The 228,030-nt window shown below is 70.9% G+C and carries 214 protein-coding genes, 1 pseudogene and 1 riboswitch (2 of these 216 cut by a window edge); of the genes and pseudogenes, 156 read left to right on the plus strand and 59 right to left on the minus strand.

Translation table 11 applies throughout. The annotated features are described in order from the left end of the window. From ACZ7CD_RS10285 to ACZ7CD_RS10300, 4 genes are all read left to right on the plus strand, one after another. A protein-coding gene (locus ACZ7CD_RS10285; RefSeq protein ID WP_360391018.1) for an ammonium transporter crosses the window boundary here: on the plus strand, positions 1 to 718 show its 3' portion. The gene continues 626 nt to the left of window position 1, outside the view; the window shows 718 of its 1,344 coding nt (coding positions 627–1,344); the start codon falls outside the window, past its left edge; the stop codon is at positions 716 to 718. Then, the gene (locus ACZ7CD_RS10290; RefSeq protein ID WP_360391016.1) at positions 715 to 1,053 is read left to right on the plus strand and encodes a P-II family nitrogen regulator; all 339 of its coding nucleotides are present in this window, start codon (positions 715 to 717) and stop codon (positions 1,051 to 1,053) included. The genes ACZ7CD_RS10285 and ACZ7CD_RS10290 overlap by 4 nt, the downstream gene beginning before the upstream one ends. A gap of 19 nt (positions 1,054 to 1,072) precedes the next feature. Further along, the gene (locus ACZ7CD_RS10295; protein WP_470370779.1) at positions 1,073 to 3,397 is read left to right on the plus strand and encodes a [protein-PII] uridylyltransferase; all 2,325 of its coding nucleotides are present in this window, start codon (positions 1,073 to 1,075) and stop codon (positions 3,395 to 3,397) included. A gap of 322 nt (positions 3,398 to 3,719) precedes the next feature. Continuing rightward, positions 3,720 to 4,280, plus strand: a complete 561-nt coding sequence (locus ACZ7CD_RS10300; protein WP_360391011.1) for an AAA family ATPase — start codon at positions 3,720 to 3,722, stop codon at positions 4,278 to 4,280. Here the strand turns inward: ACZ7CD_RS10300 and ACZ7CD_RS10305 are convergent. After that, on the minus strand, positions 4,267 to 8,034 hold the full coding sequence (locus ACZ7CD_RS10305; protein WP_470378769.1) for an nSTAND1 domain-containing NTPase: 3,768 nt from the start codon (positions 8,032 to 8,034) through the stop codon (positions 4,267 to 4,269). The genes ACZ7CD_RS10300 and ACZ7CD_RS10305 overlap by 14 nt on opposite strands. A 77-nt stretch (positions 8,035 to 8,111) precedes the next feature. On the opposite strand from ACZ7CD_RS10305, the gene ffh reads away from it, so the two are divergent. After that, positions 8,112 to 9,671, plus strand: a complete 1,560-nt coding sequence (ffh, locus tag ACZ7CD_RS10310) for a signal recognition particle protein (protein WP_360391006.1) — start codon at positions 8,112 to 8,114, stop codon at positions 9,669 to 9,671. 2 nt (positions 9,672 to 9,673) lie between these two features. Continuing rightward, complete coding sequence (locus ACZ7CD_RS10315) at positions 9,674 to 10,729, plus strand: amidohydrolase family protein (protein ID WP_360391003.1); 1,056 nt, start codon at positions 9,674 to 9,676, stop codon at positions 10,727 to 10,729. On the opposite strand, the gene ACZ7CD_RS10320 is transcribed toward ACZ7CD_RS10315, so the two are convergent. Continuing rightward, a complete protein-coding gene (locus ACZ7CD_RS10320) occupies positions 10,723 to 11,199 on the minus strand; it encodes a carboxymuconolactone decarboxylase family protein (protein WP_360391000.1) in 477 nt (158 codons plus the stop codon). The two genes, ACZ7CD_RS10315 and ACZ7CD_RS10320, sit on opposite strands and share 7 nt — an antisense overlap. A 148-nt stretch (positions 11,200 to 11,347) precedes the next feature. On the opposite strand from ACZ7CD_RS10320, the gene ACZ7CD_RS10325 reads away from it, so the two are divergent. From ACZ7CD_RS10325 to ACZ7CD_RS10405, 17 genes and pseudogenes are all read left to right on the plus strand, one after another. After that, positions 11,348 to 12,226: an RNA polymerase sigma-70 factor gene (locus tag ACZ7CD_RS10325; RefSeq protein WP_470378770.1), complete on the plus strand. Its 879-nt coding sequence runs from the start codon at positions 11,348 to 11,350 to the stop codon at positions 12,224 to 12,226. A gap of 304 nt (positions 12,227 to 12,530) precedes the next feature. Further along, positions 12,531 to 13,301 carry a type II CAAX endopeptidase family protein gene (locus ACZ7CD_RS10330; RefSeq protein ID WP_360390996.1) on the plus strand — a complete coding sequence of 257 codons (771 nt, stop codon included), beginning with the start codon at positions 12,531 to 12,533 and terminating at the stop codon, positions 13,299 to 13,301. After that, on the plus strand, positions 13,301 to 14,032 hold the full coding sequence (locus ACZ7CD_RS10335; RefSeq protein WP_360390993.1) for a LamB/YcsF family protein: 732 nt from the start codon (positions 13,301 to 13,303) through the stop codon (positions 14,030 to 14,032). The genes ACZ7CD_RS10330 and ACZ7CD_RS10335 overlap by 1 nt, the downstream gene beginning before the upstream one ends. A gap of 126 nt (positions 14,033 to 14,158) precedes the next feature. After that, positions 14,159 to 14,602 (plus strand): 30S ribosomal protein S16, encoded by a 444-nt coding sequence (rpsP, locus tag ACZ7CD_RS10340; protein ID WP_360390990.1) that lies wholly within the window; start codon positions 14,159 to 14,161, stop codon positions 14,600 to 14,602. After that, entirely contained in the window at positions 14,599 to 14,838 is a 240-nt protein-coding gene (locus ACZ7CD_RS10345) for an RNA-binding protein (RefSeq protein WP_030468017.1), read from the plus strand. The genes rpsP and ACZ7CD_RS10345 overlap by 4 nt, the downstream gene beginning before the upstream one ends. A 17-nt stretch (positions 14,839 to 14,855) precedes the next feature. After that, the gene (gene rimM, locus ACZ7CD_RS10350) at positions 14,856 to 15,371 is read left to right on the plus strand and encodes a ribosome maturation factor RimM (protein ID WP_360390988.1); all 516 of its coding nucleotides are present in this window, start codon (positions 14,856 to 14,858) and stop codon (positions 15,369 to 15,371) included. Continuing rightward, complete coding sequence (gene trmD, locus ACZ7CD_RS10355) at positions 15,361 to 16,107, plus strand: tRNA (guanosine(37)-N1)-methyltransferase TrmD (RefSeq protein WP_458430611.1); 747 nt, start codon at positions 15,361 to 15,363, stop codon at positions 16,105 to 16,107. The genes rimM and trmD overlap by 11 nt, the downstream gene beginning before the upstream one ends. A gap of 153 nt (positions 16,108 to 16,260) precedes the next feature. Further along, positions 16,261 to 16,620, plus strand: a complete 360-nt coding sequence (gene rplS, locus ACZ7CD_RS10360; protein WP_360390982.1) for a 50S ribosomal protein L19 — start codon at positions 16,261 to 16,263, stop codon at positions 16,618 to 16,620. 3 nt (positions 16,621 to 16,623) lie between these two features. Further along, positions 16,624 to 17,355, plus strand: a pseudogene (lepB, locus tag ACZ7CD_RS10365) (signal peptidase I); the annotation flags it as partial. 16 nt (positions 17,356 to 17,371) lie between these two features. After that, the gene (gene lepB / locus ACZ7CD_RS10370) at positions 17,372 to 18,235 is read left to right on the plus strand and encodes a signal peptidase I (protein WP_458430612.1); all 864 of its coding nucleotides are present in this window, start codon (positions 17,372 to 17,374) and stop codon (positions 18,233 to 18,235) included. After that, positions 18,232 to 19,023: a ribonuclease HII gene (locus ACZ7CD_RS10375; protein ID WP_360390977.1), complete on the plus strand. Its 792-nt coding sequence runs from the start codon at positions 18,232 to 18,234 to the stop codon at positions 19,021 to 19,023. Before lepB (ACZ7CD_RS10370) ends, ACZ7CD_RS10375 begins: the two co-directional genes overlap by 4 nt. Next, positions 19,023 to 19,346: a DUF2469 domain-containing protein gene (locus tag ACZ7CD_RS10380; protein WP_030468024.1), complete on the plus strand. Its 324-nt coding sequence runs from the start codon at positions 19,023 to 19,025 to the stop codon at positions 19,344 to 19,346. The genes ACZ7CD_RS10375 and ACZ7CD_RS10380 overlap by 1 nt, the downstream gene beginning before the upstream one ends. 151 nt (positions 19,347 to 19,497) lie before the next feature. Continuing rightward, a complete protein-coding gene (locus tag ACZ7CD_RS10385) occupies positions 19,498 to 19,875 on the plus strand; it encodes a YraN family protein (RefSeq protein WP_360390974.1) in 378 nt (125 codons plus the stop codon). A gap of 1 nt (position 19,876) precedes the next feature. Beyond that, the gene (locus ACZ7CD_RS10390) at positions 19,877 to 21,391 is read left to right on the plus strand and encodes a YifB family Mg chelatase-like AAA ATPase (RefSeq protein ID WP_470378771.1); all 1,515 of its coding nucleotides are present in this window, start codon (positions 19,877 to 19,879) and stop codon (positions 21,389 to 21,391) included. Positions 21,392 to 22,498: 1,107 nt separating this feature from the next. Then, positions 22,499 to 23,680, plus strand: coding sequence for a DNA-processing protein DprA (gene dprA, locus ACZ7CD_RS10395; protein WP_470378772.1), 1,182 nt, complete (start codon positions 22,499 to 22,501; stop codon positions 23,678 to 23,680). 304 nt (positions 23,681 to 23,984) lie between these two features. Next, positions 23,985 to 24,962 (plus strand): tyrosine recombinase XerC, encoded by a 978-nt coding sequence (locus tag ACZ7CD_RS10400; RefSeq protein WP_470378773.1) that lies wholly within the window; start codon positions 23,985 to 23,987, stop codon positions 24,960 to 24,962. Beyond that, positions 24,937 to 25,944 (plus strand): FliA/WhiG family RNA polymerase sigma factor, encoded by a 1,008-nt coding sequence (locus tag ACZ7CD_RS10405; protein WP_458430616.1) that lies wholly within the window; start codon positions 24,937 to 24,939, stop codon positions 25,942 to 25,944. Before ACZ7CD_RS10400 ends, ACZ7CD_RS10405 begins: the two co-directional genes overlap by 26 nt. A 595-nt stretch (positions 25,945 to 26,539) precedes the next feature. On the opposite strand, the gene ACZ7CD_RS10410 is transcribed toward ACZ7CD_RS10405, so the two are convergent. Further along, positions 26,540 to 27,016 (minus strand): M23 family metallopeptidase, encoded by a 477-nt coding sequence (locus tag ACZ7CD_RS10410; RefSeq protein WP_470378774.1) that lies wholly within the window; start codon positions 27,014 to 27,016, stop codon positions 26,540 to 26,542. A gap of 368 nt (positions 27,017 to 27,384) precedes the next feature. On the opposite strand from ACZ7CD_RS10410, the gene rpsB reads away from it, so the two are divergent. The 5 genes from rpsB (at position 27,385) to ACZ7CD_RS10435 (ending at position 31,504) form a co-directional block, all read left to right on the plus strand. Beyond that, complete coding sequence (rpsB, locus tag ACZ7CD_RS10415; protein ID WP_360390957.1) at positions 27,385 to 28,248, plus strand: 30S ribosomal protein S2; 864 nt, start codon at positions 27,385 to 27,387, stop codon at positions 28,246 to 28,248. A 70-nt stretch (positions 28,249 to 28,318) separates the two neighbouring features. Continuing rightward, entirely contained in the window at positions 28,319 to 29,134 is an 816-nt protein-coding gene (tsf, locus tag ACZ7CD_RS10420) for a translation elongation factor Ts (RefSeq protein WP_470378775.1), read from the plus strand. 118 nt (positions 29,135 to 29,252) lie between these two features. Then, positions 29,253 to 29,963 carry a UMP kinase gene (gene pyrH, locus ACZ7CD_RS10425; protein ID WP_458434326.1) on the plus strand — a complete coding sequence of 237 codons (711 nt, stop codon included), beginning with the start codon at positions 29,253 to 29,255 and terminating at the stop codon, positions 29,961 to 29,963. Positions 29,964 to 30,024: 61 nt separating this feature from the next. After that, on the plus strand, positions 30,025 to 30,582 hold the full coding sequence (gene frr / locus ACZ7CD_RS10430; protein ID WP_360390948.1) for a ribosome recycling factor: 558 nt from the start codon (positions 30,025 to 30,027) through the stop codon (positions 30,580 to 30,582). A gap of 67 nt (positions 30,583 to 30,649) precedes the next feature. After that, a complete protein-coding gene (locus ACZ7CD_RS10435; RefSeq protein WP_470378776.1) occupies positions 30,650 to 31,504 on the plus strand; it encodes a phosphatidate cytidylyltransferase in 855 nt (284 codons plus the stop codon). Between the two features lie 7 nt (positions 31,505 to 31,511). On the opposite strand, the gene ACZ7CD_RS10440 is transcribed toward ACZ7CD_RS10435, so the two are convergent. Next, complete coding sequence (locus ACZ7CD_RS10440; RefSeq protein ID WP_360390943.1) at positions 31,512 to 32,330, minus strand: VOC family protein; 819 nt, start codon at positions 32,328 to 32,330, stop codon at positions 31,512 to 31,514. 94 nt (positions 32,331 to 32,424) lie between these two features. Here ACZ7CD_RS10440 and ACZ7CD_RS10445 point away from each other — a divergent pair, with 94 nt between their 5' ends. Together ACZ7CD_RS10445 and ACZ7CD_RS10450 are read left to right on the plus strand one after the other, a co-directional pair. Continuing rightward, a complete protein-coding gene (locus ACZ7CD_RS10445; protein WP_360390940.1) occupies positions 32,425 to 33,168 on the plus strand; it encodes a class I SAM-dependent methyltransferase in 744 nt (247 codons plus the stop codon). A gap of 147 nt (positions 33,169 to 33,315) precedes the next feature. Then, positions 33,316 to 34,293, plus strand: a complete 978-nt coding sequence (locus ACZ7CD_RS10450; RefSeq protein ID WP_470378777.1) for an aldo/keto reductase — start codon at positions 33,316 to 33,318, stop codon at positions 34,291 to 34,293. A gap of 1 nt (position 34,294) precedes the next feature. Here the strand turns inward: ACZ7CD_RS10450 and ACZ7CD_RS10455 are convergent, their stop codons facing one another. Next, a complete protein-coding gene (locus ACZ7CD_RS10455) occupies positions 34,295 to 34,798 on the minus strand; it encodes a PadR family transcriptional regulator (RefSeq protein WP_470378778.1) in 504 nt (167 codons plus the stop codon). A gap of 77 nt (positions 34,799 to 34,875) precedes the next feature. Between ACZ7CD_RS10455 and rlmN the strand changes: the two genes are divergently transcribed. Then, entirely contained in the window at positions 34,876 to 35,982 is a 1,107-nt protein-coding gene (gene rlmN, locus ACZ7CD_RS10460; RefSeq protein ID WP_360390929.1) for a dual-specificity RNA methyltransferase RlmN, read from the plus strand. Positions 35,983 to 36,033: 51 nt separating this feature from the next. Here the strand turns inward: rlmN and ACZ7CD_RS10465 are convergent, their stop codons facing one another. Together ACZ7CD_RS10465 and ACZ7CD_RS10470 are read right to left on the minus strand one after the other, a co-directional pair. Beyond that, the gene (locus ACZ7CD_RS10465; protein WP_470378779.1) at positions 36,034 to 36,525 is read right to left on the minus strand and encodes a beta-class carbonic anhydrase; all 492 of its coding nucleotides are present in this window, start codon (positions 36,523 to 36,525) and stop codon (positions 36,034 to 36,036) included. 159 nt (positions 36,526 to 36,684) lie between these two features. Then, complete coding sequence (locus tag ACZ7CD_RS10470; protein WP_458434327.1) at positions 36,685 to 37,047, minus strand: winged helix-turn-helix transcriptional regulator; 363 nt, start codon at positions 37,045 to 37,047, stop codon at positions 36,685 to 36,687. 103 nt (positions 37,048 to 37,150) lie between these two features. Between ACZ7CD_RS10470 and ACZ7CD_RS10475 the strand changes: the two genes are divergently transcribed. Continuing rightward, positions 37,151 to 38,053, plus strand: a complete 903-nt coding sequence (locus ACZ7CD_RS10475) for an NADP-dependent oxidoreductase (protein WP_470378780.1) — start codon at positions 37,151 to 37,153, stop codon at positions 38,051 to 38,053. 7 nt (positions 38,054 to 38,060) lie between these two features. On the opposite strand, the gene ACZ7CD_RS10480 is transcribed toward ACZ7CD_RS10475, so the two are convergent. Continuing rightward, positions 38,061 to 38,318 (minus strand): DUF2631 domain-containing protein, encoded by a 258-nt coding sequence (locus ACZ7CD_RS10480; RefSeq protein WP_470378781.1) that lies wholly within the window; start codon positions 38,316 to 38,318, stop codon positions 38,061 to 38,063. Between the two features lie 155 nt (positions 38,319 to 38,473). On the opposite strand from ACZ7CD_RS10480, the gene ACZ7CD_RS10485 reads away from it, so the two are divergent. Continuing rightward, on the plus strand, positions 38,474 to 39,613 hold the full coding sequence (locus ACZ7CD_RS10485) for an ABC transporter ATP-binding protein (protein WP_360390914.1): 1,140 nt from the start codon (positions 38,474 to 38,476) through the stop codon (positions 39,611 to 39,613). Next, entirely contained in the window at positions 39,606 to 40,745 is a 1,140-nt protein-coding gene (locus tag ACZ7CD_RS10490; RefSeq protein ID WP_470375431.1) for an ABC transporter substrate-binding protein, read from the plus strand. Before ACZ7CD_RS10485 ends, ACZ7CD_RS10490 begins: the two co-directional genes overlap by 8 nt. Here the strand turns inward: ACZ7CD_RS10490 and ACZ7CD_RS10495 are convergent. Further along, positions 40,732 to 41,862, minus strand: coding sequence for a cytochrome P450 (locus ACZ7CD_RS10495; protein ID WP_470378782.1), 1,131 nt, complete (start codon positions 41,860 to 41,862; stop codon positions 40,732 to 40,734). The two genes, ACZ7CD_RS10490 and ACZ7CD_RS10495, sit on opposite strands and share 14 nt — an antisense overlap. A 98-nt stretch (positions 41,863 to 41,960) precedes the next feature. Between ACZ7CD_RS10495 and ACZ7CD_RS10500 the strand changes: the two genes are divergently transcribed. The 4 genes from ACZ7CD_RS10500 to ACZ7CD_RS10515 all read left to right on the plus strand — a co-directional run bounded on the left by ACZ7CD_RS10500 (position 41,961) and on the right by ACZ7CD_RS10515 (position 45,930). Further along, entirely contained in the window at positions 41,961 to 42,800 is an 840-nt protein-coding gene (locus ACZ7CD_RS10500; RefSeq protein WP_360390905.1) for an ABC transporter permease, read from the plus strand. Next, positions 42,797 to 43,603 carry an ABC transporter permease gene (locus ACZ7CD_RS10505; protein ID WP_360390903.1) on the plus strand — a complete coding sequence of 269 codons (807 nt, stop codon included), beginning with the start codon at positions 42,797 to 42,799 and terminating at the stop codon, positions 43,601 to 43,603. Before ACZ7CD_RS10500 ends, ACZ7CD_RS10505 begins: the two co-directional genes overlap by 4 nt. 75 nt (positions 43,604 to 43,678) lie before the next feature. Further along, on the plus strand, positions 43,679 to 45,283 hold the full coding sequence (locus ACZ7CD_RS10510; RefSeq protein WP_470378783.1) for a sensor histidine kinase: 1,605 nt from the start codon (positions 43,679 to 43,681) through the stop codon (positions 45,281 to 45,283). After that, entirely contained in the window at positions 45,280 to 45,930 is a 651-nt protein-coding gene (locus tag ACZ7CD_RS10515; protein WP_470370761.1) for a response regulator, read from the plus strand. Before ACZ7CD_RS10510 ends, ACZ7CD_RS10515 begins: the two co-directional genes overlap by 4 nt. A gap of 171 nt (positions 45,931 to 46,101) precedes the next feature. Here ACZ7CD_RS10515 and ACZ7CD_RS10520 read toward each other — a convergent pair whose 3' ends face one another. Next, positions 46,102 to 46,368: a GlsB/YeaQ/YmgE family stress response membrane protein gene (locus ACZ7CD_RS10520; RefSeq protein ID WP_470378784.1), complete on the minus strand. Its 267-nt coding sequence runs from the start codon at positions 46,366 to 46,368 to the stop codon at positions 46,102 to 46,104. A gap of 135 nt (positions 46,369 to 46,503) precedes the next feature. Here ACZ7CD_RS10520 and dxr point away from each other — a divergent pair, with 135 nt between their 5' ends. The 6 genes from dxr (at position 46,504) to map (ending at position 53,792) form a co-directional block, all read left to right on the plus strand. Next, positions 46,504 to 47,634: a 1-deoxy-D-xylulose-5-phosphate reductoisomerase gene (gene dxr / locus ACZ7CD_RS10525; RefSeq protein ID WP_470378785.1), complete on the plus strand. Its 1,131-nt coding sequence runs from the start codon at positions 46,504 to 46,506 to the stop codon at positions 47,632 to 47,634. 8 nt (positions 47,635 to 47,642) lie between these two features. Then, positions 47,643 to 48,851 carry a M50 family metallopeptidase gene (locus ACZ7CD_RS10530; protein ID WP_360390891.1) on the plus strand — a complete coding sequence of 403 codons (1,209 nt, stop codon included), beginning with the start codon at positions 47,643 to 47,645 and terminating at the stop codon, positions 48,849 to 48,851. 46 nt (positions 48,852 to 48,897) lie between these two features. Then, on the plus strand, positions 48,898 to 50,028 hold the full coding sequence (ispG, locus tag ACZ7CD_RS10535) for a flavodoxin-dependent (E)-4-hydroxy-3-methylbut-2-enyl-diphosphate synthase (RefSeq protein WP_360391496.1): 1,131 nt from the start codon (positions 48,898 to 48,900) through the stop codon (positions 50,026 to 50,028). A gap of 133 nt (positions 50,029 to 50,161) precedes the next feature. Then, positions 50,162 to 51,013, plus strand: a complete 852-nt coding sequence (locus ACZ7CD_RS10540; RefSeq protein WP_360390888.1) for a GNAT family N-acetyltransferase — start codon at positions 50,162 to 50,164, stop codon at positions 51,011 to 51,013. A gap of 19 nt (positions 51,014 to 51,032) precedes the next feature. Next, the gene (locus ACZ7CD_RS10545; protein WP_360390886.1) at positions 51,033 to 52,817 is read left to right on the plus strand and encodes a penicillin-binding transpeptidase domain-containing protein; all 1,785 of its coding nucleotides are present in this window, start codon (positions 51,033 to 51,035) and stop codon (positions 52,815 to 52,817) included. Between the two features lie 117 nt (positions 52,818 to 52,934). After that, complete coding sequence (map, locus tag ACZ7CD_RS10550; protein WP_360390883.1) at positions 52,935 to 53,792, plus strand: type I methionyl aminopeptidase; 858 nt, start codon at positions 52,935 to 52,937, stop codon at positions 53,790 to 53,792. Here map and ACZ7CD_RS10555 read toward each other — a convergent pair. Beyond that, the gene (locus ACZ7CD_RS10555; protein WP_470378786.1) at positions 53,779 to 54,459 is read right to left on the minus strand and encodes an alpha/beta fold hydrolase; all 681 of its coding nucleotides are present in this window, start codon (positions 54,457 to 54,459) and stop codon (positions 53,779 to 53,781) included. The two genes, map and ACZ7CD_RS10555, sit on opposite strands and share 14 nt — an antisense overlap. Before the next feature lie 28 nt (positions 54,460 to 54,487). On the opposite strand from ACZ7CD_RS10555, the gene ACZ7CD_RS10560 reads away from it, so the two are divergent. Then, positions 54,488 to 55,987: a cobyric acid synthase gene (locus ACZ7CD_RS10560; protein WP_458434328.1), complete on the plus strand. Its 1,500-nt coding sequence runs from the start codon at positions 54,488 to 54,490 to the stop codon at positions 55,985 to 55,987. Here the strand turns inward: ACZ7CD_RS10560 and ACZ7CD_RS10565 are convergent. Next, positions 55,911 to 56,804, minus strand: coding sequence for an EamA family transporter (locus ACZ7CD_RS10565; protein WP_470378787.1), 894 nt, complete (start codon positions 56,802 to 56,804; stop codon positions 55,911 to 55,913). The genes ACZ7CD_RS10560 and ACZ7CD_RS10565 overlap by 77 nt on opposite strands. Before the next feature lie 73 nt (positions 56,805 to 56,877). Between ACZ7CD_RS10565 and ACZ7CD_RS10570 the strand changes: the two genes are divergently transcribed. Continuing rightward, on the plus strand, positions 56,878 to 57,777 hold the full coding sequence (locus ACZ7CD_RS10570; RefSeq protein ID WP_360390876.1) for a LysR family transcriptional regulator: 900 nt from the start codon (positions 56,878 to 56,880) through the stop codon (positions 57,775 to 57,777). Here ACZ7CD_RS10570 and ACZ7CD_RS10575 read toward each other — a convergent pair. Genes ACZ7CD_RS10575 through ACZ7CD_RS10585 form a run of 3 tightly spaced genes read right to left on the minus strand, consistent with a single transcriptional unit; the run spans position 57,752 to position 60,664 of the window. After that, positions 57,752 to 58,849 (minus strand): winged helix DNA-binding domain-containing protein, encoded by a 1,098-nt coding sequence (locus ACZ7CD_RS10575; protein WP_470370757.1) that lies wholly within the window; start codon positions 58,847 to 58,849, stop codon positions 57,752 to 57,754. The genes ACZ7CD_RS10570 and ACZ7CD_RS10575 overlap by 26 nt on opposite strands. Further along, complete coding sequence (locus ACZ7CD_RS10580) at positions 58,846 to 59,949, minus strand: epoxide hydrolase family protein (RefSeq protein WP_360390870.1); 1,104 nt, start codon at positions 59,947 to 59,949, stop codon at positions 58,846 to 58,848. The genes ACZ7CD_RS10575 and ACZ7CD_RS10580 overlap by 4 nt, the downstream gene beginning before the upstream one ends. A gap of 43 nt (positions 59,950 to 59,992) precedes the next feature. Beyond that, positions 59,993 to 60,664, minus strand: a complete 672-nt coding sequence (locus tag ACZ7CD_RS10585) for a FadR/GntR family transcriptional regulator (protein WP_470370756.1) — start codon at positions 60,662 to 60,664, stop codon at positions 59,993 to 59,995. Positions 60,665 to 60,769: 105 nt separating this feature from the next. Between ACZ7CD_RS10585 and ACZ7CD_RS10590 the strand changes: the two genes are divergently transcribed. Further along, on the plus strand, positions 60,770 to 61,957 hold the full coding sequence (locus tag ACZ7CD_RS10590; RefSeq protein ID WP_470378788.1) for an MFS transporter: 1,188 nt from the start codon (positions 60,770 to 60,772) through the stop codon (positions 61,955 to 61,957). Positions 61,958 to 62,011: 54 nt separating this feature from the next. Beyond that, positions 62,012 to 62,416 (plus strand): VOC family protein, encoded by a 405-nt coding sequence (locus ACZ7CD_RS10595; RefSeq protein WP_360390862.1) that lies wholly within the window; start codon positions 62,012 to 62,014, stop codon positions 62,414 to 62,416. A gap of 96 nt (positions 62,417 to 62,512) precedes the next feature. Here the strand turns inward: ACZ7CD_RS10595 and ACZ7CD_RS10600 are convergent, their stop codons facing one another. Both ACZ7CD_RS10600 and ACZ7CD_RS10605 read right to left on the minus strand, forming a co-directional pair. Continuing rightward, positions 62,513 to 63,883 carry a mycothione reductase gene (locus ACZ7CD_RS10600; protein WP_470378789.1) on the minus strand — a complete coding sequence of 457 codons (1,371 nt, stop codon included), beginning with the start codon at positions 63,881 to 63,883 and terminating at the stop codon, positions 62,513 to 62,515. A 104-nt stretch (positions 63,884 to 63,987) separates the two neighbouring features. After that, a complete protein-coding gene (locus ACZ7CD_RS10605; protein WP_470378790.1) occupies positions 63,988 to 64,515 on the minus strand; it encodes a YbhB/YbcL family Raf kinase inhibitor-like protein in 528 nt (175 codons plus the stop codon). A 119-nt stretch (positions 64,516 to 64,634) separates the two neighbouring features. Here ACZ7CD_RS10605 and ACZ7CD_RS10610 point away from each other — a divergent pair, with 119 nt between their 5' ends. Then, complete coding sequence (locus tag ACZ7CD_RS10610; protein WP_470378791.1) at positions 64,635 to 65,372, plus strand: polysaccharide deacetylase family protein; 738 nt, start codon at positions 64,635 to 64,637, stop codon at positions 65,370 to 65,372. 104 nt (positions 65,373 to 65,476) lie between these two features. After that, positions 65,477 to 65,944: an AMIN-like domain-containing (lipo)protein gene (locus ACZ7CD_RS10615; RefSeq protein ID WP_360390854.1), complete on the plus strand. Its 468-nt coding sequence runs from the start codon at positions 65,477 to 65,479 to the stop codon at positions 65,942 to 65,944. Positions 65,945 to 66,004: 60 nt separating this feature from the next. Here ACZ7CD_RS10615 and lon read toward each other — a convergent pair whose 3' ends face one another. Continuing rightward, positions 66,005 to 68,356 carry an endopeptidase La gene (gene lon / locus ACZ7CD_RS10620; protein WP_470378792.1) on the minus strand — a complete coding sequence of 784 codons (2,352 nt, stop codon included), beginning with the start codon at positions 68,354 to 68,356 and terminating at the stop codon, positions 66,005 to 66,007. Positions 68,357 to 68,518: 162 nt separating this feature from the next. Between lon and ACZ7CD_RS10625 the strand changes: the two genes are divergently transcribed. After that, on the plus strand, positions 68,519 to 69,316 hold the full coding sequence (locus ACZ7CD_RS10625; RefSeq protein ID WP_458430640.1) for an SAM-dependent methyltransferase: 798 nt from the start codon (positions 68,519 to 68,521) through the stop codon (positions 69,314 to 69,316). Here the strand turns inward: ACZ7CD_RS10625 and srmL are convergent. The 5 genes from srmL to ACZ7CD_RS10650 form a co-directional block, all read right to left on the minus strand. Beyond that, entirely contained in the window at positions 69,289 to 70,317 is a 1,029-nt protein-coding gene (srmL, locus tag ACZ7CD_RS10630) for a PheS-related mystery ligase SrmL (RefSeq protein WP_470378793.1), read from the minus strand. The genes ACZ7CD_RS10625 and srmL overlap by 28 nt on opposite strands. A 133-nt stretch (positions 70,318 to 70,450) precedes the next feature. Beyond that, positions 70,451 to 72,331, minus strand: a complete 1,881-nt coding sequence (locus ACZ7CD_RS10635) for a patatin (RefSeq protein WP_470370751.1) — start codon at positions 72,329 to 72,331, stop codon at positions 70,451 to 70,453. A gap of 41 nt (positions 72,332 to 72,372) precedes the next feature. Further along, positions 72,373 to 73,026 carry a CatB-related O-acetyltransferase gene (locus tag ACZ7CD_RS10640; RefSeq protein ID WP_360391490.1) on the minus strand — a complete coding sequence of 218 codons (654 nt, stop codon included), beginning with the start codon at positions 73,024 to 73,026 and terminating at the stop codon, positions 72,373 to 72,375. A 38-nt stretch (positions 73,027 to 73,064) separates the two neighbouring features. Further along, entirely contained in the window at positions 73,065 to 74,897 is a 1,833-nt protein-coding gene (locus ACZ7CD_RS10645; RefSeq protein ID WP_470378902.1) for an ABC transporter ATP-binding protein, read from the minus strand. Positions 74,898 to 74,973: 76 nt separating this feature from the next. Next, positions 74,974 to 75,867 carry an alpha/beta hydrolase gene (locus ACZ7CD_RS10650; RefSeq protein ID WP_360390839.1) on the minus strand — a complete coding sequence of 298 codons (894 nt, stop codon included), beginning with the start codon at positions 75,865 to 75,867 and terminating at the stop codon, positions 74,974 to 74,976. A gap of 69 nt (positions 75,868 to 75,936) precedes the next feature. Here ACZ7CD_RS10650 and ACZ7CD_RS10655 point away from each other — a divergent pair, with 69 nt between their 5' ends. The 3 genes from ACZ7CD_RS10655 to ACZ7CD_RS10665 all read left to right on the plus strand — a co-directional run bounded on the left by ACZ7CD_RS10655 (position 75,937) and on the right by ACZ7CD_RS10665 (position 78,278). Continuing rightward, positions 75,937 to 76,956, plus strand: coding sequence for a M48 family metallopeptidase (locus tag ACZ7CD_RS10655; RefSeq protein ID WP_458430643.1), 1,020 nt, complete (start codon positions 75,937 to 75,939; stop codon positions 76,954 to 76,956). A 15-nt stretch (positions 76,957 to 76,971) separates the two neighbouring features. Further along, positions 76,972 to 77,763, plus strand: a complete 792-nt coding sequence (locus tag ACZ7CD_RS10660) for a S1 family peptidase (RefSeq protein WP_360390832.1) — start codon at positions 76,972 to 76,974, stop codon at positions 77,761 to 77,763. A 65-nt stretch (positions 77,764 to 77,828) separates the two neighbouring features. Continuing rightward, positions 77,829 to 78,278, plus strand: a complete 450-nt coding sequence (locus ACZ7CD_RS10665; RefSeq protein ID WP_458430645.1) for a GNAT family N-acetyltransferase — start codon at positions 77,829 to 77,831, stop codon at positions 78,276 to 78,278. Between the two features lie 37 nt (positions 78,279 to 78,315). Here the strand turns inward: ACZ7CD_RS10665 and ACZ7CD_RS10670 are convergent, their stop codons facing one another. Further along, positions 78,316 to 78,924 (minus strand): LysE family translocator, encoded by a 609-nt coding sequence (locus tag ACZ7CD_RS10670; protein WP_470378794.1) that lies wholly within the window; start codon positions 78,922 to 78,924, stop codon positions 78,316 to 78,318. A gap of 148 nt (positions 78,925 to 79,072) precedes the next feature. Here ACZ7CD_RS10670 and ACZ7CD_RS10675 point away from each other — a divergent pair, with 148 nt between their 5' ends. Together ACZ7CD_RS10675 and ACZ7CD_RS10680 are read left to right on the plus strand one after the other, a co-directional pair. Then, positions 79,073 to 79,804 (plus strand): S1 family peptidase, encoded by a 732-nt coding sequence (locus ACZ7CD_RS10675; protein ID WP_458430647.1) that lies wholly within the window; start codon positions 79,073 to 79,075, stop codon positions 79,802 to 79,804. A 13-nt stretch (positions 79,805 to 79,817) separates the two neighbouring features. Beyond that, a complete protein-coding gene (locus ACZ7CD_RS10680) occupies positions 79,818 to 80,276 on the plus strand; it encodes a GNAT family N-acetyltransferase (RefSeq protein WP_360390821.1) in 459 nt (152 codons plus the stop codon). Here ACZ7CD_RS10680 and ACZ7CD_RS10685 read toward each other — a convergent pair. Beyond that, positions 80,230 to 81,423, minus strand: coding sequence for an 8-amino-7-oxononanoate synthase (locus tag ACZ7CD_RS10685; RefSeq protein WP_360390818.1), 1,194 nt, complete (start codon positions 81,421 to 81,423; stop codon positions 80,230 to 80,232). The genes ACZ7CD_RS10680 and ACZ7CD_RS10685 overlap by 47 nt on opposite strands. A gap of 43 nt (positions 81,424 to 81,466) precedes the next feature. Between ACZ7CD_RS10685 and ACZ7CD_RS10690 the strand changes: the two genes are divergently transcribed. From ACZ7CD_RS10690 to cobA, 13 genes are all read left to right on the plus strand, one after another. Beyond that, a complete protein-coding gene (locus ACZ7CD_RS10690; RefSeq protein ID WP_470378795.1) occupies positions 81,467 to 82,528 on the plus strand; it encodes a cytochrome P450 family protein in 1,062 nt (353 codons plus the stop codon). A gap of 96 nt (positions 82,529 to 82,624) precedes the next feature. Then, a complete protein-coding gene (locus ACZ7CD_RS10695; protein WP_470378796.1) occupies positions 82,625 to 83,584 on the plus strand; it encodes a threonine aldolase family protein in 960 nt (319 codons plus the stop codon). Further along, on the plus strand, positions 83,581 to 84,696 hold the full coding sequence (locus tag ACZ7CD_RS10700) for a hypothetical protein (RefSeq protein ID WP_470378797.1): 1,116 nt from the start codon (positions 83,581 to 83,583) through the stop codon (positions 84,694 to 84,696). Before ACZ7CD_RS10695 ends, ACZ7CD_RS10700 begins: the two co-directional genes overlap by 4 nt. A 59-nt stretch (positions 84,697 to 84,755) precedes the next feature. After that, positions 84,756 to 84,823: riboswitch (cobalamin riboswitch) on the plus strand. Between the two features lie 59 nt (positions 84,824 to 84,882). Continuing rightward, on the plus strand, positions 84,883 to 86,808 hold the full coding sequence (locus ACZ7CD_RS10705; protein WP_360390806.1) for a putative cobaltochelatase: 1,926 nt from the start codon (positions 84,883 to 84,885) through the stop codon (positions 86,806 to 86,808). Positions 86,809 to 86,820: 12 nt separating this feature from the next. After that, complete coding sequence (gene cobO, locus ACZ7CD_RS10710) at positions 86,821 to 87,435, plus strand: cob(I)yrinic acid a,c-diamide adenosyltransferase (protein WP_458430652.1); 615 nt, start codon at positions 86,821 to 86,823, stop codon at positions 87,433 to 87,435. Next, positions 87,432 to 88,808, plus strand: coding sequence for a cobyrinate a,c-diamide synthase (locus ACZ7CD_RS10715; protein WP_458430654.1), 1,377 nt, complete (start codon positions 87,432 to 87,434; stop codon positions 88,806 to 88,808). Before cobO ends, ACZ7CD_RS10715 begins: the two co-directional genes overlap by 4 nt. Before the next feature lie 29 nt (positions 88,809 to 88,837). Then, entirely contained in the window at positions 88,838 to 89,884 is a 1,047-nt protein-coding gene (locus tag ACZ7CD_RS10720; protein ID WP_470378798.1) for a cobalt-precorrin-4/precorrin-4 C(11)-methyltransferase, read from the plus strand. After that, positions 89,884 to 90,711 carry a hypothetical protein gene (locus tag ACZ7CD_RS10725; protein WP_470378799.1) on the plus strand — a complete coding sequence of 276 codons (828 nt, stop codon included), beginning with the start codon at positions 89,884 to 89,886 and terminating at the stop codon, positions 90,709 to 90,711. Before ACZ7CD_RS10720 ends, ACZ7CD_RS10725 begins: the two co-directional genes overlap by 1 nt. Before the next feature lie 43 nt (positions 90,712 to 90,754). Continuing rightward, entirely contained in the window at positions 90,755 to 92,011 is a 1,257-nt protein-coding gene (locus tag ACZ7CD_RS10730; protein ID WP_470378800.1) for a cobalamin biosynthesis protein, read from the plus strand. 100 nt (positions 92,012 to 92,111) lie between these two features. Further along, positions 92,112 to 93,482 (plus strand): M36 family metallopeptidase, encoded by a 1,371-nt coding sequence (locus ACZ7CD_RS10735; RefSeq protein ID WP_470378801.1) that lies wholly within the window; start codon positions 92,112 to 92,114, stop codon positions 93,480 to 93,482. A 124-nt stretch (positions 93,483 to 93,606) separates the two neighbouring features. Then, positions 93,607 to 94,383 carry a S1 family peptidase gene (locus ACZ7CD_RS10740; protein WP_360390788.1) on the plus strand — a complete coding sequence of 259 codons (777 nt, stop codon included), beginning with the start codon at positions 93,607 to 93,609 and terminating at the stop codon, positions 94,381 to 94,383. Positions 94,384 to 94,448: 65 nt separating this feature from the next. Continuing rightward, positions 94,449 to 95,162, plus strand: a complete 714-nt coding sequence (locus ACZ7CD_RS10745; RefSeq protein ID WP_470375448.1) for a PIG-L deacetylase family protein — start codon at positions 94,449 to 94,451, stop codon at positions 95,160 to 95,162. Positions 95,163 to 95,213: 51 nt separating this feature from the next. Next, positions 95,214 to 96,416, plus strand: a complete 1,203-nt coding sequence (gene cobA / locus ACZ7CD_RS10750) for a uroporphyrinogen-III C-methyltransferase (protein ID WP_360390785.1) — start codon at positions 95,214 to 95,216, stop codon at positions 96,414 to 96,416. A 749-nt stretch (positions 96,417 to 97,165) separates the two neighbouring features. Here cobA and ACZ7CD_RS10755 read toward each other — a convergent pair. The 4 genes from ACZ7CD_RS10755 to ACZ7CD_RS10770 all read right to left on the minus strand — a co-directional run bounded on the left by ACZ7CD_RS10755 (position 97,166) and on the right by ACZ7CD_RS10770 (position 101,730). Further along, entirely contained in the window at positions 97,166 to 98,707 is a 1,542-nt protein-coding gene (locus ACZ7CD_RS10755) for a DEAD/DEAH box helicase (protein ID WP_458430664.1), read from the minus strand. Between the two features lie 223 nt (positions 98,708 to 98,930). Then, entirely contained in the window at positions 98,931 to 99,899 is a 969-nt protein-coding gene (locus tag ACZ7CD_RS10760) for a serine protein kinase RIO (protein WP_458430666.1), read from the minus strand. Positions 99,900 to 100,107: 208 nt separating this feature from the next. After that, a complete protein-coding gene (gene yaaA, locus ACZ7CD_RS10765; RefSeq protein ID WP_360390780.1) occupies positions 100,108 to 100,836 on the minus strand; it encodes a peroxide stress protein YaaA in 729 nt (242 codons plus the stop codon). A gap of 138 nt (positions 100,837 to 100,974) precedes the next feature. Continuing rightward, positions 100,975 to 101,730, minus strand: a complete 756-nt coding sequence (locus tag ACZ7CD_RS10770) for an SAM-dependent methyltransferase (RefSeq protein ID WP_360390778.1) — start codon at positions 101,728 to 101,730, stop codon at positions 100,975 to 100,977. A gap of 86 nt (positions 101,731 to 101,816) precedes the next feature. Here ACZ7CD_RS10770 and ACZ7CD_RS10775 point away from each other — a divergent pair, with 86 nt between their 5' ends. After that, positions 101,817 to 102,782, plus strand: a complete 966-nt coding sequence (locus tag ACZ7CD_RS10775) for a GNAT family N-acetyltransferase (protein ID WP_470378802.1) — start codon at positions 101,817 to 101,819, stop codon at positions 102,780 to 102,782. A 631-nt stretch (positions 102,783 to 103,413) separates the two neighbouring features. Here the strand turns inward: ACZ7CD_RS10775 and ACZ7CD_RS10780 are convergent. Next, positions 103,414 to 103,773 carry a VOC family protein gene (locus tag ACZ7CD_RS10780; RefSeq protein ID WP_360390774.1) on the minus strand — a complete coding sequence of 120 codons (360 nt, stop codon included), beginning with the start codon at positions 103,771 to 103,773 and terminating at the stop codon, positions 103,414 to 103,416. Between the two features lie 136 nt (positions 103,774 to 103,909). Here ACZ7CD_RS10780 and ACZ7CD_RS10785 point away from each other — a divergent pair, with 136 nt between their 5' ends. After that, a complete protein-coding gene (locus ACZ7CD_RS10785) occupies positions 103,910 to 105,655 on the plus strand; it encodes a proline--tRNA ligase (RefSeq protein ID WP_470378803.1) in 1,746 nt (581 codons plus the stop codon). A 115-nt stretch (positions 105,656 to 105,770) separates the two neighbouring features. Continuing rightward, the gene (locus ACZ7CD_RS10790; RefSeq protein ID WP_470378804.1) at positions 105,771 to 106,118 is read left to right on the plus strand and encodes an antibiotic biosynthesis monooxygenase family protein; all 348 of its coding nucleotides are present in this window, start codon (positions 105,771 to 105,773) and stop codon (positions 106,116 to 106,118) included. A gap of 3 nt (positions 106,119 to 106,121) precedes the next feature. On the opposite strand, the gene ACZ7CD_RS10795 is transcribed toward ACZ7CD_RS10790, so the two are convergent. After that, a complete protein-coding gene (locus ACZ7CD_RS10795) occupies positions 106,122 to 107,120 on the minus strand; it encodes a DUF8017 domain-containing protein (protein WP_458430670.1) in 999 nt (332 codons plus the stop codon). 120 nt (positions 107,121 to 107,240) lie between these two features. On the opposite strand from ACZ7CD_RS10795, the gene ACZ7CD_RS10800 reads away from it, so the two are divergent. Together ACZ7CD_RS10800 and ACZ7CD_RS10805 are read left to right on the plus strand one after the other, a co-directional pair. Continuing rightward, the gene (locus ACZ7CD_RS10800; protein WP_470378805.1) at positions 107,241 to 107,528 is read left to right on the plus strand and encodes a hypothetical protein; all 288 of its coding nucleotides are present in this window, start codon (positions 107,241 to 107,243) and stop codon (positions 107,526 to 107,528) included. Beyond that, entirely contained in the window at positions 107,465 to 107,995 is a 531-nt protein-coding gene (locus tag ACZ7CD_RS10805; RefSeq protein ID WP_470378806.1) for a hypothetical protein, read from the plus strand. Before ACZ7CD_RS10800 ends, ACZ7CD_RS10805 begins: the two co-directional genes overlap by 64 nt. Here ACZ7CD_RS10805 and ACZ7CD_RS10810 read toward each other — a convergent pair. Continuing rightward, positions 107,891 to 108,298, minus strand: coding sequence for a YjbQ family protein (locus ACZ7CD_RS10810; RefSeq protein ID WP_360390757.1), 408 nt, complete (start codon positions 108,296 to 108,298; stop codon positions 107,891 to 107,893). The genes ACZ7CD_RS10805 and ACZ7CD_RS10810 overlap by 105 nt on opposite strands. Before the next feature lie 4 nt (positions 108,299 to 108,302). Further along, positions 108,303 to 108,860, minus strand: coding sequence for a sugar O-acetyltransferase (locus ACZ7CD_RS10815; protein ID WP_360390754.1), 558 nt, complete (start codon positions 108,858 to 108,860; stop codon positions 108,303 to 108,305). Positions 108,861 to 108,882: 22 nt separating this feature from the next. On the opposite strand from ACZ7CD_RS10815, the gene ACZ7CD_RS10820 reads away from it, so the two are divergent. Genes ACZ7CD_RS10820 through ACZ7CD_RS10835 form a run of 4 tightly spaced genes read left to right on the plus strand, consistent with a single transcriptional unit; the run spans position 108,883 to position 112,069 of the window. Next, positions 108,883 to 109,836 carry a glycosyltransferase gene (locus ACZ7CD_RS10820; RefSeq protein ID WP_360390751.1) on the plus strand — a complete coding sequence of 318 codons (954 nt, stop codon included), beginning with the start codon at positions 108,883 to 108,885 and terminating at the stop codon, positions 109,834 to 109,836. An 11-nt stretch (positions 109,837 to 109,847) separates the two neighbouring features. Continuing rightward, positions 109,848 to 110,312: a DUF4442 domain-containing protein gene (locus tag ACZ7CD_RS10825; protein WP_470378807.1), complete on the plus strand. Its 465-nt coding sequence runs from the start codon at positions 109,848 to 109,850 to the stop codon at positions 110,310 to 110,312. After that, on the plus strand, positions 110,305 to 111,258 hold the full coding sequence (locus ACZ7CD_RS10830) for an aminotransferase class V-fold PLP-dependent enzyme (protein ID WP_470378808.1): 954 nt from the start codon (positions 110,305 to 110,307) through the stop codon (positions 111,256 to 111,258). The genes ACZ7CD_RS10825 and ACZ7CD_RS10830 overlap by 8 nt, the downstream gene beginning before the upstream one ends. Before the next feature lie 55 nt (positions 111,259 to 111,313). Beyond that, entirely contained in the window at positions 111,314 to 112,069 is a 756-nt protein-coding gene (locus tag ACZ7CD_RS10835) for a hypothetical protein (RefSeq protein ID WP_470378809.1), read from the plus strand. On the opposite strand, the gene ACZ7CD_RS10840 is transcribed toward ACZ7CD_RS10835, so the two are convergent. Both ACZ7CD_RS10840 and ACZ7CD_RS10845 read right to left on the minus strand, forming a co-directional pair. Continuing rightward, on the minus strand, positions 112,066 to 112,488 hold the full coding sequence (locus tag ACZ7CD_RS10840) for a ferritin-like domain-containing protein (protein ID WP_458430681.1): 423 nt from the start codon (positions 112,486 to 112,488) through the stop codon (positions 112,066 to 112,068). The two genes, ACZ7CD_RS10835 and ACZ7CD_RS10840, sit on opposite strands and share 4 nt — an antisense overlap. Further along, positions 112,485 to 112,928 (minus strand): hypothetical protein, encoded by a 444-nt coding sequence (locus ACZ7CD_RS10845; protein ID WP_360390739.1) that lies wholly within the window; start codon positions 112,926 to 112,928, stop codon positions 112,485 to 112,487. The genes ACZ7CD_RS10840 and ACZ7CD_RS10845 overlap by 4 nt, the downstream gene beginning before the upstream one ends. 127 nt (positions 112,929 to 113,055) lie before the next feature. On the opposite strand from ACZ7CD_RS10845, the gene rimP reads away from it, so the two are divergent. The 11 genes from rimP (at position 113,056) to truB (ending at position 125,351) form a co-directional block, all read left to right on the plus strand. Then, complete coding sequence (gene rimP / locus ACZ7CD_RS10850; protein WP_360390736.1) at positions 113,056 to 113,580, plus strand: ribosome maturation factor RimP; 525 nt, start codon at positions 113,056 to 113,058, stop codon at positions 113,578 to 113,580. Then, entirely contained in the window at positions 113,577 to 114,590 is a 1,014-nt protein-coding gene (gene nusA, locus ACZ7CD_RS10855) for a transcription termination factor NusA (protein WP_360390734.1), read from the plus strand. Before rimP ends, nusA begins: the two co-directional genes overlap by 4 nt. A gap of 126 nt (positions 114,591 to 114,716) precedes the next feature. Continuing rightward, positions 114,717 to 114,956, plus strand: a complete 240-nt coding sequence (locus tag ACZ7CD_RS10860) for a YlxR family protein (protein WP_458434331.1) — start codon at positions 114,717 to 114,719, stop codon at positions 114,954 to 114,956. Between the two features lie 87 nt (positions 114,957 to 115,043). Continuing rightward, complete coding sequence (infB, locus tag ACZ7CD_RS10865; protein ID WP_470378810.1) at positions 115,044 to 118,226, plus strand: translation initiation factor IF-2; 3,183 nt, start codon at positions 115,044 to 115,046, stop codon at positions 118,224 to 118,226. A gap of 72 nt (positions 118,227 to 118,298) precedes the next feature. After that, positions 118,299 to 118,595 (plus strand): DUF503 domain-containing protein, encoded by a 297-nt coding sequence (locus ACZ7CD_RS10870; RefSeq protein ID WP_360390728.1) that lies wholly within the window; start codon positions 118,299 to 118,301, stop codon positions 118,593 to 118,595. A 13-nt stretch (positions 118,596 to 118,608) separates the two neighbouring features. Next, entirely contained in the window at positions 118,609 to 119,058 is a 450-nt protein-coding gene (rbfA, locus tag ACZ7CD_RS10875; RefSeq protein ID WP_360390725.1) for a 30S ribosome-binding factor RbfA, read from the plus strand. A 134-nt stretch (positions 119,059 to 119,192) separates the two neighbouring features. Then, complete coding sequence (locus tag ACZ7CD_RS10880) at positions 119,193 to 120,179, plus strand: DHH family phosphoesterase (RefSeq protein ID WP_470378811.1); 987 nt, start codon at positions 119,193 to 119,195, stop codon at positions 120,177 to 120,179. Continuing rightward, positions 120,176 to 121,309 (plus strand): ROK family transcriptional regulator, encoded by a 1,134-nt coding sequence (locus ACZ7CD_RS10885; protein WP_360390720.1) that lies wholly within the window; start codon positions 120,176 to 120,178, stop codon positions 121,307 to 121,309. Before ACZ7CD_RS10880 ends, ACZ7CD_RS10885 begins: the two co-directional genes overlap by 4 nt. Before the next feature lie 402 nt (positions 121,310 to 121,711). Beyond that, positions 121,712 to 123,001 carry an MATE family efflux transporter gene (locus ACZ7CD_RS10890; protein ID WP_458434332.1) on the plus strand — a complete coding sequence of 430 codons (1,290 nt, stop codon included), beginning with the start codon at positions 121,712 to 121,714 and terminating at the stop codon, positions 122,999 to 123,001. Between the two features lie 116 nt (positions 123,002 to 123,117). Next, entirely contained in the window at positions 123,118 to 124,452 is a 1,335-nt protein-coding gene (locus tag ACZ7CD_RS10895) for an MFS transporter (protein ID WP_360390718.1), read from the plus strand. Positions 124,453 to 124,463: 11 nt separating this feature from the next. Further along, positions 124,464 to 125,351, plus strand: a complete 888-nt coding sequence (gene truB / locus ACZ7CD_RS10900) for a tRNA pseudouridine(55) synthase TruB (RefSeq protein ID WP_360390715.1) — start codon at positions 124,464 to 124,466, stop codon at positions 125,349 to 125,351. A gap of 49 nt (positions 125,352 to 125,400) precedes the next feature. On the opposite strand, the gene ACZ7CD_RS10905 is transcribed toward truB, so the two are convergent. The 3 genes from ACZ7CD_RS10905 to ACZ7CD_RS10915 form a co-directional block, all read right to left on the minus strand. After that, complete coding sequence (locus tag ACZ7CD_RS10905; protein ID WP_470378812.1) at positions 125,401 to 127,362, minus strand: tachylectin-related carbohydrate-binding protein; 1,962 nt, start codon at positions 127,360 to 127,362, stop codon at positions 125,401 to 125,403. Between the two features lie 35 nt (positions 127,363 to 127,397). Continuing rightward, positions 127,398 to 129,356 carry a tachylectin-related carbohydrate-binding protein gene (locus ACZ7CD_RS10910; RefSeq protein ID WP_458430687.1) on the minus strand — a complete coding sequence of 653 codons (1,959 nt, stop codon included), beginning with the start codon at positions 129,354 to 129,356 and terminating at the stop codon, positions 127,398 to 127,400. Positions 129,357 to 129,443: 87 nt separating this feature from the next. Beyond that, positions 129,444 to 131,429, minus strand: coding sequence for a tachylectin-related carbohydrate-binding protein (locus ACZ7CD_RS10915; protein WP_470378813.1), 1,986 nt, complete (start codon positions 131,427 to 131,429; stop codon positions 129,444 to 129,446). A 194-nt stretch (positions 131,430 to 131,623) separates the two neighbouring features. On the opposite strand from ACZ7CD_RS10915, the gene ACZ7CD_RS10920 reads away from it, so the two are divergent. From ACZ7CD_RS10920 to ACZ7CD_RS10975, 12 genes are all read left to right on the plus strand, one after another. Continuing rightward, positions 131,624 to 140,791, plus strand: coding sequence for a LamG-like jellyroll fold domain-containing protein (locus ACZ7CD_RS10920; RefSeq protein WP_470378814.1), 9,168 nt, complete (start codon positions 131,624 to 131,626; stop codon positions 140,789 to 140,791). A gap of 9 nt (positions 140,792 to 140,800) precedes the next feature. Then, entirely contained in the window at positions 140,801 to 141,346 is a 546-nt protein-coding gene (locus tag ACZ7CD_RS10925) for a hypothetical protein (RefSeq protein ID WP_470378815.1), read from the plus strand. 59 nt (positions 141,347 to 141,405) lie between these two features. Then, entirely contained in the window at positions 141,406 to 142,338 is a 933-nt protein-coding gene (locus ACZ7CD_RS10930; protein ID WP_360390699.1) for a bifunctional riboflavin kinase/FAD synthetase, read from the plus strand. A gap of 82 nt (positions 142,339 to 142,420) precedes the next feature. Next, positions 142,421 to 142,903: a helix-turn-helix domain-containing protein gene (locus ACZ7CD_RS10935; protein WP_360390696.1), complete on the plus strand. Its 483-nt coding sequence runs from the start codon at positions 142,421 to 142,423 to the stop codon at positions 142,901 to 142,903. After that, positions 142,900 to 143,346, plus strand: a complete 447-nt coding sequence (locus ACZ7CD_RS10940) for a 2'-5' RNA ligase family protein (RefSeq protein ID WP_470370725.1) — start codon at positions 142,900 to 142,902, stop codon at positions 143,344 to 143,346. The genes ACZ7CD_RS10935 and ACZ7CD_RS10940 overlap by 4 nt, the downstream gene beginning before the upstream one ends. A 127-nt stretch (positions 143,347 to 143,473) precedes the next feature. Next, the gene (gene rpsO / locus ACZ7CD_RS10945) at positions 143,474 to 143,743 is read left to right on the plus strand and encodes a 30S ribosomal protein S15 (protein WP_360390691.1); all 270 of its coding nucleotides are present in this window, start codon (positions 143,474 to 143,476) and stop codon (positions 143,741 to 143,743) included. A gap of 230 nt (positions 143,744 to 143,973) precedes the next feature. Further along, entirely contained in the window at positions 143,974 to 146,223 is a 2,250-nt protein-coding gene (locus ACZ7CD_RS10950) for a polyribonucleotide nucleotidyltransferase (RefSeq protein WP_470370724.1), read from the plus strand. A 98-nt stretch (positions 146,224 to 146,321) separates the two neighbouring features. After that, the gene (locus tag ACZ7CD_RS10955; protein ID WP_470378816.1) at positions 146,322 to 147,623 is read left to right on the plus strand and encodes a M16 family metallopeptidase; all 1,302 of its coding nucleotides are present in this window, start codon (positions 146,322 to 146,324) and stop codon (positions 147,621 to 147,623) included. Further along, the gene (gene dapB / locus ACZ7CD_RS10960) at positions 147,620 to 148,357 is read left to right on the plus strand and encodes a 4-hydroxy-tetrahydrodipicolinate reductase (protein WP_360390682.1); all 738 of its coding nucleotides are present in this window, start codon (positions 147,620 to 147,622) and stop codon (positions 148,355 to 148,357) included. The genes ACZ7CD_RS10955 and dapB overlap by 4 nt, the downstream gene beginning before the upstream one ends. Further along, positions 148,354 to 148,791 carry a hypothetical protein gene (locus ACZ7CD_RS10965; RefSeq protein WP_360390680.1) on the plus strand — a complete coding sequence of 146 codons (438 nt, stop codon included), beginning with the start codon at positions 148,354 to 148,356 and terminating at the stop codon, positions 148,789 to 148,791. The genes dapB and ACZ7CD_RS10965 overlap by 4 nt, the downstream gene beginning before the upstream one ends. Positions 148,792 to 148,942: 151 nt before the next feature. Next, entirely contained in the window at positions 148,943 to 149,485 is a 543-nt protein-coding gene (locus ACZ7CD_RS10970) for a helix-turn-helix domain-containing protein (protein ID WP_458430693.1), read from the plus strand. After that, positions 149,482 to 150,357, plus strand: coding sequence for an SRPBCC domain-containing protein (locus ACZ7CD_RS10975; protein WP_470378817.1), 876 nt, complete (start codon positions 149,482 to 149,484; stop codon positions 150,355 to 150,357). The genes ACZ7CD_RS10970 and ACZ7CD_RS10975 overlap by 4 nt, the downstream gene beginning before the upstream one ends. 167 nt (positions 150,358 to 150,524) lie before the next feature. On the opposite strand, the gene ACZ7CD_RS10980 is transcribed toward ACZ7CD_RS10975, so the two are convergent. Then, positions 150,525 to 151,037 carry a hypothetical protein gene (locus ACZ7CD_RS10980; protein ID WP_360390672.1) on the minus strand — a complete coding sequence of 171 codons (513 nt, stop codon included), beginning with the start codon at positions 151,035 to 151,037 and terminating at the stop codon, positions 150,525 to 150,527. A 21-nt stretch (positions 151,038 to 151,058) separates the two neighbouring features. Beyond that, complete coding sequence (locus ACZ7CD_RS10985) at positions 151,059 to 151,601, minus strand: GNAT family N-acetyltransferase (RefSeq protein ID WP_360390669.1); 543 nt, start codon at positions 151,599 to 151,601, stop codon at positions 151,059 to 151,061. A gap of 70 nt (positions 151,602 to 151,671) precedes the next feature. On the opposite strand from ACZ7CD_RS10985, the gene ACZ7CD_RS10990 reads away from it, so the two are divergent. The 4 genes from ACZ7CD_RS10990 (at position 151,672) to ACZ7CD_RS11005 (ending at position 155,075) form a co-directional block, all read left to right on the plus strand. Further along, positions 151,672 to 152,871, plus strand: coding sequence for a winged helix-turn-helix domain-containing protein (locus ACZ7CD_RS10990; RefSeq protein ID WP_360390667.1), 1,200 nt, complete (start codon positions 151,672 to 151,674; stop codon positions 152,869 to 152,871). A 91-nt stretch (positions 152,872 to 152,962) separates the two neighbouring features. Next, a complete protein-coding gene (locus tag ACZ7CD_RS10995) occupies positions 152,963 to 153,949 on the plus strand; it encodes an aldo/keto reductase (protein ID WP_470378818.1) in 987 nt (328 codons plus the stop codon). 4 nt (positions 153,950 to 153,953) lie between these two features. Then, positions 153,954 to 154,562: a TetR/AcrR family transcriptional regulator gene (locus ACZ7CD_RS11000; RefSeq protein ID WP_458430695.1), complete on the plus strand. Its 609-nt coding sequence runs from the start codon at positions 153,954 to 153,956 to the stop codon at positions 154,560 to 154,562. 18 nt (positions 154,563 to 154,580) lie between these two features. Continuing rightward, positions 154,581 to 155,075, plus strand: a complete 495-nt coding sequence (locus ACZ7CD_RS11005; protein WP_360390659.1) for a hypothetical protein — start codon at positions 154,581 to 154,583, stop codon at positions 155,073 to 155,075. Positions 155,076 to 155,211: 136 nt separating this feature from the next. On the opposite strand, the gene ACZ7CD_RS11010 is transcribed toward ACZ7CD_RS11005, so the two are convergent. Then, a complete protein-coding gene (locus tag ACZ7CD_RS11010; protein ID WP_360390656.1) occupies positions 155,212 to 156,114 on the minus strand; it encodes a DUF4097 family beta strand repeat-containing protein in 903 nt (300 codons plus the stop codon). Positions 156,115 to 156,119: 5 nt separating this feature from the next. Continuing rightward, positions 156,120 to 156,644 carry a toxin-antitoxin system HicB family antitoxin gene (locus tag ACZ7CD_RS11015; RefSeq protein ID WP_360390654.1) on the minus strand — a complete coding sequence of 175 codons (525 nt, stop codon included), beginning with the start codon at positions 156,642 to 156,644 and terminating at the stop codon, positions 156,120 to 156,122. Positions 156,645 to 156,700: 56 nt separating this feature from the next. Between ACZ7CD_RS11015 and thyX the strand changes: the two genes are divergently transcribed. From thyX to ACZ7CD_RS11060, 9 genes are all read left to right on the plus strand, one after another. Then, a complete protein-coding gene (gene thyX, locus ACZ7CD_RS11020) occupies positions 156,701 to 157,405 on the plus strand; it encodes an FAD-dependent thymidylate synthase (protein ID WP_458430696.1) in 705 nt (234 codons plus the stop codon). Between the two features lie 5 nt (positions 157,406 to 157,410). Then, positions 157,411 to 157,812 (plus strand): ACT domain-containing protein, encoded by a 402-nt coding sequence (locus ACZ7CD_RS11025; RefSeq protein WP_470375470.1) that lies wholly within the window; start codon positions 157,411 to 157,413, stop codon positions 157,810 to 157,812. A gap of 72 nt (positions 157,813 to 157,884) precedes the next feature. Further along, a complete protein-coding gene (locus ACZ7CD_RS11030; RefSeq protein ID WP_470375471.1) occupies positions 157,885 to 159,327 on the plus strand; it encodes a serine/threonine-protein kinase in 1,443 nt (480 codons plus the stop codon). A gap of 2 nt (positions 159,328 to 159,329) precedes the next feature. Beyond that, on the plus strand, positions 159,330 to 159,743 hold the full coding sequence (locus tag ACZ7CD_RS11035; protein ID WP_470375472.1) for a hypothetical protein: 414 nt from the start codon (positions 159,330 to 159,332) through the stop codon (positions 159,741 to 159,743). A gap of 54 nt (positions 159,744 to 159,797) precedes the next feature. Then, entirely contained in the window at positions 159,798 to 160,409 is a 612-nt protein-coding gene (locus tag ACZ7CD_RS11040; protein WP_360390641.1) for a TIGR03085 family metal-binding protein, read from the plus strand. A 20-nt stretch (positions 160,410 to 160,429) separates the two neighbouring features. Next, positions 160,430 to 161,326 (plus strand): 4-hydroxy-tetrahydrodipicolinate synthase, encoded by an 897-nt coding sequence (gene dapA / locus ACZ7CD_RS11045; protein ID WP_458430699.1) that lies wholly within the window; start codon positions 160,430 to 160,432, stop codon positions 161,324 to 161,326. Continuing rightward, complete coding sequence (locus ACZ7CD_RS11050; RefSeq protein ID WP_470378819.1) at positions 161,323 to 163,002, plus strand: ribonuclease J; 1,680 nt, start codon at positions 161,323 to 161,325, stop codon at positions 163,000 to 163,002. The genes dapA and ACZ7CD_RS11050 overlap by 4 nt, the downstream gene beginning before the upstream one ends. A 90-nt stretch (positions 163,003 to 163,092) precedes the next feature. Then, positions 163,093 to 163,896 (plus strand): F0F1 ATP synthase subunit A, encoded by an 804-nt coding sequence (gene atpB, locus ACZ7CD_RS11055; protein WP_470378820.1) that lies wholly within the window; start codon positions 163,093 to 163,095, stop codon positions 163,894 to 163,896. Positions 163,897 to 164,012: 116 nt separating this feature from the next. Next, positions 164,013 to 164,960 (plus strand): IS481 family transposase, encoded by a 948-nt coding sequence (locus ACZ7CD_RS11060; RefSeq protein ID WP_470378821.1) that lies wholly within the window; start codon positions 164,013 to 164,015, stop codon positions 164,958 to 164,960. A gap of 28 nt (positions 164,961 to 164,988) precedes the next feature. Here the strand turns inward: ACZ7CD_RS11060 and ACZ7CD_RS11065 are convergent, their stop codons facing one another. Then, complete coding sequence (locus ACZ7CD_RS11065; protein WP_360390630.1) at positions 164,989 to 165,603, minus strand: class I SAM-dependent methyltransferase; 615 nt, start codon at positions 165,601 to 165,603, stop codon at positions 164,989 to 164,991. 139 nt (positions 165,604 to 165,742) lie between these two features. On the opposite strand from ACZ7CD_RS11065, the gene ACZ7CD_RS11070 reads away from it, so the two are divergent. Together ACZ7CD_RS11070 and ACZ7CD_RS11075 are read left to right on the plus strand one after the other, a co-directional pair. After that, on the plus strand, positions 165,743 to 168,514 hold the full coding sequence (locus tag ACZ7CD_RS11070) for an AfsR/SARP family transcriptional regulator (RefSeq protein ID WP_458430701.1): 2,772 nt from the start codon (positions 165,743 to 165,745) through the stop codon (positions 168,512 to 168,514). Between the two features lie 59 nt (positions 168,515 to 168,573). Beyond that, on the plus strand, positions 168,574 to 169,254 hold the full coding sequence (locus tag ACZ7CD_RS11075) for a hypothetical protein (RefSeq protein ID WP_470378822.1): 681 nt from the start codon (positions 168,574 to 168,576) through the stop codon (positions 169,252 to 169,254). Here the strand turns inward: ACZ7CD_RS11075 and ACZ7CD_RS11080 are convergent. After that, the gene (locus tag ACZ7CD_RS11080) at positions 169,151 to 169,924 is read right to left on the minus strand and encodes a lysophospholipid acyltransferase family protein (protein WP_458430703.1); all 774 of its coding nucleotides are present in this window, start codon (positions 169,922 to 169,924) and stop codon (positions 169,151 to 169,153) included. The two genes, ACZ7CD_RS11075 and ACZ7CD_RS11080, sit on opposite strands and share 104 nt — an antisense overlap. Positions 169,925 to 170,042: 118 nt before the next feature. Here ACZ7CD_RS11080 and ACZ7CD_RS11085 point away from each other — a divergent pair, with 118 nt between their 5' ends. Next, positions 170,043 to 172,427 (plus strand): DNA translocase FtsK, encoded by a 2,385-nt coding sequence (locus tag ACZ7CD_RS11085; protein WP_470378823.1) that lies wholly within the window; start codon positions 170,043 to 170,045, stop codon positions 172,425 to 172,427. Positions 172,428 to 172,710: 283 nt separating this feature from the next. Here ACZ7CD_RS11085 and ACZ7CD_RS11090 read toward each other — a convergent pair whose 3' ends face one another. From ACZ7CD_RS11090 to ACZ7CD_RS11100, 3 genes are all read right to left on the minus strand, one after another. After that, on the minus strand, positions 172,711 to 173,178 hold the full coding sequence (locus ACZ7CD_RS11090; protein ID WP_470378824.1) for a phospholipase: 468 nt from the start codon (positions 173,176 to 173,178) through the stop codon (positions 172,711 to 172,713). A 191-nt stretch (positions 173,179 to 173,369) separates the two neighbouring features. Further along, positions 173,370 to 174,221: a MerR family transcriptional regulator gene (locus tag ACZ7CD_RS11095; protein ID WP_360390617.1), complete on the minus strand. Its 852-nt coding sequence runs from the start codon at positions 174,219 to 174,221 to the stop codon at positions 173,370 to 173,372. 63 nt (positions 174,222 to 174,284) lie between these two features. Further along, the gene (locus tag ACZ7CD_RS11100; protein ID WP_470375479.1) at positions 174,285 to 174,785 is read right to left on the minus strand and encodes an amino-acid N-acetyltransferase; all 501 of its coding nucleotides are present in this window, start codon (positions 174,783 to 174,785) and stop codon (positions 174,285 to 174,287) included. Between the two features lie 143 nt (positions 174,786 to 174,928). On the opposite strand from ACZ7CD_RS11100, the gene ACZ7CD_RS11105 reads away from it, so the two are divergent. From ACZ7CD_RS11105 to ACZ7CD_RS11145, 9 genes are all read left to right on the plus strand, one after another. Further along, the gene (locus ACZ7CD_RS11105) at positions 174,929 to 176,116 is read left to right on the plus strand and encodes an AAA family ATPase (protein WP_470378825.1); all 1,188 of its coding nucleotides are present in this window, start codon (positions 174,929 to 174,931) and stop codon (positions 176,114 to 176,116) included. Next, positions 176,103 to 176,648 carry an RloB family protein gene (locus ACZ7CD_RS11110; protein WP_470378826.1) on the plus strand — a complete coding sequence of 182 codons (546 nt, stop codon included), beginning with the start codon at positions 176,103 to 176,105 and terminating at the stop codon, positions 176,646 to 176,648. Before ACZ7CD_RS11105 ends, ACZ7CD_RS11110 begins: the two co-directional genes overlap by 14 nt. A 39-nt stretch (positions 176,649 to 176,687) precedes the next feature. Next, the gene (rimO, locus tag ACZ7CD_RS11115; RefSeq protein WP_360390608.1) at positions 176,688 to 178,100 is read left to right on the plus strand and encodes a 30S ribosomal protein S12 methylthiotransferase RimO; all 1,413 of its coding nucleotides are present in this window, start codon (positions 176,688 to 176,690) and stop codon (positions 178,098 to 178,100) included. Continuing rightward, positions 178,097 to 178,675, plus strand: coding sequence for a CDP-diacylglycerol--glycerol-3-phosphate 3-phosphatidyltransferase (gene pgsA / locus ACZ7CD_RS11120; RefSeq protein WP_470378827.1), 579 nt, complete (start codon positions 178,097 to 178,099; stop codon positions 178,673 to 178,675). Before rimO ends, pgsA begins: the two co-directional genes overlap by 4 nt. Continuing rightward, positions 178,672 to 179,148 (plus strand): CinA family protein, encoded by a 477-nt coding sequence (locus tag ACZ7CD_RS11125; protein WP_360390602.1) that lies wholly within the window; start codon positions 178,672 to 178,674, stop codon positions 179,146 to 179,148. The genes pgsA and ACZ7CD_RS11125 overlap by 4 nt, the downstream gene beginning before the upstream one ends. Positions 179,149 to 179,253: 105 nt before the next feature. Continuing rightward, a complete protein-coding gene (locus ACZ7CD_RS11130; RefSeq protein ID WP_470370714.1) occupies positions 179,254 to 179,682 on the plus strand; it encodes a helix-turn-helix domain-containing protein in 429 nt (142 codons plus the stop codon). Between the two features lie 371 nt (positions 179,683 to 180,053). Continuing rightward, positions 180,054 to 180,905: a PspA/IM30 family protein gene (locus ACZ7CD_RS11135; protein ID WP_360390597.1), complete on the plus strand. Its 852-nt coding sequence runs from the start codon at positions 180,054 to 180,056 to the stop codon at positions 180,903 to 180,905. Positions 180,906 to 180,933: 28 nt separating this feature from the next. Continuing rightward, the gene (gene pspM / locus ACZ7CD_RS11140) at positions 180,934 to 181,755 is read left to right on the plus strand and encodes a phage shock envelope stress response protein PspM (protein WP_470378828.1); all 822 of its coding nucleotides are present in this window, start codon (positions 180,934 to 180,936) and stop codon (positions 181,753 to 181,755) included. 181 nt (positions 181,756 to 181,936) lie between these two features. After that, positions 181,937 to 183,178 (plus strand): uracil-xanthine permease family protein, encoded by a 1,242-nt coding sequence (locus ACZ7CD_RS11145; protein ID WP_458430710.1) that lies wholly within the window; start codon positions 181,937 to 181,939, stop codon positions 183,176 to 183,178. Here ACZ7CD_RS11145 and ACZ7CD_RS11150 read toward each other — a convergent pair. From ACZ7CD_RS11150 to ACZ7CD_RS11165, 4 genes are read right to left on the minus strand one after another with little or no spacing between them, the layout of a single operon-like run. Beyond that, complete coding sequence (locus ACZ7CD_RS11150) at positions 183,152 to 184,147, minus strand: quinone-dependent dihydroorotate dehydrogenase (RefSeq protein ID WP_360390590.1); 996 nt, start codon at positions 184,145 to 184,147, stop codon at positions 183,152 to 183,154. The genes ACZ7CD_RS11145 and ACZ7CD_RS11150 overlap by 27 nt on opposite strands. Positions 184,148 to 184,207: 60 nt before the next feature. Then, the gene (locus ACZ7CD_RS11155) at positions 184,208 to 185,446 is read right to left on the minus strand and encodes a cytochrome P450 family protein (protein WP_470375482.1); all 1,239 of its coding nucleotides are present in this window, start codon (positions 185,444 to 185,446) and stop codon (positions 184,208 to 184,210) included. 32 nt (positions 185,447 to 185,478) lie between these two features. Then, a complete protein-coding gene (locus ACZ7CD_RS11160; protein WP_470378829.1) occupies positions 185,479 to 186,240 on the minus strand; it encodes a DNA-formamidopyrimidine glycosylase family protein in 762 nt (253 codons plus the stop codon). Further along, entirely contained in the window at positions 186,233 to 187,078 is an 846-nt protein-coding gene (locus ACZ7CD_RS11165; protein ID WP_360390583.1) for a ParA family protein, read from the minus strand. The genes ACZ7CD_RS11160 and ACZ7CD_RS11165 overlap by 8 nt, the downstream gene beginning before the upstream one ends. A gap of 33 nt (positions 187,079 to 187,111) precedes the next feature. Between ACZ7CD_RS11165 and ACZ7CD_RS11170 the strand changes: the two genes are divergently transcribed. From ACZ7CD_RS11170 to ACZ7CD_RS11210, 9 genes are all read left to right on the plus strand, one after another. After that, positions 187,112 to 187,831, plus strand: a complete 720-nt coding sequence (locus ACZ7CD_RS11170; RefSeq protein ID WP_360390581.1) for a class I SAM-dependent methyltransferase — start codon at positions 187,112 to 187,114, stop codon at positions 187,829 to 187,831. A 98-nt stretch (positions 187,832 to 187,929) separates the two neighbouring features. Next, entirely contained in the window at positions 187,930 to 188,499 is a 570-nt protein-coding gene (locus ACZ7CD_RS11175; RefSeq protein ID WP_360390578.1) for a sigma-70 family RNA polymerase sigma factor, read from the plus strand. A gap of 286 nt (positions 188,500 to 188,785) precedes the next feature. Then, on the plus strand, positions 188,786 to 189,349 hold the full coding sequence (locus tag ACZ7CD_RS11180) for a sigma-70 family RNA polymerase sigma factor (protein ID WP_360390576.1): 564 nt from the start codon (positions 188,786 to 188,788) through the stop codon (positions 189,347 to 189,349). After that, positions 189,349 to 189,903: a sigma-70 family RNA polymerase sigma factor gene (locus tag ACZ7CD_RS11185; protein ID WP_470378830.1), complete on the plus strand. Its 555-nt coding sequence runs from the start codon at positions 189,349 to 189,351 to the stop codon at positions 189,901 to 189,903. Before ACZ7CD_RS11180 ends, ACZ7CD_RS11185 begins: the two co-directional genes overlap by 1 nt. A 111-nt stretch (positions 189,904 to 190,014) precedes the next feature. Next, positions 190,015 to 190,755 (plus strand): RNA polymerase sigma factor, encoded by a 741-nt coding sequence (locus ACZ7CD_RS11190; protein ID WP_360390571.1) that lies wholly within the window; start codon positions 190,015 to 190,017, stop codon positions 190,753 to 190,755. Between the two features lie 188 nt (positions 190,756 to 190,943). Then, positions 190,944 to 191,534 (plus strand): RNA polymerase sigma factor ShbA, encoded by a 591-nt coding sequence (shbA, locus tag ACZ7CD_RS11195; protein WP_470375502.1) that lies wholly within the window; start codon positions 190,944 to 190,946, stop codon positions 191,532 to 191,534. Positions 191,535 to 191,856: 322 nt separating this feature from the next. Then, on the plus strand, positions 191,857 to 192,138 hold the full coding sequence (locus ACZ7CD_RS11200; protein ID WP_470370710.1) for a hypothetical protein: 282 nt from the start codon (positions 191,857 to 191,859) through the stop codon (positions 192,136 to 192,138). 31 nt (positions 192,139 to 192,169) lie between these two features. Continuing rightward, positions 192,170 to 193,444: a DNA polymerase IV gene (locus tag ACZ7CD_RS11205; protein WP_470370709.1), complete on the plus strand. Its 1,275-nt coding sequence runs from the start codon at positions 192,170 to 192,172 to the stop codon at positions 193,442 to 193,444. 87 nt (positions 193,445 to 193,531) lie between these two features. Beyond that, a complete protein-coding gene (locus ACZ7CD_RS11210) occupies positions 193,532 to 194,326 on the plus strand; it encodes a hypothetical protein (RefSeq protein WP_470378831.1) in 795 nt (264 codons plus the stop codon). 731 nt (positions 194,327 to 195,057) lie between these two features. On the opposite strand, the gene ACZ7CD_RS11215 is transcribed toward ACZ7CD_RS11210, so the two are convergent. The 4 genes from ACZ7CD_RS11215 to ACZ7CD_RS11230 all read right to left on the minus strand — a co-directional run bounded on the left by ACZ7CD_RS11215 (position 195,058) and on the right by ACZ7CD_RS11230 (position 200,072). After that, complete coding sequence (locus ACZ7CD_RS11215) at positions 195,058 to 196,155, minus strand: DUF4034 domain-containing protein (RefSeq protein WP_470378832.1); 1,098 nt, start codon at positions 196,153 to 196,155, stop codon at positions 195,058 to 195,060. Between the two features lie 20 nt (positions 196,156 to 196,175). After that, complete coding sequence (locus ACZ7CD_RS11220) at positions 196,176 to 197,684, minus strand: M48 family metallopeptidase (protein ID WP_470378833.1); 1,509 nt, start codon at positions 197,682 to 197,684, stop codon at positions 196,176 to 196,178. Positions 197,685 to 198,027: 343 nt separating this feature from the next. Next, positions 198,028 to 199,566, minus strand: a complete 1,539-nt coding sequence (locus ACZ7CD_RS11225; protein WP_470378834.1) for an alkaline phosphatase D family protein — start codon at positions 199,564 to 199,566, stop codon at positions 198,028 to 198,030. After that, on the minus strand, positions 199,566 to 200,072 hold the full coding sequence (locus ACZ7CD_RS11230; protein ID WP_470370705.1) for a hypothetical protein: 507 nt from the start codon (positions 200,070 to 200,072) through the stop codon (positions 199,566 to 199,568). Before ACZ7CD_RS11230 ends, ACZ7CD_RS11225 begins: the two co-directional genes overlap by 1 nt. 293 nt (positions 200,073 to 200,365) lie before the next feature. Here ACZ7CD_RS11230 and ACZ7CD_RS11235 point away from each other — a divergent pair, with 293 nt between their 5' ends. Then, the gene (locus ACZ7CD_RS11235; protein ID WP_360390551.1) at positions 200,366 to 200,761 is read left to right on the plus strand and encodes a DUF3040 domain-containing protein; all 396 of its coding nucleotides are present in this window, start codon (positions 200,366 to 200,368) and stop codon (positions 200,759 to 200,761) included. A 71-nt stretch (positions 200,762 to 200,832) separates the two neighbouring features. Here the strand turns inward: ACZ7CD_RS11235 and ACZ7CD_RS11240 are convergent, their stop codons facing one another. Genes ACZ7CD_RS11240 through ACZ7CD_RS11250 form a run of 3 tightly spaced genes read right to left on the minus strand, consistent with a single transcriptional unit; the run spans position 200,833 to position 205,640 of the window. Beyond that, complete coding sequence (locus ACZ7CD_RS11240) at positions 200,833 to 203,319, minus strand: transglutaminase TgpA family protein (RefSeq protein ID WP_360390548.1); 2,487 nt, start codon at positions 203,317 to 203,319, stop codon at positions 200,833 to 200,835. Between the two features lie 3 nt (positions 203,320 to 203,322). After that, entirely contained in the window at positions 203,323 to 204,588 is a 1,266-nt protein-coding gene (locus ACZ7CD_RS11245; protein WP_458430722.1) for a DUF58 domain-containing protein, read from the minus strand. 2 nt (positions 204,589 to 204,590) lie between these two features. Next, a complete protein-coding gene (locus ACZ7CD_RS11250; protein WP_458430723.1) occupies positions 204,591 to 205,640 on the minus strand; it encodes an AAA family ATPase in 1,050 nt (349 codons plus the stop codon). A 405-nt stretch (positions 205,641 to 206,045) separates the two neighbouring features. Between ACZ7CD_RS11250 and mraZ the strand changes: the two genes are divergently transcribed. From mraZ to ACZ7CD_RS11270, 4 genes are all read left to right on the plus strand, one after another. Then, on the plus strand, positions 206,046 to 206,477 hold the full coding sequence (gene mraZ / locus ACZ7CD_RS11255) for a division/cell wall cluster transcriptional repressor MraZ (protein ID WP_053733094.1): 432 nt from the start codon (positions 206,046 to 206,048) through the stop codon (positions 206,475 to 206,477). A 164-nt stretch (positions 206,478 to 206,641) separates the two neighbouring features. Continuing rightward, positions 206,642 to 207,595 (plus strand): 16S rRNA (cytosine(1402)-N(4))-methyltransferase RsmH, encoded by a 954-nt coding sequence (rsmH, locus tag ACZ7CD_RS11260; protein WP_360390542.1) that lies wholly within the window; start codon positions 206,642 to 206,644, stop codon positions 207,593 to 207,595. Then, the gene (ftsL, locus tag ACZ7CD_RS11265) at positions 207,592 to 208,206 is read left to right on the plus strand and encodes a cell division protein FtsL (protein ID WP_470370701.1); all 615 of its coding nucleotides are present in this window, start codon (positions 207,592 to 207,594) and stop codon (positions 208,204 to 208,206) included. Before rsmH ends, ftsL begins: the two co-directional genes overlap by 4 nt. Beyond that, a complete protein-coding gene (locus ACZ7CD_RS11270) occupies positions 208,206 to 210,128 on the plus strand; it encodes a peptidoglycan D,D-transpeptidase FtsI family protein (RefSeq protein WP_458430726.1) in 1,923 nt (640 codons plus the stop codon). Before ftsL ends, ACZ7CD_RS11270 begins: the two co-directional genes overlap by 1 nt. On the opposite strand, the gene ACZ7CD_RS11275 is transcribed toward ACZ7CD_RS11270, so the two are convergent. Next, complete coding sequence (locus ACZ7CD_RS11275) at positions 210,125 to 211,276, minus strand: putative glycoside hydrolase (RefSeq protein WP_470378835.1); 1,152 nt, start codon at positions 211,274 to 211,276, stop codon at positions 210,125 to 210,127. The two genes, ACZ7CD_RS11270 and ACZ7CD_RS11275, sit on opposite strands and share 4 nt — an antisense overlap. Positions 211,277 to 211,683: 407 nt before the next feature. On the opposite strand from ACZ7CD_RS11275, the gene ACZ7CD_RS11280 reads away from it, so the two are divergent. From ACZ7CD_RS11280 to ACZ7CD_RS11355, 16 genes are all read left to right on the plus strand, one after another. Continuing rightward, entirely contained in the window at positions 211,684 to 213,210 is a 1,527-nt protein-coding gene (locus ACZ7CD_RS11280) for a UDP-N-acetylmuramoyl-L-alanyl-D-glutamate--2,6-diaminopimelate ligase (RefSeq protein ID WP_360390531.1), read from the plus strand. Beyond that, the gene (locus ACZ7CD_RS11285; RefSeq protein WP_360390528.1) at positions 213,207 to 214,667 is read left to right on the plus strand and encodes a UDP-N-acetylmuramoyl-tripeptide--D-alanyl-D-alanine ligase; all 1,461 of its coding nucleotides are present in this window, start codon (positions 213,207 to 213,209) and stop codon (positions 214,665 to 214,667) included. Before ACZ7CD_RS11280 ends, ACZ7CD_RS11285 begins: the two co-directional genes overlap by 4 nt. Beyond that, positions 214,664 to 215,749, plus strand: coding sequence for a phospho-N-acetylmuramoyl-pentapeptide-transferase (mraY, locus tag ACZ7CD_RS11290; protein WP_065916843.1), 1,086 nt, complete (start codon positions 214,664 to 214,666; stop codon positions 215,747 to 215,749). Before ACZ7CD_RS11285 ends, mraY begins: the two co-directional genes overlap by 4 nt. Further along, complete coding sequence (murD, locus tag ACZ7CD_RS11295) at positions 215,749 to 217,113, plus strand: UDP-N-acetylmuramoyl-L-alanine--D-glutamate ligase (protein WP_470375494.1); 1,365 nt, start codon at positions 215,749 to 215,751, stop codon at positions 217,111 to 217,113. Before mraY ends, murD begins: the two co-directional genes overlap by 1 nt. Beyond that, the gene (gene ftsW / locus ACZ7CD_RS11300) at positions 217,110 to 218,579 is read left to right on the plus strand and encodes a putative lipid II flippase FtsW (RefSeq protein ID WP_360390522.1); all 1,470 of its coding nucleotides are present in this window, start codon (positions 217,110 to 217,112) and stop codon (positions 218,577 to 218,579) included. The genes murD and ftsW overlap by 4 nt, the downstream gene beginning before the upstream one ends. Before the next feature lie 31 nt (positions 218,580 to 218,610). Next, positions 218,611 to 219,714: an undecaprenyldiphospho-muramoylpentapeptide beta-N-acetylglucosaminyltransferase gene (gene murG, locus ACZ7CD_RS11305; protein WP_360390519.1), complete on the plus strand. Its 1,104-nt coding sequence runs from the start codon at positions 218,611 to 218,613 to the stop codon at positions 219,712 to 219,714. Then, positions 219,711 to 221,078: a UDP-N-acetylmuramate--L-alanine ligase gene (gene murC, locus ACZ7CD_RS11310; RefSeq protein WP_458430729.1), complete on the plus strand. Its 1,368-nt coding sequence runs from the start codon at positions 219,711 to 219,713 to the stop codon at positions 221,076 to 221,078. Before murG ends, murC begins: the two co-directional genes overlap by 4 nt. Continuing rightward, a complete protein-coding gene (locus tag ACZ7CD_RS11315) occupies positions 221,075 to 221,824 on the plus strand; it encodes a cell division protein FtsQ/DivIB (RefSeq protein WP_458430730.1) in 750 nt (249 codons plus the stop codon). The genes murC and ACZ7CD_RS11315 overlap by 4 nt, the downstream gene beginning before the upstream one ends. Before the next feature lie 781 nt (positions 221,825 to 222,605). Further along, positions 222,606 to 223,925 carry a cell division protein FtsZ gene (gene ftsZ, locus ACZ7CD_RS11320; RefSeq protein WP_360390512.1) on the plus strand — a complete coding sequence of 440 codons (1,320 nt, stop codon included), beginning with the start codon at positions 222,606 to 222,608 and terminating at the stop codon, positions 223,923 to 223,925. 77 nt (positions 223,926 to 224,002) lie between these two features. After that, entirely contained in the window at positions 224,003 to 224,707 is a 705-nt protein-coding gene (gene pgeF, locus ACZ7CD_RS11325) for a peptidoglycan editing factor PgeF (RefSeq protein ID WP_458430731.1), read from the plus strand. Next, positions 224,704 to 225,402, plus strand: coding sequence for a YggS family pyridoxal phosphate-dependent enzyme (locus tag ACZ7CD_RS11330; RefSeq protein WP_360390507.1), 699 nt, complete (start codon positions 224,704 to 224,706; stop codon positions 225,400 to 225,402). The genes pgeF and ACZ7CD_RS11330 overlap by 4 nt, the downstream gene beginning before the upstream one ends. Before the next feature lie 66 nt (positions 225,403 to 225,468). Further along, positions 225,469 to 226,125, plus strand: a complete 657-nt coding sequence (locus ACZ7CD_RS11335) for a cell division protein SepF (protein WP_470370696.1) — start codon at positions 225,469 to 225,471, stop codon at positions 226,123 to 226,125. A gap of 19 nt (positions 226,126 to 226,144) precedes the next feature. Then, positions 226,145 to 226,420 carry a YggT family protein gene (locus ACZ7CD_RS11340; protein ID WP_458434334.1) on the plus strand — a complete coding sequence of 92 codons (276 nt, stop codon included), beginning with the start codon at positions 226,145 to 226,147 and terminating at the stop codon, positions 226,418 to 226,420. A 48-nt stretch (positions 226,421 to 226,468) separates the two neighbouring features. Beyond that, on the plus strand, positions 226,469 to 227,287 hold the full coding sequence (gene wag31, locus ACZ7CD_RS11345; RefSeq protein WP_470378836.1) for a DivIVA-like cell division protein Wag31: 819 nt from the start codon (positions 226,469 to 226,471) through the stop codon (positions 227,285 to 227,287). A 15-nt stretch (positions 227,288 to 227,302) separates the two neighbouring features. Then, positions 227,303 to 227,788 (plus strand): hypothetical protein, encoded by a 486-nt coding sequence (locus tag ACZ7CD_RS11350; RefSeq protein ID WP_360390496.1) that lies wholly within the window; start codon positions 227,303 to 227,305, stop codon positions 227,786 to 227,788. A 40-nt stretch (positions 227,789 to 227,828) separates the two neighbouring features. Then, on the plus strand, positions 227,829 to 228,030 hold the beginning of the coding sequence (locus tag ACZ7CD_RS11355) for a hypothetical protein (protein WP_360390493.1). It continues 698 nt past the right edge of the window; the window shows 202 of its 900 coding nt (coding positions 1–202); the start codon lies at positions 227,829 to 227,831; its stop codon lies beyond the right edge, outside the window.

The following is a 228,030-nucleotide window of genomic DNA, read 5'->3' on the forward strand; positions in this document are numbered from 1 at the left end:
CAGCCTGCCGCTGGTCGTGCTCGGCGCCGGTCTGCTGTGGTTCGGCTGGTTCGGGTTCAACGCCGGTTCCGCGCTGGGCGCCAACGGCCTCGCCGGTGTCACGTTCGTCAACACGCTCGTCGCGACCTGCGCCGCCATGCTGGGCTGGCTGCTCACCGAGCGCATCCGCGACGGCAAGGCCACCACGCTCGGTGCCGCGTCGGGCATCATCGCAGGCCTGGTCGCCATCACGCCCGCCTGTTCGTCGGTCACGCCGATCGGTGCCATCGCGGTCGGTGCGATCACCGGTGTCCTGTGCGCACTGGCCGTGTCCCTGAAGTACCGCCTGGGCTTCGACGACTCGCTCGACGTCGTCGGCGTGCACCTCGTCGGTGGCCTGTCCGGCACGATCCTGATCGGCCTCTTCGCCAGCGAGGCGGCCCCGGCCAAGATCAACGGCCTGTTCTACGGCGGCGGCTTCGACCAGCTGTGGCGCCAGGCCGTCGGCGCGGTCGCGGTGCTGGGCTACTCGTTCGTGATCAGCCTGCTCCTCGGCTACCTGGTGAAGTTCACCGTCGGGTTCCGCGCCACCGAGGAGGCCGAGGTGGCGAGCATCGACGAGTCCGAGCACGCTGAGCGCGCCTACGAGTACGGCAGCCTCACCAGTGCGCGGGGAACCGGCAAGCCGAGCGTGGCCGCGGGTGCGACCGCGGTCCTCGAGGGGAGCAACAAGTCATGAAGCTGGTCACCGCGATCATCAAGCCGTTCACGCTCGACGACGTGAAGGGCGCCCTCGAACAGCTCGGGGTGCTCGGCATGACCGTCAGCGAGGTGCAGGGCTACGGCCGCCAGAAGGGCCACACCGAGGTTTACCGCGGCGCCGAGTACTCGGTGGACTTCGTGCCCAAGATCAAGATCGAGGTCGTCGTGGACGACACCGCCGTCGACAAGGTGCTGGAAGCGGTGGTCGAGGCCGCCCGCACCGGCAAGATCGGCGACGGCAAGGTCTGGGTCACCCCGGTCGACGCCGTGGTGCGGGTGCGCACCGGCGAACGCGGATCGGACGCGCTCTAAGGACTGAGGGAGACGGCCCGTGGAGAACAACGAAACGGCCGTCGTCACGGCTGACGACCTGGTGCGAGCCCGCGAGAGGCTGCTCGTGCCAGGTCGTCGTCGCTTGGCCGCCGAACCGCTGCGCGAGGCACTCGTGGACCTGCACGAGTTCTGGTTGACCAAACACGCGGGCGCAGCTGGGACATCCGGACCGGGTGTCGCGCTGGTGGCGGTCGGCGGGCTGGGGCGGCGCGAGCTCGTGCCCTACTCCGACCTGGACCTCGTGCTCGTGCACGGCGGTCTCAAGAACATCGACGAGATCGCCGAGAAGCTCTGGTACCCCCTGTGGAACTCCGGCATCGGCCTCGACCACTCCGTCCGCACGGTCGGCGAGGCACTGCGCGTGGCCGCCGGAGACCTGCGGACCGCGTTGGGGCTGCTGGACATCCGGCACGTCGCGGGCGACCAGGAGATCACCCGCAAGCTCGCCGACGGCGCGCGGCAGGCGTGGCGCGGCAACGTGCGCAACCGGCTCGACGAGATCGCCGAGTCCTCGACCAAGCGGTGGGCGCGCAGCGGCGAGATCGCGCACCGCGTGGAACCCGACCTGAAGCACGGCCGCGGCGGGCTGCGGGACATCACGATCCTCGACGCCCTGTCGGTGGCCCAGCTGGTCGACCGGCCGTCGGCCGACGTGGACGAGGCCCGCAAGCTGCTGCTGGACGTGCGCACCGAGCTCCGCAGGGTGGCGCGCAAACCCCGTGACGTGCTGCGCGCGCAGGACGGTGACGAGGTGGCCTCCGCGCTGGGGCTGGCCGACCGGTTCGCGTTGGCCCGGTCGCTCTCCTCCGCCGCGCGAACGGTCGTGTACGCGTTCGACGTGGCCACACGAACGGCCCGTGCCGCGGTTCCGAAACGGGGGCTCGGGGCGTTCCTGCGGGGCCAGCCGCCGCGCCGGCCGCTCGATGAAGGCGTTGTGCTGCACGGGTCCGAGGTGTCCCTGGCCCGTGACGCGATCCCGAGCCGTGATCCCGCGCTGTTGTTGCGCGTCGCGACGGCGGCGGCGCGCTCGAAGCACCCGATCGCGGCCGGAACGCTGACCCGGCTCGCGGACTCGGCGCCGGAGCTGCGCCAGCCGTGGCCGCGCGAGGCCCGCGAGGAGCTGCTGGCGTTGCTGGGCAGCGGCAGCGGGCTCGTGGACGTGGTGGAGGCACTGGACCGCACCGGGCTGTGGGGCCGGCTGTTCCCCGAGTGGGGTGCCGTGCGGGACCTCCCGCCGCGCGACGCCGCGCACATGTGGACCGTCGACCGGCACCTCGTGCAGACCGTCGCGCACGCCGCCCGGCTGGCGACAACGGTGTCACGGCCCGACCTGCTGCTGCTGGGCGCGTTGATCCACGACATCGGCAAGGGCCGGCAGCAGGACCACTCCGAGGTCGGCGCCGCGCTGGCCACGGCGATCGGCGAGCGGATCGGGTTGTGGCCGCAGGACGTCGCGACGCTGTCCGCCCTGGTCCGCCACCACCTGCTGCTGCCGCACACAGCGACCCGCCGCGACGTCGAGGACCCGGCGACCGTGCACCGCGTGGTCGAGACCCTCGGCGGCGACGCGGTGCTGCTGGAGCTGCTGCACGCGCTGGCGGAGGCGGACTCCCTGGCCACCGGTCCCGGCGTGTGGACGGACTGGAAGGCGTTGCTGCTGGCCGACCTGGTCGCCCGCTGCCGCACGGCCATGGCGGGGGAGGCGCTGCCCAAGCCGGAACCCCTCGACCCGGCCCACGTGGCGATGGCCGAACGCGTCGCGGCGACCGGAAAACCCGACGTGCTGCTGGAGAAGCAGGACCACGCGGCCGTCGTGACGGTGCTCGCCCCCGACCGCCCCGGCATGCTGTCGAAGGCGGCGGGCGTGCTCGCGCTGAACTCGCTGGAGGTTCACGCGGCGACCCTGCGCTCCCACGGCGGCGCGACGGTCGACGCGTTCACGGTCTCCCCGCGGTTCGGCTCACTCCCTGACGCCGCCCTGCTGCGCGAACAACTCGCCAGGGCCATCGAGGGCTCCCTGCCGCTGGCCGACAAGCTCGCCGCCAAGGAACGCGACTACGGCGGCCCGCCACTCGACCCGCCCCCCGCGCGCGTGCTGTGGTTCGACGACGAGGCCACCGGCGCGGTCGTGCTGGAGCTGCGCGCGGCCGACCGCATCGGCCTGCTGCACCGGATCGCGGGCGCCCTGGAGCAGTGCGGCGTGGACGTGCGGTGGGCGCGCGTCTCGACGCTGGGCGCCACGGTCGTCGACTCGTTCAGCATCGCCGGCTCCGACCTGGACCGGCGCCGCGTCGAACGCGCCGTGCTCGACGCGGCCAGGTAGCGGATGAGTATTCCTACGCACAACCACTCGGGGTGCTCACGCTCCTGCGGCGCTGCGGAACAGGGCAGTCTTCGTCATGTCCGGAAAGCGTCCTTCGAGGGGTGGACCGCTTCCCGGACGAGGTGGCCCGGCCGGGGCAGACCGGCGGTGGGCGTTGGCGGGGCTGGGGGAGGCCACCGCACGACCGACACCGCCGGTGGCTCCGGCCGCGGTTGCCGTTCTCCTCTCAGACGGTGCGCTTGATCACCCGGATTTTTCCGTGCATTCGGTGATGAATCGGACCAAACTGAACGAGAGGGTCGGCCCAGACGTCTTCTAGGACATGACCGCCGTGTTGAACACGCAGACCACCGCCGTCCGAGTGCAGCGCCGCTCACTCGTCGTCCTCGCCGGAATCCCCGGCGCGGGCAAGACGACGCTGCTCACCCGCCTGAAAGCGGACGAGCCGGTCACGGTGCTCGACTCGGACCAGGTCCGCACGTTCCTCGAACCCCGCATCCCGCTGCCGTACCGGTACTGGCGCGTCGTCGTCCACCTCACCCACCGCCTGCGCGTGTTCCGGGCGGCCCTCTTCAGCCCGGGCCTGCTGGTCGTCCACGAGCCGTCCACCCGCCCCGGCACCCGTTCCATGCTGGTGCTGGCCGGCCTGCTCTCCGGCCGCGCCCGCCACTTCCTGTGGCTCGACGCCACCGCCGCCCAGGCCCTGGACGGCCAGATCGCGCGCCGCCGCATCGTGCGCACCCACGCGTTCGAACGGCACGTGCGCCGCGGCGTGGAGATGCGCGAGCGCTTCGAGTCGGGCTGGGTGCCGTTCGGGTTCCGGTCGGTGACGCTGCTGACCCGCGCGGGCACGTCCGGCGGCCTGCGGATCACCGTGGGCTGATCCTGCGTCTGGCCTCCGCGATGAGGTCATCGGGGTCTCCGGTGACGGCCGAACCCGTCATCGGGTGGGTGCGGCCGTCGGCGATGTCCCAGAACCTGACCGTGCGGTCGGACGAGCCGGTGACGATCACGTCATCGGGCAGCCACAACGCTGCTGTCACCGCGGAGCTGTGCCCGATCAACGCCGTCCGCTGACCGCCCGTGGTGGTGTCCCACAGGCGAGCGGTGTGGTCGTCGGACGCAGTGAGAAGAGAACCGCCGTCCGGAGACCATGCCACGACGTTGATCTGATCGCGGTGTCCACGCAGCTCGGACTCCTCGCTCAGCTCATCTGTGAGACGCAGGACGAGGATGGTTGCGTCCGCACATCCGACCGACAGGAGCTCTCCACCCGGATGCCAGTCGAGGCAGGTGAACCGTTTGTTGGTCCTGAAACTGCACAGTGTGCGGTCCAGGGTGTTGATGGTGATCAGGTTCTCCGAGTCCGCGACTGCGAGAACGTTCCGGGATGGATGCCAGCGGACTGCTCTGAGCGATCCCGCGTGGTCCCTCCAGTTCGTCGGCACGATCAGTTCTCCGGTGCGACCGTAGATCCTGGGCACACCCGTGTAGCTGAGCGATGCCACCGCCAGCAGCGAGCCGTCTGCCGACCAGTGGACGTCGAGTGCGGGGTCGGCTTGTCCGGTGAGCTGCGTCACCATGCGGAAGTTCTTGTCGTAGACGAGCACATCGCCGCGGGAGGCTCCGACCGCGAGCTGCTCACCGTCCGGTGTCCAGGCCAACGCCTCCGGTGCCGGGTACTGGATGAACCTGATGTCGCGCCGGCTCACCTCCGACGTCCAGCGTGACGGAGCCCGGTCGTCGTGGAGGTTCGCGGACATACCGACCGACAGTTCGAGGTCGAGAGGATTCCAAGCCAGCGCGCGAACCGGTTCGCGCGCGCTGAACCACCGGTAGTCCGGTTCCGAACCGATCTTCCAGGTTCGCTCGACGCCGTCGGCTGACACCGTCGCCAGACGATCTCCCCGGTGCGACCACGCGATGGCTCGCACGGCGTGCTGGTGGACGTGCAGCCGCAACACCTCCTCCCCGGTCACCGCGTCCCAGACCCGCAGCACGCCGTCGACGGCCCCGGTGGCCAGTCGCGTCCCATCCGGCGACCACGCCACCGCCTCGACTGCCCCGGTGTGCCCGAGCAGGTGGCGTTCTGCGTCCATGCGGTGCAGCCCGGCGCTGCCGTTTTCACTCCCACTCGCGAGCACCTCGTTGTCCGACGGGTGGAACCGCACCGAGTGGACAACCGAACCCGTCGCGATGTGTCTGTGCTCTGAGGAAACCGGGCCGTTCGCCGTGCTCGCGACAACGATGCCGCCATCACCCCGTGCGACCGCGACCCATCTGCCGTCGCTTGAGATGTCGGCGTCCCACAACGCCGATGGCTGCACGGCGGTGTTCGGCGTCCGGAACTGCCACATCGCGTCGGGGAGTTCCTCGAAGAGATCCCAGACCCGGACCACTCCGTTCGCACAAGCGACCAGGAGAAACCTGCCTTCGGCGTTGAAGCGCACGGAAACCGGCCTGCCCTGCAACGGCAGTTCCCGGAGTTCCCGCTTCTCGCTCACCGACCACAGACGGAGAACCTCATCGGTCCCGGCCGACGCGATGATGTCGCCGGTGACCGACCATGCGATCGACCGGACGTCCGCTGTGCCGATTCCGTGGGAGAGGGTCCACCGAGGTTCATCTCGGTCCGCGTTGCGGACGTTGATCTTTCCGTCGGAGGAGCCGGTCGCCACCATGGTGTCGTCGGGTGACCAAGCCACGTTCGCAATGCCCCCACCGGGGCTGGGCGTCGACCGCAGTAGCGGTGTGGATGACAACGCTTCCAGAAGCGCCTGTTTCCACTTGGCCACATCAGGCGCGAGCCACAGAATTCGGGCTGAGGTGTCGTCACCGGCGAGTGACCGCAACACCTCCTCGGGATCCAGCAGACGTTTGCGCTTCACGACCTCATCGAGCCGTTGCTGCAGTGACAGCTCGACCAACTGCCGGGCGTCCTCCGACAGACCGGACGCAGCCACTGCTTCAGCGAACTGCCTGCGAGACTCGCGGAACGATCTGTTCTCGGCGACGGGCCACAGCGCCGCAAGCAGGGAAGTGAGCCGAGAGGGCGCTATGAGCTGGTCGGGGTGTCGTGTCCAGTCTGCGGCAATGCCCTCCAGTTCTCGGCGGGCGAGCAGCGCTGCTTGGTCGCGTTGCAAACTCTCCCGCAACCGCGGCCAATGCTCGAACAGGCTTTCGTGTGCAACCTCAACGGCGTCCTGACCGCAGTGTGCCCAGCCGTCTTCGCCCACCGCGCTCAGCCGGACGGTGGTGAGGACGCGGTTCGCGATGAACGAGTCGAGCAGCTGTCGTTCCGACGGGCTCAGTCCGCGCAGCGCGACCGGGCGTCTCGTGAACCTGCCGGATGCGTCGACGGTGGCCAGCCGGTGGAGTGTCCGCAGCACCTCGAGCTCGGCCTCTCGGGGATCAGGCCATGACCCGTCGCCGTCGCGAACGAGGTCACGAGCCATCGCGAACGCTTCTTCGGCTTGCCGCCGGAGGATGTCCATGACTCGGCCCGACGCCAGGTACTCGGCGCGGGTGATCGCTCGCGGCGGCTGGGTGCCATCCGGGTTGACGTGCCACCACAAGTTCTCCAACGCAAACGCAAGGAGTGGTAGCGAGCCGCGGCTGGTGTCCGCCAAGATCGAGCCGAGTGCCTCCTCGTCGACGTGCCAGCCGCGTGAGCGCAGAGGCCCGTTCACGACGAGCGGCAGGTCGGCGCTGGTGAGTTGGTTGACCAAGAAGTTGTCGCGCAGCAGAGGTGTGAACTCCTCGTGCTGCATCAGCGCGTCGAGGAAGTCCGCCCGCACGGTGTACACGACCCACGCTGTGGTGCGACTTGCCTCAATCAAGGCCTTGACCAGCGCGGACGGCTCAGGAGCCAGATGTCCGTCCTCGGCTCCGAGCAACAGTTCCTCGGCCTGGTCGAGCACTACGACGTGGTGTTCGGCATGGCTGCCGGCAGTGATGATGTCGATTGCGTCCCGAGCAGGTGTGAGGGGGCCCGTGATCGTTCGCCCGTGCTTCCTCAGCAGCGGAATCAAACCCGCACGGACCAGCGAGGACTTTCCGGCGCCTGACGGTCCGATGACCGCTATCGCGCCAGACGTACGCCGTCCGAGTAGAGGCTCGGCAAGCCGCCGTACATCGTCATCACGGCCGAAGAACAGCGACGCCTGGTGTTCGTCGAACGCCTTCAAACCAGGAAACGGTGATGAAGGGCCCGCCGCCGTGCTCACACCCGCCCGCGAGAGAGTGCCGAGCAGTATGTCCGCAGCCGCCGCCAACGAAGCCGGATCAGACGCGTCCACGCTTTGCGCTTGCAGGTCGTTGAGGAGCACGCGGCCTTGAGTGCGTGCGCTGAAGAACTCGATGCACGGCGACTCGGGCTTGCGTTCGCGGAAGACCGACACCTCCCAGATGCACCATTCGGAGGCGGAGCCGGGCGACGTGACCACGATCAACGCCTCCGCGCCGAGCAGCTCACGGCGCAGGCTGTCCTTCCACGGCAACGACACCGTCGGGCCTGATCCGGGTGCCGTGTAGGCGTGCACGTCCTCGTAGCCGGCGGCCAGGAGCGCTTCACGCAGGTAGAGCGCGATGGTGTCGCCCTCGTCGTGGCCGTGGTAGCTGACGAAGATGCGCCCCATGCGCTGAATCCTGCAGCAATCGACGCAGATGGGGAGCCTGCCCTCGGGTGACGGGACGGCCAGCTAGTCTGGGAGGCGTGTTCTCGACGCTTTCCGACCGGCTGACCACGGTCCTCCAGGGCCTTCGCGGCAAGGGCAAGCTCAGCGACGCCGACATCGACGCCACCGCGCGTGAGATCCGGGTCGCGCTGCTCGAGGCCGACGTCGCGCTGCCCGTGGTGCGCGGCTTCATCGCCAAGGTGAAGGAACGCGCCAAGGGTGCGGAGGTGCACCAGGCGCTCAACCCGGCGCAGCAGGTCGTGAAGATCGTCAACGAGGAGCTCGTCAACGTCCTCGGCGGTGAGACGCGCCGGCTCAACCTCGCGAAGAACCCGCCGTCGGTGATCATGCTGGCGGGTCTGCAGGGTGCCGGCAAGACGACGCTCGCGGGCAAGCTCGCCAAGTGGCTGAAGGGGCAGGGGCACACGCCGCTGCTCGTCGCGGCCGACCTGCAGCGCCCGAACGCGGTCACGCAGCTGCAGGTCGTCGGTGAGCGCGCGGGCGTGCCCGTGTTCGCACCCGAGCCCGGCAACGGCGTGGGCGACCCGGTCTCGGTGTCGCGCCGCGGCATCGAGGAAGCGAAGGCGAAGCAGCACGACATCGTGCTCGTCGACACGGCCGGCCGGCTCGGTGTCGACGAGGAGATGATGAAGCAGGCCGTCGACATCCGGGCGGCCGTCAACCCGGACGAGGTCCTGTTCGTCGTCGACGCGATGGTCGGCCAGGACGCGATCAACACGGCCACGGCGTTCCGCGACGGCGTCGGCTTCACCGGTGTCGTGCTCACCAAGCTCGACGGTGACGCCCGCGGTGGTGCCGCGCTCTCGGTCCGCGAGGTGACCGGCCAGCCGATCCTCTTCGCGTCCAACGGTGAGAAGCTCGAGGACTTCGACGTCTTCCACCCGGACCGGATGGCGTCGCGCATCCTCGGCATGGGTGACGTGCTCACCCTCATCGAGCAGGCCGAGCAGCACTTCGACCAGGAGCAGGCCGAGAAGGCCGCGCAGAAGCTGCACTCCGGCCAGTTGACGCTGGAGGACTTCCTGGAGCAGATGCTCGCGATCCGCAAGATGGGCCCGATCGCGAACCTGCTCGGCATGCTCCCCGGCGCCGGTCAGATGAAGGACCAGCTGGGGATGCTGGACGAGAAGCACCTCGACCGCATCCAGGCGATCATCCGCGGCATGACCCCGGCGGAGCGGGACGACCCGAAGATCATCAACGGCTCCCGCCGGCTGCGCATCGCGAACGGCTCCGGCGTCAAGGTCAGCGACGTCAACGACCTGGTCAACCGCTTCTTCGAGGCCCGCAAGATGATGGCCTCCATGGCCGGCCGGATGGGCTTCGGCGGCGGTGGCGGCAAGAAGGGCAAGGGCAAGAAGGGGAAGAAGGGCAAGGGCCGCGGCCCGACGCCCCCCAAGATCAAGGGCGGCTTCCCCGGGATGATGCCCGGCATGGGCGGCCTCCCCGGCATGGGCCAGCTCCCCGGCATGCCTCCCGGCGGCCTCCCCGACCTCGGCGGCAGCCTGAACGAGCTCCCGCCCGGCTTCGACCCGTCGAAGTTCAAGTTCGACGGCGACGACAAAAAGAAGAAGTGACCATGCACCTGCGCGGCGTCGTCCTGCCGGACGGCGAGCCGCGAGACCTGTGGGTGGTCAACGGCCGCGTGCGCACCCGGCCCGTTCCGGGTGCGCAGACCGTGGTCGACGGCGGTTTCCTGGTACCGGGCCTGGTCGACGCGCACTGCCACGTGGGCCTCGGCCCGCAGGGTGGCGTCGAACTGCCCGAGGCCGTCGACCAGGCGCTGACCGACCGCGCCGCGGGCACGTTGCTGATCCGCGACTGCGGGTCGCCGGTCGACACGACGCCGTTGCAGGAGCGCCTCGACCTGCCCCGGATCATCCGCGCGGGCCGGCACATCGCCAAGCCGAAGCGGTACCTGCCGCACATCGGCGTGGAGATCGAGACCGACCTCGCCTCCGCCGTGGCCGAGCAGGCCGCGCAGGGCGACGGCTGGGTGAAGCTCGTCGGCGACTGGATCGACCGCGGCGTCGGCGACCTCGCCCCGCTGTGGACGGACGACGAGCTGGCGCAGGCGATCAAGGTCGCTCACGACGCCGGCGCCAAGGTCACCGCGCACGTGTTCGGCGAGGACGCGCTGCCCGGCCTGATCGGCGCCGGGATCGACTGCATCGAGCACGGCACCGGCCTCACCGACGACACCATCGCGATGATGGCCGAACGGGGCACCGCGCTGGTGCCCACGTTGATCAACATCGAGACCTTCCCCGGCATCGCGGACAAGGCGGGCAAGTACCCGGCCTACGCCAGCCACATGCGCGACCTGCACGCCCGCGTCGCCACCACGGTGGCGAAGGCGGTCGAGGCGGGCGTCCCCGTCTACGCGGGCACCGACGCCGGCGGTGGCATCCAGCACGGCCGCATCGTCGACGAGATCGCCGCGCTGCACCGCGTGGGCATGAGCGCCGCCGACGCCATCGGTGCCGCGTCGTGGAACGCCCGCGAGTGGCTGGGCTTCCCGTCGCTGACCGAGGGCGCGGCCGCGGACATCGTGGTGTACGACGAGGACCCGCGCACGAACCTCGACGTCCTGCGGTCACCGCGCCTGGTCATGCTGCGGGGCCGGGTCTACTGAGCCCGGGCGAGCGCACCGACCTGGTACGAGCCGCCCTTCCGCTGCGTGATGACGGCCATCCGGTTGGCCGCGTTGATGAGCCCCACCAGGCACACCAGCGCGGCCACCTGCTCGTCGTCGTAGTGCTTGCGCACGTTCTCCCAGGTCTCGTCGCTGACACCGTCCCTGGTGAGCAGCGTGCCCTCCTCGGCGAACGCCAGCGCGGCCTGCTCGGCCTCGGTGAACACGGTGGTCTCGCGCCACCCGGCCACCAGGTGCAGCCGCAGCGGGTCCTCACCGGCGGCGACGGCTTCCTTGACGTGCATGTCGAGGCAGAAGCCGCAGCCGTTGAGCTGGCTCGCCCGCAGGCTGACCAGCTCGGCCGTGAGCGTCGGCAGCGACGTGCCGTGCACCGCTTGGCCGAGGCCCGCGAACCGCTTGGCGATCTTGGCGCCGGTCTCGGTGGCGAAGAGGTCGAAGCGGGGTTCCATGGTGTTCCTCCCTCGTGGGTCTTGCTCGGTGCCCACAGGACGCCGCCGCTCCAGACCGTGTGACAGGCCGCCGTTGTGACCCGTGCCACTGTCACAGGACCCGATCGGGTGGCGTCTGGTGGGGAGGCCACGTTCAAGGGGGACACCGATGCCGGACACCGCGACGGACACCTTCGTCAGCCACCGCAACCTGCTCTTCACGATCGCCTACGAGATGCTCGGCTCCGCCGCCGACGCCGAGGACGTGCTGCAGGAGACGTGGCTGAAGTGGTCCGGCGTCGACCACGGCACCGTCGAGAACCACCGCGCCTACCTGGTCCGCATCGTGACCCGCCACTCCCTCGACCGCCTGCGCACCCTCGGCCGCCGCAAGGAGACCTACGTCGGCTCGTGGCTGCCGGAACCCCTGCTCACCACCCCGGACGTCGCCGAGGACGTCGAGCTCGCCGACAGCGTCTCGATGGCCGTGCTGCTCGTCCTGGAGACCCTGACCCCGACCGAACGCGCCGTCTTCGTCCTGCGCGAGGTCTTCGACCTGGACTACGACGAGATCGCCGCCGCCGTCGACAAGACCCCGGCCGCGGTCCGCCAGATCGCCCACCGCGCCCGCTCCCACGTCGCTGCCCGCCGCCCGCGCGAGGTCGTCACCCAGGCGGCCACCCGTGCCGCGCTGGCCGCGTTCCAGCGCGCCACCGAGACCGGTGACCTGCAGGGACTCCTCGACCTGCTCGCGCCGGACGTCGTGTTCCTCGGCGACGGCGGCGGCGTCAAGCAAGCCGTCCCCCGTCCGGTCGTCGGCGCCGCGAAGGTCGCCCGCATGCTGCTCGGCGGCCTCACCAGGGTGGCCGGCTGGTCCATGGAACCCGCGCAGGTCAACGGCTACCCGGCGCTCGTGCTCAAGTTCGCCGGCGAGCTCGACACGGTCATCGCGCTGCGCATCGACGACGGGCGGATCAGCGGGCTCTACGCGGTGCGCAACCCGGCGAAGCTCTCGCACATGGAACGGGAGAACCCGCTGGCCCGCTGACCGCGGCGCGGAGGTTTGGACCCCTCTCCGCCCGCCGATTCGACTACGAGGAGAAGGACACCCGCCAAGGCCCCGATCTGACCATCTTTTGGCCAGGCGCTTGGCCGGGTTCCACCGGTGCAGCACGCTAACCCCGGATTCGGGGCCGCTGATCGCTGTCCCCACTCCACTCGTATCGCGAGGCACCGGTCCCGCACCGGTGTCTCAGCAGCCGTCGATCGCGAGGTGAGCCGATGAGTGCGCCACACACCACGCCGCACGCAGTACAGCCGCTGGCAGCCGCGGCGTGACTAAATTGCAGAGCGTGAACGAGCAGGAGTCCCCCAAGCGCACCTTCCTCCAGAGCGTGCGCGACGTCAGCCGCAACCCGGAGCCGGAGCGGGTCGGCCAGCGCTGGGGTTTCGGTGCGTTCCTCCTGGTGGAGGCCGTCTTCATCCTGTCGGCCGTGTTCATCACCGCGGTCGGCAGCAGCGTCGGCGCGACCCTGGAGAACTCGACGTCGCTGGTGCTGATCGGGTCGCTGGTGCCGATCCTGCTCGCCGCCACCCTGGCCGTGGTGATCACCTACGTGCGCGGCAACGGGCCCGTGGTCGACCTCAGGCTGAGCATGACGAAAGAGGACGTGGCGATCGGCCTGAAGATCGGTGTCGCCGGTTTCGTCCTCACCTACGTCGCCGCCACCGCGTGGGCCAAGATCGTCGGCGAGGGCAACGCGACCAGCGCCATCGCCGAGCTCTTCAGCCAGGCGAACCTGCCGCTCGCGGCCGCGATCACGATGTTCCTCTACATGAGCTTCATCGGGCCGATCTGCGAGGAGATCATCTTCCGCGGGCTGCTGTGGGGTGCCGTCGAGCGCCAGGGGTGGAGCCGGTGGGCCGCGTTCGTGCTGACCACCGTGATCTTCGCGGTCAGCCACCTGGAGCCGCAACGGACGTGGCTGCTGCTGGTGATCGCCATCCCGATCGGGGTGGCCCGGTTGATCACCCGCAGGCTCGGGGCGAGCATCGTTGCGCACGTGATGAACAACTTCCTCCCCGGTCTGTCCCTCCTGCTGCTCTCGGTCGGTGTCATCTGATGGACCTCAACAGCGACCTCGGCGAGGGCTTCGGCATCTGGCAGCTGGGCGACGACACGGCGCTGCTGGGCGTCATCACCAGCGCGAACGTCGCCTGCGGCTTCCACGCGGGCGACCCGTCGACCATGCGCCGGGTGTGCGAGCAGGCCGCGCGCAACGGCGTCCGGGTCGGCGCCCAGGTGTCCTACCGCGACCTCGCGGGCTTCGGCCGCAGGTTCATCGACGCCGACCCGGCCGAGCTGGCCGACGAGGTGCTCTACCAGATCGGCGCGCTCGACGCGTGCGCGCGAGCGGCGGGCACCGAGGTCGTCTACGTGAAGCCGCACGGCGCGCTCTACAACGCGACGGTGCACCACGAGAGGCAGGCGCAAGCCGTGGTCGACGGCATCAAGGCGTTCAAGGACCTGCCCGTCCTCGGCCTCCCGGGCTCGCAGCTGCTCACGAAGGCCGAGGCCGCCGGCCTGCGCGCGGTGCAGGAAGCCTTCGCCGACCGCGGCTACACCCCGCAGGGCACGCTGGTGCCGCGCTCGGAGCCGAACGCCCTGCTCACGGACACCGAACAGGTCGTGGAACGGGCCAAGCGCCTGCTCGACGGCGAGATCGTCGCCGTCGACGGCACGGTGCTCAAGACGCGGGCCGAGTCGTTGTGCGTGCACGGCGACACGCCGGGTGCCGTGCACCACGCGCAGGCGGTGCGAGAGGCGCTGGGAACGGTCGCCGCGTTCGCCTAGACCGCCCCGATTCGGGTTCGGCGGCTCCCCTCTGGCACAATTGACCGCTGTCCGCCGCGGTCGGCCCCTCTGCCCGGGCCGCGGCTGTGCGAACCACCAACACAGAGTTCGAGGAGTACCAGGCCCGTGGCCGTCAAGATCAAGCTTCAGCGTCTCGGCAAGATCCGCCAGCCGTACTACCGCATCGTGGTCGCCGACGCGCGCACCCGCCGCGACGGCAAGGCGATCGAGACGATCGGCAAGTACCACCCGAAGGAAGAGCCGTCGTTCATCGCGGTCGACTCCGAGCGCGCGCAGTACTGGCTGGGTGTCGGCGCGCAGCCGACCGAGTCGGTTCAGCGCCTGCTGGAGATCACCGGTGACTGGCAGAAGTTCAAGGGCCTGCCGGGCACCGAGGGCACCCTGAAGGTCAAGGAGCCGAAGCCGTCGAAGGCCGACCTGTTCGCCGCCGCGCTCGCCGCCGCGAACGAGGAGCCGATGACCGAGGCCACCACGCCGAAGGCGAAGAAGGCCAAGAAGGCCGACGAGGCCCCCAAGGCTGACGCCGAGGCCACCAAGGACGAGGCGTGAGTTTGTTGGCTGACGCCCTCGAACACCTCGTTCGCGGCATCGTCGACCACCCGGACGACGTCCGGGTGAACCTCGTCACGACCCGCCGCGGCCGCACCCTCGAGGTCCACGTCCACCCGGACGACCTCGGCAAGGTGATCGGTCGCGGCGGTCGCACCGCGACGGCTCTGCGCACCGTGATGGCCGGCATCGGCGGTCGTGGTGTGCGGGTCGACGTCGTCGACACCGACCGCTGAACGAACTTCAAGGGCAAATGGACGTTGTTGTCGGCCGTGTGGCCAAGGCGCACGGGATCACCGGCGAGCTCGCCGTTGACGTGCGCACTGATTCACCCGAACTGCGGTTCGCGCTCGGAGCCACGCTCCAGGCCAAGCTGCGTGACGGCACGTCCCGAAGCCTCACCGTGTCAGCCGCCCGGCCTCATGCCGGGCGGCTGCTCGTGCGTTTCGCCGAGGTCGTCACCCGCGACGTCGCCGAGGCGTTGCGCGGCACGTTGCTGCTGGGCAGCACCGACGACCTGCCGCCGAACGACGACCCCGACGAGTTCTACGACCACGAGCTCGAAGGGCTCGCGGCGGAGCTCGTCGACGGCACGAAGCTCGGCACGGTCAAGGAGGTCCTGCACGGACCCGGCGGTGAGCTGCTCGTCGTGCTCCGCGACAGCGGTGAGGCGCTGATCCCGTTCGTGCGCGAGATCGTGCCGACCGTGGACGTGCGCGGTGGCCGTGTCGTGATCGACCCGCCAGAGGGCCTGCTCGATGCAGATTGACGTCGTCACGATCTTCCCGGAGTACCTGGCGCCGCTGCGTGCCGCGTTGCTCGGGAAGGCGATCGACAAGGGCCTGATCAGCGTCGGCGTGCACGACCTGCGCGACTGGACCCAGGACGTGCACAAGGCTGTCGACGACAGCCCGTACGGCGGTGGGCCCGGCATGGTCATGAAGCCGGACATCTGGGGCCACGCGCTCGATGACGTGTGCACGGACTCCACGCGCCTCATCGTCCCGACGCCGGCCGGACGCCCGTTCACGCAGGCGCTCGCCCACGAGTACGCGGGCGAATCGCACCTCGTGTTCGCGTGCGGCCGTTACGAAGGCATCGACCAGCGTGTCGTCGATGACGCCGCACGGCGCGTGCGCGTCGATGAGGTGTCCATCGGGGACTACGTGCTGGTGGGCGGTGAGGTGGCGGTGCTCGCGATCGTGGAAGCGGTCGCACGGCTGCTGCCCGGCGTGCTCGGCAACCCGAAGTCGCACGCCGAGGACTCGTTCCAGGACGGCCTGCTGGAGGGCCCGAGCTACACGCGGCCCGAGGTGTGGCGCGAGCTGGCGGTACCGGACGTGCTGCGCTCCGGCAACCACCGGCTGATCCACCGCTGGCGGCGTGACCAATCGCTCGCCAGGACCCTCGAAAGGCGTCCTGACCTGCTGGAGGCGTTGCCGGCGGACGCGTTCGACAAGCACGACCGGGCCCTGCTCGCACGCCTGCGCGAGGGCGGGGAGTAGCCCGATTTCGTCCCGGAGTGCCTGGTCTGGCACACTGGACCAGTTGCCGCAGCCGGTGTCACATCGGCGTGCGCACCAAGCCGACCCCCATCATGTCGTGCACAGCCATGGAACATGCTCTGGGGAGTTCACAGACACACGTGAGGACCACCGATGAACATCCTGGACGCACTTGACGCCCAGTCGCTGCGCTCCGACGTCCCGGCCTTCCGCGCCGGCGACACGCTGAAGGTCCACGTCCGCGTCATCGAAGGCCAGCGCGAGCGCGTCCAGGTCTTCCAGGGCGTCGTGATCCGTCGCCAGGGCGGCGGCATCCGCGAGACCTTCACCGTCCGCAAGGTCTCCTTCGGCGTCGGTGTCGAGCGCACCTTCCCGGTGCACTCCCCGAACATCTCGGAGATCGAGGTCGTCACCCGCGGTGACGTGCGTCGCGCCAAGCTGTACTACCTGCGCGAGCTGCGCGGCAAGGCCGCCAAGATCAAGGAGAAGCGCGAGGCCCGTCCGGTCTCCTGATCGGTGGCTTCAGGCCCAGAAGACTTCGAGGACGCCTCCGCACCGGATGAACCGGGGCGGGGGCGTGCTCTTGTCTGGAGGGATGTTCTCCACGTCGTCGTGACGGCGGTCGTGCTGACGGTGCTGATCCAGGCGTTCGTGGCGCGGGTCTACGTGATCCCCTCGGCGTCGATGGAACGCACGCTGCACGGCTGCTCCGGGTGCGAGAACGACCGCGTGCTGGTCGACAAGCTCACCTACCGGTTCAGCGACATCGACCCGGGCGAGGTGGTCGTGTTCCGCGGCCCCGAGGCGTGGGGGACGAACGACTTCCGCGGCGCCCCGCCGTCGACGAACCCGATCGCGCGCGCTGTGCGCAACGTCGGTTCGCTGGTGGGCATCGCGCCCGCGAACGAACGCGACTTCGTCAAGCGCGTCATCGCGTTGCCTGGTCAGACCGTGGAGTGCTGCGACGCGCAGCACCGCGTGGTGGTCGACGGCAAACCGCTCGATGAGCCCTATGTGCATTGGCAGGCGGGCACGTCGCCGGCCGACCACGAACCGTTCGCGCCGATACGAGTTCCGGATGGGCGCCTGTTCGTAATGGGCGACAACCGCATGAACTCCACCGATTCGCGCAAACAGGGCGGCGGGGGCGTAGCGGGCACAGTGCCCGTCGAGAACGTCATCGGCAAGGCGCGGTACGTCGTTTTCCCGAAAGAACGGTGGCGTGCGGTGTCCGACCACAACCCTCAGCCCCTAGGCTGATCTCGTGGTTGACGTCGATCCAGAGCACACGCCGTCCAGTGACGAGCCGACTTCGGACGCTTCGGGCGAAACCTCGAAGAAGAAGAAAAAGGGCAACTTCTGGAAGGAACTGCCGGTTCTCATCCTGGTCGCGTTCGGTCTCGCGATCGGCATCCAGGTCTTCCTCGGCCGCGTCTACATGATCCCGTCGGAGTCGATGGAGACGACGCTGCACGGGTGCACCGACTGCTACGGCGACCGGGTGCTCGTCGACAAGGTCACCTACCGCTTCAGTGAGCCCGCGCCCGGCGACGTGATCGTGTTCCGCGGGCCGCCTGCCTGGCAGAACGACTTCCTCGTCGACGAGCCGGGCAACCCGGTCTCGGAGGGCCTGTCGTGGCTCGGGTCGCTGGTCGGCCTGCCGTCGGCCAACGAGGAGGACTTCGTCAAGCGCGTGATCGCCGTGGGCGGGCAGACGGTGAAGTGCTGCGACGAGCAGAACCGGGTGCTCGTGGACGGCAAACCGCTCGACGAGCCGTACAAGCACTTCGACGAGGGCACCGAGGCGGTGCAGGAGTCGTTCGAGGAGCTCAAGATCCCCGAGGGCAAGCTGTTCGTGCTCGGCGACAACCGCAACCACTCGTGCGACTCGCGCTGCCAGGGGCAGGGTGGCCTGAACGGCCTGGTCCCGGTGGACGACGTGATCGGCAAGGCGCGCGTGATCGTGCTGCCCCCGTCGCGGTGGCAGGGCGTGTCGGACCACAACCCGCAGGTCGTGTCGATGGGTGCGCCGGGATGGCAGGAAACCGTCCCGATGGGCCTGGGTATCGTCGCCGCGTGGCCGCTTCTGTTGCTCGGACGCCGACTGCGGGACCGATTCCGCCGATGACGATGCTGATGCCGCCCCGTGCGGTCGTACGCGGCTCGTCGGGGAACTGGGCGCTGCAGAGCACGCTGGAACGCCGTGGCCTCGGTCCGGTCGCCGGTGTAGACGAGGCGGGGCGCGGGTCGTGCGCGGGGCCGCTGGTGATCGCGGCGTGCGTGCTGCGGCCGGGTGACGCGGCGCGGTTCGAGGGCCTGAACGACTCGAAGCTCATGACCGCGGCGGCGCGCGACCGGATGTACGACCTGGTGCGCAAGCGTGCTTTGGATCACTCCGTCGTCGTGGTGTCGCCGGCCGAGATCGACGCGTTCGGCATCCACGTCATGAACATCGAGGGCATGCGCCGGGCCGTGGCGCAGCTGTCGACGCAACCCGGGTACGTGCTCACCGACGGTTTCAAGGTGCCGGGGATGCCCGCGCCGAGCGTCGCGGTGATCAAGGGCGACCAGGCGGCAGCGTGCGTGGCGGCGGCATCGGTGCTGGCCAAGGTCACGCGGGACCGCATCATGGCCGAGCTGCACGAGCGGTGTCCGGAGTACGCGTTCAACGTGCACAAGGGCTACTGCACGGCCGAGCACACGGCTGCGTTGATGGAGCACGGGCCGTGCGCGGAGCACCGCTGGTCATGGGTGAACGTGGCCGCCGCGGCACAGAAGCACGGTCTCGCCGCGCCGCACAGGGTGGCGCGCAGCATGGCCGCGACGGCCGTGGTCCAGAATGGGGCTTCCCCGGAGAACATCGGGGAGCTCGCGACGAGGGAGGGCGCGGAGCAGATGAACCGCGCGGAGGCGTAATGAGTGCAGAGGATCTCGAGAAGTACGAGACCGAGATGGAGTTGTCGCTGTACAAGGAGTACCGCGACATCGTCAGCCAGTTCTCGTTCGTCGTGGAGACCGAACGGCGGTTCTACCTGGCCAACTCGGTGGACGTGCAGGTGCGCAACGCCGACGGCGAGGTGTACTTCGAGGTGCGCATGTCGGACGCGTGGGTGTGGGACATGTACCGGCCCGCGAGGTTCGTCAAGAACGTTCGTGTCATCACTTTCAAGGACGTGAACGTGGAGGAGCTGGACAAGCCGGACCTGCGCCTGCCGGAGAGCGGGCCGTTCCCCACGTAGCACACCCCACCGACAACTCCGCCGTTTCAAGATCCACAACGGCCGACTTGTCCACAGCCACCGAGTTGTCCACAGATCCCCCTCGGCCCCACCACCCGCCCCGCCCCACCCTGCAAGGTCGTACCCAACGACCCGCAGGGAGGCGAAGGCGATGGAAGCACCGGTACTGGTCCGCAGGCGGCCGCAGCAGGACCTGGCCCGCAGGGGCGAGGACCTGGCGTGCAGGTACCTGGAGCAGCAGGGCCTGGTGGTCCTGTCGAGGAACTGGACGTGCCGCGACGGAGAGCTCGACGTCGTCGCGGTCGACAGCGGCCAGCTGGTGGTCGTCGAGGTCAAGACGCGCACGGCGCCGGCCTGGGGGCGTCCGGACGAGGCGGTCGACGAACGCAAGCTGAGCCGCTTGCGGCGCACGGCGCTGCGCTGGCTCGGCGCGCACCAGGTCGGGTGGTGCCCCGTTCGGGTGGACCTGATCTCGGTGCTCTGGCCACCGGGCGGCGAACCGCAGGTGCAGCACCTGCGAGGGGCCTGACGTGGGCCTCGCGCAGGCGTGGTCGGTGTCGCTGTACGGCGTCGACGGCCTCGTGGTCGAGATCGAGGCGGACGTGGGGGTCGGCCAGCCGCGCACCCACCTGCTCGGGCTGCCCGACGCCGCGTTGCACGAGTCCAAGGAGCGGGTGAAGGCCGCCGTCCGCAACACGCGGGAGGAGTGGCCCAAGCAGCGCATCGTGCTGGGCCTGTCCCCGGCGGCGCTGCCGAAGGGCGGCAGCAGCTACGACCTCGCGATCGCCTGCGCCACCCTGTCGGCCGCCGGCTCGGTCCCGCCCGACCGCCTCGGCAGCACCGTGCTGCTGGGCGAGCTGGCGCTCGACGGCCGGGTCCGCGCGGTCCGCGGCGTCCTGCCCGCCCTGCTGGCCGCCCGCCGCGCCGGCCTGCGCACCGCCGTGGTGCCGGTGGACGCGCTGCCCGAGGCCGCCCTGGTCGACGGCGTGGAGGTGCACGGCGCGCAGACGCTGGGCGAGGTGCTCACGTGGCTGCGCGGCGACGTCCCGGCGCTGGCGCCCGTCCCCGAGCTGGCCGACCCGCCACCGCCGCAGGTCCCCGACCTGACCGACGTCGTGGGCCAGCCCGAGGCGCGCTGGGCCCTGGAGGTCGCCGCCGCGGGCGCCCACCACCTGCTGCTGACCGGCCCGCCGGGCACCGGCAAGACGATGCTCGCCGAACGCCTCGCCGGCCTGCTGCCACCCCTGAGCCGCCAGGACGCGCTGGCCGTCACCGCCGTCCACTCGGTGGCGGGCGTGTTGTCGAGCAACGCGCCGCTGGTGTCCAGCCCGCCGTTCGTGACGCTGCACCACACGACCTCCATCGCCGCCCTGGTCGGCGGCGGCAGCGGCCTGGCGAAACCCGGCGCCGCCTCCCGCGCGCACCGCGGCGTCCTGTTCCTCGACGAGGCCTGCGAATGGGGCCAGAAGGCCATCGAGTCCCTGCGCACCGCCCTGGAGGACGGCGAGATCCGCATCGCCCGCCGCGACGGCACCGCCCGCTACCCGGCCCGCTTCCAGCTGGTGCTCGCCACGAACCCCTGCCCCTGCGCCCCGCCGAAGGAGATCGACTGCTGCTGCACCCCGGCCGTGCGCCGCCGCTACCGGTCGCGCCTCTCCGGCCCCCTGCTCGACCGCGTCGACCTGCGCGTCCGCATGCGCCCGATGACCGCGATGTCGAACGCCGACGCCACCCCACCCGAACCCACCGCCACAGTGCGAGCCCGCGTCCTCGCCGCCCGCACCCGAGCCGCCGCCCGCTGGTCCGCCCACGGCCACCCCTGGCAGACCAACGCCGACGTCCCCGGCCCCGCCCTCCGCCGCGAGTTCGCCCTCCCACGCCCCGTGACCGCCCTCCTGGACCGCGCCCTGGCCACCGGCGCCCTGACCGGCCGCGGCGCCGACCGCTGCCTCCGCGTCGCCTGGACCCTCGCCGACCTCTCCGAGTCCGCCCGCCCGACCTCCGACCACGTGGCCGCAGCCCTCTCCTTCCGCGACCGCTCCTAACCCACCTCAACCCGCCCACCTACCCCCAACCCGCCCACCTACCCTCAACCCGCCCACCTACCCCCAACCCGCCCACCTACCCCCAACCCGCCCACCTACCCCCAACCCGCCCACCTGCCCACAACCCGCCTGCCCACAACCCACCCACCCACGGTCCACAACCCACCCACGGTCCACAACCCACCTCGCCCGCGCGGGCAACCAGCCCCAGCAACGCCACCGCCCGCCCCACTGCGGCGACCGCCGCCCCACCTCCGCCCCACGGCCACTGCTGCCACACCGCCGCTGCCCCACCGCTGCCCCACCACACGGCCACCACCGCCCCACGGCCACCGCCCCACCACCGCCGCCGCCGCCCCGCCACCGCGCCAGCACGGTTATCACCGCACATCGAGGGCGGCGCCTGCCGAAGCCAAAGCAGCGTCCGCCAGGCCCAAGGCGGCGTCCGGCAAGCCCAAGCCCTCTGTCCTGATCCGCCCAGCTCAATCAGCTCAGTCCCGCCCGATCCCGTCTGCCCGATCCCGTCCGCCCGACCCCGCCCGGCCCAGTTCCTCCCCGACCCAGCCCGACCGGGCTCGCCCGCCGCCCAGGACCGACACATCCCCGGCCCGAACTACGCCGTTCGACCCGCCCGTTCGACCCGACTCGTTCAACCCGCCCCGACCCGGCGCTGGCCGCCGCCCACCTCCCGCCGCATTCCGCCAGCACCAGACCGCCGGGCGCGGAGCCCACTCCCACTCCGCGCCCGGCCCCACCCCCGCCCCTCCGAAACCGCACGACCCCCAAACAGCCGGACGCAGAGCGTTCGAGCCCCGGCTCTGCGTCCGGCCCCACAAGCGGGACGCCCGCCCTCCCCGGCGGGCGTCCCGCTCTCCTCCCCCACAACGCCGCCTACGCGCCTCCAGCTCTCCTCAGCCCGTCCGCTCACGAACCGATCAACCCACCCACCTCAGATATCTCAGACAGGAGCCCGACCGTGAACCTGTTCTCCGCCTCGCCCGCCCTGGCCATCGCCGCCTCGCCGACCGCAGACCTGCCCTCCCACTGGCTGCCCTCGGTGGTCCGCGGCCGGACTCCTGCCACCAGTCCGCCGTGGTGGCCACGTCCATGGCAGCGGTGGCTTCCCTGGTGGTGGTTCCAGTGAGCGGCACCGCGCCCGACGACGTTCGTCTTGCCAGGGCATACCTCTCGCGTGTTGCTGAACCGCATGCCGGGGCGCTGGCCGGGCTGGTGTCGGAGGTGGGGCCGGTGGAGGCGGCGCGGTTGGTGCGAAGCGGCGAAGTTTCGCCGTCGGTGGTCAGCCAGACGTCCGCGCGCAGGGCCGAGGAGCGGGCGCATGAAGACCTCGAGCGCATCGCTGGGCGGGGTGGGCGGTTGGTGGTGCCCGAGGACGCGGAGTGGCCGGGGTGGCCGTTCATCGCGTTGACGATGGGGCAGGCGCGGCGGTTGCGGTGTGGTGGTGAGCCGTTGGCGTTGTGGGTTCGGGGGCCGTACGACCTGGGGGAGGTCACCGAGAAAGCGGTGGCCGTCGTCGGGTCGCGGGCTGCCAGCGGGTACGGCGAGCACGTTGCCGCCGAGTTCGGGTACGGGCTGGCGCAGGCCGGGGTGACCGTTGTTTCCGGTGCGGCGTACGGGATCGACGGTGCGGCTCACCGGGGTGCGCTCGGCGGTGGCGGGGTGACGGTCGCGGTGCTGGCCTGCGGGGTGGACATCGCCTACCCGGCCGGGCACCAGGGGTTGCTCGGGAAGATCGCGAAGGAAGGACTGGTGATCAGCGAGTACCCGCCGGGGGTGACGCCGGCGCGGCACCGGTTCCTGACGCGCAACCGGCTCATCGCGGCGTTGGGGGTCGGGACCGTCGTGGTCGAGGCGGGGCGGCGCAGCGGGGCCAAGAACACGGCGGCGATCACGGTGGCGTTGGGGCGGGTGCTCATGGCCGTGCCGGGGCCGGTGACGTCCGCGAGCTCTGCCGGGTGCCACGAGCTGCTCAGGGACCGGCAGGCGGAACCGGTCAGTTCCGTTGCGGAGGTCGTGGAGTCGGTGGGGCGGTTCGGGGACGACCTCGCCACCCGGCCCGCGCAGAAGCAGAGCGAGATCGGCGCACCGCAGGGCGAGGCGATGCGCGTGTACGAGGCGCTCGGGAAGCGCAGCGCGGTCAGTGCCGAGGTCGCGTCGGTCGAGTCCGGGGTGGCGTTGGAACGGGTGCGGGCGTTGTTGCCCGAGCTGGAGCTGGCCGGGTTGGCGCTGCAGGCCGACGGCGGCTGGCAGCGGGTGGAGGTGCCGCGGTGATCAGGTGACCGCATGACCTGCGCTTCTCATCTGTCCATTGTGGAGTCAAAATGAATCTGCCAGCGGTTCTGGTGTTAGGGCTTCATTCCACGTCGAGAGGGAAGAAGGTGGGCCTTCGGCCGATTGGGCGGTCGTGGTGGCCGTGAACGCTACTCCGAAAGGTGATCCGTGGCCGTTGTTGTGCCGATTGTCGTCACGGGGAGTGGGAACGTTACCGGCTGAACGATCATGAGAGCGCTCCCAGACGGCGTGGGGGTGTGGCGAGACTTGACCAAACGCCCCGACTGGCGCAGCGTCTTGGCCTATGTCCCCGCCGCCGCATGGTCGGACACGCCGTGTCGATCTCGTTCGCCTGCGCGAAAAACTGCCGACCAACGTCGCGGAGGCGTTGCGGCAGTACGAACGGCACCTCACGTTGGAGCGTGATCTCTCGCCGCACACGGTGCGCGCGTACGTGGGAGATGTCGTCGCGCTGCTCGGACACGTCGCGGGGGACAGCCCGGAGAACGCCGACGTGGGCCGGATCGATCTGACCGGGCTGCGGTCGTGGCTGGCTGCTCAACGCGCGGAAGGGTCGAGTCGCACGACCCTCGCGCGGCGTGCGGCGGCGGCGCGGACGTTCACGGCCTGGGCGCACCGGGCCGGGCACCTCGCCGCGGATCCCGGTCCGCGGCTCGCCGCACCGCGGCCGCACCGCACGTTGCCGGCGGTGTTGCGGGCGGATCAGGCGAAGGACGCGATGGAGGCCGTATCCTCTGGCGCTTCCGAGGGCGATCCGGTTGCGCTGCGTGATCAGGCCGTGGTGGAGTTGCTGTACGCCACAGGTGTCCGCGTGGCTGAGCTCTGCGGGCTTGACCTCGACGACGTCGACTACTCCCTAAGGGTGATTCGAGTTCTTGGCAAAGGTGGACGCGAGCGCACCGCACCGTTCGGCGTTCCGGCCGAGCGAGCGTTGCGGCGTTGGCTCGACCAAGGCCGGAATGCCCTGGTAGCAGCCGATTCACCGTCGGCGCTGTTCCTCGGCGCCCGCGGCGGCAGGCTCAACCAGCGGGCCGTTCGCCAGCTGGTGCACGAGGTCGTCGCCGTGGTGCCGGACGCACCGGACATCGGGCCGCACGGGTTGCGCCACTCCGCTGCGACCCATTTGCTGGAAGGAGGAGCGGACCTGCGCACCGTCCAAGAACTGCTCGGTCACGCTACGCTCGCAACGACTCAGCTTTACACACACGTCACTGTCGAACGGCTGAAGGCGATCCATGACCGAACCCACCCCCGTTCCTGACGCCGCAGGGGGAGGATCGCGTACGGCGACCGTGCCCCCTGAACCCATCGTGCCCGCAACCGCCACCAAGCAGGCGAGCAACGGTCACCGTCAGAACGGCGCGCCGCGCACTGAGGTGAGCACCGGGTCGGCCCCAGAACCCGGTGCGGACACGCACGTCAACGGCACGCCTGTGGCCGCTCCGACCGCGGTGACGCGCGCGGACGTGCGGTCCGGTGACGACGTCGAGGCCGGCATCGTCGCGCTGTGGCGCAGCTACGGCGGGTCGCGCGACCAGAACGAGCGCGACCGCCTCGTCCTGCACTACGCGCCGCTGGTCAAGTACGTCGCCGGCCGCGTCGGAACCGGCCTGCCCGCGCACGTGGATGTGGCCGACCTGATCCAGTCCGGCATCTTCGGCCTCGTCGACGCCATCGAGAAGTTCGAGCCGGAACGCGGCCTCAAGTTCGAGACCTACGCCATGCAGCGCATCCGCGGTGCGATCCTCGACGACCTGCGCTCGCAGGACTGGGTGCCGCGCTCGGTCCGCAGCCGCGCCCGCGACGTCGAACGCGCCCTCGAACGCCTCGGCGCCAAGCTCCAGCGCACGCCCACCGACCGCGAGCTCGCCGCAGAGCTCAAGATCGGGCTGGCCGAACTGCGCGAGCTCTACGGCCAGCTGCAGCTCACCAGCGTCGTCGCCCTCGACGAGCTGATCGCGCCGAACAAGGGCGGCTCCTCGCTCGCCGAGTCGCTGCCCGACGACGCCGCGGAGGACCCGGTCGCGAGCCTCGTCGACCAGGACAGCCGCCGGCAGCTCGCCGACGCCATCGCCCAGCTCGCCGAACGCGACCGCGTGGTCGTCACCCTGTACTACTTCGAGAACCTGACGCTCGCCGAGATCGGCAAGGTCCTCGGCGTGACCGAGTCCCGCGTCTGCCAGCTGCACACCCGCGCCGTCCTGCGCCTGCGCACGAAGCTCAACGAGCAGTCTGAGGCCTAGACCGCCTCCTTTCCGTCGCAACCTGGTCCGTACCGGGCTGCCGTTGACACGCGCCTGTGGTCTCGCCGCCGGAACATGACCGCTGGGCCACGGTTGATCGACTGGGGTGGGTGGTGGCCTGAGGCCGCCTGACCGAGCTGGTGGACTGAGGCTGGTGGGCCTCAGGCTCGTAGACCCGAAGCCGCTGGACCGGGCTGGAGGAGCTGGGGTTGCGGACAGGGTGGGTCGGGGCTGGTGGACAGAGTGGTTCACCAGGGACCGCCGGACCGAGCTGCGGTTCGCGCTGTGGCTCGCGCTGTGCACCCGCCGCCCGAACGGGGCATCTCGCCGCTGCCCGATCGGAGCCATGGCTCACCACCTCGCGCCCGGAACGTGCCCGAGTCGTGGTCCCCCTGTCGTGTCGGAGGGCGCCACGAAGGGGCGGCTTGAGGTCTCAAAGAGGTGAGTGGAGCTCGGAAACGAGGGTGAATCGGGCCTCCCGGAGGGGTGTCTGGGGCAATTCACTCGATCGAGTGGCGATCGGTTGCGCAGTGGAACCGGGGTGCGCGAGCGGCCCGTGCGGGCGGTGAGCGGAGGGCGGGTCACGGGCTGCGGATCACGGGCTGCGGGCCGTGGACGACGGGGGTGTGGGGAGCAGGCGGACGCGGCCGGAGGAGAGCAGACGGAGCGGGTCGACGTAGTCGTGGCCGCGGCGGGCGCCCCAGTGCAGGCACGGGGCCGAGCAGTGGCCGGGCTGGAGATGGCCGATCACCTCGCCGCGGCGAACGGTGCTGCCGGCGGTGACCGCGGGCGTGATCGGTTCGTAGGTCGTGCGCAGGGGGCCGCGGTGCTGGAGCGAGACCAGGGTTCTGGCGGCGACCGCGCCCGCGTAGGCGACGGTGCCGTCGGCGGCTGCCAGCACCGGTGTGCCGGCGGAGGCGGCCAGGTCGACGCCGCGGTGGCCGGGGCCGAACGGTGTGGCGGGGGCGGTGAACGCGCGCACCACGGGGTGCGGCGGGGGCAGGGGCCACGAGCAGCGCGTGGTGGCCGGGGTCAGGAGGGTCGCCAGGAGCAGGGTGGTGGGGAGGAGCATGGGGACAGCTTCGGGTAGGGGGTGTCCCGGGGACCACCGGCGAGCTGGGAACTGTGGACAACTCGGGGGTTGTGGACAAGTGCTCCCTCCGGCTACCTGCCGATTCGAGGTTTGTCGGGGGTGGGGCGTAGACTGTCGGGCGCGTCCCGTCTGTGCGGGACGACTTCGCGTGCCAACGCAGATCCGACCTGCTGTCACTAGCTGGGTCGAGTCACGACGTCCGACGGTCCTGGCGGTGCAGAGATGCTCCGCGGGTGCGGGCGACGGCTACGGCACCAGGGCCGACGGCCACCCCGGCCGGAGGCGTCAACCGAACCGACGCGCAAGGTGAGACCTGGCGCGTCCGACAGATGAGGTGCGAACCGGCCATGGCCGTCGTAACCATGAAGCAGCTGCTCGACAGCGGCGTGCACTTCGGGCACCAGACCCGCCGCTGGAACCCGAAGATGAAGCGCTACATCTTCACCGAGCGCAACGGCATCTACATCATCGACCTGCAGCAGACGCTGACCTACATCGACCGGGCTTTCGAGTTCGTCAAGGAGACGGTCGCGCACGGCGGGTCGATCCTGTTCATCGGCACCAAGAAGCAGGCGCAGGAGGCCATCGCCAACGAGGCGCTCCGCGTCGGCATGCCCTACGTGAACCAGCGCTGGCTGGGCGGCATGCTCACCAACTTCTCGACGGTCCACAAGAGGCTCCAGCGCCTCAAGGAGCTCGAGTCGATGGAGCAGACCGGCGGTTTCCAGGGTTTCACCAAGAAGGAAATCCTGATGATGAACCGCGAGAAGGACAAGCTGGAGCGCACGCTCGGCGGTATCCGCGACATGTCCAAGGTGCCCAGCGCCGTGTGGATCGTGGACACCAAGAAGGAGCACATCGCGGTCGGTGAGGCTCGCAAGCTGAACATCCCGATCGTGGCGATCCTCGACACGAACTGCGACCCGGACGAGGTCGACTACCCGATCCCGGGCAACGACGACGCGATCCGTTCCGCCGCCCTGCTGACCAAGGTCGTGGCCGAGGCCGCCGCCGCCGGTCTCATGCAGCGCTCCGGTGCCCGTCGCGACGCCGCCGAGGGCCAGGACAAGCCCGAGGTCGCCGTCGACGAGCCGCTGGCGGAGTGGGAGCAGGAGCTCCTCACCAACACCTCAGCCGAGGCCAGCACTTCTGCCGAGGCCAGCACCTCCGCCGAGGCCCCGGCCGCGGCAGAGCAGCCCGTCCAGTCCTGATCTCCCACGCGGCGCCCGCACACCAGCGGGCGCCGCGTGACTCAAGCGCGTACATCGCAGAAGGAAAACGATGGCGAACTACACCACCGCGGACGTCAAGAAGCTCCGCGAGCTCACCGCCGCCGGCATGATGGACTGCAAGAAGGCCCTGGACGAGGCTGACGGCGACTTCGAGAAGGCCGTCGAGATCCTGCGCATCAAGGGCGCCAAGGACGTCGGCAAGCGCGCCGAGCGCACCACGTCCAACGGCCTCGTCGCCGTCAAGGACGGTGCCATGGTCGAGCTGCGCTGCGAGACGGACTTCGTCGCCAAGAACGCCGACTTCATCGCGCTGGCGGACGAGATCGTCGCGATCGCCAAGGCCAACAAGGTCGCGGACGTCGAGGCCCTCAAGGCCGTCGAGGTCGACGGCAAGACCGTGGACGCGCTGGTCCAGGAGTTCTCCGCCAAGATCGGCGAGAAGCTCGAGCTGGCCAAGGCCGTCGACTTCGACGGTGCCGTCTCGACCTACCTGCACAAGCGCGCCGCCGACCTGCCGCCCGCCGTGGGCGTCCTGGTCGAGTACACCGGCGACAACGCCGAGGCCGCCAAGGGTGCCGCGATGCAGATCGCCGCGATGCGCCCGAAGTTCGTCACCCGTGACGAGGTCCCCGAGGACCTGGTCGCCAACGAGCGCCGCATCGCCGAGGAGACCGCTCGCGAGGAGGGCAAGCCCGAGGGCGCGCTCCCCAAGATCGTCGAGGGTCGCGTCAACGGCTTCTTCAAGGACGTCGTGCTCCTGGAGCAGTCGTCCGTGACGGACAGCAAGAAGACGGTCAAGGCCCTGCTGGACGAGGCCGGCGTGACGGTCACCCGTTTCGCTCGGTTCGAGGTCGGCCAGAGCTGATCACGGTGAGGGCGGGGTTGCGAGAAGACGGCGACCCCGCCCTTGCTATGTCCTGACCAATGGCGCTGAGGAGGACTGACCTGTGAGCGAAGAAGGTAGCCACGGCTACAACCGGGTGATGCTCAAGCTCGGTGGCGAGATGTTCGGCGGTGGTGGCGTCGGGGTCGATCCCGATGTCGTCCAGACAGTCGCCCGGCAGATCGCTGCGGTCGTCCGGTCCGGCGTGCAGGTGGCCGTCGTCATCGGTGGTGGCAACTTCTTCCGCGGTGCGGAGCTGCAGCAGCGCGGCATGGACCGCTCGCGCGCCGACTACATGGGCATGCTCGGCACGGTCATGAACTGCCTGGCGCTGCAGGACTTCCTCGAGCGCGAGCACGGCATCGACACCCGCGTGCAGACCTCCATCCAGATGACGCAGGTCGCCGAGTCCTACATCCCCCGCCGCGCGATGCGTCACCTGGACAAGGGCCGCGTCGTGATCTTCGGTGGCGGCGCGGGTCTGCCGTACTTCTCCACCGACACCACCGCCGCCCAGCGCGCGCTGGAGATCGGCTGCGAGATCGTGCTGATGGCCAAGGCCGTCGACGGCGTCTACACGGCCGACCCCAAGATCGACCCGGACGCGCTGATGTTCGACAACATCACCCACCGCGAGGTGCTGGAGCGCGGCCTCAACGTCGCCGACGCCACGGCGTTCAGCCTCTGCATGGACAACAACATGCCGATCCTCGTCTTCAACCTCCTCACCGAGGGGAACATCGCGCGCGCGGTCCGTGGTGAGAAGATCGGCACCCTGGTCAACACCCCCGGTGGCCGGCCCGCCTTCTAGACCTGGTGGGATCAGACCTGGACCGGGACAAGGGCACGAACACGCAGAGCAAGGAGCAGTCGTGATCGACGAGACCCTCCTCGACGCCGAGGAGAAGATGGAGAAGGCGGTTTCGGTGGCGAAGGAGAACCTCGCCTCCGTGCGGACCGGTCGAGCGACTCCCTCGATGTTCAACCGCATCAACATCGACTACTACGGCTCGATGACGCCGCTGAACCAGATGGCCAGCATCTCGGTCCCCGAGGCGCGCATGGCGGTCGTCAAGCCGTACGACGCGAGCCAGCTGAACGCGATCGAGAAGGCGATCCGGGACTCCGACCTGGGTGTCAACCCGAGCAACGACGGCACCGTCATCCGCATCGTCATCCCGCAGCTCTCCGAGGAGCGCCGCCGGGACATGGTGAAGGTCGCCAAGCAGAAGGGCGAGGACGCGCGCGTCTCCGTCCGCGGTGTCCGCCGCAAGGCGAAGGAAGAGATCGACAAGCTCGTCAAGGACGGCGAGGTCGGCGAGGACGACGGCGCACGTGGTGAGAAGGAGCTCGACGCTCTGACCCACAAGTACACCGCGCAGGTCGACGAGCTCGTGAAGCACAAGGAAGCCGAGCTCCTCGAAGTCTGATTCCCCCTGATGGTTCGCCCGGCCGAGTCGCGGCAGGCGTGATTGCCCTGGCCGGGCGGAGGTCGTGATGGGAGCACAGGTGGCAGGCGGTCCCGCGGACGTGCCCGCGTCGAAGCCGTCGCGGGCGGGACGTGACCTGAGGTCGGCGGTCCTGGTCGGCGTCGGCCTCGGCGCGGTGATCATCGCGTCGCTGCTGACCGTCAAGGAGACCTTCATCGGCATCGTCGCGGCCGCCGCGGCGGTGTCGACGTGGGAGCTCGCGAACGCCTTCAAGAAGGGCGGCATCAACGTCGCCCTGTGGCCCGCTCTCATCGGCGGCCAGGCGATCATCTGGCTGTCCTGGCCGCTGGGCCGCGACGGCATGATGACCACGCTCGTGGTCACCGTGCTGGTCTGCATGTTCTGGCGGTTCCGCGGCGGTTCCGACGGCTACCTGCGCGACCTGAGCGCGTCGGTGTTCACCGTCGTCTACGTGCCGCTGTTCGCGGCGTTCGCGGCCATGCTCGTCGTCCCCGACGACGGTGCGGGCCGCGCGTTCGCGTTCATCATCGGCGTGGTGCTGTCCGACGTGGGCGGGTACGCGGCCGGTGTGTTCCTCGGCAAGCACCCGATGGCGCCGACGATCAGCCCGAAGAAGTCCTGGGAGGGCTTCGCCGGCTCACTGGTCGCCGGCGTGGCCGGTGGCGCGATCACCGTCACCACGCTGCTGGACGGCCAGTGGTGGCACGGCGCGCTGTTCGGCGCCGCGATCGTCGTCACGTCCACCGCGGGCGACCTGGTCGAGTCGCTGATCAAGCGCGACCTCGGCATCAAGGACATGGGCACGCTGCTGCCCGGCCACGGCGGCATCATGGACCGGATGGACTCGCTGCTGCCGTCCGCCGTCGCCTCCTGGCTGCTGCTGCACCTGTTCGTGCAGTGACGCCCCACTAGTCGTCGAACGGGTCGTCCACCGCAGTGCGCGGCTCGGCCTCGACGACGCGGGACGGGTCGATCACGGAGAACGCCATTCCCGCGTGGTCCTCGACCACGGTGATGCGCCCGAACGGCGTGTCGTAAGGCTCCACGGTGACCCGTCCGCCGAGCTCCAGCACGCGGTAGGCCACGGAGTCCGTGCCGATCTCCGGCGCGGCGTTGAAGTACACCATCCAGTGCGAACGCTCGCCGTAGGGGAACTCGCGGCCCATCTTCTGCCGGCCGAAGACCTCGACGCCCTCGATGGACCACGACGCGTAGTCCAGCCGTTGCCCGTCGCCGATCTGCGTGATGTCGAAGCCGCACAGCTCGCCGAAGAACTCGTCGGCCGCCGCGCCGTCGCGGGTGTTGAGCTCGGCCCACGCGTAGGCGCCGTGCCCGTTCATGCCGAACCGCCAGTCCTCCGGTACGTGCCGGAACCCGACGACGGCGCCGGTCGGGTCGCTGATCACGGCGCTCTGGGTGTGGTCCGCCCCGTCCTCGGGGTCGCGCAGCACCGAGCCGCCGAGCAGGAGGGCCTTCTCCGCTGTGGCCCGCGCGTGCGGCGTGACCAGGTACAACCGCCACGGCTCCGGTTCACCCTGCGGTAAGCCGGCGACGGGGACGCCGTCGACCATCGCCACCGTGCAGCCGTTGTCGTCGGCGTAGTGCCAGCCGAACAGTCCGGTGTAGAACTCGATCGTCGCCCGGAGGTCGTCGACGGAGCGTTCGACCCAGCACGGGCTGCCTCCGAGTAAAGGCGCGAGCTGGGGTGTGTTGGGCGCGATCGACACTGCCGCCTCCTGCAGGGAAGGAATGCGGTCACGCTACGCCGTAAGTGGACGAATTCGTACGGTCACCGGCAAATAGAGGTCTTACAGTGGCTGCGTGAGGGGATTCGTGCGGGCGGCGCTGGCGGCGGTGCGCCCGGTGGACGTGGTGCCGAGCCCGAACATCTGGCATTGGCCCGAGGTCTACGAGGTCGAGAACCGCGCGCAGGACGTGCACGGCGCGATCTGGGCCGCGTTGCGCGAGGAGTGCCCGTTCGACGCGGCCGACGTGGTCGACGTCGGCTGCGGTGACGGTTTCCACCTGCCGATCTTCGCCGCGTCCGCGCGTTCGGTCGTCGGCGTGGAACCCCACCCGCCGCTCGTCGCGCGGGCTGGCCGACGGGTGGCCGGGCTGCCGAACGCCCGCGTCGTGTCCGGACCCGCCCAGCGGTTGCCGCTCGACGACGCCTCGGCCGACCTGGTGCACGCGCGGACGGCGTACTTCTTCGGTCCCGGATGTGAACCGGGGCTGCGGGAGGCGGACCGCGTGCTGCGGCCGGGTGGCGCAATCGCGATCGTCGACCTCGACGGGTCGGCCGCGCCGTACGGGCCGTGGTTGTGCGCGGACGAGCCGCGGTACGACCCGGCCGCCGTGGAGAAGTTCTTCACGGACAACGGGTTCTCGTTGCGCCGGGTCGTCGCCGAATGGCGGTTCGAGTCGCGCGAGGCCCTGGAGTCGGTGTTGCGCATCGAGTTCTCCGCCGGGGTCGCCGAGCGGGCGATCGCGTCCGTTGAGGGGGTGAGCTTTCCGGTGGGGTATCGGCTGCACGTGCGGCGCAAGCCGACCGGGCTGATCGTGTGAGCTGGGGAGCGTGGCTCCCCAGCTCACACGATCAGATCATCCACTGCCCCACATGCGGCTGGCTCTGGGTTTGGCGGGAGCGCCGAGGAGACGCTCCGCCGACGGAGTACACGAGGCAGCCGCCGGATCCGGACTAGGCTTCGGTTCGTGGAGAAGCGAAACGCAGGCAGGTTGAACCGCCAGGTCGGCGTCGTCGGGCTGGGGTGCTGGCAGCTCGGCGCCGACTGGGGCGAGGTGGACGAGAGCGAGGCGCTCGCGCTGCTGCACGCCGCCGCCGACACGGGGGTCGACTTCTTCGACACCGCGGACGTGTACGGCGACGGGCGCAGCGAGACGCTTGTCGGGCGGTTCCTCAAGGAGCGCAAGGACGACGGCGTCTTCGTGGCCACCAAGATGGGGCGGCGGCTGCCGGCGCAGACCACGGAGGGATACAACCGCGAGAATTTCCTCGCGTGGAACGACCGCAGCCGCCGCAACCTCGGGGTGGACACGCTCGACCTGGTGCAGCTGCACTGCCCGCCGACGCCGGTGTACAGCCGGGACGAGGTGTACGACACGCTCGACGAGATGGTGGAGCAGCAGCGGATCGCTGCTTACGGCGTGTCGGTGGAGAAGGTCGAGGAAGCGCTCGAGGCGATCAAGCGGCCGAACGTGGCCAGCGTGCAGATCATCCTGAACGCGTTCCGGCTCAAGCCGCTCGAAGAGGTGCTGCCCAAGGCGGCCGGGGCGGGGGTCGCGATCATCGCGCGCGTGCCGCTGGCGTCCGGGTTGTTGTCCGGCAAGTACAGCAAGGACACGCAGTTCGGCGCGGACGACCACCGCAACTACAACCGCAACGGTGAGGCGTTCGACGTCGGCGAGACCTTCTCCGGGGTGCCGTTCGAGGTGGGGCTGGAGGCCGTGGAACGGCTCCGGCCGCTGGTGCCCGAGGGCGCGTCCATGGCGCAGTTCGCGCTGCGGTGGATTGTGGACCAGGCCGGTGTCACGGTGGTGATCCCCGGTGCGCGCAACGTGGAGCAGGCGCGGTCCAACGCGGCGGCGGCTGAGCTGACCGGAGTGGACCAGGCTGCGGTCGCGGCCGTGTACGACGAGCTGATCAGGCCGCACGTGCACGACCGGTGGTAGGTCACTCCTCGGCGAGGATGGCGTAGAGCTTGCGCCGCAGCTCGTTGTAGAGCTCGACGGCACGGGCCTTCTGCTCGGGCGTGCCCGCGTGGGAGATCTGCTCCATCGCGCTGCCGAGCAGCCGGATCGCGGTGCGCAGCTCGCCGTCGACCGGGTCGAGCTGGAAGTTGATGTCGCGCCAGGGCGGGGCCGTGTGCTCCGTCCTGCCGTGCTCGGTGAGGGTGAACAGCTTCTTGCCTCCTTCTTCTGCGGAGGAGATCAGGCCCTCGTCGGCCAGCATCTGCAGTGTCGGGTAGACCGAGCCGGGGCTCGGGCTCCAGCCGCCGCCGGTGCGCCGGGCGATCTCCTGGATGATCTCGTAACCGTGCATCGGGCGTTCGGCCAGCAGGGACAGCACAGCCGCACGGACGTTGCCGCGCCGTTGGCGGCCGCCCCTGCCGCCGCCCCCGAACGGGCCGTGGCGGTGCCTGTGAACGCGGTTCCTGTGGTGTGGTCTCATCATCATGCCGTTAACGATATATCGGAATCTATCGCGATGCAACGGTCTTGTGTTGGCGAAGTTCGTGGGACACTGGATGTGCTATGACCTCGCTTCCCCTCGTCTTCGACGCGCCCAAGCGCGGCCTGCCGCCGCGCCACCTGGTCGACCTCACGCCCGCGCAACGCGCCGAGGCGGTGTCCGCCCTCGGTGAGAAGCCGTTCCGCGCCAAGCAGCTGTCGAACCACTACTTCAGCCGCCTGACCGTGGACCCGGCCGAGATGACCGACATCCCGGCCGCCACGCGCGACAAGCTCGTCGCCGACCTGATGCCGCCGCTGTTCACGGTCGTCCGCAAGGTCACCACCGACGAAGGCACGACCGCGAAGACGCTCCTGCGCGCGCACGACGGCACGCTCATCGAGAGCGTCCTCATGCGCTACCCGGACCGCGCGACGCTGTGCATCTCCTCCCAGGCCGGCTGCGGCATGGCCTGCCCGTTCTGCGCGACCGGTCAGGGCGGTCTGCAGCGCAACCTGTCGACCGCGGAGATCGTGGACCAGGTGCGCCTGGGTGCCGCGGCGATGCGCGACGGCGAGCTGCCCGGTGGGCCCGGCCGGCTGTCGAACATCGTCTTCATGGGCATGGGCGAGCCGCTCGCGAACTACAAGCGCGTGATCGAGGCCGTGCACCGCATCACCGCGCCGGCGCCGGACGGGCTGGGCATCTCGCAGCGCACCGTCACCGTGTCGACGGTCGGACTGGTGCCCGCGATCAAGAAGCTGACCGAGGAGAAGCTGCAGGTCAGGCTTGCGGTGTCGCTGCACACGCCGGACGACGAGCTGCGCAACACGCTGGTGCCGGTCAACACCCGCTGGGACGTGGCCGAGGTCCTGGAGGCGGCCCGCGGGTACGCCGACCAGACCGGGCGCCGGGTCAGCATCGAGTACGCGCTGATCCGCGACATCAACGACCAGGGCTGGCGGGCCGACCTGCTCGGCAAAAAGCTGCGCAAGCACCTCGGGCAGCTCGTGCACGTGAACCTGATCCCGCTGAACCCGACGCCGGGCTCGAAGTGGGACGCCTCGCCGAAGCCGGTTGAACGGGAGTTCGTGCGGCGGGTGCGGGAGCAGGGTGTCGAGTGCACCGTGCGGGACACGCGCGGGCAGGAGATCGCGGCGGCCTGCGGTCAGCTCGCCGCTGAAGGCTGACCGGCCCCGGACCGAGGTCTCGGCCAGGGCCTGGCCGGCAGCGTCGGAGGTCTACGGTTCCACCTCGGTCAAGGCCCCGGTGGCCACGTCGAACACGAAGCCTCGTACGGAGTCCTTGACCGGCACGAACGGGTTACCGGTGATGCGCGCGATCGACTGGCGGACGTCCTCCTCCGGGTCGGCGAACGCCTCGGCGGCCCAGGGCGGCTTCACGCCGACGTCCTGCTGGATCGAGCGCTTGAAGTCGTCGTCGGTGAACGTCAGCATGCCGCAGTCGGTGTGGTGGATGAGGATGATCTCCCTCGTCCCGAGCAGCCGCTGGCTGATCGCGAGCGAGCGGATCTCGTCCTCGGTCACGACGCCGCCGGCGTTGCGGATCACGTGCGCCTCGCCCTCGTTCAGCCCGAGCACGCGGTAGACGTCGAGGCGCGCGTCCATGCACGCCACCACGGCGACCTGCTTCGAGGGCGGTAGGGGCAGAGGGCCGGAGAACTGGGCGGCGTAGGTGGCGTTGTGGGCGAGCAACTCGTCGGTCACCGACATGATCTGGTCCTTTCACCTGGACGTATGTCGATGAGCCAACTGCCGCATGCGCATACCTGCAACAGTGCCCATGGGCTGGGAATGGCTCCGCAGCAGAAAGAGCGGAGACCGATCAGGTCGGGGACAGACCACCTCGCGGACGCGACGGCTGCTGACCCCTCAACGGGTGGTGGCGGGCTCCAGGCCGACGGGCGCGGTGTTGTCGAACGTCTCGCGCGCCTCGGCGACCGAGTCGTAGTTCTGCTGCGCCCACACCCGCAGCGCCGCGAGCGGTTCGATCACGCTGCGGCCCAGTTCGGTGAGCTCGTACTCCACGCGCAACGGCACCGTGGGGTACACCGTGCGCGTGACGAGCCCGTCGCGTTCGAGCGCGCGCAACGTCTGCGTGAGCATCTTCTGGCTGATGCCCTCCAGTTCGCGCTTCATCTCGCCGAAGCGCACCGGCCCGTTTTCCATCGCGCCGATCGCCAGAGCCGTCCACTTCGACGCGACCATGTCCAGCAGGTCGCGGCACGGGCACATCTTCGAGTAAACGTTCCTGATCACGGCTAGTTTCTATCAGGTACCCAGTGCACAAACTAGTGCCTGATTGCGAACGGTGACCAGGTCACGCAAGCTTGTGCACATGCGAGCGATCAGCCAGACCGAGTTCGGCGGACCAGAGGTCCTGACCCTCATCGACCTGCCCAAGCCCACGCCCGTTCCGACGGAGGTGCTGGTCAGGGTGCACGCGGTCGGCATCAACCCGGTCGACTGGAAGACCCGCGCCGGCGGTGGCATGGCCGGGTTGCAGACGTTCCCGCTCGTGCTGGGCTGGGACGTGTCCGGCGTGGTCGAGGAGGTCGGCTTCGGCGTCACGACCCTCAAGCCCGGTGACGAGGTCTACGGCATGCCGCGCTTCCCGCACGCCGCGAGCGCCTACGCCGAGTACGTCACCGCCCCGTCGCGCCACTTCGCGCGCAAGCCGCGGGGCCTCACCCACGTCGAGGCGGCCGCGCTGCCGCTCGCCGCGCTCACCGCGTGGCAGGTCCTGGCCGACACCGCCGACGTCCAGCCGGGGCAGAAGGTGCTGGTCACCGCGGCGGCCGGGGGAGTGGGGCACCTCGCGGTGCAGATCGCGAAGGCCCGCGGCGCGCACGTGATCGGGACGGCACGGGCGCAGAAGCACGCGTTCCTGAAGGACCTCGGCGTGGACGAGGTGGTCGACTACACGGTCGCCGAGTACGGGGGCCGCGACGTCGACGTGCTCGTCGACCTGGTCGGCGGCAGCTCGTCGGCACCGGTCAAGCCCGGTGGGCTCTTCGTCGGCGTGCCGTCGGGGGTCGCCGTCGGCCACCGCGACGACATCAGGACCAGCCCGATCCTCGTCGAGCCGGACCGCGCGGGCCTGGAGGCGATCACCGCGCTGGTCGAGTCCGGTGCGCTGCGGGTGCACGTCGACGCGACGTTCCCGCTGGAGGAGGCCGGACAAGCGCATGCCCTGGGCGAGAAGGGTCGCACCCGGGGCAAGCTCGTGCTGGAGGTCTGACGGGGGACTAGCGCCGCCAGGACGTCTTGCGGCGCGCCATGTCCCACACCAGCAGGGCGATGATCACCACGCCGGTGGCGACGAGGTAGACGTTCTCGATGCGACCGTGGTGGTTGCCGATCAGCATCAGGAAGCAGAAGATCGCGGAGAGCCAGCCGGCGATCCGGGTGCCCTTGGGCAGCGTGCCGTGCCAGCCCCACTCGTGCGACGGCTCCTCGTGAGGGTCGACGGCAGGACGCTTGTCCAGTTCCGAGGACGAAGCCACGGTTTCCTCCACTGCTCATCCGGTTACCTGGTCATCGTCGCACACGGGGACGCGCGCGGATGTGTGAGGTCGCGCGCGCACGCCTTATCAGCGGGGTCGTGCACCGTTACCGTTAGCGCGGCCCACCCGTCCCACCCTGCGAAGGCGCCACCGACTTGACCGGCTTCTCCCCCGCCGAGGGCTCCACCCCGGACACGTCCGCCCCCGTCGAGATCGGCCTGCACGGGGTGCGCAAGCGCTTCTCCGACCAGGTGGCGGTCGACGGGATCTCGCTCGACGTCCACGAGGGCGAGTTCTTCTCCGTGCTCGGCCCGTCCGGCTGCGGCAAGACCACGGTGCTGCGCATGATCGCCGGATTCGTCGACCCGGACGAGGGCCGCATCGAGCTCGACGGCAACGACATGGTGGGCGTCCCCCCGTACCGGCGGGACGTCAACACCGTCTTCCAGTCGTACGCGCTGTTCCCGCACATGTCCGTGTGGGACAACGTCGCCTACGGCCTCAAGCGCAAGAAGCTGCGCGGCGAGGAGCTGCGCAAGCGCGTCGGCGAGCACCTGGAGCTCGTGCGGCTGTCGCAGTTCGCGCAGCGCAGGCCCGCCCAGCTCTCCGGCGGCCAGCAGCAGCGCGTCGCCATCGCGCGGGCGCTGGCGGCCGGTCCGCAGCTGCTCCTGCTCGACGAACCGCTCGGCGCGCTCGACGCGAAGCTGCGCAAGGAGCTGCAGATCGAGCTGATGCGCATCCAGCGCGAGGTCGGCACGACGTTCCTCTACGTCACGCACGACCAGGAGGAGGCGCTGGTCCTCTCGCACCGCATCGCCGTGATGAACGCCGGCAAGATCGAGCAGGTCGGCTACCCCGAGGACGTCTACGAACGCCCCGCCACCCGGTTCGTCGCCGGGTTCATCGGCACGTCCAACATCCTGGACGCCGAGGTGTCCGGAGTGGACGGCGGCTTCGCCGAGCTGACCGCTCCCGGCGCCACCCGGTTGCGCGCGCGGCTGACCGGCAGCGCCGCCCACGGGCAGAAGGTCGCCGCGACCGTGCGCCCGGAGAAGGTGCACCTGTTCAACGAGACCGCGGAACCGCCCACGGGCTGGTGCGTGCTCCAGGGCGTGGTGCACGACGTCGTCTACACGGGCGTGTCGACCCAGTTCGTCGTGGACACCCCGGTGGGAGAGCTGGTGGCGTTCGTGCAGAACGCCCAGCGCATCGACGACGCGGGCGCGCCGGGACAACCGGTGCGGATGGCGTGGGACCCCGAGTTCACCGTGCTGCTGGAGAAGGCTGATGACTGACAAGAACGTCCGGATCGCCCGTCTGTGGGACAACGACTCAGCGCGGGTGACCCGGCGCACGATGCTGGGCTCGATGACGTTCTTCGCGCTGGCCGCCTGCGGTGTCGGTGAGGCGCCGACGACCGGCGGTGCCACCTCGGCCGCGGCGAAGGCCAAGAACCTGAAGGACGAGCTCAAGCTCAACTTCTACAACTGGACCGACTACATCGCGAAGGACACCCTGCCGGGCTTCCAGACCGCGACCGGCATCCAGGTCACCTACGACAACTTCTCCACCAACGACGAGATGGAAGCCAAGATCGCTTCCGGCTCCGCGGGCTACGACCTGGTGGTGCCGTCGGACAACTTCCTGCGCCGGTTCCTGCGCTCGGGCCTGCTGCAGCCGCTGGACCACTCGTCGCTGCCGAACCTGAAGAACCTGGAGAAGCGGTTCGTCGAGGCCGACTACGACGCCGGCAACAGGTACTCGGTGCCGTGGGCGTGGGGCACGACCGGTCTCGCGTACTCGAAGTCGCAGATCGGCGGCGACGTCACCGGGTTCTCCGCCTACGACCTGCCGAACGCGCAGGGCCGCAGCACGATCCTCGACGAGGCGCGCGACGGCATGGCGCTGGGCCTCCTCAAGCTCGGTCACGACCCGAACACCACCGACGCGAAGCAGATCGACGACGCGGCGAACTTCCTGCTGTCGTTGAAGAAGAAGCTCGGCCAGATCACCTCCGACGTGATCGAGCCGCTCACCTCCGGCCAGGTGCGGCTGGCGCAGGCCTACTCCGGTGACGCGTTCCAGGCGCGTGAGACCAGCGAGGACGTGGCGTACGCCATCCCGTCCGAGGGCGGACTGTCCTATGTGGACCTGCTGGTCATCCCGAAGGACGCGCCGCACGCCGAGAACGCGCACCGGTTCATCGACTACATCCTGGGTGCCGAGACCGGCGCGGCGCTGTCCAACGCCGTGCGCTACGGCAGCCCGAACGCGGCCGCCAAGCCGTTGATCGACAAGGAGCTGCTGGACGACCCGCTGGTCTACCCGTCGGAGGAGCAGCTGAAGAAGCTGCCGTTCACCAAGGACCTCGGCGGTGACGTGGAGGCGCGGTACGCCGACGCCTGGACGAAGGTCAAGACCGGCTGACCGGCTGGCTCAGCATCCCCCTGATCAGCACCGACTCGCGGAACGTCGCCGGACCCGCCAGCCGCAGGTCCGGCGCCGCACGCGCGATCGCGCGGAACGCGACCTCGCCCTCCAGCCGCGCGAGCGCCGCGCCCAGGCAGTAGTGGAGACCGCTGGAGAACGCCAGGTGCTCCGGCTGCTGCACCCTCATCACGTCGAAGCGGTGCGGCTCCGGGTAGACCCGCGGGTCCCGGTTCGCGGCGGCGAGGAGCAGGTGGACGCCCTCGTCCACGCCGATCTCCTCACCCGACAACGTGACCGGCTCGTGCGCGAGCCGGGTGGTGAACTGCACGGGCGGCGCCCAGCGCAGCGTCTCCTCGACCACGTCGGGCGCAATGCCGGGGTGCGCTGTGAAGAACGCCCACTGCGCCGGGTGGTCGAGCAACGCGCGCACGCCGTTGCCGATCAGGTTGACCGTCGTCTCGAAGCCCGCGATGAGCAACAGCGCCAGCGTGCTCAGCAACTCCGGCACGGTGAGCTCCTGCTCCGCTTCCGCGGCCACGAGCGCGCTGATCACGTCGTCGCCGGGCCGCGTCCTGCGTTCGGCGATGAGCCGCTCGAACAACGCGAAGACCCGGTCGTCGGCCTTGTCCTTCTCGGGGGAGACCCTGCCGTCGAACGACTCCGCGACGAGACGGCCGTAGCGCGCGAAGTCGCCGGTGTCGGCGTCCGGGATGCCGAGCAGTTCGCTGATCACGGCGATCGGCAGCGGTTGCGCGAAGTCGCTCATCAGGTCGAACTCGGCACCGGCCCGGTCGAGCAGCGCGCCGGCGACCTCCTCGACCCGCGGCCGGTACCCGTCGATCTTCTTCGGGCTGAACGCGGGCGCGGCCAGCCTGCGCAACCGGGTGTGGTCGGGCGGGTCCAGCTCCAGGAACGACCCGGACAGCACGTTCGGCGTGCCCGGATAGGTGCCGTTGGCGTATCGCACGCCGAAGCGGCGGTCGCGCAGGATCTTGTTCACCAGCGAGTGGCTGGTCGTGGTCCACAGGCCGCCGTCGCGCGTCAGCGGTCCCCGTGCGCGGATCCGTTCGTAGATCGGATGTGGGTCTTCATGGCCGTTCAGCTGCTCCAGCACCGCTTACCCCCTTGCCGGGAAGCGACTGCGGCATGTGGTCCTGCCGACAACCTTGACCACCACGGTACGGGAGCGGGCACGTGGCAGGATGTGCGCTCGTGCTCCGACGCTGGCTGAAGGCCAACGCCCTGCTCACGCCCACCGGGCTGTGGCTGGGGATTTTCCTGATCGCACCGCTCGCGCTCGTCGTCCAGTTCAGCTTCGCGACGCGGGACACCGGCGTGGCCCGCGCGGTGCTGCCGTGGACGACGCAGGCCTACCTGACGGCGCTGGACCCGGCGTTCCTGCCGATCTTCGGGCGGACGCTGGTCTACGCGGTGGCGACGACGGTCGCGTGCCTGCTGCTCGGGTTCCCGCTGGCGTGGTTCATCGCGCGGCACGGCGGCCGGTACCGGACGGCGTTGCTGGCGGCGGTGCTGATCCCGTTCTGGTCGAGCTACCTCGCGCGGATCTACGCGTGGAAGGCGCTGCTCGACGGGGAGGGCTTGGTCAACACCGTGCTCGGCTGGGTGGGGCTCGACCGCGACGGCGGCTTCCTGCTCACGCACGGCGCGGTGGTCCTCGGGCTCACCTACGGGTTCCTGCCGTTCATGGTGCTGCCGCTCTACGTGGCGTGCGAGCGGTTCGACTTCCGGCTGGTGGAGGCGTCGTACGACCTCGGGCACGGGCGGGTGTCGACGTTCTTCCGGATCGTGCTGCCGGGCGTGCTCACCGGCGTGCTGGCCGGGTCGTTGCTGGTCCTGGTGCCCTCGGCGGGTGACTTCGTCACGCCGAAGCTGCTCGGCGGGGTCGACCAGTCGACGTTCGGGTCGGTGATCGACGACCAGTTCCGCGGCGGCAACAACTGGCCGCTGGGGTCGGCGATGGCGGTGCTGCTGCTCGTGCTGGTGGTGCTCGTGCTCGTGTTGCGCGGGCGGCGTGGGGAGGACGTGCTGTGAACCGTCGGCCGTGGGCGCTCGGTGCGGTCGCTCTGCTCGTGTTCGTGTTCCTGTACGCGCCGATCGTGTGGCTCGCCATCGCGTCGTTCAACTCCTCGCGGTCGTTGTCGCGCATCAGCGGCGTGTCGACGCGGTGGTACGAGGAGCTGTTCCGCGACACCCGCGTGTTGGAGTCGTTGCAGCTGACGCTCCAGTTGGCGTTGGCGTCCGCGGTGATCTCGACGGTCATCGGCACGTTGGCGGCCTTCGGGTTGCGGCGCGCGTTCCCCGGTCGTGGGCTGTGGACGGTCTTGCTGTCGTTGCCGCTCGTGGTGCCCGAGGTCGTCATGGGTGTGGCGATGCTGGGGTTCTTCGTGAAGCTTGCCGGAATCCCGCTCGGGTTCGGGGCGTTGCTGCTCGCGCACGTGGCGTTCTCGCTCAGCTTCGTCGTCGTCGTGGTGCGGTCGCGGGTGTCCGGGATGGACGTCCGGCTGGAGGAGGCCGCGGCCGACCTCGGGGCGTCGCCGTTCGTGGCGTTCCGGACCGTGACGCTGCCGCTGGTCGCGCCCGCGGTGGTGGCGGGTGCGGCGTTCGCGTTCCTGCTGTCGTTCGACGACGTGGTGATCTCGTCGTACCTGACCGGTGTCGGGTCGACGACGCTGCCGGTGTTCGTCTACGCGCAGGCCTCGAAGCGGGGCATCTCGCCGGAGGTCGTGGCGCTGTCGACGTTGATGGTGGCGGCCACGGCCCTGCTGCTGATCATCGGTGTGGTGCTCGCGTCGTGGCGGGCGCGGAGGGCCGGGTCCACCGCGCAGCTTGTCTGAGGGTCAACTTTCGTCGCGGGAAACCGATACTCCAGCGTGCCGCGCGGTGGTGGGACGTCTCGTAGCTTGGACCGCGTGACTACTGCTGTGCGGGCCAGGGCCGAGGCGTTCGTCGCCGACAACCTGGCGCGGTTCAGGGCGCTGACGCCCGTGCGGGTCGCCGGGGACGTGCTCGTCGCGGTCGCCGTCGTCCTGCTGGACCTCTGGCCCGGCCCGTGGGCCGAGCAGCGGGTGACGGGCTGGCTGCTCGCCGCCTACTTCGCCGTCTACCTGGTGCTCCTGCCGCTGCGGCACGCGCTGCCCGCGACGGTGATGATCGCGGCCGCGGCGATCCCGTTCATCGGGGCGGCGCTGATGGTGGTGCTGAGCTACACGGCCGGCCGCCGGATCGAGTCGTGGGTCAAGGCGGTGGTGTCGACGGCGATCACGTTCGTCGTCGTGGTGCTGCTGTGGGACTGGGACGTGCGGCCGCTGGAGATCGAACCCGTCTACGGCATGCTCATCCTGATCACGATCTTCGGCGTGGCCGTGGCGCTGCCGTTCCTCGTCGGCCGCTACCTCGCCCAGCGCGAGGCGCTCGTGCAGGCCATGCAGGACCGCGAGGCGCGGATGCGCGGCGAACACCGGCTGCTGTCGCGGCAGGTGCGCCTGCGCGAACGCAGCCGCATCGCCCAGGACATGCACGACAGCCTCGGCCACCGCCTGTCGCTGATCTCCGTGCACGCCGGCGCGCTGGCGCTGGACCCGTCGCTGGGGGAGAAGCAGCGCGAGGCGATCGGCGTGCTGCGCTCGGCGGCGTTGACCGGAATGGGCGAGCTGCGGTCGATCATCGGGGTGCTGCGCGCGGAAGACGGCCCCGACGACGACCCCGCGACACGCACAGCGGAGTCCATCGACTCGTTGGTGGCCGACGCGCGCAAGGCAGGCGTGCTCGTCAGCCTGGTCCGTGGCGGGCAAGCGCACCCGTTGCCGTCCCGTGTCTCTCACGCCGCCTATCGCGTCGCACAGGAAGGCCTCACGAACGCGGCCAAGCACGCGCCTGGAGCGGCCGTGCAGGTGACGGTGAAGTACGAGCCGGACGCACTCGTCGTGGAGGTGCGCAACAACCCGTCCCGCAACGGTTCACCGACCGGTGAGCCGGGTGTTGGCCTGATCGGCCTCAGCGAACGCGTGCGCGTTGCCGGCGGCATCCTGCACGTGGGCGCGCTACCGTCCGGTGGCTTTCGCATCGCCGCCGTGCTGCCGTACGAGGAAGCCCCGCTCCCCGACGACCCCGAGGACGAGCAGGAGGAGACCCAGTCACCCGGCCGCCTGCGCAAGTGGGCCGGCGTCGGCTCCATCGCGGGCGCGTCCCTGGTGCTGTCCGTCATCATCGGCGGCTTCACCTACCTCGGCGCGCAGCCGGTCACCGAGGTCGTGTCGGAGCAGACCCTCGACAGCATCTCGGTGGGCCAGCCGGAGCCCGAGGTGATGGCCCTGCTGCCCGCGGGTGACGAACCCCTGGTCGGCGACGGTGAACGCCGTTCCCAGGCCACCCCCGAGCCACCCGGCTCCCGGTGCGTCTACCACATCACCGACGAGCAGTCGTACCTCGCGAAGGGCACCCGGGTGGTGCGTTTCTGCTTCAAGGACGGCAAGCTGGTCGAGAAGAAGATCCACGTCCAGAGGAACGAGCCATGATCCGGGTGCTCATCGCCGACGACGAGCCGTTGATGCGCGCGGGCATCAAGGCCATCCTCGGCACCGCCGACGACATCGAGCTGGTGGCGGAGGCCGGCGACGGCCGCGAGGCCGTGCAGATCGTGCGCGAACGCCGCGTCGACGTGGCCGTGCTCGACATCCGCATGCCCCGCATGGACGGCCTCGCCTGCGCGCGCGAACTGCGCGTCGTGGCACCGTCCGTGCGCGTCGTCATGCTCACGACCTTCGGCGAGGACGAGAACATCGTGCGCGCGCTGTCCGACGGCGCGGCTGGGTTCCTCTTGAAGGACTCGGCGCCCGAGGAGCTGTTGCGCGCCGTGCGCGCGGTGCACAACGGCGAGGCCTATCTGTCACCCATGGTCACGTCACGGGTCGTCGGCATGGTCGCGACCTCCGGGCAGCCGAAGCGGCAGGAGGCGCAGAAGGCCGTCGCGGGGCTGACCGAGCGCGAGGTCGAGGTGCTGGCGCTGCTGGGGCAGGGGATGTCCAACGCGGACGTCGGGGCCAAGCTGCACATGTCCGAGGCGACGGTGAAGACGTACGTGTCGCGGTTGCTGGCCAAGCTGGGGCTGACGAACCGGGTGCAGGCGGCACTGCTGGCACGCGATGCGGGCCTGGCGGGATAGTCCGCTCCCGGCACGCCGCGCGAGCGGGCGCAAGCGATTGCGGCTGAGTCCGGCCTGGTTGCGGTTCGCGACCAGCTTCCCGGCGAACCCGCCGCGCGAGCGAAGCGAGCGCCAAACAACACGAAGGGGCCGTTCGGGTGTCACCCGAACGGCCCCAAACGTCATGTGCGCCTACACGCGGCTTCGTCGCCCCGTCACGAGGCGGTAGATGCCGAGCAGGATCAACGATCCGACGATGGCGAGCAGCCACGTGCGCAGATCGAAGAACGTACCGAGGTCGGTCCCGAAGAGCGCCGATCCGATGAATCCACCGAGGATCGCGCCCACGATGCCGAGCAGCATCGTGATGATGATTCCGCCGGGGTCCTTCCCCGGCATGATGGCCTTCGCGATGGCTCCGGCCAACAGGCCGAGCACGATCCATCCAAGGATGCCCACGGAAAGTCTCCTTCCATCTGCCTGACGCGGACGGAATGCCCCCGAACTGGCGACTTCACACCTCCAAAACCACTCCGTTATCAAAGTAGCGGGCTGTGCCGGGCTCTCAGGCACTCTCCGGAACAATGAGGGGCGATGAGTACTCCACGCACTGTCCTGATCCTGGGCTCGACCGGCTCCGTCGGCACCCAGGCGCTCGACGTCATCCGCCGCAACCGCGACCAGTTCAGGGTGGTCGGGCTCGGTGCGGGTGGACGTCAGCTTGACCTGCTCGCGGAGCAGGCAGCCGAGTTCGGCGTGCCCGTCGTGGCGGTGGCCAGCGGTGCCGAGGTGCCCGGTGTCAAGACGTTGACCAGCATGGTCGACCTGATCGAGGCGTGCCCCGCGGACGTCGTCCTCAACGGAATGGACGGGTCACGCGGGCTCGAGCCGTCGCTGAAGGCGCTGGAGTCCGGCGCGACGCTGGCGCTCGCGAACAAGGAGTCGCTCATCGCGGGCGGGCCCCTCGTGCTGAAGGCGGCCAAGCCGGACCAGATCGTCCCCGTCGACTCCGAGCACTCGGCCCTGGCCCAGTGCCTGCGCGGTGGCGCGGCGCACGAGGTGCACAAGCTGGTGCTGACGGCGTCCGGCGGGCCGTTCCGCGGGAAGACCCGCGCCGAGCTCGCGGACGTCAGCGTCGGGCAGGCGATGGCGCACCCGACATGGTCGATGGGCCAGGTCGTCACGATCAACTCGGCGAACCTCGTCAACAAGGGGCTGGAGCTGATCGAGGCGCACCTGCTGTTCAAGGTGCCCTACGACCGCATCGACGTGGTGGTGCACCCGCAGTCGGTGATTCACTCGATGGTGACGTTCACAGACGGCTCTACACTCGCGCAGGCCTCGCCGCCTGACATGCGGCTTCCCATCTCGCTCGGTCTCAGTTGGCCCGACCGCGTGGCCGGTGCCGCACCCGCCTGTACCTTTGACAACGCCACCTCGTGGACGTTCGAGCCGCTGGACGACGTCACGTTCCCGGCGGTCGAGCTCGCGCGGCAGGCGGGCGGTGCGGGCGGGTGTCTGCCCGCGATCTACAACGCAGCGAACGAGGAGGCCCTCGCAGCTTTCGTCGCGGGTGCGACGTCGTTCCTGTCCATCGTCGACACCATCGGCCAAGTCGTCGGCGAGGCGGGCGACTGGCAGAGTGACCCCGCCGATGTGGCGGAGGTCCTCGCCGCCGAGGACTGGGCACGCGCACGCGCCCGCGAGCTGGTCGGAAGGAACTGAACGTCACCGTGAACACATTCATCAACATCCTCGGGGTGCTGTTGTTCGCGTTCGGCATCGCGGTCTCGATCGCGCTGCACGAGTTCGGGCACCTGCTGACCGCCAAGGCCTTCGGCATGAAGGTCACGCGCTACTTCATCGGGTTCGGCCCGAAGCTCTTCTCGTTCCGCAAGGGCGAGACCGAGTACGGCCTGAAGGCGATCCCGGCCGGTGGCTTCTGCGAGATCACCGGCATGACGGCGCTGGAGGAGGTGCACCCGGACGACCGCAAGCGCGCGTTCTACAACCAGAAGGTGTGGAAGCGCGTCGTCGTGCTGTCGGCGGGCTCCATCACGCACTTCATCCTCGGCTTCATCATCCTGCTGGTCCTCGCGATGTCGCTGGGCCTGCCGAACAACAAGGGCCTGCCGGTGCTGCAGGAGGTCACGCCGTGCGTGCCGGTCGCGAACGTCACCGACGGCTCGTGCCCGTCCGGCTCGCCCGCGCCCGCCAGGAACGCCGGCCTGCAGCCCGGTGACGAGATCGTCGCGATCGCCGGCCAGCAGACGCCGACGTGGCCGGACATGCAGCGGGTCACCCGCGAGCGCACCGGCCCGACCGAGTTCAAGATCCTGCGCGACGGCAAGGAGATGACGGTCACCGTCGACGTGGCCAAGGTCACCCGCACCCTCACCGACGGCAAGGGCGGCAAGGAGACCAAGGAGATCGGCGCGATCGGCGTGCTGCCGAAGGAGTCGTTCACCTACGGGCCGGTCGAGGCCGTCCCCGCGGCCGTGGCGTTCACCGGCGACATGTTCGTGAACACCTGGAAGGGCCTCATGCGCTTCCCCGAGCGCATCCCGGCCGTGGTCAAGGCCATCGGCGGCGGCGAACGCGACCTGGACACCCCCATCTCCGTCGTCGGTGCCTCCCGCCTGGGCGGTGACGCGGCCGAGCGCGGGCTGTGGGCGTTCTTCGTGCTCATGCTCGCGGGCCTGAACTTCTTCGTGGGTGTGTTCAACCTCCTGCCGCTGCTGCCGCTTGACGGTGGTCACATCGCCGTCAACCTCTACGAACGGGTGCGAGACTGGGTGAGGAAGCTGCGCGGGAAACCCGCCGGCGCCCCGGTCAACTACATGCGCCTGCTGCCGCTCACCTACGTGGTCATCTTCCTCGGCGGCGCCATCACGCTGCTGACCGTGACCGCCGACATCGTCAACCCGATCAGGTTGCAGTGACTTACGGAAAGGTGCACAACCCATGAGTGACGGCGTGATGCTCGGAATGCCGGCACTGCCGCCGCCGGTGCTGTCGGAACGTCGCAAGACCAGGCAGCTGATGGTGGGCAACGTCGGTGTCGGCAGCGAGTTCCCCGTCTCCGTCCAGTCGATGACGACGACGCTCACGTCGGACGTGAACGCGACGCTCCAGCAGATCGCTGAGCTCACCGCGGCCGGCTGTGACATCGTGCGCGTCGCCTGCCCGTCTCAGGACGACGCGGACGCGCTGCCCGCCATCGCCAGGAAGTCGCAGATCCCGGTGATCGCGGACATCCACTTCCAGCCGAAGTACGTGTTCGCCGCCATCGAGGCCGGGTGCGCCGCCGTGCGCGTCAACCCCGGCAACATCCGCAAGTTCGACGACCAGGTGAAGGAGATCGCGGCCGCCGCCAAAGACCACGGCACCCCGATCCGCATCGGCGTCAACGCGGGTTCGCTCGACCCGCGGCTGCTGCAGAAGTACGGCAAGGCGACCCCGGAGGCGCTGGCCGAGTCGGCGATGTGGGAGGCCTCGCTCTTCGCGGAGCACGACTTCCACGACATCAAGATCTCGGTCAAGCACAACGACCCGGTCGTCATGATCCGCGCCTACGAGCTGCTGGCCGAGCAGTGCGACTACCCCCTGCACCTCGGCGTGACGGAGGCCGGTCCCGCGTTCCAGGGCACCATCAAGTCGGCCGTGGCCTTCGGCGCGCTGCTGCGGCAGGGCATCGGCGACACGATCCGGGTGTCGCTGAGCGCACCGCCGGTCGAGGAGATCAAGGTCGGCCACCAGATCCTCCAGTCGCTCAACCTGCGCCCGCGCAAGCTGGAGATCGTGTCCTGCCCGTCCTGCGGCCGCGCCCAGGTCGACGTCTACACCCTCGCCGAGCAGGTCACGGCCGGTCTCGAGGGCATGGAGGTCCCCCTGCGCGTCGCCGTCATGGGCTGCGTCGTGAACGGCCCCGGCGAGGCCCGCGAGGCCGACCTGGGCGTCGCGTCGGGCAACGGCAAGGGCCAGATCTTCGTGAAGGGCAAGGTCATCAAGACCGTGCCCGAGCACGCGATCGTGGAGACGCTGATCGAGGAGGCGATGCGCCTCGCCGAGGAGATGGAGCCCGTCGAGGGCGGCACTCCGGCGGTCACGGTCGGCTGACGGCGTCTGCGAGCACCCCCAACTCATGAGCGGAATGATCATGAGTTGGGGGTACTCGCAGTGCGGTCAGTCACGATCAGGCCGCACTGTTGGCTGATCCCACACGCGCGGCAAATCTGGCACGCTGGATGACGTGCTGAGGCTGGCCGGAGCGCGCGTGCTCGACGAGCGCGACCTGATCGACGTGCGCGGGGTGCTCGACAGCGACCCCGTGGCCGCGTGCATGGTCGCGGCAAGGGTGGAGACCGCCGGTCTTGACCCGTGGCGCCTCGGGGGCGAGATGTGGGGGTCGGACGCCCGGCCGATGCGCGGCAAGGTCGACGGCCTGTGCTTCTCCGGGCCGAACCTCATCCCGCTGCGGGGCAGCCCCAGCGCCATCCGCATGTTCGCGGACCGGGCGCGCAGGAGGGGCCGCATGTGCTCCAGCCTGGTCGGACCGGCCGAGCAGGTGCTGACGCTGTGGGACGAGCTGCAGGGCGACTGGGGACCGGCCCGCGAGGTGCGCGGTGACCAGCCGCTGATGGCGCTCAGCCGGACCCCCGACGTCGCGCCGGACCCGATGGTGCGGCAGGTCAGGCCCAGCGAGCTCAACCGGTACCTGCCGGCCGCGATCGCCATGTTCATCGAAGAGGTCGGCATCGACCCGTGCGCGGAGGACGGCGGCGCGGGCTACCGGGCCCGCGTGAGCGAGCTGATCGCGGCGGGGAGGGCGTTCGCCCGGTTCGAGGGCGGCGAGGTCGTCTTCAAGGCCGAGATCGGGGCCATGTCGAAGCGGGTCGGGCAGATCCAGGGGGTCTGGGTGCGACCGGAACGGCGGGGTGAGGGGCTCGGCACCGCGGGGACGGCGGCGGTGGCCAGCCGGCTCGTGCACCACCTGGACCGCACGGCGAGCCTCTACGTCAACGGCTACAACCACGTGGCGCAGGCCGCCTACCGGCGGATCGGGTTCGAACAGGTCGGGCAGTACGCCACGGTCCTCTTCTGAAACGGGCATACTCGCGGCCGTGCGACTTCTGGCGATGACCACGGCGGTCCTGGTGGCGGTGAGCGGCTGCGGGCTGTTCGAGGACGAACCCGGCGCTCCGGAGATCACCGGCGACTTCCTGGGCAAGCTCGCCTCCGGTGACGTGCAGGGCGCGGCGAACCTGACCGACAACCCCGCCGACGCCAAGGAGACCCTGGAGAAGTTCCGCGGTGCGCTCAAGCCGGAGAAGCTGACCAGCAAGGTCGACCAGATCCGCAACAACGGCGACACGGCGGCCGAGGCGTCGGTCTCGCTCGACTGGGACCTCGGCAAGGGGCGGCACTGGTCGTACCCGACGAAGTTCGAGGTCCGGCGGGAGGGCGACGCCTGGAAGGTGCGCTGGGCCACGTCGGTGCCGCATCCCAAGCTCGCTCCACAGCAGACCGTCAAGCTCACCGAGCTCAGGCCCGACCCCGCGCCGGTGCTCGACCGCGACGGGACGCCGCTGCTCTCACCGGAACGGGTCGTGTCGGTGCTGCTGGTGCCCAAGGAGGCCGGTGACGTCGCCGCCGTCGCGAGGGCGCTGGGGGAGGCGCTGAACCCGCTCGACAAGGCGATCACCCAGCAGTCCATCACCGACGGCGCGGCCAAGACGCCGGAGGGGCAGGCCTACCAGGTCGCGGCGCTGCGGGACCCGGACTACCAGTCCGTGAAGCCGAAGATCTACGAGCTGCCCGGCGTGCGGTTCAGCTCGCAGACCTCGCTGCTCGCACCCAGCCGCACGTTCGGGTCGCAGGTGCTGCCCGCGATCCGCAAGGCCGTCGAGGACGAGATCGCGGGCCACACCGGCTTCCGCGTCGCCACGGTCAACGCGCAGGGCGCCGAGGTCGACGAGCTGCACCAGCAGGCACCCGAGCCGGCGAAGGCGATCGGCACCGCGCTGTCGCGGATCGTGCAGACCGCCGCGGAGGACGCCGTCGAGCCGCTGCAGCAGCCCACGATGCTCGTCGCGCTCCAGCCGTCCACCGGTGACGTCCTGGCCGTCGCGCAGAACGAGGCCGCCGACGCGCAGGGGGCGCTGGCGCTGACCGGCCGCTTCCCGCCGGGGTCGACGTTCAAGGCCGTGACGGCGCTCGCCGCTGTCCAGTCCGGTCAGGCCACCGCCGACACCCCGCTGCCGTGTCCCGGCAAGACCACCATCGCGGGCCGCCGGGTCGTGCCGAACTCGAACGAGTTCGAGAAGGGCACCATCCCGCTGCGCTCGGCGTTCGCGTTCTCCTGCAACACCACGTTCGCGCAGCTCGCCGTCGACATGCCGGCCGACCTGCTCACGAACACCGCGCTGTCGCTCGGCCTGGGCGTCGACTTCGACATCCAGGGCCTCACCACGATCACCGGCTCGCTGCCGCCGGCGCAGGACGTCGTGGAACGCGCGGAGGACGCGTTCGGCCAGGGCAAGGTGCTGGCCTCGCCGTTCGGCATGGCGCTGGTGTCCGCGTCCATCGTGAAGGGGTCCATGCCGACGCCGCAGCTGGTGCGCGGCAAGGAGACGAAGGCCGACAAGCAACCCGCCCCGCCCACGGCGCTCGACCCGGTGCGGCAGATGATGCGCGAGGTCGTCGACTACGGCACCGCACCACAGCTCAAGCCGTACGGGGACGTGCGGGGCAAGACCGGTACCGCCCAGTTCGGCGACGGCGTGCACTCACACGGGTGGTTCATGGGGTACCGGGGTGATCTCGCGTTCGCGACCCTGGTGCTCAGCGGGGAGACCTCCACCCCGGCGGTGGACGTCGCTGCGCGGTTCCTCAAGGCTGTGCCGTGATGAGCCCTGACGACCTCTCCGCGCTGCGGGAACGCCTGCTCCACGCGGAACGGCTGTGGCCGCACGCGCAGGACCAGGTCCGAGGCGGTTCCGTCGTCGCCCAGTAGGGTGGAGACCATGGCTGTTCGTGCTCCGCTGCAACCCGGTGTGCAATCTCCACGTCGTCCGGTGCCGTCGCGCATCGTTCGCCCCGAGTACGTCGACAAGCCCGCGCCGACGCGCGGCAACGACCCGTGGGTGCAGACGCCGGAGATCATCGAGGCCATGCGGGTCGCGGGCCGTCTCGCCGCCCAGGCGCTGCAGGAGGCCGGCAAGGTCGTCGTCCCCGGCGTCACGACGGACGAGATCGACGCGGTGGCGCACGAGTTCCTGTGCGACAACGGCGCGTACCCCTCGACGCTGGGCTACCGGGGCTTCCCGAAGTCGTGCTGCACCTCGCTGAACGAGGTCATCTGCCACGGCATCCCGGACTCGACGGTGGTCGAGGACGGCGACATCGTGAACATCGACGTGACGGCGTTCATCGGCGGCGTGCACGGCGACACGAACGCGACCTTCCTCGCGGGCGACGTCTCCGAGGAGGCCAAGCTGCTCGTCGAGCGCACGCACGAGGCGACCATGCGCGCGATCAAGGCCGTGAAGCCGGGCCGGGAGATCAACGTCATCGGCCGCGTCATCGAGGCGTACGCGAACCGCTTCGGCTACGGCGTGGTCCGCGACTTCACCGGCCACGGCATCGGCCGCGACTTCCACAGCGGCCTCGTGGTGCTGCACTACGACGAGCCGTCGATGAAGACCGTGCTCGAACCGGGCATGACGTTCACGATCGAGCCGATGATCACGCTCGGCGGCTTCGAGCACGACATGTGGGACGACGGCTGGACCGTCACCACCCAGGACAAGAGCTGGACCGCCCAGTTCGAGCACACCATCGTCGTCACCGAGACCGGCTCGGAGATCCTCACAGTCTGCTGAGGACGGCCTTGAGCGCGGCCGCGACCGCCGAGGGCGACGTCGCGGCCGCCAGGTGGTGCGACTCGACGCGCTCGACCGGCCAGCCGAGCTTCTCGGCCGCGTCCGCCGCGTCCTCGTAGACCGCCGACAGCAGCACGTACCCGCACGGTCCGTCCCACTCCACGACCGGCCGCTGCTCCTTCAGGAACTCCCACGCCACCTCGGGCGCCTCGTCACGCATCTCCCCGCGCAGCTCAGCGGGCACCAGCGTCAGCGGGTCGGTGTCGAACCAGCGGTCCCAGCGGGGCAGCTTGCCGTCGCGCACCGACGCCTTGACCTGGCTGACCAGCGCCGGGTCGACGGTGTCGCGCCACGCCCTGCCCGGCGTCGGCAGGTCGGAGTCGAGGAACACCAGGCCCGCCACCTCGGTCTCCAGCGCGTCGGCGAACCCCGGCAGCAACGGACCTGCGCCGCTGTGCCCGACCAGCACCAGCGGTCCGGCGACACCCGAGTCCTCCAGCGCGTCCGCGAACGCGCCGATCAGCCGCTGGTGCACCGGGGCCTCGTTCACCGTCATCTGCAGGTCCACCAGGAGCACCGCCACCCCGTCTGAGGCCAGTTCGTCGGCGAGCGGACGCATGCTCGACGGGCCTAGGAAAGGGCTGTGCATGAGCACGACGGTGACCATGCCCGTGATGATGGCAGCATTGGCGTCCATGCGGGGTGCGATGTTGATCTGTGGGACGACCTCGGACGCGGGCAAGAGCGTCCTGGTCGCCGGACTGTGCCGGTTCCTGGCGCGGCAGGGTGTCGACGTCGTGCCGTTCAAGGCGCAGAACATGTCCAACAACTCGTTCGTCACGCTCGACGGCGGCGAGATCGGCCGTGCGCAGGCGGTGCAGGCGCGGGCGGCGTTCAAGGAGCCGAGCGTGCGCTTCAACCCCGTGCTGCTCAAGCCGGGCAGCGACCGCACGTCCCAGGTGGTGGTGCTCGGCGAGGCGCGGGGCGAGGTCTCGGCGCTGAGCTACCGCGAGCGCAAGCAGGAGCTGCTCGGCACCGTGCTGTCTACTTTGGACGGACTGCGGCGCGACCACGAGGTCGTGGTCTGCGAGGGGGCCGGTTCACCGGCCGAGATCAACCTGCGCCGCAACGACATCGCGAACATGGGCCTGGCCACCCGCGCCGGACTGCCCGTGCTCGTCGTCGGTGACATCGACCGCGGCGGTGTCCTCGCTCACCTCTTCGGCACGGTGGCGGTGCTGGACGCGGCGGACCAGGCGCTGGTCGCGGGGTTCGTGGTGAACAAGTTCCGCGGCGACCCGCGCCTGCTCGAACCCGGGCTGCACCAGCTCCGCCACCTCACCGGGCGGCCGGTGCTGGGCGTGCTGCCGTGGCGGGAGGAGCTGTGGCTCGACGCGGAGGACTCGCTGTCCTACACCGCGGACGGCGTGATCGGCCGGCCGCTGCCACCGGTGCGCGACTGGCTGCGGGTCGCGGTGGTCAGGCTGCCGCGCATCTCGAACGCCACCGACGTCGAGGCGCTGGCCTGCGAACCCGGTGTGTCCGTGCGGTTCGTCACCGAGCCGTCCCGGCTGGCGGACGCGGACCTGGTGGTGCTGCCCGGTTCCAAGGCGACCGTGTCGGACCTGCGCTGGTTGCGGGAAACGGGCCTGGCCGAGGCGGTCTCGCGGTTCGACGGCCCGGTCCTCGGCATCTGCGGCGGGTTCCAGATGCTGTCCCGGCGCATCGAGGACGACGTCGAGTCCGGTGACGGTGCGGTCGACGGGCTCGGCCTGCTCGACGTCGACGTCCGCTTCGCCGCGCGCAAGACCCTGGCCAGGCCGTCGGACGTGGCGTGGGGCGAGCCGGTCACGGGCTACGAGATCCACCACGGCCAGGTCGTGCGCAGCGGGGAACGCCCGCTCGTCGGTGACGAGGGCGCCGAGACCGACCGCGTCCTGGGCACGCACTGGCACGGCCTGCTGGAGAACGACGGGTTCCGCCGCCGGTTCCTGCGGTGGGCGGCGGACCGGTCGGGGCGCGACTTCGTGCCGGGCGAGGTGAGCTTCCAGGCCGCCCGCGAGGCCCAGCTCGACCTGCTGGGCGACCTGGTCGCCGACCACCTCGACACGAAGGCCGTCACCGACCTGCTGGAACGAGGGGTTCCGGCGGGACTGCCGTTCGTGCCGCCCGGCGCCCCACCAGCTGCGGGATAGCGAGCCCCGCCAGCACCAGCCCACCGGCCGCCGCGCGGACGGCCGTCAGGTCCTCGCCCAGGAACGCCCACGCCGAGAACATCCCGAACACCGGCACCAGCAACGAGAACGGCGCGACGACGGACGACTCGTAGCGGCGCAGCAGGAACCCCCAGATCCCGAACCCGAGCAGCGTCGAGACCCACGCGACGTACCCGATCGCGCCCACGCCCGCCCAGTCCATGCGGCCCAGCGCGCTCATGTCCTCGGTGAGCGCCGACAGCGCGAACAGCGGCAGCACCGCCACCGCGCTCACCCACACCATGAACCGCAACGTGTCCGCGGGCCGCGCGTAGCGCATCAGCACGTTGGACACGCCCCAGCACGCCGCGGCCGCGATCACCAGCACGAACCCGAGCAGCGGTGACGACAGCCCGTAGTCCCACGCGATGATCCCCATGCCCGCCACCGCGAGCGCGATGCCGGTGATCTGCACGGGCCTGGGCCGCTCGCGCAGCACGACCGCCGCGAACACCGCGGTGAAGATCACCTGGCTCTGCAGCACCAGGCTCGACAACCCGCCGGGCATGCCCGCGTGCAGGCCGATGAACAGGAAGCTGAACTTCGCGACGCCGAGCACAAGCCCGACCGCCACCACCCACTTCCACGCGACGCTCGGCCGGCCCACGAAGAAGATCGCCGGCACCGCCGCGGCGAGGAAGCGCAGCGCGGAGAACAGGATCGGCGGGAACTCGTCGAGACCCACCTTGAGCACGACGAAGTTGAAGCCCCAGATGGCGGCGACCAGCACGGCGAGCAGGACGTGGCGTGGGTTCACGCTGCCCAGCGTGCGCCGCACGACTGTTTAGCACCAGTTCCAAGCCGTGGGGTATTGGGTTTAGCATCGCTACATGCTCGATCTCGGACGCCTGCGGGCCCTGCACGCCGTCGCGACCTACGGGACCGTCGGCGAGGCCGCCGACGTGCTCGGCTACACGCCGTCCGCGGTCTCCCAGCAGATCGCGAAGCTCGAACGCGAGACGCGCACGACGTTGCTCGAACGGCGTGGCCGCGGGGTGGCGCTGACGGACGCCGCGCTGCTGCTGGCCGACACGGCCGGGCAGGTGCTGAAGCTCGTCGAAGAGGCCGAGGTGGCGCTGGAGGAGCACCGCGGTGCCGCGGTCGGCCGGCTGTGCATCGGCGCGTTCGCCACGGCGGCGCGCGGGGTGCTGCCGGACGTCCTGGTCGGTCTCGCCGAGCAGCACCCCGCGCTGGACGTGCGGATGAAGGAGATCGACCCGCCGCTCGCGACCGAGGCCGTGGCACGCGGAGAGCTCGACCTGGCGGTCGTGCACGACTGGGAGAACACGCCGCTTCCGGTGCCGGACTCGTTGTCGCGGGTGGCGCTGTGCGAAGACCTCGCCGAGGTGCTGGTGCCGGCGTCGAACCCGTTGGCGGACAAGGAGTTCCTGGAGCCCGCCGACCTGGCGGGCGAGCGGTGGATGTGCCAGCCGGAGGGGGCGATCTGCTTCGACTGGCTGGTGCGGACGTTCCACGGCGCGGGCATCGAACCGGAGCTGGCCTACCGGGTCAGCGAGTACCAGACGCAGTTCGCGTTGCTGAGCAAGGGGATCGGGGTCGCGCTGATCCCGCGGCTGGGCAGGGGGGTCGTGCCGGAGAACGTGCGGGCGGTTCCGATGCGGCCCGCCCCCACCCGCACGCTCTACGCGATCTGGCGCACGCAGGCCTCGCGCCGCCCGGCGATCACCGCGGCGCTCGACGTGCTCAGGCAGGTTGCCGCTGCTCGATGACGTGCTCCTTCCCTGGCGCCATCACCTTCAGCACCGCCTTCGCCTCCCGCTCCACGCCGGCCAGGTCCTTCTTGGTGGTCCTGAAGTACGGCTCGATCGTCAGCGTCGCGGTGTCCCTGGTCTCCACCACGTTCCACGTGCCGCGCAGGAACCCGTCGACCAGGAACGTCGGCGGGAACACCCCGTTGCGCACCGCGCCCCAGCGGGAGCGGGCCTCCTCGCTCATGATCCGGGTGCGGTCGGCGTGGCCCAGCAGGACGTTGTCGAACGCGGGCAGCAGCCGGGCGGGCGCGGGGGTGTCGGCGGGGACGATCACGCCGTCCGGCACGTCGTAGAGGACCTTGCCGTCCTCGTTCTCGTACTCCACGAGGTCGAGGCCGGCGGCGTGCGCCTTGAGCCCGATCAGCCGCGACCACGCCTGCACGTCCGCGAGCGTCGCCGGGCCGAACGCGCGCAGGTAGCGCTTGATCAGCTCGGGCACGTCGGCCGACGAGGGCAGCTCCCGGCCCAGCCAGGTGGCCATCGCGACGTTCTGCGGCACCCCGCCGACGCCCCAGATGCCGCGCGGGGGCACCTGGACCATCGGCACCAGCATCTGCGCCTGGGTGGACAGCTCACGCGCCCTGGCCTCGGGGAAGTGCTCCTCCAGGTGGGCACCGATCTCCGCGACCGTGCGCGGTTCGGTGTCGATGTACTCGCGGGTGATGCGGGCCAGCTTCTCGAGGTCGATCTCGACGCGGGTGGCGGGCGGCATCACGATCTTCGCCCACTTGTTCAGCTCCGGCTGCAACGCCGTGCGCATGAGGTGGACGTCATCCGCCGAGATCAGGTGCAATGTGCCGCGCCACAACGTCATCCGCACCAGCGAGCGGTCGATGATGAGCTTGCTCAGCGCGTCGACCCTGTACGGCTTGAGCCGGGTCCACAGGGCGAGGTAGGGCGGGATCGGGGCCTGGGCCTGCAGTCCGCCGAGGTGCTCGACGGCGGCCACGATCGGCATGTCGGTGCGTTCCAGCAGCAGCTGCCGCTGGAGCAGCGTCCGGTTGAGCGTGCGGTTCGAAAGAGTGGTCACAGTGAGCCGAAGAACTTCCTGATGTCTTGGACCAGCAGGTCCGGTTCCTCCATCGCGGCGAAGTGCCCGCCGCGGTCGAACTCGGTCCAGTGCACGATCGTCGGGATCATCTTCTCCGCGAGCGACCGCACCGGCCGGCTGATGTCGTGAGGGAAGACGGCCACGCCGGTCGGCACCGTGGTGGGTTGCTGGTTGCCCCAGGACGCGGCCTGCTCCTTGTAGAGGGCGGCGGAGCTGCCGGCCGTGCGGGAGAACCAGTAGAGCGAGACGTTCGTGAGGACGTGGTCGCGCGCGACGGCGCTCTCGGGCGTGCCGTCGTTGTCGGTCCAGTCGTGGAACTTCTCGGCGATCCACGCCAGCTGGCCGACGGGGGAGTCGGTCAGGCCGTAGGCCAGCGTCCGCGGGCGGGTGCGCTGCTGGTGCATGTAGCCGGAGAGCTCCTTCTGGTAGTGGTCGAGCGACTCCAGCGCCCCGAGCTCCTCCGGTGAGAGGTCGTTGACGCCCTGCGGCCGGAAGGTCTGCAGCATGTTCACGTGCACGCCGACGACCTGCTCGGGGAAGACGCGGCCGATCTCCTGCGCGATGCCGGAGCCCCAGTCGCCGCCCTGGGTGCCGTAGCGGTCGTAGCCGAGGCCCTCCATGAGCTTCGCGAACGCCCACGAGATGCGCAGCACGTTCCAGCCGGGCTTCTTCACCGGCCCGGAGCAGCCGAAGCCGGGGATGGAGGGGATGACCAGGTGGAAGTCCCGCGAGAGCGGCTCGATGACGTCCAGGAACTCGACGAACGAGCCGGGCCAGCCGTGCACCAGCAGCAGCGGCAGCGCGTCCGGGTTCTGCGAGCGGACGTGCAGGAAGTGGATGCGCTGCCCGCTGATCTCCGTCGTGAACTGCGGGTGGGCGTTGATCCGCGCCTCCTGCGCACGCCAGTCGAACCCGTCGGCCCAGTAGTCGGCGAGCGGTCGCAGGTAGCTCAGCGGGATGCCGTAGGACCAGCCGACGCCCGGCAGGTCGTCCTCCGGCCAGCGGGTGTTCGCCAGCCGGGAGCGGAGGTCGTCGACCTCGGCCTGCGGGATCTCGAGTCGGAACGGCGCGATCTCCATGGCCCCCACGCTATGAGCTCGTGCGGACAGGTGCTGTCCGCGTTCAGCAGAACTTCTCGATCAGCTCCTCGAAGAACCCGCCCGCCTCGATCGCCGCCTTCTCCTGGTCGCCGTCGCGGACCGCGTGCAGCAGCCCGGTGTGCGACACCTGGTCACGACCGGGCTGGCTGGTGTCCACAGAGGCCGCCACCGAAGCTTTGACCGCCTCGGTCAAGCCCTGGTAGAGCTCGGCTAGAAGCGTGTTGTGCGAGCACCGCACGAGCAGCACGTGGAACGCGGTGTCGTGCTCGACGACCTCCGCCCACTCCTGCGCCTCCATCGCCGCGTCGCGCCGGCGCAGCTGCTCGGTGAGCTGTGCCAGCTCGGCGTCGGTGCGGTGCTTGGCGGCCAGTCGGGCGCCCTCGACCTCCAGCGTCCTGCGGACCTGGAGGACCTCCTTCAGCTCCGTTCCGCACATCCGGCGCACGGCGCCGGAGATCTCGCTGGTGGCGCGGACGAACGTGCCGTCGCCCTGCCGCACCTCCAGCAGGCCTGCGTGCGACAGCGCCCGCACGGCCTCGCGAACCGTGTTCCGACCCACCCCGAGCGCCGTGACCAGCTCGGGCTCGGGCGGGATGCGCTGCCCGACGGGCCATTCGCCGCTGGTGATCGCACCTCTCATCTGCTCGATCACCTGGTCGACGAGGCCCGTCCGTCGGGTAGTGGCCAACGGCACAGCGTCATCCTTTCATCCGAACATCCCATGTCTGCGATAGTGGTGCGCGTGACGATCCAGCAGACGACTAGTGCCGCACAGACTGCCACCGATCGGGGTCGCAGGGTGACGGTCGTCAAGAATCGTCACGTTCCGCTGGTCGGGTCCACGCTCCTCGCGGTCGGGGTCGCCCTCGCGGCGGCGAATCTCCGCCCAGCGGTCACCAGTCTGGCCTCGGTACTCGGCGACGTCCGCGCCGCCCTCGGCGTTTCCGCCGCGTGGACCAGCGCGCTGACGGCCGTTCCGGCGCTGTGCTTCGGCTTCGCGGCGTTCGCGGCGCCGTGGCTCAGCCGCCGCCTCGGCATGGCCCGCGCGATCGGGCTGTCACTGGGGGTGCTCACGCTCGGCCTGGTGCTGCGCGTGGTCGACGGCCCGTGGGTCGTGCTGGGTGGCACCTTCATCGCGTGCGCGGGCATCGCGGTCTCCAACGTGCTGATCCCCGTGGTGGTGAAGGCGTCGTTCCCGGACCGCGTCGGCCTGATCACCGGCGTGTACACCGGAACGCTCGCCGCGGGTGCCGCACTCGCCGCGGCGCTCACGCCCCGGCTGGAGGACCTCCTCGGCTCGTGGCGCCTCGCGGTCGGCTCGTGGGCGCTGCTGTCGCTGGGCGCGGTGCTCGTCTGGTCCGCCGCGGCCCGGCACGGTTCCTCCGCCACGGTCGTGAAGCCGGCGACCCCGGCGGAGAAGCGCTCGTTGCTGCGCAGCCCGCTCGCGTGGGTCATCACCGTGTTCTTCGGCCTGCAGTCGCTGTTCGCCTACACCGTCATGGGCTGGCTGCCCGCGATGCTCGTCGACGCCGGCGTGGACCGGAACACCGCCGGCCTGCTGCTCGCGGTCTCGATGCTGCTGAGCGTGCCGGTGAGCCTGTTCGTGCCGCCGATCGCCGCCCGGTTCTCCAGCCAGGGCCCGATGGTGCTGGTGCTGGGCGTGCTGTCGTTCGCGGGAATCCTCGGGATGCTCGTGGCACCGGCCGCCGCCCCCGGCCTGTGGATGGTGCTGATCGGGTTCGGCATGGGCATGTTCCCGTTGGCGCTGCTGATGATGTCGCTGCGCACGAAGTCAACGACGGACACCGCGCGGCTGTCGGCGATGGCCCAGAGCCTCGGCTACCTCATCGCGGCCTCCGGGCCGTTCGCGTTCGGCCTGCTGCGCGACGCCACGGGGTCGTGGACGGTGTCGCTGGTGCTGCAGCTCGTCCTGCTCGCCGCGCTGACGGCGCTCGGCTGGGTCGCCGGCCGTCCCCGTTACGTCTAGCTTCGGTCAGGAATCGAGAAGCACGGCGTTCGCGCTGCTCATAGCGTTGCCGGCATGGACATCACCATTCACGCCACGTTCCTGCCGCACACCGACCCGGACGCCTCGCTCGCGTTCTACCGCGACCTGCTCGGCTGGGAGGTCCGCCTGGACGTCGGTCAGGGCGCGCACCGCTGGATCACCGTCGCACCCGCCGGTTCCGCGTCGTCGGTCGTGCTCGAACCGCCCGCCATGGCCGACGGCCTCACCGACGCCCACCGCACCGCGATCGCGGAGATGATGGCGGCGGGGAGCTACGCGTACATCACGCTCGCGACCCCGGACCTGGACGGCGTGTTCGACAAGCTCCAGGCGGGCGGCGCGGACGTGGTGCAGGAACCGACCTCGCAGCCCTGGGGCGCCCGTGACTGCGTGTTCCGCGACCCGGCCGGCAACACCGTGCGCGTCCAACAGTCCTAACCCCTTGCTCCGCTGGCATCTGCAAGTACTGGTACTTGCAGATGCCGTTAGCAGCAGGGGAGTCGGCGTGGCGCGGCGCCGTTGGAAGGGCCTGCCTCAGTCCAGAGGCAGGTTGAGGAGTGCGTTTTCCACGAGCTCCGGCATCGCCGGGTGGATCCAGTACTGCCCGCGCGCCATGGTCTTCGCGTCCAGGCCGAAGCTCATCGCCTGGATGAGCGGCTGGATCACCGTCGAGGCCTGCGGCCCGATGATGTGCGCGCCGAGCAACTGCCCGGTGGCCGGGTCGGCGAGCAGCTTCGCGAAGCCCGTCCGGTCCTCCATCGCCCACCCGTACGCGATGCTCGCGTAGGCCTGGCTCGCGGTGACGTACCGGATGCCCCGGGCCTTGGCCTGCTCCTCGGTGAGCCCGACGCTCGCGATCTGCGGGCTGGAGAACACCGCGGCCGGCACGAACCGGTGGTCGCTCGCGATCGGCTCGTCCGGGTGCAGCAGGTTGTGCTGCACGACCTTCGCCTCGTGGTTGGCGACGTGCTTGAGCTGGTAGTCCGAGCTGATGTCGCCCAGCGCCAAGATGTGCGGCTGGCTGGTGCGCTGGAACTCGTCGACCTTGACCCGGCCGTCCTCGTGCAGCTCGACCGCCTTGCCCGCGTCGAGCAGGTCGGTGTTGGGCTGCCGGCCGACCGCGACGAGGAGCTGCTGCGCCTCCACGGTCTCCTCGCCGTCGGGTCCTTCGAGGTGCAGCCGCACCCCGGTGGCGGTCTTCTCGGCGCGCGTGGTCTTGCGCTGCAACCGCACGTCCCACTTGGTCTTCGCGACCTCGGTGAACCGCTCGGCGACCTCCAGGTCCTCGTGCCGCAGCAGCAGGTTGCTCCGCGCGATCACCGTGACCCGCACGCCGAAGCTGCTGAAGACGTGCGCGAACTCGGAGGCGATGAACCCGCTGCCCACGATGATGAGGCTCTCGGGCAGCTCGTCCAGCCGCATGACGGTGTCGCTGGTGTGGAACCCGGTCGTGTCGAGGTCCGCGATGTCGGGGGTGGTGGGCCGCGACCCCGCCGCGATGACGATCCGGTCGGCGGTGATGGTCTCGCCGGTGCCGGTGTCGATCGTGTGCGCGTCGATGAACCGCGCCGTGCCCTCGTAGACGGTGACGTTGGCGTTCTCGTTGGCCCGCCAGTTCCGGCCGCCCTGCGAGATCGGGTCGATCCGGCCGAAGATCCGGTCGCGGATCTCCGGCCAGTGCACGGCGTCCAGGTGCGCGTCCACGCCGAGCTTCTTCGCGTTGGCAGGCGCCGCGGCCTGGTCGGCGGTGTGGACGAACATCTTCGTCGGGATGCAGCCGACGTTCAGGCAGGTGCCGCCGAACGTGCCCTTTTCGAGGATGGCGATCCGCCAGTCCGCCATGGCGTCGTTCGGGATCGAGTTGCCGGAGCCGGTGCCGATGATGACCAGGTCGAAGTGCCTCACGTGACGATCCAACCATTGTTCGGGGACCGGTGTTCCCGAGACGGGGCCCGCCGCACGACGGTGCCCGGCCCGCCCGCGGGCGCACCGGGCACGGCCGGACCAGGTCAGTGCCGGTAGGTGGGCGTGATGATCGCGCGCGCCAGCGTGTGGAACGCGAGGTTGAAGCTCACCACCGCGGGGGAGGCGTCGGAGTCCACGTCGAGGGCGTCGACGTCGACCGCGTGCACCACGAAGAAGTAGCGGTGCGGGTGGTCGCCCTTGGGCGGGGCGGCACCGCCGAACGCGCGGGTGCCGTAGTCGGAGCGGACGTGGAACGCGTCACCGGGCAGCGTGGCGTCGGACTCGCCGGCGCCGGTGTCCAGCGAGGTGGTCGAGGCCGGGAGGTTGACGGCCACCCAGTGCCAGAAACCCGACGGGGTCGGGGCGTCCGGGTCGAAGCAGGTGACGACGAAGCTGCGGGTCTCGGCCGGGAAACCGGACCAGGAGAGCTGCGGCGAGGTGTTGCCGCCCTCGAACACCTGGGCGTCGGGGAGCTGTTCGCCGTCGCGGACGTCCGCGGACGTGACGGAGAACGTGCCGACCGCGGGGAGCAGGGCGTAGGGGTCGGGAGCGACTGGACGCTCAAGGCTCATCGGAACTCCTCCTCTTTGTGATCATTTCGACCTTATCCCCGTGCAACCATGAGTGCCTGCGCGGCGTCTTCCGCGTGGAGGGGGAAATGATGTCCAAGTTGCGGCTTTGTGCTGCCTTTGTGCTGGTCGTGGTGTTGGTCGCATGTGCGCGGCAACCCGACGCGCAGCCGGGTGGGCCGGTGCTCACGACGGCGCCGCAGACGACCACCGCCACGACCGAGCAGCCGAAGCGGATGTTCGAGCCGCCGTACACGTACGGCACGGTGCAGGCGCACGCGCCGGCGGTCCACGACGGCATGGTGCCCGTCGTCACGCGCATCGAAACCGCCAAGCCGTACGTGTTCATCACGATCGACGACGGCGCGGTGCAGCACCCGAAGGCGCGCGAGCTGATGGAGAACGCGGGCGTGTGGCCGTCGCTGTTCCTCAACACCAAGTACGCCGAGGGGCACAAGGACTACTTCAAGCACATGCCCGTCACGGTCCACAGCCACACCACGAACCACCCGAACCTGCAGGGCAAGGGCTACGAGTTCCAGCGGCAGGAGATCTGCGGCAACGCCGACTTCCTCGCGGCCGAGTACGGCAAGCGGCCCACGTTGTTCCGCCCGCCGTTCGGCAACTACGACGCGAACACCCGCAGGGCGGCTGCCGGCTGCGGGTTCAAGGCGCTGGTCAACTGGACCGCCGCGGTCAACGACGGCCGGGTGCAGTTCCAGGTGGGCGACCGGCTGCGGCCGGGGGACATCGTGCTCATGCACTTCCGCACCACGTTCGTGGAGGACTTCACCGCGTTCCTGGAGCGGGCGAAGCACGACGGGCTGACGCCGGTGCCGTTGGAGGACTTCCTCGCCTGACCGCGCACCCGCGGTCGTCGTCGACATCTACCCGCAGCGCGACGCAACTGTGGCCCGGGTCACACGTCCTCAGGTCATCGAACGAACCTTGAGAGGGGCCGAAGATGAACACACGTCTCACCGCGGTGCTGGTGGCGGTGCTCGCGGTCGGCACAGTCGTCCCGACGGCGTCGGCGCAGAGCACACCGACGCTGTCCGACATCAGGACCGGCCGCAACACCGGGTTCGACCGGGTGGTGCTGGACCTGTCCGGCCTGCCGGCCGAGCACCGGGTCCGCGAGGTCACCGCTGTTTCGAACTGCGGGTCGGGGCTGCCGGTCGCCGTTCCCGGGAACGAGGTCCTGGAGGTCACGCTGATCGGTGCGGCCGCGCACGACGACGCCGGGAACCCGACCTACACCGGGTCGCGCAACTTCCCGACGCCCGGTCTGGAGAACGTCCGCGGGGTCGCGCTCACCTGCGACTTCGAGGCCACGCTGGGCATCGCCGTCGGGTACGGCGACGCCGCGTCGTGGCACCGGGTGTTCACGCTGACGGGTCCGAACCGGCTCGTCATCGACATCGGTCACTGAAAAGCCCCGTGGGGGCAGCAGTCGCCGCTGCTGCCCCCACGGGGGGTCTACCGGAGACCGTTACGCCGCAACGGTCTCCTGGGCCGTCTCCGCCGACAGCGCGTGCCGCAGCACCTCGGACACGTCCGAGACGAAGTGCACGGTCAGCTGCTCGCGCACCGACTCCGGCACGTCGTCCAGGTCCGGCTCGTTGCGCTGGGGCAGCAGCACGGTCGTGATGCCGGCGCGGTGGGCGGCGAGCAGCTTCTGCTTCACGCCGCCGATCGGCAGCACCCGGCCGGTCAGCGAGATCTCACCGGTCATCGCCACGTCCGAGCGCACCGGGCGGCCGGACAGCAGCGAGGCCAGCGCCGTCGTCATCGTCACGCCCGCGGACGGCCCGTCCTTCGGCACCGCACCCGCCGGGACGTGGATGTGCACACCCCGGTCGGCCAGCGCCGCGGCCTTGTCGTCGTGCGAACGCAGGTAGGACAACGCGATCTGCGCCGACTCCTTCATCACGTCGCCGAGCTGGCCGGTGAGCGTGACGCCGGTCGACCCGGTGTCCTTCGGGGCCAGCGAGGCCTCGATGAACAGCACGTCACCGCCGACGCCCGTGACGGCCAGACCCGTTGCCACACCGGGCACCGAGGTCCGCTCCGCCGACTCGGGCGTGTTCTTCGGGCTGCCCAGGTACGACTTGAGCGACGGCCGGTCGACCTCGATCGGCAGCTCCCGCTCACCCAGCGCGACCTTCGCGGTCACCTTGCGCAGAATCCGCGCGAGGGACCGTTCCAGCTGCCGCACACCGGCTTCCCGCGTGTACTCGCTCGCGAGCTGGTGCAGGGCGGCTTCGTCGATCGCGACGTCCTGCGCCGTGAGACCGGCCCGGTCGAGCTGGCGCGGCAGCAGGTGGTCGCGGGCGATCGTGACCTTCTCGTCCTCGGTGTAGCCGTCGAGCTGCACGAGCTCCATGCGGTCGAGCAGCGGCGCCGGGATCGACTCCAGCACGTTCGCGGTCGCGAGGAACACCACGTCCGAGAGGTCGAGCTCGACCTCCAGGTAGTGGTCGCGGAACGTGTGGTTCTGCGCCGGGTCCAGCACCTCCAGCAACGCCGCCGTCGGGTCGCCGCGGTAGTCGGAGCCGACCTTGTCGATCTCGTCGAGCAGCACGACCGGGTTCATCGAACCGGCCTCGCTGATCGCGCGGACGATCCGGCCCGGCAACGCGCCGACGTATGTGCGGCGGTGACCGCGGATCTCGGCCTCGTCGCGCACGCCGCCCAGTGCGACCCGCACGAACTTCCGCCCCATGGCGCGCGCCACGGACTCGCCCAGCGACGTCTTGCCGACACCGGGGGGACCGACGAGCGCGAGCACCGCACCGGAACGACGACCGCCCACGACACCAAGACCGCGGTCGGCCCGGCGCTTGCGCACGGCCAGGTACTCGGTGATGCGCTGCTTCACGTCGTCCAGACCCGCGTGATCGGCGTCGAGCACCTCACGCGCGGCCTTGATGTCGTACGAGTCCTCGGTTCGCTCGTTCCACGGCAGTTCGAGGACGGTGTCGAGCCACGTCCGGATCCAGCCCACCTCCGGCGACTGCTCCGAGGTGCGCTCCATCTTCTCGACCTCGGCGAGCGCCGCCTTCTCGACCTTCTCCGGCAGGCTCGCGGCCTCGACGCGGGCCCGGTAGTCGGCCTCCTCGGACGCCGGCTTGCCGTCGAGCTCGGCCAGCTCCTTGCGGATCGCGGCCATCTGCTGGCGCAGCAGGAACTCCCGCTGCTGCTTCTCGACGCCTTCCTTGACGTCCTTCGCGATCGTTTCGTTGACGTCGAGCTCGGTCAGGTGCGCCTGTCCCCACTCGACCAGCTTCTCCAGCCGCGCGGTGACGTCGCTCGTCTCCAGCAGCCAGATCTTCTGCTTCTCGTCGAGGTAGGGCGCGTAGCCGGCGAGGTCGGCGAGCGCGGACGGGTCGGTGATCTGCTGCACCGAGTCGACCATCTGCCACGCACCCCGCGTCTGCAGGACGTTCGTGACGATGGCCCGGTACTCGCGGGCCAGCTCCCGCGTCCGGTCGGTGACCGGCGACTCGTCGGTGACGGTCGCGTTCACCCACAGCGCCGCACCCGGCCCCGTGGTCCCCGTCCCGATCCGCACGCGCTTGGTACCGCGCACGACCGCCGCGCGCTCACCGCCCGGCAGGCGTCCCACCTGCTCGATCTCGGCCAGTGTGCCGACCGCCGCGTACTTCCCGTCCAGCCGTGGTACCAGCAGAACCTGGTGGTTCGCCGCCGTCGTGGCGGCGTCCACGGCGGCACGGGCCTCCGCGCTGGCGTCCGCACCGGAGATGCGGATCGGCACCACCATGCCGGGCAGCACCACAACGTCGTCCAGCGGCAGCACCGGCAGGGCCAACGTCTCGCCCATCTCCATCACCCTCCAAAGTTGAGTCTGTACCGCTCAACCAACTTCAGCGGGGTGGTGTTCCCCCGGTCCGTTCGCTGTGAGCGAGCGGGGAAGCGGGTGACACGGCGGGCGACCGGGCGTGTGGCGGTGGACACCCGTGCGGCGATTAGCGAGGATCTTCGCGTGAAGGAAGAGCTGAAGTGGGTCCCGTCCACGGTCGACGTCACGCGTCCGAGCGTCGCGCGGATGTACGACTACTACCTGGGCGGCTCGCACAACTTCGAAGCCGACCGCGCCGCCGCCAAGCAGGTGGAGAAGATCTTCCCCGGCATCGCCCACAGCGCGGGGGCCAACCGCTCGTTCCTGCGCAGGGCCGTGCGCCACCTGGTCGCGGAGGGCGTCGACCAGTTCCTCGACCTGGGCTCCGGCATCCCGACCGTGGGCAACGTCCACGAGATCGCCCAGCAGGACAACCCGTCGGCACGCGTGGTCTACGTGGACTTCGAGCCCGTCGCCGTGGCCCACAGCACCGCGCTGCTCGCCGACAACCCGCACGCCACGGCGTTGCAGGCCGACCTGCGCGCGCCCGCGAAGGTGCTGCACGCCGCCCGCGACGTCCTCGACTTCGACCGGCCGGTCGCGGTGCTGATCATCGCGGCCCTGCACTTCGTGCCCGACTCCGACGACCCGTACGGCGCCGCCGCCGAGTACATGGCCGCGTTCCCCTCCGGCTCGTACCTGGCGATCACGCACGCCACCCACGACGGCCTCTCGCCGCAGGAACAGGAGGAGGCCGCGCAGGTCATGGCGGTGTACCGCAGCACCGACAACGCGATCAGCGTCCGCTCGCACGCCGAGGTCGTCCGCTTCTTCGACGGCATGGACGTGCTGGAGCCGGGCGTCGTCCCGGTGAACGAGTGGCGCCCGGACTCCTACGAGGACCGCATCAGCATCTACGGCGCGGTCGCCCGCAAGCGCTGAAGCAGCCGGTCCCTCAGCTCGTTCGTCTCGCGGTCGGTGAGGGTGCGCTCCGGCGCCCTCATCGTCACGCGGATGAGCACGTTCTTCTGCCCCAGCTGGGCACCGAGGCGCTCCCGGACGTGCGCGGGCAGCTCCTCGGCCGGTGTCTCGCTGAGAACCGCGATCTCCTCGACCAGGTCCTGCGGGTCCAGCGCGCGAATCCGGTCACCGAGCGTCTCGGCGTCCTCGTGCCCGTCGGCCACGATCGAGATGTCCCTGGTCGCGGCCGGGTGCCGGGAGATCGGGCGGTACTCGGCCAGGTCCCGCATCTGCTCCGCGATGCGCGCGTCCCCGTTGCGCAGCAGGCGGATGTCGGGAACGCCCTTGCGCAGCATCACCAACCGGTCGAGGCCCAGCCCCATCGCAAGCCCGTGCGGGTGGTCCTTGAGGACGTGCCGCGCCGCGTACCCGCACTCGCCGATCTCCACCCACTGGCCGTCGTGCCACACGTCGATCTGCTTGCCGTGCGTGGTGTACGGGTGTTCGGCGTCGATCGTGCGGTAGCGCTTGCCGGGGAGAACTGTGCTCACGACCACGTGGATCAGTTCTTCGAGCGGTTCGGCTCCGTGCGTTATGCGCCAGAGGTCGAGCTGGTGCGGTGTGCCCGTGTGCAGCCTGTCGACCGTGTCACGGCGGTAGACCAGACCGGGGCACAGGAGCGTGACGTCGGGCCGCGCGTCCTTGAGAGCGGGCGGGATCATCGCCGTCGTGTGGCTGCGCAACATGCACGTCTCGCTGACGTACCTCGTGTAGCGGGCATCGCGCGTGATGGCGTCGGCGGGATAGCCGAGGTGCTCGTAGTTGTGCTCCACCGGTACGAGCGGATGGTGGCGCACTTCTCTCGTGTCCGGCAACGCTGCCTTGAGGTCGGCGATCAGCAGTTGCATCGCGTGCGGGCCCTGGGCGGGATCGGTGAGGTCGCGGACCTTCAGGGCGCGCACGAGTTCATCGGTGCGGTACATGGGTTCTTCCCGTTCTCGGCGTGGGGTGCTGGTGCGAGGTCCCCCGACCGACGGGAAGGTGGTTCAGGCGCGCGCCACCGCCGCGGGTCGGGGGTGGCTGAATCGGCGCGTCATGTCCACGAGGGTAGCGCGCTCACTCGGGCGGTGTCAGCCGCAGATCCGGGTCCACCGGCGGTACCCCGTCGAACGGACCGCCCTCCGCGAGCCGGCCCACGTCGTCCAGCGCGACCTCGATCGCGTCGCGGTACGGGTCGCCGTCCGCCGGTGGGGTGCGGAACCACTCGTGCAGCGCCTCGGGGATCTCGAACCGGGCGAGCACGGCGTCGTAGAGCGCCTCGCGGTCCTCGGCCTGCACGCCGAGCTCCTGGTACTCGCGCAACGCCATGCGCAGCCGGATCCAGCGGTAGCGGTCGGTGTTCTGCTGCTGCGTGAACCGCTCGCGCAGCAGATCGCCGGCCTTCTGCCCGCGCAACGCCAGCGTGCGGATGGTCTCGGGCGTCATGAACAGGTTCGTGCCGCCCTCGTCCTCCGCCTGGCGCACGTGCGCGATGCGGCCGCGGTAGCCGGGCAGCGCCGACTGCATCGTGTCCCGCCAGTCGAGGAACGTGTCCAGGATGGACATCAGGAATCCCGGCATCGACGTGAGCTGCCGGTAGGGCGTCCCGCTGTCCGACGCGTCCTGCTCGGGCAGCCACACCTCAGCCGTGTCGCCGTCGGGGTAGGACTGCAGGCTCAGCCCGAACGTGGGCCACCGCGGCAGCAGCGCGTCGAAGAAGTGGATCGGGAAGTTGCTGGTGATCCCGCCGTCGGAGAACCAGTGCACCTTCCCGCCGCGGCACAGCGGCACCGCCGCGATCAGGCCGGGGAACGACAGGCTCATCCGCACCGCCACCACCACCGGCAACCGCTCCCGGCCCGGCAGCTGCCGCAACGGCATGTGCTCGTGCAGCGGGCACCGGCCGTCCGCCGGTACGCCGTCCAGCTGCTCCACGACCCGTCGCGGCAGCACGTACCCCAGGCACTCCTCGCAGTACTGCCACTCCTCGCTGAGCGGCAACCGGTACGGCCGCCCCTCGGACAGGTCGGTGGTCATCAGCACGAGGTTGACCTCGCCCAGATCCCCGAACGTCAACGCGCGTTCGGTGCCCGCGAGCTCGTCGAGCCGGTCCGCCAGCCAGTCCGCGAGCGGCGGCACCCCGGTCGACTTCGGCACCCCCGCCAACCGGTCGAGCCACGACGGCCGGAAGTCACCCGTGCCCGGCACGAGTCCGAAGTGGACGGCGCGCGCGTTGTTCTTCATGTACCGCTGCATCGCATACGCGTACGTGGCGATCAACGCGCTGACCATCGCCAGCGTCAACACCAGCCACACCAGCAACACGACCGCCGCCGTGCCGTAGTGCCGGGCGAACACCATGCCGAGCACCAGCGGCACCGCCATGAACACCCATGCCTGCCAAGGCAAGCTGTTCCGCAACGGCCACAACACCAACGGCACACATGCCACCGCCACGACCGTGAGCGCTATCGCGAGCCACGGCAGGTACTCCCGCGGCGCCAGCCACGCCGACCACAGCACCGGCCCGGTCAGCCACAGCAGCGCCATCAGCCCGAGCACGGCCTTCGCCCGCAACCCGACCGCGCCGAGCAACGCGAAGAACAGGCACGACACCGCACTGCGCCCGGTCGTCGCCCGCTGCTGCATGGTGGCGACGACGATCCGGTACAGCGCGCGCGTCTTGGCGTTCGGCTGGAACAGCTGCGCCAGCCGCCACCGGTCCGCCCCGGTGCCGCCGGCGAACCAGTCGACCAGCCCCGCGAGCTTCTCGAACCCGCCGCTGCCGCGCCCCTTCTCGGCGGCGGCGGCGAACGCCGCGGCGATCGCCCCCGCCGACGCGCCGCCGATCTGCCGGAACTCGTAGTGGCGTGCCAGCGACGCGACAGCCAGCGGGTACACGACTCCGCTGGTCGTGCCGCCGCGCATCGTCAGGTCGCAGTAGCGGTCGTACTCCATGTGCCCATGGTCGCGCGATCACCACGGTCCGTCAGCGATGTTCACTCAGACGCCACCGAACCGGTCCCGTCCCGTGCTGCCGGCGGGTCCTGCAAGCCTTCCGCCGCCGCGACCGCGGCCAGCTCGGCCGGTGTCCCCGCCATGATCACCCGCACGTGCTCCGTCACCTTCTCCACGGGCCACTCCCACCACGCGACCCGTTGCAGCACGGCGACCTCCTCGTCGCTGTACCGCGTCCGCAGCAGCCGGGCCGGGTTGCCGCCGACGATCCCGTACGCGGGCACGTCCCCGACCACCACCGACCCGGCGGCCACGATCGCCCCGTCACCGATCCGCACGCCGGGCATGACCACCGACCGGTACCCGAGCCACACGTCGTTGCCCACCACCGTGTCCCCGCGCGACGGCGCCCCCAGCGCGATGTCCAGCGTCTTCTCCGCCCAGGCCCCGCCGAAGATCGTGAACGGGAACGCCGACACGCCGGACATGCCGTGGTTGGCGCCGGACATGATGAACCGCACCCCTTCTGCCAGCGCGCAGTAGCGGCCGATGACCAGCTTCTCGGGGCCGAAGTTGTAGAGCACGTTGCGGTGCTCGAACTCCATGGCGTGGTGCGGGTCGTCGTAGTAGGTGTACTCGCCGATCTCGATCTGCGGGTTCTTGACCAACGGCTTGAGGAGCACGGTGCGGGGCATGTCCGGCAACGGGTAGAGGTTGTCGGGCGAGGGGATGGTCACGGCGCTCCGATCGGCTCTTCGCTGAACTGGGTGCGGTACAGCTTGGCGTAGTGGCCGCCGAGGCCCAGCAGGGACTCGTGGGTGCCGCGTTCGACGACCTGGCCGGCGTCGACGACGAGGATCTGGTCGGCGGCGCGGACGGTGGACAGGCGGTGGGCGATCACCAGCGAGGTGCGGCCGGCGAGGGCTTCCACCAGTGCCTCCTGCACGGCCGCCTCGGAGCGGGAGTCCAGGTGCGCGGTGGCCTCGTCCAGGATCACGACGCGGGGCTTGGCGAGCAGCAGGCGGGCGATGGTGAGGCGCTGGCGCTCGCCGCCGGACAGGCGGTAGCCGCGTTCGCCGACGACCGTGTCGAGCTGGTCGGGCAACGACGACACCAGGTCGGCGAGGCGGGCGCGGCGCAGGGCGTCCCACAGCTCCTCGTCGGTGGCGGCCGGTGCGGCGAGGCGCAGGTTGGCGCCGATCGACTCGTGGAACAGGTGGCCGTCCTGCGTCACCATGCCGACGGTCTCGCGCAACGAGTCGAACGACAGCGTGCGGACGTCCACACCGGACAGCCGGACGGCGCCGGAGTCGGCGTCGTACAGGCGGGGGAGCAGGGAGGCGATCGTCGACTTGCCCGCACCCGAGGCGCCGACCAGTGCGATCAGCGAGCCCGGCGCGGCCGTGAAGGAGATGCCGCGCAGGACCGCGTCACCGCCGCGGGTGTCGAGGGTGGCGACCTCCTCCAGCGAGGCCAGGGAGACCTTGTCCGCGGCCGGGTAGGCGAAGTGGACGTCGTCGAACTCCACCGAGACCGGGCCGTCGGGCACGGAGACCGCGTCGGGCTCCTCCTTGATCAGCGGCGGCAGGTCGAGCACCTCGAAGACGCGCTCGAACGACACCAGCGCCGTCATCACGTCCACACGTGCACCGGCCAAGGCGGTCAACGGGGCGTAGAGGCGCGTCAGCAGCAGCGCCAGCGTCACGATCGTGCCGGGTGCCATCTGACCCATGAACGCGAAGTAGCCGCCGAGGCCGTAGACCAACGCAAGGGCCAGCGACGACACCAACGTCAACGCCACCAGGAACAGCCACTGCGCAACGGCCGTGCGCACACCGATGTCACGCACACGACGAGCGCGCGCACCGAACTCCGCGCTTTCCAGGGCGGGACGGCCGAAGAGCTTGATCAGGGTCGCGCCGGGAGCGGAGAACCGCTCGGTCATCTGGGTCGTCATGGCCGAGTCGAGGTTCGCGGCCTCGCGGTGCATGGACGCCAGGCGCCTGCCCATGCGCCGCGCCGGGATCAGGAACACCGGCAGCAGCGCCATCGCGAGAACGGTGACCTGCCACGACAGCGTCAGCATCACGACCAGCGTGAGCACCAGCGCGATCAGGTTCGTGACGACACCGGAGATCGTCTCGGAGAACGCCCGCTGCGCGGCGATCACGTCGTTGTTGAGCCGGGAGACCAGGGCGCCGGTGCGGGTGCGGGTGAAGAACGCGATCGGCATGCGCTGCACGTGGTCGAAGACGGACTGCCGCAGCCGCAGGATCAGGTCCTCGCCGACGCGGGCGGACTGCCAGCGCTCGGCCAGCGAGAAACCGGCCTCCAGCACGGCGACGCCGGCGATCGCGAGTGCCAGCCACACCACCAGGTCCAGGTCGCGGCCGCCGATGATCGTGTCGACCACGCGGCCGGCCAGGACCGGGCTCGCCACCGCCAGCACCGCGGCCACCGCGCTGGTGGCGAGCAGGGCCAGCACCGCACGCCGCTGCGGACGGGCGAACCGGGCGACGCGCTTCAACGTCGCCCGGCTGACGCGGCGGTTCTCCTTGTCCTGCATCGCGCTTTCGAGCGCGTACCAGGCGTTGAAGTCGATGTTCACGACGCCCAGTCTGCGACCTCCAGCTGAGTCGAGGTCAAGCCGTTTTCAAGAACGCGTCGACCTCCGCCAGCGCCGCCGCGCGCACCGGTTCCGGCGACAGGAACAGGTCGTGCAGGCCGGCCTTGATCTCCACGACCTTCACGGACGTGCCGAGCTTCGGTCCCCACCTGCGCATGCCCTCGACGTCGAGCACCGCGTCGGCCTTCGCCACGTCCTCGTTCCACTCGCGGGCGCCGAGCGTGCTGCGGTCGGAGTGCAGCACCAGCACGGGCACGCGCACGTCGAGCCCGGCGTGCACCTTCTCCTGCGCCACGAGCACCGCGCGGATCCACCCGGCCAGCACCGGGAACCCGTCGAGCGGCTTCCACCTCAGGTCGAAGTCCCACTCGCCGTTGCGCGAGGAGTGGATCGAGGCGCCGTACGCGTCGCCCAGCCCGCCGCGGACCTTCACCGAGGGCGCGACCTTCCCGAGCAGCTTCACCACCCGCCGCAGGAGCGGCGGTTCGACGACGTCCAGCCACGGGCTGTTGAGCACGAGGGCGTCGATCAGGTCCTCCGAGCGCCGTTCGTGCGCCCACAGCGACGTCGTGAGCCCCCCGGTCGAGTGGCCCATCAGCACGACCCGCGAGTGCTCGGCGCGGACGACGGCGACGGCCGCGTCGATCTCCTCGAAGTACACGGCCATGTCGGTCGTGTAGTTCGGCACCTCGCCGTCGCGCAACGACCGCCCGTAGCCGCGCAGGTCCACGGCGTAGAAGTCGTAGCCCTGAGCGTTGTAGTGCTCGGCGACGTGCTCCTGGAAGAAGTAGTCGGCGAACCCGTGCACGTAGAGGATCGCGCCGCGGTCGGCCTGCGCGGCCCGCCTGCGGACCAGGGTCGCGGTGGCCCCGCCGCGCAACGGCAGGACCGTGGTGTCTTCGTCGCTCACGGCGCCAGTCTGCTCCCGAAAACCGGCGATTCCGCGCACCCTTGTCCGGATCGTGTCTAACCTGGACCGATGACGGGGGACATCGAACAGTCGTCGAGGGTGCGCTTCCCGGGGATCAGCTCGCGCGCCTACGAACACCCAGCCGACCGGGGCGCGCTCGCCGTGCTCCGCGCCGTGCCGGCCGTGGCACCGATCGTCAAGGCGGTCGCGGCGGCGTTCTCCGAACGCGGGGAACGCCTGGTCCAGGTCGCCTCCTCGGTGCGGGTGGGCCCGAAGCAGTACCCGGACCTGCACCGCATCCAGAACGAGGTCGCCGCCGCGTTCGACCTGGAGGAGGCGCCGGAGGTCTTCGTCCGGCACTCTCCGGAGGTCAACGCGTTCACGCGGGGCATCGACAAGCCGTTCATCGTGCTGAACTCCGCGCTGGTCGAGCGGTTCGACCGCGAGGAGCTGCGGTTCGTCCTCGGGCACGAGACCGGCCACGCGATGTCCGGCCACGGGCTCTACAACACCATCCTGGAACGCCTGCTCAACCTGCAGTACGCGTTCGGCTGGATGCCGGCGGGCGCGTTCGCCCTGCGCGCGGTCATCGCCGCCCTCTACGAGTGGCAGCGCAAGACCGAGCTGTCCTGCGACCGGGCCGGGCTGCTCGCTTGCCAGGACCCGCAGGCGGCGCTGCGCGTGCACCTCGCGTTCGCGGGCGACATCGGCGGCCAGGTCGACATCGCGGCGTTCCTCGAACAGGCGAAGGAGTACGAGGGCGAGGACATCCGCGACAGCATCCTGAAGCTGATGGACAACGAGCGCCGCTCGCACCCGCTGGCCGTGGTCAGGGCCGCGCAGCTGCAGCGCTGGGCCGCGGGCGAGGAGTACCGGGAGATCCTCACCGGCGTCTACCCGCGCCGCGAGGACGACCACCCGACGAGCAACCTCACCGACGACGTCAAGAGCGCGGCGCGGTCCTACCGGGAGTCGGCGAGCAGCTCAGCGGACCCGCTGATCAAGACGATCAACGACATCGGCGAGACCGTGATGGGTGCCGCGGGAAAGATGTGGAGCAAAGTTGCTCCAAATGGACCAGCGGAGTAGCTACCATCTGGAGTCATGAGACGACTCGCTGTTGTGGTCCTGGCTCTGCTCCTGACGGCGGGCACCGCTGCCGCCGACGAACAGGTCGTCGGCGGTGAACGGGTCCCCATCGCCACGACCCCGTGGGTCGTCTACCTGACCGACCCGAACGGCTACCAGTTCTGCGGCGGCACGATCGTCGCCCCGACGAAGGTCCTGACGGCGGCGCACTGCGCGGTCGGCCGGCCAGCCTCCCAGTTCCGCGTCGTCGCGGGCCGCGAGGACAAGAAGAGCTCGGAGGGCGTGGTCGCCACGCCGGTCGAGGTCTGGGTCCACCGGCAGTACGTGGCCGCCGACCGGGGCGAGGACCTCGCCGTGCTGACCATGGCCACGCCGCTGCCGTTCACCCCGCTGCCGATCGCCGGGCAGGCCGACACCGACCTCTACCGGCCCGGCACCCCGCTGCGGGCGCTCGGCTGGGGCCGCACCAGCGAGAACGGCAGGACCTCCCGCTACCTGATGGGGGCGACGGTGCCGGTGCTGCCCGACGCCGACTGCGCGGGCTCCTACCCGCAGTTCGTGCGGGCGGACATGTTCTGCGCCGGCTACCCCGAGGGCAAGGTCGACACCTGCCAGGGCGACTCCGGCGGCCCGGTCGTGGCGGCGGGCAGGCTCGTCGGCGTCACGTCGTGGGGCGAGGGCTGCGCGCGCAGGGGCAAGCCCGGCGTGTACGTCCGGGTCGCCCGGTACGCGAAGGACCTCCAGCCGGTCGTGGGCGTCGTGGAACCCCCGGCGGAGGAGCCTCCCGCGGAGGAGCCCCCGGCGTGAGGACCCGCCCGGTCCGGCCGTGAAACCCGATCGCCGCGGGCCCGGCGCTGTGCCAGCCTGGGCCCGTGGTGGTGCTGCGACGGGCCCGGCCGGACGAGGCGGGCGTGCTGACCGAGCTGGCGCTGGCGGCCAAGGCGCACTGGCCCTACGACGCGGCGTTCCTGGAGGCCGTGCGCGCCGAGCTCACCGTCCGGCCGGAGGACGTGGAGCGGCGGCTGCACGTGGTCGCCGAACGGGACGGCGTCGTGCTGGGCTGGTACGGCATCGGCGGGACGCCGCCGGCGGGTGAGCTCACCGACCTGTGGGTGGAGCCGGCCGCGATCGGCACCGGGCTCGGTCGTGCGCTGTGGGACCACGCCGTGGCGTCCGCCGCCGGCTACGACCACCTCGACATCGATGCCGACCCGTACGCCGAGGGGTTCTACCTGCGGATGGGCGCCGAACGCATCGGTGAGTCGCCGTCGGGCTCCATCCCCGGCCGGGTGCTGCCCCGGCTGCGCGTGCGGACGTCCTGACGGCCCGTCCCCGGACCGGCCGCCGCGGTGAGCCGTCTCAGACCACGAGGCCGACGGACATCGTGAAGAACACGGTCGCGCACACCACGTCCAGCGCCTTCGTGACCCCGGGCCGGCGCAGCCGTCCTGCGACGCTGCTCGCCGCCAGCACGATCATCAGCTCCCACACCGCGGCCAGGCCGAGGAACACCGCCGCGAGCATCGTGAGCTGCGCTGCCGGTTCACCCGATCCGATGAACTGCGGCAGGAACGCCAGCGCGAACAGGATCATCTTCGGGTTCGTGATGTTGGTCAGGAAGCCCTGCCGGAACGGCCGGTCGCCGACGACCTCCTCCGGCTCCCGCACACCGCGCTTCAGCAGCCCGCGCGCGATGGAAACCGCGAGGTAGAGCAGGTACCCGGCACCGATCCAGCGCAACGCGACGAGCACCGCCGGGTACCGGGCGAGCACCACTCCCAGGCCCGAGATCACCAGCGCCACCTGGACCGCGGCGGCCGTGTGGATGCCGGCCAGCGCGAGCAGCCCCGACCGCACTCCCGACCGCAGCGACGTGCGCAGCAGCAGGAACGCGTCGACACCGGGGGTCACGATGACGACCGCACACGCGATGAGGAAGGCCGGAACCTGGCCGAAGTCGAACAACACCGCACATACCCCCGTGATCTACGACACTGACCGTAAAATCTCCGGCCAGATGGAACACTAACACCAAATTCTCCGGTTTTGACGCCGTCCTAACGTGCTCGCTACCGTTGGTGACCAATCGTCCACCTGGCGCAACGAGGAGTGACCCGTGAGGGGTAAGCGGTTTGCCGTGCTCGCCGCCGTTGTCCCGCTGGTCAGCGGGGCAGCGACGGCGAACGCGATCGTCGGGGGGACACCCGCGCGGGCGGCCGACACGCCCTGGGTTGTGGCGATCACCACCCCGGACGGGCAGCTGATCTGCGGTGGCGCGCTCGTCGCCCCGGACAAGGTCGTGACGGCGGCCCACTGCGCCACGGTGAAGGGCCTCGCGGGCCGCACCCAGCGCCCGGTCGAGCACATGCGGGTGATCGCGGGCCGCACGGACCTGCGCACGACCGAGGGTGCCGAGGCGGCGGTGACGAACGTGTGGCGCCACCCCGACTTCAAGGACGTCACGCAGGGCGACGACGTGGCGGTGCTGACGCTGGACCGGGAGCTGCCGTACCGGACGATCGCGCTGGGCGACGCGGGCGAGAGCGGTGTCGTGCTCGGCTGGGGCCGCACCGCGGAGCTCGACAAACCCGCGATGTCGCTGCGCAAGGTGACGGTGCCGATCCTGCCGGACGGCGAGTGCGCGGCGAAGGAGCCGGACTACCGGCCGGGGGCGATGCTGTGCGCCGGGCGCGGCGGCAAGGACGCGTGCACCGGCGACTCGGGCGGGCCGCTGGTCGTCAAGGGCAGGCTCGCCGGTGTCGTGTCGTACGGGCGCGGGTGTGCGCGGCCGGACGAGCCGGGCGTCTACACGCGGCTGGCTCACTACCGGTCCACGGTCGGCTTCTGATATCCAAGGTCCGGTGCGAACCACACCGTTCCCGGCCACCCTGCGCCGGCAGTGGGGGCTCGACCTGAGCCCCGCCCAGCTCTACGCGATCCTGCGGCTGCGCCAGGACGTGTTCGTCGTCGAGCAGAACTGCGTCTACGCCGACGTGGACGGCCGCGACCTGGAGCAGGGCACCCGGCACTTCTGGCTGGAGGCGGACGCGACGCACGAGCCGCTGGCGTACCTGCGGCTCACCGAGGAACCCGGCGGCACGTTCCGCATCGGCCGCGTCGTGACCGGCCGGATGGCCCGCGGCCGCGGGTTCAGCCGCCGGCTCGTGCAGGCGGCGCTGGTCGACGTCGGTACCGCGCCGTGCGTGCTGGACGCGCAGACCTACGTCACCGACTTCTACGCCTCGTTCGGCTTCGTGCCCGAGGGCGCCGAGTTCATCGAGGACGGGATTCCACACCTGCGGATGCGGCGCACTCCGTGATCACGCGCACCGCGCGCTCGATGTCGGCCTCGGTCAGGTCGGCGCGCGCGGTGAGCCGCAGGCGCGAGATCTGGTCCGGCACCGACGGCGGGCGGAAGCAGCCGACGACCACGCCGTTGGTGCGGCACGCCTCGGCCCACCGGAACGCCTGATCCGGCGAAGGGGCCCGCACGCTCACCACCGCCGCGGTCGGCGTGCTGACCTGGAACCCGGCCTCCTTCAGGCGGAAGCTCAGGTCGTGCGCCACGGTCAGCGCGCGCTCGGGGCGGTCCGGCTCCTCGCGCAGGATCTTGATGGCGGCCAGTGCGGCGGCGGCGCTGGCCGGGGCGAGACCGGTGTCGAAGATGAACGTGCGCGCGGTGTCGACGAGGTGCTTGATCACCCGGCTCGGTCCGAGCACCGCACCGCCCTGGGCGCCCAGCGACTTGCTGAGCGTCAGCGTCGTGACCACGTCCGGTGCCCGCACGAGCCCGGCCTCCGCGACCGCGCCGCGCCCGCCGGGGCCCACGACGCCGAGGCCGTGCGCGTCGTCGACCACGAGCCCGGCACCGTTCGCGCGGCAGGCCTCGTGCAGCTCGGCGAGCGGGGCGATGTCGCCGTCCACGGAGAACACCGAGTCGGTCACCACGATCGCGCGCCGCTTGCCGCGGGTCTCCAGCGCGTGCCGGACCTTGCCCACGTTGCAGTGCTCCGCGACCACGACGTCGGCCTTGGACAGCCGCGTGCCGTCGATCAGCGAGGCGTGGATGTGCTGGTCGGCGACGATCGCCGTGCCGGGGCCGGTGAGCGCGGTGACCGCGCCGAGGTTCGCCGCGTAGCCGGAGGAGAACACCAGCGCCGACTGGCTGCCGCAGAAGTTCGCGAGCTCGTACTCCAGCTCGGCGTGCAGCTCCGTCGACCCCGAGACCAGGCGCGATCCCGTCGACCCCGCACCCCACTTGAGCGTCGCCGCGGCGGCCGCCCCTGCGACCCGCTTGTCCCGCGCGAGCCCCAGGTAGTCGTTGCTCGCGAGGTCGAGGTCCGCCGAGTCGGCCTGGCGCGGCCGCAGGCGCCGGGACAGACCCGCCTTGGCGCGCGCCTGGGCCCTGACGTCGATCCAGTCGAACGTCGCCTCACCACCGCTGGACGACGCCTCAGTTGTGCTCACGCTCACCGACTGAGTCTCCCATCCGCCGACTAGCGTGCCGCTCGTGGACCTGTTCACCTTCACGCGCGCCGAGCTGACCTCGCCGGTCCAGTTCTGCGACGGCCGCTGGGTGGTGTCGTCCTGCGCCGACGTGCGCGCGGTGCTCGCCGACCCGGTGACCTACCTGCCGGACAACGCGCTGACCGCGGTCACGCCGGTGACACCAGCAGCGCTCCGGTCCCTGGTCAGGGCCCGGTTCTCGTTGCCGCCGACGCTCGCGAACAACGGGTCTGACTCGCACGCCGGGTTGCGGCGGCTGGTCGCGTCGTTCTTCACCCCGGCACGGGTCGCCGCCGCGGAGCCCCGCATCCGCGCACTCGCCGTGGAACGGCTTGGTGGCTCAGATCTCGTGCGGTCGCTGGCGTGGGACCTGCCGGCGATCGTGCTGATGGACCTCCTCGGGCTCGACGACGTGGACATCCCGACGCTCAAGCGGTGGAGCACGGCGTCGCTGGAGTTCTTCTGGGGCGACATCACGCGTGACCGGCAGCTGGAGCTGGTCGACGACGTCGGCGCGTTCCACCAGTGGCTGGTCAAGCGGTACGAGGCCCGTGACGGGGCGTTGTTCTGCGCGCTGGCCGACGCCGGTGTGTCCGCGGAGGACTCCGCCGGGCTCTGCTACTTCCTGCTGATCGCCGGTCAGGAGACGACGACGCAGCTGCTGTCCACGGCGTTGCGGCGGGCGTTGCGGGACCGCTCGGTGTGGGAACGGCTGCCGCTGCCCGGTGTCGCGGAGGCGTTCGTGGAGGACGTGCTGCGCACCGAGACGCCCGTGGTGACGTGGCGGCGGCTCACCGCACGGGAGGTCGTGCTGTCCGGTGTGCGCGTCCCGGCCGGTGCGGAGCTCGTGCTGGTGCTGAGCGGCGAGGAGGACGACCCCAGGCACCTGGCGTTCGGGTACGGGCGGCACTTCTGCCTGGGCGCGGGGCTGGCCCGGCTGGAGGCCGCGGTGGTGCTGCGGACCGTGGCCGAGCACGAGCCCTCGCTCCGGCTCGCCGGTGACGAGCCGGAGTGGCTGAACCTCCTGTCGTTCCGCGCGCCTCGGTCCGTCACGGTCGCGCGATGAGCCCGGCGATCTCGCCGCTGGTGCTCGGTGAACAGCTGCGGGACGGGGACATCCCGCTCGCGGAGTCGCTCGCGGCCGGTGTTTGATGCCGGGGTGATGAACCGCCAGCTCTCGGGAGTCCGCAAGAAGACGCTGCTGGAGTCGCTCGGCCCGGTGCCGGACGCCGCCCCGGACCGCTACGGCGACGGCGGCCCGGTCGAGGAGCTGGAGACGCGGGTCGCCCGGCTGCTGGGCACCGAGGCGGCGCTGTTCGTGCCGACCGGCACGATGGCGCAGCAGATCGCGTTGCGCTGCTGGGCCGACCGCACGCACAACCCGATCGTCGCGATGCACCCGCAGGCCCACCCGCTGCACCACGAGGACGACGCGCTGACCGCGCTGTCCGGCCTGCGCCCGGTCCGCGTGGCGAACGACGAGGTGGCGGCGTGCCCGGAACCGTTCGGCACGCTGCTGGTCGAGGTGCCCGACCGCGAAGCCGGGTTCGTGCTGCCCACCTGGGACGAGCTCGTGGCGACCGTGGACGCCGCCCGCGAGCGGGACGCGGTGGTGCACCTCGACGGCGCGCGGCTGTGGGAGGCCGTGCACGGGCTGGGCAAGCCGCTGGACGAGGTCGCCGGCCTCTTCGACTCGGTCTACGTGTCGTTCTACAAGTCGCTGGAGGGCATCTCCGGCGCGGCGCTCGCCGGGTCCGCCGACTTCGTGGAGCAGGCGCGGGTGTGGCGGCACCGGTACGGCGGGATGCTGTTCCAGCAGTGGCCGGCGGCGCTGTCGGCGTTGCACGGCCTCGACACCGCGCTGCCGCGGCTGGGCCGCTACGTCGAGCACGCGAAGGTCGTGGCGGCGGCGATGGACCTGCCGGAACCGGACACGCACCAGTTCGCGCTGCACCTGCCGGGTGATCCGGCGCGGCTGACCGAGCTGAGCGGGAAGTTCCTCGGCCGGTTCTGGCGGTCGGGGCAGCTGGCGAAGACCGAGGTCACCGTCGCCGAGCCGGCGCTGGAGTGGACGGCGGACGAGGTCAGGGAGGCGTGGCGGCAGTTCCGCGGGTCGCTGTGAGCCGTCCGCTCCTGCTGTGGGGGCTCGTCGCGGCCGGCAGCCGGTTGCCGGTGGCGATGGCGCCGCTCGCGCTGGTGTTCCTGGGGCGGTCGGCCTCCGGCGGTTACGCGCTCGGCGCAGGGGCGGCGGCGCTGTACGTGGTCGGCGAGATCGCCGGGTCGGCGGTGCTCGGCGCGCGGCTCGGCCGGTCGCGCGGGCAGCTGCCGGCGGGGATGGTCGTCGGTGCGCTGGCGTTCGCGGTGCTGCCGTTCGTCGACGGGCCGGTGCTGCTCGCGGTCGTGTTCGTGGCAGGCGCGGCACCCGCCGCGGCTCCGGGTGGCACCCGCGCGATCCTCACCTCGCTGGTGCCCGAGTCGCGGGCGGCGCGGGCGCTGAGCGGCGAGGCCGTGTTGTCGCAGGTCGTCTGGGCGGCGGCACCCGCGCTGGTGGTGTTCCTCGCGCTGCAGGTCCACCCCGGTGTGCCGCTGGTGCTCGCGGCGGCGTTCTTCCTGGTCGGCGCGCTGGGGCTGCGCTGGCTGCCCGCCCCGGAACCGGTCACCGCGCCGATCAGCCGGTCGCTGTGGCGGGCCTGGCCGATCTACCTCACCGGCACCGCCTCGAACGCGGTGTTCGCGGCCACCGAGCTGATGCTGCCGGCGTTGCTGGAGCAGCGCGGGATCGCGGTGGGCTGGGCCGGGCCGTTGCTCGCCTGGTTCGCGCTGGCCTGCGCCGGGGGCGCGGTGCTGTACGGGCTGCGCACGTGGCCGGGCTCGCTGCGGGTGCAGTGCCTGGTGCTGCTGGTGGCCATGTCCGGGTCGATCGCGCTGGTGGCCGTGTTGCCGGGGGTGGCGGGCATCGCCGCCGGGTTGCTGGTGGCCGGCCTGTTCCAGTCCGGTGCGATGGTGTCGCGCAGCCTGGCCCTGCGCGAACGCCTGCCGTCCTACGCGCACGCACCCGCCTACTCGGTGATGTACGCCGCGGCCGGGGTGGGGTACAGCGCGTCGGCGGGCATCTCGGCGGTGGCGGTGGAGGCGTTCAGCGCTTCCGCGGCGGTCCTCGTCGGCGTCGGTATCACGCTGGTGGTCGTCGTGGTGAGCGCGGCAGGGGAGCGCCCTGTCGTGAAGGCCACCTGACCGCGGGGTTGGTCCTGCCGGTGCGAGGTGCGACGATCTCGGGGCTGTGAGGGGAGCGCGAGGAAGCCGGTGCGAATCCGGCGCCGTCCCGCGACTGTGACCGACGCGCGTCGGGAGTCAGGAACTCGTCCCCCTCTTACCCGACCGGACCCGGGCGTGGACACCCGAGGAAGGACTCGCTGGAGCATGTTCCCGTTTTCGGCCGTCGTCGGACACGACGACCTCCGGCTCGCCCTGTTGCTGAACGCGGTGCACCCCGGCATCGGCGGCGTGCTCGTGCGCGGCGAGAAGGGGACCGCGAAGTCGACCGTCGTGCGGGCCCTCGCCGCCCTGCTGCCCGAGCTCGACGTGTCGCGCGACTGCCGGTTCGGCTGCGTGCCCGGCAGCACGGACTGCCCGGACGCACCGCACGCCGGGAGCGAGCGCAGGCCCGCCCGGCTGGTCGAGCTGCCCGTGGGCGCCACCGAGGACCGCCTGATCGGCTCGCTCGACCTGGAGAAGGCGCTGACCGAGGGCGTGCGGGCGTTCCAGCCCGGCCTGCTCGCGGCAGCGCACCGGGGCGTGCTCTACGTCGACGAGGTCAACCTGCTGCACGACCACCTGGTCGACCTGCTGCTCGACGCGGCGGCGATGGGGCGGGCGCACGTGGAGCGCGAGGGCGTCTCGGTGGCGCACCCGTCGCAGTTCCTGCTGGTGGGCACGATGAACCCGGAGGAGGGCGAGCTGCGTCCGCAGCTGCTCGACCGGTTCGGGCTCACGGTGTCGGTGAAGGCCGCGCGGGACGTGGCCGTGCGCACCGAGGTGATCCGGCGCCGGCTCGCCTACGAGGCCGACCCGGAGACGTTCGCCGGTCGCTGGGCCGACGAGGACGCCCGGCTCAAGCAGCAGATCACCAACGCCCGCGCCGCCCTGAAAACCGTGTCCCTGCCCGACGGCGAGCTGCGCCGGATCGCCGCCGTCTGCGCGGCGTTCGAGGTGGACGGCATGCGCGCGGACCTCGTGGTCGCCCGCACCGCCACCGCTCACGCGGCCTGGCGCGGTGCCGCCGAGGTCGAGGAGACCGACGTCGAGGTCGCCGTGCGGCTCGCGCTGCCGCACCGGCGCCGGCGCGACCCGTTCGACGAGCCGGGCATCGAGGAGCAGCAGCTCGAGGACGCCATGCGGCAGGCGGCCGAGCACGCCCGAGAGCCAGAGGACCAGGAACCCGATCCCACCGACGGCCCCGACGACGACGGCCCCGGCGGCGGCGAGCTGCCCGAACCGCAGGACGGTCCCAAGGGGAACGGGAACGCGCAGGGCGACCGGCCCGCACCCGAGCCGTCGCCCGCGTTCAAGGCCCGGCTGCTGGAGGTGCCCGGCGTCGGCGAAGGCGCTCCTGGCAAGCGGTCGCGGGCACGCGCGCGCACCGGCCGGGTCGTGCGTTCCTCCACAGTGGACGGAAGCGGGCTGCACCTCGTCGACACCCTTGCCACCGCGGCACCGCACCAGCACGACCGCGGGCGCACCGGTGCCGGCCTCAAGCTGGTGCCGGGCGACCTGCGCAAGGCCGTCCGCGAGGGCAAGGAGTCGAACCTCGTCCTGTTCGTCGTGGACGCCTCGGGTTCGATGGCCGCGCAGAAGCGGATGTCGGCGGTCAGCGGCGCGGTGATCTCGTTGCTGCGCGACGCCTACCAGCGCCGCGACAAGGTCGGCGTGGTGACGTTCCGCGGCAACCAGGCCGAGGTGGCGCTGCCGCCGACCACCTCGGTCGACGCCGCCGCGACGCGTCTCAAGAAGATGCGCACCGGCGGCCGCACCCCGCTCGCGGACGGACTGCTGAAGGCGCACAAGCTCCTCGAGATCGAACGGCTGCGCGATCCCCGCAAGCGCCCGCTCGTGGTGCTGCTGACCGACGGCCGCGCCACGTCGTCCGGTCTCGGCGGCGACCCCACGAAGGACGCGCTCAAGGCCGCCGCGCTGCTCGAACAGACCGCTGTCGTCGTCGTGGACTGCGAACAGGGCCACATCAGGCTCGGGCTCGCGGCCAAGGTCGCCGACGCCCTGCGGGGCACCTGCGTCCGCCTCGACCAGCTCAGCGCCGACCACCTCGCCGGCGTCGTCCGCGCCGCCTAGGGAGGAGACCCAATGCCACAGGGACAACCCACCGCGGTGCCGCAGGACGGCCTCACCACGCGACAGCGGCGCAACCGGCCGTTGCTGATGGTGCACACCGGTGAGATGAAGGGGAAGTCGACGGCGGCGTTCGGCCTGGCGTTGCGCGGCTGGAACCAGGGCTGGGACATCGGCGTGTTCCAGTTCGTGAAGTCCGCCAAGTGGAAGGTCGGCGAGGAGAACGCGTTCAAGGCGCTCGGCCGGCTGCACGACGAGACCGGCGAGGGCGGCGCGGTCGAGTGGCACAAGATGGGCGAGGGCTGGTCGTGGTCCCGCAAGCAGGGCACCGAGGAGGACCACTCCGCCGCCGCGCTGGAGGGCTGGCAGGAGATCCGCCGCCGGCTGGAGACCGAACGCCACGGCCTCTACGTGCTCGACGAGTTCACCTACCCGCTGCACTGGGGCTGGATCGACGTCGACGAGGTGGTGGAGGTGCTGGTCAACCGGCCGGGCCACCAGCACGTCGTGATCACCGGCCGGTACGCGCCGCAGCAGCTGGTGGACGCCGCCGACCTGGTGACCGAGATGACCAAGGTCAAGCACCCGATGGACGCGGGGCAGAAGGGCCAGCGGGGGATCGAGTGGTGAACCGGCTGGTCGTCGCCGCACCCGCGTCGGGCAGCGGCAAGACCACGGTGGCGACGGGCCTGATGGCCGCGCTGCGCAGGGCCGGGTCGCGGGTCGCGCCGTTCAAGGTGGGACCCGACTACATCGACCCCGGCTACCACGGGCTCGCGACCGGGCGGCCCGGCCGCAACCTCGACCCCGTGCTGGTCGGCGAGCACCGCATCGCCGGCCTGTTCGCGCACGGGTCGAGGGGCTGCGACCTCGCCGTGGTCGAGGGCGTGATGGGCCTGTTCGACGGCCGCGTCGACACCGCGGGCATCGGCTCGACCGCGCACGTGGCCAAGCTGATCGGCGCGCCCGTGCTGTTCGTGGTCGACGCGCGGGGGCAGAGCCGGTCGCTCGCGGCGCTGCTGCACGGCTTCCGCGGCTACGACCCGACCGTGCGGCTCGGCGGCGTGATCCTCAACCAGGTCGGGTCGGAGCGCCACGAGCAGGTGCTGCGGTCGGCGTGCGACGAGGTCGGCCTGGACGTGCTCGGCGTGCTGCCGCGCGACGCGCAGTTCTCGTTGCCCTCACGGCACCTGGGGCTCGTGACGGCGGCCGAGCACGGCAGCGAGGCGGTCTCCGCGGTCGACGCGATCGCCGCCGCGGTGGCCAAACACGTCGACCTGGACGCGGTGCGCGCGCTGGCGTCGTCGGTGCCGGCGATGGCCGTGGCACCGTGGGAACCGCAGGTCGAGGCCGTCCGCGGGGAACCGGTGATCGCGGTGGCCGGCGGGGCGGCGTTCACGTTCGGCTACGCGGAGCACGCCGAGGTGCTGGCGGCGGCCGGTGCCGCTGTCGCCGTCGTCGACCCGCTGCGCGACGACCGGTTGCCCGAGGGCACCGCCGGTCTGGTGCTGCCGGGTGGTTTTCCCGAGCAGCACGCGGAGGCGTTGTCGGCCAACGCGCCGCTGCGCGAGGCGGTCGCGCGGTTCGCCCGCTCGGGCGCGCCGGTGCACGCCGAGTGCGGCGGGCTGCTGTACCTCGCGCGCTCGCTCGACGGGCACGAGATGTGCGGCGTGCTCGACGCGGAGGGCTTCATGACGCCGAAGCTGACCCTGGGCTACCGCGACGCCGTCGCGGCCACCGGCTCGTCGCTGCACCCGCCGGGCGGTCGCGTGACCGGCCACGAGTTCCACCGCACCCAGCTGTCCACACCGCACTCGCTGCCGCCCGCGTGGCACTGGCGCGGCGTCGAGAACCGGCCGGTGGCCGAGGGGTTCGTCGTCGGCGGTGTGCACGCCTCGTACCTGCACACGCACCCGGCCGGCGACCCGGAGGCGGTGGCCAGGTTCGTGCGGTCCTGCCACCCGTTCGTGGCGGGTTCGGCAGGCGGTACGGTCTTCGCCTAAGCCTTTCGTCCAACCCCTGTGGAGCTGTCGTGACGACGACCGGTCGGGTTTCCTTCGTCGGCGCCGGTCCGGGTGCCGCCGACCTCATCACCCTCCGCGGCGCGCGCCGCATCGCCGAGGCCGACGTCGTCGTCTGGGCCCCCAGCGCGGTCGAGGCCGAGTGCGTCCGCGAGCACGCGCGCGAGGGTGCCGACCTGGTCGACTTCTCCCGCGTCACCGCGGAGGAGATCACCGACCTGTACCGCCGTGCCGCCGCCGCGCGGCTGAAGGTCGTGCGGCTGCACGCGGGCGACGCCGCGACCGGTGGCGGAGTGCAGGAGCAGCACGACCTGTGCCAGCGCCTCGGCCTGGAGGTCGAGGTCGTGCCGGGCGTGTCGGTCGTCGCCGCCGCTGCCGCGCGGATCGGCCGCGAGATCACGCTGACCGAGGCCTCCTCCGCGGTGTTCCTCGCGCCGGAGGGCAGCGAGGGCGTCCGCGAGTTCGCCGCACTGCAGACCACGATGGCGGCCACGGTCTCCGGTGCGCGCACCGGCCAGTTCGTGGAGCAGCTGCTGGAGGGCGGCTACACCGCCGAGACGCCGGTCGTCGTCGCGTACAAGGTGAGCCAGGCCGACGAGCTGGTCGTGCACACCACGGTCGGCGAGCTGGAGGCGGTGGTGAAGCAGCACAAGCTGTACCGCCCGACGCTCTTCCTGGTCGGCGCCGCGGTGAAGGCCGCACCGGCCCGCCGCCAGTCCGCGACCGCGGCCGCCGCCGACGAACCGGCCCGCACCGCCCGCCCGACCCGCTGGTCGCGCAGGGCCGCCTCGCGCATCGCGACGCGTGCGGACGAGCCGGTGCCCGCTCCCGCCGTCCCGGTCGCCCCACCGACCTCCGCCGAGCCGAACCCGGCCTGGAACGCGGTGGAGGAGCTCCAGCAGTCCGTGCGCAAGCAGGCTGAGGAGTCCTCGCAGAAGCCCAAGCCGAAGCTGACCGTGGTCGCTGCCGCGACGCCGAAGCCGCCGACGGTGCAGGCCTCGACCTCGAACCCGCCCAAGCGCCGGTCCACCGCCCGCAAGCCCAAGCGCGCCAACTGATGTCAGCCCTCGTCGAGGAGCTGCGGGAAGCGGCGGGCCGGCCCGGCGTCGAGGTCGTGGACGCCGCCGACGGCCTGCGGCCCGCGCTGAACCTGTGCCGCGCCCGGTCCGCCGTCATCGTGAAGGTGGCGGCCGGCGCCGGTCCGGCCGAGATCGGTGCGGGACTGGCCGGCTGGCGGCGCACGCTCGTGGTCGCCGACGTCGGTGAGCTGTCCACAGTGGACCCGAAGGATGCGGTCACCCGGCGCTGGATCGCACCGGAGGCCGTGCTGTGCCTGGCGGACACCGAGTTCCTGCGCGGCACCGGGTGGGCGCTGCCCGAGGACGCGTTCTCCACCAGGACGCGGGTGCTGGGCGCCGAGGTCCGCGCGTTCGTGCTGGCCGTGCTCGCGCCCAGGCCCGGTGTGCTGGTGTGGGACGTGCTCGCGGGCTCCGGCGCGGTCGGCGTGGAGTGCGCACGGCTCGGTGCCGCGGTCGTGGCGGTGGAACCGGACCCGGTGGAGTGCGTGCGGATCATCGCGAACGCCTCCGCGCACGGCGTGGACGTGCGCGTGGAGGAGGCCGGGCTGGACACGACGGCGTTACCGCGCCCGGAGGCGGTGTTCGTCGGCCGCGGGTCGCTGCCCGAGGTGAGGGCGTGCGCGGCGGTGAACGCGCGGCGCGTGGTCGTGGTCGCCGAGCGGGTGGACGAGGTCGTGCCGGCGCGGGACGCGCTGCGGGCGGCCGGGTACGAGGTGGAGGGCGTGCAGCTGACCGCCTCCCGCCTGCTCGACTCCGGCTTCGGCGCCGCGGCGCCGGTGACCGTGGTGTGGGGAACCAAGAAGTGATGTCGTGGGTGGGCGGCGGTGTCGTGGTGCGGGGAGTCCGGCCGTGATCGGTGTGTTCGCGGGGACGGCCCAGCGCGGTGACGCGGCCGACCTCGCCGGGGTGCTGGGCTCGGACGCCGTGGTGCCGGACGGGCCGATCCGGCCCGCTGTGCACCGGCTGTGGGACCGGCTCGACGCGCTCGTGCTGTTCCTCGACGCGGGAACCGCTGTCCGGTTGATCGCGCCCCTGTTGCGGGACAAGCGGACCGACCCCGCGGTGGTGTGCGTGGACGCCGGGTTCGCGGTGGCGCTCGCCGGTGCCGCGGACGACCTGGCGTGGCGCGTCGCGGACGCGTTGAACCGCACCGCCGTCGTCACGACCGGCCCGTCGATCGACTCGGTGCTGGACGAGCTCGTCGAGCAGCTCGACGCCACGGCCGACGGCGACGTCGCCGCGTGCGCGGCGGCCATCGAGTCGGGCGAGAAGGTGGTGCTGCGCAACCCGTTGAGCTTCCCGCTGCCCGCGCTGTCGGCGAACGTGGTGTCGGCCGACGAGGACGCCGCGTGGGTGATCGTCATCGACGACCGCGCCGCCGCGCCGAAGGACAACGTGCTGCGGATCGTGCCGCGCACGCTCGTCGTGGGCGTGGGGTCGACGCGGGGTGCGTCGGCCACGAGCGTGGGTGCCGCGCTGGCCGAGCTGGACGCGCAGGGCGGCCTGGACCTGCGCGCCATCAAGGCGTTCGCGACGGTCGACGTCAAAGCGGACGAGCCCGGCATCGTGGACGCGGTGGAGGACTGGGGTTTCTGGCACGGCGACACGGCCGACCTGATCACGTTCAGCGCCGAGGAGCTCAACGCGGTCGGTGTGCCGAACCCGAGCTCGGTGGTGCGCAACTCGCTGGGCACCGCGAGCGTGGCGGAGGCGGCGGCGCTGTGCGGCGCACGGCAGGTCGCGCACGGCGCACCGGTCGAGCTCGCCGCGGAGAAGTTCAAGCGGGACAACGTGACCGTGGCCGCGGCACGGGTGCTGCCGCGCGGCCGGCTCGCGCTCGTCGGCCTCGGTCCCGGCGGCGCCGAGCAGCGCACGCCGCGTGCGGAGGCGGAGATCCGGCGGGCCGCGGTCGTCGTGGGCACGCCCGAGGCCGTGCACGCGGTGGCCGCTCTGCTGCGGCCGGGCACCCAGACGCGTGCCGATGGTGCGCCGGAGCTCGCGGAGGGCGGCGCTGCGGTCGCGCACGTCGCGTTCGGAACTGGACCAACGCTGGACAATCCGGTCGAAGCCGACGTAGTTGTTGTTCCCGGAGTGTGGGAACAGTAGCGTTTTTCCTTCTTTCGTAGGGTCTGCCCAGAAGATTTGCGGATTAGCGTCGCCATGCACACGGCCCACCCTGCCGGGCCCGGATGCACTGGAGAGCGACATGAGAGCCCGTCGTCTCGTCGCGGTCGCCTGCACAGCAGGTGTCGCCCTGTCCATGCTCACGATCAACGCCGCCGCCGCTGCCCCGAAGGACGGCCTGCGCCTGCTCGCCGTGCGCGACTCGCTGACCGCCACGCACACCTGGTACGAGCAGACCTTCGACGGCAAACCGGTGCTGGGCGCCTACTACGTCGAGCACGTCGACAAGGCGACCGGCGCGAAGACCGTGGACGACGGCCGCATCGCCGTGGGTGCCGTCGACCTCACGCCCGCCGTCACCGCCGAGGACGCGCGGACGAGGTCCGCCGGTGTGCCCGAGACGGCGAAGCTGACCGTCCTGCCGGGGACGGGCCTGGTCTACGAGGTGATCTCGGACAACGGCAAGGGGTCCGAGCGCACGCTGGTGCACGCGGAGACCGGCGCGGTCGTGCGGACCGAGAGCCTGGTCAAGCACGCGGACGGCACCGGCAAGGTGTTCAGCCCGAACCCCGTCTCCGCGCTGCAGAACCAGAACCTGACCGACGCCGACGACGCGGACTCCGCCGTGCCCGCCGCGGCCTACCGGTCGGTGACGCTGTCCCACCTGGACGGTTCCGGCTACCTCAGGGGCAAGTACGCGACGCTGACCGGGCCGAAGAGCAAGCTGGCCTACAGCAAGGCGAACAAGTTCGAGTACACGCGCGCCAACGACCTCTTCGAACAGGTCAACGCGTACTGGGGCGTGACCGAGGCGCAGAAGTACATCCAGGGCCTCGGGTTCACGAACGTCAACAACGAGGCGCAGAAGATCACCACGATCGGCCTCACCGAGGACAACTCGTTCTACGACCCGTCGAAGGACCAGATCACGTTCGGCACCGGCGGTGTGGACGACGCCGAGGACGTCGAGGTGGTGTGGCACGAGCTCGGCCACGCGATCCAGGACGCCCAGGTGCCCGGCTTCGGTTCCACCACGGAGGCGGGCTCGATCTGTGAGGGCTTCGGCGACTGGTGGGCGTTGATCATGTCTTCGCGCGACGCGAAGGACACGGCCACGACGCCGCTCGCGTGCATCATGGACTGGGACGCCACGGCGTACACGACCGAGACGCCGCATTGCCTGCGCCGCACCGACACCGAGCTGAAGTACGCCGACCGCAAGGGCGAGGTCCACTTCGACGGCCAGATCTGGTCGCGGGCGCTGTTCGACGTCTACAAGGCGTTCGGCCGCGACAAGGCGGCGAAGATCGTGCTGGAGGGCCAGTTCTCCTACGCCCCCTCGACGACGTTCGCGGCCGCTGCCAAGGCGACGGTCGCCGCGGCGAAGAAGCTCTACGGCGACAAGGACGCCGCCACCGTCCAGGCCGCGTTCACCGCGCGCGGCATCGCGTGAGTCAACTGTGAAGCCGGACATGTCCGACTAGTGGCGGTTGTGCCACTTCGATCCCGGGCGTGACGCTGTGTGTGCCGCCGCTGGACACCCTGCACACACAGCGTCATCGGGAAGGACTGGCAACATGGCGAAAACCCTGCGTCGCCTGATCTTGTCTGTCGTGGTCTCCGCTCTCGCGAGCATCTTCTTCACGGCTCCCGCAGCCAACGCCGACGACGTCTCGCCGATGATCGTCGGTGGTACGCGCGCCAGCACGGCGACCTACCCGTGGGTCGTCTACCTCGCTTCCACCACCGGTTCGCAGTTCTGCGGCGGAACGCTGGTGAAGGCCAACAAGGTCGTCACCGCCGCCCACTGCGTCGCCGGCCGCTCGGCCTCCAGCACCCGCGTGGTGCACGGCCGTGACGACAAGCAGAGCACCGCGGGCACCGTCGCGAACGTGACCCGCATCTGGTCGCACCCGAGCTACACCACCGCGACCGCCGGCTACGACGTGGCCGTGCTGACGCTGGACCGCAACATCAGCTCGGCGACCCTGCCGCTCGCCACGCCGTCCGACACCGCGCTGTACGCCGCGGGCAACTCCGCGCTGATCCTCGGCTGGGGCACCACGTCCTCCGGTGGCTCGGCGTCGCGCTACCTGCTGCAGGCGAACGTGCCGCTGACGTCCGACTCGACCTGCAAGACCGCGTACTCGCAGTACAGCAACACCTCCATGGTGTGCGCGGGCTTCCCGCAGGGCGGCGTCGACACCTGCCAGGGCGACTCCGGTGGCCCGCTGGTCTACGGCGGCAAGCTCATCGGTGCCACGTCCTGGGGCCGCGGCTGCGCCGGCGCCGGCTACCCCGGCGTGTACGCGCGGATCGCGCCGTACAACTCGGTGATCACCGCTCAGCTGTAAGCACTTCGCCACCGCGCACCCCGCGTCCACAGTGGACCCGGGGTGCGCGGTCGTATGCTGCCCGGATGACGGATCTGGAAGCAATGCCGGAGGACTGGGCGAGCGCGCTGGTCGTCGTCGCCCACCCCGATGACATGGAGTACGGCGGTGCGGGCGCCATCGCGCGGTGGACCGCCCAGGGCAAGAAGGTCGCGTACCTGCTCGCGTGCCGCGGTGAGGCGGGCATCGACTCGCTCTCACCGCAGGAGTGCGCGCCGTTGCGGGTCGAGGAGCAGATCGCGTCCTGCGCGGCCGTCGGCGTGACCGAGGTCGAGTTCCTCGACCACGCGGACGGCATGATCGAGTACGGGCTGCCGCTGCGGCGCGACATCGCGGCCGCGATCCGCCGGCACCGGCCGGAGTTCGTGATCACCGGTAACTTCCGCGAAACGTGGCCGAGCGGAAACCTCAACATGGCCGACCACATCGCGGTCGGCCGGGCCGCCGTCGACGCCGTGCGCGACGCGGGCAACCGGTGGGTGTTCCGGGATCTGGACATCGAGCCGTGGAACGGCGTCCGGTACGTGGCGGCGGCATCCTCGCCGATGGCCACGCACGCCGTGGACATCACCGGCTCGTTCGACGCTTCCGTGGAGTCTTTGCGCGCCCACAAGGCGTATCTCGATGCGCTGAGCGGGGACATGGCCGAGCCGGAACCGTTCCTGCGCGGCATGGCGGAGGCCGTCGGCCAGCGGTTCGGCGGCGTCCTGGCGACGTCTTTCGAGCTGTTGCGCCTGTGACCATGTTCCCTTCGGCTGGACACGGCCGGTCTCGTGTGGATGCTTCTACGCATGCCCGTTGAACAGCACTACCTGGTTGGCCTCGATCTCCGGGGCCGGCGCGTCCTCGTGGTCGGCGGAGGCACCGTCGCCCAGCGGCGCCTGCCCCGCCTGATCGCCTCCGGCGCCGTCGTCGAGCTCGTCTCGCCCGTCGTGACCCCCGCCGTGCAGGGCATGGTCGACGCGGGGGAGCTGACGTGGCACGAGCGGCTGTTCGAGCCGGGGGACGTCGAAGGCGCCTGGTACGTGCTGGCGTGCACGTCGGACATCGAGGTGAACGCCCAGATCGGCGAAGAGGCGCTCGCACAGCGCGTGTTCTGCGTGCGCGCGGACATCGCCGTGGAGGGCACGGCGGTCACACCGGCCGTGGGCTCGCACGACGGCATGGTGCTCGGCGTGCTCGCCGGCGGTGAGCACCGCCGTTCGGCAGCAGTGCGCGACGGCGTCGTGGCGGCGTTGCGCGACGGCCGGATCGCCGACCAGTCCACCCCGCCGGTCGGCGTCGCCCTGGTCGGCGGCGGCCCCGGCGACCCCGAGCTGATCACGGTGCAGGGCAAGCGCTTGCTGGCCCAGGCGGACGTGGTGGTCGCGGACCGCCTCGCCCCCCGCGAACTGCTGGAGGAACTGCCCTCGCACGTCGAGGTCGTGGACGCGGCCAAGATTCCCTACGGTCGCGCGGCGACGCAGGACTTCATCAACCAGACGCTCGTCGACCGCGCCAAGGAGGGCAAGTTCGTCGTCCGCCTGAAGGGCGGCGACCCGTACGTCTTCGGCCGCGGCTTCGAGGAGCTGCTCGCGTGCGCCGAGGCCGGCATCCCGGTGACCGTGGTACCCGGCGTGACGTCGGCGTTCGGTGTGCCCGCGTTGGCCGGTGTACCCGTGACGCACCGAGGGGTGGCACACGAGGTAGTCGTCGTCTCCGGTCACGTGGCACCGGACGACCCGCGCTCCCTCGTCGACTGGCCCGCCATCGCACGGCTGCAGGGCACAGTCGTGCTGATGATGGCCGTCGAACGCGCGGGTGCGTTCGCCACGGCGCTGATGGAAGGCCGCCCCGGCAGCACGCCCGTCGCCGTCGTGCAGGAGGGCAGCACCTCCGCACAGCGCGTGTACCGGTCCACTCTGGAAACCTTGGGCGCGGACGTCGTGGCCTGGGGAGTGCGCCCGCCGGCGATCATCGTGGTCGGCCCGGTGGCCGACATCGCGCCCGCCTAGCCGGGTTCTCGCTCGACGCCGCTCGACGCCGCTCGACCGGTGGGCCCCGCAGGTCCACCGGTTCCTGCGCCGCGACGGCCCACGGCGCCGGTCACTTGAATTCGCTCGCGACCACTCCGCTCACCAGCGCGCCGACCGGCTGAACACGGCTGGGTGGCCAGCGTCTGCGCACTGCTGACCCGGCGGCGCGACCGCGCAGGTCGGGCCTGCGGCCTGGTGACGGCGTAAGTCGGGCCTGCGGCCTGGTGACGGCGCGAGTCGGACTCGCAGCTCAGCGATGGCTCGAATCTGGCCCGCGGCCCGGTGACGGCGCGACTCGGGCCCGCAGCTCACGACCGCGCGAGCCAGGCTCTCAGCCCGGTGACGGCGCGAGCCAGGCCTGTAGCCCGGTGACCGCGCAAGCAAGGTCCCGCAAGTCAAAACTCGCGCAGGGCAGGGCCCCGCCCTCCCTGGGGGCAGACCACCCACCTCCACTCAACCTAACCAAGATCCGGCCGTGTCAACCCACCGTTCGGCGATCTGTGGACAACTCGGCACGCGACGAGGGCCGCCTTCCCGACCGGAGAGGCGGCCCTCGTCAAATCAACAGGTCGGCAGGGCGGCACGAATGACTGCCCGTCAACGCCAAGAACAGCCCTCCGACCGGAGCTGCGGTGCCACGTCCGCGGCAGCCAGCCCGGGCGAGCTGACCGCCGACGACGAAGGCCGCCTCCCCAACCCGGGGAATCGGCCCTCGTCAGATCAGCCGATCAGTGCTGCGGCGCCCGGCGCGGGCGCCCGGTGGTGCTGCCGCCGCGGCGGGGACCGCCGCCTTCGCCGGCTGGGCGGCGCGGGGCGCTGCGGAACTCGCCGCCCTCGGAGCGGCGACCGGAGCCGCCGCGGAACTCGCCGCGGCCACCGGCCGCGGGGGCGCCGAAGCGACGGCCGCTGCCGCCGGAGCGGCGGGCGGGCTTCTCGCGTTCGACGACCGGCTCGCCGCTCGGGAGGCGGGCACCGGTGATGCGGATCAGGTCCTCGTCACCGGGGCGGACCTTCGTGCTCTCCGGGCGGATGCCCGCGCGAGCGGCCATGCCCTGGACGGCGCGGCGCTGGTCGTGGGTGACCAGCGTGACGACCGTGCCGGACTGGCCGGCGCGCGCGGTGCGGCCCGCGCGGTGCAGGTAGTCCTTCGGGTCGGCCGGCGGGTCGACGTGCACGACGAGCGAGACGTCGTCCACGTGGATGCCGCGGGCGGCCACGTCCGTCGCGATCAGGACCGGCGTGGTGCCCTCGCGGAACTCGCCGAGCACGCGGGTGCGGGCGCTCTGGGCCTTGCCGCCGTGCAGCGCGCCGGCGTGGACGCCGACCGAGCGCAGCTTCTTGGCCAGGCGGTCGACGTGGTGCTTGGTGCGCACGAACATGATCGTGCGGCCCTCGCGCGCGGCCACCTCGGTCACCACGTTCTGCTTGTCCTCGGCGGACACGAACAGCAGGTGGTGGTCCATCGTCGTGACGCTCGCGGTGGCCGGGGCCACCGAGTGCGTCACCGGGTTGTGCAGGTACTGGCGGACCAGCTTGTCCACGTCGCCGTCGAGCGTCGCGGAGAACAGCAGGCGCTGGCCGTCCTGCGGGGTCAGGTCCATGATCGCGCGGACCTGGGGCATGAAGCCCATGTCGGCCATCTGGTCGGCCTCGTCCAGCGCGGTGATCTCGACCTGGGACAGGTCGCAGGTCCCCTGGCGGACGTGGTCGGACAGCCGGCCCGGCGTGGCGATCAGCAGGTCGACGCCGCGGCGCAGGTGGTCGATCTGGCGCGGGAACGACGTGCCGCCGACGACCACGCGGCACCACATGTTGAGCGCGCGGGCGTGCGGCATGAGCGCCGTCTCCACCTGCATCGCGAGCTCGCGGGTCGGGACGAGGATCAGCCCACGCGGCTTGTGCGGCGTGGAGCGGCCGCCCGCGAGGCGGGTCAGCATGGCGAGGCCGAACGCCAGCGTCTTGCCGGAGCCCGTCTGGCCACGGCCGAGGATGTCCCGGCCCGACATCGCGTCGGGCAGGGTGGCGGCCTGGATGGGGAACGGTGCGGTGATGTCGTTGGCGACGAGCGACTTGATCAGCGCGTCAGCCAGGCCGAGCTCGGCGAACGAGGGCAGCGGGCCTTCCGGCAGCGTGCTCTCGAAGTGCTCGGCGACGATCGGTTCCTCGACCCGCTGCTGCGGGCGTGAGGAGTTGCCCTGGCGACCCGAGCGGCGCCGCGGTGACCTGCGGCTCTGTGCGCGCTCGGAACGGCCTTCGGACATTGATGGCAAAACAAACCTCCGAGACATGGCACGTCTCAAGGCTGCCCCGCGCTTGTCGCGGTGCCAGTTCACAAGGACGAGCCCGGCGTGGTGTGCACGCCTGAATGAGTAGGTGGACGCACCGGTCAACGGCGGTCAAGCCTGCATCGGTGCTCTTACAGTCTAGCTGATCAGTGCGAGTGACCGGCGCGCCCGGCAGTGTCGTTGGACACGGCCGGGCGCGCAAGGTGAGTCACCCCATACCCGCCACGTCCAGCAGCGTCGCCACCAGCGCGGACGGCTCACCGATCTCCGGTGGCAGGCCGCGCGCGGCGAACCAGCCGCAGATGTTGCGGACGTCGCGGTCGAGGAACTCCACGCCGCGGGGGTTCGCGACCAGGTCCACCACCTGCGGCAGGTCGATCATGATCAACCGGCCGTCGTGGACCATCAGGTTGAACGCGGACAGGTCGCCGTGCGTCAGGCCCGCCTCCGCGAGCGTCATCAGCGTCGCGACCAGCTGCCGCCACAGGTCGAGCAGCTCGTCCTCGTCCGGGCGCGCCTGGGCGAGCCGCGGCGCGGCGTTGCCCTCGGCGTCCCCGATGAACTCCAGCAGCAGCTCGGTACCGCTGCGCTGCACCGGGTACGGCACGGGCGCGCCGATCTGCCACAGCTGGGTGAGCGCGGCGAACTCCGCGACCGCCCACTGCTCCGCGATCAGGTTGCGCCCGAACGCGGTGCGGTTCTGGATCGCCCGCATCTCGCGGGACTTCTTCATCCGGCGACCCTCCAGATATCCCGCGTCGCGGTGGAACATCCGGTGGTCGTTGCTGCGGTAGCGCTTGGCGGCGAGCAGGCTCGACCGCTCGCCGATCGCGCGTTCCAGCAGGAAGACGTCCGCCTCCTTGCCGGTCTTCACGATGCCGAGCTCGCGGTCCACAGCGGCCAGCTCGGTGATGAGCCAGCTCGGGTGCGGCTTCGGGCCCTGCTCGGCGTCGCCCCACGTGGACCAGCGGTCGCCGTCCTCGGGGGTGTCGGCCGTGCTGAGCTGGTCCTCGCGCACTCGCGCGACGCGCACCTTCTCGGCCTCGGTCATGCGGCCGCGACGGGTGGGCTCCGCGTCGTCGCCGCGCTTGGTGGTGCGCTTTCCCTTGCGCCGCATGGTGTCGTCGGCGCCTTCGAAAGCAGACTCGTAACGTTCGTAGAGATCGTGCTCGCGCACGGTAGGGTCTCCCAAGAGCTGAAGGTGACCGCCCCACTGGCGCTCTGCGATCAAACGGTGCTGATCAGGCGCGAAGGGCGGCTGGACGGGTCGCGAGTGCGGTGCCGCGCCCAAAGACAGGCTCTGACATGTCGCACCTCCTCGATCCAGCTCCGTTGTCACGCTTCGGGGAAGAGTCTGCCGTGCGGGCCCGGTGCCCGCAACCGAATTACGCCGTGATCAGGTCGGCCGTCTTCTCGCCCGTCGGCACCATGGTCAACCCGGCCTTCCGCGCGAGCTTGACCAGGCCTTTCAGGTCCGCCGGCTCCGCGCTGGACTTCGCGATGGCGCGCGCGAGCAGCCCCTTGTGCGCCTTGTTGAAGTGGCTGACGACCTTGCCTTCGCTCGTGACCACCCGGACGACGACGGCGTGCGGGATCTTCGCGAGGCTGGAGTACGCGCCGGAACGGAGGTCGACGACGAACTCGTCCGCCTCCCTCAGCACCGGCTCCAGCGAGGGCTTCCACAGCGTGCGCAGGCTGCCGTGGTCGGGCAGGGCGCTGCCGCCGGACAACCGGTACGCGGGCACCGGGTCACCGCCGCGCACCGCCCCGAACAGCGCGGACGCGACCGCGAGCCGCTGGTAGGCGCGTTCCCTCTCGGCCTTGCGGAGCGAGGGGAAGTCGAGGTTGTCGTAGAGCACGCCGGTGTAGCGCAGCAGTGCGGGCGTGGTTCCCGACGTGCGCAGGGACGCGTTGCGGTGCACCTCGTCGACCTGCCGCTCGGAGATGTCGAGCGCCTTGAGGCTCGCCGGGACGTCCGCCGCGAGATCAGCCAGCGCGGACACCAGCTTGTCGCGCACCGGGTTGAGCTCGGGGAACGACAGCGCGTCGAGGTCGAGCGGCGCGCCGTCGCCGCCGATCGCCTTGGTCTCCGACGGGGGAAGCAGCACCAGCACGGTTCGCAAGCCTAGGCCAACGCCGTGGAACCGCCGGACCTGCGTGGCGCCTCCGGACGGCGTGGACGGTCGGCCCGTCGGGACGCAGCCGACCTGGTCATGGTGCGTGCGGCGCGGCTTCGTCGGCCCGCCGGCCGCCTAGGGTGCCTGCAGCGTCAGGTAGGCGAGGCCGAGCACGCCCCGCCAGCCGTGCAGCCGGTAGGTGCGCTGCCGGTCGGCCCTGGCCCTGACCTCCTCGGCGTGCGGGGAGTCCGGGTTGGCGCGCAACCAGCGTTCCCAGGCCAGTCCGTGGCCGTTCTCGAAGACGTCCCACTCATCGAGGCTCGCCTGCTCCGCCGCGAGCAGCCGGTAACCGTGGCCGAGCGCGTGGTCGACCAGCCCGGCCAGCGAGCGGTACTGGTCGCGCGGAACCGGCATGGCGGCGAGCTGCGCGCTCGTCGGTTCCCGCTCCCAGAAACCCTCGCCCAGCAACAACCTCCCGCCAGGGCGCAGCAGTCCCTTGGCCGCGACGAGCGCGTTCTCGGTGTGCTGCAACGGGTCTCCGCCCCACACCTGGGTGGCGCCGTTGACGATCACGGCGTCGGCCGGGCGGTCCGGCTGCCACCGGGCCACGTCCGCGACGTGCAGGCTCACCCGCCCGGACAGCCCGCGCCGTTCGGCGTTGGCGCGGCCGTGCGCGATGTCGTCCTCCTTGAGGTCGACACCGGTGCCGGTGGCGGTGGGCGCGGCCTCGAGCGTGCGCAGCAGGAGCTCCGCCCACCCGCACCCGAGGTCGAGCACGTGCCCGCCGTCGAGCGGCAGCAGCGAGTCGACCAGGCGCGCGGCCCTGTCCGCAGACAGCGGTCCGTGGAACGTGACGTCGTCGTACAGCGGCGTGATCTCTGGAGTCGTCATCGTCGGGCAGCATGGCCCCGCACGCGCTGCCGGGCAACGTGTTATTCAGTTGTTGCGGGCATCACCTCCGCGTAGCTTCGACCGTCGTGGAACTCGTGTGGCGCGCGCTCACCACCGCGGACATCCCCGCGGTCACCGCGCTGTGCACGGCAGCGGAAGCCGCCGACGACACCGGCGAACTGCTGTCCGAAGAGGACTTCGCCCAGTCGTTCGCCAAGGCGGACCTGCCGACGTCCTCGCTCGCCGTGCTGGCCGGCTCCGAGCTCGTCGCCTACGGCCTGCTCGAGCCGCGCGCGAAGCCCGCCGACGTCCACCGCCTGCGGATCGACGGGATGGTCCACCCGTCGTTCCGCCGCCGCGGCATCGGCCGGGAGCTGTTGCCGCGCATGATGTCCATGGCCCGGACGCTGCACCTGGCCACCCACCCGGCCGTACCGCTGGTGGCGACCACGATGGTCGAGAGCCGCTCGGCCGGCCACGTCGCACTGTGCGCGTCGCTCGGCTTCACCGCGGACCGCCACTTCCACGAGATGGAGGTGGCATTGGGCGAGTCACTCGCCCAGCTCCCGGTCCCGCCGGGCTACTCGGTCGTCCCGTTCACCCCCGACCGCTCCGAAGAGACCCGTCGGGTCGTGAACACGACCTTCGCCGAGCACTGGGGCTCGACCGAGCGCACCCCGCAGGAGTGGGCGGCGTCCTTCACGGACAGCAAGAGGTTCGTGCCGGACACCTCCTTCCTCGCACTGGACAACGGTTCCGGCGCGGTCGTCGGTTTCGTGCTGGCCCGCCACTACCCGGCCGTCGAGGAGCAGACCGGCGTCCGCGAACTCTGGATCGGCGACGTCGGAACCCTCAGCGCGCACCGCGGGCGTGGCCTGGCGTCGGCGTTGCTGAGCTGGACGTTGACTCAGGCGCGGACGCAGGGGTACCAGCGGGCGGGGCTGTCGGTCGACACGGCCAACTCGACCGGGGCGCTCGGCGTGTACGAGCGGGCCGGGTTCCGGGTGGCGCGGACGTGGGTCGACTACGGCGTGCCGGTCGAGCTCGTCTGACGGACGGGGTCGGGTGGGACGGGCTGGGCTGAGCTGGACGGGCTGAGCTGGGCTGGACCAGCTGGGCTGAGTGGCCTGGTCGGACGGATCAGGCTCGGCTTGTCGGACCGGGTGAGCAGGGCTGGGCGCGGGTGGGCCGGTCGTCGGCTTGGGCGCGGCAGGGCTGCTGAGCAGGTCCGGATCGGGTGGAGTGCGGGACCGGGCCGGGCAGGGTTGCGCGGGTGGGCCGGTCGTCGGCTTGGGCGCGGCAGGGCTGCTGAGCGGGTCCGGATCGGGTGGAGTGCGGGACCGGGCCGGGCAGGGTTGCGCGGGTGGGCCGGTCGTCGGCTTGGGCGCGGCAGGGCTGCTGGGCGGGTCCGGATCGGGTGGAGCGGGGGACCAGGGCGGGCAGGGCTGCGCGGGTGAGCCGGGTACTGGCTTGGACGCGGCAGGGCTGCCTGGGCGGGACACGACCGGTTCGGACCTGGGCGTTCGGCGTGTGAACGCACGGGTCCGGGGTGGTGCGCGGCCGGCTCGACCCCGGAGCGCTCGGCGTGCACGAGCGCAGCGGGTTCGAGGTGACGCTGGCCGGGGCGGCCCCAGACCCAGGCCAGCTCCAGGGCCCGGACCGGCGCCGAGACGTCCGTGGCGCCTACAGCTCCTCGCCGGGCTGGCCGACGCAGAACTGGTTGCCGTCCGGGTCCGTCAGCACCGACCAGACGAGGCCGGGGACGCTGTGCACCCCGATCTCGGTGGCGCCGAGGGAGACCAGACGCGCGACCTCGGCCAGGCGGTCGGGGACGTGGGAGTCGAGGTGGACGCGGTTCTTGCCCGGCGTGACGTCCGGCACCTGCTGGAGGGCGAGTGCGGGGGCGCCCTCCGCGGTCGGGGCGAGGACGATGAACTCGCCCCAGTCGTTCTGCACCGCGGTGCCCAGGGCGGCGGTCCAGAAGTCGGCGAGCTTGCGCGCGTCGCCGGTGTCGATCGTGATCATGGCGATGGTCAGGGACATGGCAGGGACGCTACTCAGCGGGTCTGACAGTTTCGGGTTCGTGCAGCTCAGGACCCGTGGGAAGCACCGCGTGCACGTTCGTGCGCGCACCAACCAGTAGGCTGCTCCAACAGCCCGTGAACGAGGAGTACCCACCGTGATCACCAGGATGTCGTCGTTGTTCCTGCGCACCCTTCGCGAGGATCCGGCGGACGCCGAAGTGCCCAGCCACAAGCTGCTGGTGCGCGCAGGCTACGTCCGCCGCGTCGCGCCGGGCGGGTACTCCTGGCTGCCGCTGGGGCTCAAGGTCCTGCGCAACATCGAGGCCGTCGTCCGCGAGGAGATGGACGCCTTCGGAGCGCAGGAGATCCAGTTCCCCGCGCTGCTGCCCAAGGAGCCCTACGAGGCGACGAACCGGTGGGAGGAGTACGGCCCCAACCTGTTCCGGCTCAAGGACCGCAAGGGCGCCGACTTCCTGCTCGGCCCCACGCACGAGGAGCTGTTCACGCTCACCGTGAAGGGCGAGTACAGCTCGTACAAGGACTACCCGGTCACGCTGTACCAGATCCAGACGAAGTACCGGGACGAGGCGCGGCCCCGTGCGGGCATCCTGCGCGGGCGCGAGTTCCTGATGAAGGACTCGTACTCGTTCGACCTCACCGACGAGGGCCTCACCCAGTCCTACCGCGACCACCGCGACGCCTACATCCGCATCTTCGACCGGCTGGGCCTGGAGTACGTGATCGTCTCCGCCACGTCCGGTGCGATGGGCGGCTCGGCGTCGGAGGAGTTCCTCGCGGTCGCCGAGACGGGTGAGGACACCTTCGTCAAGTCCACCGAGTCGGGGTACGCGGCCAACGTCGAGGCCGTGCGGACGCCCGTGCCCCCCGCGCAGCCGGTCGATGACAAGCCCGCCGCGCAGGTGCACCACACGCCGAACACGCCCACCATCGACAGCCTGGTGGACTTCCTCAACGCCAGCACCGACCGCAAGTTCACCGCGGCGGACACGTTGAAGAACGTTCTCATCAAGACCCGCCAGCCGGGCACGAAGGAGTGGGAGCTGCTCGCCGTCGCCGTCCCCGGTGACCGCGAGGTCGACTTCAAGCGCCTCGAGGCCGCGCTGGAGCCCGCCGAGGTCGCGATGCTGGAGGAGGGCGACTTCGCGAAGAACGCCTTCCTGGTCAAGGGGTACATCGGACCGAAGGCGCTGCAGGACAACGGCGTGCGCTACCTCGCCGACCCCCGCGTCGTCACCGGCACCGCCTGGGTGACGGGTGCGGACAAGGCCGACCACCACGTCGTCGACCTGGTCGCGGGCCGCGACTTCACCCCCGACGGCGTCATCGACGTCGCCGAGGTCCGCGAGGGCGACCCGTCGCCCGACGGCAAGGGCGTGCTGGTCGCCGCGCGCGGCATCGAGATCGGCCACATCTTCCAGCTGGGCCGCAAGTACGCCGACGCGTTCTCGCTGGACGCGCTGGGCCCGGACTCGAAGCCCGTCCGCATCACCATGGGCTCGTACGGCGTCGGCGTCTCGCGCCTGGTCGCGGCGATCGCCGAGCAGTCGCACGACGACCGCGGCCTGATCTGGCCCCGCAACGTCGCGCCCGCCGACGTGCACGTCGTCATCGCCGGCAAGGACGAGGCGCTGACCGCGGCCGGCGAGGACTTCGCGCGGCAGCTCGACGCCAAGGGCGTGAAGGTGCTCCTGGACGACCGCAAGGCGAGCCCCGGCGTGAAGTTCGCCGACGCCGAGCTGATCGGCATCCCGACGATCCTCGTGATCGGCCGCGGCCTGCAGAACGGGGTCGTCGAGGTCAAGGACCGCCGCTCCGGCGAGCGCGTCGAGGTGCTGGTGGCCGAGGCCGTCGACCACCTCGTGGCCGTCGTCAGGGGTTAGTCGGACGACCGGACGCCGGGTCTGCGCGGGAACACCGCGCGGCCCGGCGTTCCCGCGTTCTGGACGTCGCGAAAAGTCGGTGGATCGCAGGGTGTCCCCGCCCTACGGTGACGCCATGAGCGATCAGCCGCCGGTCCCGGTGCAGGCCTTCGAACCGCCCTACTACGTGGCGGTCTTCACCACCGTGCGCACGCAGGAGCAGAGCGGCTACCGCGACACGAACGCGCGCATGGAGGAACTGGTCAGGGAGGTTCCCGGGTTCCTCGGCATCGACCACGCGCAGAACCCCGGCGGGCTGGGCATCACCGTCGGCTACTTCCGCGACGCCGAAGCGCTCGCACAGTGGCGGACCAACGCCGAACACCGCGCGGCACAGCAACGCGGACGGGACGACTGGTACCAGAGCTACACGCTGCACGTCGCGAAGGTGGAGCGCAGCCACGGGTTCACGCGCGAGCGGTAGGGGTCAGGTGTTCGGCTGCAGCGAGTCGATCATCTTCTGCAGGTCGGTCTCCTTGAGCAGCGGTGGCTTGTCGCCGCCACCCCCGCCTTCGAGGTCGCCGTTGACCACCAGCGCGTGCAGCTTGCCGGTGCCGTTGAGCAGCAGGACCTTGACCATGCCCTTGGACGCCAGGCACTTGTTCGCGGTCTGCGTGACCGTGGCGTCGACCTGCACGCCCTCGACGACGATCTTCTTGCCGTCCTTCTGGGTGTGCTGGATCTTCACGGGCTTGGGCTCGGTCAGCGCGACCTGAGGGGCGCCGCCCGACGAGTAGTACTGGGTGGCGACGGCCTTGGTGAAGTTCGTGGCGACCGCGTTGATGTCGCCCTTGTCCAGCAACGCGCCGCCGTTGGTGCCCTTGGTGTAGGAGCGTTCCTCGCACTTGTAGTCGCCGTACGAGGTCACGCTGGACAGCGCAACGCCCTCGAAGCCCTCGACCGGGACCCGGTCGTCGACCTGGGTCCAGTCCTTCGGCACCTGGTAGGTGTAGCCGAGCGTGGTCTGGACGCACTGCCAGCTCTCGTCCTTGCACGTGCCGGCGCCGTTGGGTTGCTGGGACGTGGTCGGCGGGGTCGACGACGCCGAGGCCGACGTCGTCGGCTGCGCGCCGGAGTCGCCGGACTTGTTCATGAGCAGGTACGTCGTGACACCGCCGCCCACCAGCAGCACGAGGACGACCGCGCTGAGCACCACCCACAACGTTGTTTTGCTCTTCTTCGGCGGTTGCTGGTCGAACCCGCCCCCGCCGTAGACGCCCAGGCCGCCGTACCCGCTGTTGTAGCCCTGGTGCTGCTGCGGGAAGCCACCGGTCTGCGGGTAGCCGACCGGCTGCGCGTGGCCCTCCTGCTGGGGGTAGGCGCCGCTGCCCTGGTAGCCACCGGTCGGGTAGTCGCCCTGCTGCTGACCCCAACCGGGCTGCTCGTTCCAGCCGCCCTGCCCGCCGCCGCCACCTGGGTAAGTCACGGGGAAACCGTACCTCGTGACCCCGACAGCCCTTAATTCATCAAGCGTTGACTTCCAGATCGTGACCGGCGTACCGTCGCGGCCATCGAATTCAACACATGATGAACTATGGAGGTCGCGATGCGCACCGCGCTGGTCACCGCCGCCGAGGCGCGGGCGCTGCTGGCCGGCCGGGAGGCCTACGGCGTCCTGGAGATCATGTCCGGCCAGGCCGTGGTCCGGCTCGACCCCGCGGTCAACCCGTCCGGCACGCAGGTCGCGCAGCAGGTGCTGACCGGGGTGGCCCAGGGCGCCGGACTGCCGGTGCGGGTCGAGGCACCCGCCGTCTCCTGTGGATCGGCGGGATGGTCGCCGGGGTGCTGTTCGTGCTGCTCAGGGGCACCCGGTTCCGGCTCCTGTCCGCGGTGACCGCCGCCGTGCTCACCGTCGGGTCCGTGACCGGTCTGCTCGCGTGGTGGGGCGTGGGCCTCACCGGTGGCGCGCTGGCGTTCCTCTTCACCGTCGCCGGTGCGTTCGCGCTGCTGCAGGCCGGGTTGTTCAAGCACCTCGGCATCCGCGCGATGGGCGTCCTCGGCGTGCTCTACCTGATGGCGCCCGCGGTGGCCGGCCAGGTGCCGGAGCTGCTGAACCCCGTCTACCGGGTGGCGCTGTGGTCGTGGACGCCGTTCCGGTTCGCCACCGAGGGCCTGTGGGCGGTGCGGCACGACGGCTCGGCGGGCACGGCGTGGTGGGTGTTCGCCGGGATCGCGCTGGCCGGGCTGGTGCTGGTGCTAGCCGGCCAGGAAGCTCAGCCGGACCGTCCGGACGGGGTTGTCGACGTTGGTGTCGACCAGGCAGACCGACTGCCAGGTGCCGAGCGCCAGCACGCCGCCTAGGACCGGGATCGTCGCGTAGGGCGGCACCAGCGCGGGCAGCACGTGGTCACGGCCGTGGCCCGGGGTGCCGTGCCGGTGCCGCCACCTCACGTCGCGGGGCAGGACGTGCTCCAGCGCCGTCAGCAGGTCGTCGTCGCTGCCCGCGCCCGTCTCGATGATCGCGACGCCGGCGGTGGCGTGCGGCACCCACACGTGCAGCAGGCCGTCGCCGTTCTCCTCCTGGAGGAACCGCTCGCACTCGCGGGTGAGGTCGTGCACGACCTCCTCGGCACCGGTGCGGACCTGGATCTCCTCGCTGCGCATGACCTCAGATCTTACGAACCACCCGCGCGGGGTTGCCGACCGCGAGCACGTGAGCAGGCAAATCACGCGTCACGACACTGCCCGCGCCCACGACCGTGTTGTTGCCGATGGTCACTCCCGGGCACACGATCACACCGCCGCCGAACCACACCTTGTCGCCGATGACGATCGGGGCGGTCGTCTCCCACCCCGCGATGCGCGCGTCGTGGTCCTCGATCGGGTGCAACGCGGTCAGCAGCTGCACGTTCGGGCCCATCATCACGTGGTCGCCGATGGTGACCGGGCCGCAGTCGAGGATGACGCCCCCGTAGTTCATGAAGCTGTTGGCGCCGACGCGGGTGTTGTAGCCGTACTCGATCTGCAGGCGCTGCATGAACGTCGTGCCCTCGCCGATCTCCGCGACGAAGCCCTTGAGGATCGCGTACATCCCGTCGAGGTCCTCCGGGTCGTGCGCGTTGAACCGGGCCATCTCCCGCCAGCCGCGCCGCCGGTCCGCGTCCAGCTCGGGGTCAGCGGGCAGGTACGGCTCGCCGTTGATCATCTTGTCGCGGTTGGTTCCCATGGGGACTCAGTATCGTCACGGCATGCGTGTGCTGTTCGCCAGCATGGCCGCCGTCGGCCACACCTATCCGTTGATCCCGTTGGCGGTCGCACTGCGCGATGCCGGCCATGAGGTGCACTTCGCCGTCGGCGAGGAGATGCACCCGGTGCTGGGCAAGCTCGGGCTGCGGCCGTTCCGGCCGGGCCTGGTGTTCGGGGAGATCTACGCCGAGGACATCGCCCAGGAGCTGGAACGGCTGCTGCCCGACCTCGTGGTCGGCGGCTGGGCGGTGCCCGAGGTGGTGTCGGAGGCGCGGCGGCGCGGGTTCCCCGCCGTGTGGCACGGGTTCGGTCGGATGTTCCCGGACGGCATCGGGCTGGTGCGGCCGGAGGGCGGGCGGCACGTCGACATCTGCCCGCCCTCGTTGCAGGACCCGGCTTTCCTGGAGCAGGACCGCATCCCGCTGCGGCCGGTGCCGTTCGCGCCGCCCGGCGAGGTCCCGGTGCGCACGGCGGGCAAGCTCGTCTACCTGACGCTCGGCACCGCGTTCGGCACGCGCGAGCTGCTCGCCGAGGCGGTCGTCGGGCTCGGCAAGCTCTCCGACGTCCAAGTGGTGGTCGCCGCGCCGCGGGTCGAGCTCACCGACGTGCCGCCGAACGTGACGGTGCACCCGTGGCTGCCGCAGGCCGAGGTGCTCCGGTACGCCGACGTCGTCGTCCACCACGGCGGCAGCGGCACGATGCTGGGCGCGCTGGTCGCCGGGGTGCCCCAGGTGGTGCTGCCGCAGGGCGCCGACCAGTCCGCCAACGCGACCGCCCTCGTCGCGGCCGGTGCTGCGGTGCGGCCGCAGGCGTTCAGCGCGGGGCCGATCGCGGACTGCGCGCGGCTGCTGCTGACGGACGGCCGGTACCGGGAAGCCGCTGGTCAGATCGCCCGGGAGATACGTCACATGCCGTCGCCGGAGGAAGTTGCGGACAGTCTGGCGAACGTTGTGTAACACTGTTTTTTATGAAGGCAAGCCGCCTGCGCCGCGGGATGAACCTGTGGCCGCCGTTCCTGTTCGCCGGTGTCCACGTCGAGGAGATCTCGCCGGACTACCGGTATGCGCGCGTGCGCATGCGTCTGCGCCCGTGGAACCGCAACTTCTTCGGCACCCACTTCGGCGGCTCGCTGTTCGCGATGACCGACCCGTTCTGGGTGCTGCTGCTGTTCAACCAGCTCAAGGGCGAGCACGTGGTGTGGGACCGGGCCGGTGAGATCGAGTTCGTCGCACCCGGCCGCGGCACCGTGCGCGCCGAGTTCCGGCTGACCGACGAGCACGTGTCCGAGGTCCTGGAGCAGACGTCGTCCGGCGCGAAGGCGTTGCTCTGGTTCGACACCGACGTGGTCGGGCAGGATGGGACCGTGATCGCGAAGGTGCGCAAGCAGGTGTACGCGCGGCGCAAGCGCGGCAAGCAGCTCGTCCATGTGTGAGGCGTTCGGGGCGGTCTTCGACGTCGAGCCGGGGTACCTGAACACGGCGTCCATCGGCGTGCCACCGCGGCACGTCGCCGACGCGGTGGCCGCCGCCCACGAACGCTGGCGGCGCGGGCAGGACACGTCCTCGTCGTTCACCGACGCGGTCGAGACCTCCCGTGCGGCCTTTGGACAGCTCGTGGGCGTGCCCGCGACGTCGGTCGCGTGCGGCGCCACCGTCTCGCAGTTCGCGTCACTGGTCGCCCAGTCACTGCCGGCCGGGTCGAGGGTGTTCGTCGAACCGGGCGAGTTCACCAGCGTCTCGCTGCCGTTCGTCGCGGCCGGCCACCGGATCGCCGCCTCCATCGACGAGTGCGACCTCGTCGCGGTCAGCGTGGTGCAGTCGGCCGACGGCGCGGTCGCGGACCTCGGCGCGCTGCGGGCGTCGGGCAAACCGGTGCTGCTGGACGTGTCGCAGGCGGCCGGCTGGATGCCGCTGTCGCTGGAGTGGGCCGACTTCGTCGTCGGCGTGGCCTACAAGTGGCTGATGTCACCCCGCGGTGCCGCGTGGCTGGCGGTGCGGCCGGACCGGCTCGAGTCGCTGCGGCCCGTGGCGGCGAACTGGTACAGCACGGGTGAGAACTACGGCACCGATCTGCTGCTGCGGCCGGACGCACGGCGGTTCGACCTGTCACCGACGTGGTTCGCGCACGTCGGTGCGGCGGTCGCGTTGCCGTGGGTGGCCTCGCTGGACCTCACGGCCGTGCGTGCGCACTGTGTCGGTCTGACGGATCGGCTCCTCACCGGAATGGGTCTGCCGCCCACCGGCTCGGCGATCGTCTCAGTGGGGGAGCCGGCCGCCGAAGGCGTCGTTTCGTCCGTTCGCGCAGGTAGGACCCGATATGCGTGCCACCTGTACAACACGGCCGAAGACGTTGATCGGGTGCTCGCAGCGCTGAGCTGAACGCCGTCCGTTACCGTGGGTCCTTGTGTCGGAACCACGCGAATCACCCGAAGAGGTGACCCAGAACCTGCCTCGCTTCCCACCGAGGCCGACCGACACCGCTCCGCTCTACCCGGCCGACGAGCTCGTGAAGCTGCAGTCGATCATGGACAGCCGCCGCGGTGAGCTGCCCCCGCAGCAGCAGCAGCAGCAGCAACAACAGCAGCGGTCGGCGCAGACGCCGAAGCGGATCTGGTTCGGCAGGGCGCTCGCACTGGTCGGCGTGGCGGTGGTGTCCGGCTTCGTGTGGTGGGTGCTGCAACCCACCGACCCGGTCGACAAGCCGGCGGCGGCCCCGCAGAAGACCGCGGGCGAGTTCGAGTTCACCACCTCGCCGCAGCTGCCGGAGCCGGTGAAGGACAGCGACTGCGCCGCCCACGCCACCACCAAGACGCAGGAGTTCCTGAAGGCGACCCCGTGCGTCCAGCTGACGCGGGCGTTCTACACGGCCAAGCTGCCCGACGGGCGCACCGTGTACTCCTCGGTGTCCGTCGTGCGGATGAAGACCGCGGAAGAGGCCAGGAAGCTCAAGGAGCTCACCGAGCAGAACGGCACCGGCAACATCAAGGACCTGGTGCTCGACAAGGCCGTGAGCGTCCCGCCGCTGACGACGCTGGCCAACGGCGGGTACGCCTCCGAGGTGCGCGACCGCGAGGTCGTGATCGTCGAGTCGGACGCGCTGACGAAGGGCCAGGACGCGCTCGCGCACAACAAGGAGATGAAGAAGGTCTCCCAGGACGCGCTCCGCCTCGCGTCCTCCATCGGGAACTAGCCGGAGGCCACGCCCGGCATCGTGATCGACGCCGGAGTGGTCCCCGCGGCCTTGCGCCACCGCGTCGCCCGCACCGCCGCCGTCGTCAACGCGTCCAGCGCACTCGTGCGCAGCGCCGCGTCGTCGGTCCGCTCCAGCACCCCGCGCCAGGCCGCGCACGCGTCCTGCTCGACCGCGACGAGGGCCGCGATCGCCGACGGCCCGTCCGACACCGGCGACGGCGGCAGGTATGCCGCGGCGGGCGGGTTCGGCGTCGCGTTGTGGTCCTTCAGCCATCGCTCCGTGGTGTCCCGGCGCGCGCGGTGCGCGTTCGCGCCCTCGGCGACCGCCGGGTTGTCCAGGAACGCCGATACGAGCCCGTAGGTCCACACCGCGGCGTGCTCGGTGCCCAGCGCGGTCTGCACCGCCTCCGTGCTCACGCCAGCACCTCCCGCAGCGAGGCGCAGCCCGCCGCCACCGACCCGACCAGGCCCGCGCGGTAGGACGGCAGCGCAGCCACGGCCTCCGACGCGGCGCGCACCGACTCGTCCAGCGCCGAGCGCAGCGCCGCGACCGGGTTCGGCGGCTGCGGCGGGGTCGGGGGAACGGGCGGCACCGCAGACGACAGCGGCGGGCGCTCGCGGTCCACCTCCGCCTGCAACAGCTGCGCGTGCGCCGCACGGGCCTTCGCGACCTCCGCGGCGGCCGGCACCGCCGTCAGCAACGTCGCCAGCGCCGCGTCCGAACGCGCCTGCGCAGCCAGCGCCGACAACGGGTCCGGCGGCGGAGGCGGGGGAGGTTCTGTGGTGCACGCAACGGCCAGAGGTGCGGCGGCCACCGCGAGCAGCACGCGGCGGCGGCTGACCGATTCGGAGATCACGCGAACCAATCTTGCCAGCGGACGGTGGGGCGGTGGCAGGCGGGCGAACGAGATACCCTGGGCGCCCACGGCCGCCGAAACACCGTCGGTCGGGGTTTTCATGCGTTCGAACTGAAGGAGACACCACGTGTCCAGCCCGCCGCGCGGAGAGCTTGCCGCGCAGCTAGCACCCGTTGTGCGGGAAGCGCTCGAAGCCGCCGGCTTCGACCTCGACGCACTCGACGTGAATCAGGCTGGGCGCCGCCGTCTGGTCAAGGTCGTCGTGGACGGCGAGGACGGCATCGGGCTCGACGAGGTCGCCGAGGCGAGTCGCGTGGTGTCCGCCGCGCTCGACGCGCACGACCACCTGATCAACGGGCCGTACACCCTCGAGGTCACCTCGCCGGGTGTCGACCGGCCCCTCACGCACCCGCGCCACTGGAAGCGCGCGCACCTGCGCCTCGTGAAGGTCAAGCAGCCGGACCGGGTCGAGTGGTTCGGCCGCGTCGGCGAGTGCGACGAGAGCGGCGTCGAGCTGCTGCACCAGGGCGAGCTGAAGCGCGTGGAGTACCGCGACGTCGAACGCGCGGTAATGGAGATCGAGTTCAAGCAGCCGCCGGTCGAGGAACTGGCTCGGCTCACTCGGAAAGCACCGGAGGAGGAGCCGAGGTGAACGTCGACATCGCCGCCCTGAGGGCGATCGAACGTGAAAAGGACATCCCCTTCGAGACGGTCCTGGAGGCGATCGAGTCAGCACTGCTGACCGCCTACAAGCACACCGAAGGGCACCACTCGCACTCGCGGGTGGAGATCGACCGCAAGACCGGGGTCGTGCGCGTGCTCGCGCAGGAGCTCGGCCCGGACGGCGTGGTCCAGGAGGAGTGGGACGACACCCCGGAGGGCTTCGGCCGGATCGCGGCCACCACGGCGCGCCAGGTCATCCTGCAGCGCCTGCGCGACGCCGAGCACGAGCGCACCTTCGGCGAGTTCTCCACCAAGGAGGGCGAGATCATCGCCGGCGTCGTGCAGCGCGACGCCCGCGCGAACGCCCGCGGCATGGTCGTCGTCCAGGTGGGGGACACCGAGGGCGTGCTGCCGCCGGCCGAGCAGGTGCCGGGCGAGCAGTACAACCACGGCGAGCGGATCAAGTGCTACGTCGTGAGCGTCTCCCGTGGCGCCCGCGGCCCGCAGATCGCCCTCTCGCGCACGCACCCGAACCTCGTGCGGCGGCTGTTCGCCCTCGAGGTCCCGGAGATCGCGGACGGCACCGTGGAGATCGCCGCGGTGGCACGTGAGGCAGGTCACCGCTCGAAGATCGCGGTGAAGTCGACGGTCTCCGGGGTGAACGCCAAGGGCGCCTGCATCGGCCCGATGGGAGCCCGTGTGCGCAACGTCATGCACGAGCTCGGTGGCGAGAAGATCGACATCATCGACCACTCGGACGACTCGGCCACCTTCGTCGGGAATGCCCTGTCACCAGCGAAGGTTGTGTCCGTGCGGGTGCTCGACGAACGGGCCAAGACGGCCCGTGTCGTGGTGCCCGACTTCCAGCTCTCGCTGGCGATCGGCAAGGAGGGGCAGAACGCCCGTCTGGCCGCCCGCCTGACCGGCTGGCGCATCGACATCCGCAGCGACGCGGAGGCTCCGGCTGCCGGAGCGGTCACATCCAGTTCGGCTGAATGAGCTCCAGGGGATAGAATTATCAACGGATCAACGTCGGGATCGGTTTCCCAGCACATCGGCCCTGTTCGCACGTGTGTCGGGTGCCGAGTTCGGACGTTGCCCTCTGAGCTGCTGCGAGTGGTCGCGGTGGACGGTTCGGTGGTCCCGGACGTCCGTCGGCGGCTTCCGGGTCGGGGTGCTTGGTTGCATTTCGATCTCGAATGTCTCCGCAACGCTGAGCGGCGACGAGCGTTCTCGCGGGCCTTCAAGGTCCAGGGAGCACTCGACGTCGCTTCGCTGCGCGAGCACGTCGAGCAGCACGGGAACTTGGCCTCGGGACAGCCCCAGGGCCAGCAAGCAACAAGGAAGCAGGTCGACCCGTCATGAGTCAGCCGTGAAGCTGAAGACATGAACGCGCGACGTTAAGACGAGGTCGATGGGACTTGCCCGCCGGCCTCACGACCTAGGAGAGCAGTGGCAGGCAAGGCCCGCGTGCATGAGCTCGCGAAAGAGCTCGGTGTTACGAGCAAGGAAGTTCTCAACAAGCTCGCCGAACAGGGCGAGTACGTGAAGTCCGCGTCGTCGACCGTCGAGGCCCCCGTGGCCCGGCGACTTCGCGACGCCTACGAAGCCAAGTCCTCGAAGCCGGCTCCCAAGCCGTCCGCTCCGAAGCCGAAGGCACCCGCACCCGCTGCTGCCGCAGCGCCCGCCGCACCGGCGGAGTCCAGGCCGGCAGCGTCCGACACCAAGCCCGCCGCGCCGAAGGCCATGCCCGGCCCGCGTCCGGCGGCACCGCGCCCGGCGGCGCCCAAGCCCGCTCCGGCAGCTCCTGCCGCGCAGGCCCCGGCTCCCGCCGCGCCCGCGCAGCCCCAGGCCCCGGCCGCCGCACCGGCACCCGCCGCGTCGGCTCCGGCCGCCCCCAAGGCTGCCCCGGCTCCCGGCTCCAAGCCGGGTGGCCCGCGTCCGGGCCCCCGCCCGGCTCCGCAGCAGACCCAGCAGCAGCAACAGCCCCAGCAGCAGCCGCAGGCCCCGGCCGCGTCGGCTGGTGGGCAGGCCCCGTCCGTGGTCCCGCCGCGCCCGCAGTCTCCCAAGCCTGCCGGCCCGCGCGCCCCGCGTCCGGGCAACAACCCCTTCGGCGTCGGTGGCGGCAACGCTCCCTCGCCGCGTCCTGGACCCCGTCCCGGCCCTCGGCCCGAGCAGGGCGGCGACCGCCCCGCCGGTGGTCCGAAGCCCGGTGACCCGCGTCCGGCGAACCCCCGTCCGAGCGGTGCGCCCGGTCAGGGTGGTCCGCGTCCCGCGGCCGCACAGGGTGGCGGTCGTCCCGGCCCCGGTCAGGGCGGTCCTCGCCCGGCGCCGGGTCAGGGCGGTCCCCGTCCCAACCCGGGCAACATGCCCCCGCGGCCGAACCCCGGCATGATGCCGGGCAACCGTCCGGCCGGTAACCGTCCTGGTCCTGGTGGCGGCGGTGGCCGTCCCGGTGGCGGTGGCGGTGGCGGCGGTCGTCCCGGTGGGGGCGGCGGCGGTGGCGGCTTCCGCGGCGGTGGCGGCGGTGGCGGTGGCGGTGGCTTCCGTCCCGGTGGCGGCGGTGGCGGCGGCGGTGGCTTCCGTCCCGGTGGCGGTGGCGGCGGCGGCGGTTTCCGTCCCGGCGGTGCAGGTGGCGGCGGCGGCGCGCCCGCTGGTGGCGGCGGTTTCCGCGGTCGTCCCGGCGGCGGTGGCGGTGCCGGTCGCGGTGGAACCGCTGGTGCCTTCGGTCGTCCGGGTGGTCCGGCGCGCCGTGGACGCAAGTCCAAGCGGCAGAAGCGCCAGGAGTACATGGACAACATGCAGGCGCCTTCGGTCGGTGGCGTCCGCCTGCCCAAGGGCAGCGGCGAGACGATCCGCCTGCCGCGCGGTGCCTCGCTGACCGACTTCGCCGACAAGATCAACGCCAACCCGGCGTCGCTCGTGCAGGTGCTCTTCCACCTGGGCGAGATGGTCACGGCGACCCAGTCGGTGTCCGACGAGATCCTGGAGCTGCTCGGCTCCGAGATGAACTACGTCGTGCAGGTCGTGTCCCCCGAGGAGGAGGACCGCGAGCTGCTCGAGACGTTCGACATCACCTACGGCGAGGACGCCGGTGACGAGGACGACCTGCAGGTCCGCCCGCCGGTCGTGACCGTCATGGGTCACGTCGACCACGGCAAGACCCGCCTGCTCGACACCATCCGCAAGGCGAAGGTGCACGAGGGCGAGGCCGGTGGCATCACCCAGCACATCGGCGCGTACCAGGTGCAGACCGAGCTCGAGGGCAACCCGCGGCTCATCACCTTCATCGACACCCCGGGCCACGAGGCGTTCACCGCCATGCGTGCCCGTGGTGCGAACGCGACCGACATCGCGGTCATCGTCGTCGCCGCTGACGACGGCGTGATGCCGCAGACCGTGGAGGCGATCAACCACGCGCAGGCCGCTCAGGCGCCGATCGTGGTCGCGGTCAACAAGATCGACAAGGAGGGTGCGAACCCCTCCAAGATCCGCCAGCAGCTCACCGAGTACGGACTGGTCGCCGAGGAGTACGGCGGCGACACGATGTTCGTCGACATCTCCGCGAAGCAGGGCATCAACATCGACAGCCTCCTCGAGGCCATCCTGTTGACCGCCGACGCTTCGCTGGACCTCCGGGCCAACCCGGACATGGAGGCCCAGGGTGTCGCGATCGAGGCGCACCTCGACCGCGGTCGCGGTCCGGTCGCCACGGTGCTCGTGCAGCGCGGTTCGCTGCGCGTCGGCTCCTCGATCGTCGCGGGTGACGCGTACGGTCGCGTCCGCCGCATGGTCGACGAGCACGGCGACGACGTCACCGTCGCGACCCCGTCGCGTCCGGTGCAGGTCATCGGTCTGACGTCGGTGCCCCGCGCCGGCGACACGTTCCTCGTGGTGGAGGAAGACCGGGTCGCACGGCAGATCGCCGAGCGCCGCCAGGCACGCACCCGCAACGCCGCCAACGCGGCGAAGCGCAAGCGCGTCAGCCTGGAGGACCTGGACGCCGCGCTCAAGGAAACCAGCGCTCTCACCTTGATCATCAAGGGTGACAACTCGGGTACCGTCGAGGCCCTCGAGGACGCGCTCATGAAGATCGAGGTCGGCGACGACGTCGAGCTGCGCGTGATCCACCGCGGTGTCGGTGGCATCACCGAAGGCGACATCAACCTCGCCGTGGCCGGTTCCGCCATCGTCCTGGGCTTCAACGTCCGGGCCGAGGGCAAGGCGACCGAGCTCGCGAACCGCGAAGGCGTGGACGTCCGGTACTACACGGTCATCTACCAGGCGATCGACGAGATCGAGGCGGCCCTCAAGGGTCTCCTCAAGCCGGAGTACGAAGAGGTCCAGCTCGGCCGCGCCGAGATCCGCGACGTCTTCAAGTCCTCCAAGGTCGGCACGATCGCGGGTTGCATGGTCCTGTCGGGCGAGATCCGCCGCAACGCGCGTGCTCGCCTGCTCCGTGACGGCAAGGTGATCGCGGAGAACCTCCCGATCAGCTCGCTCAAGCGGTTCAAGGACGACGCCACCGAGGTCCGCGAAGGTTTCGAGTGTGGTCTCACGCTCGGCAACTACAGCGACCTCAAGCTGGAAGACATCATCGAGACCTTCGAGATGCGCGAGAAGCCGCGCGCCTAGTCGGCCGATGAGGGGGTGCGGAGCCGCTTTAACCAGTGGCTCCGCACCCCTTTCTTCTGGAGGATCTTGCCCATGTACGTGGGGGCTTTGGAACTGGACGTGCTCCTGGGCGACGTCCACTCGTTGAAGGAGAAGCGCTCGCTGGTCCGCCCGGTCGTGGCGGAGCTGCGCAAGCGCTTCGAGGTGGCGGCCGCAGAGGCCGGCCATCAAGACCTGCACCGACGCGCTTTGATCGGCGTAGCAGTGGTTGCTGCCGACGCTGCGCACGTCAGGGACGTGCTCGACAGCTGTGAAAGGCTCGTCGCCGGACGTCCCGAACTGGAATTGCTCTCCGCCCGCACACGACTCGTGGGGCCGGAGGACGACTAGGAAGGGGAGGCTCGTGGCCGACACGGCACGTGCCCGCAAGCTCGCCAAGCGGATCTCGCAGATCGTCGCCTCCGCGCTGGAGCACGAGGTCAAGGACCCGCGCCTGGCCCGCGTCACCATCACCGACACGAAGGTGACCGGCGACCTGCACGACGCGACCGTCTACTACACGGTCCTGGGCGAGCGTCTCGACTCCGAGCCCGACTACGCCGGTGCCGCCGCGGCACTGGAGAAGGCCAAGGGCGTGCTGCGCTCCATGGTCGGGCAGCAGACGGGCGTCCGGTTCACGCCGACGCTGACGTTCATGACCGACACCGTGCCCGACACGGCGCGGAAGATGGACGAGCTGCTCGCCCAGGCACAGGCCGCCGACGCCGAGGTCGCCCGTCTCGCCGCGGGTGCCTCACCCGCCGGTGAGGCCGACCCGTACAAGGCGCCGCGGGCCGACGAGGACGAGGACTGACGAATCGGGACGGTCTCCGGCACACGCCGGGGACCGTCCACTTCGCACCGCTCCTGCCAGCTCCGTCGCCGGAAAGCCGCACAGGAATGGGTGCCTTGTCACACAGCCGGACCACGAGCGGTTAACGTCTCCCTGTGGCAGACGACCTGAGCACCACCATCGCCGAGGCCGCACGGTTGTTGGCAGATGCCCGTGACGTGACCCTGCTGGCGCACATCAACCCCGACGCGGACACGCTGGGCAGCGCGCTGGCGGTCGGTCTGGCATTGCACCGGCGCGGTGCGCGGGTGCGGGTGGCGTTCGGTGACCCCGAGGTCGTGCCGGAGTCGTTGCGGGCGTTGGACACCGCCGGACTGCTGGTGCACCGCGACGAGGTGCCCGCCCACCCCGAGCTGCTGGTCGTCCTGGACACCGCGAGCCTGCAGCGGTTGGGGCCCTTGGCAGATCGCGTCGCCGGCGCCCGCGGACCCGTGATCGTCGTCGACCACCACGTGTCGAACACGCGCTACGGCACCGTTCACTGCGTCGACGAACACGCGGAGGCGACGGTGCTGATCGCGTTGAAGCTCCTCGACGAGATGGACGTCGAGCTCGACGAGCCGATCGCGCGCTGCATCTACGCGGGCCTCGTGACCGACACCGGTGGCTTCCGCAACGCCGGGCCCGCCGCGCACCGGACGGCCGCGCGGCTGCTGGAGACCGGAGTGGACGCCTACCGGGTGACGCGGCCGTTGATGGACGCCCACCCGTTCGCGTACCTGGGCATGCTGTCGCGCGTGCTCGCCCGCGCCGAGCTGGACCCGGCCGCGGCGGGCGGTCTCGGGTTGGTGCACGCGGTCGTCGGGCTGGACGACGCGCAGGGCGTTCGCAGCGAGGAGGTGGAGAGCGTGATCGACGTGGTGCGCTCGACCTCCGAGGCCGAGGTCGCCGCTGTGCTGAAGGAACTGCGCCCCGGCCGCTGGTCGGTGTCGTTGCGCGCGGTGAGCCGGGTGGACGTGCGCGAGGTGGCCCAGGTGCTCGGTGGCGGCGGCCACCGCCTGGCCGCCGGGTTCACGTTCGAGGGCGCACCGGCGGAGGTCGTCGCCGCGCTCAAGGGCGCGTTGGAGCGGGTGGAGTCATGACGAGAACCGGAAGCCCGCGCCTGCTGCGGGAGATCAACGACCGCGCGGCCATCGAGACGTTGCTGCGCAGCGGCGCCATGACCCGCGCCGAGCTGGAGGAGGTCATCGGCCTCTCCAAACCGGCGACCGCGCAGCTCCTCGCACGCCTCGAAGAGGACGGCATGGTCGTCCGCACCGGCCTGCGCGGCGGCGGCCGCGGCCCGCGCGCCCAGATGTGGGCCGTGAACGGCGCCGTCGGCCACGTGGCCGCCGTGGCGCTGACGCCCGAGCTGATCGACGTGGTGATCGCCGACATCACCGGCACCCTGCTCGCCGAGCACAGCACCCCGATGCCCGCCACCGACACCCTCCAGGCCTTCCGCACCGCGGTCCAGAAGGCCGCCGCTCTCGCCGGCCTGCGCCTGGACGCCCTGTCCCACGTCGTCGTCGGCACCCCCGGCGCCGTCGACCCGGCCACCGGCTTCCTCGGCTTCGCCCCGCACCTCCCCGGCCTCGTCGAGGTGGACCTCCCCTCGACCCTGCGCACCCTGCTGGGCACCTCGGTGTCGATCGAGAACGACATCAACCTCGCCGCCCTGGAGGAGATGAGCACCGGCAAGGCCGTCGGCGTCCGCAACTTCGTCCTCTTCTGGCCCGCCGACGAGATCGGCTCGGCCATCGTCGTCAACGGCACCCTGCTGCGCGGCGTGACCGGCGGCGCCGGCGAGGTCGACTCGATGCAGATCCCCGGCGGCCGCTACGGCGACCAGGTGGACAACGAGGCGATCGTGGCCCTCGCCGCCTCGCACGGCATCACCGCCACCTCCGGCGTGGAGGCCGTTTCCGCCGCGTTGGAGGCCGGCGCTTCCGGCCGCGAGTTCTTGTCGGACCTCGCCCGTAGGATCGCTCACGGGTTGGCGAACGTGGTGTGCGTGCTCGACCCGGAACTGGTGCTGCTGTCCGGCGGAGTCGCGCAGGCCGGCGGCGAGACCCTGTGCGAGCTGGTGTCGGAGGAACTGCTGAAGCTGGTCGTCCCCCGCACCTCGGTGCAGCTCGCCCAGATCACCGCGAACCCGGTCCGGTCCGGGGCCCTGCACTCGGCGCTGGCCGTGGCGCGGGAGCAGGTGTTCGGGCTGCCGCAGCGGGCCTGAGCGGGTTCCTGCTCCCATCCCTGCTCCTTCACTCGAACGGGTGGATGTGGGCTGGTGGATGTCCGGATCTCGTCGCTCGGCTCCCTCGCTGGGGAGGAAGCGCGCGGGGGTGCGGGAACGAGGTGGGGCGGGAGTGCTTTCCATCGCTAAGTAGTTCGGTCGTGCGGCTTGAGCGCCTAGGTTCGGTGTGTGGAGGAACAGGGGCTAGGGGTCGGTGGGCAGGGCTCGGACGTGGACCGGGGCGCTGCGGGCCGGAGTGATGCGGGCCGGGATGCTGCGGCCTCGGCAGGGACCGTGGATGGAGCAGGCGCCGCGGGTGCGGGGGTGGATGCCGTTCGCGCCGGCGCGCCAGCCGGTGCCGACCACGCCACCGGCACCGACAACGACGACGACGGCGACCACGTGCCCGCCCGTCGCGTCATCGGCCTGGCCGTGCCCGCACTGGGCGTCCTGGCCGCGGAACCGCTGTACGTCCTCGTCGACACCGCCGTGGTGGGCCACCTGGGTGCGTTGCCGTTGGCCGGCCTCGCCCTGGGGGGTGTGCTGCTGACGCAGGTGTCGACGCAGCTGACGTTCCTGTCGTACGGCACGACTGCGCGCACGGCGCGGTTGCACGGTGCGGGGCGGCGGGGGGATGCCGTTGCCGAAGGGGTGCAGGCGACGTGGCTGGCGTTGGCCGCGGGTGTGCTCGTGGTGTTGCTGGGGCAGGTGTTCGCGCGGCCGTTGGCGGAGGTGCTCGCCGGAGGTGGGGCGGTTGCGGATGCGGCGGTCGAGTGGGTGCGGATCGCGTTGTTCGGGGCGCCGTTCATCTTGGTCACGATGGCGGGCAACGGGTGGATGCGCGGGGTGCAGGACACGCGGCGGCCGTTGCGGTACATCTTGATCGGCAACGGGATCAGTGCCGTGCTCTGCCCTGCGCTCGTGTACGGCGCGGGGTGGGGGCTGGAGGGGTCGGCGATCGCCAACGTCGTCGCGCAGGTGTTGTCGGCGGGGTTGTTCTTCAAGGCGTTGGTTGCGGAGCGGGTGCCGTTGCGGCCGCATTGGGCGGCTATGCGCGCGCAGCTCGGCATGGGGCGCGATTTGGTGCTGCGGAGTTTGGCGTTCCAGGCGTGCTTCATCAGTGCGGCGTCAGTTGCGGCGCGGACGTCTATTGCGGCTGTGGGAGCGCATCAGGTCGTGTTGCAGCTGTGGACGTTCCTGGCGTTGGTGCTGGACTCGTTGGCGATTGCGGCGCAGTCGCTTGTCGGGGCGGCGCTGGGGGCGTCGCGGCGCCGGCGGGCTGAGCGGCTCGCCTGGCAGGTGACGCGGTACGGGCTGGTGTTCGGGATCGGGCTCGGGCTGGTGTTCGCCGCGGTGGCGTCGGTGTTGCCGAGGGCGTTCACCTCGGACGCCGGGGTGCTCGCGGAGGTGCCGAACGCGTGGTGGTTCTTCGTTGCGCTGCAACCGATCGCGGGCGTGGTGTTCGCGCTCGACGGGGTGTTGCTCGGGGCGGGGGACGTGAAGTTCATGCGGACAGCGACGCTCGGGTCGGCGGTGGTCGGGTTCCTGCCGCTGGTGTGGGCCTCGTACGCGTTCGAGTGGGGACTCGCCGGGATCTGGACCGGGTTGTCGGCGTTCATGGTCCTGCGGCTGGTCGCGGTGGTGTGGCGGACGCGGACCGGGGAGTGGGCGGTCGAGGGCGCCGTTCGGTGACGGCTGTCCCGCAGGGTGGGCTGTGGCCGAGTTCACGGCATGGAATCGTTACCAAGAAGGTTGTTTAGGCGATGTAACTAATGTCTGCCCGTCTCCGACCTGGGGAGAGTGTCGCCTTGCCGGTCGTCCGCCAAGATCGAGATGCTGCTCGTGCCGCGTGGCTGATCTGGACCACCGCCGTACTCGTCTACTTCGCCGCCGTCTTCCACCGCAGCACGCTCGGCGTGGCCGGGCTGGAAGCGAGTGAGCGCTTCGGGCTCGGGCCCGCGCAGCTCGGTGTGTTCACCGTGCTGCAGGTGGGGGTGTACGCCCTCATGCAGATTCCCACCGGTCTGCTCGTGGACCGCTACGGGCCGAGGAAGGTCCTCACCGCCGCCGCGTTGCTCATGGGCACGGGGCAGCTCCTCTTCGCGATAGCCGAGTCATATCCCCTCGGGCTTGTCGCGCGCGCGGTGCTGGGCATGGGTGACGCGATGACGTTCATCAGCGTGATCCGGCTCGTCGCGGCGCACTTCTCACCACGGAAGTACTCGTTGGTCGTCGCGATCACGGCCGCGCTTGGGGGCGTGGGGAACCTCGTCGCGACGGTGCCCCTCACGCTCATGCTCGGCAGCATCGGCTGGACGTGGGCGTTCCTCATCGCGGGCGGCGCGACCGCTCTGTACGCGTCGGTGGCGTTCCTGAAGGTCCGCGACGTGCCGCCGGGAACCGTCACGCCGAAGCCGGAGGTCGTGCCGTTCCGCAGGATCTGGCCGAAGGTCCGGCAGGCGTGGAGCGTCCCGGGCACCCGGCTCGGGTTCTGGGCGCACTTCAGCACCATGTCCACGCCCGCTGTGCTCGGCCTGCTGTGGGGCTTCCCGTACCTCGTGCAGGCGCAGGGCATGTCACCGAAGGCGGCGTCGTCCACGCTCGGACTGCTGGTCATCGGCGCGATCGTCACGAGTCCGATCATCGGCGCGTTGTTCTCGCGCAACCCCGAGTGGCGCATGCCGATCGCGGGCTGGTTCCTGGCGTTCGCGTTCATCGGGTGGGGCGTGCTCTTGTTGTGGCCGGGCGGTCACGTGCCGTCGCCGGTCATCGCGGTCGTGTTCCTCGTGCTCACGATCGGTGGACCCATCTCGGGCGTGGCGTTCGCGTTGGCGCGTGACTACAACCCGTCGCACCGGCAGTCCACGGCCAGCGGCCTGGTCAACGTCGGCGGCTTCCTCGCCGTCACGGTGGCGGCGCTCGGCGTCGGTGTCCTGCTGGACCTGCTCGAGAACGTGCTGAGCCCGCAGAACGCCTTCCGCGTCGCGTTCGGCTTCCTCGTCGTGGTGCTCGCGTTGGGCGCTTGGCGGATGCTGGTCTGGTGGCGGCGCGCACGGGCCGCGGTGTTCGCGGCGGAGGCGCGCGGCGAGACGGTGCCGGTGCAGTTGCGGCGTCGGCGTTGGGACGCTCTGCGCGTCGCTTAGGATCAGCGGCCGTGAAAAGTTCTGTTGCACCTGGCCTGGTCGTCGTCGACAAGCCGGACGGCATGACCTCGCACGACGTGGTGGCACGGGTGCGCAGGATCCTCGGCACCCGCAAGGTCGGGCACGCCGGCACGCTCGACCCGATGGCGACCGGTGTCCTCGTGCTCGGCATCGAACGCGCGACGAAGCTGCTCGGCCACCTCGCGCTCGACAGCAAGGCCTACCTCGCCACGATCGTGCTCGGCGCGGCCACCACGACCGACGACGCCGAGGGCGAGGTGCTGTCCACCGCGGACGCGAGCCACGTCGAGGACGCCGCGATCACGGCCGAGATCGCGAAGCTCACCGGCCCCATCCAGCAGGTCCCGTCCGCGGTCAGCGCGGTGAAGATCGACGGCAAGCGCGCCTACGCACGGGTCCGCGCCGGTGAGCAGGTCGACATCCCCGCCCGCCCGGTCACCGTGCACCGCTTCGACGTGCTGTTCAGCCGCCGCGAGGACGAGAAGGTGCTGCTCGACGTCATGGTCGAGTGCTCGTCGGGCACCTACGTCCGCGCCCTGGCCCGCGACCTCGGCGCCGCACTGGGCGTCGGCGGCCACCTCGGCGCGCTGCGCCGCACCAGGGTCGGCCCGTTCGACCTGCGCGTGGCCCGCACGCTGCAGCAGCTGGAGGAGACCCCCGGCCTGTCGCTCGACCTCGACGCGGCGGTCGGCACGGCGTTCCCGCGCCGCGAGATCGACCCGCTGGAGGCCGCGGCGCTGTCCCACGGCCAGCGCCTGAGCGCCGGCGGGTTCGACGGCACCTACGGCGTGTTCGGACCCGACGGCCACGTGATCGCGCTGGCCAAGGACGAGGACGGCCAGGCCAAGCCCGTGGTGGTGCTCAGCCCGGCCGGATGACCCCGGAGGTGCGGCGCAGCCCCCGCAAGGCCTGCGCCGCACCACTTCCTCAGCCCTGCAACGGCACGTCCACGAACTCGCCGGCGCCGTCGGTCGCCGTGGCGGACCTGGCCGCCGCCGAGGAAGCCGCCACCCAGCGCAGCAGCTTCGGCACACCGCCGGGGGTCCGGAACGCGATGACCCAGGTGTCACCGGCCGGCGACACGGCCGGGTCGACCACGGTCTCGTCGGCGTAGTTCGTGACCTCGGTCCACGGGTGCCACGCCGTGCTCGCCGACGCGACCTGCCCGGTGCGGTAGACGAACCCGTCGTCACCGCGCACCGCGAGCTGCACCGTCCCCTGCGGCGCCAAGAGCGCGGACGGAGCGCCGACCGCCGTCACGCCGCTGGGCAACGAGCCGGGCACCGCGGTCCAGGTGTCCGGGATCGTGCCGCTCGACGTCGTCTGGACGGTGTGGACGGTGCCGTCCGACTTGCGCGCGAACATCTGCACGACGTTGTTGGGCAGGGCGACGACCGCGGCCGCGCTGGTGAACCCGTTGGTGGTGGTGCACTGCCACGCCGTCTGCACCAGGTCGGTGATGCCCGCCTTGCACTGGCGGCCGTCGGCGTTGCGGACGACCAGCACGATCGTGTCGCCCTGCGCGTACGCGGTGAAGTCCTTGCTGCCCGGTGCCACCGGTGCCGCGCCACCCGGCCTGCGCCACGACGGGAAACCGCCGTTGAGCACGCGCTGCTGGCGCAGCCAGAGCGCACCGGAGGAGTCGATCGCCACCATCGTCTGGATCTTGTTCGCGGTCCGCACGAACTGCGGGGCGCTGACCATGTACCCGCCGAAGTCGGCGTGCGGGTTCCACACACCGGGCGAGTTGCGCAGGAAGCCGTGCACGTTCGAGTCGGTACCCGGCCCGTAGACGCGGATCATGCCGTTCTCGTTCTCACCCGTCGTCAGCGCACCGGTGAAGGACGAGTAGCCGGTGCGCGTCTCGAACCCGTTGGGGGTCGTCCCCGACAGGTCGGTGATCTCCCCGTGCACCAACGACTTCGCGTTGTCGACGTAGCTGTAGTGGAGGTTGCCCGTGGTGGTGGACCTCAGCAACGACGGCTTGGCCGTCGGCTCGGACGCGGCCGCGGGGATCGCCGGGTTCGTCACACCGGTCACCGCGCAGGTGTCCGGTGCCGCCGTCGTCGTCGCGCTGTCCGCCGCCCAGTTCGTGCCGGCGGGCTGGGCACCGCTGCCCGTGGCGAAGCGCTGCTCGGAGTCGATCCACCGGTACCACCACACGGTCCGGTACTGGGCGTGGATGCCGTAGACGATGTCGCCGCCGGGGGAGAACAGCGTGCTGTGCGCGTTCCACCCCGTAGCAAGCTTGCCGCTGCGCGACACCCACCGCTGGGACGGGGCGTGGTAGCGGAACCGGTACACGTCACCGGCCGGGGTGCGGGCCCACAGCACGCCCTCGCCGGCGGCGACGATCGCGTCGTACTGGTTCCACCCGCCGTCGAGGTACCACTCGGCCCAGCTGTTCGAGGTCTGGTTGTACCGCTTCATCCGCAGCGCTCCGGCGGCGTCGACGTAGTAGAAGTCGCCGCGCGCGTCGATGGTCAGGCGCTGCCGGTAGGCCGGGTCCGTGTTGTAGATCTTCCAGCTGTCCGACGTGTCGATCTTCGTCGACTCGCCGTTCTTGTCCCAGCCGGTGCCCAGCCAGATCTGCTGGTGCACCTCGCCGGCCGAGTTGATGTAGTACACCTTGCCGCCGGGCCCGGCGTACGTCGAGGCGGGCCACCCGTTGCCGATGCCGGCGTTGTTGCCCCAGACGTTCTGACCGGTCTCCGGCTCCTCGTGGTAGTGGATGTGCAACCCGCTACCCGTCCGCGCTTCGAAGATCGGCGCGGTCGTCTTGCACGTGAACGAGTCCACCGCGGCGGCAGTGGGAGCGGTGACCGCGGCGGGGACCACCGCCAGCGCGGTGGCGACGGCCGCGGGCAGGGCGAATCTTCGGAAGTTCATGCGGTTCAAGCCTTTCTGAGCAGAAGAGCGGCGTGTCAGTCGCCGGCGGACGTGAACGAGCCCTGGTCGGCGACAGGAGCGCCGCCCGTGCGCGCCGCGGTCGTGCTCGGCACCCAGAACTGCATCTTCGGCACGCCGTCGGGGGTGCGGAACGCGATCAGCCAGGTGTCGTTGGCGAGCGACATGGCCGGGTCGGAACCTGCCTCGTCGGAGTAGTTCGTGATCTCCGTCCACGGCCACCACGCCGTGCTGGCGGGGGCCTGCTGACCGGTGCGGTAGATCCAGCCGTCGCTGCCGCGCACGGACAGCTGGACGGTGCCGTCGGGTGCTCTCAGCGCAGCGGGGTCGCCCACCACCAGAGCGCCCCCCGGCAGGTCGACCGGCACCGCGGTCCACGCGCCGGTCAGGGTGTCGCTCGCGGTGGTGCGGGTCGTGTAGACCCTGCCGTCGGCCCGCCGCGCGTACAGCTGGAGGGTGTTGTCCGCCAAGGGGACCACGGCCGCCGCGTCCGTGCCGCCGGAGCCGCCGCACGACCAGTCGCCGACCGCGGTGGGCGTGACCGTGAGCTTGCAGTAGTCACCGCCGGTGCGCAGGGCGACCACGTGGATGGAGGTGCCCGTCGTGACGGCGGTGACGTGCCCGGTCGCGCTGATCGGCTGCGCGGTCAGCCTGCGCCACGGGTACAGCGTGCCGTTCGACCCGTACTGCTTCGCCCAGACGTGGCCGTCGGCCGAGAGCGCGACGTAGCCGACCTTGCCGTCCGAGGTGCGGACGGCCTGCGGCGCGGTGAGCATCCGGCCGAAGTGGTTGACCGGCGCCTTCCAGGAGTTGATCGCCTGCCGGTCGAAGACGCGCGCGTCGGCGTCGGTGGCGCGGGCCCAGATCCTGGTGCTGCCGTCGGTGTTCTCGGCGAGCGCGGGCGTGCCGCGGAAGTCGACGGCGGTGTCCGGGAGAGCGCTGAACGGGTGGGGCCCGACCCGCACGTCGGCGATGTCCGAGTGGACGACGTCGCTGTTGCCGTTGACGTAGGCGAACTGGAGGTGGCCGTCGGAGGTCTTGAGCAGCGCGGGCTTGGCGTACCCCGTGGGCGGGACGCTCGGGCGGGCCGGACCCGGTTCGGTGACGAGGGTGCACGCGTCCGGCGCGGCGAGCGCGGTGACGCCGTCGGTCCACCACGTGCCCGCCTGCACGCCGGAGGTGATGTGGTGGGCGGTCTCGGAGTAGCGGAACCAGTAGACCTTGTTGTCGCGGATGCCGTAGATGACGTCCGCGCCGGGCGAGGTCAGGTTCTGGTACTGCTCCCACGGGATGCCGGGGATCGCGACGGGCGCGGGCGTGAGCCAGCGCTGCGAGCCGGCGTGGAAGCGGTAGCGGAACATCGCGCCGTTCGGCTGGCGGGCCCACAGCACGCCGTCACCGGCCGCGAAGATCAGGTCGTACCGGTCCCAGCCGCTGTCGATCGCCAGCTCGTCCCAGACACCGGTGGCCTCGTCGTAGGTGCGGCGCCACAGCCCGCCGTTGCCGTCGACCATGTAGAACGCGCCGGTGCTGTCGATCGTGAGCTTCCTGGCGCCGGCGGGATCGGCGTAGTAGCCCATGCCTTCGCGGATGGGCTTGCTGGTGCCGCCGTTCTCCCAGGACGGCGAGCCGGTGCCGAGCCAGCGGTGCCGCTGCAACGTGCCGTCGGCCGCGTTCAGGTAGTACATGCGGCCGTCCGGGCCCGCCCAGCTCGCCGCCGGCCAGCCCGAGCTCACCTCCGAGCCGTTGCTCCACGCGTCGGCACCGGTCGCCGGCGCGTGGTGCTCGTGCAGGTGCAGCTTGGTGGTGGCGCGCACCGCCCAGAGGCGGGCCGTCTGCTGGCAGGTGAACTCGTCGGCGGCCACGGCCGGTCGTACCGCGTCCGTCAACGCCGGTGCGGCGGTCAGGACGCCCGTCGCGGCGAGGACGGCCATGACCGCGGGCAGCGTTCTTCTGCGCGACAGCTGTGGTCGCATGGGATCTCCCCAGAGGTGGAAGGTGAAGTGCGGTGCGCCGGGAAGGCGGCCTTCCCGGCGGGTGGTCAGCGCTGGAGCACGACCTCGTCAGCGGCTCAGCGGAACGTCCACGAACGAGCCGTTGCCCGTCGGTGCCGCGGACCGAGCCGTGGCACTCGTCGTCGACGGCGCCGGGACGAAGGAGCGCAGCTTCGGGAGGCCCGCCGGCGTCCGGTAGGCGATGACCCAGGTGTTCTCGGCGAGCGACAGCGTCGGGTCCACCTCCGTCTCGTCGGCGTAGGCGGTGATCTCGTGCCACGGCCACCACGCGGTCGAGGCGTGGGCCTGCTGACCGGTGCGGTAGGTGAAGCCGTCGGTGCCGCGGACGGCCACCTCCAGCGTGCCGGAGGTGGGCGCCAGGACAGCACTGGGCGGGCCCGCCGCCGTGACGCCCGGCGAGAGCTCACCGAGGATCGGCGTCCACGTGCCGTTGGCCGCGGAGCTGTGGGTGTAGACCTTGCCGTCGGTCCTGCGGGCGAACAGCTGCAGGTCGTCGCCCAGCGCGACCGCGGCGGCGGGGCCGGTGTTGCCCGTGCCGCCGTTGTTCTGCCACACAACGGTTTCCGTGGTCGGCGTCAGCGCCGTGGTGCCGTACGTGCCGTCGGTGCGCAACGCGACGACCTTGATCGTGTTGTCGACCGCCAGCACGGTGAGCTGACCGGTCGGGCGGGGTTCGCCGGTCTGGAACGACTGGCCCTTCACCCGCGACCACGGGAGCAGGTCGCCGTTCGCGGTCTTCTGCGACCGCGTCCAGAGGAAGCCGTCCTTGTCCACGGCCACGTACGAGACGAGGCCGTTGGTGCGCACGAGCTGCGGCGGCGACTGCATCCGGCCGCCCAGGTCGGCGAGACCGCCGAACGAGGCCCCCGGCTGGGCCTGGAAGGCGCCGCGGGCGTCGGAGTCCTCGGTGTGCGCCGCGATCCGCAGCGACTGGTCCTGGTTGTCCACGATGGACGGAACACCGGTGAGGTTCGTGACACCGGGGAACGTCTCGAAGCCGTTGGGGCCGCCGGAGAGGCTGCGCACCTCGGCGTGGACGAGCATGCCGTCCTTCGCGACGTAGGCGTACTGCAGGTAGCCGTTGGACGTCTTGGTGAGCGCCGCGGCGGCCAGCCGGTTCCGCGGCACGACCGGGCGGTCCGGGTTCGGCTCCGGGGTGCGGACGCAGTTGTCGGTCAGCGCGAACACGGACAGGTCGTCGTGCCAGCCGTTGCCGACCTCCCGGCCGAAGCCGGTGACCGGGTCGCCCTGCCAGGTGCCGTTCGTCTCGTCGTAGCGGTACCAGAGCAGCTGGCCGGTGTCCGGTCGCGTGCCGTACAGCACGTCGCCGCCGGGGGAGAAGACGCGGCTGAACATCTGCCAGCCGAAGCCGACCGGCTTCGCGTACTCGAGCCAGCGCTGCGACGGCGCGTGGTAGCGGAAGCGGAACAGCTCACCGGCGGAACCGGCCTTGCGGGCGTAGACCACACCGTTGCCCGCGGCCGTGATGAGGTCGTACTGCTCCCAGCCGGTGTCGATGACCGTGGCGGCCCAGGCGCCGCCCGACTCGTCGTACGAGCGCCAGTGCAGGTTGCCTGCCTTGTCCACGTCGTAGAAGTGGCCGAGCGGGTCGACCGTGACCCTGTGCTTGAAGTTCGCGTCGGCGTGGTCCTGCCAGTCGTCGGCGATCTTGCGCCCGCTGCCGCCGTCCTCCCAGCCGGTGTTCGGGTCCAGCCGGAAGCGCCAGAGCTCCCCGTTCTCCTTGACGTCGTAGACCCGGCGGTCGGGGCCGCCGAACGCCCGCGACGCCCAGCCGGAGCCGACCTGGTTCCACTGGTTCCACTGCGCGGCACCGGTTTCCGGTTCCTGGTGCGGGTAGAGCCACAGGTTGCCGTCCGGGTAGACGGTGAAGATCAGCGCCTCGGAGTTGCACCTCAGGTAGCCGTCGGCCGCGTGGGCGACGACGGACGTGCCCGGTGCCACGACGGTGCCGAGCACCGCCGCCAGCGCGACGGCGATGGACGTGCTTCTTCTTCGCGACAGCTCAGGTCGCATCGATCCCCCCAGGGCATGTGTGAAGTTGGGCGATGGCCCGCGCCCCTCCCTTGGCCCGTGCACCGCGCACGAAGCATGCGGCGCGCACCCCGCCCACCGCAAGGGGCTTGCTTTCCGCGGCGCCGGAACGCATCCTGTGCGCTGCGTCGTGTCCGACCTGGGGAGGTGCCGGGCAAGGCGGCCTGGGTGGACACATGGGGGGATTCGACGTGGCCGAACCGCGGTTCTTCAGCATGCCCGGAAAACGGGCGCCGGGCAGCCGCGGCCGGCGTGCCGGTCTGGCCGGACTCGTGGGTGTGTTGGTGCTCACCATCGCCGGTCCCGCGCTCGCGGAGGTCTTCCCGGAGGCGTTGCAGCGCACCATCGCCGCGATGGGCCCGGCGTCCGGGCCCGGACAGCAGTGGGGTGACGCGGCCGCCGCGAACGGCGACCCGGCGGCGAACAGGGCAGACCCCCGGTCGTTGCAGGCGGAGTACCAGCCCGTGAAGGGCCAGGACACACCGTCCGCGAAGGACAACCCCACCGAGGTCGTCACGAGGGAACGCGGCGCCGTCCGCGGGTTCGACGCCGCCACGAGCAAGGAGCTCGCCGACCGGCGAACCGAGACGAGCCGCACGTTCGGCAACGCCGACGGCACCGAGACCACCGAGGTCAGCCAGGAGCCGATCAACCACCGCAGGCCGGACGGCAGCTGGGCACCGGTCGACCCGAGCCTGGTGGCCGCGGGCGGCGGCTGGCGCAACGCCTCGGACAGCGTCGACATCAGGCTCGCCGCCGCGGCCGACGCCACGCCGCTCGTGCGGTACGCCCTCGACGGCGACCACGAGCTCGGCTTCTCCCTGCGCGGGTCCGCCGCGTCCGCCGGGCAGGTGAGCGGCTCCTCGGTGACCTACCCCGCCGTCCAGCCGCGGGTCGACCTCAGGTTCGACATCAGCGCGGGCACGGTCAAGGAGTCCATCGTCCTGCACTCCGCGGACACGCCGCGGACGTTCGACTTCCCGTTGCACCTCAAGGGACTCACGCCGCGCATCAGCAACGGCAACCTGGAGCTCACCGGCCGTGACGGGAAGGTCGCCGCCGTCGTGCCCGCCGGGTTCATGGTCGACGCCCACGACGGCCCCGCCGGTGGCGTCCAGTCGAAGGGCGTGCGGTACGAGCTGGCCGGACAGGTGCTGCGGGTCACGCTCGACGACGCGTGGCTCCGAGACCCGGCGCGCAAGTACCCGGTCGTGGTCGACCCGACGGTGACCACGCCGGAGTCCGGCCACACCATGTACGTGCAGCGCGTCGGCAGCTCGTCGAACACCAGCTACTCCGACGGGGCCCAGCTGCGCGCGGGCACCGTGGTCGACAACGGCACGCGGATCAACGCCGCCACCTACCTCGACTTCTCCGGCATCGAGAACACCCTGCGCAACCACCGGATCTTCGGCGCCACCCTCGGCCTCACCAACGAGTGGTCGTACTCCTGCGGCGCCCGGCCGGTGTCGGTGCACCCGGTCACGCAGGGCTGGAACGCGTTCGCCGGCACGTACCCCTACCCCGGCCCCGCCTACGGTGGTGAGCTGGCGAGCTCGTCGTTCGCCTACGGCTACATCGCGCCGGGCAGCTCGCGGTCGAACTGCCCGCAGGCCACCGCCGCGATCGACCTCGGCGCCGCCGGTCGCGACCTCGTGCAGCGCTGGGTGACCGGCCAGCAGGCCAACTACGGCCTCACGGTCCGCGCCTCCGAGACCGACGTCTACGGCTGGAAGAAGTTCTACGGTCACGCGACGGCGAACAAGCCGAAGCTCTCGATCACGCACACCCCGTACGACGCCGAGTACCGCTTCGACCGCCCGGTGCCCAAGCCCGCGCTGCTCAAGGGCGGTGTGCCCGGCACGATCGGCATCAGCGTGACGAACCGGGGCGCCACCACGTGGACCCCGGGCGAGTACGTGCTGTCGTACCGCCAGTTCGCCGCCAGCGGTGCGCCCATGGTGCAGGTGAACGACTCCGCGACGCTCACCGGTGACGTCGGCCGCGGGCAGACGGTCGCGCTGGAGGCGAAGATCTTCCCGCCCGCGGACTGGGGCGAGTACACGTTCGAGTTCTCCATGCACCGCAAGGGACACGCGTACTTCGTCGACGAGCAGATCCCGCCCGCGGTGCTCAACCTCGAGATGCAGAACGTGCCGCCGGCGTTGCAGGAGCAGTACCCGCCGAACGGCTACTCGGCACCGACGCTGCGCCCCACGCTGTGGGCCGGCGGCATCGACATCGACAACGGCGGTGCCGGCCTGCAGTACCGGTTCAAGGTCTGCGACAAGGACAACGCTTCGTCCTGTGTGGACTCCGGGTACAGCGCGAACCAGTCGTGGACCGTGCCGGCAGGCGCGTTGCGGTGGAGCAAGACCTACCTGTGGAACGCGTTCGTGAAGGACTCCGGTGGCGCGGAGAGCCAGCCGGTCCAGGGCAGCGCGCTGCTCACCGCCGTGCCGCAGCCGGAGATCACCTCACACCTGGGCAACGCGCCCTACAGCGGCAGCACCGGTGAGGTCGACGCGCAGGTCGGCAACTACCGCACCAGCGCGGTGGACCTGTCGGTCGGCGGTGTCGGGCCCGCGCTCGGCGTGTCCCGCACCTACAACAGCCTCGACCCGCGCCGGGACCTGACGTTCGGCGCCGGCTGGAGCACCCAGTTCGACATGCGGGTCGTCGAGGACACCGACGGCTCCGGCAACGCCGTGGTCACCTACCCGGACGGCCAGCAGGTCCGCTTCGGCCACAACGGCGGCGGCACCTACTCGCCCCCGCCCGGCCGCTACGCCACGTTCTTCCGCAACGACAGCGGCTGGACGCTCGTCGACAAGAACTCGACCGGCTACTTCTTCCGCCCCGACGGCAAGCTGGCCAGGATCGCCGACAACAGCGGTCGCTTCATCGACTTCACCTACGACGCCACCACGGGCCGGCTCACCTCCGCCGGCAACCCCGCCTCCGGTCGCGCGCTGACCTTCACCTGGACCGGCGACGTCGTCACGCAGGTCAGCGCGACCGTCGACGGCACCGAGCTGAAGTGGGCCTACACCTACTCCACCGACCTGCCCGAACGCGGGCGGCGGCTGGAGGAGGTCTGCGACCCGAAGGGCGGCTGCACCACCTACTCCTACGGCTGGGGCTCGCACTACCGCAGCACGGTCCTCGACACCCGGCCCGAGTCCTACTGGACGCTGGGCGAGACCGACGGCTCCGCCAAGGCGCACAGCCAGATCGGCCTCAACCTGGGCAACGACGCGGCCACGTACACCGACGTGACCCGCGGTGTGACCGGTGTGGCCCAGGGCTCACCGGACAGCGCGGTGTCGTTCGACGGCACCAAGTCGCGGGTCACGTTGCCGGACAACGCCATCCGCAAGAACCGCAGCGTCGCCGTCGAGCTGTGGTTCAAGACCACGAAGTCCGGTCCGCTCGCCGCGTTCGCCGACAAGCCGTTCACCGAGAACTCCGCGTTCAACGGCATGTACGTCGGCACGGACGGCAAGCTGCGCGCCCGGTTCACCACCACCGCGGCCACCCAGCCGGCGCCGATCACCACCACGGGCACCGTCAACGACGGCCAGTGGCACCACGTCGTGCTCAGCGCGGACGTCGCCACGCAGGTCCTCTACCTCGACGGCGCCAAGGTCGGCGAGATCGCCGGTGACGTGCAGACGGCGGCGCTGAAGCACGGCCAGCTCGGCGCGGGCAACAGCTCCGGCCCCGCGTGGGGTGCGCCGCAGTGGTTCTTCCAGGGCGAGGTCGACGAGGTCGCCGTCTACGCGCACCCGTTGGGGCTCAACGAGGTCAACGCCCACGTGCAGGCCGCGAAGATGCCCGGCGCCCAGGTGGCGAAGGTGACGTTGCCGAGCGGACGGGTCGCGGGCGAGGTCCGCTACGACACGGTCCGCGACCGGGTCAGCGAGCAGATCGACCGCAACGGCGGCTCGTGGCGGTTCGGCGCGCCCGCGTTCACCGGCAACGAGCAGAACCCGGTGCGCACGGTCCGGGTCACCGACCCCGGGAACCGCCACCACTTCTACGACTTCGACCCGCTGCGCGGACGCATCCTGCGCTACCTCTCGCCGCTCGGCATGGAGACCCGCAAGGAGGACCGCCCGCCGGGCTCCACGGCACCGGCACCCGGTGAGCCCACCTGCGCGCCGCAGCCGGACGGCAGCTTCTGCGACGTCCCGGTCACCGGTGGCGGTGGTTTCGTGAACGTCGAGTTCCAGGGCGTGCGGAACTTCTCCTACGACGAGGCCGGGTTCCAGACGACGATCACCGACGAGGTCGGCAACCAGGTCGTCCTGGCGCACGACCCCCGCGGCAACGTCAAGTCCCGCAAGACCTGCCGCCGTGCCGCGGACTGCCAGGTCGCCCACTACACCTACTACCTCAACCCGGCCGACCTGACCGACCCGCGCAACGACAAGGTGATCGAGCACCGCGACGGGCGGTCGGCCGGCGCCACCGACAACACCTACCTCACCCGGTACTCCTACGACCCCAAGGGCCGGCTGCTCGAGCAGGTGACCGCGGACAACGCGTCCGTGAAGCACACCTACACCGACGGCAGCTCCGCGGCCGTCGGCGGCGGCAACGAACCGGCCGGACTGGTGAAGACCAGCCGCGATCCGATGGGCGCCGTCACGACGTACCTGTACCACCGCAACGGTGACGTGGCCGAGGTCCGGTCGCCGAGCGGTCTGCGGCAGGTCTCGACGTACGACGCGCTGGGCCGCAAGGTCACCGGCAAGACCATCTCCGACGCCTACCCCAACGGGCTGCTGACGACGTACAGGTACGACGAGCGTTCTCGGCTCGTGCGCGTCACGGCACCCGGTGTCGTGAACGTGCTCACCGGCAAGACGCACGTCCTGCAGACGTCCCTGGAGTACGACGCCGACGGCAACCAGACGAGGGTGTCGCGCGCCGACCTCACCGGCGGCGACCCGATCCGGGAGACGTTCACCCACTACGACTCGCGCGGCCGGGTCGAGCGGGTGGTCGACGCCGAGGGCGGGGAGATCTCGCTGGGGTACGACTCCTTCGGCAACACCACGTTCGTCGTCAACGCGGACGGCGTGCGCACCGAGTTCGCCTACACCGCCCGCAACGCGGTGTCCGAGGTGCGGCTGCGCGGCTGGAACGGCGACCCCGAGGGCGCGCCGGCGCTGCCCAACGGCTACCTCGTGGTGCAGCGCAACAGCTACGACCGGGCCGGCCGGCTCACCCGCACCACCGACGCCATGAACCGCACCGAGGTGCGCGACTACTACGGCGACGACCTGCTGTTCTCCCGCAAGCTGCTGGGAGCGGGCACGGGGACCGGCGCACCGCCGAAGATCGACCTGGAGACGAACTCCTACGACGGCGCCGGCAACCTCGTCGAACGCCGCCAGCCCGGCAACCTCGTCACGAAGTACACCTACGACGCCGTCGGCCGCACGCTCACCACCGTGGACGACCCCGGCGGCCTGGACCGGCGCACCGCGTTCGCCTACAACCTGAACGGCGGCATCACCCAGGTCACCCGCACCGGCAACACCTCCAACGCGGGGCAGCTGCAGAGCGGCACCGCGGAGGTCGTCGACTACGGCTACGACGCCTTCGGCCGGCGCACGTCGGAGGACGTGCGCCTGAACACCGGCCGGCTGCGCACCACGTGGGAGTACGACCAGCGCGGTCTCGTGCGCAAGGTCGTGCCGCCGCGGGGCAACGAACCGGGCGCCAGCGCCGCCGCGTTCACGACCGACCTGACCTACGACGAGGCCGGCCGCCTGGTCGGCACGACCTCGCCCGCCGTCTCCGTCGTGACCGCCGAGAACGACCCCGCGACCGTGCGGCCCGTGACGAAGATCGGCTACAACGCGTTCGGCGAGTCGCAGCAGGCGCAGGACGCCAACGGCGTCGTGCACCGCTCCGAGGTCGACCGGCTGGGCCGGACCGTCAAGGCCTCCGCGCCCTCCTACACACCGCCCGGTGCGTCGCAGCCGGTCGAGGGCTTCTCCACGGCGCGGTACGACGGCAACGGCAACGTGCTGGAGACCGTCGACGCGCGCGGTGCGTCGACGACGTTCGAGTACGACCAGATGGGTCGCGTGGTGAAGACCACCGGCCCGGCCGGCAGCGTCGTGCGGACCTACACCAGGACCGGCGAGCTGCTGTCCACCGTGGACGAGAGCGGTGCGCGCACCGAGTCGACCTACGACATGTTCGGCCGCCTCGCCACGAGCACCGTGCTGGAGCGGTCGCCCGCCAAGACCCTGACGAGCACCTACTCCTACAACGCGGCCAACCGCCTGGAGAAGGTCAGGTCGCCGCTGGGCGCCGAGTCGAAGCTGGAGTACGACGTGCTCGGCTCGCTCGTCCGCAGCACCGACCCCGCCGGTGTCGTCAACTCCTTCGGCTACGACCTCGCGGGCCGCCGGATCAAGGTGGCCGACGGCGCCGGCCGCGCCACGTTCACCGGGTACGACCAGGCGGGCCGGGTCGAGTCGGTCCGCCGCCTCAGCGCGTCCGGCGGGCTGGTCAGCCGTTCGACGTTCGTCCACGACGCCGCCGGCAACCTGACCACCGCCACCGACCCGCTGGGCCGCAAGACCACCTACACCCACGACGCGCTCAACCGCACCGTCGGCCAGGTCGAGCCGGTCTCCGACACCGAGTCGATCACCACGTCCTCCGGCTACGACTCGGCCGGCAACCGCACGCGGTTCGTCGACGGCCGCGGCAACCGCACCGCCTACACCTACAACACGCTCGGCCTGCCGGAGTCCACGATCGAGGCGGCGACGGCGGAGCACCCCGCTCCGGCCGACCGCACGTGGACCACGACCTACAACGCGGCCGGCGACCCCGTGTCCGAACGCGCGCCGGGCGGTGTCGTCCGCACCCGCACGTTCGACCCGCTGGGCCGGCTGACGAAGGAGACCGGCTCGGGCGCCGAGGCGGCCACCACCGACCGCGGCTACGACTACGACGCGCTGGGCCGCCTGGTCGGCTCGTCCAGCGCGGGCGGCACCGACACGTTCACCTACAACGACCGCGGCCTGCTGCTGACGTCGTCCGGACCGGGCGGCACCGCGTCGCGCGAGTACGACGACGACGGCAACCTGACCGCGCGCACCGACGCATCGGGCACCTCCCGGTTCACCTACCTGCTCGGGCGGACCCAGTCCGTGCAGGACGGCGTGACCGGTCTGACGCAGACCTTCGGCTACGACACCGCGGGCCTGCTGAAGACGCTCGACCTGGGCAACGGCCGCACGCGCACCTACGACTACGACGACGGCGGCCGCCTGGCCAAGGACACCGTCGCCGGCGCCGCGTCCGTCGCCTACACCTACGACCGCGCCGACCGGGTGCTCACGAAGACCTCGACCGGCACGACGGCCGCCGGTCAGCAGACCTACGACTACGACCACTCGGGCCGCCTGAAGTCCTGGACCTCACCGGCCGGAACGGTCTCGTACGGCTGGGACGCCGCGGGCAACCGCACCCGCGTGGGCGACGCCCAGTCGACCTACGACGAACGCAACCGCCTCCGCACCGAGAACGGAGCGGTGGTCTCCCACAACGCGCGCGGCGGCGTGACCTCCCGTGCGGGTGTCACGGCCTCGTTCGACGCCTTCGACCGCATGGTGAGCCAAGGCGCGCAGACGTACACGTACGACGCGTTGGACCGCGTGACCAAGCGCAACGACAAGTCGTTCCAGTACAGCGGCACGTCCAGCGCGGTCGTGTCGGACGGCACCGCGGTCTACGGCCGCGACGCCTCCGGCTCGGTCCTCGCCATCGGCCAGGGCACCGACAAGAAGCTGGCCGTCTCCGACCGGCACGGCGACGTCGTCGGCACCCTCGACCCGGCCGGCACCATGACGTCGCTGGCCGACTCGACCGCCTACGACCCGTTCGGCGTGGTCACCTCCGGCGCCAAGCGCGCGGTCGGTTTCCAGGGCGAGTGGACCGACCCGGCCTCCGGCACGGTCAACATGGCCGCGCGCTGGTACAACCCGGGCAGCGGCGGCTTCGAGTCACGCGACTCGTGGACCCTGCCGGCCGCTCCGTCCGGCATGGCCAACCGCTACTCCTACGGGCTCGGGTCGCCGGTGAACCACGTCGATCCGACGGGCCACTACCCGTGCAAGGGCTTCGGCGGCGGCAACCCGTGCGGCGACGACAGCGGTGGCGGTCTCTGCATCCTCATGCCGATGCTGTGCTCGTGGTTCCCCGGCGGTGGCACCCACGAGGACCCCGGTGTCGGTGGCAGCAACCAGTCCAGCAGCAACCAGGGCAGCAGCAACCCGAGCAACAACAGGAAGAACAACAACTCGAACCAGCGCAGGACCCAGCAGCAGACCGACCCGTCGGTCAACGCCCGCAAGCAGGCCCAGGACTACGGCCGCCGCAACCCGTTGCCGGTGCCGGAGGCGATGACCCAGCCGTCGTTCAGCGGCGACCGCAAGCCGCCGGTGTCGTCGGCGCCCGACCGGCGTTCCGAGGTCGCGAGCACGTACTCGAACCCGGTCAACGACGTGAACAACAGCTACCGCAAGCTCGAAATGCTGCTCGTGGTGCCCTCGAACGCCCTGATCGGCTCGGTGTCGCTCGCGTCGTCCGGCCCAGGCGAGATGACGTCGGTGCACTGGCGTCAGGACCGCGACCGCGATCCCGACGGCGTGCGGCCGCCCAAGGAGTGCGACCCCGACACCTACCTCAACCACAACGACCTGTGCCCTGCCGGCTCCGTGCCGCCGACGCCGCCGGACCCGCTCGCCGGCTGCGACTCGAACACCAAGGCCAACAAGCCGGAGCTTTGCGGGCAAGGCGGCTTCACGATGTGGGACCTCTTCGGAGGTGAGATCGAGGCCACAGCCGCCTGCGTGCAGGACCCCGGCGTCACCTGGGCATGCGGTCTCGCCGCCGCAGGTGTGGTCCTCGCCGTCATACCGTGGGGGAAGATCTTCAAACGCGCCGGCAGCGGTGTGGTGCGGCTGAGTCCGCTGGAACGGGCTGCGAGCCCGACGCTCACGGACCTGGACGAGGTCGCCGCGCACCTCGGCAAGCTCGACCACTCGCCGAGCAACGACCTCATGATCGGCCGAATCAGGGGCAACCTCCAGGCGGGAAGGCCGCTTCCGCAGAGCCAGACGAACTTCATGCGGCACGAGCTCACGGAGTCCGGACTCATGCAGCAGGGCATGAAGTACGAAGACGCGCACGAGCTGGCGCTCAAGACCCACGACCCCGGTAAGAACTACGACGTTGACATCATCGACAACGACCCGTCGTTCGGCCCGTGGTGGCGCAAGCAGAACGGCCTGCCGCCGAGGAAGTGAGATGTCGGCATGATCGAAGTAGATCTCCAGGGCCGCGGTGTGGTCGCGGTGGAGTTCGGCCGGATGAGCGCTCCACTGCTGGCGGACGACTGGCTCATCGACCGTTCCTCCGCGACCGCCACCGGTGCGGCGGGCAGCACCGTCGTGACCGTGGAGCTGTTGCGGCGGTTCGGCGGCGTCGCTCCGAGGGCGTTGCTCGGAGCGACCTACACACCACTCGGTGCAGAGGCGTCGGCGGGTGTGTTGGAGGTGCGGGTGCCCCGCGCCGCCACGCCGGCCGGCGGCGAGATCACCTGCGCGTCCCGGCTGTGGAAGAACCCGTTCGAGGTGGGCCTGCCGGAGGACTTCCCGGAAGGGGCCTTGAAAGGCGTTCTCTCCGGTGGGGCGGAGCTGCCCGCCGGAACGCTGGTGGTCGACCAGGCAGGCTTCGACGAGATGAACTCGTCGGCGTTCGCCTTCGAACAGGCGGGCGCACTGCTGCGCCGGGTCCTGTCCGCCTCGATGCGTGGGGAAGACGTCGAGGCCGTGGTGGTCAGGACGATGCAGAAGTGGTGACGGAGGACCTGGCGAGGTAGGCGGGCAGCGGCACCGGCCGTCGTCGTAGGCTGATCACCGTGCAACGCTGGCGCGGACTGGATCACCTCCCCGGCGGCTGGGGCCGCTGCGTGGTCACCATCGGTGTGTTCGACGGGGTCCACAGGGGGCATCAGGCGCTCATCGGCCGGGCCGTCGAGCTCGCGCGGGAGCGGGGGCTGCCGGGTGTCCTCATGACGTTCGACCCCCATCCGTCCGAAGTGGTCCGGCCGGGCAGCCACCCCGCCCAGCTCACGACGCTGCGGCGCAGGGCCCAGCTGGTCGAGGAGCTCGGAGTCGACCACTTCGTGGTCGTGCCGTTCAGCCTGGAGACCAGCCGGATGCCGGCGGACGAGTTCGTGCACGAGGTGCTGGTCGAGAAGCTGCACGCGGCGGCTGTCGTGGTGGGTGAGAACTTCACCTTCGGGCACAGGGCGGCGGGTAACGTCGCGATGCTGCGCCAGCTGGGGCAGCGGTTCGGCTTTGTGACCGAGGGGGCTGATCTGGTGTCCGCTGACGACGTGACCTACTCGTCGACCTACATCCGCGCGTGCATCGACGCCGGTGACGTGAAGGCCGCCGCGGAGGCGCTGGGGCGGCCGCACCGGCTGGAGGGGATCGTCGTCAAGGGCGACGGGCGGGGCAAGGACCTGGGGTTCCCCACCGCGAACCTGTCGACGCCCCGGTTCGCGGCCGTGCCCGCGGACGGGATCTACGCCTGCTGGTTCACCGACGCCAAGGGACGGACGCTCAAGGCCGCCGTCTCGGTCGGCACGAACCCGACGTTCTCGGGACGGGAACGGCGGGTCGAGGCGTTCGTGCTGGACGTGGACGAGGACTACTACGGCCAGCGGGTCGCCGTGGACTTCGTGGAACGGCTCCGCGAGATGGAGAAGTACGACTCCGTCGAGGCGCTCCTGGAGCAGATGCACCGGGATGTAGACCGAACGAGGGAACTGCTCACCGAGTCGTGACCGTCAGATGGCACGAAGTGCGCATGTGACGGCCTTCGTGCTGGCAGGATGCGGGTCGAAGCAGGCTACGGGAGAGGCCAAGGTGGAGGACCACAAGATCGTTCAGCGCAACCTCGCCCTCCAGCGGGAGTGGTACGGGGAACCCCTGGGAGACCGGGTGAGGCGCTTGGTCGTGGCCTTCAACGTGTCGCAGGCGCAGCTGGCCGACGTGCTGGGGATCAGCGCGCCCATGCTCAGCCAGGTCATGAGCGGGCGGCGGGCCAAGATCGGCAACCCGGCCGTGCTCGCGCGGATGATCATGCTGGAGCGCAAGGTGCTCACGCCGGACGTGGCGACCGGGGCGCCGGAGGCGTTGCAGCGCGCGCTCGACGACGTGCGCGACTCCAAGCCGACCGTGTCGCGCGACTCGCTGCCGGTCAACGGCGACGAGAGCGTCGCGTACCCGGTGCTGCGCCGCGTCGCCGACCGGGTCGAGCTGCAGCAGGCCGCCGACCTCCTGCACGAGGACTTCCCCGCTATTGCCGAGCTGTTCCGCCGCGCCATCCGGGCCGCCGGGCCCCGGTGAGGTTCTTCACCGCCCTCTTCCCGCCCCGGAACGTGGTCGACGAGCTCGACGCCGTGCTGGACCGTTCGCTCGACATCGGGTGGACGAACTCCGGGAAATGGCACATCACGCTCTGCTTTCACGGCGAAAGCGCTGATGAGGAACGTTTCCGGGCACTCGCGGGACATCCCGCGCCGCAACTGCGGGTGAAGGGCTTCGGCGACTTCCGCGGCACGGTCCTGTGGGCGGGAATCGACGGCGACTTAAATGGGTTGGCACGGGCGGCGGGCGCGGACGACAATTGGAAAGCGCACCTGACGTTGGCCTACGGGTATCGGGGCCAGCCGATGCCGGCCTTCGAGAGCAGCCCGTGGACGCCGGCCGAGGCGGTGCTCGTGAGCAGCGCAGACGGCGTCCACTCGCCCGTGGCACGGGTGGGGTTGCGCACGTCAACGCGCCGTTGAGCGGTGTGCCTGATAACCTTCGCAGTTGGGTCTGGCTGCGGTCCGTGGCGGCCAGTACCGGCTACCCCGGCCAGCAATTCGGCGGGCGTGGGGCCGCACGGACCTGAACAAGTAGGAGAACCACCCAGTGGCACTGTCCACGGAGCAGAAGAAGACCATCCTCGGTGAGTACGGTCTGCACGACAGCGACACCGGCTCGACCGAGGCGCAGGTCGCGCTCCTGAGCAAGCGCATCGCCGACCTCACGGAGCACCTCAAGCAGCACAAGCACGACCACCACTCCCGCCGTGGTCTTCTGCTGATGGTCGGCCGTCGCCGCCGTCTGCTGAACTACCTGACCAAGGTGGACATCAACCGCTACCGCGCGCTGATCCAGCGCCTCGGTCTGCGCAGGTGATACCCGCCGAGGGGGAGTGACCGGCCGGTCGCTCCCCCTCGGCGCACAACCGGGTGTATACAGACCCCTGGTTGCAAAGAGGAACAAAACAGGGCCCGCATCGCGCGAAGCAGTTATCGCCGGTCCTCGGTAGTGGCCCTCTGGTGGAACGCCCCAGAGGACTTCGATCGAAGACCGGCCTCGTCAGAACGCGTGTTGCGGTGTCCCAAAAGACGAGGAGAAACACTTATATGACGGACATCGAAGTTCACGAGGCGACTGCCGTGATCGACAACGGCAAGTTCGGCTCGCGCACGATCCGCTTCGAGACCGGGCGCCTGGCGCGCCAGGCCGCGGGCAGCGTGGTCGCGTACCTGGACGACGACACGATGCTGCTCTCCGCCACCACGGCGTCGAAGCAGCCGAAGGAGCACTTCGACTTCTTCCCCCTCACGGTGGACGTCGAGGAGCGCATGTACGCCGCGGGCCGCATCCCCGGCTCGTTCTTCCGGCGTGAGGGCCGTCCGAGCACGGACGCCATCCTGACCTGCCGTCTGATCGACCGTCCGCTGCGCCCGTCCTTCGTGGACGGTCTGCGCAACGAGATCCAGGTCGTCATCACGGTCATGAGCCTCAACCCGGCCGACCTGTACGACGTCGTGGCGATCAACGCCGCGTCCGCGTCGACGCAGCTCGCCGGCCTGCCGTTCTCCGGCCCGATCGGTGGCGTCCGCGTCGCTCTGATCGAGGGCCAGTGGGTGGCGTTCCCGACCCACGAGCAGCTCGAGAAGGCCGTGTTCGACATGGTCGTCGCGGGCCGCGTGGTCGACTCCGGCGACGTCGCGATCATGATGGTCGAGGCGGAGGCCACCGAGAACGTGATCGACCTGATCGGCGAGGGCGCCGTCGCCCCCACCGAGGAGGTCGTGGCCGCTGGCCTCGAGGCCGCGAAGCCGTTCATCAAGGTCCTCTGCGAGGCGCAGGCGCAGCTCGCGCAGGTCGCCGCCAAGGAGACCGGTGAGTACCCGACGTTCCCGGCCTACCAGGCCGACGCGTTCGAGGCCGTCGAGTCGGCCGCCTCCGGCGAGCTCGCCCAGGCGCTGACCATCGCGGGCAAGGCCGAGCGCGAGAACAAGCTCGACGAGATCAAGGCCGCCACGCTGGACAAGCTGGCCGAGCAGTTCGAGGGCCGCGAGAAGGAGATCGGCGCGGCGTTCCGCTCGCTCACCAAGAAGCTGGTCCGCCAGCGGATCCTGCGCGACCAGGTGCGCATCGACGGCCGCGGTGTCACCGACATCCGCGACCTGGGTGCCGAGGTCGCCGTGATCCCGAGGACGCACGGCTCGGCGCTGTTCGAGCGCGGCGAGACCCAGATCCTGGGTGTCACCACGCTGAACATGCTGCGCATGGAGCAGCAGATCGACTCGCTGTCCCCCGAGACGCACAAGCGCTACCTGCACCACTACAACTTCCCGCCCTACTCGACCGGTGAGACCGGCCGCGTGGGCTCGCCGAAGCGCCGCGAGATCGGCCACGGCGCACTGGCCGAGCGCGCGCTCATGCCGGTGCTGCCGAAGCGGGACGAGTTCCCCTACGCGATCCGCCAGGTGTCCGAGGCGCTGGGCTCCAACGGCTCGACGTCCATGGGCTCGGTCTGCGCCTCGACGCTGTCGCTGCTCAACGCCGGTGTCCCGCTGAAGGCACCGGTCTCCGGCATCGCGATGGGCCTCGTGTCCGACGAGGTCGACGGTGAGACCCGCTACGTGGCGCTGACCGACATCCTCGGTGCCGAGGACGCGTTCGGCGACATGGACTTCAAGGTCGCGGGCACCAAGGAGTTCGTGACGGCGCTGCAGCTCGACACGAAGCTCGACGGCATCCCGTCCGAGGTGCTGGCGGCGGCGCTGGGCCAGGCCCGCGACGCGCGCTACACCATCCTGGAGGTCATGGCCGAGGCCATCTCCGACCCGGACGAGATGAGCGCCTTCGCTCCGCGCGTCACGTCGGTCAAGATTCCGACCGACAAGATCGGCGAGGTCATCGGCCCGAAGGGCAAGATGATCAACTCGATCACCGAGCAGACCGGTGCCGACATCTCCATCGAGGACGACGGCACGATCTACGTCGGTGCGGCGGACGGCCCCTCGGCCGAGGCCGCGATCGACATGATCAACGCGATCGCGAACCCGCAGCTGCCGAAGGTCGGCGAGCGCTTCCTGGGCACCGTGGTGAAGACCGCGGCGTTCGGCGCGTTCGTCTCGCTGCTGCCCGGCAAGGACGGCCTCGTCCACATCTCGAAGCTGGGCAACGGCAAGCGCATCGCGAAGGTGGAAGACGTCGTCAAGGTCGGCGACAAGCTCCGCGTCGAGATCGCCGACATCGACCAGCGCGGCAAGATCAGCCTGGTGGTCGTGAACGAGGACGCCGCCGAGGCGCCCGCGTCCGACGCCACCGAGGCGCCCGCTGCCACCGAGGCCGCTGAGGCGGCTCCCGCGCAGTGAGCACGACTGACAACAACGTGACGGCCGCGGGTGCATCCACCCGCGGCCGTCCGCGTACTCCAGCGCTGGGGCACCTGCAGAAACCGGGCAGCACGCGGGTGCTCGAGACCTCCGCGGGCTCCGAGGTGCGGCGCAGCATGCTGCCCTCGGGGCTGCGGGTCATCACCGAACGCATCCCCGGCGTGCGGTCCGCCTCGGTCGGACTGTGGGTGCAGGTCGGGTCGCGCGACGAGCGCCCGGCGGTCGCGGGCGCGGCGCACTACCTGGAACACCTGCTGTTCAAGGGAACGGCGCGGCGTTCGGCGGCGGCGATCGCGGAGGAGATCGACGCGGTCGGTGGCGAGCTGAACGCGTTCACCGCCAAGGAGCACACCTGCTACTACGCGCACGTCCTCGACGAGGACCTGCCGCTGGCGGTGGACCTGGTGGCGGACGTGGTGTTCGAGGCGTTGTGCGCGCCGCGGGACTTCGAGACCGAACGCGGTGTCGTGCTCGAAGAGATCGCGATGCGCGACGACGACCCCGAGGACCTGCTGCACGACGCGTTCATCGAGGCGTTGTTCGGCGGGCACGCGCTGGGCCGTCCGGTGCTGGGCACCGAGAAGTCCATCCAGGACATGGAACGGGACAACCTGTACTCGTTCTACAAGAAGAACTACACGTTGCCGCGCATGGTGTTCGCCGTCGCGGGCAACATCGAGCACGCGCACGTCATGCGCCTGGTGCGCAAGGCGATCGGTGACCGGCTGTCGCGGGAGGGCAGCGCGGTCGCACCGCGGGCGGGCCGGGCGCGCATCGCCGACGCCCGCAAGCTGGTGCTGCACACCGACGACACCGAGCAGGCGCACCTGATGCTCGGCATGAAGGGCCTCGACCGCCACGACGAGCGCCGGTTCGCGTTGAACGTGCTGAACGCGGCGGTCGGCGGCGGCATGAGCTCGCGGCTGTTCCAGGAGGTCCGCGAACGCCGCGGCCTCGCCTACCAGGTGTACTCGTCGGTCGGCATGTACGCCGACACGGGCACGTTCGCCGTGTACGCGGGCTGCCAGCCGGACCGCCTCGGCGACGTCGCCGGCGTGATCCGCGAGGTGCTGGTGGACGTGGCGCGCGGTGGCCTGTCCGACGCCGAGGTGGCCCGTGGCAAGGGCCAGCTGCGCGGCGGGCTGGTGCTGGGCCTGGAGGACACGAGCTCGCGCATGTCGCGGATCGGCAAGTCCGAGCTGAACTACGGCGACCACCTGAGCGTCGAGGCGACGCTCGCGCGGATCGACGCGGTCACCGCCGAGGAAGTGGCGCTGCTCGCACGTGATCTGCTGCGCCGACCGGTCGCCGCCGCGGTGGTCGGTCCCTACGATCATGCCGACGATCTGCCGGACCAGGTACACGAGGTGATTGCATGATTCGCGTCGGTGTTCTCGGCGCGCGGGGCCGCATGGGCTCCGAGGTGGTCCGCGCCGTCGAAGCGGCGAAGGACATGGAGGTCGTGGCGGCACTCGACGCCGACGACCCGTTGCCGGCCCTGGTGGACGCGGGCGCTCAGGTCGTCGTCGACTTCACGCACCCGGACGTCGTGCTGGGGAACCTGGAGTTCTGCATCGGCGCCGGAATCCACTGCGTCGTCGGCACTTCCGGCTTCGACCAGTCCCGTTTGGACGCCGTGGCGGCACTGCTCGCCGACCAGCCGTCGGTCGGTGTGCTGATCGCGCCGAACTTCGGCATCGGCGCGGTGCTGCTGATGCGCTTCTCGGAGATCGCGGCCCGCTACTACGAGTCGGCGGAGATCATCGAGCTGCACCACCCGCGCAAGGCCGACGCGCCTTCGGGCACGGCCGCGCACACCGCCCGGCTGATCGCGGCGGCCCGCGAGGGCATGGACCCGATGCCCGACGCGACCACGCAGGAGGAGCCGGGTGCCCGTGGCGCCGTCGTCGACGGCGTGCGCGTCCACTCGCTGCGCATCTCCGGCATGATCGCGCACCAGGAGGTCGTGTTCGGCGGCGAGAGCGAGACGCTGACGCTGCGCCAGGACTCGTTGCACCGCACGTCGTTCATGCCGGGGGTGGTGCTCGGGGTGCGGGAGATCGTCTCGCGGCCGGGGCTCGCGGTCGGTCTCGACAAGTACCTGGACCTGTGAAGACCCGGATCACCGTGGGGCTGCTGATCGCGGCCCTCGCGGTGTACTTCGTGCTGCTGGCCGGCCGTGCCGTGGCGTTGCTGCGCACCGGTGACGTGGTGGCGGTGCTGCTCGGCGTCGGCGTGCTGATCCTGCCGCTGCTCGGTGTGTGGCTCGTGTACTCGAACCTGCGGTTCGGGTGGGAGACCGAGAGGATGGCCCGCGAGCTCGACGCGGACGGGCTGCTGCCGGACGTCTCGCACCTGCCGCGCCGTCCGTCCGGGCGGGTCGACCGGGATGCCGCGGACGCGTGGTTCGAGGAGCGGCGCGGTGAGGTCGAGACCTCGCCCGACGACTGGCGCGCCTGGTTCCGGCTGGCGTACGCGTACGACGTCGCCGGGGACCGCGGCCGGGCCCGGGAGACGATGAAGAAGGCGATCCAGCTGCACTCCTGACCTCGTCGGGGTGCTGGACACGGTGAGACGCAGGGGTTCCCGCAACGGGGACCCCTGCGTTCGTTTGTGCGGGTGAAAGCGGCCCTCGACCGGCGAGCAGGCACATGCGCCATTGACAAAAAAGCTTTGAACGTTCAAAGTTGTTTTTGCGATGAGAGACGTCATCTACCTGGAACGGATGGAGCAGGCCGAGACCCTGCTCAAGCCGCAGCGGATCGAAGTGCTGCGGCAGCTCGCCGCGCCGCGATCGTGCACCGAGGTCGCCGAGGTGCTGGAGCAGACGCCGCAGCGGGTGCACTACCACGTGAAGCAGCTGGTCAAGGCCGGGTTGGCCGTTCAGGTCGCCGAACGCAAGGTGCGCGGGGTGCACGAGGGGCTCTACCAGGCGGTGGCGCGGTCGTACTGGCTGTCGCCCGCGCTGGTGGGGCGGATCGGGACCAGGGACGAGCTGGCGCTGGGGCACCTCGTGGACCTGGCCGAGCAGGTGCAGTCGGACATCGCGGCGCTCGACCGGGACGGGGAGCTGCCGTCGGTCGGGGTGTCGGGGGAGATCCGCGTGCGGCCGGAGGACCGGCAGCGGTTCCTGGCCGAGCTGCAGACGACGTTGCAGGAGCTGTTCACCCGTTATGGCGGGGACGAGGGTGATGCGTTCCGCGTTGCCCTCGCCTGCTATCCGAAGGGAGACAACCGATGAGCACGGGAGTGGTGCGCGTTCGGGCACGGGCTTCGGTCGAGCGCGTGCGGGAGGCGTTGACGAGGGCCGGCGAGCTGCGCGTGTGGCTGGCGGAGTACGCCGAGGTGGACCTGGAGCGCGGCGTCTTCGAGTTCTGGGGGCGGTTCACGCCGGAGGGGGAGCGGGGGCGGCAGAAGCTGCTCGGGTTCGACGAGCGGTCGGTGCGGTTCTCGTGGTTCCTGCACGGCGAGGAGCACACGGTGGAGCTGTCCGTCGAGGAACGGGACGGGGAGACCGTTGTCGCCGCCGCGCAGTCGCCGTACCCGGAGTGGGGCGAGGCGATCGTGGACGAGGTGCACGCCGGGGTCGAGCAGACGTTCTGGTCGTTCGTGCTCGCGAACCTCGTCGAGCACGTCGAAGGACGCGAGGTGTTCGGGTTCTGCGACTTCTCGACGTCCGAGCAGCGGTTCGAGGTCGACATCGCGGCGCCGGCCGCGCGGATCATCGACGCGTTGACCGACATGGAGAAGTTCCAGCGGTGGTTCGGGGCGCGGGCGTCCATCGAGCCGCACGTCGGCGGCCGGTGGGCCATGGGGAGCTTCGACGACGAACCGAACCCCGGCAAGGTCCTCGCGCTCGACGAGAACCGGTTCGCGATCGAGTTCCCGGACGGGATGGTGTCGTCGTGGGAGCTCGCCGAGTCGGGCGGGAAGACGCACCTGACGTTCGTGCAGAGCGGGTTCGATCCGGAGCGGCCGCCGTACGGGTCGTGGATGGGCTGGCTCAGCGGGTTCGCGGACCTGCGGCGGATGCTGGAGATCCCGGACTGGAAGCCGATGTGGCACTCCGTGGAGGTGCCGGGACTGCCGGATGGCGTGCTCGTGCTCGAATGATCGGGCGTGAAACGGCGGGTGAGAGCTGGATCATCCGGCTCTCACCCGTTTGCACGTGGCTTTGTCCGGTGCGGGCTCGCTAGTTTGAGGCACGTGCTGAAGGAGACCCGTGTTGTGTTCGCCGCGCTCGTGATCGCGTTCTCGGTGGCGGTGTCGATCGTGTTCGGCTAGAGCCACGCCATGATCAGGCCGGGTGAGGCGCACAGGAGGCTGAACCTGGCGAACCGGCCGACCAGCCCGGTGACCACGAAGACCAGCGTGGACATCCCGGCGAGGCCGGCGAGGACGCTCGTCGCCATGAACGGCGGCAGACCCACCAGCGAGCTGACAGCGTGGGTGCCGGCCATCCAGTTCGGGTGCGCCCGGCACTTCACGTGGATCCAGTCGCCCCACCGGTGCATGCGGGTGCCCTCGCCGAACCAGCGCTGCGCCAGCGTTGGCTTCGTGCGCTCTTTCTTCTTGCGGTGCAACCACTTCGGCAGCTGGATGTCACCGCGCGCCGCGTAGAAGTACACCAGCTTGCCCAGCACCTGGCCGACGGCGACGACGAGCCCGACCACCCAGAACGGGAGGCCCGGCCAGCGCGCGCCAAGCCCCACCACCCACGCTTCGATGCTGATGAAGGGGAGGAGCGCGGAGCCGAGAGCGATGCCGAAGGTGAGGCCCACCAAGCCGAACACCCGCCCGAGGCTACACAGTTCTCAGTCGCCGAGTCGGACCTCGAGCGGACCGGACAGCCGCACCTCGCGCAACGGACGACCGCCCGCGTCCAGGGTGCGCACCGTGCCGTCACCCGTCCAGCCCAGTCGCTCGTAGAAGTTCCGCGACGCCTTGTCGGCCTCGGGGACCCACGCGATCCCCCTGGTGGCGCCTGCTTTCGCAAGCTCGCGGCACGCTTCGGCGACGAGCCGGGTGCCGTGGCCGCGGCGGCCCCAGCGGGGTTCGGTGAGCACGCTCAGCAACGCGGTCGTCGCGGCGTCCTCGGGCAGCGACCCGTCCGCCCTGGCGACCTCTTCGTCCGGGGCCTTGGTCGCCACGGCGAAACCGACGGTCCACTCGCCCTCGGTCGCCACGAGCACGGCGCCGTTCTGCACGGCCAGCGACCACGCCTCGTCCGTGTCGAGCGTGCTCAGCACGTCTTCCGGCAGCAGTTGCGCGTAGGCGAGGCGCCAGGTCTCGCGGTGGATGCGGATGATCTCCGGAACGTCGTTCGCGGTGGCGGTGTGCACGCCGGCGTCGGCCATTGCCGCACCTTATCGGCCGTCCCCCGGAGAATTGTCAGGGGTGCGTGGCAGCATCGACGGGGTGCAGAGGATGAGTGCGGACGTCGCCCGGCGGATCGCCCTGGGGGCGCAGGGTTTCACGGACGGGCGGCCGTCAGCGGCCACGCGCAGGCACCTGCAGCGCGTGCTGTCGCGGGTGCAGCTGTTGCAGATCGACTCGGTGAACGTGGCGGTGCGCGCGCACTACATGCCGTTGTTCTCGCGGCTGGGTGCGTACGAACCGGTGCTGCTGGACGACGCGGCGTGGACGCATTCGGCGCGCAGGCCGCGGATGCTGGTGGAGACGTGGGCGCACGAGGCGTCGCTGGTGCCGGTGGCCGACTGGCCGCTGTTCCACTCCGGGGCGAAGAAGCGCGGCTGGTGGCAGAACTACCAGACGATCGTGGACCGTTCGCCCCAGCTCGTGGACGAGGTGCTGGCGGCGGTCAAGGAGCTCGGCCCGATCGGCGCGGGCGCGCTGGAGAAGGCGCTGATGGGTGACACGGGCCGGGCGAAGGGTCCGTGGTGGGACTGGTCGGAGGTCAAGCGGATCTGCGAGGTGCTGTTCGGCGTCGGCGTGCTGACGACGGGCACGCGCCGCGGCTTCGAACGGCTCTACGACCTCACCGAGCGGGTCATCCCGCCGGACGTGCTGGCGCGGCGGCTGAGTCCGGAGGAGGGCGCGCGTGAGCTGGTCACGCGGGCGGCGGTGGCGCTGGGCGTTGCCACGGAACCGGACCTGCGCGACTACTACCGGCTCGACCCGCGGCGCTCGCAGGCGGCGGTGGCCGAGCTGGCGCAGGAGGGCGTGCTGGAGCCGGTGGCGGTCGACGGCTGGCGCGGTCCTGCCTACCGGCACGTCGAGGCGAAGGCGCCGCGCCGGGTGACCGGGCGGGCGCTGCTGTGCCCGTTCGACCCGCTGATCTGGGAACGGGCCCGCACCGAGCGGATCTTCGGCTTCCGGTACCGCATCGAGATCTACGTGCCGGAGCCGCGGCGGGTGCACGGCTACTACGTGTTCCCGTTCCTGCTGGACGGCCGGCTGGTGGCGCGGGTCGACCTCAAGGCGGACCGGGCGGCGGGGGTGCTGCGGGTGCAGTCGGCGTTCGCGGAACCGGAGGTGGACCGGCCGCGCGTGGCGGCGGAGCTGGCGGCCGAGCTCGCGCACATGGCGGAGTGGCTGGGCCTGGAGGACGTGCTGGTCGTGCCGAAGGGAGATCTGGCAGGCGAACTGGCGGCCGCGCAGGCGTGAAGCGCGGAGCGTACAAATAACGGCTGACAGATGTTGAAATCTGTCAGCCCAAGGTGCATAGTCGACCTCAGCCACAGAGGAGGAGTTCGTCATGCAGAAGCGTCAGCTCGGCAGCACCGGCCCGGTCGTGTCCGCGCTCGGGTTGGGCTGCATGGGCATGTCCAACGCGTACGGACCGGCCGATCGGGACGAGAGCATTGCCACGATCCACGCCGCCCTGGACGCCGAGGTCACGCTGCTCGACACCGGTGACTTCTACGGTCAGGGCCACAACGAGCTGCTGATCCGCGAGGCGATCAAGGGCCGCCGCGACGAGGTCCAGCTCAGCGTCAAGTTCGGCGGCATGCGAGACCGCGCGGGGGCGTTCATCGGGTTCGACACCCGGCCCGCGGCGGTGGCCAACTTCCTGGCCTACTCGCTGGAGCGGCTCGGCACGGACTACGTGGACGTCTACCGGCCGGCGCGGCTCGACCCGGCCGTGCCGATCGAGGAGACGGTCGGCGCGATCGCCGAGCAGATCGAGAAGGGGTGGGTGCGGCACATCGGGTTGGCGGAGGTGGGCGCGGAGACGCTGCGCCGGGCGCACGCCGTGCACCCGATCACGGACCTGCAGATCGAGTACGGCGTGCTCAGCAGGGGCATCGAGGCGGAGATCCTGCCCACGGCCCGGGAGCTGGGCATCGGCATCACCGCGTACGGGGTGCTGTCGCGCGGGCTCATCTCGGCCACGCCGAGCAAGGAGTTCGCGGCGAACGACTGGCGCAGCCACACGCCGCGGTTCCAGGGCGACAACCTCACCCACAACCTCGGCCTGGTCGAGAAGCTCGCCGGGATCGCCGCCGACAAGGGCGTCACGGTGGCCCAGCTGGCCATCGCGTGGGTGCTGGCGAAGGGCGACACCGTGGTGCCGCTGATCGGCACGACGAAGCGTGCGAGGCTGGGCGAGGCGATCGGCGCGCTCGACGTCGAGCTCACCGAGCAGGAGCTGCGGGAGATCGACACCGTCGTCCCGGTCGGGGCGGCCGCGGGCACGCGGTACGCCGCCGAGCAGATGGCGATGCTGGACAGCGAGAGGTGAGGACGTGGCGGAGGCGTTGACCGGGGAGGCGATCCTCGTGGCGACCGAAGAGGTCCTGCGCAGGTACGGGCCGGCCAAGGCGACGGTGGTCGACGTCGCCAAGGCGCTCGGGGTGAGCCACGGCAGCGTCTACCGCCACTTCCCGACCAAGGCGGCGCTGCGGGAGGCCGTGACGCGCCGGTGGCTCGACCACACCCACCGGGAGTTCGCCGCGATGTCGGACCACGGGGGCAGCGCGTCCGACCGGCTGCGCGCGTGGTTGCAGGAGCTGTTCGACCGCAAGCGGCGCGCGCACCTGGAGGAACCCGAGCTGTTCGAGACGTTCCAGGTGCTGGTCAAGGAGAGCGACAGCATCCCGGAGTACCACGTCGGGCACATGGTGGAGCTGCTCGCGCGCATCATCCGCGCGGGAGTGGAAACCCAGGAGTTCATGGCGGACGACGTCGCTGTGACGGCACAGGCGGTGTGGGACGCGACGGACCGGTTCCACCACCCGAGCCACGCGCCCGAGTGGGGGGATCCTCACATTCAGGCCGCGTTCGACGCCGTCGTCTCCCTGGTGATCGCTGGACTGCGGTACAACCGAGGTCCGAGTTCCGCAGGCGATGCTTGAGGGTCACGGAGGTGAGCGGTGCCGCCTGACGAGTGGATCGACCTGCTGGGAGCGCCCGAGCGGCGTCCGGACCCGGTTGACTGGGACGCGGTCCGGGCACGGCTGGGCACACCCCTGCCGACCGACTACGTGCACCTCGCGGAGGCGTACCCGCCGCTCATCGTGGGCGGCTACGTCCGCATCCTGCACCCCACGGCACGTGCGGGGTTCATGAACTGGATGTCGCAGGCGCCCAAGGTCCTGCGGGCGGTGCGGCGCCAGCCGGGGCTGCGGGCCCACCCGGAGCAGCCGGGGCTGCTGCCGTGGGGCACGACGCTGGGCGGCGACCACTGCCTCTGGTACACCGCCGGCGAGCCGGACGAGTGGACCGTCGTGATCACCGACCTGCGGCAGAGCTGGTCCTACGACGGCACGTTCTCGTCGTTCGTGCGGAAGTTCCTGACCGGGGAGATCCGCTGCCCGATCTTCCCGGACGACGTCCCCGGCGGCTCAAAACCGTTCCAGGAGCCCTAGCCCGAAGTGCACGCGGGGAGCTTTCGTACTCCACTGGAGCACGGGAGGTCCCCGCGTGCGGTCCGCCGAAGCGGAAGTCACGCGGGAGTCCCGCGTTTCCCCCAGGGGAACGCGGGGCCCCTGCGTTCCCCTGGGGTCAGCTTGTTGCGGCGGTTACCAGGGCGGTGCCGCTGCCGGTGCGGCCGGTGACGGACAGCGCGGCCTCGCCCAGCGGCTCCGCGGAGACGTCGAGGTCGCTGCGCGCCGCACCGGACGTGGACACCAGGTCGATCTTGGCCAGCGTGCCGGAGCGGATGCCGACGCGGATGTTGCCCGAGCCGGTGCCGAGCTGGATGTCGCCCGCGGCGGCGTCGGCCACGGTCAGGTCACCGCTGCCGGTGCGCACCATGACGTCACCCTGCACCGCGCCCAGCCACACGTCGCCGGTACCGGTGATGAGCACGGCGTTGTCGCCCACGGACGACACCTCGACGTCACCGCTGCCGGTCTTGGCCTTGAGGCGGGCGAGCATCGTGCCGAGGCGGACCGTGCCCGACCCCGAGTTGATCTTTGCCTCGCCGGTCGCGCGGTCGACGTTCACCGCGCCGGTGCCGGTGTTCAGGTCGACCCGGCCGGCCTCGCCGGTCACCGACACGTCGGCGGCACCGGTCTTGGACTGCACGTGCGAGCCCGCCGGTGCCGTCACGACGACCGACAGCGGCACCGCGCGCAACGGCAGCGCCTTCGACGACTCGATGCGCAGCCGGTTGCCCAGCAACTCCACGCGGGCGTCCCGCACGGCCTCCTCCGGCCCAGCGACCGGGGTGCCCCGGTCGGAGCCGAACTGGCCGCTGACCCAGCTGAGCACGCTCGACAGGCCCTCGGTCCAGGTGTTGCCCGCCGCCGGGTCGTGGCGCACCTCGACGTGCACGCCCGGTTCGTTGACCAGGTGCACCTGCACCCGGCCGCTGAGCAGCGAGATGTCGATCTCCGCGACACCCGCGAACTCGAAGCTCTGCTGCCGCACGACGGCGGTCGGCCCACTCGACGGATCGGTCATCCCGCTCACCCCTGCACCCATCCGCGGACGCGCGAGCCGGAGCCGCCCTGTCCGCTCGGCCCCTTGTGCTGCTGCTTCCAGTGCTCGCGGTGCTTGCCCTGGATGGCACCGCCGACGGCCTGCTGGATGAACGAGTTCAGCGACACGCCCTGGGCGGCTGCGGCCTGCTCGGCCTTCGCCTTCAGCTCGTTGATCATCCGCAGCGTGATGCGGCTGATGTCACCGGTGGCGTCACCGGCGACGTACGGTGGTGGCACGTCCTGCTGCGGCCCGCTGTCCTGCTCGGGGGCCGAACCGGTGACGACCACCTGGACGTCGCGGCCGGCCAGCCTGACCTCCACGACCTGGCCGTCCAGCGAGGCGGTGACCTCGGCTGCCAGGTCCGACAGTGCGTTCATGATTGCCAGTCGCGCGGCTGGCTCGAGCGCTGCGGACAACGCGGCGGCCGTTCGACGGGTGCTTTCGTCCCCCGCAGATGCGGCCGTCGCCAGGTCCTCGCGCAGTGACGCGATGTAGGGCGACAGATCCATGACACCACTATGACGTCACTCGTGGTGTCGCGCAAGCACCGGCTAGTGTCGGCACCATGCCGAGAGTGCGTTTGGTGGCGAAAACCGAGTTCATCCCGCCGGACGACGTGCCGTGGACGACCGACGCGGACGGCGGCGCGGCGCTCGTCGAGTTCGCCGGACGGGCCTGCTACCAGTCCTGGGACCGGTCCAACCCCATGACGAACACGAACGCGACGTTCCTGCACCACCTGCTCGACGTCGGGCACCTGGCCGCGTTCGAGCACGGCAGCGCCACCCTCTACCTGACCGAGCTGCCCCGCTCGCTCACCCACGAGCTGATCCGGCACCGGCACTTCTCGTACTCGCAGCTCTCCCAGCGCACCGACCCGACCGACGTCGTCGAGCCCGCGCTGATCGCGGCGGACCCCGAGCTGCACGCGCGGTTCGTCGCGGCCACCGACGCCAGCCTGCGCGCCTACGAGGACCTGGTGCACAGCCTGGAGAAGACCGTCAACGGCCGGCGCGCGCGGCAGATCGCCCGGTCCGTGCTGCCGAACGCGACCGGCACCGAGATCGTCGTCACGGGCAACTACCGCTCGTGGCGGCACTTCATCGCGATGCGCGCCACCGAGCACATCAACGTGGAGCTGCGCGAACTGGCCGTGGCGTGCCTGCGCGAGCTGACGAAGGCCGCGCCGAACGCGTTCGCCGACTTCGTCGTCTCGACACTCCCGGACGGCACCGAAGTTGCCTCCAGCCCGCTGGTCGTTGAAGGCTGACGGTCATGAAGCGGCTCATCGTGGACGTCCGCCCCGGCGGGTACACCGTCACGCGCCTGGCACCCGGCACCCCGCTGCCCGCAGGGCTGCTGGACCTGACCGACGTCCTGGTGTCCGTGACCAGGACCCCGGACGAGGTGTCGGTCATCGCGCCGTCGTCGTTCGAGCTGCCCGCAGACACCGCCGAGGAGGGCTGGCGGCTGCTCACCGTGCGCGGGCCGCTGGAGTTCACCCTGACCGGCATCATGGCCGCGCTGGCCGGTGAGCTGGCGGCGGCGGGCGTCCCGTTGTTCGCGCTGTCCACTTACGACACCGACCACCTGCTGGTGAAGCAGAGCGACCTCGACCGCGCTGTCGTCGCGCTGCGTGCCGCAGGTCACGAACTGGTTGTAGCGCCGGAAGCGTAGGAACCGATCCTCCAGTCGGCGGGTCTGAAGTACCGTCAACGCCCCCCGGTTCCGAGGTCGTAGGAGCGCACGTTGCACGGACAGGCTGTCGAACCGCGCGTCATCGCGGGCAGGTACGCCCTGGTGGCCGAGCTCGGCCGCGGTGGCATGGGCATCGTGTGGCGCGCACAGGACCGTCACATCGGGCGTTTCGTCGCCATCAAGGAACTGCACCTGCCGGACGGCCTCGCGCACGAGGAACGCCGTGTGCTCGAAGAGCGCGCTCTGCGTGAAGCGCGCACGGCCGGCAAGTTGAACGATCCCGGCATCGTGACCGTCTACGACGCGATCAACGAGAACGGCACGACGTACATCGTCATGGAGCTGGTCGAGGCGGCCACGCTCTCGACGTTGATCAGCACGCACGGCCCGATGCCGCCGAACCAGGTCGTGTCGATCGCGCTGCAGGCGTTGTCCGCGCTGGAGACCGCGCACCAGGCGAAGATCGTGCACCGCGACGTCAAGCCCGGCAACCTGATGGTCCGCCCGGACGGCAAGCTCAAGCTCACCGACTTCGGCATCGCCCAGGCCGTCGACGACCCGCGCCTCACCACCAGCGGCAGCCTCATCGGCTCGCCCGCCTACATGGCACCGGAACGCATCCACGGCCACGAGGCCGGCCCCGCGTCCGACCTGTGGGCGCTGGGCGCGACGCTCTGCTACGCCGTCGAGGGCTGGAGCCCGTTCGAGCGCTCCTCCACGGCCTCCACGCTGCACGCGATCATGAGCGAGACCCCGCGCCTGACCAGGGCCACCGGCGTGCTCGGCGCGGTGATCACCGGTCTGCTGATCGCCGACCCGAACGCCCGCCTGTCCGGCCCGCAGGCCCGCGCCATGCTCTCCAGCATCGGCAACCAGCCCACGCCGCCCACCGGCATCCCGCCGGTCGCGACGCAGCAGTACCAGCAGAACACCGCGGCCGTGGACCCGGCGAAGAAGAAGCGCACCCGCATCATCGCGTCGGTGGCGGCCGCGGCCATCGCCGTCGCGGCGTTCGTCGGCGGCATCTACACGCACAGCTGGTTCACCTCGCCCACGAGCGGCGGCACCAGCGCCATGACCTACGGCGAGGGCGGCGAGGTGCCGGTGTTCGCCCTGTACGAGAACTACTGCGGCGTCGGTGAGGTCGCGCCCACCAAGCAGCTCGACTCCGACGCCCGCGAGGAGTGCGACAAGCCGCACGACTTCGAGGTGTTCGACGCGATCGACCTGCTGCCGGTGTCGTCGAGCCTCCCGGACGCGGCCTACCCTGGCGTCGAGGCGCTGAAGGACGTCGGCATCCCGCGCTGCCAGCTCGTGCTCGACTCGCAGTGGATCAAGGACGGCTCGAAGCTGAAGATGTCCGTCCTGGTGCCCTCGCAGTCGGCGTGGGAGAAGGACAAGAGCGGCAGCGCCCAGCGCAAGGTCTTCTGCGTCGCCGGCACCAAGGACGGCAGCAAGCTCGACGGCAGCATCAGCGCGAAGAAGGACAGCTGACGGTGAAAAGACGGGTCATCTCGTTGTTGCTGGTCCTCGGCTGCGCGGCCACGTTGCCCGCGTGCGCGAACAACGAGGACAGGTTCGTCTCCGAGCTCAAGGCCGCCGGTTTCACCAACCCCGGCGAGCCCAGCACGGAGAAGGAGAAGAAGACCAAGAAGATCGGCAAGCGCACGGTCAAGTCCTCGGAGAAGACCATCGAGGTCGTCGTCCGGGTGAAGGGCTGCGACCTGGAGTTCGCCAAGACCTCCGGCCAGTCCGGCTACTGGCTGGACGAGCTGCACGTCAACGGCCAGGAACCGGACTGGCCCGACTACCCGGAGAACCTCACCCGCGCCCAGACCGTGTCCCTGCTGGCCGGCGGCTCGGCCAAGCCGGCGGGCTTCACCGGCTGCTACAGGCCGAACGAGCCCTGACCCGGCTGTGGTGCAATGGAGGCGTTGCGCTGAGCCCGGCCAGGAGGACATGACGTGGGTCTAGCCCGCGACGAACGCAAAGCGCTCGTCGACCTGATGACCGAGCTCGGCCCGGACGCGCCGACCCTGTGCAGCCCCTGGCTGACCAGGGACCTCGCCGCCCACCTGGCGATCCGCGAGCGCCGCCCGGACACCGCGCCGGGCATCCTCGTGCCCGCGTTCGCCAAGTGGACGGAGAAGGTCCAGGGCGAGTACGCGCACAAGGCGTGGAGCGAGCTGCTCGACCTCGTGCGCACACCGCCGTTCTGGATCCAGCCGGTCGACGAGCTGATCAACGCCGGCGAGTACTTCGTGCACCACGAGGACGTGCGCCGCGCACAGCCCGACTGGGAGCCACGCCCGTACGACGCCTCTCGTGAACGCGCGCTGTGGAAGCTGCTGCCGCTCACCGCGCGCATGACCTACCGCTCGTCGCCCGACGGGGTGACTTTGGTGCGGCCCGACGGCGAGCACGTCGTGGCCAAGCCGGGCGCGAACGGCGTGGTGATCACCGGTGAGGTGGCCGAGCTGGTCCTGCTGGCATTCGGGCGCGACCAGGCGCGCGTCGAGTACAGCGGTGACGCCGCCGCCGTGGCACGCGTGCGGTCGGTGAACCGAAGTGTGTGACCTCGGGTAACGTTCCGCGCATGTCCGGAAGCCCGTACGCTGGGCCGAACCGCCCGTTCGGCCGCGTTCTCACCGCCATGGTCACGCCCTTCGACACGCGTGGCGAGGTCGACCTCGCCAAGGCGCAGGAGCTGGCGAAACACCTGGTGGACTCCGGCAACGACGGTCTGGTCGTCAACGGGACCACGGGGGAGAGCCCGACGACCACCGACCGGGAGAAGGCCGCGCTGATCACGGCGGTCGTCGAGGCCGTCGGCGACCGGGCGACCGTGGTGGCGGGTGCGGGCACTTATGACACGGCGCACAGCATCCACCTCGTGCAGCAGGCCGAGAAGGCGGGCGCGCACGGGGCACTGGTGGTGACGCCGTACTACTCGCGGCCGCCGCAGGAGGGGCTGCTGGCCCACTTCACGGCCGTGGCGGACGCGGCCGGGCTGCCGGTCATGCTCTACGACATCCCGCCGCGCGCGGTGGTGCCGATCGAGGTCGACACGATCCTGCGGCTCGCCGAGCACCCGCGGATCCTCGCCGTGAAGGACGCCAAGGGCGACCTGCACGCGGGCAGCCGGGTGATCGCGAGCACCGACCTCGCCTACTACTCGGGCGATGACCCGCTGAACCTGCCGTGGCTCGCCGTGGGCGCGGTCGGGTTCGTGAGCGTCATCGGCCACCTCGCCGCAGACCGCCTCCGCGACATGGCCGACGCCTACGAGAGCGGGGACGTGGTCAGGGCGAGGGAGCTCCACGAGTCGCTGCTGCCGCTGCTGCGACCCTTCCGCCGGGTTCCCGGCGTTACGTACACGAAGGCGGCGCTGCGCCTGCGCGGACTCGACGTGGGTGACCCGCGTCTTCCGCTCGTGCCGGCCGCCGCCGAGGACATCGAGGCCATCGCGGCCGAACTGGGAGTCAACGCGTGACCCACTCGACCGAACTGCCACCCGCACTGCCGGAAGGCGGCCTCCGCGTCGTCGCACTCGGCGGAATTGGCGAGGTCGGCCGCAACATGACCGTCTTCGAGCACGCCGGCCGGCTGCTCGTGGTCGACTGCGGCGTTCTGTTCCCCGAGGACGACCAGCCGGGCGTGGACCTGATCCTGCCCGACTTCCGCGCCATCGAGGACCGGCTCGACGACATCGACGCGATCGTCCTGACGCACGGTCACGAGGACCACATCGGTGCCGTGCCGTTCCTGCTGAAGCTGCGCCCCGACGTGCCCGTGGTCGGCTCGCGCTTCACGCTGGCGCTGCTCGCCGCCAAGTGCAAGGAGCACCGCCAGAACCCGCAGCTCGTCGAGGTGAAGGAGGGCGAACGCCACCCCTTCGGCCCGTTCGAGCTGGAGTTCTTCGCCGTCAACCACTCGATCCCGGACGCGCTGGCCGTCGCCATCCGCACCGCCGCGGGCCTGGTGCTGCACACCGGTGACATCAAGCTCGACCAGCTGCCGCTCGACGGCAGGCTGACCGACCTCGCCGGGTTCTCGCGGCTGGGCGACGAGGGCGTGGACCTGTTCCTCGTCGACTCGACGAACGCCGAGGTGCCCGGTTTCGTGGTGCCCGAGCGCGAGATCGGCCCGGTGCTCGAGAACGTGATCCGCAAGGCGGACCAGCGGGTCATCGTCGCCTGCTTCGCCTCGCACGTGCACCGCGTCCAGCAGGTCCTCGACGTGGCCGTGCAGTACAAGCGCAAGGTCGCCTTCGTGGGCCGGTCGATGGTCCGCAACATGGGCATCGCGTCCGAGCTGGGCTTCCTGAACGTGCCGGACGGCCTGTTCGTCGACCTCGACGTGGCCATGCGGATGGAGGAGGACGAGGTCCTCTTCGTCTCCACCGGGTCGCAGGGCGAGCCGCTGTCGGCGCTGTCGCGCATGGCCCGCGGTGAGCACCGGCAGATCTCGATCCGCGAGGGCGACACGGTGATCCTCGCGTCGTCGCTGATCCCCGGCAACGAGAACGCGGTCTTCAACGTCGTCAACGGCCTCGCGAAGCTCGGCGCCACCGTGGTGCACCAGGGCAACGCCAAGGTCCACGTCTCCGGCCACTCGCCCGCGGGTGAGCTGCTGTTCCTCTACAACGCGGTGCGCCCGTCGAACGTCATGCCGGTGCACGGCGAGTGGCGCCACCTGCGCGCGAACGCCGCTCTGGCCGTGGCGACCGGTGTGGCCGAGGACCACGTCGTGATCGCCGAGGACGGCGTCGTCGTCGACCTCGTGGATGGCAAGGCCGCCGTGAGCGGACGTGTCGTCGTCGGTCACGTGTACGTCGACGGCCTGTCCGTGGGCGATGTGGGCGAGTCGACGCTGTCGGACCGGCTGGTGCTGGGCGAGGGCGGGTTCATCTCGATCTCCGTCGCGATCGACCGGACGACCGGCAGGGCCGTCACGGCGCCGACGATCTCCGGGCGCGGGTTCTCCGACGACCCGAAGGCGCTGGAGGCGGTCGTCCCGCTGGTGGAGATGGAGCTGGCGCGCACCGAGGCCGAGGGCATCACCGACACCCACCGGATCGCGCAGGCCGTGCGCCGCGTGGTCGGGCGCTGGGTCGCGGAGGCCTACCGGCGCCGGCCGATGATCGTGCCGACCGTCATCCCCGTCTGATCATCGGTCCGATTTCCGTGACCCTGCTGTGACCTGCGTCCCCCTCGTCCGATAAAGTTTGGTCCCAGACCTTGGACGAGGGGGACGCCCATGGCCGCAGACATCGTCTTCAACCCACCCGGCAAGCCGGACATCTACCTGCCGCCGATCTTCACCTGGCACGACCCGTTCGGGCTGCCGTTCGCCGTCGAGATCACCAAGCCGATGGTGCTGCTGGTGCTGTCGATCGTGATCATCACGGTCTTCTTCCTGGCCACGACGAGGAAGTTGAAGGTCGTGCCCGGCCGCTGGCAGTTCGCCGCCGAGTCGATCTACGACTTCGGGCGCAACAACATCGCACGGGAGCAGATCGGCGCGAAGGAGTTCGCGCCGTACGTGCCGTTGATCGTCAGCATCTTCTGCTTCGTGCTGGTGAACAACCTCTACGGGCTGGTGCCGCTGGTCCAGTTCCCGACGATGACGCACTTCGGGTTCCCGGTGGCGGTGGCGCTGCTCATCGTCTTCCCGCTCTACCACTTCGTGGGCATCAGGAAGTTCGGGCTGCGCGGCTACCTGCGCAACCAGTTCGTCATCGAGGGCGTGCCGAAGCCGGTGCTGTGGGGCCTGCTGATCCCGACCGAGGTCATCCTCAAGTTCTTCTTCGACCCGGTGAACCTCGCGATCCGGGTGTTCGCGGCGATGTTCGCGGGCCACCTGCTGGTGCTCGTGTTCACCCTCGGCAGCGAGTTCCTGTTGCTGCAAACCAACGTGTGGCTCAAGCCGGTGTCATTGCTCGGGTTCGCGCTCGCCATCGCGATCGTGTTCCTGGAAGCGCTGATCCAGGTGCTCCAGGCGTACATCTTCGCCACGCTGTCGGCGCACTACATCGGCCGCGCGCTCGCCGCGCACCACTGAGCCGCTAGGTGTAGTGACTAATCAGGTTGTTGACGGCGTGTCGGGTTGAACATGGGAGGACCTCCGGGCGGAGTGGATGTGTCTGACGCATCCCATCGGCACACGGAGGTCCTCGCGTGCACAGTAACGCCCGCACCACCATCCATGCCCGCAGGCTGATCGTGACCCGCCGCGCGGCCGGGTGGTCACCGGCGTGCATCGCCGAGCAGCTCGGCATCTCCCGCGCCACCGTGCACAAGTGGCTGGCCCGCTACCAGCGTAAAGGCGACGCGGGCCTGGCCGATCGCAGCTCGCGTCCGCACCGCAGCCCGGCCCGCACACCGGTCGAGGTCGAGGACCGCATCCTGGCCGTGCGGCGGGAGACGCGGCGGGGCCCGGTGCACCTGTCCGGCCTGCTCGGGCTGCCGGCCTCCACGATCGGCCGGGTCCTGCGCCGCCGCGGCGAGCCCGCGCTGGCCGCGGCCGACCCGATCACCGGTCTGCCGGTGCGGCGCCGCCACAGCGGCATCCGCTACGAACGACCCCGGCCCGGCGACCTGCTGCACGTCGACGTCAAGAAACTCGGGCGCGTGCCCGACGGCGGCGGCTGGCGGGTCCACGGCCGCAGCGAAGCCGTGCGAGGCCGCGGTATCGGCTACGACTATCTGCACGTCGCGGTCGACGACCGCACCCGCATCGCCTACGTCGAAGCACTGCCCGATGAGAAAGACCGCACCTGCGCGGGCTTCCTGCACCGGGCGGTGGCCTGGTTCCGCGACCAGGGCGTCGTGGTGCTGCGGGTGCTCACCGACAACGCCAAGGTCTACCGCGTCGGCAGCACCTGGGCAGCGGTCTGCGTCGCGCTGGGCATCCGCCGCCGATTCACCAAACCCCGCTGCCCCTGGACCAACGGCAAAGCCGAACGCTTCAACCGCACCCTGCAAACCGAGTTCGCCTACGCCCGAGCCTGGACCGGCAACAACCACCGCCTGGCCGCCCTGCCCAACTGGGTCCACCACTACAACACACGACGCGCCCACACCGCCCTCGGCGGCCAGCCACCCATCACCCGACTGACCGCCTAGACATCAACAACGTCACGAATCAGTACAGCTAGGGGCGCTGGCACACCAGGTGCAGCGACTCCTCGGGCATGGCGCCGGGGTAGGACGGGGTGAACACCGGCCGGCTCCGGCGCACGACCCGCAGGCCGACCTCGCCGAGGTGCGCCTCGAAGTTCTCCTCGGAGAACGAGGACACCTCGATCTCCTGCCCCATCCAGGGCAGCCGGACCTGTTCGACGTCGATCGCCACGGTGGCCAGGAAGAAGTGGCCGCCGGGCCGCAACCAGGTCGAGACGCGGCCGAGGGTGTCGATGATCTCCGCCTGCGTCATCTGCAGCAGCGAGAAGACGGCGCAGATGACGTCCCAGGAACCGGGCGGCGACTCGAAGTCGCGGATGTCGATCTTGTGGAACGTCGCGTCGGGGACCTGCTCGGTGGCGAGGTCGACCATGACGGGCGAGACGTCCAGACCGGTGACCCTCATGCCCGCCTTGGCGAGCGTGCGGGCGACCGGAACGCCGGTGCCGCACCCGATGTCGAGCACGCGCGAGCCGGCCGGCTGGGTCGCCGCGAACCAGGCGAGGGTGCCGTGCAGGGCCGGCTGGTGCGACCATGCTCGTTGGTACTCCAGCCCCAGCGTGTCGAACACCTCGGCCGCGTTCATCCCCGCCCCCCTCATTTCGGCCCAATCCACCTGATGTGAAGTGTGGAGAAGGGCTCTGCACGGACTCTGGATGGCTTCTGGACGAACCCTGACGGTAGGTTGCTAGCTGACTGCGGACAGCGACGAAGTGGGACAAAGGGTGCAGAACGAGTTGCGCGTCAGTCTGCTGGGCGCGCTCGCGGCGACCGTGGCCGGCCAGGAGCTCACCCTCGGGCCGCCCAGGCAGCGCGCCGTGCTGGCGGTGCTCGCGCTGCGCGCCAACCACGTCGTGTCCCGCAGTGAGCTGATCGACGCGGTCTGGGGTGACGAGCCGCCGGCCAGCGCCGACAACGGCATCCACACCTACGTCGCCGGTCTGCGGCGCCTCTTCGAGCCGGGCAGGGCCTCGCGCGCGCCGAGCTCGGTGCTGCTCTCCACGGACACCGGGTACCTGCTGAGGCTGCCCGCCGACGCGAACGACGTCGCGATGTTCCGCGCCCACCTGGACGAGGCCGGGCGGTTGCGCCGTGAGCCGGCGGCCGCCATCAGAGCGTTCGACGCCGCCCTCGGGCTGTGGCGCGGCGTTGCCCTGGAGGGCGTGCCGGGACCGTTCGCCGCCGTCGAACGCGCGCGCCTGACCGAACTGCGGCTCACTGCCGTGGAACAGCGTGCGGCGCTGATGCTGTCCGTCGGGCGTGAGGCGGAGGTGGCGGCGGAGCTGACGACGTTGATCAACGCGCACCCGCTGCGCGAGAGGCTGCACGGCCTGCTGATGTCCGCGCTGTACCGCGGTGGCCGGCAGGCGGAGGCACTGGCGGTCTTCGCGGACCTGCGCCGGCTGCTGGTCGAGGAGCTCGGCATCGAGCCCGGTCCCGAGCTGCGGCAGCTGCACGAACAGCTGCTGGTCGGCCGGCACGAGCCGCAGCCGGAACCGGTCGCCCCCGCGCTGGTGCCGGTCCAGCTACCGCACGAGATCCGCGACTTCACCGGCCGCGCGAAGGAGCTCGCGAAGCTCGCCGAGGTCGTGCCGCACGACCACAACCCGGCGCTCGTCGCCATCACCGGCACCGGCGGTGTCGGCAAGACCGCGCTGGCCGTGCGGTTCGCGCACCAGGTCGCCGAGCGGTTCCCGGACGGGCAGCTGCACGTCGACCTGCGCGGGTTCGACGCCTCGTCGCCGCCGGTGCAGCCCGCCGCCGCGCTGCACCAGCTGCTGCAGAGCCTCGGCGTGCCGCCCGAGCGCATTCCGGAGGACCTGCCCGCGAAGTCCGCGCTGTACCGCAGCGTGCTGGCGGGCAAGCGCGTGCTGGTGCTCCTCGACAACGCGCGGCTGGCCGAGCAGGTCCGCCCGCTGCTGCCCGGCCGGTCGTCGTCGATGGTGCTGGTGACCTCCCGCAACCACCTCGGCGGTCTCGTCGCCCGCGACGGCGCGCACCCGGTGACGCTGTCGACGCTGACCCGTGACGAGGCGCTGGCGCTGCTGACCTCCGCCGTCGGCCCCGACCGCGTCGCCGCCGAGCCCGAGGCGGCCGCGCGGCTCGTCGAGCTGTGCGGTCACCTGCCGCTGGCGGTGCGGATCGCGGCCGAGCGCGTCGTCACCCGCCCGCACCTGACCCTGGCCGACCTGGCCGGCGACCTCGCCGACGAACGCGACCGCCTCAACGTCCTCGCGACCGGCGACGACGAGGACACCGCCGTGCGCGCCGCGTTCTCGTGGTCCTACCTGGCCCTCAAACCCGACGCCGCGCGGATGTTCCGGCTCATCGGCCTGCACCCCGGTGCCGAGATCAGCCTCGCCGCGGCCGCCGCGCTGGCCGGAGTCCCCTCGTCGCGCGCGCGGACCCTGCTCGACGTGCTGGCCGGCGGCCACATGCTGGAGGAGGTCGCCCGCGGCCGTTTCCGCCTGCACGACCTGCTGCGCCTGTACGCCACCGAGCTCAGCGCCACCGAGGAGTCCGGCACCGGCCGCTCCGAGGCCGTGACCCGCCTGCTGCGGTGGTACGCCGACACCGCGAACGCCGCCGGTCTCGCCATCTCCCCGCCCGACCACCCGGCGTTCCTGTTGCCGCCGCTGTCCACTCAGGACTTCACGTCGCACGACGACGCCTTCGGCTGGTGCCGCGCGGAGTCCGCGAACCTGCTCGCCGTGACCCGCCTCGCCGAGGACGCGCACTCCTCCACCGCCTGGCAGATCCCCGTCGCGCTGTGGAACTACTTCATCGTCTCCAGCGCGCTCGACGAGTGGACCCGCACCTACCGCGTCGCCGAACGCGCCGCCGCCGTCGACGGCAACCAGGCCGCCCGCGCCTGGGCGGTGCACGGCCTGGGCCTCGCCGCCTGCCGCGGCCAGCGCTTCGCCGACGCGCTGGAGCTCTTCGACCGGGCCCTCGCACTCCGCCGCGACATCGACGACCGCGTCGGCGCCGCCTGGAGCCTGACGGGCCTCGGCATGGCCTACGGCGGCCTGCGCCAGTTCGACCTCGCCGTCGACCGCTTCCGCCTCGCACTCGACCAGCACGCCGCGGTCGGCTCGTGGTTCGGCGAGGGCGGCACGCGGCTGTTCCTGAGCGACATCCTGCGGTCCGCCTGCCAGTTCGAGGCTTCTCTCGCGTCCGCACGGATGGCTTACGACCTGATGGACTCCCACGGCGCCGTGCATGGCAAGGCGATGGCGCTGGTGAGCATCGGCCGCGCCCAGCTCCGCCTCGGCGCACGCGCCGAGGCCCGTGACTCGTTCCGCACCGCCGTCGAGGCCCTGCGGGTGCTGGGGGACCGCAAGAGCCTGGCGGAGGCGCTGCACGGTCTGGGGGAGACCAGCTCCGGGCAGCCCGAGGTGGCGCGCACGCACCTGCTGGAAGCGCTGACGATCTACGAGGACTACGACCACCCGTTGACGGCGGAGGTCCGGGCCCGGTTGCACGAGCTGGCCTAGGAGCACCCGGGGGAGATCCCTGATGCGTAGCGAGTCGATGTGTAGGCACACTACACGTCATGGCGAAGCGGTTGAGGACGTTGGTGGTGTGGCTGCACGTCGTGACGTCGGTGGGCTGGCTCAGCCAGGCCGTCGCGTTGCTGGCGTTGGTGCTCTACGGCCTGAAGACCGGTGACGGCAGCGCTTTTCGCATGGCGCGGGTGCTGGACCACCGGGTGCTGGCGTTCATGGGGGCGGCCAGTGCGTTCACCGGCATGATGCTCAGCGCCACGACGCCGTGGGGGTTCTTCCGGCACTGGTGGGTGACCGCGAAGTTCGCGATCACCGTCGTGCAGCTCTACGCGGGGATCTTCATCCTGAGCGACAACCTTGAAGCGGCGGCCCAGGGGCACGTCACGCCGTGGCTGCCGGTCGGGACGGCGTGCATGATCAGCGCGTTCTCGTTCCAGACGTGGCTCAGCGTCGCGAAGCCCTGGGGGCGCACGCCGTGGGCGGACCCGGGGGTCAAGCTGCCCGCGGCGAGCGCGAAGGCGTTCGCGCTGGCGCTGGTCGTGCCCGCGGCGGACCTGGCGATCGGGCTCTGGACGGGCAGCCCGGCGCCGTTCCTCATGCTGGTCACGGTGATCGCCTACGCGGTCAGGCGGGCCGCCAGGGGGAGACGCCGGTGGTCGGGCGGGTCGGGTCCTGGAAGCGCGGCAGGTCGGGCTCGTCCAGGCGCAGCGGCACCAGGTTCTCGGTGATGGCGCGCATGATGCGCTCGTGCGCGCGGCGGGCGTCGCCCATCGTGTCCGCGGACAGGTCACCGAGCTCGACCGGCTTGCCGAAGTGCACCTTGAAGGTCGGGCGCTTGCGGACCGCGGAGAACCACGACGTCAGGTACGGCAGGAGGTCCCGCCACCCGTTGACGTGCAGGTTGCCCCAGTACACCGCCTCGTGCGCGCCCCACTGGCTGATGGGGATCACCGGGATGTCGCCGCCCAGCGCCATGCGGGCGACACCGGTCTTGCCGCGCTCGGGCCACATGCCGGGGTCGAGGGTGATCTTGCCCTCGGGGTAGACGGCGATCGGGTCGCCGCCGTTGCGCAACGCCGCGACGGCGCGGTGCATGGCCTCACCGGCGTTCGCCGACGCGCGGTCGACGCGCAGGTGACCGCACGCCTTCAGGGCCGGGCCCATGACCGGGGCGTCGAGCAGGCCGCCGGCGAGCATGAACCGCGGGTTGATCCCGACCTTGCGGCACGCGGCGATCAGCACGAACGGGTCGAGGTTGCCGATGTGGTTCGAGGCGAGCAGCAACGGCTTGCCGAGCAGATCCGGTGGCACGTCACCGGAAACCTCGAGCTTGCCGGTCAGCGCGACGAGGCCGCGGTCGACCACCATGAGCACGCGCCAGAAGAGCGGTGTGGACACGCGGGGCAGCGTACGGCGTGTCGGATCGTCTTCGTGCACGAACGGGTGAACGATGGGGTTTCGCGCGCGTCCCAGTTGCGAACGAGGCTGGTGAGGCGCAAGGGACTACCTTGTACACATGGCCGGGCGCACAGGGACTTCGAGAAAGACCACGTCACGCGGCAAAGCACCAGCGAAGCCACGGGCGCGGTCCACCGCGTCCAGAAAGCCCCCCGCGCGCAAGAGCGGCGGCGCCGTCAGCGCTGTGTGGGGCGGCGTGGGACGTGGCGTCGGCAGTGTGGTGCGCACGGTGAGCCGCACCAAGGACCTCGATCCCGAGCACCGCCGTGACGGGCTCGGGCTGCTGCTGATCGCACTGGCGTTCATCACCGGTGCCGGTGTGTGGTGGCAGGCGGGTGGTCCCGTCGGCCAATGGGTGGACGTCGCCGTGCGCAGCTCCGTCGGGTTCCCCGCGGTGATCGTGCCGGTGGTGTTGCTGGGCATCGGCATCACGTTGATGCGCACCGACGCCGTGCCCGACGCGCGGCCGCGGCTGATCATCGGCTCGCTGCTGATGATGATCGGCGTGCTCGGCATGTTCCACCTCATCGGCGGCCTGCCGATGGACCCCGTCGCCCGCCGCGACGCCGGTGGCGCCCTCGGCTACCTGGCCGGCGGGTTCCTGGCGCAGGGCCTCACGTCCTGGGTCGCGGGACCGTTGCTGTTCCTGATCTTCTCCTACGGCCTGCTGGTCGTGACGCACACGCCGATCCGCCAGGCGCCCGAGCGGATCCGGTCCCTGCTGCACCCGCGGCAGAAGACCGACGTGTTCGCGGACGAGGACGACGAGCTGCCGGAGGAGGAGCCGAAGCCGGTCAAGCTGCGGCGCCCGTCGCGCCGCCGCCAGGCCGTGGCCCCGGTGGAGCCGGAACCGGAGATCGAGCTGCCGCTGGAGGAACCGGAACCGGCGCCGAAGCCCGCGCCGAAGGAGTCCGCGAAGAAGGCGCCCGCACCGGCGATGGCCGTGCGGGCCGTCGAGGGCGACTACCAGCTGCCGCCGCCGACCATCCTCAAGGACGGCGACGCGCCCAAGGCCCGCAGCAAGGCCAACGACCAGATGATCGAGGCCATCACCGGCGTCCTCGACCAGTTCTCGATCGACGCCCAGGTCACCGGCTTCACCCGCGGCCCGACGGTCACGCGCTACGAGGTCGAGCTCGGCCCCGGTGTGAAGGTCGAGAAGATCACCGCGCTGACCAAGAACATCGCCTACGCGGTCGCGACCGACAACGTCCGGCTGCTCGCGCCGATCCCCGGCAAGTCCGCGGTCGGCATCGAGGTCCCGAACAGCGACCGCGAGATGGTGCGCCTCGGCGACGTGCTGCGCGCCGGCTCGACGGTCAAGGACACGCACCCGATGGTGATCGGCCTCGGCAAGGACATCGAGGGCCACATGGTCACCGCGAACCTGACGAAGATGCCGCACCTGCTGGTCGCGGGCTCCACGGGTTCCGGCAAGTCGTCGTTCGTGAACTCGATGCTGGTCTCGCTGCTGGCCCGCGCGACGCCCGACGAGGTCAGGATGATCCTCATCGACCCGAAGATGGTCGAGCTGACGCCGTACGAGGGCATCCCGCACCTGATCACGCCGATCATCACGCAGCCGAAGAAGGCCGCGGCGGCACTGGCGTGGCTCGTCGAGGAGATGGAGCAGCGCTACCAGGACATGCAGGTCAACCGGGTGCGCCACATCGACGACTTCAACCGCAAGGTGAAGTCCGGCGAGATCAGCGCACCCCCCGGTTCCGAACGCGTGTACCGCCCGTACCCGTACATCATGGCGATCGTCGACGAGCTCGCCGACCTGATGATGACCGCGCCGCGCGACGTGGAGGACGCCATCGTCCGCATCACGCAGAAGGCGCGTGCCGCGGGCATCCACCTGGTGCTGGCGACGCAGCGCCCGTCGGTCGACGTCGTGACCGGCCTGATCAAGACGAACGTGCCGTCACGGCTGGCGTTCGCGACCTCCTCGCTGACCGACTCGCGGGTCATCCTCGACCAGCCCGGCGCCGAGAAGCTGATCGGCATGGGCGACGGCCTGTACCTGCCGATGGGCGCGGGCAAGCCGGTGCGCATCCAGGGCGCGTTCGTGGGCGACGAGGAGATCGCCCAGATCGTCGACTTCACCAAGAACCAGGCACAGCCCGAGTACACCGACGGCGTCACCGCGGCCAAGGCCGGCGAGAAGAAGGAGATCGACGCCGACATCGGCGACGACCTCGAACTGCTCGTCCAGGCCACCGAGCTGATCGTGACCTCGCAGTTCGGCTCGACCTCGATGCTGCAGCGCAAGCTGCGGGTGGGCTTCGCGAAGGCCGGTCGGTTGATGGACCTGCTGGAGACGCGGGGCGTGGTCGGGCCGTCGGAGGGGTCGAAGGCGCGGGAGGTGCTGATCAAGCCGGACGAGCTGGAGTCGGTGATCTACCTGATGCGCGGTGGCGGGCCGGCCGACGAGGACTAGGGCGTCTGGGCCGTTCGGGGCTCGGGTGGGCTGATGGGCCCGGTGTGATGGGGCGGGCTTGGGGGCGTGAGGACTGGCTTGGCGAGGTCGGCTTGGCTGGGTCTGGCTTGGCTGGGTCCAGCTCGGCGAAGTCTGGCCTGGCGAGATTTGGCCTGGCGAGGTCCGGCTCGGCGAGGTCCGGCCGCGCCCGTTCCTCTCCCGTCGAACGCTGACGCAGGGGTACCCCCGGATCGGGGACCCCTGCGTTTCAACGTACTCAGCGGGTCTGACAGTGCCGGGCGACCTACCGCAGGCCGGCCTGCTGCAACGTGGCCGCCGTCGACGAGCCGCTGCCACCGAACTGGCGCACGGCCGCGTAGTACACGTCGGCCGTGCGGTTGCACGCCCAGTTGCCGGCGCAGATGCCGTACATGTCGGACTTGAAGCGGTTGTCGATGCGCAGCCGGTTCGCATCGGTGAAGCGCGACTGCCGCTTGAAGTTGCGGTAGCCGAAGTCGTGGCGGCGGCAGGCGGGCTGGAACTTGAAGCCGAAGGGGCTGTCCGGCGAGTACGAGCAGCCGTCGGACGACCAGTCGAGCTGGTCCGCGTAGGGCTGCTGGGCACGCAGTGTTGTGAACTGGCCGACGGTCTTCGTGAACACGTAGTCGTCGGTGACCGCGACGATGTCCACGGCCTGGGCGGGCGCGCCGGTGAAGATCAGGGCCACGGACGCGGCGACACCCACGAATGCCGAGCGCACGGTCTTCGACATGACGGGCTCCTCTGTGTGTGAGCGGGGTCTCGTTCCGTTGTAGCCGGTGATCCACAGGTGCCGGTAGACACGATCCGGTGAACGTCAGGTGACCGCACCGCGGTTCGTGCCGCCACTGCTGAACCGCCGCTCAGCTCTCGGGGTCCACATCGGACAGACTGCGTGGTGCGCACGACGAGCACCAGGCCGGGTCAGCGACCAGGCTCGTCCTCGTCCCCTCTGCGCAGGAAGTTCTCGATCTCCTGTTCGCTCGGCAGGTCACCGGCCGGGTCGACGATGTTCTCGGCGATCGGCGGCAACGGCTGCTCGGCCCACGCGGGCTGGAAGTCGTCGCTGGGCAACAACCCGTGCCGCGCCGCGAACTCCTCCGCCGCGTCCCGGATGGACTCCCGCAGCGTGCCGACCACCGCGGTCTCCGCCGTGAAGGTCAGCTCGACGAGCAGCGAGCGGACGTTCTCCAACTGGTTGTCGTCACCGGCCTTGCGGGCCAGCTCCGGCCAGAACCGCTGCTCGAACAACCGCACGAAGTCCGCCGCAATGGAGTCCGTGGCCGCGCGGAGCCGGGTGAAGCTGTCCATCACGTCGTCGCTGGGCACCCTCAGCCCCGCGAGCCGCCCACCGGCCTCGAGGGCCCACCTGCGCGCGTGCGGCCAGCCGTACTTCCAGCGGACGAGACCCAGCCGCATTGCCCGGAGGAGGAGACGCGGCTGGACCTCACCCATGGGCACGAGGTGCTTGATGTCGCGCACCTTGATCCGCACCCAGTCGTCCGGCCCCTCGGTTTCACCCATGCCGAGGACTGTGGCGACGCTTTCACCCTTCTCGCGCGCGGCGATGAGCTCGGCGATCGCGGGCAGCGAGAACCCCCGCTGCTGCAACCGCTGCACCAACGTCAGCCGCTCGACGTGCGAGGCGTCGTAGTACGCCACGCGCCCCTGCCGTCTCGGCGCGTGCAGCACACCTTTCGTCTGGTACATCCGAATGGTGCTGCTGGGCAGCGCGACACGGGCGGCGAGCTCGTCGATGGTGAGCGATTCGGGCACGGTTACGAGCTTGGTGGGCCCGCGTTAGTCGAGTCAAGACTCTTCGAGTGAATACTCGAAGGGTTACAGCTCCAGGAGCATCCGGCTGTTGCCCAACGTGTTCGGCTTCACGTAGCTCAGGTCGAGGAACTCGGCGACACCCTCGTCCACCGACCGCATGATCTCCTCGTAGACCTCCGGGCTCACCGGCGTGCCCTCGATCTCCACGAACCCGTGCTTGCTGAAAAACCGCGTCTCGAACGTGAGCACAAAGATCCGCGCGAGCTGCAGCTCCTTCGCGGTGGCGATGAGCTGGGCGACGATCCGGTGCCCGACCCCGCGGCCCAGCGCGACGGGGGACACGGCGACGGAGCGGATCTCGGCCAGGTCCTCCCACATCACGTGCAGGGCGCCGCACCCGAGCAGCTCGCCGTCCTCCTCGGCGACCCAGAACTCCTGGACCGCCTCGTACAGCGTGACCAGGGGTTTGGAGAGCAGGACCTTGCCGGCATACCCGTCGATCAACGCCTTCATGGCGCGCACGTCGCTGGTGCGGGCGCGCCGCACGACTACCCCACTGGTCACAACTGTCAAGTATGGGCCGCCGTGTCACATGGGCCGCTGGCGGTAGCTACGAACATGAAAACCGGATGGGTGGAGAGCCACAGCTTGTTCTGTGCGGTTTACTTGCACAGATCGGCTTGTAGATTCTCGGGAGGTGGGTTGCGGTGCTGCGCAGCTTTCGGCTGGACAACCACCGCTCGTTCCGCGACGAGCACGAGTTGTTGCTCATGCCCGCCTACTCGAAAGACCGCGAAGCCCTGCCGGTGGCGGGGATCTACGGGGCCAACGCCTCCGGCAAGTCGAACCTGCTCGACGGGTTGGCGTTCATGCAGCGCGCCGTTCGGGACTCGTTCTCCTCGTGGACTCCGGACGCAGGTGTCCCACGCCGGCGTTTCGCGCTGAACGGGGACGGTGAGACGTCCACCTTCGTGGTCGAGCTCGTGCTCGACGGAGTTCGGCACACCTACGGCTTCGAGGTCGACGACGACTCCGTTCATGAGGAGTGGCTGTACTCCTACCCGGAAGCGCGCAAGCGCGTGCTGTTCGAGCGGGACGAGAAGGGGCTGAGGTTCGGGAGCACCGTCGACGATCGCGCAAGACTGGAGCTGCTGGGAGGTCTGCTCAGGCCCAACGCGTTGTTCCTCAGCCTGGCGGCGCAGTCGGCGGTGGCCCACGTCCTGCCGGTGCGGGGGTGGTTCACGCATCAGCTCCACTTCCGGCTCGGCGTGAGCGCCTCGGCCGGCGAAGACCCCATGGCCGAGTTCCTCAGCAACCAGCCCTCTGAGCACAGCCGGGCCGTCGAACTGGTTCGAGCCGCCGACTTCGGGATCACGGATCTGGTCGTCGCCAACGTGCGGCGTCCGGACGGCGAGCTCAGGCCAACCCTGATCGTGGCTCACGGAGGCTTCGGGCTGTTCCTGGGCGACGAGTCGGCAGGAACCAGGTCGTGGCTGGGCTTGCTGCCGACAGTGCTGACGACCTTGCGCACCGGCGGCACGCTGGTGATCGACGAGATCGACGCGAGCCTGCACCCCCTGCTCGCCGCCCGGTTGGTCGCCCTCTTCCACGACGGCGAGGTCAACCATGCCGGGGCTCAGCTGATCTTCACCACCCACGACGCGACGCTGCTGCACCCGCCCCTGGGGGAGGAGGTGCTCCGGCGCGACGAGATCTGGTTCGTCGAAAAGGACCGGGAGACCGGCGCCAGCACGCTGTACCCGCTCACCGACTTCAAGCCCAGGGCCGAGGACAACCTCGAACGCCGCTATCTGGCCGGGCGGTACGGAGCGGTGCCGGAACTGTTCCAGGACCGGTTCGCCGAGGCGGTTCGAGGTGACCGTGGCGAGGCGTGAGAACACGCAGCACCGCAGAGGACGCGACCGCGCGCTGCGGCCAGGGCACCTGTTGGTCGTGTGCGGAGGTCAGCGCACCGAACCCAACTACTTCAAGGGCATGGCGAGGACGCGCGGCGTTCGGCTGAAGGTCAGGACCAAGGTCGAGTCACCGGAGAACCTCGTCCGGTACGCCAAGAGCATCTTCACCGCCGATGAGTACGACGGTGTGTGGTGCGTGGTCGACGTCGACGAGTTCGACGTGGAAGCCGCACGCCGGGCGGCGGAACGGGCTGACGTCGAGCTCGCGGTCTCCGAGCCGTGCTTCGAGCTGTGGCTCCTGCTCCACTTCCGCGACCACCGTGCGCACATCGACGACGGGTCAGCGGCGTGCCGGCTGGTGCAAAAACACGTGCCGGGTTACGACAAGAAGCTCGACTACGCGGCGTTCGACCACGGGGTTGAGATGGCGGTCACACGGGCGAGGGAACTGGGGCCGGGCAACCCCTCGACCGGTGTGTGGCGCCTCGTCGAGGTGCTCCTGCAGCACTGAGTTCAAGCGTCGGCACCCGGGGCGGTTACGCTGAGCGCCGTGTCTTCTCCCACCACTCCGCGACGCGTGTCGCTGCTGACCCTGGGCTGCGCCCGCAACGAGGTCGACTCCGAAGAGCTCGCCGGACGGCTCGGCGAGGGCGGCTGGGAGCTGGTGGACGAGGGCGCGGACGTCGTCGTCGTCAACACGTGCGGCTTCGTCGAGCAGGCCAAGAAGGACTCGGTCGACACGTTGCTCGCCGCGTCCGACACCGGCGCCAAGGTCGTCGCGGTCGGGTGCATGGCCGAGCGGTACGGCAAGGAGCTCGCGGACAGCCTCCCCGAGGCGGCCGCGGTCCTGGGGTTCGACCAGTACAACGACCTGGCCGAGCGGCTGCAGGACGTGCTGCACGGCAAGCCGGTCGAGTCGCACGTGCCGGTGGACCGGCGCACGCTGCTGCCGATCACGCCGGTCAAGCGCCAGGAGGCCAAGGACGCGGTGCAGGTGCCCGGCCACGGCTGGGGGCCGACGAAGGTCCAGCGCAAGCGGCTCGACGACGCGCCCGTGGCGCCGTTGAAGATCGCGTCCGGGTGTGACCGGCGGTGCAGCTTCTGCGCCATCCCGAGCTTCCGCGGCGCGTTCGTGTCGCGGCACCCCGACGAGGTCGTGTCCGAGGCCATGTGGCTCGCCGAGAACGGCGTCAAGGAGCTCTTCCTCGTCAGCGAGAACTCCACGAGCTACGGCAAGGACCTGCCGCGGGAGCAGGGTGCGCTCGAACAGCTCCTGCCGCGTCTCGCGGGCATCCCGGGCGTCGAGCGGGTGCGGGTGAGCTACCTGCAGCCGGCCGAGACCAAGCCGAGCCTGGTGGCCGCCATCGCGAAGACCGACAAGGTCGCGAACTACTTCGACATGTCGTTCCAGCACTCCAGCGAGAACGTGCTGCGGCGCATGCGCCGGTTCGGCGACACCGACAGCTTCCTCAAGCTCGTGTGGCAGATCCGCGAGCACGCGCCCGAGGCGGGCATCCGCAGCAACTTCATCGTCGGCTTCCCCGGTGAGACCGAGGAGGACCTGGCCGAGCTGGAGCGGTTCCTCACCGAGGCGCGCCTGGACGCGGTCGGCATCTTCGGCTACTCCGACGAGGACGGCACCGAGGCCGAGGACCTCGACGGCAAGCTCGACGCCGACACCATCGCCGAGCGGGTCACCCGGATCGGCAACCTCGTCGAGGAGCTCACCAGCCAGCGCGCCGAGGACCGGGTGGGCACCGAGGTCGTCGTGCTCATCGAGCACGAGGAGGACGAGGAGAGCGACTGCGTCGGGCGCGCCGAGCACCAGGCGCCCGAGGTCGACGGCGAGTGCATCGTGCTCGAAGCCGAGGACCTCAAGCGCGGTGACCTCGTCCGCTGCCGGGTCGTCGACTCCGAGGGCGTCGACCTCGTGGTCGAGCCGATCGGGGTAGTGGGCACATGACCGAGGCCCGGAAGGTCCCGCTGCTCAACGTCGCGAACATCCTGACGATGGCGCGGCTGGTCCTCGTTCCGGTCTTCCTGTTCTCCCTGTTCGAAGCTGGCGGTTTCGACACGACCTGGCGGCTGATCGCGTTCGGCGTGTTCGCCGTCGCGAGCTTCACCGACCACATCGACGGCACGCTCGCCCGCAAGCACGGCCTGATCACCGACTTCGGCAAGATCGCCGACCCGATCGCGGACAAGGCGCTCACCGGGTCCGCGCTGGTCGGGCTGAGCATCCTCGACGTGCTGCCGTGGTGGATCACGATCACCATCGCCGTGCGCGAGGTCGGCATCACGCTGCTGCGGTTCTGGGTGATCCGCTACGGCGTCATCCCGGCCAGCCGCGGCGGCAAGGCCAAGACGCTCGCGCAGGTCATCGCGATCGGGTTGTTCGTGCTGCCGGGGAACGACGTGCTGGAGCTGGTCGCGTGGGCGATCATGGCGCTGGCGCTGGCGCTCACCGTGGTGACGGGAATCGATTACGTCATCAGGGCGTTCAAGATGAAAGCAAGGGCAGATCGGGCCGTCGCATGACGAACGTGGTCGATCTGCTCAAGGCGAGGAACCAGACCGTCGCCACGGCCGAGTCGCTCACCGCGGGTCTGCTGTGCGCGACGATCGTCGACACACCGGGGGCGAGTGCCGTGGTCCGCGGTGGGTTGATCGTCTACGCCACCGAGCTCAAGCACGAGCTCGCAGGCGTGGACCAGCAGCTGCTCGACGAGCACGGTGCCGTGCACCCCGAGGTGGCCCTCCAGCTGGCCGACGGTGCCCGGACCAGGTGCGGGGCGGACTGGGGGATCGGGCTCACCGGGGTCGCCGGACCGGACCCGCAGGACGGCGTCGCTCCAGGCACGGTCCACATCGGCTTGAGCGGGCCTGGAGTGTCCACGGTGCGGACCATCACCGTGAGTGGCGACCGAAAAGCGGTCCGTCTCACAGCGGTGGAAAAAGCCCTGGTCCTGCTCTCGGACGAGCTGCTGGGCACCGCGGACGGGAACAAATGACGACCAACCGTTCGTTCGCCCTGGGCGGACGTGTTCGGAAGTCACTGCCCGTTGTCGGTGTCGATCGGTAACGTAGGGACACGGCCGGCCGGAAGGAGGCGCGCGATGACCGTGCTGCTGCGCGAGGCGATCGGTGATCGGCTTCGCCATGCCCGCACCAACCAACGCCGCACGCTGCGCGAGGTCTCTCGGACCGCCCGCGTGAGCCTGGGGTACCTGTCCGAGGTGGAGCGCGGCCGCAAAGAGGCGTCCAGCGAGCTCCTCGCGGCCATCTGCGAGGCACTGGAACTGCCGCTGTCCGAGCTCCTGCACCACGTCGCCTCCGACATCGGCGCCGTCCAGCAGACGCCGGACACGGTGCCGGACACCGTTCAGAGCGGTCGTGCGGACCACGGGCGCGGCAAGCTGGAGGGCGGCCGCGTGCTGCCCACAACGCTCTCGGACGACCTGTCCGACCTGCGGTTGCAGCCGATGCTCAGCCACCGGCTCACCAGTAAGATCGGCGAGCCGCCCAAGGCAGTGGCCGCCGCATAACTACCCATGTCGTTCTCGGCCCCGTTCGCCCCCTGGTGAGCGGGGCCGCTGGCGTTCTGGTGAGCTGAGAGGGCGCTGAGAGCCGCTGTGGCCGCCGCCACGTGACTCGCTGCAACAACATCGTGCGCTCGTGCGTTCAACTGACAACGACCCCCGTCGGCTGAACGGGAGACAACGGCTTGGCCACAGCGGGTGGGGTCACCGCGTCCCAGGACGCGGGTGCGGGCAGGATTGCACGTCGTCAGGCGTGTTCTCCTCAGTCCCGGGGTGGGGTCAGGGTGTTCCCGGATATCTCCCCGTGTCGGTGGATACGCCGACGCACAATTGAGACGATGGATCCAACACCGGCACCGAGAAGGCAGGCGTAGGAGATGGCCAGTCCGTTCGTGAAGTTCTGGAAGTACCTGATGGCATCGTTCTCGTCCAAGATCGACGAGCACGCTGACCCGAAGGTGCAGATCCAGCAGGCCATCGAGGAGGCGCAGCGTCAGCACCAGGCGCTCTCTCAGCAGGCCGCGGCCGTCATCGGCAACCAGCGGCAGTTGGAGATGAAGCTCAACCGCCAGCTCGGCGACGTGGAGAAGCTGCAGGCCTCCGCGCGCCAGGCGCTCGTGCTCGCCGACGAGGCGCGCGCGAAGGGCGACGAGCAGAAGGCGCAGCAGTTCGAGAACGCGGCGCAGGGCTTCGCCACCCAGCTCGTGACCGCGGAGCAGGGCATCGAGGACCTCAAGACGCTGCACGACCAGTCGCTGCAGGCCGCCGCACAGGCCAAGCAGGCCGTCGAGCGCAACTCGATGATGTTGCAGCAGAAGCTCGCCGAGCGCACGAAGCTGCTCAGCCAGCTGGAGCAGGCGAAGATGCAGGAGCAGGTCTCCGCGTCGCTGAACCAGATGAGCGAGCTCGCCGCGCCCGGCAACGTGCCGTCGCTGGAAGAGGTCCGCGACAAGATCGAGAAGCGCTACTCCACCGCGCTCGGGTCCGCCGAGCTCGCCCAGAACTCGGTGCAGGGCCGGATGCTCGAGGTGCAGGCCTCGACCACCCAGCTCGCCGGTTCGTCGCGGCTGGAGCAGATCCGCGCGTCCATGCACGGTGGCCAGGCGAACACGCCGCAGCAGGTCACCCAGGGCAACAGCGCGGCGGCGCAGATCCAGGCCGAGATCGCGCAGCGCGTGCAGCACGAGCAGAAGACCACGCAGCAGCAGGTCCCGCCGGCTCAGAACTGAGCGGGGCAGGAGGAGTCAGCAGGTGATCATGGAGCCCTGGAGAAACCGTCCCAACAACGAGATCGTCCGCAAGGTCGTCGGCGAGTTGGGTGCGTCGCTCCAGGGCCACCCGCTGGCCGAGCAGGCGCGCTACCGCCTCCAGAGGTGGAACGACCCGGTCGCGAAGCTCGAACGCAGGCGCAAGCGCACCAACGCCGTGCTCACGTTCTGGGCGATCCTGATCATGATGCTCGGCACGCTGGCCGTCTTCGGCTTCACCGGCGTGCTGGGCACCTGGGCCGCCGTCGCCGGCACGGTCGGCGCGGCCGTGCCCGCGGTCCTCGCCGTGCGCAGCGGCTTCAAGCTGCGCGAGATCGGCGCGGCCCGGCAGCGGCTCGCACTCAGCCCGCCGCCACCGCCCCGGCCGCCGCTGCCCGCGCACATCTCCGCGGCACGGGTGCCGATGGAGAAGCTGCACAGCGCCGAGGACACGATGACCGAGCTGCTGAAGCAGCTCGACTCGCCGGCGCTCACCTCGTTGCCGACGGAGTCGATCCAGCACGCCCGGCAGACCGCCCAGGAGGCGTCGGCCGCCATCCGTTCGGTGTCCGCGCAGCTCCAAGCCGTCGAACGGGCCCGCGACACCGCGCCGCACCTGGAGCGCGGCTCGCTCGTCGAGGGTGTGCGGGTGCTGCGGATCCAGCTGGCCGACGGCGTGGACCGCTACTGTGCGCTGGTGGCTGCGGCGGGCCAGGCGCTCGCGGCGAGCACCGCGTTCCAGGACCCGCGCATGGTGCTGGACGACGCCACCGACCACATGGCCGGTCTCGCGTCCGCAATGCGGGACGTGACAGGCTATTCAGCGTATTAATCGTCACCCTGGGTAATCACGTGCGTCTATCGGCGTGGATTGCTGGAGATATTTACGGCAATCGTGTGATTATCAGACCGTTATCTAGCCGTGGCCACTACCAGGCGTGGCAGGATTCCGGGGCCGGGCAGCGGGAAGTCCGGGTGGGTTGCCGGGAGGCAGTGCGTTGGCGTTGTGGACCGTGCACGGGGACGGTCGGGTCACCGACGGTGAGGCCGTCGCACCGCAGGAGCGGGCGAGCTGGCCGCTCACCATCGGGTTCGGCGTGCAGCACCTGGTCGCCATGTTCGGCGCGACGGTGCTGGTTCCCACCGCGACCGGCCTGCCGGTCGCCACGACGCTGCTGTTCTCCGGCCTCGGCACGCTGCTGTTCCTGCTGATCACCAAGAACCGGGTCCCCAGCTACCTCGGCTCGTCCTTCGCGTTCGTCGCGCCGCTGGTGGCCGCCCGTGAACAGGGCATCGCCGCGCAGCTCGGCGGGGTGGTCGCCGCCGGTCTGCTCGTGATCGTCGTCGGCATCGCCGTGAAGGCGCTCGGCGTGCGGCTGCTGGAGTCGGTCATGCCGCCGGTCGTCACCGGTGCCGTCGTGGTCATCATCGGCCTGAACCTCTCGCACCAGGCCACCTCGCACTTCGCGGAGCAGCCGGCGCTGGCCGCGATCACGACCGGCGTGGTCCTGCTGGCCGGTGTCCTCGGCCGCGGGCTGCTGGTCCGGTTCTCGGTGCTGGTCGGGTTCGTCGGCGTCTGGGCCGGCGGGGTGCTGGCCGGTGCCGTGCCGCCGGCGCGGTTCACGGCGTTGCGCGAGGCGTCCTGGGTGGGGCTGCCGCAGCTGCACCAGCCGGAGCTGCGCCCGTCCGTCGTGCTGCTGATGCTGCCGGTGGTGATCGTCCTGGTCGCGGAGGTCGTCGGCCACGTCAAGGCGGTGGCCGCGCTGACCGGCCGCAACCTCGACGGCAGCGCGGGCGACGCGATCATCGCCAACGGCCTGTCCACGGCGCTCTCGGGCCTGGGCGGGGGCGTGGGCACGACGACGTACTCCGAGAACATCGGCGTCATGGCCGTGACCCGGATCTACACCACGGCGGCGTTCGCGGTCGCCGGGGTGCTCTCCGTGCTGCTCGCGTTCTCCCCGAAGGCCATCGCGCTGTTCGGCACCATCCCGCCCGGTGTGCTGGGCGGGTGCACGCTGGTGCTCTACGGCCTGATCGTGCTCATCGGCGTGCGGATCTGGATGGACCGCGGCGTCGACCTCACCAACCCGGTCAACGCCATGGTCGGCGGGGCGGCGCTGGTCGCCGGCGTCGGCGACCTGACCATCGAGATCGGCTCGCTGAAGATGGGCGGCCTGGTGTGGGGGTCGCTGTTGGTCGTGATCCTGCACCCGGTGATGCGCTGGCTACGCGCCGCCCGGCACCCCGCGTAGCGCCTCGTTGATCCGGCTCACCAGGCCGGGACCCTCGTAGATGAAACCGGTGTAGAGCTGCACCAGGCTCGCGCCCGCGTCGATCATGCGCAGGGCGTCGTCGGGCGTCGCGATGCCGCCGACGCCGATCACCGGCAGGTCGCTGTTCTTCGTGATGAACCGGACGACGTCGTTCGCCCGCTGGGTGAGCGGCCTGCCGCTCAGACCGCCCGTCTCGTCCCTGTGGGGGCTCCTGAGGCCCTCGCGGCCGAGGGTGGTGTTCGTGGCGATGAGGCCCTTGATGCCGTGGTCCACGCACACCTGGATGACCTCGGCGATGGCGTCGTCGGTGAGGTCGGGCGCGATCTTGACGAGCATCGGCTTCTCGGTGGCCCGCGTCATCGCCGCGACGAGCTCGGTGAGCGCGCCCTTGTCCTGCAGGCTGCGCAGGCCAGGGGTGTTGGGCGAGCTGACGTTGATCGCGTAGTAGTCGCCGTGGTCCTGAAGGGCGCTCAGCGAGTTCAGGTAGTCCTCGACGGCGTGCTCGACCGGGGTGACCTTCGACTTGCCCAGGCTGATGCCCAGCGGCGCCCTGAGGGTGGTCTTGTCGAGCTTCTGCGCGAGCGCGCGCGCTCCGGCGTTGTTGAAGCCCATCCGGTTGATGATCGCCTCGTCCTCGCGCAGGCGGAACAGCCGCGGCTTGGGGTTGCCCGGCTGCGGGTGCCACGTGACCGTGCCGACCTCGACGAACCCGAAGCCCAGCGCGGCCCACGCCGGCAGCGCCCTGCCGTCCTTGTCGAGACCGGCGGCGAGCCCGACCGGGTTGGGGAACCGGACGCCGAACACGGTGCGCGGGTTGTTCTGGCCCCGCGCGAACCTGGCCAGCGGGCTGAGCCGGGCCATGGCGGCGAGCGTGGTCTCGTGGACCCGCTCCGCGTCGCCACCGTGCATCGAGAACAACGCCTTGCGAACCACCTGCTTGTAGACCACGCGCCCACCCTATAACGCCAGTTCAGAACGGGCGCACCGGCTCTCGTCCGCCAGCGCCGGTCAGGACGGCCTGGGCACCTTCACCGTCGCCTGCTCGTCGAGCGGCACGGCCGGCCTGGCCAGGAACCGCACCGGCAGCGACCGCAGCCCCCGGCTGCCCAGCGACACCCGCCAGCCCAGCGGTCGTGCGGTGTCCAGGGCGAGCCCCGTGCAGCGGCCCAGCAGCGCGCGGAACGCCACGTCGCCCTCCAGCCGAGCCATCGGCGCGCCGAGGCAGAAGTGCATGCCGTGCCCGAACGCCAGGTGCTGCCGATCCGCCCGCTCGATGTTGAGCTGGTCGGCCCGCGGGTAGCGCGTGGTGTCGCGGTCGGCGGAGGCCAGCGACAGCAGCACCACGTCACCGGCGGGGATTCGCACGCCGCCGATCGTCAGGTCCCCGCTCGCGAACCGCAGCAGGTGCGAGGCAGGGCCGTCGAACCGCAGGAACTCCTCGATCGCGCCCGGCAGCAGCGACGACGAGCGTTGCAGCAGCTCCAGCTGTTCCGGGTGGCGCAGCAACGCCAGCGCGCCGTTGCCGACGAGGTCGACCGCGGTCGTGTACCCCGCTACGAGCAGCAGGAACGCCAGCGAGGCGAGCTCGCGGTCGGACAGCGCGGCCTCGCCGCTCGCACGGGCCAGCCCGCCGATCAGGTCGTCGTCGCCGGAGGTCCGCTTGTGCGCCACCAGGTCGAGCAGGTAGCCCGAGGCCTCCTCGCGGGCCGAGGCGGCGTCACCGTCGGCGAGCCCGGTGACCACGTCCGCCCAGTACCGGAAGTTCTCCTGGTCCACCGCGGGCACGCCGAGCAGCTCCACCAGCAGCGTGATCGGCAGCGGCGCCGCGAAGTCCGCGACCAGGTCGCAGCGCCCGGCGTCGAGGAACCCCTCGACCAGCGTCGTCGCGAGCTGCTCGGCACGCGGGCGCAGCGCGGCGATGCGGCGCGGGGTCAGCTCGCTCGACACCGCGCGGCGCAGGCGGGTGTGGTCGGGGGCGTCGCTGTTCATCATGTGGTCCGACAGGTCGCCGAACCACCACGACGCGAAGTGCGGGTGCCCGCGCAAGGGCTCGGCGAGCGCGGAGCCGTGCGAGGACAGCAGCGGGTGGTCCAGTGCGGCCCGCACGTCGGGGTAGCGGGTCACGAGCCACATCGGCGCGCCGAAGTTCTCGACCCGGTGCACGGGACCCGCTTCGCGCAGGCTCGTCAGCACCGGGTACGGGTCGTCGGTGAAGCCCGGGCGCAGCGCATCCAGATTTACCGCCATGTCGAAGGACACGGCCGGACGAGCCCTTCGGTTCAACCGGACTGGCATTTTGGGCAGAAGTAGACGAACCTGCCGTCGAGCTCGCCCGACCGGACCCTGGTGCGGCACCGCAGGCACGGTCTGCCGGTGCGTTCGAAGACGTAGTGCTGCACGCGCAGGTCGCCCGTCGTGGACTGCTCCGGCCGCCACTGGTTGGCCTGCAACAGCTTCCGCGACAGCGCGACCGCTCGGGCCGAGTCCACCGCGGACACCGGCGCCGTCGGGAGGACGCGCAGCAGGAAGCAGACCTCCGCGCGGTAGAGGTTGCCGACACCGGCCATCACGCGCTGGTCCAGCAACGCGATGCCGATGGCCCGGTCGGGGTCCGCGGTCAACCGCCGCACCGCCTCGGCGGCGTCGAAGCCGGGGGAGAGCAGATCGGGCCCGAGGTGGGAGATGAGCTCGTCCTCGCGTGCCGTCGGCAGGAGCTCCATGTCGTGCAACGCGAACCCGATGGCCTGCCGGTCGTCGACCTCCAGCACCGCCCGCGCCTGGTGCCCCGGCCGCTTCCAGCGCTCGCCCGGCCGGTACAGGTGCCACGCGCCGTCCATGCGGAAGTGGCTGCGCAGGCTGTTGCCGTCGGAGAACCGGGTGAACATGTGCTTGCCGTACGTGCGCACACCGAGCACGTCGAGCCCGGCCAGGTCCACCGCGGCCAGCCTCGGGTGCCGCAGCTCGCCGCGCACCAGCGTCTTCCCGGCGAGCGCATCGTTCATCCGATGGCCGGCCAGGAAGACGGTGTCGCCTTCAGGCATCCACCGCCTCTTGGATCTCGTCGTCGTCGAAGTCGTGGTGCACCGCGCGGCGGCGGCTGCGGGAGATGCGCTGGATCCGGGCCAGCAGCAGGTTGAACGCCAGCGCCACCTCACGTGCGCCCGGAGTACCCCACTCGTGGATCGGCATGCACGCGCCCTGCGCCTGCTGCACCGCGAGCCGGTCCGGCAGCGCCACCGGCATCACCAGCGGGCCGAAGATGTCGCGCAGCTCGTCGATGCGGAACTGGTGCTCGTGCGAGCGCGGCCGCACCCGGTTCACCACCACGCCCAGCGGCTGCAGGTCGGTGTTGTTCTTCTCACGTTCGTTCTGCACCGCCTCGAACGCGCGCTGCACGCCCGCCACGGCGAACATGGTGGGCTCGGTCACCAGCAGTGCGCGATCGGCCGCGACCAGCGCGGAACGGGTCAGCTGGCCCAGTGAGGGCGGGCAGTCGAGCAGCACGAGCTGGTAGGGGAACTCGTCGTACATGTCGCGCAACGTGCGCAGCGCGGTCTTGAGCCGGTGCAGGCGCGACTCGTTGGGGTCGGGGTGGTTGAGCAGCTCGGCGTCCTCCGACCCGGACAGGACGTCGATGCCGTCACCCCACCTGCTGGGGCGGATCGCCTGTTCCAGGTTCTCCTCCGACGGGTCCTTCAGGACGTCGTAGATGCTGGCCTTCGGATCCTCGGGCTCCAGCGTCGACGTGGCGTTGCACTGCGGATCGAGGTCGATCACCAGAGTGCGGACACCACGGCGGAGGGCGGCAGAGGCCAGGCCGAGCACCACCGTCGTCTTGCCGACGCCTCCCTTGAGGCTGAGCACGGACACCGTATGCACAGACCTACTCTAGGGTCTCCTACGCTGTGTGCCATGCGACCGGACGCCGTACACAGGGTGCTCGACGCCGAACTGACCGCCGCGCGGGAGCGCAGGGGCGGCGAACCGCCCCGCGTCCTCGACGTCGGCGGCGGCAGCGGCGTGTGGGCAGTGCCCCTCGCCGCCGCGGGCTGTGCCGTCACGGTCGTGGAGCCCTCGCCGAACGCACTGGCCACCCTGCACACCCGTGCGCGCGAGGCCGGCGTGAAGATCAACGCGGTGCAGGGCGACACCGACGCGCTGGGTGTTCCCGCCGGTGAGGCCGATGTGGTCCTCGCGCACGGGGTGCTGGAGGTCGTGGACGACGCGTCCGCCGCGCTCACGGCGCTGGCCGCCGCGGTGACGCCGGGCGGCGCGGTGTCGGTGCTGGTGGCGAACCGGTTCGCGGCGATCCTGCACCGCGCGATCGCCGGGCGGATCGTCGACGCGCGCCGGTTGCTGGACGACGACGCCGGTCAGCTGGCGGGCACGCGCGACCCGCTGCAGCGCCGGTTCGACGTGGCGGGCCTCGAGAAGCTCGTCCTCGAAGCCGGGTTGTCGGTCGAGTTGCTGCAGGGCCACGGCGTGGTGTCCGACCTGGTGCCCGGCGTCGTGCTGGATGCGAATCCGGGTGCGGCCGACGCACTGGCGGAGCTCGAGCTGGCCGCCGCGCGGCGGTCTCCCCTGCGAGACGTGGCGGCCCGGCTGCACGTGCTCGCCCGCCGCACGCACTGAGCCTTTGCTTTCGGGACGAATGCAGTCCCGGGGAGTGGCCCCAAACGACTCTGCGGCGAAAGATGTAGTCTTCGCCAGTCGACGTAGGGACCCGCGCCATGGAGAGTTCCGACCTGCTGGCCTCGTTGGTCAACGAGGCCGTCGCGGGTGACCGGCCTGCCGTCGAGCGGCTGCTGGCCTCCGTCCGCCCGCTCGTGACCCGGTACTGCCGGGCGCGCGTCGGGCACGGCGAACGGGCGCAGACGTCGGCCGACGACGTGGCCCAGGAGGTCTGCCTGGCCGTGCTGACGGCGCTGCCGACCTACCGCGAGCAGGGCCGGCCGTTCCTGGCGTTCGTCTACGGCATCGCCGCCCACAAGGTCGCGGACGCCCACCGCGCCGCCGCTCGCAACCGCGCGGAGCCGGTCGCCGAGGTCCCGGACGGGCCGTCCACCGTGCCCGGCCCTGAGCAGCACGCGCTGCTCGGGTCGCTGTCGGTGCGGCTGGGCCAGCTGCTGGCGGCGCTGCCGGACAAGCAGCGCGAGATCCTGGTGCTGCGCGTGGTCGTGGGCCTGTCGGCCGAGGAGACGGCGGAGGCGGTCGGGTCGACGCCGGGTGCGGTGCGGGTGGCGCAGCACCGCGCGCTCGCGAAGCTGCGGTCGTCGGTGGGGGTCGAGGAGCTCATCTGACCGGGCGCTGCTCCTCTGCTGATCGCGGGGACGTGCTCATCGCGTTACGCGAGAGCCGTGGCGGACCGTCGTGGGCAAGGCACGGCATCGGGTGATTGCTCGTGACGAACTCACTGGAACGGCGGAACCGGAAGGTTCCGGTTGCCTTCAGTCGTTCCTCTCCGCGTTCCACGAGTCGTTGTTCATTGCTCCAAACGAGTGACGTTCAGAAGTTGCCCCTACTTTCCGCATAAGGAGTGACGATCCGCACGTCTCCTCTGCGGGACGAGGACGAGGGGACGCTCGGATGGAAAGTTCGGCATTACCCGCTGAGGTGGTCAGTGCAGCGGTGAACGGGGATCGCAGGGCCACTGACCTGCTGCTTCGCTACTTGCGACCGCTGGTGGTCAAGTACTGCCGCGCGCGCGTGGGCCGCTCGGCCACGACGGCGGACGACGTCGCGCAAGACGTGTGCCTGGCCGTGCTGACAGCGCTGCCGAACTACCGTGACCAAGGTCGCCCCTTCCTGGCCTTCGTCTACGGCATCGCGGCGCACAAGGTGGCCGACGCCCACCGCGCGCTCGCCCGCAACCGGGCGGAGCCCACGGCGGAGGTGCCGGACCAGGTCTCGCGCGGCGCCGGTCCCGAGGACTTCGCCCTCCAGGGCGAGCTGAACGGCGCGCTGGCGAAGCTGCTGCGCGTGCTGCCCGAGAAGCAACGCGAGATCCTCCTGCTGCGCGTGGTCGTGGGTCTGTCGGCCGAGGAGACGGCCGACGCGGTCGGGTCGACCCCCGGCGCCGTGCGCGTGGCGCAGCACCGTGCCCTGGGCCGGCTGCGCAGGGAGGTCGCCGAGGCCAGCGTCCTGATCTGATGGGGAGGCAGGAGACAGCCGACGAGCACGTCGCCGGCGCACTGGCCGGCGACCGCGGCGCCGTGGCGAAGCTGCTGGAGGCGATCCGCCCGATGATCGTCCGCTACTGCCGGTCCCGCGTCCGGGGCACCACGTCGGCCGACGACGTCGCCCAGGAGGTGTGCCTGGCCGTCCTGACCTCGCTGCCCTCGTACCGCGACCAGGGCCGCCCGTTCCTGGCGTTCGTCTACGGCATCGCCTCCCACAAGGTGGCCGACGCCCACCGCGCCGCCGCGCGCAACCGTTCCGAACCGACCTCCGACCTGCCCGAGTCGGCCGACCGGGCGGCGGGACCGGAGCAGCGTGCGGTGGACGGCGACCTGTCCCGGCGGATGGCGCGGCTGCTGGAGGTGCTGCCGGACAAGCAGCGCGAGATCGTGCGGCTGCGCGTCGTCGTGGGCCTGTCGGCCGAGGAGACGGCGGAGGCGGTCGGCTCGACGCCCGGCGCCGTGCGGGTGGCGCAGCACCGCGCCCTGGCCCGGCTGCGCAAGGAGGTCGACTCGCTCGGCGAGTGACCGGTATTTGCTTTCGGAACTAGTTGGGCCGATCGCGGGGGGTGCGTGCGGCCGAACGACATCTCCATTGGCAAAGGCACCAACCCGCCGCCGACGTAGGGACCCGAGTGCATGGGGCGAACCCCGGATGCAGCCGATGAGCGCGGACCGGGCAGACCGCTGCTCTCCGTGGCGGACGTCGTGCACCACTTCAGCTCCGCCGAGGCCGACCAGCTGCACATGGACCGCGTGTTCGTCCAGCACTTCCGCGAGACCGGGTGCGCCGACCCGCTGTGGTCGGCCTTCCTCGGCAAGGTCGTCGGGTACGGCTTCGAGATCGTCAGGAACCTCGTGAAGTCCGGGGCCATGTTCGCGCGGGTCGACCGGCGCAGGTGGTCCGTGGCGCGCCAGGAGGTGTTCTTCCACGAAGCGGAGGAGCTCGCCAGCGAGGCCGTGTGGGCCGGGTTCAACCTGTTCCGCGAGGAGGGCGTGCTCGGCGGCAAGTGGTCTGAGGAGCACGGACCGTTGAAGGAGTACTTCGTGAACGCGTGCGTGCTGGCCTTCCCCAACGTCTACCGCAGGTGGCGGACCAGCAACAACGCCTGGCACGAACGGCACCTGCTGGACGCGTGGGCGCGCCTGGAGCACGTCGCGGCCGGCGGGGACCTCGAAGACGCCGTCGTGACCCGCGAGGCGGTGGACGACGTGTTCGCCGAGCTCAGCGAGGACCGGCGCACGCTGCTGTTCCTGAAGGACCAGAACTACTCGCACGCTGAGATCGCCGAGTTCATGCGGATCACCCCGCGGGCGGTCGAGGGGAAGCTGCGGCGTGCGAAAGAGGCCGCCCGCGAGGCGTCGAAGGGAAATCGGTGACCGCCATGGAGTTCTCCACCGGTCTGCACCGGACGGTTCCAGAAGCCGCCGTGGCGAACACCTCGGTCGGCGACGCCACGTCCGGGCAGCTGGCGAACCGTGCGCTCGGCCCGCGGTTCGACGCGCTGCTCGAACGCGCGAAGGCGGTCGGGCCGGCCGAACCGGTCGAGGCGCCCTCGGCCTCCTACCTGGCCCGGAGGCCGGACACCGCGGACACCTACGTGACCAGGGCCGCCGCCGGTGACCGGGGAGCGGCGGAGAGGCTGCTCGCCACGCTGCGGCCGTTGATCGTGCGGTACTGCCGTGCGCGGGTCGGCGGGCAGGACCGGTCGTCCACCTCGGCGGACGACGTCGCGCAGGAGGTCTGCCTGGCCGTGCTCACCGCGCTGCCGGCCTACCGGGACCAGGGGCGGCCGTTCCTCGCGTTCGTCTACGGCATCGCCGCGCACAAGGTCGCCGACGCCCACCGCGCGGCGGCGCGGCTGCGGTCGGAACCCGTGGCCGAGCTGCCGGAGACGACCGACCTCGGCGCCGGGCCCGAGCAACAGGCCCTGCAGGGCGAGCTGTCCGAACGCATGGGCGCACTCCTGCGGTTGCTGCCGGGCAAGCAGCGGGAGATCCTCGTGCTGCGCGTGGTGGTGGGGTTGTCGGCGGAGGAGACGGCGGAGGCGGTCGACTCGACGCCGGGTGCCGTGCGCGTCGCGCAGCACCGCGCCCTGAGCCGGTTGCGCAGGGAGATCGCGGCCCAGGAGGCGTTGCGCTCGGCCGCCCGTCAGTGACGCCGGCGCGTTTCGTGGCCGCGGTGCGGTCGGCGCTCGCCTCCACGACTGCCATCGGGACGAAGTCCGTTGCGGCGTACCGGATCGGGCTCGGGCTGTCGGCACAACGACCAGCGGACGCCGATGTCGTGCGGGGGTGCTCGGGGCGGTTGGCCGACCCGGTTGGTGATCGCGTTCCTGGTGTGGGAGGCGTTGGACGCGGGGCTGCCGTTGCAGTCCCACGTCAGACACGGCGATTCGGACGCGGATCTGTCCAAGGGCGACCGTTGTTGTTGACGCCGTTCCTGCGCGCAATGGCTTCACGTGGCGTGCCGTGCTGTTGTTGCACAACTATCCGTTCTACCGGCAGGCGGGCTACCTCGCGCATGTGTTCTGCGACCTCGGGCTGGCGACGCACGGGCTGGGGCACCAGGCGCCACGGGTGCTCGCGGAGGCGCTGGAGATCGTGCCGTACGGGAAGTTCCTGTTCTCGACCGACGCGTTCGGCCTGCCCGAGCTGTACTCCCTGAGTGCGCTGCTGTTCCGGCACGCGCTGCCCGAGTTCCTGGCTGACGGGGTGCGGCTCATCGCGTCGGAGAACGCTGCCCGCGTGTACCGGTTGTAGGATGTCGAACAAGGGTTCGAGAGGGGTTGTCATGGGTCGCAGTGCGAACCTGCCGCGCGGCCTGCGTGACCGCTTCCGTGCGCGCGACGGCGTGTGGCCTGATGACACGGGCTGCCGGATGTTGCACGTGGACATGGACGCCTTCTACGCGTCCGTCGAGATCCGCGAACGCCCCGAACTCGCTTCCGTGCCCGTCGTCGTCGGTGGCGTCGGTGGGCGCGGTGTCGTGTGCTCGGCCAACTACCTCGCACGCGAGTTCGGCGTGCGGTCCGCGATGCCCACCGCGCACGCCCGCCGGCTCGCGCCGCACGCGGTGTACCTGCCGCCGCAGTTCGACCTCTACCAGGAGGTGTCGCGCGGGGTCATGGCGATCTTCCGCGACATCACGCCGCTGGTGGAGCCGCTGTCGTTGGACGAGGCGTTCCTCGACGTCGGCGGGGCGCTGCGGCGGATGGGCACCACGCCCGGCGGGATCGGCGAGCTGGTCCGGTCGCGGGTGTTCGAGGCGTACGGCGTGACGTGCTCGGTCGGGGTGGCGCCGACGAAGTTCCTGGCGAAGCTGTCGTCCGGCATGTGCAAGCCGGACGGGATGATGGTGATCCCGGCGGACTCGGTCCTGGAGTTCCTGCACCCGCTGCCGGTCGGCGCGCTGTGGGGCGTGGGGGAGAAGACCGCCGCGCGCCTGTCGCAGCTCGGCCTGGAGACCGTCGGCGACGTCGCCGCGGTACCGCTGGCGACGTTGCGGCGCAAGATCGGCGTGGCGCTGGCGGAGCACCTCTTCGCGTTGTCGCGGGGCGTGGACGACCGCGCCGTGGTGCCGGAGTCGCGGGAGAAGTCGATCGGCGCGGAGGAGACCTTCGAGGTCGACCACCTCGACCGCGGCGTGCTCCGCCGCGAGCTGCTGCGCCTGTCCGAGCGGACGGCGAGCTCGTTGCGCGCCAAGGGTTTGCACGGCCGGACAGTGTCCATCAAGGTCAGGTTCTCGGACTTCACGACGATCACCCGCTCGCGCACGCTGCCCACGTCGACGGACGTGACGCAGGAGATCTACCGCACCGCCGTGGAGCTGCTCACCACCCAGGTGCCGCCGGGCGCGGTCCGCCTCATCGGTGTCCGGATCGAGGGACTTGACAACTCCGACTCCGCCCACCAGCTGATCTTCGACGCCCCCGAGAACGGCTGGCGCGAAGCTGACCAGGCCGCTGACCAGGCCCGTTCCCGCTTCGGCTCACTCGCCGTCCGCCCGGCCTCCCTCCTCGGCAAGGGTCCACAAAGGACCGCCGAGTTCGGGCCGAAGCCCGAGTGATCGCGACCTGTCCACAACCCGCGAGTAACCCACAGCCCCCCGTTTCCCCGTGGCACACCCCCGGCCCCCCGGTGCAACCTGGACCCCATGCGCCACCCCGTAGACCTGGAATCGCTGCACATCCTGTTCCGCCACCGCATCGCGCCGGTGGCCGCCCTGGTCCACATCGGACTGACAGGCGCCGTCATCGACCAGCGGTGCCGGCACGGCACCCCCTGGCAGCGCCTCCTGCCCGGCGTCCTGTTGCTGGGTGCCGCGAAACCCACCCGTGAGCAGTGGCTGCAGGCCGCCCTGCTTTACGTCGGCGACCGCGGCATGGTCACCGGCTTCGACGCCCTGCACCTGCACGGCCTGAAGTCCGCCCCGGTCCCGTCCTCGGTCCACCTGCTGACCCCGCGCTGCTCCCGCGCAGTCAGCTTCGGCCCGCTGAACCTGATGCGCACCGAGCACATCCCCACACCGGTGCTCCGCCGCGGCTTCCACACCGCCCCGCTGCCCCGCGCCACGATCGACGCGATCCGCTGCACCAAGTCCATCGCCGACACCCGAGCCATCCTCGACGAGGCCACCCACCTGGTGGGCCTGCACGCCCTGCGCACCGAACTCGCCTTCGCCCCGCGCAAGGGCACCGCCCTGGCCCGCAAACTCCTCGGCGACTCCCCGATCCGCCAACTCGAACACGCAGTCCTGTCCCGCCCCTCACCCACAGCCCCTCGCCGCCGCTCCCTCACCCCCGCTGTTCCACCCCCGGCAGCGCTGCCCGCCGCGCCCCGCTGCCCCGACCCGGCACCCTGGCCCCGCTCGGCTCCGTCCCGCGCACCGGCCACGATCCGCCGAATCCCTTGCCACACAGCCGAAGAACCACCCCGCCAGCTGACCTGACCACCGCTCCCGCGCACCGCCCACCCAAGACGCACTCACCCACGCGCGTCGTCGCCCACCCGTGCACGCGTCGCCTACCTGCGCCGCCGTCGCACGCGCGCCGCCTACCCGCGCCGCCGCCCATCCACGCGCGCCGTCGCTCACCCGCAGCCGCCACCCGTGCGCGCGCCGCCCATCCACACCGCCGCCACCCGTGCGCGCCACCCGCCCGCTGAAAGGAGCCTGCGACGTCACCCTCGAACCGCGCGCCGCCGCACCCGGCATCCCGCGCATCGCCCACCGCCGCGCCCCGGACATCCGCGCGCCGCTGCCCCCCGACATCCGCGCACGCCCCGGTTGCTCGCACAGCCCGCTGCCCACCGGCCTGCTGTCGCCGTGGTCGCAACGCCGACCCACCGCCGCAGCCCGCCACCACACAGCGGCTCGCTCCCTCCGCCGCCGACCGCCACCGCCGACCGCCACCGCCGACCGCCACCGCCGACCGCCACCACCGACCGCCACCACGCCCACCTCGCCAGGCCCCATCCCCGCCCGGCCTCAACGCGCGGCGCGGTCCGAGACCACCTCCCGGCTACCCCGCCTGAACGGCCCTACCGCCGCCCAGCTCTACCCTCGCCCAGCCCTACCCTCGCCCAGCCCTACCCCCGCCCAGCCCTACCCCCGCCCAGCCCTACCCCCGCCCAGCCCTACCCCCGCCCGCCCTACCGTCCGTCCACCCCGCCTGAACGGCCCTACCGCCCACTCCGCCCAACCCGAGCCGCCCGCGAGGCCCCTTTCATGGCATCCCCGCGCAAACTCAGAAAGGAGAGCACCGGCATCTCGAAGTAGTTCCACGGCGCAGCGTCCGCGTGCCCGCCCAAAACCCGGAACTGCGCCACGGCCTCGTCGAACCGCCGCAGCCGCAACAGCGCGAGGATCGCGTACCCCCGGTCGTCCCGCACCGCGACCGTGTCGGCACCTTCGTCCGCCAGCCGCTCCAGCAGGACCTCCAGCGCCCGGCCGACCTCGGGCGTCTTCCACAGGGAGGGGTCGGTGTCCTCGGCCTCCAGCGCCGCCTGCAGCGGCAGTGCGGCGAAGCGCGGCGAGGTGTCCGCGGCGTCCAGGGCGAAGCCGAGGGCCATTTCGTTGGAGCCGCGCCACTTCGCGCACCAGTACTGCAGGGCCTGCTGGTGCCCGTCGTGGTGCAGGGGGTCGCGGGCGACGAGTTCGGACCACAGGGTGCGGAAGTCGTCGTGGCTCGCGCCGAGGCCGCGGGCCGTGGTGATGAGGGTGCTCCACGGGGTCGGGTCGTCGGGGAGGACGGCGGCTGCGGCGCGGGCGGCGTCGCGGGCCTCGGCGAGGGTGCGGTGGAAGCCCTCGAACTGGGCGTGGGTGGTGTCGGTGGCTCTGGCGCTGCCGCGGATGTCCCAGGCGAGGGACACCAGGGACAGGGCGTGGACGACGGACCGGTGGGGGTCGTTCGGGCGGGCGGTGTGCCAGGTGGTGAGCCAGGTGTCGTCCTTGGCGGCGAGGTCGGCGAGTGCCCAGGCGATGCGTTGGCGGCGGTCCCACGTGCCGTAGGAGGCGGCGGTGAGGTCGGCGGCGTTCTCCCAGTGGCCGGCGCGGACGTCGGCGCGCACGGCCTCCAGTGCGGGGTCCTCGACCGGCGGGTCGGCGGTGACGTCCGCGTCGGGGACGAGGCCGAAGCGTTCCGGGCGGGTCTTGGGCAGCAGGAAGGCGGCGACGAGCTCGGTGGGCAGTTCCTCCACCTCGACGCCGCGGCGTTTCGCCTCGCGCATCAGGCGGATGACGGAGAGGGCTTGCTTGGGCTTGAACAGCAGCGAGAACACCACGGGAGGGAGGGCTCCAGTCAGCGGGTGGGGCGGTAGTCGAGGGCGATGCCGGCGGAGGCGAGGGCGTGGCGCAGGGGCTGGGTGTCGGCCTGGTCGGCGACGGCCTCGTCGAGGTGGTCGGCCAGGTCGAAGTCGTCCGCCGCGGTGACGAAGGTGGTGCGGCCGAGCCAGTCGACCTGCCAGTGGGCCAGGCCCGCGTCGGAGAAGGCGAGGGCGAGCAGGGCGGAGAGCTCCGCGTGCACCTCGGTGCGAGCCATCGCGCGGCGGGCGCGGGGGCCGGCGGTGGGGCTGCCGGGGACCGACGAGTCGGGGCCGATCTCGGCGAGCAGGCCGGCGTCCAGCGCGTCGAGCACGGTGGTGAGCGACGGAGGTCCGCCGGTGGCGGTGGCGGCCGCGGTCAGGAGGCGTTCGGTGCCGCGGACGACGCGGGCGCGGGCACCGATGTGGCCGAGGGTGGCCCAGTCGACGCGTTCCTTGGTGCCGGCGTCGTCGACCAGGGCGTTGAGGACGGAGGCGTCCAGCAGCGGCATCGGGTCGTCGAGCAGCTCCAGTGCCGGGCGGTCGCCCCAGGACTCGGGTTCTGCGTGCAGGGCGTCGATGGCGGCGATGCGGTCCGGCAGCGGCGGGTACGGGTCGTACGGGCCGCGGTCGGGGTCGGTCGGGTGCTGGCGGAGCTCCTCCAGCTCGGCGTGCAGCTCGGGGGAGGTGCGCAGGTGGGCGAAGCCCTCGAAGAACGTCGTGGGCAGGTAGCCGGTGTCCCACGCGACGGTGAGGTGGCGGTTGGTGAAGAGGTCCCAGGCGGCGTCGATCACCGGCAGCTCGCGCAGTGCGCTGGACGCGGCGGAGGAGCCGGCCAGGCGGGCGGCGTGGGCGTCGGCGGCGCGCTGGCGGGCGCGGGCGACGGGCTGGGAGAAGCGGAGGAACAGCGTGGCGTAGCCGCGGAACAGCTTGGCGGCCAGACGTTTGAACCACCTGTCGGTGGCGAGCGCGGAACCGGCGCGCAGCACGGCGCCGCGGGCGGAGATGACGACTGCGGCCAGGCGGCTGTCCTTCTGGGCGTAGTAGCCGAGCTCGGTGGCGAGCACGGCGAGGAGCTGCTTCTCGGTCAGCGTGGTGAGCAGCGGGGCACCGATGAAGAGCCGGCGGTGCCGCACGCCCAGGCCGAGGAAGCGGGTGTCCTCGGAGATGCCGGAGTTGACCACGGCGACGACGCGGAGCTCGTCGGGCGGGCGGGTGCCGAGGTCGGCGGACAGGCGCTGGACGAGCTCCCACAGCGCGGGTTGCTCGGCCGCGGTGACGGGGACGCCGGGCACCTCGTCGTAGCCGCGCCGTTCCAGTGAGACGAGGAGGTGCACCAGGGCGTAGGCGACGGGCAGTGCGAGGAACGCGAGCTGGACCGCGGCGACCGGGCGGTTGATCAACGCGTAGACCTCGGCGAAGAGGATCGCGCAGACCAGCCCGATGGTCAGCACGTAGTAGTTGACGAGCAATGCGACTGCGCCGGCAGCACGCAACGAAGCACGCATGAGTAGAGCGACCTTCCCCCAGGAGCTGCCTGCGCGGGCAGCAGGAGTGAAGTGTGCAGCACGGGCGGGAGCGAACTCAACGCCGTATCACGGGGAGAGCGTGACCACGTGGTCACGCTGGTCACCGGTGACCGGGTGCCGGTGATCGTGCGGCGAGCGGCGGGCGCGCGCTCGGTGCGGGACAGCGCTTTCCGCGTTGGATGAAGACGGCCTCGCTGCGCGCCAAGACAATGGGCGCGGCGAGCGGCACGGGGGGAGGTGACGATCATCCGGCCTACCGGGTCGCCGCCTGAGCGGACGGGGGAGCGCGTCCGGGTCGACCGCCCGGACGCGCTCCCTCCGGTCAGGGCCTGCGGTACTGCGCCGGTGATCCGGCCGTCGCCGGGTCCTCGTAGCTGCCCGCCACCCCGCGGTCGACGTGGAACGTCGTCAGCGTCGACACGGGGGACGCGGCGTCGCGGCGGTCGGCGATGACGCGCATGTGCGTGCTGAACCGCCGCGGGGTCACCTCGTACACGTCGTAGCCGTACCTGTTGCCCTCGAAGTACTTCAGGTGCGGGTTGGCCGCTCCCATCACCGGCCCGTTCACGGCGTTCCACTCCGGCGAGTACGCCCCGGAGGTCACCGAGTGCGCGGTGAACTCGGTGCCGATCACCGGCGAGGTCACGTCGTCGAAGTCGGGGCGGATGTCGTCGACGAACGCCGAGTGCCAGTCGCCGGTGAGCACCACCAGGTCCTCCATGCCGGTGGCCGCGACGTGGCCGAGGACCTCGCGCCGCTCCGCGCGGAAGCCGTCCCACTGGTCGGTGAAGTAGTAGCCGCCGCCGGTGCGCGCGAGCTGCGAGAGCATGATCGAGTTGATCCACACCTGCCACGCCTCGCGGGCGCCGGAGATGCCGTCGAGCAGCCACTGCTTCTGCTCGGCGCCCAGGATCGTGCCCGCGGGGAGGTTCTGCGCGGACCGGTACTGGCGCAGGTCGAGCACCGTCAGGTCGAGCAGGTCGCCCCACTGGCGGCGCCGGTGGATCCGCGGCTCCAGTGCGCTGCCCGCGCGGATCGGCAGGTGTTCGTACCAGGCCTGGTAGGCGGCGGCACGGCGCTTCACGAACGGGGCCGCGCCCTCGGAGCCGCTGTAGTCGTTCGCAACTTCATGATCATCCCAGGTCAGGTAGAAGGGATGTGCGGCGTGGGCGTCGCGCAGGGACGGGTCGCCCTTGTAGAGCGCGTGGCGGCGGCGGTAGTCGGCCAGCGAGAGGACGGCGGGGCCCTCGTGGTCGCGGACGTGCTGACCGCCGACCTGGCCGTGCTCGTAGATGTAGTCGCCGAGGTGCACGACGAAGTCGACGTCCTCGCGGGCGATGCCGCGGTGGGCGGCGTAGAAGCCGTCGTGGAACGCCTGGCAGTTCGCGGTGGCGAAGCGGACGCGGGAGACGGGCCCGACCGGCGCGGTGCGGGTGCGGCCGACGCGGCTGCTCCTGCCGAGAGCGCGGAACCGGTAGTGGTAGGTCTGGCCGGGGCGGAGACCGTGCACGGGCACGTGCACGCTGTGCCCCAACAGGTTCGAGGCCGCCACGGTGCCGCTCGCGACGCGCCGGCGCAGCGCCGGGTCGGTGGCCACGGTCCACTCGACCTCGACGACCTCGGGCAGCGGCTGCTCGAACGCGAGCGGTTCGGGGGCGAGCCGCGTCCACAGGAGCACGCTGTCGGGCAACGGATCGCCGGACCCGACGCCCAGGGTGAACGGGGCCGCGTCCCAGGAGGCGCCGAGCTGTTCGGCGGCCGCGCGGGCCTGGGCGGGGGAGAGGCCCTGCGCCAGCGGCCACGCCGTGCCGAGGGCGCCGGCGGCCGCGGCGGCGCGCAGGAGGTCACGCCTGTTCAACATCAGCGGGCTCCGATCGTGAACGAGATGTTGTCGGCGTAGCCGTCGTTGGACGTCCCGCTGCCGGAGCGGGTCAGCTGCAGCGTCACCACGGCGGTGCGGCTGCCGGGCGGGACGGTGCCGCTCGCGGTGCGCTCGAACAGACCGGTGCGGCCACCGCGTTCCTCCGCCGTGAGCGGGCCGAGCACCACGAGACCGCGCGGGGTGCCCGCGCCGTCGAGGAACTCCACCGACAGGCGGGCGCCGTCCTGCTGCGATGCGTAGCCGCCGAGCCACGCGGAGATCGAGAACTCCGACGGGCGGCCTGGCAGCGTCACCCTCTGTCGCAACGCGGACAACGGTGTCCCGCCGCCGCCGAAGAACGCCGCACCGCGCTGCGCGGGCCCGGGATCACCGGGTCCCGGATACCCCTGCCCGGTGTCGTAGCGCAGCACCACCGGCGTGCCCGCGAGGGTGTGCCAGCCGCTCAGGCCCTGCTCGGCGCCACCGTTGACGATGAGTTCGGTCATGGTCCCGATCCGACCAACCGGTCGTGGCGCCCGCGGAGCGCGTGGCCGAACGGGGTGTGAACGGCAGGCCACAAGGCCTCCTCCTGGCTCCGCGGCAAGCCTCACGAAGGCCTCACCACTGCCCCAGGAGGATGATGGTGACAGAACCGACCGTATGAGAGGGCCGACTGGGTAGTCGCCGGGGCGCGCGGATCGTATCCTGGAGGGTGACGTCCCCAGGGTGGGCCGTCCGCCGGGATCGGCGGCAACCGCGAACACCCGGCGCCCGCGACCGCTGTGCCGGAGGAGGAACGATGCCACTCTCCGAGCACGAGCAGCGACTGCTCGACCAGATCGAGCGCGCGCTCTACGCCGAAGACCCGAAGTTCGCATCCACCGTACGAGGCGCCAAGTTGCGGCGGCCGTCCAAGCGGCGTCGTGTACAGGGCATCGTGCTGTTCGTGGCCGGTGTTGCGGCCCTCATCGCCGGGGTGATTTTCTCGCAGCTCGCAGTCGCGGGCATTCCGGTCGTGAGCGTTTTCGGTTTCCTGCTCATGTTCTTCGGCGTGCTCATCACCCTGACGACGTTGCGTCGCGGTGACCAGGTCGCCGAAGGTGCGCAGGAAGAGGGCAAGCCGACGCGCAGCCGCAGCTCGTTCTCCGAACGGATGGAGGAGCGCTTCCGTCGTCGCTTCGACGAGGAGCAGTAAGCGCACACCCTTCAGACACCACTCGGGCCCGCCCCCACCAGGGGGACGGGCCCGATCCGTTGTGCGGGGGACTACGCCGGCACCGGCTCCTGGTCCGGGACGTCGGCCAGCGGTGCGGGCGAGGGCCGCAGCACCGACCGCGGGAACAGCTTCGCCCGCAGCGACAACGGCGCGTTCTGCCGCAACGACTGCCGCACGGCCGTGAGCGCCGCGGGCAGCGCCGGGTCCGCCGCCGGGTTCGGGCTGTACCAGGCCCGCTCGATCGCGCCGATCATCGTCCGCAGCCCGTCGCGGCCCGCCTCGTCCAGGTTGTGCTCCCGCGCGAGCCGGCGGGCCGCCGTCCTGACCGTCTCCGCCGACGGCACCGGGGCGCCTCGGTCGACCGACTCCGCCATGAGCTCGGCCCACGCCGCCGTCGCCGCGTCCGGCCCGAGACGGCCGACCACCCGCAGCCGGGACCGCTGCCGCAGGTACCGCAGGGCAGCCGGTGTGCCCGCGGCCAGCAGCACGAGCACGACGGCGGCCAGCACGTACGACAGCCATGCCGCCGCGAACAGCAGCGTGACCGACCACAGCACCGCGGCCGCCACCGCCGCCCAGCGCCGCAGCCGGCGCCGGCGTTCACGGTGCTGCGGCATGACCGCGGCACCGTCGTCCTTCAGCAGCACGTTGCGCACCATCGAGACCGCGGTCGCCAGCACGAGGGCGGTGAACACGGCCCACGGCACCCAGTCCTTCGAGGTGTCCTGCTGCGTGGCGTCACCGGTGACACCGGCCTCCTCCTCGCCGTCGGCGGCGGTGGACGGGGCGGCCGAGCCCTGGCTGGGCTGCGCGGTCGTCGACGTCTGCGTGTTCGCCGTCGGCTCCTCCTCCGCACCCGGCGACTGTTCGCGCAGGTACGGGGGCACGACCGCGCGGCCGTCGGTCATCGGCGTCGGGTCGAACGTCATCCAGCCGTGGTTCGGGAAGAAGATCTCCACCCAGGCGTGGGCGTCGTCGGTGCTGATCGTGCGGTAGGCGTTGTCCGGCGACGGGACACCGGCGGTGAAGCCGATGGCCACGCGCGAGGCCAGGCCGACCGTGCGGGCCATGACGGCCATCGCGGAGGCGTACTGCTCGCAGTAGCCGCGCTTGCCCCGGAGCACGAAGTCGGTCAGCGCGTCCTTGGTGACGTCGCCCTGCGTCTTCAGGTCGTAGGTGAAACCGCTGGTCGGGCCGTTGAAGAACTCGGTGAGCGCGGCGGCCCTGTCGAAGTCGTTGGTCGCGTTCCCCGTGATCTGCTTCGCGAGGTCGATGATCTCCTGCTCGACCCCGTCGAACTTGTAGTACTCCGGGTCGACCAGGTTGCGCTGGCCGGACGCGATGCGCAGCTGGTTCTTCGTCGGCGTCGCGAGCACGGTCTCGAGCTCGTAGGGTTCCGGCTCCCGCTCGCGCTGGGTGAAGATCACGCCCTTGGCGGGGTCGAAGCGGTAGTCGTCGTCCGGGGTGTCGATCCGGCGGACCGCGCCGTAGGTCGGCAGCCAGAAGCTCGTCCAACCGCGCGGTTCGATCCCGATCTTGGCCACCTTGCCGTCGCCGCGGTCGCCCGGCTGCAGCGGCAGCTCACCGCGCGCGGGCTGACCGCCGGGGTCGCTGCCGCGTTCCCAGCCCTTGTTCGGCACGTACCTGGCGAGCGTGGAGGCCCGCATGTACGTGCTCTCCGGCAGGCCGCGCACCTGGAACACCTCGGTGGTCTTGCCGCGGTTCAGCATGCCGCGCAGCGACGTCATCTCGTTCAGGCCGATGCCGCCGCGCCCGCCGGCACCGCTGCCGCTCAACGGCAGCCGCCCGACCGTGCCGACGATCGTCACGCCCGCGCCGACCACCAGCGCGATCACCATCGCGATGCTCGCCACCGTGGTCGCCGAACCGCCGGTGCCACCGGCCGACCCGGACCCGAGCCGCCCGCGCCACGCCTCGTGCCGGTGCTGGCCGTCCACCGCGAGCAGCATCGCGAACGCCGCCGCACCCAGCACGAACGTCCAGAACGGCAGCATCTCGTCGGCCAGCGACGCCGGCACCGCGAACACGCACAGCAGCACCAGGCCGGACGCCGCCGGGGCCGCCGCGGCGACCGCGAGCGTGTCCACCAGCACCGCGACCAGGCCGATCGCCAGCACCACGAGCGCCTGGATCGCCGGTGACGCGTGCACCGGCGGCACCCCGGTCTGCACCTGCGACACCGACTCCGCGAGGACGCCACCGAGCTCGCTCAGCGCGTCGGGACCCGGCAGGAACAGCAGCACGCCCGACCGCGTGTGCAGGGCCGTGAGCAGGCACAGCAGCACGAACACCTGGGCCAGCGCCACCAGCGGCGGGGGCAGCCGGGTGGCCCGCAGGAACGCACCGGTCACCGTGATCGCCAGGATCACCACGGCGATGCGGACCAGCCACAGGTCGCCCTCGATCACCCCGGACAACGCCGTCGACGCGCACAGCACCGCCAGCGCCGCGATCCACGGCGTCGCGGAGCTGAACCACTCCGCGGTCTCGCCGCGGGAAGACGTCGTCGTCGCCATAGCTCAGCCCACCTCCGAACGCACGGCCGGTCCGCGGTTGCTCGCGCTCGCGCACAGCTCCTGCCACACCTGCTGCATCGACGACGAGGGCCGCGCTATCGCCACGCCCCAGCCGGCTCCGGTCAGCAGCCGCCGGGCGTCCTCGGGGTCGGGTGCGGTCGCGTCCGACCCGCCCGCCCACGCGGTGACGTCCAGCAGCACCGCGAGGCTGCGCGTGCCCCGCGGCCGGTACCTGATCAGCTCCTCGACCGAGGACGGCGACACCCCGCCGAGCACGGCGATGACCTCCTGGCCGGCACCGGGGTCGATGCCGGCGGAGAGCTCCTTGCGGTGCGAGGCCTGCAACGCCGCCAGCGCGTCGAGCACCACGTGGTCGCTGTGCCCGCCGTCGGACGCCCCGCCCGCGAGCACCCGGCCGTCCTCGGAGACCAGGCGCACCTGGTGGCCGAAGTGGTGCAGGTGCAGGCAGATCGACGCCGCGAACGAGATCGACCACTCCAGCGACGCCGTCGGGCCGCTGCCGCGGTGCGCGTGGACGCGGTGGTCCAGCAGCACGGTCGTGCCGCCGCGCCACGGGCGTTCCTCGACCCGCACCATCAGCTCGTCGCGCCGGGCGGTCGAGCGCCAGTGCACCTTCCGCAGGTCGTCGCCCTGCCGGTAGGGCCGCACCACCGCGTCGTCCTCACCCTGGCCCGCGCGCAACCGCACCGAGCCGTCGTCGCCCGCGCCCATGCCGGACCCGCCGGGCAACCCGGCCAGGCGCACCACGCGCGGCACGACGACCAGGCGGGAGCGGCCGGCCAGCTCGCGGTCGAACTCGGCCAGCCCGAACGGGTCGGTGATCCGCGCCATCAGCGGGCCGACCTGCTGGATGCCGCGCATGACCGGCTTGAGCGGGTAGCGCAGCGACGTGGGCGTGTTGCGCGGCAGCCGCTCCACCAGGAACCGCGGCCGCGCGCCCAGCGCGTAGGGGACGGTGTCCTCCAGCATCAGCCCGCCGGTGGGCAGCCGGCCGGTGCTGCGCAGGTCGAGCTTGACCTCGGACGCGGCCCCGACCGGCACCCGGCTGGGCGCGAGGAACCGAGCCGCGTGCAGGCCGACCCGGGCCCGCGTGGCGAGCCACGCGGCCAGCAGCGGCAACGCGATCACGAACGCCGCGACGCGCAGCAGATCGCGTTCGTTGAGCACCACGGCGCACGCTCCGGCGGCGAACCCCGCGGCCAGCAAGCATCTTCCGCGGGTGGTCAGACCGGACAGTGCGGTGCGCATCGTTACCGTGGCGTCCCTGCGTTGTTGTTGATGCTGCGGACGAAGGCGGCGTTCGGGTCGAGTGCTGCGGTCGGCACCGGCACCCGCTGCAGCAGCGCCCTGACCAGCTCGGCCGGTGACCGGCGGGCGGCCTGGGCCTCCGCCGTCAGCACCAGCCGGTGCGCCAGCACGGGGATCGCCACGGCGTGGATGTCGTCGGGCACCACGAAGTCCCTGCCCGCGAGGGCCGCTTGCGACCGGGCCGCCCGCACCAGGTGCAGCGTGGCCCGCGGGGACGCGCCGAGCCGCAGCTCCGGCAGCCGGCGGGTGGCCGACACCAGGTCCACGGCGTAGCGCCGCACCTCGGGGGAGAGGTGCACCCGGCGCACGGCCTCGATCAGCCGCAGGATCTGCGCCGCGTCCGAGACGGGCCGCAGGTCGTCGAGCGGGTTGTGGCCCGCGTGCTCGTCGACCATGGCGAGCTCGGCCTGGGGATCGGGGTAGCCGACCGACACGCGCGCGGTGAACCGGTCGCGCTGCGCCTCCGGGAGGGCGTAGGTGCCCTCCATCTCGATCGGGTTCTGCGTCGCGATCACCATGAACGGCGACCCCAGCGGGTAGGTGTTCGCGTCGACCGTGACCTGGTGCTCCTCCATGCACTCCAGCAGCGCGGACTGCGTCTTGGGGGAGGCGCGGTTGATCTCGTCGCCGACGACGATGTTCGCGAAGATCGGTCCCGGCCGGAACTCGAAGTCGTTCTCCTGCCGGTTGTAGATCGACGAGCCGGTGATGTCGCTCGGCAGCAGGTCGGGCGTGAACTGCACGCGGCTCACGGTGCAGTCGATGGAACGGGCAAGCGCTTTCGCCAGCGAGGTCTTGCCGACCCCCGGCACGTCCTCGACCAGCAGGTGCCCCTCGGCGAGCAGCGTCACGAGGGCGAGCCGCACGACGTCGGGCTTGCCGACGAGCACCCGTTCGACGTTGGCGGCGATCCGCTGGACGGCGGCGTGCAGCTCACCCAGAACCTGTTCGACCGGCGCGTGACTGTTCGCGCTTGGGCTTCCCGGCGTCACTAAACCTCCAGCAGCCGTGTCCGGAACACGGACGTGTGAGCGTTTCACGCAGTGTGTCAAACCACGGCTAAGTGCCCCACACCTGCGGGCCGCTTCAGGTTCGCTCCACCAGTTTCCACCTTCCCCCACCACCGCGCCCCAACCCCGTGTTCCGGCCCGGATTTCTAGTCCGTTCGAGTGGCAAATCGGGGCTTGAACCTCACCCGCGCAGGTGGAGCCTGCGGAGATCCCCCACCATCCCCCCGCGTCTCCCCACTTCGTCTACCTGCGGAAACAGGTTGCTCGGTGGTGCGTGAGCACCTGTTTCAGCGTTGACTGTGGTGAAAAGTGGGGTACTGTGGCGGCCGGTGGGGCAGACGGGGGCTCCACTGCCGGTCCGTCGCCCGGCGAGGGAGGTGGCTGCCGATGTTCCTCGGCACTCACTACCCGCGCCTGGACGACAAGGGTCGGCTGACACTGCCTGCGAAGTTCCGGGACGAACTGGCGGGAGGTCTCATGGTCACCAAGGGCCAGGACCACTGCCTGTACGTGTTCCCCCGGGCGGAGTTCGAGCAGATGGCGAGGAAGGTCGCCGAGGCGCCGTTCACCAACGACGCCGTACGCGCCTACCAGCGTTATCTGTTCGCAGGTACGGACGAGCAGCGTCCGGACGGTCAGGGTCGGGTCCTGATCGCACCGGAACTGCGCCGGTACGCCGGGCTGACCAAGGAGTGCGTGGTCGTCGGCGCGTTCACCAGGTTGGAGATCTGGGACGCGGCGGCCTGGCAGACCTATCTCGACGAGCACGAGGACGGCTACGCCACGGCTCGCGAGGAGGTCATACCGGGCGTCTTCTGATGGCGGTCAGCCGAGCAACAGGCCGGATGTTCAACCGCGATTCGGGTGCCGTGAGGCCTCGGTCCGCTCGACAACCGACCCTGGCGCACCTTCCCCGGCGCCAGGTTCGACGGGCGGGCGGGGACCTGACGTCACCCGAACGCATTTCGGGGAGTAGAGGGACGATGGATCAGCCGCGGCACGTTCCGGTGCTGCTGGACCGCGTCCTGGAGCTGCTCGCTCCCGCGCTGAGCGGCAAGCCCGCCGTCCTGGTCGACACGACCCTCGGCATGGGCGGCCACTCCGACGCGCTGCTGAGCGCGCACCCCGGGCTCACCCTCATCGGTCTCGACCGCGACCCGCAGGCCATCGAGCTGGCCTCGGCCCGGCTCGCGCGCCACGGCGACCGCGTCCACCTCGTCAACGTCACCTACGACCACATCGACGAGGCCGTGCACGACCTCGGCTTCAAGCGGGTCGACGGCGTGCTGATGGACCTCGGCGTGTCCTCGTTGCAGCTCGACGAGTCCGAACGCGGGTTCGCCTACTCCAAGGACGCGCCGCTGGACATGCGGATGTCCAAGGGCACCGGCATGACGGCCGCGGACGTGCTCAACACGTACTCGCACGGCGACCTCGCGCGGATCCTCTCGACCTACGGCGAGGAGCGGTTCGCGGGCAAGATCGCCTCGGCGGTCCTGCGCGAGCGCGAGCGGGAGCCGTTCACGAACTCGGGCCGGCTGGTCGAGCTGCTCTACAACGTCGTCCCCGCCGCGTCCCGGCGCACCGGCGGTCACCCGGCGAAGCGCACGTTCCAGGCGCTGCGGATCGAGGTCAACGGCGAGCTGGAGTCGTTGCGGCTGGCCCTGCCCGCGGCGCTGGGCGTGCTCGCGGTGGGCGGGCGGATCGTCGTGGAGTCCTACCAGTCCCTCGAGGACCGGATGGTGAAGCACGCGTTCGCGGAGCTCGCGAGGTCGAAGACGCCGCCGGGGCTGCCGGTCGAGCTGCCCGGTCACGGGCCGGAGCTGAAACTGGTCACGAAGGGCGCGGAGGTCGCGTCCGAGCAGGAGATCGAGGACAACCCCCGTGCCGCACCCGTGCGGCTGCGGGCAGCGGAACGGATCGGAGAGGTGAGATGACGGCACCGGCACGGGTCGGTGGGCCGTCCCCACGCGACCGCTCCAAGGACAAGAAGACCGACACCGACAAGGCCCGGCGCCGGTCCGCCGCCGCCGACCGCGCCTACGCCCGCCGGGCGCAGCGCGCGCAGAACCTGCGCGGCGGGTCGTCGGCACCGCAGCAGAACGCGCGGCAGGTGTCGAAGGCCCCGTTCGTCGTGCTCGTGATGCTCGTGCTGGTCGCGGGCATCGCCGGGATCATGTACTTCTCCACGCAGGCCGCCGCCGACTCCTACCGGTTGCAGGAGGCGCGCGCCGAGCAGGAGAAGCTGACGCTGCGGGTCGAGCAGCTGCGCCGCGAGGTGGCGCTGCTGGAGTCGCCGACCGACCTCGCGCGCCGCGCCACCGAGATGGGCCTGGTGGAGCCGTCGAACCCCGCGCGGCTGCGGCAGCTGGCGGACGGCACGGTCGAGGAGTTCGGCAAGCCGAGCGCGCCGACGAAGTCGACGCCGCCGCCCCCTCCCACGACCACCACGCCGCCTCCCGCCGGTGAGCAGCCGCCGCCAGCCGGCACCACGCCGCCCGCGGGTGACGGGGCCGCGAACCCCCCGACGCCACCGGCGGGTGGCTGATGCCGGGACCGCAGCAGAGGGGCCCGCGCCGGCCGTTGTCCGTGCGCGGTCCCGCTCCGAAGGCCCGCACCGGTGGCAACAGCAAGGTGCGCATCGCCGTCGGCCGCATCCTGCTGGTCGGCGCGCTGGTCATCGCGGGCCTGAAGCTCGTGCAGGTGCAGGGGTTGCAGGCCGACGAGCTGTCGACGCAGGCCCGGTTGCAGCGCACGACGTACCTGAACATCCCCGCCGAACGCGGCGCGATCCTCGACCGCAACGGCAACCAGCTCGCGTTCTCCGTCGAGGTGCGCGCGCTCTACATCCTTCCCCAGCGCGCCAGGAAGAACTGGGACGCCGAGCGCGAGAAGGAGAAGGACAAGGAGAAGAAGCAGTTCGCGCAGACCTACGACGAGCACGCGCGTGACGTCGCGAAGTTCATCTCCTCGACGCTGGGCCCCGAGGTCAACGGCGAGAAGACCGACGAGGAGACGATCTACGAGCAGCTCGTGGCCGACATCAGCTACGAGGTGCTGGTCAGCGAGGCCGAGCCGACCAAGGCCGCGGCGATCGTCGCGAAGTACCCGGCCGAGATCGGCTCCGAGTACCGCGCCAAGCGGATCTACCCGAACGGCCAGGTCGCCTCGAACATCATCGGTGCGGCCAACTGGCGCCAGGACGAGAAGCCGCCGACCACCCAGGGCATCCTGGGCCTGGAGAACGCGGCCGACAACGTGCTGGCCGGCCGGATGGGCCGCAGGGTCGTCGACACGATGTCCGGTGACGACACCCTCGTCATCCCGAACACCGAGCGCGAGCTGACCAAGCCGCAGCCGGGCAAGTCGCTCGAGCTCACCATCGACGTCGACACGCAGTACGCGGTGCAGCGGATGGTCACCGACTACACGAAGAAGTCGGGCGCCCGCAGCGGTTCCGCCGTCGTGCTGGACTCCCGCAGCGGCGAGATCATCGCCATGGCCAACGACCAGACCTACGACCCGACGGACTTCGGCAAGGCCAGCGACGCGCAGAAGCGCAACCGCGCCGTGGCCGACACGTTCGAGCCCGGCTCGGTGAACAAGATCATCACCGCCGCGGCCGCCGTCGAGTACGGCCTGTTCAAGCCGGACGACGTGCTCCAGGTGCCCGGCTACCTCAAGGTCGCCGACCGCACGATCAGGGACGCGTGGAACCACGGCACCGTCCCGATGTCGTTCACCGGCGTCTTCGCGAAGTCCTCGAACGTCGGCACCCTGCTGGCCGCGCAGGAGGTCGGCCAGGAGCGCTACGCCGAGATGCTGGAGAAGTTCGGCCTCGGCAAGCGCACCCAGTCCGGTGTGCCCGGCGAGGAGTCCGGCATCGTGCCGCCGCTCAACCAGTGGTCCGGTTCGACGTTCGGCAACCTGCCGATCGGCCAGGGCCTGTCGATGAACCTGCTGCAGATGACCGCGATGTACCAGACCATCGCGAACGACGGCCTGCGCGTGCCGCCGCGGCTGGTCCGCGCCGAGATCTCCGGCGACGGCTCGCGCTCGGAGAAGCAGCGCCCGGAGGGCGTGCGCGTGGTGTCGCCGGAGACCGCCAAGACCGTGCGGAGCATGTTCCGCTCCGTCACGCAGTCGGACCCGCGCGACGCGAACCAGAACGGCACCGGCGCGAAGGCGGCGCTGCCCGGCTACCAGGTCGCGGGCAAGACCGGCACGGCCCAGCAGATCGACCCGAAGTGCAAGTGCTACTCGGACTCGCAGTACTGGATCACCTTCGCCGGCATCCTGCCCGCCGACAACCCGCGCTACGTCGTCGGCATCATGCTCGACGCGCCCACCGGCACCCCGTTCAGCTCCTCAGCCGCACCGCTGTTCCACGACATCGGCGCGTTCCTGACGCAGCGGTTCCAGGTGCCGCTGTCGAACGAGCAGACGCCGTACGTGCAGCTGCAGCTCTAACAGGGCTTGCGCAGCACGGTTCCGGTCGTCCCCGGCAACGCCGCGAAGCTGACCGGCGCGTTCTTCTCGTCGATGTGCTTTTCCTTCAGCCGGACGGTGATCGGTGCACTGCCGGTCTTGTTCGCGTTGACGAGCACGGTGCCGCACGTGAAGTCGCGCTGGAACACGTTGGTGCTCACCGCGAAGTGGGCGCCGAGCGGCTTGCCCAGGTCCCAGTCGTACTCGGCGCGCCACGGCGAGGCGTTGTCGTAGCGGTCGGTCTCCGCGATCTCGGAGATCGCCGTGTGCCCGCCCTCGGCCAGCAGGTAGCTCGCGAAGGCGTAGCGGAACGGCTGCTCGGCACCGCTGTGGTGCGGCTGCACCCAGGTGATCTTGCCCTTGGCCTCGTTGGCGGTGATCTCGGCGAGCTGCCGGCTGAACCCCTGCGGGTACTCCGACAGCAGGTCCCCGTCCCCGAACGTCAGCCACCACTCGTCGAACCCGCCGTCGAGGTGCTCGACGTAGCTGTCCCACGCGCCGTCGTGCAGGCGGGCGTTGGACAGGTTGGCCACCGTCTTCAAGCCGGCGTCGACGAACTGCTGCCGGGTGTTGGCGAGCATCGAGCGGTAGGCCCCGCGCATGGCCTCGTCGGTGCGGTACTTCGCCGGGCACACACGCGCGTGGTAGGTGTCGCAGGCGAACAGCGCGTTGTCCATGAACACGCCGTCGAAGACGTTGCGCGACGCGCTGATCACGTTGTCGGCCCACGCCTTCTGGTAAGCGGTGTTACCGACGTCCATCTGCCAATGGCCGCCATATCCGTCGTACTCGAACCGCTGACCGTTCGGGTCCACGAGGAACCACGAGGGATCGGCCGCGCAGTAGCCGACACCGGTGGGCAGATCGGCGTCGTCCACCCCGTTCTCGCAGGCATGGCTGCGGGTCGAGGAGAGGTCCTTGTAGACGAACGTCTTGATCTCGGGGTTGGCTGCTTTGAGCTGCCTGGCGAGATCGCCCTCCCAGGCGTTCAGCACCACGTACGACCGGCGCTGCGCCTCGGTCCTGATCATTTCCGGCGTGGTCGGTGAACTGTTCATGTGCAGCCAGTACGACTCGGTCGTGCGGGTCGGTTCATCGGCCTGAGCTGCGGGGACGAGTGACAGCGCCACCGCGGAAACCATGATCGATATTTGTGGGAATCGCACGCTGAACTCCACCTCGCCTCGCTCTCCGGATTTGGAGTATTAGACGTGATGAAACGCGTTTTATTAAGAGGGTGTGAGTTCGGGGTTTTCACTGTGAAACAATGAATTTGGTCATTGTCGCGCCTGGGTGTGTTCTCGCTCACTTGCGCAATCGAAGTGCGCCACCAAGAATGCGCGACCCGCTCGATCGCCGAACGGACCGGCGGTCCCGTCCAGGTGGGGTTCGGGGTCAAACCACACGGGACGGTCCACACTGGACAGAGGTGTGCGCGGAAGGGAAACCCGTGGTCCCGAGCGCGGTGGAACGGCGACGTCAGCCGATTGCCAACGCGCCGACCGGCCACTCTCCGCACGCCGGTAGCCTCTTGCGCGTGCCTGCCAAGCTCGAGGGCAAGGTCGCGACCGCCCCGCCCCGCCCGAACCACATCCGACCTGCGTCCGCGGCTGCCCTGGCCGCGGTCGCCGACGTGCACCTGACGCGTCCCGCGCACGCCGACGTCCAGATCACCGGGGTGACTCTGCGTGCACAGCACGTGGTCCCCGGCGACCTCTACGCCGCGCTGCCCGGCGCCCACGCGCACGGTGCCGACTTCGCGGAGACCGCTCTCGCGAACGGTGCGGTCGCGGTGCTCACGGACGAGGCCGGTGCCGCTCGCGAGTCCCTCAAGGACGTGCCCGTGCTCATCCACCCGCGCCCGCGCGAGGTGGTCGGGCTGCTCGCCGCCCACGTCTACGGGCGGCCGTCGGCGAAGGTGCGGCTCTGGGGGGTCACCGGCACGTCCGGCAAGACCACCACCACGTACATGATCGAGTCGGTGCTCAAGGCCGCGGGCCGCACCACCGGGCTGATCGGCACGGTCGGCACCCGCATCGGCGACGAGCAGCTCGGCAGCTCGCACACCACGCCGGAGGCGCCGGACCTGCAGGCGCTGTTCGCGGTGATGGCCGAGCGCGGTGTCACCGACGTGGCGATGGAGGTCTCCAGCCACGCGCTGCACATGGGCCGCGTCGCCGCCACCGAGTTCGAGGTCGGCGCGTTCACGAACCTCAGCCAGGACCACCTCGACTACCACGCCGACATGGAGGAGTACTTCCAGGTCAAGGCGCAGCTGTTCGACGGTCGCGCGCGCCGCGAGGTCGTCTGCGTCGACGGCGACTGGGGCCCCAGGCTGGTCAAGCCGGGCACCGTCACCGTCGCGACGACGAAGCCCGCCGACTGGACCGCGAGCGGTGTCGAGGTGAGCGCCACCGGCGAGCAGACCTTCACCGCGCACGGCCCGGACGGCGACGTCGAGGTCCACCTCCCGCTCGCGGGCAGCTTCAACGTCGCGAACGCCCTGCTGGCCATCGCCTGCCTGCACGCGGAGGGCGTCCCGGCCGAGGCGATCCGTGCCGGTCTCGCGGCCGTGCAGGTGCCCGGCCGCATGCAGCGGGTGGACGAGGGCCAGGACTTCACCGCCGTCGTCGACTACTCGCACAAGCCCGCCGCCGTCGCGCTCGCGCTGGACGCGGTGAGGGCCAAGACCGACGGCCGGGTGATCGTCGTGCTCGGCTGCGGCGGTGACCGCGACCGGGCCAAGCGGCCCCTCATGGGGGAGGCCGCGGCGGAACGCGCCGACGTGGTGATCATCACCGATGACAACCCCAGGAGCGAAGACGCGTCCTCCATTCGGGCCGCCGTGCTCGAAGGCGCCCTCGCCACCGCGAACCGGGGCGAGGTGCTGGAGATCGGCGACCGGGGGCTCGCGATCGGGAAGGCCGTCGAGCTGGCACTTCCCGGCGATGTCGTCGTCGTGGCGGGCAAAGGACATGAGACGGGACAAGAGATCGCCGGCGTGATCCACCCGTTCTCGGACGTGGAGACCCTGACCGCCGCGATCAGGAAGGCGCACCGTTGATCGCACTCACGCTCGCCGAGATCGCAGAGGTCGTCGGTGGACGGTTGCACGCAACCGATGGCAGCCCGGTCGTCACCGGCACCATCGAGTTCGACACCCGCAAGGTCACCGACGGCGGTCTGTTCCTGGCCCTGCCGGGAGAACGCGTGGACGGCCACGACTTCGCGGCGCAGGCCGTCGCGGCGGGCGCGGCCGGTGTGCTGGCCGGTCGCGAGGTCGACGCCCCCGCGGTCATCGCGCCGCCGGTGCCGACCAGGCACGCCAACGCCTACGTGCTCGCCGGCGACCAGAACGGCGAGGGCGCCGCGGTGCTGGAGGCGCTCGCGAAGCTCGCGCGCCACGTCACCGACCGGCTGGCGGACCTCACGATCATCGGCATCACCGGGTCGGCGGGCAAGACGTCCACGAAGGACCTCATCGCCCAGGTGCTGCGCCCCACCGGTGAGGTCATCGCGCCGCCGGAGTCGTTCAACAACGAGCTCGGCCACCCGTGGACCGCGCTGCGGGCGGGCGAGGACACGAAGTTCCTGGTGCTGGAGCTGTCCGCGCGCGGGGTCGGGCACATCGCGAACCTCTGCGGGGTCGCGCCGCCGAAGTTCGGTGCCGTGCTCAACGTCGGCACCGCGCACCTGTCCGAGTTCGGTTCCCGCGAGGGCATCGCGCAGGGCAAGGGCGAGCTGGTCGAGGCGCTGCCGGAGGACGGCGTCGCCATCCTCAACGCCGACGACCCGCTGGTCGCGGGCATGGCGAGCCGCACCAGGGCCAAGGTCGTCCTCGTCGGTGAGAGCCCCAACGCGGACGTGCGCGCGGTGGGCATCGAGCTCGACGAGCAGGCCCGTGCGAGCTTCACGCTGCGGACCGCGCGGGGCGAGGCGCACGTCAAGCTCGGCGTCAGCGGCGCGCACCAGGTCGGCAACGCGCTGGTCGCCGCCGCCATCGCGCTGGAGCTGGGCGCCACGCCCGCCGAGGTGGCCGAACGACTCGGTGCCGCGGAACGGGTGTCCGCGCACCGCATGGTGATCACCGAACGGGCCGACGGCGTGACCGTGGTCGACGACGCCTACAACGCGAACCCGGACTCGGTGCGGGCGGCGTTGAAGGCGCTCGCGACGATCGCCCGGTCCGCCACGCCCGCCCGCCGCAGCTGGGCCGTGCTCGGCCCGATGGCCGAGCTGGGCGACGACGCCGTGCGCGAGCACGACGAGATCGGCCGGCTCGTGGTGCGCCTGGACATCAGCAAGCTCGTCGTGATCGGCGACGCGGCCCGCGCGATGCACCAGGGCGCGCACCTGGAAGGATCTTGGGGAGAGGAATCCGTCCTGGTGCCGGACGCGGACGCGGCGATCGAGTTGCTGCGCGCGGAACTCCGGCCCGGTGACGTCGTGCTGGTCAAGGCATCCAACGCCTACCGCCTGTGGCGCATCGCCGAGGCCCTGCTGGAGGCAGGAACCAAGTGAAGAGCATCCTGATCGCGGCTGCGATCGCACTCGCGGTGTCGATCCTGCTGACGCCGTACCTGATCAAGATCTTCTCGCGCCAGGGCTTCGGCCAGGAGATCCGCGAGGACGGCCCGCAGCACCACAAGACCAAGCGCGGCACGCCGACCATGGGTGGTCTCGCCATCCTGGTCGCGATGTGGGCCGGGTACCTCGGCACGCACCTGGTGAACTCGATGTCGGCCTCGGCGTCCGGGCAGACCCCGACGGCGTCCGGCCTGCTCGTGCTGATGCTGACCACGTCGCTGGGGCTCGTCGGCTTCCTCGACGACTTCATCAAGATCCGCAAGGCCCGCAACCTGGGCCTGAACAAGACGGCGAAGCTGGTCGGCCAGTTCATCGCGACGATCACGTTCGCGATCCTCGTGCTGCAGTTCCCGAACAAGGAGGGCCTGACCCCCGCGTCGGTCAACCTGTCGTTCGTCCGCGACATCACCGTCGTCTCGTTCGGCACGATCGGGTTCATCGTCTTCTGCTACGGCATGGTCGCCGCTTGGTCGAACGCCGTGAACCTGACCGACGGCCTCGACGGCCTCGCCGGCGGCTCGTCGGCGATGGTGTTCGGCACGTACGTCGTGATCTCGTTCTGGCAGTTCCGCTACAACTGCACCAGCTACGCGGTGGTCGGCTGCTACGACGTGCGCGACCCGCTGGACCTCGCGGTGATCGCCGCGGCCGCGATGGCCGGCTGCATCGGCTTCCTGTGGTGGAACGCCGCCCCAGCCAAGATCTTCATGGGTGACACCGGCTCGCTCGCGCTCGGCGGCCTGGTCGCCGGTCTCGCGATCGCGACCCGCACCGAGCTGCTGATGATCGTCATCGGTGGTCTGTTCGTGGTCGAGGCGCTGTCGGTGGCGATGCAGGTCGCCGTCTTCCGCACGTCACGACGGCGGCTGTTCCGCATGGCACCGTTCCACCACCACTTCGAGCTGGCGGGCTGGGCGGAGACCACGGTCATCATCCGGTTCTGGTTGATGGCCGGCATCTGCTGCATGTTCGGTCTGGGCGTCTTCTACAGCGAGTGGCTGACGGGCGGGTTCTGATGACGAAGCTGGCCGGGTCGCGGGTGCTGGTCGCCGGTGCCGGGGTGACCGGCCGGTCCGCGGCGGAGGCGTTGCTCGCGGCGGGCGCCGAGGTCGTGGTGACGGACTCGTCCCCCGACCGGCTGGCGGCGCTGGAGTCGCTGCTGGAGGGCGTCGAGCTGGTGCCCGGCCTGACCGAACCCCCCGCGGGCACGTCGCTGGTGGTCACGAGCCCCGGCTGGCAGCCGTCGAGCCCGTTGCTCGCGGCGTCGGCGGCGGCGGGCGTCGAGGTGATCGGCGAGGTCGAGCTGGCCTGGCGGATGGCCGCCGAGCTCGCCGACCCGCCGGTGTGGCTCGCGGTGACCGGCACGAACGGCAAGACCACGACCGTCGGCATGCTGGAGTCGATCCTGCGCGCGGCCGGCGCGGACGCCGTGGCCTGCGGCAACGTCGGACTGCCGGTCGTGGACGCGCTGCTGGCCGGGCGCCGGGTGCTCGCCGTGGAGCTGTCGAGCTTCCAGCTGCACTGGGCGCCGTCGGTGCGCCCGCAGGCCGGTGCGCTGCTCAACCTCGCCGAGGACCACCTGGACTGGCACGGCGGCATGGAGGCCTACGCGCGGGCCAAGGCCGGGGTGCTGACCGGGGACGTCGCGATCGGCTGGCTCGACGACGAGCTCGTCGTCGACCTGCTGGAGGACGCCCCGGCGCGCGACAAGGTCGGGTTCACCCTGGAGGAGCCCGCGGAGGGCCAGCTCGGCGTGCGCGGCGGCTGGCTGGTGGACCGCGCGTTCGCCGACGACGAGCCGCTGGTCGAAGTGGCCAAGATCCGCCCGGCCGGCCCGCCCGGCATCGCGGACGCCCTGGCGGCGACGGCGCTGGCGCGCGCGTACGGCGTGCCGTCCGAAGCCGTGCGCGAGGGCCTGGAGTCGTTCGAACCGGCCGCCCACCGCGCCGTGCTGGTCGGCGAGGCCGACGGCATCCGCTACGTCAACGACTCGAAGGCGACGAACCCGCACGCGGCGGTGGCGTCGCTGCGCGCGTTCGACAGCGTCGTGTGGATCGCGGGCGGCCTGCTCAAGGGCGCGTCGGTCGAGGACGTGGTCCGCACCGAGGCCCACCGGCTGCACGGCGTGGTGCTGATCGGGCAGGACCGGCAGGTCCTCGCGGACGCACTGGCGCGACACGCGCCCGATGTCCCCGTTCGGGTCCTTGACGCGGGGGACGATGGGGCCATGACCGTCGCGGTACGTGCTGCCCGGGAACTGGCGGGGCCGGGTGACACCGTGCTGCTCGCCCCCGCAGCGGCCTCCATGGACATGTTCACCGACTACGCCCATCGCGGGCAGGCGTTCACCGCCGCGGTGCGGGAGCTCATCGGCCGATGAGCGTCGTCGCGGAGAAGACGGGGACCAAGCGCAAGGCGCGTCCCGCCAGGCGCGTCGCGTCGGTGCGCGGCGGTCTGACCGCGTGGCTGAGCCGTCCGCTGGCGGACTTCCACCTGCTGCTCGCGGTCTTCGGCATGCTGACCGTGCTCGGCCTGGTGATGGTGCTGTCGGCGTCCGCGCCGGGGCAGGTCGCCTCGGGTGTCTCCGCCTACAGCGTGTTCCAGAAGCAGCTGATCTACGTGTGCGTCGGCGCGGTGCTGTTCTGGGTGGTGCTGCGGTTCCCCCTGCGGAAGCTGCGGCACCTGTCGACGGCCGCGATGGGCATCGGCGTGCTGCTGCTGGCGCTGGTGCTGACGCCGCTCGGTGACGTGCGCGGTGGCGCCCGGTCGTGGTTCACCCTCGGGCCGGTGTCGTTCCAGCCGATCGAGGCGGTGAAGCTCGCGCTCGCGCTGTGGGGCGCGCACGTGCTCGTGACCAAGCGGGCGCTGCTCTCGCAGTACCGGCACCTGCTGGTGCCCGTCGTGCCCGTGGCGATGCTGGTGTTCGCGCTGGTCATGTTGCAGCCCGACCTCGGCGGCACGATCACGCTCGGCGTGGTGCTGGTCAGCCTGCTGTGGTTCGTGGGCGCGCCGATGCGGTTGTTCGGCGTGATCCTCGGCGGCGCGGTGGCCGGTGCCGTCGTGCTCGCGATCGGGGCGACCTACCGGCTCTCGCGCGTCACGTCGTTCCTCGACCCGAACGCGGACCCGCAGGGCGCCGGTCTGCAGGCCCGGCAGGCGATGTTCGCGCTGGCCGAGGGCGGCCTGTTCGGCAAGGGCCTCGCCCGGGGCAGCTCGCAGTGGCGGTACCTGCCCAACGTCGAGTCGGACTTCATCTTCGCGGTCATCGGCGAGGAGCTCGGGTTCGTCGGGTGCGCGCTGGTGCTGGCGCTGTTCGGCACGCTCGCGTGGATCGGCCTGCGGGTCGCCGCGCGCAACACCGACCCGTGGATCCGGATCGTGGCGGCGACGCTGACGGTGTGGCTGGTCGCGCAGGCCGCGATCAACATCGGCTACGTCGTGAAGCTGCTGCCCGTCACCGGTCTGACGCTGCCGATGATCTCCGCCGGCGGCACGTCGATCGTCACGACCATGGTGGTGTTCGGCATCCTCGCGAACTGCGCCCGGCACGAGCCGGAAGCGGTGTCTGCGCTGCGCTCGCTCGGCCCCGGCCGGGTCGGTGGCCTGCTGAAGCTGCCCGCACCCGAGGCCTACAAGCCGCCGCCCAAGCGCAAGCCGGTCCGCCCGTCGACGCCCCCGCGCGCACCCGGCCGCAACCGCACCGCGCAACTCCCGGTGGTGGACGAACGTCGTGTGGCTGGACGCTCCGCTCCGCCCTCGGAGTACCGTCGCCGCGAAACGCGGCGGGTGAACCAGAGCCGTTCAGAGCAAGGCCGATCGACCCGCGGACGCGGGCGGTACAACTGATTTCGCAGCACACCAACACCGGAGGAACGTCTTGACCGGGCACCCTGCCCCCAGTGGTCCGTGCGTCGTGGTCGCGGGCGGTGGCACCGCGGGACACATCGAGCCGGCACTGGCGCTGGCCGACGCGGTCATGCGGCTGCGACCCGACGCGCGCGTCGTCGCGCTCGGCACCGAGCGCGGCCTGGAAAGCAAGATCGTGCCGGCCCGCGGCTACCCGCTGGAGCTGATCCCGCCGGTGCCGATGCCGCGCAAGCCCACGCTGGACCTGCTGAAGCTGCCGCTGAACGTGCGCGGCGCCGTGAAGCAGACCCGCGAGGTGCTGGAGCGGGTGGGCGCGGACGTCGTCGTCGGCTTCGGCGGCTACGTGGCGCTGCCCGCCTACCTCGCCGCGCGCGGCCGGGTGCCGATCGTGGTGCACGAGGCGAACGCGAAGGCCGGTCTCGCGAACAAGGTCGGCGCGAAGTTCGCCGAGCACGTGGCGGCGGCGGTGCCGGACTCCGGCCTCGCGGACGCGGAGGTCATCGGCATCCCGCTGCGCCACTCGATCACGACGCTGAACCGCGCCGCGCTGCGCGCCGAGGCCCGCCGGTTCTTCGGCCTGGACCCGGACGCGCCGACGCTGCTGGTCTTCGGCGGTTCGCAGGGCGCGCGGTCGATCAACGAGGCCGTGGCACCCGTGGCCGCCGAGTTCGCCCGCGCGGGCGTCGGCGTGCTGCACGCCTACGGGCCGAAGAACACCGTTGCGGTGCAACAGGTCCCCGGCCGGCCCGCCTACGTGCCGGTGCCGTACCTGGAGCGCATGGACCTGGCCTACGCGGCCGCGGACGCCGTGCTGTGCCGGTCCGGTGCGATGACGGTCGCCGAGGTGTCCGCCGTGGGCCTGCCCGCGGTGTTCGTGCCGCTGCCGCACGGCAACGGCGAGCAGGCGCTCAACGCCGGACCGGTCGTGTCGGCCGGTGGCGGCCTGCTGGTGCCGGACGAGGAGCTGACCCCGCAGAAGGTCGCCTCCCTGGTCGTGCCGCTGGTGGCGGACCGGCAGCGGCTGGCGGCGATGTCCGCGGCGACGCTGGGCACCGGCCGGCGCGAGGCCGACGAGGTCCTGGCCCGCCGGGTGCTGGAGGTGATCAAGAAGTGAGTCTCGGACGCGTTCACCTCGTCGGCATCGGTGGTGCCGGCATGAGCGGCATCGCCCGCATCCTGCTGGCCCGCGGCGTGCAGGTGTCCGGTTCGGACGCCAAGGACTCGCGGACCGTGCTCGCCCTGCGCGCCCAGGGTGCGCGGATCGCCGTCGGGCACGACGCGGCGAACCTGGACCAGCTGGTCGGCGGCCCGACCGAGGTCGTGGTGTCGACCGCGATCAGGGAGACGAACCCGGAGTACGCGGCGGCCCGCGAGCGCGGCATCACGGTGCTGCGCCGCGCCGAGGCGCTGGCCGCGCTCATGGAGGACCAGCGGGTCGTGTGCGTGGCCGGCACGCACGGCAAGACGTCGACCACGTCGATGCTGACCGTCGCGCTGCAGCACTGCCGCGTCGACCCGTCGTTCGCCATCGGCGGCGACCTGAACGAGTCCGGTGCGAACGCGCACCACGGCACGGGCGGGGTGTTCGTCGCCGAGGCCGACGAGTCCGACGGCTCGTTCCTGTTCTTCTCGCCGTCCGTCGCGGTCGTGACGAACGTCGAGGCCGACCACCTGGACCACCACGGCACGGTCGAGGCGTACACCGCCGTGTTCGACTCGTTCCTGGACCGCATCACGCCCGGCGGCGTGCTGGTGTCCTGCGCGGACGACCCCGGCGCCGCGCGGCTGATCACCGAGGCCCGCGCGCGCGGCATCCGGGTGCGCGAGTACGGCCGCACGGCCACCGACGCGCGGATCGTCGACTACAAGCCCGCGGAGAGCGGTGGCCTGGCGTCGGTCGAGATCGGCGGCGTCGCGGTCGAGGTGCGGGTCGCCGTGCCGGGCGAGCACATGGCGCTGAACGCGGTCGCCGCACTGCTGGCCGGGCTGGAGCTGGGTGCGGACCAGGCCGGTCTGCTCGAAGGCCTGGCGGCGTTCGGCGGCGTTAGGCGGCGGTTCGAGTTCAAGGGCCGTGCCGGTGGCGTGTCGGTCTACGACGACTACGCGCACCACCCGACCGAGGTCGACGCACAGCTGCGTGCGGCACGCCCGGTCGCGGGAGCGGGCCGTGTCGTCGTGGTGTTCCAACCGCACCTGTACTCGCGCACGCGCACGTTCGCCACCGAGTTCGCCGCAGCGCTGTCGTTGGCCGACGAGGTCGTCGTGCTGGACGTGTACGGCGCGCGCGAGGAACCGGAACCCGGTGTCACCGGCGCGTTGATCGCGGACCAGGTCACCGCCTCCGTGCACTACGAGCCGTCGTTCGACCGCGTGCCGGCACTGGTGGCGTCGCTGGTCCGCGACGGCGACCTCGTCGTCACGATGGGGGCGGGCGACGTCACGATGCTCGGTCCCGAGATCGTCAGCGCGCTGTCATGAGCGCCCCGGTTCGCGGCAGGTCCCAGCGCGCTCGCCCCGCGAACCGGCGCGCGAGGAGTTCCGAGCACCGGGCGCGGCGCAGGATCATCCTGCGCCGCCGCCTGGTCGCTCTGGCAACGGTGCTGGGCCTCATCGGCCTGACCTACGGGGTGTTCTTCACGCCGTTGCTGGGCGTCCGCAACGTGGACGTGCACGGCGCCGTGGTGCTCACCGACGACGAGGTGCGCGCCGCGGCCGCCATTGAGTCCGGCGCCCCGTTGGTGCGCTTGGACCTGCAAGCCATCCGCGAGAGAGTCGCCGCAGTCCCGCGCATCGCCGCCATCGAGGTCGAACGGCAGCTGCCCGGCACGGTCCGGTTGCTCGTCACCGAACGCGTCCCGGTCGGGTCCGTGAAGCTGTCGGACGGCTACCACCTGGTCGACTCGACCGGCAAGGACTACGCGACCATGCCGGCCCCCGCGCCGGGCGTGCCCGACCTGGTCCTCGCCACCCCGTCGGCGGTCGACCCGGCCACGCGCGCCGCGGTCGGCGTCGTCAACGAGCTGCCGGCGGCGCTGCGCGCCGAGGTGCTGCAGGTGTCGGCCACGACCGGCGCCGACGTGAAGCTGGTGCTGTCCGGCGACCGCGTCGTGAAGTGGGGCGGGTCCGAGGACACGCCGCGGAAGGCGGCCGTGCTGCTGGTGCTGCTGACCCGCGAGGGGACGGCGTTCGACGTGACCTCACCGGACCTGGCCACCATCTCCTAGTCGCGACCACTGCTCGAACCGCGGTGGTCCGGCGGGGTCAGGGCCGCGGGTTGCGCGGGCGGGACGGCGTCGGGACGCGGCGCGGGCGGCGCTGGGTGCGCGGGTTCGGCCGGGAGCACACGGGGATCTCTCCTGGGGTCCGGGTCAGCCGGCCGGCTTCAGCAACCGCACGACCAGGCTGCCGAGCCTGCTCGTGACGAGCTCCAGCACGATCGCCTCGACGACGAGCGAACGCACGGACGCGGGTGCGGGTGCCAAGACGGACCTCCTGGGACGTGGACGACTACCGTGCTCATCGGCGTGGCCGGTGTGGCATTAGCCGTCCTGGTCGTTGTCACCCGAAGGAAGTACTCAAGGTCGCCCGCCACCGCGACGAAGTCCACACAGGACGATCAACAGCGGTCCCGGCGCGGTCGCCCCACCGGCGGCGTCGGCGGGACCGTCACCGCCTACCGGCGGCAGCGGGGGGTCGTCCCGCGGGAAGGCCGGAACCGCGAGAAGGTGGGGGAGACGATCTCCAGATCCGGGGCACGACTACGCTTGTGGTGCGCAGTGCTCAGCATCGTGCGGACTGCTTGACGGCACGACCGGGGAGTAGTAGCGCACAGTGTTGGGAATCTGCGGCGTGGCTGCTGGACCGACGCACCGCCGGTGCTTACCGTCCAGCAGGAACATATGGGGTTGACATAACTCTGAGTCTCGCCGAGAGGTTGAGAGTTCCAATCCGGGTGCATCACCACCCAGCACCACAGCACGGACCACGATCAGGAAGGCGGATCCGATGACGCCCCCGCACAACTACCTCGCGGTGATCAAGGTCGTCGGCATCGGTGGTGGCGGTGTCAACGCCGTCAACCGCATGATCGAGGTCGGGCTCAAGGGCGTCGAGTTCATCGCGGTGAACACCGACGCGCAGGCCTTGCTGATGTCCGATGCCGACGTCAAGCTCGACATCGGCCGCGAGTTGACCCGCGGCCTCGGCGCCGGGGCCAACCCCGAGGTCGGCCACAAGGCAGCGGAAGACCACCGCGAGGAGATCGAGGAGGTCCTCAAGGGGGCCGACATGGTCTTCGTCACCGCAGGTGAGGGCGGTGGCACCGGTACCGGTGGCGCTCCCGTGGTCGCCTCGATCGCCCGCAAGCTCGGCGCGCTGACCATCGGTGTCGTGACGCGCCCGTTCTCGTTCGAGGGCAAGCGGCGCGCCAAGCAGGCCGAGGACGGCATCCAGGCGCTGCGCAACGAGTGCGACACGCTCATCGTCATCCCGAACGACCGGTTGCTCCAGCTGGGTGACATCGGCGTCAGCCTGATGGACGCGTTCCGCTCGGCCGACGAGGTGCTCCTCTCCGGTGTCCAGGGCATCACCGACCTGATCACCACCCCCGGTCTGATCAACCTGGACTTCGCGGACGTCAAGTCCGTCATGTCCGGCGCCGGCTCGGCGTTGATGGGCATCGGCTCGGCGCGCGGTGAGGGCAGAGCGGTCCAGGCCGCGCAGAAGGCGATCAACTCGCCGCTGCTGGAGGCCTCGATGGAGGGCGCGCACGGCGTGCTGCTGTCCATCGCGGGTGGCTCCGACCTGGGCCTGTTCGAGATCAACGAGTCCGCGTCGCTGGTCCAGGAGGCCGCGCACCCGGACGCGAACATCATCTTCGGTACGGTCATCGACGACTCCCTCGGCGACGAGGTCAGGGTCACGGTGATCGCGGCCGGGTTCGACAGCGGCGGTCCCACGCACAAGAAGCTGGAGCCGACGGCGTTGTCCTCGCCGCAGCGCACCGCCACCGGTCCGATCGCCGCCGCCACGGCAGCGCCGACACCGGCACCGACCCCCGCTCCGCAGCCGGTCGTGCAGGCACCGCCGCCCGTGGTGCAGGCCCCGCCGCCGGTCCCGCAGCCGCAGCCGGAGGTGCGTCCCGCTCCGCCGGTGCAGCAGCCGCCCACGGCCGTGCCGCCGCAGCCCTCGCACGTGCAGGGCAACGGCTACGCGCCGTCCGTGCCGCGGCCGCTGACGCAGAACGGCTCGCTGCCCTCGCGGCCGGTCCCGGTCACCGACGACCCGGACGACGAGGTGGACGTGCCGCCGTTCATGCGGCGCTGACCAGGGCGCAGACCCCGGAGGACCCCCGAGCACCCGTGCTCGGGGGTCCTCCGTCGTTCGAGAACTAGGCTGTGGGCGTGCGTATTCGTCGTGTTGTCACCACACGTGCCGGTGGTGTGTCCAAAGCCCCGTACGACTCGTTCAACCTCGGTGACCACGTCGGGGACGACGCCGGTGCGGTCGAGGCGAACCGGGCCCGGCTCGCCGAGGGCGTCGGGCTCACCCCGGACCGCCTGGTCTGGATGGAACAGGTGCACGGCCGCACCGTCGCGGTGGTCGACGGGCCGCGGGCCGAACCGCTGGAGGCCACCGACGCGGTCGTGACGAAAGAGCCCGGTCTCGGGCTCGCCGTGCTGACGGCGGACTGCGTGCCGGTACTGCTCGGCGACCAGGAGGCCGGTGTCGTCGGCGCCGTGCACGCCGGGCGGGTCGGCGCGCGGGTCGGTGTCGTGGTCGAGGCGCTCAAGGCGATGATGGCGCAGGGTGCCGAGCTCGACCGGATCGAGGTGCTGCTCGGGCCGAGCGTGTGCGGCGAGTGCTACGAGGTGCCCGCGGAGATGCAGCGGGACGTCGAGAAGCACCTCCCCGGCAGCGCGTCGAAGTCGCGCAAGGGCACGCCGGCCCTGGACCTGAGGGCCGGGCTGTGGAACCAGCTCGCGAGCGCGGGGGTGGCGCGGATCGGGGTCGACCCGCGCTGCACCTTCGAGGAGAAGGACCTGTTCAGCCACCGCAGGGAGAACCCGACCGGCCGGCTCGCCTCCGTCGTCTGGATCGAACCGTGAACCGGCGCGACGAGCTGGCGGCGAACCTCGCGGACGTGCGCGACCGCATCGGGAAGGCGTGCGCGGCGGCCAGGCGCGACCCGAGCGAGGTGATGTTGCTCGCGGTGACGAAAACCTGGCCCGCGAGCGACGTGGAGCACCTCTACGAGCTCGGTCTGCGCCACTTCGCCGAGAACCGCGACCAGGAGGCCGCCGCGAAGGCCGGTCAGCTGGCACACCTCACCGACGCCCGGTGGCACATGGTCGGGCGGTTGCAGCGGAACAAGGCGCGGTCCGTCGTCGGGTGGGCCCACCAGGTCGACTCGGTCGACTCGGTCCGGCTGGCCGAGGCGCTGGCGAAGGCGGCGCACGCGGCGGGCCGCACGCTGGACGTGTTGCTGCAGGTCAGCCTGGACGGTGACACGTCACGCGGTGGGGTGGCCGTGGCCGATGTTGCGGAAGTGGCTAACGTGATCACTCGTTCGGGTGATCTTATTCTTCGAGGGGCGATGACCGTCGCCCCTCTGACGATGAGGCCGGCGCAGGCGTTTGAAGCGTTGGCTTCGGTGGTATCAGGCCTACGTGATGATCATCCCAGTGCTGTCGTGCTGTCAGCGGGGATGAGCGGCGACCTGGAAGATGCCATCTCGCACGGATCTACCTGTGTGCGTGTCGGAACGGCGTTGCTCGGCAGCCGGCGACTAACCTCGCCCTAGGGTGTCGGGAACCTCGGGACCGTCCGCGCCGTCCCTAAAGTGGGGCACCGCCGAGGAGGGGCTGGAATGAGCGCTTTGCACAAGCTGAAGGCCTACTTCGGGATGGTCCCCGCCGAGTACGCAGACGACCCCGGCTACGAGGACGACCGCGGTCGCTACGGCGACTACCGGTCCGAGTACGCGGCCGAGGCCGACGACTACGACTACCCGCGGCGCGGCCGCGCGTTCACGGCGGGCCGGTCGGAGCTCCAGGGCTCCGGGTACCGGGCCGACCTCGACGAGTCGGACGACTACGAGCCGGAGTCGCGGCGCGGGGTGAGCAGCCCCCCGGGCACGCGGCGCTGGAGCGCTGACGCACCGGTGCACGGTGCGCTGGCGGTCGACCCGCAGCGCGAGCCCGTGAGCAGGCTGCGCCCGGTCGCCGAGCCGGCCGCGGGCAACCCGCTGGCGCGCATCACGACGCTGCACCCGCGCAGCTACAGCGAGGCGCGCACGATCGGGGAGCACTACCGCGACGGCACGCCGGTGATCCTGAACCTGACCGACATGGACGACGCGGACGCCAAGCGCCTCGTCGACTTCTCGGCCGGGCTCGCGTTCGCTCTGCGCGGGTCCATGGACAAGATCACCAGCAGGGTGTTCCTTCTCTCACCGCCCAACGTCGACGTGACGGCGGAGGACCGGAGGAAGCTGGCGGAGGGCGGGTTCGGGAACCGCGGTTAGAGTTGACCCCGTGGACCCGATCCGTCTCGTCATCTACTACCTCCTCTTCGCGTTCTCCCTGTTCCTGACCGCGCGCGTCGTGGTCGAGCTGGTGCGGACGTTCGCGAGGGAGTGGCGTCCTGCGGGCGGCGTCGCCGTGACGCTGGAGACCGTTTACACCGTGACCGATCCTCCGGTCCGAACGCTGCGTCGGGTGATCCCGACAGTGCGGATCGGAGGCGTCGGACTGGACCTATCGATTATTGTGCTGTGGCTGCTCGTTATCATTTTGATGCAAGTTGCAGATCCCAGGTGACGGGGAACCGTGGGATGACCGCAGCCCAGGAGTGCGAGAGGTGATCCGATGCCGTTGACCCCCGCTGATGTGCACAACGTTGCATTCAGCAAGCCGCCGATTGGCAAGCGGGGCTACAACGAGGACGAGGTGGACGCGTTCCTCGACCTGGTTGAGGGCGAGCTGGCCCGCTTGATCGAGGAGAACAACGACCTCCGTCAGCAGGTGGAGCAGCTCGACCAGCAGCTCGAGACCGCGCGTGCCGACCTCGACGACGCGCGTGCGAAGGCTTCTGCCGGCCCCGTGACGAGCCGTATGCCGGTCGAGGAGCCGCCGCGCCGCTTGGCGCCGGTCCCGCCGCCCTCGGTGATGGAGCAGACGTCGCCCGGTGGTGGCGGAGACCACCACGTGCAGGCCGTGAAGGTCCTGGGTCTCGCCCAGGAGATGGCGGACCGGCTGACCGGCGAGGCCAAGGCCGAGGCGGACGGCATGCTGTCCGAGGCGCGCACGAAGTCGGAGCAGTTGCTGTCCGACGCCCGCGTGAAGGCCGACACGATGGTCAACGAGGCGCGCACGCGTGCCGAGACCATGCTGAACGACGCGCGCACGCGCAGCGAGACGCTCGAGCGGCAGGCCCGTGAGAAGGCCACCGCGCTCGACCGCGACGCGCAGCGCAAGCACGCAGAGGTGATGGGCAACATCACCCAGGAGAAGAACACGCTCGAGAAGCAGATCGACAAGCTGCAGACGTTCGAGCGCGAGTACCGCACGCGGCTGAAGACGATGCTCGAGTCGTCCTTGCGCGACCTCCAGGACCGCGGCCCCGCCGCTCCGTCCGAGGGGCGCTCCCAGGGCTACTCCTTCGGCGCACGCGCCGAAGCGGGCTGAACTACTGTTCGCTAGGTGCTCTTCGTAGTTCTGCTTCTGGTGCTGGCCGCCCTCGGGCTGCTCGTGCCCGCGCTGACCACGTCCGACACGATCTGGGCGTGGGCCTCCGTGGGAGCGAGTGCGCTCGCCGCCCTGGTCCTCGCATGGGACTGGTGGCGACGACGTCCGGGGGACCCCGCGGCCGCAGCCCAGAGTGTAGATCAACATGCTGTACCTGATGATCATCAGGTGGTCTCGCCGGCGCCTGCCGACACGCCGCCTGCTGACGAGGAACCACCGGAAGAGGACACCGACGCGGCGGACCTGCTCGTCGTGGCCGACCTGGTGGACGAGGTGCGGGTGCTGGACGAGCGGCCCCGGTACCACCTGAGCTCGTGTTCCTGGCTCGCCGGGAGGCCCACGCTGGGCCTCCCGGTGCAGGAGGCACGTCAGCTCGGTTTCACGCCCTGCGGGGTGTGTGCGCCCGACGGCGCGCTGGTGCGCCGGAGCCGGTCCGCGTGATTCCCGCCTGCCGAGGCCGTGCGGGGGTCCAGAATGCGGTGTGCCTTTCAGAACACTGGTCCACGCCGCAGCCGTAGCCGTCCTCGTGCTGCTCGGCGGCACGTCCACCGCGGTCGCGGGTCCTGAGCTGGACGGGTGCGTGCCGGCCGACCTGCGCGGTGGCGCTGTCGCGTTCCGGGCCGCCGACGACCTGGAGCTGACCGGGCTGGTGCTCGGCGGCGGGCCGAAGGGCGTGCTGCTCG

The sequence above is a fragment of the Lentzea sp. NPDC036949 genome (assembly GCF_055608075.1).

Bases quoted from the DNA above. Each gene is read 5' to 3' on its own strand.
- ACZ7CD_RS10580 (WP_360390870.1), bottom strand. From the start codon at position 59,949: ATGGAGATCGCGCCGTTCCGACTCGAGATCCCGCAGGCCGAGGTCGAC.
- ftsL (WP_470370701.1), top strand. From the start codon at position 207,592: ATGACGGCACCGGCACGGGTCGGTGGGCCGTCCCCACGCGACCGCTCC.
- ACZ7CD_RS11210 (WP_470378831.1), top strand. From the start codon at position 193,532: ATGCGCCACCCCGTAGACCTGGAATCGCTGCACATCCTGTTCCGCCAC.
- ACZ7CD_RS10315 (WP_360391003.1), top strand. From the start codon at position 9,674: ATGCACCTGCGCGGCGTCGTCCTGCCGGACGGCGAGCCGCGAGACCTG.
- srmL (WP_470378793.1), bottom strand. From the start codon at position 70,317: ATGTACCGCACCGATGAACTCGTGCGCGCCCTGAAGGTCCGCGACCTC.
- ACZ7CD_RS10885 (WP_360390720.1), top strand. From the start codon at position 120,176: ATGACGAGAACCGGAAGCCCGCGCCTGCTGCGGGAGATCAACGACCGC.
- ACZ7CD_RS10320 (WP_360391000.1), bottom strand. From the start codon at position 11,199: ATGGAACCCCGCTTCGACCTCTTCGCCACCGAGACCGGCGCCAAGATC.
- rplS (WP_360390982.1), top strand. From the start codon at position 16,261: ATGAACATCCTGGACGCACTTGACGCCCAGTCGCTGCGCTCCGACGTC.
- ACZ7CD_RS10465 (WP_470378779.1), bottom strand. From the start codon at position 36,525: ATGTCGGTGACCGACGAGTTGCTCGCCCACAACGCCACCTACGCCGCC.
- ACZ7CD_RS10455 (WP_470378778.1), bottom strand. From the start codon at position 34,798: ATGATGATGAGACCACACCACAGGAACCGCGTTCACAGGCACCGCCAC.
- ACZ7CD_RS11015 (WP_360390654.1), bottom strand. From the start codon at position 156,644: ATGGATCTGTCGCCCTACATCGCGTCACTGCGCGAGGACCTGGCGACG.
- ACZ7CD_RS10435 (WP_470378776.1), top strand. From the start codon at position 30,650: ATGGGAGCACAGGTGGCAGGCGGTCCCGCGGACGTGCCCGCGTCGAAG.
- ACZ7CD_RS11010 (WP_360390656.1), bottom strand. From the start codon at position 156,114: ATGACCGATCCGTCGAGTGGGCCGACCGCCGTCGTGCGGCAGCAGAGC.
- murD (WP_470375494.1), top strand. From the start codon at position 215,749: ATGACGAAGCTGGCCGGGTCGCGGGTGCTGGTCGCCGGTGCCGGGGTG.
- ACZ7CD_RS10975 (WP_470378817.1), top strand. From the start codon at position 149,482: ATGAGCACGGGAGTGGTGCGCGTTCGGGCACGGGCTTCGGTCGAGCGC.
- ACZ7CD_RS10305 (WP_470378769.1), bottom strand. From the start codon at position 8,034: ATGGGGCGCATCTTCGTCAGCTACCACGGCCACGACGAGGGCGACACC.
- ACZ7CD_RS10910 (WP_458430687.1), bottom strand. From the start codon at position 129,356: ATGCGACCACAGCTGTCGCGCAGAAGAACGCTGCCCGCGGTCATGGCC.
- ACZ7CD_RS10555 (WP_470378786.1), bottom strand. From the start codon at position 54,459: ATGGTCACCGTCGTGCTCATGCACAGCCCTTTCCTAGGCCCGTCGAGC.
- ACZ7CD_RS10825 (WP_470378807.1), top strand. From the start codon at position 109,848: ATGAAGGCAAGCCGCCTGCGCCGCGGGATGAACCTGTGGCCGCCGTTC.
- ACZ7CD_RS10830 (WP_470378808.1), top strand. From the start codon at position 110,305: ATGTGTGAGGCGTTCGGGGCGGTCTTCGACGTCGAGCCGGGGTACCTG.
- ACZ7CD_RS10770 (WP_360390778.1), bottom strand. From the start codon at position 101,730: ATGACGACTCCAGAGATCACGCCGCTGTACGACGACGTCACGTTCCAC.
- ACZ7CD_RS10380 (WP_030468024.1), top strand. From the start codon at position 19,023: ATGAGTGCAGAGGATCTCGAGAAGTACGAGACCGAGATGGAGTTGTCG.
- thyX (WP_458430696.1), top strand. From the start codon at position 156,701: ATGCCGAGAGTGCGTTTGGTGGCGAAAACCGAGTTCATCCCGCCGGAC.
- cobO (WP_458430652.1), top strand. From the start codon at position 86,821: ATGCCACAGGGACAACCCACCGCGGTGCCGCAGGACGGCCTCACCACG.
- ACZ7CD_RS11190 (WP_360390571.1), top strand. From the start codon at position 190,015: ATGGGGCGAACCCCGGATGCAGCCGATGAGCGCGGACCGGGCAGACCG.
- pyrH (WP_458434326.1), top strand. From the start codon at position 29,253: ATGCTCAAGCTCGGTGGCGAGATGTTCGGCGGTGGTGGCGTCGGGGTC.
- ACZ7CD_RS11185 (WP_470378830.1), top strand. From the start codon at position 189,349: ATGGGGAGGCAGGAGACAGCCGACGAGCACGTCGCCGGCGCACTGGCC.
- rsmH (WP_360390542.1), top strand. From the start codon at position 206,642: ATGGATCAGCCGCGGCACGTTCCGGTGCTGCTGGACCGCGTCCTGGAG.
- ACZ7CD_RS11230 (WP_470370705.1), bottom strand. From the start codon at position 200,072: ATGACCGAACTCATCGTCAACGGTGGCGCCGAGCAGGGCCTGAGCGGC.
- ACZ7CD_RS10385 (WP_360390974.1), top strand. From the start codon at position 19,498: ATGGAAGCACCGGTACTGGTCCGCAGGCGGCCGCAGCAGGACCTGGCC.
- ACZ7CD_RS11270 (WP_458430726.1), top strand. From the start codon at position 208,206: ATGCCGGGACCGCAGCAGAGGGGCCCGCGCCGGCCGTTGTCCGTGCGC.
- atpB (WP_470378820.1), top strand. From the start codon at position 163,093: ATGGCCGCAGACATCGTCTTCAACCCACCCGGCAAGCCGGACATCTAC.
- pspM (WP_470378828.1), top strand. From the start codon at position 180,934: ATGGAGCCCTGGAGAAACCGTCCCAACAACGAGATCGTCCGCAAGGTC.
- ACZ7CD_RS10490 (WP_470375431.1), top strand. From the start codon at position 39,606: ATGACTGACAAGAACGTCCGGATCGCCCGTCTGTGGGACAACGACTCA.
- dapB (WP_360390682.1), top strand. From the start codon at position 147,620: ATGATTCGCGTCGGTGTTCTCGGCGCGCGGGGCCGCATGGGCTCCGAG.
- mraZ (WP_053733094.1), top strand. From the start codon at position 206,046: ATGTTCCTCGGCACTCACTACCCGCGCCTGGACGACAAGGGTCGGCTG.
- ACZ7CD_RS10595 (WP_360390862.1), top strand. From the start codon at position 62,012: ATGGACATCACCATTCACGCCACGTTCCTGCCGCACACCGACCCGGAC.
- ACZ7CD_RS11170 (WP_360390581.1), top strand. From the start codon at position 187,112: ATGCGACCGGACGCCGTACACAGGGTGCTCGACGCCGAACTGACCGCC.
- ispG (WP_360391496.1), top strand. From the start codon at position 48,898: ATGCCGGCACTGCCGCCGCCGGTGCTGTCGGAACGTCGCAAGACCAGG.
- ACZ7CD_RS10950 (WP_470370724.1), top strand. From the start codon at position 143,974: ATGACGGACATCGAAGTTCACGAGGCGACTGCCGTGATCGACAACGGC.
- ACZ7CD_RS10800 (WP_470378805.1), top strand. From the start codon at position 107,241: ATGCGCACCGCGCTGGTCACCGCCGCCGAGGCGCGGGCGCTGCTGGCC.
- ACZ7CD_RS10780 (WP_360390774.1), bottom strand. From the start codon at position 103,773: ATGTCCCTGACCATCGCCATGATCACGATCGACACCGGCGACGCGCGC.
- ACZ7CD_RS10695 (WP_470378796.1), top strand. From the start codon at position 82,625: ATGAACCGCCAGCTCTCGGGAGTCCGCAAGAAGACGCTGCTGGAGTCG.
- ACZ7CD_RS10915 (WP_470378813.1), bottom strand. From the start codon at position 131,429: ATGCGACCTGAGCTGTCGCGAAGAAGAAGCACGTCCATCGCCGTCGCG.
- ACZ7CD_RS10405 (WP_458430616.1), top strand. From the start codon at position 24,937: ATGACCGAACCCACCCCCGTTCCTGACGCCGCAGGGGGAGGATCGCGT.
- ACZ7CD_RS11315 (WP_458430730.1), top strand. From the start codon at position 221,075: ATGAGCGCCCCGGTTCGCGGCAGGTCCCAGCGCGCTCGCCCCGCGAAC.
- ACZ7CD_RS10810 (WP_360390757.1), bottom strand. From the start codon at position 108,298: ATGCGCAGCGAGGAGATCCAGGTCCGCACCGGTGCCGAGGAGGTCGTG.
- ACZ7CD_RS11090 (WP_470378824.1), bottom strand. From the start codon at position 173,178: ATGTCGAAGACCGTGCGCTCGGCATTCGTGGGTGTCGCCGCGTCCGTG.
- ACZ7CD_RS11225 (WP_470378834.1), bottom strand. From the start codon at position 199,566: ATGTTGAACAGGCGTGACCTCCTGCGCGCCGCCGCGGCCGCCGGCGCC.
- ACZ7CD_RS10815 (WP_360390754.1), bottom strand. From the start codon at position 108,860: ATGGGAACCAACCGCGACAAGATGATCAACGGCGAGCCGTACCTGCCC.
- tsf (WP_470378775.1), top strand. From the start codon at position 28,319: ATGGCGAACTACACCACCGCGGACGTCAAGAAGCTCCGCGAGCTCACC.
- ACZ7CD_RS11125 (WP_360390602.1), top strand. From the start codon at position 178,672: ATGACGAACGTGGTCGATCTGCTCAAGGCGAGGAACCAGACCGTCGCC.
- ACZ7CD_RS10325 (WP_470378770.1), top strand. From the start codon at position 11,348: ATGCCGGACACCGCGACGGACACCTTCGTCAGCCACCGCAACCTGCTC.
- ACZ7CD_RS10645 (WP_470378902.1), bottom strand. From the start codon at position 74,897: ATGCAGGACAAGGAGAACCGCCGCGTCAGCCGGGCGACGTTGAAGCGC.
- ACZ7CD_RS10635 (WP_470370751.1), bottom strand. From the start codon at position 72,331: ATGGAGTACGACCGCTACTGCGACCTGACGATGCGCGGCGGCACGACC.
- lon (WP_470378792.1), bottom strand. From the start codon at position 68,356: ATGGGCGAGACGTTGGCCCTGCCGGTGCTGCCGCTGGACGACGTTGTG.
- rimM (WP_360390988.1), top strand. From the start codon at position 14,856: ATGGACGTTGTTGTCGGCCGTGTGGCCAAGGCGCACGGGATCACCGGC.
- ACZ7CD_RS11075 (WP_470378822.1), top strand. From the start codon at position 168,574: ATGGCGAAGCGGTTGAGGACGTTGGTGGTGTGGCTGCACGTCGTGACG.
- trmD (WP_458430611.1), top strand. From the start codon at position 15,361: ATGCAGATTGACGTCGTCACGATCTTCCCGGAGTACCTGGCGCCGCTG.
- ACZ7CD_RS11245 (WP_458430722.1), bottom strand. From the start codon at position 204,588: ATGCGCACCGCACTGTCCGGTCTGACCACCCGCGGAAGATGCTTGCTG.
- map (WP_360390883.1), top strand. From the start codon at position 52,935: ATGGCTGTTCGTGCTCCGCTGCAACCCGGTGTGCAATCTCCACGTCGT.
- ACZ7CD_RS10335 (WP_360390993.1), top strand. From the start codon at position 13,301: ATGGACCTCAACAGCGACCTCGGCGAGGGCTTCGGCATCTGGCAGCTG.
- ACZ7CD_RS10470 (WP_458434327.1), bottom strand. From the start codon at position 37,047: ATGTGCCCGTGCCGCGACCTGCTGGACATGGTCGCGTCGAAGTGGACG.
- ACZ7CD_RS11335 (WP_470370696.1), top strand. From the start codon at position 225,469: ATGAGCGCTTTGCACAAGCTGAAGGCCTACTTCGGGATGGTCCCCGCC.
- ACZ7CD_RS11155 (WP_470375482.1), bottom strand. From the start codon at position 185,446: ATGGCGGTAAATCTGGATGCGCTGCGCCCGGGCTTCACCGACGACCCG.
- rlmN (WP_360390929.1), top strand. From the start codon at position 34,876: ATGACCTCGCTTCCCCTCGTCTTCGACGCGCCCAAGCGCGGCCTGCCG.
- ACZ7CD_RS11065 (WP_360390630.1), bottom strand. From the start codon at position 165,603: ATGAACGCGGCCGAGGTGTTCGACACGCTGGGGCTGGAGTACCAACGA.
- ACZ7CD_RS10740 (WP_360390788.1), top strand. From the start codon at position 93,607: ATGGCGAAAACCCTGCGTCGCCTGATCTTGTCTGTCGTGGTCTCCGCT.
- ACZ7CD_RS10995 (WP_470378818.1), top strand. From the start codon at position 152,963: ATGCAGAAGCGTCAGCTCGGCAGCACCGGCCCGGTCGTGTCCGCGCTC.
- ACZ7CD_RS10925 (WP_470378815.1), top strand. From the start codon at position 140,801: ATGATCGAAGTAGATCTCCAGGGCCGCGGTGTGGTCGCGGTGGAGTTC.
- ACZ7CD_RS10790 (WP_470378804.1), top strand. From the start codon at position 105,771: ATGAGCGATCAGCCGCCGGTCCCGGTGCAGGCCTTCGAACCGCCCTAC.
- ACZ7CD_RS11240 (WP_360390548.1), bottom strand. From the start codon at position 203,319: ATGGCGACGACGACGTCTTCCCGCGGCGAGACCGCGGAGTGGTTCAGC.
- ACZ7CD_RS10970 (WP_458430693.1), top strand. From the start codon at position 148,943: ATGAGAGACGTCATCTACCTGGAACGGATGGAGCAGGCCGAGACCCTG.
- ACZ7CD_RS10870 (WP_360390728.1), top strand. From the start codon at position 118,299: ATGTACGTGGGGGCTTTGGAACTGGACGTGCTCCTGGGCGACGTCCAC.
- ACZ7CD_RS10745 (WP_470375448.1), top strand. From the start codon at position 94,449: ATGACGGATCTGGAAGCAATGCCGGAGGACTGGGCGAGCGCGCTGGTC.
- ACZ7CD_RS10475 (WP_470378780.1), top strand. From the start codon at position 37,151: ATGCGAGCGATCAGCCAGACCGAGTTCGGCGGACCAGAGGTCCTGACC.
- cobA (WP_360390785.1), top strand. From the start codon at position 95,214: ATGCCCGTTGAACAGCACTACCTGGTTGGCCTCGATCTCCGGGGCCGG.
- ACZ7CD_RS11025 (WP_470375470.1), top strand. From the start codon at position 157,411: ATGAAGCGGCTCATCGTGGACGTCCGCCCCGGCGGGTACACCGTCACG.
- ACZ7CD_RS10735 (WP_470378801.1), top strand. From the start codon at position 92,112: ATGAGAGCCCGTCGTCTCGTCGCGGTCGCCTGCACAGCAGGTGTCGCC.
- ACZ7CD_RS10605 (WP_470378790.1), bottom strand. From the start codon at position 64,515: ATGAGCCTTGAGCGTCCAGTCGCTCCCGACCCCTACGCCCTGCTCCCC.
- ACZ7CD_RS10725 (WP_470378799.1), top strand. From the start codon at position 89,884: ATGTCAGCCCTCGTCGAGGAGCTGCGGGAAGCGGCGGGCCGGCCCGGC.
- ACZ7CD_RS10920 (WP_470378814.1), top strand. From the start codon at position 131,624: ATGGGGGGATTCGACGTGGCCGAACCGCGGTTCTTCAGCATGCCCGGA.
- ACZ7CD_RS11175 (WP_360390578.1), top strand. From the start codon at position 187,930: ATGGAGAGTTCCGACCTGCTGGCCTCGTTGGTCAACGAGGCCGTCGCG.
- ACZ7CD_RS10570 (WP_360390876.1), top strand. From the start codon at position 56,878: ATGCTCGATCTCGGACGCCTGCGGGCCCTGCACGCCGTCGCGACCTAC.
- ACZ7CD_RS10655 (WP_458430643.1), top strand. From the start codon at position 75,937: ATGACGGGGGACATCGAACAGTCGTCGAGGGTGCGCTTCCCGGGGATC.
- ACZ7CD_RS11180 (WP_360390576.1), top strand. From the start codon at position 188,786: ATGGAAAGTTCGGCATTACCCGCTGAGGTGGTCAGTGCAGCGGTGAAC.
- ACZ7CD_RS11235 (WP_360390551.1), top strand. From the start codon at position 200,366: ATGCCACTCTCCGAGCACGAGCAGCGACTGCTCGACCAGATCGAGCGC.
- ACZ7CD_RS10820 (WP_360390751.1), top strand. From the start codon at position 108,883: ATGCGTGTGCTGTTCGCCAGCATGGCCGCCGTCGGCCACACCTATCCG.
- ACZ7CD_RS11205 (WP_470370709.1), top strand. From the start codon at position 192,170: ATGGGTCGCAGTGCGAACCTGCCGCGCGGCCTGCGTGACCGCTTCCGT.
- ACZ7CD_RS10515 (WP_470370761.1), top strand. From the start codon at position 45,280: ATGATCCGGGTGCTCATCGCCGACGACGAGCCGTTGATGCGCGCGGGC.
- ACZ7CD_RS11130 (WP_470370714.1), top strand. From the start codon at position 179,254: ATGACCGTGCTGCTGCGCGAGGCGATCGGTGATCGGCTTCGCCATGCC.
- ACZ7CD_RS10705 (WP_360390806.1), top strand. From the start codon at position 84,883: ATGTTCCCGTTTTCGGCCGTCGTCGGACACGACGACCTCCGGCTCGCC.
- dapA (WP_458430699.1), top strand. From the start codon at position 160,430: ATGTCCGGAAGCCCGTACGCTGGGCCGAACCGCCCGTTCGGCCGCGTT.
- ACZ7CD_RS10375 (WP_360390977.1), top strand. From the start codon at position 18,232: ATGACGATGCTGATGCCGCCCCGTGCGGTCGTACGCGGCTCGTCGGGG.
- ftsW (WP_360390522.1), top strand. From the start codon at position 217,110: ATGAGCGTCGTCGCGGAGAAGACGGGGACCAAGCGCAAGGCGCGTCCC.
- wag31 (WP_470378836.1), top strand. From the start codon at position 226,469: ATGCCGTTGACCCCCGCTGATGTGCACAACGTTGCATTCAGCAAGCCG.
- ACZ7CD_RS10400 (WP_470378773.1), top strand. From the start codon at position 23,985: ATGTCCCCGCCGCCGCATGGTCGGACACGCCGTGTCGATCTCGTTCGC.
- ACZ7CD_RS10905 (WP_470378812.1), bottom strand. From the start codon at position 127,362: ATGAACTTCCGAAGATTCGCCCTGCCCGCGGCCGTCGCCACCGCGCTG.
- ACZ7CD_RS10615 (WP_360390854.1), top strand. From the start codon at position 65,477: ATGAACACACGTCTCACCGCGGTGCTGGTGGCGGTGCTCGCGGTCGGC.
- dxr (WP_470378785.1), top strand. From the start codon at position 46,504: ATGAGTACTCCACGCACTGTCCTGATCCTGGGCTCGACCGGCTCCGTC.
- dprA (WP_470378772.1), top strand. From the start codon at position 22,499: ATGGCAGCGGTGGCTTCCCTGGTGGTGGTTCCAGTGAGCGGCACCGCG.
- ftsZ (WP_360390512.1), top strand. From the start codon at position 222,606: ATGACGCCCCCGCACAACTACCTCGCGGTGATCAAGGTCGTCGGCATC.
- ACZ7CD_RS10660 (WP_360390832.1), top strand. From the start codon at position 76,972: ATGAGACGACTCGCTGTTGTGGTCCTGGCTCTGCTCCTGACGGCGGGC.
- ACZ7CD_RS11160 (WP_470378829.1), bottom strand. From the start codon at position 186,240: ATGCCTGAAGGCGACACCGTCTTCCTGGCCGGCCATCGGATGAACGAT.
- ACZ7CD_RS10985 (WP_360390669.1), bottom strand. From the start codon at position 151,601: ATGGCCGACGCCGGCGTGCACACCGCCACCGCGAACGACGTTCCGGAG.
- ACZ7CD_RS10410 (WP_470378774.1), bottom strand. From the start codon at position 27,016: ATGCTCCTCCCCACCACCCTGCTCCTGGCGACCCTCCTGACCCCGGCC.
- ACZ7CD_RS10290 (WP_360391016.1), top strand. From the start codon at position 715: ATGAAGCTGGTCACCGCGATCATCAAGCCGTTCACGCTCGACGACGTG.
- ACZ7CD_RS10805 (WP_470378806.1), top strand. From the start codon at position 107,465: ATGGTCGCCGGGGTGCTGTTCGTGCTGCTCAGGGGCACCCGGTTCCGG.
- ACZ7CD_RS11085 (WP_470378823.1), top strand. From the start codon at position 170,043: ATGGCCGGGCGCACAGGGACTTCGAGAAAGACCACGTCACGCGGCAAA.
- ACZ7CD_RS10560 (WP_458434328.1), top strand. From the start codon at position 54,488: ATGCGGGGTGCGATGTTGATCTGTGGGACGACCTCGGACGCGGGCAAG.
- ACZ7CD_RS10640 (WP_360391490.1), bottom strand. From the start codon at position 73,026: ATGCCCCGCACCGTGCTCCTCAAGCCGTTGGTCAAGAACCCGCAGATC.
- pgsA (WP_470378827.1), top strand. From the start codon at position 178,097: ATGACCGAGGCCCGGAAGGTCCCGCTGCTCAACGTCGCGAACATCCTG.
- ACZ7CD_RS11135 (WP_360390597.1), top strand. From the start codon at position 180,054: ATGGCCAGTCCGTTCGTGAAGTTCTGGAAGTACCTGATGGCATCGTTC.
- ACZ7CD_RS11220 (WP_470378833.1), bottom strand. From the start codon at position 197,684: ATGCGTGCTTCGTTGCGTGCTGCCGGCGCAGTCGCATTGCTCGTCAAC.
- ACZ7CD_RS10990 (WP_360390667.1), top strand. From the start codon at position 151,672: ATGAGTGCGGACGTCGCCCGGCGGATCGCCCTGGGGGCGCAGGGTTTC.
- ACZ7CD_RS10300 (WP_360391011.1), top strand. From the start codon at position 3,720: ATGACCGCCGTGTTGAACACGCAGACCACCGCCGTCCGAGTGCAGCGC.
- rpsB (WP_360390957.1), top strand. From the start codon at position 27,385: ATGGCCGTCGTAACCATGAAGCAGCTGCTCGACAGCGGCGTGCACTTC.